This is a genomic window from Curtobacterium citri (genome assembly GCF_030362955.1).
In the GTDB taxonomy this organism is placed as follows: Bacteria; Actinomycetota; Actinomycetes; order Actinomycetales; family Microbacteriaceae; genus Curtobacterium; species Curtobacterium citri.
Genome location: NZ_JAUCML010000001.1, coordinates 280,874 through 511,559, shown reverse-complemented (window position 1 = coordinate 511,559; position 230,686 = coordinate 280,874). Strand labels below are relative to the sequence as shown.

Annotated in this window: 204 protein-coding genes, 4 tRNA genes, 1 other RNA gene and 1 pseudogene (2 of these 210 cut by a window edge); 80 read left to right on the top strand and 130 right to left on the bottom strand. The window is 72.6% G+C overall.

What is annotated here, in order from left to right:
- From QUG92_RS02445 to otsA, 7 genes are all read right to left on the bottom strand, one after another.
- On the bottom strand, positions 1–322 hold the beginning of the coding sequence (locus QUG92_RS02445) for a mannitol-1-phosphate 5-dehydrogenase (RefSeq protein WP_182047722.1). Its footprint begins 869 nt before the window's first position; 322 of the gene's 1,191 nt are visible here — the first part of the coding sequence; the start codon lies at positions 320–322; the stop codon falls past the left edge of the window.
- Positions 323–577: 255 nt separating this feature from the next.
- The gene (gene ilvC / locus QUG92_RS02440) at positions 578–1,603 is read right to left on the bottom strand and encodes a ketol-acid reductoisomerase (RefSeq protein ID WP_069712298.1); all 1,026 of its coding nucleotides are present in this window, start codon (positions 1,601–1,603) and stop codon (positions 578–580) included.
- A gap of 42 nt (positions 1,604–1,645) precedes the next feature.
- Positions 1,646–2,146 (bottom strand): acetolactate synthase small subunit, encoded by a 501-nt coding sequence (gene ilvN / locus QUG92_RS02435; RefSeq protein WP_066654921.1) that lies wholly within the window; start codon positions 2,144–2,146, stop codon positions 1,646–1,648.
- The gene (locus QUG92_RS02430; protein WP_289457545.1) at positions 2,143–3,966 is read right to left on the bottom strand and encodes an acetolactate synthase large subunit; all 1,824 of its coding nucleotides are present in this window, start codon (positions 3,964–3,966) and stop codon (positions 2,143–2,145) included. The genes ilvN and QUG92_RS02430 overlap by 4 nt, the downstream gene beginning before the upstream one ends.
- A gap of 45 nt (positions 3,967–4,011) precedes the next feature.
- Entirely contained in the window at positions 4,012–5,706 is a 1,695-nt protein-coding gene (ilvD, locus tag QUG92_RS02425; protein ID WP_069712296.1) for a dihydroxy-acid dehydratase, read from the bottom strand.
- An 89-nt stretch (positions 5,707–5,795) separates the two neighbouring features.
- A complete protein-coding gene (otsB, locus tag QUG92_RS02420) occupies positions 5,796–6,578 on the bottom strand; it encodes a trehalose-phosphatase (RefSeq protein WP_289457544.1) in 783 nt (260 codons plus the stop codon).
- Positions 6,571–8,157 carry an alpha,alpha-trehalose-phosphate synthase (UDP-forming) gene (otsA, locus tag QUG92_RS02415; protein WP_069712294.1) on the bottom strand — a complete coding sequence of 529 codons (1,587 nt, stop codon included), beginning with the start codon at positions 8,155–8,157 and terminating at the stop codon, positions 6,571–6,573. The genes otsB and otsA overlap by 8 nt, the downstream gene beginning before the upstream one ends.
- A gap of 107 nt (positions 8,158–8,264) precedes the next feature.
- Here otsA and QUG92_RS02410 point away from each other — a divergent pair, with 107 nt between their 5' ends.
- The gene (locus QUG92_RS02410; protein WP_289457543.1) at positions 8,265–9,239 is read left to right on the top strand and encodes a magnesium transporter CorA family protein; all 975 of its coding nucleotides are present in this window, start codon (positions 8,265–8,267) and stop codon (positions 9,237–9,239) included.
- Between the two features lie 10 nt (positions 9,240–9,249).
- On the opposite strand, the gene QUG92_RS02405 is transcribed toward QUG92_RS02410, so the two are convergent.
- Positions 9,250–10,401 (bottom strand): SLC13 family permease, encoded by a 1,152-nt coding sequence (locus QUG92_RS02405; protein WP_182047714.1) that lies wholly within the window; start codon positions 10,399–10,401, stop codon positions 9,250–9,252.
- 93 nt (positions 10,402–10,494) lie between these two features.
- Here QUG92_RS02405 and QUG92_RS02400 point away from each other — a divergent pair, with 93 nt between their 5' ends.
- Positions 10,495–10,686, top strand: coding sequence for a hypothetical protein (locus QUG92_RS02400; RefSeq protein ID WP_069712291.1), 192 nt, complete (start codon positions 10,495–10,497; stop codon positions 10,684–10,686).
- 79 nt (positions 10,687–10,765) lie between these two features.
- Here the strand turns inward: QUG92_RS02400 and QUG92_RS02395 are convergent, their stop codons facing one another.
- Positions 10,766–11,944, bottom strand: coding sequence for a mechanosensitive ion channel family protein (locus QUG92_RS02395; RefSeq protein WP_289457542.1), 1,179 nt, complete (start codon positions 11,942–11,944; stop codon positions 10,766–10,768).
- Positions 11,945–12,060: 116 nt separating this feature from the next.
- Between QUG92_RS02395 and QUG92_RS02390 the strand changes: the two genes are divergently transcribed.
- Both QUG92_RS02390 and QUG92_RS02385 read left to right on the top strand, forming a co-directional pair.
- A complete protein-coding gene (locus tag QUG92_RS02390) occupies positions 12,061–13,599 on the top strand; it encodes an amino acid permease (protein WP_289457541.1) in 1,539 nt (512 codons plus the stop codon).
- Positions 13,600–13,646: 47 nt separating this feature from the next.
- Positions 13,647–13,952, top strand: a complete 306-nt coding sequence (locus QUG92_RS02385; protein ID WP_289457540.1) for a hypothetical protein — start codon at positions 13,647–13,649, stop codon at positions 13,950–13,952.
- Positions 13,953–14,040: 88 nt separating this feature from the next.
- Here QUG92_RS02385 and QUG92_RS02380 read toward each other — a convergent pair whose 3' ends face one another.
- The 4 genes from QUG92_RS02380 to QUG92_RS02365 form a co-directional block, all read right to left on the bottom strand.
- Positions 14,041–14,253, bottom strand: coding sequence for an SCO4848 family membrane protein (locus QUG92_RS02380; protein ID WP_289457539.1), 213 nt, complete (start codon positions 14,251–14,253; stop codon positions 14,041–14,043).
- Between the two features lie 165 nt (positions 14,254–14,418).
- Positions 14,419–15,429, bottom strand: coding sequence for a hypothetical protein (locus QUG92_RS02375; protein ID WP_289457538.1), 1,011 nt, complete (start codon positions 15,427–15,429; stop codon positions 14,419–14,421).
- On the bottom strand, positions 15,426–15,887 hold the full coding sequence (locus QUG92_RS02370) for a M48 family metalloprotease (RefSeq protein ID WP_069712285.1): 462 nt from the start codon (positions 15,885–15,887) through the stop codon (positions 15,426–15,428). The genes QUG92_RS02375 and QUG92_RS02370 overlap by 4 nt, the downstream gene beginning before the upstream one ends.
- Entirely contained in the window at positions 15,884–16,321 is a 438-nt protein-coding gene (locus QUG92_RS02365; protein ID WP_289457537.1) for a hypothetical protein, read from the bottom strand. Before QUG92_RS02365 ends, QUG92_RS02370 begins: the two co-directional genes overlap by 4 nt.
- A gap of 80 nt (positions 16,322–16,401) precedes the next feature.
- Here QUG92_RS02365 and QUG92_RS02360 point away from each other — a divergent pair, with 80 nt between their 5' ends.
- Positions 16,402–17,052: an IMPACT family protein gene (locus tag QUG92_RS02360; protein WP_182047907.1), complete on the top strand. Its 651-nt coding sequence runs from the start codon at positions 16,402–16,404 to the stop codon at positions 17,050–17,052.
- 119 nt (positions 17,053–17,171) lie between these two features.
- On the opposite strand, the gene QUG92_RS02355 is transcribed toward QUG92_RS02360, so the two are convergent.
- Positions 17,172–17,247: transfer RNA gene (locus tag QUG92_RS02355), tRNA-Lys, on the bottom strand.
- 114 nt (positions 17,248–17,361) lie between these two features.
- Here QUG92_RS02355 and bcp point away from each other — a divergent pair.
- On the top strand, positions 17,362–17,832 hold the full coding sequence (gene bcp / locus QUG92_RS02350; RefSeq protein WP_182047908.1) for a thioredoxin-dependent thiol peroxidase: 471 nt from the start codon (positions 17,362–17,364) through the stop codon (positions 17,830–17,832).
- Positions 17,833–17,907: 75 nt separating this feature from the next.
- On the opposite strand, the gene QUG92_RS02345 is transcribed toward bcp, so the two are convergent.
- On the bottom strand, positions 17,908–18,339 hold the full coding sequence (locus QUG92_RS02345) for a hypothetical protein (RefSeq protein WP_069712282.1): 432 nt from the start codon (positions 18,337–18,339) through the stop codon (positions 17,908–17,910).
- A gap of 256 nt (positions 18,340–18,595) precedes the next feature.
- Here QUG92_RS02345 and QUG92_RS02340 point away from each other — a divergent pair, with 256 nt between their 5' ends.
- On the top strand, positions 18,596–18,844 hold the full coding sequence (locus QUG92_RS02340) for a WhiB family transcriptional regulator (protein ID WP_022904217.1): 249 nt from the start codon (positions 18,596–18,598) through the stop codon (positions 18,842–18,844).
- An 88-nt stretch (positions 18,845–18,932) separates the two neighbouring features.
- On the opposite strand, the gene QUG92_RS02335 is transcribed toward QUG92_RS02340, so the two are convergent.
- Entirely contained in the window at positions 18,933–20,438 is a 1,506-nt protein-coding gene (locus QUG92_RS02335; protein ID WP_289457536.1) for a sensor histidine kinase, read from the bottom strand.
- A 109-nt stretch (positions 20,439–20,547) separates the two neighbouring features.
- Here QUG92_RS02335 and QUG92_RS02330 point away from each other — a divergent pair, with 109 nt between their 5' ends.
- Positions 20,548–21,060: an Rv3235 family protein gene (locus QUG92_RS02330; RefSeq protein ID WP_289457535.1), complete on the top strand. Its 513-nt coding sequence runs from the start codon at positions 20,548–20,550 to the stop codon at positions 21,058–21,060.
- Between the two features lie 83 nt (positions 21,061–21,143).
- Here the strand turns inward: QUG92_RS02330 and secA are convergent, their stop codons facing one another.
- The 6 genes from secA to mtrA all read right to left on the bottom strand — a co-directional run bounded on the left by secA (position 21,144) and on the right by mtrA (position 30,033).
- On the bottom strand, positions 21,144–23,930 hold the full coding sequence (gene secA / locus QUG92_RS02325; RefSeq protein ID WP_069712279.1) for a preprotein translocase subunit SecA: 2,787 nt from the start codon (positions 23,928–23,930) through the stop codon (positions 21,144–21,146).
- 141 nt (positions 23,931–24,071) lie between these two features.
- Entirely contained in the window at positions 24,072–24,773 is a 702-nt protein-coding gene (gene hpf / locus QUG92_RS02320; RefSeq protein WP_289457534.1) for a ribosome hibernation-promoting factor, HPF/YfiA family, read from the bottom strand.
- Between the two features lie 173 nt (positions 24,774–24,946).
- On the bottom strand, positions 24,947–25,723 hold the full coding sequence (locus tag QUG92_RS02315; RefSeq protein WP_289457533.1) for a ComF family protein: 777 nt from the start codon (positions 25,721–25,723) through the stop codon (positions 24,947–24,949).
- 109 nt (positions 25,724–25,832) lie between these two features.
- On the bottom strand, positions 25,833–27,518 hold the full coding sequence (locus QUG92_RS02310) for an LpqB family beta-propeller domain-containing protein (RefSeq protein ID WP_289457532.1): 1,686 nt from the start codon (positions 27,516–27,518) through the stop codon (positions 25,833–25,835).
- Positions 27,518–29,173, bottom strand: coding sequence for an MtrAB system histidine kinase MtrB (mtrB, locus tag QUG92_RS02305; protein WP_182046815.1), 1,656 nt, complete (start codon positions 29,171–29,173; stop codon positions 27,518–27,520). Before mtrB ends, QUG92_RS02310 begins: the two co-directional genes overlap by 1 nt.
- Before the next feature lie 185 nt (positions 29,174–29,358).
- The gene (mtrA, locus tag QUG92_RS02300) at positions 29,359–30,033 is read right to left on the bottom strand and encodes an MtrAB system response regulator MtrA (RefSeq protein ID WP_069712275.1); all 675 of its coding nucleotides are present in this window, start codon (positions 30,031–30,033) and stop codon (positions 29,359–29,361) included.
- 145 nt (positions 30,034–30,178) lie between these two features.
- Here mtrA and QUG92_RS02295 point away from each other — a divergent pair, with 145 nt between their 5' ends.
- The 5 genes from QUG92_RS02295 to QUG92_RS02275 are packed head-to-tail and all read left to right on the top strand — an operon-like array spanning position 30,179 to position 35,760.
- Positions 30,179–31,495 carry a glycerophosphoryl diester phosphodiesterase membrane domain-containing protein gene (locus QUG92_RS02295; protein WP_289457531.1) on the top strand — a complete coding sequence of 439 codons (1,317 nt, stop codon included), beginning with the start codon at positions 30,179–30,181 and terminating at the stop codon, positions 31,493–31,495.
- Positions 31,492–32,124, top strand: a complete 633-nt coding sequence (locus QUG92_RS02290; RefSeq protein ID WP_289457530.1) for a DUF4129 domain-containing protein — start codon at positions 31,492–31,494, stop codon at positions 32,122–32,124. Before QUG92_RS02295 ends, QUG92_RS02290 begins: the two co-directional genes overlap by 4 nt.
- The gene (locus QUG92_RS02285) at positions 32,121–33,413 is read left to right on the top strand and encodes a DUF4350 domain-containing protein (protein ID WP_289457529.1); all 1,293 of its coding nucleotides are present in this window, start codon (positions 32,121–32,123) and stop codon (positions 33,411–33,413) included. The genes QUG92_RS02290 and QUG92_RS02285 overlap by 4 nt, the downstream gene beginning before the upstream one ends.
- Positions 33,410–34,402, top strand: a complete 993-nt coding sequence (locus QUG92_RS02280; RefSeq protein WP_289457528.1) for an AAA family ATPase — start codon at positions 33,410–33,412, stop codon at positions 34,400–34,402. The genes QUG92_RS02285 and QUG92_RS02280 overlap by 4 nt, the downstream gene beginning before the upstream one ends.
- On the top strand, positions 34,402–35,760 hold the full coding sequence (locus QUG92_RS02275; protein WP_289457527.1) for a DUF58 domain-containing protein: 1,359 nt from the start codon (positions 34,402–34,404) through the stop codon (positions 35,758–35,760). Before QUG92_RS02280 ends, QUG92_RS02275 begins: the two co-directional genes overlap by 1 nt.
- Before the next feature lie 6 nt (positions 35,761–35,766).
- Here the strand turns inward: QUG92_RS02275 and QUG92_RS02270 are convergent, their stop codons facing one another.
- Positions 35,767–36,762, bottom strand: coding sequence for a stage II sporulation protein M (locus tag QUG92_RS02270; RefSeq protein WP_289457526.1), 996 nt, complete (start codon positions 36,760–36,762; stop codon positions 35,767–35,769).
- Positions 36,763–36,840: 78 nt separating this feature from the next.
- Here QUG92_RS02270 and QUG92_RS02265 point away from each other — a divergent pair, with 78 nt between their 5' ends.
- The gene (locus tag QUG92_RS02265) at positions 36,841–37,710 is read left to right on the top strand and encodes an RDD family protein (RefSeq protein ID WP_289457525.1); all 870 of its coding nucleotides are present in this window, start codon (positions 36,841–36,843) and stop codon (positions 37,708–37,710) included.
- A gap of 177 nt (positions 37,711–37,887) precedes the next feature.
- Here the strand turns inward: QUG92_RS02265 and ahcY are convergent, their stop codons facing one another.
- Complete coding sequence (gene ahcY, locus QUG92_RS02260; RefSeq protein ID WP_289457524.1) at positions 37,888–39,366, bottom strand: adenosylhomocysteinase; 1,479 nt, start codon at positions 39,364–39,366, stop codon at positions 37,888–37,890.
- 107 nt (positions 39,367–39,473) lie between these two features.
- Positions 39,474–39,689: a DUF3499 family protein gene (locus tag QUG92_RS02255; protein WP_111241051.1), complete on the bottom strand. Its 216-nt coding sequence runs from the start codon at positions 39,687–39,689 to the stop codon at positions 39,474–39,476.
- A gap of 80 nt (positions 39,690–39,769) precedes the next feature.
- On the opposite strand from QUG92_RS02255, the gene QUG92_RS02250 reads away from it, so the two are divergent.
- Positions 39,770–40,210, top strand: a complete 441-nt coding sequence (locus QUG92_RS02250) for a hypothetical protein (protein WP_069712265.1) — start codon at positions 39,770–39,772, stop codon at positions 40,208–40,210.
- Positions 40,211–40,294: 84 nt separating this feature from the next.
- On the opposite strand, the gene QUG92_RS02245 is transcribed toward QUG92_RS02250, so the two are convergent.
- The 5 genes from QUG92_RS02245 to manA all read right to left on the bottom strand — a co-directional run bounded on the left by QUG92_RS02245 (position 40,295) and on the right by manA (position 47,441).
- The gene (locus QUG92_RS02245; protein ID WP_289457523.1) at positions 40,295–41,698 is read right to left on the bottom strand and encodes a DUF5719 family protein; all 1,404 of its coding nucleotides are present in this window, start codon (positions 41,696–41,698) and stop codon (positions 40,295–40,297) included.
- Entirely contained in the window at positions 41,695–44,577 is a 2,883-nt protein-coding gene (locus QUG92_RS02240; RefSeq protein WP_289457522.1) for a glycosyltransferase family 2 protein, read from the bottom strand. The genes QUG92_RS02245 and QUG92_RS02240 overlap by 4 nt, the downstream gene beginning before the upstream one ends.
- Positions 44,578–44,697: 120 nt before the next feature.
- Positions 44,698–45,036 (bottom strand): WhiB family transcriptional regulator, encoded by a 339-nt coding sequence (locus tag QUG92_RS02235; RefSeq protein WP_083263849.1) that lies wholly within the window; start codon positions 45,034–45,036, stop codon positions 44,698–44,700.
- Between the two features lie 179 nt (positions 45,037–45,215).
- Positions 45,216–46,178, bottom strand: coding sequence for a UDP-glucose 4-epimerase GalE (gene galE / locus QUG92_RS02230; RefSeq protein WP_289457521.1), 963 nt, complete (start codon positions 46,176–46,178; stop codon positions 45,216–45,218).
- Between the two features lie 54 nt (positions 46,179–46,232).
- Entirely contained in the window at positions 46,233–47,441 is a 1,209-nt protein-coding gene (gene manA / locus QUG92_RS02225) for a mannose-6-phosphate isomerase, class I (RefSeq protein ID WP_289457520.1), read from the bottom strand.
- A 76-nt stretch (positions 47,442–47,517) separates the two neighbouring features.
- On the opposite strand from manA, the gene QUG92_RS02220 reads away from it, so the two are divergent.
- Both QUG92_RS02220 and QUG92_RS02215 read left to right on the top strand, forming a co-directional pair.
- A complete protein-coding gene (locus tag QUG92_RS02220; protein WP_289457519.1) occupies positions 47,518–49,599 on the top strand; it encodes an acyltransferase family protein in 2,082 nt (693 codons plus the stop codon).
- Between the two features lie 19 nt (positions 49,600–49,618).
- The gene (locus QUG92_RS02215) at positions 49,619–50,998 is read left to right on the top strand and encodes an O-antigen ligase family protein (protein ID WP_289457518.1); all 1,380 of its coding nucleotides are present in this window, start codon (positions 49,619–49,621) and stop codon (positions 50,996–50,998) included.
- Here QUG92_RS02215 and QUG92_RS02210 read toward each other — a convergent pair.
- Complete coding sequence (locus tag QUG92_RS02210) at positions 50,961–52,313, bottom strand: hypothetical protein (protein WP_289457517.1); 1,353 nt, start codon at positions 52,311–52,313, stop codon at positions 50,961–50,963. The two genes, QUG92_RS02215 and QUG92_RS02210, sit on opposite strands and share 38 nt — an antisense overlap.
- A gap of 87 nt (positions 52,314–52,400) precedes the next feature.
- On the opposite strand from QUG92_RS02210, the gene QUG92_RS02205 reads away from it, so the two are divergent.
- Positions 52,401–53,711 carry an exopolysaccharide production protein gene (locus QUG92_RS02205; RefSeq protein ID WP_289457516.1) on the top strand — a complete coding sequence of 437 codons (1,311 nt, stop codon included), beginning with the start codon at positions 52,401–52,403 and terminating at the stop codon, positions 53,709–53,711.
- A gap of 76 nt (positions 53,712–53,787) precedes the next feature.
- On the opposite strand, the gene QUG92_RS02200 is transcribed toward QUG92_RS02205, so the two are convergent.
- From QUG92_RS02200 to QUG92_RS02185, 4 genes are all read right to left on the bottom strand, one after another.
- The gene (locus tag QUG92_RS02200) at positions 53,788–54,540 is read right to left on the bottom strand and encodes a polyprenol monophosphomannose synthase (RefSeq protein ID WP_289457515.1); all 753 of its coding nucleotides are present in this window, start codon (positions 54,538–54,540) and stop codon (positions 53,788–53,790) included.
- A gap of 51 nt (positions 54,541–54,591) precedes the next feature.
- Positions 54,592–55,956 carry a hypothetical protein gene (locus QUG92_RS02195; RefSeq protein ID WP_289457514.1) on the bottom strand — a complete coding sequence of 455 codons (1,365 nt, stop codon included), beginning with the start codon at positions 55,954–55,956 and terminating at the stop codon, positions 54,592–54,594.
- Positions 55,957–56,103: 147 nt separating this feature from the next.
- Complete coding sequence (locus QUG92_RS02190; protein ID WP_289457513.1) at positions 56,104–58,173, bottom strand: LasA N-terminal domain-containing protein; 2,070 nt, start codon at positions 58,171–58,173, stop codon at positions 56,104–56,106.
- A 231-nt stretch (positions 58,174–58,404) separates the two neighbouring features.
- Complete coding sequence (locus QUG92_RS02185) at positions 58,405–59,436, bottom strand: glycosyltransferase family 2 protein (RefSeq protein WP_182046789.1); 1,032 nt, start codon at positions 59,434–59,436, stop codon at positions 58,405–58,407.
- Between the two features lie 121 nt (positions 59,437–59,557).
- On the opposite strand from QUG92_RS02185, the gene QUG92_RS02180 reads away from it, so the two are divergent.
- The 6 genes from QUG92_RS02180 (at position 59,558) to QUG92_RS02155 (ending at position 67,548) form a co-directional block, all read left to right on the top strand.
- Positions 59,558–62,125 carry a glycosyltransferase gene (locus QUG92_RS02180; protein ID WP_289457512.1) on the top strand — a complete coding sequence of 856 codons (2,568 nt, stop codon included), beginning with the start codon at positions 59,558–59,560 and terminating at the stop codon, positions 62,123–62,125.
- A gap of 68 nt (positions 62,126–62,193) precedes the next feature.
- Positions 62,194–63,090: an ABC transporter permease gene (locus QUG92_RS02175; protein WP_259346164.1), complete on the top strand. Its 897-nt coding sequence runs from the start codon at positions 62,194–62,196 to the stop codon at positions 63,088–63,090.
- A gap of 5 nt (positions 63,091–63,095) precedes the next feature.
- Positions 63,096–64,334, top strand: coding sequence for an ABC transporter ATP-binding protein (locus QUG92_RS02170; RefSeq protein WP_289457511.1), 1,239 nt, complete (start codon positions 63,096–63,098; stop codon positions 64,332–64,334).
- 1 nt (position 64,335) lies between these two features.
- Positions 64,336–65,451: a glycosyltransferase family 4 protein gene (locus QUG92_RS02165; protein WP_289457510.1), complete on the top strand. Its 1,116-nt coding sequence runs from the start codon at positions 64,336–64,338 to the stop codon at positions 65,449–65,451.
- The gene (locus QUG92_RS02160) at positions 65,448–66,293 is read left to right on the top strand and encodes a glycosyltransferase family 2 protein (protein ID WP_289457509.1); all 846 of its coding nucleotides are present in this window, start codon (positions 65,448–65,450) and stop codon (positions 66,291–66,293) included. The genes QUG92_RS02165 and QUG92_RS02160 overlap by 4 nt, the downstream gene beginning before the upstream one ends.
- Positions 66,294–66,393: 100 nt before the next feature.
- Positions 66,394–67,548, top strand: coding sequence for a glycosyltransferase family 92 protein (locus tag QUG92_RS02155; RefSeq protein ID WP_289457508.1), 1,155 nt, complete (start codon positions 66,394–66,396; stop codon positions 67,546–67,548).
- An 84-nt stretch (positions 67,549–67,632) separates the two neighbouring features.
- Here the strand turns inward: QUG92_RS02155 and QUG92_RS02150 are convergent, their stop codons facing one another.
- From QUG92_RS02150 to QUG92_RS02130, 5 genes are read right to left on the bottom strand one after another with little or no spacing between them, the layout of a single operon-like run.
- Positions 67,633–69,636 carry a glycosyltransferase family protein gene (locus QUG92_RS02150; protein ID WP_289457507.1) on the bottom strand — a complete coding sequence of 668 codons (2,004 nt, stop codon included), beginning with the start codon at positions 69,634–69,636 and terminating at the stop codon, positions 67,633–67,635.
- A complete protein-coding gene (rfbA, locus tag QUG92_RS02145) occupies positions 69,636–70,499 on the bottom strand; it encodes a glucose-1-phosphate thymidylyltransferase RfbA (protein WP_289457506.1) in 864 nt (287 codons plus the stop codon). Before rfbA ends, QUG92_RS02150 begins: the two co-directional genes overlap by 1 nt.
- A 9-nt stretch (positions 70,500–70,508) precedes the next feature.
- Positions 70,509–71,117, bottom strand: coding sequence for a dTDP-4-dehydrorhamnose 3,5-epimerase family protein (locus tag QUG92_RS02140; protein ID WP_182046782.1), 609 nt, complete (start codon positions 71,115–71,117; stop codon positions 70,509–70,511).
- Positions 71,118–71,147: 30 nt separating this feature from the next.
- Positions 71,148–72,251: a glycosyltransferase gene (locus QUG92_RS02135; RefSeq protein ID WP_289457505.1), complete on the bottom strand. Its 1,104-nt coding sequence runs from the start codon at positions 72,249–72,251 to the stop codon at positions 71,148–71,150.
- Entirely contained in the window at positions 72,248–73,762 is a 1,515-nt protein-coding gene (locus tag QUG92_RS02130) for a glycosyltransferase family protein (RefSeq protein WP_289457504.1), read from the bottom strand. Before QUG92_RS02130 ends, QUG92_RS02135 begins: the two co-directional genes overlap by 4 nt.
- Before the next feature lie 185 nt (positions 73,763–73,947).
- On the opposite strand from QUG92_RS02130, the gene QUG92_RS02125 reads away from it, so the two are divergent.
- The 5 genes from QUG92_RS02125 to rfbD are packed head-to-tail and all read left to right on the top strand — an operon-like array spanning position 73,948 to position 80,179.
- The gene (locus tag QUG92_RS02125) at positions 73,948–74,889 is read left to right on the top strand and encodes a glycosyltransferase family 2 protein (RefSeq protein WP_289457503.1); all 942 of its coding nucleotides are present in this window, start codon (positions 73,948–73,950) and stop codon (positions 74,887–74,889) included.
- The gene (locus QUG92_RS02120; protein WP_289457502.1) at positions 74,879–76,612 is read left to right on the top strand and encodes a glycosyltransferase family 39 protein; all 1,734 of its coding nucleotides are present in this window, start codon (positions 74,879–74,881) and stop codon (positions 76,610–76,612) included. The genes QUG92_RS02125 and QUG92_RS02120 overlap by 11 nt, the downstream gene beginning before the upstream one ends.
- Positions 76,609–78,348, top strand: coding sequence for a hypothetical protein (locus QUG92_RS02115; protein ID WP_289457501.1), 1,740 nt, complete (start codon positions 76,609–76,611; stop codon positions 78,346–78,348). The genes QUG92_RS02120 and QUG92_RS02115 overlap by 4 nt, the downstream gene beginning before the upstream one ends.
- Positions 78,345–79,331 (top strand): dTDP-glucose 4,6-dehydratase, encoded by a 987-nt coding sequence (rfbB, locus tag QUG92_RS02110; RefSeq protein WP_289457500.1) that lies wholly within the window; start codon positions 78,345–78,347, stop codon positions 79,329–79,331. The genes QUG92_RS02115 and rfbB overlap by 4 nt, the downstream gene beginning before the upstream one ends.
- Positions 79,328–80,179, top strand: a complete 852-nt coding sequence (gene rfbD / locus QUG92_RS02105; RefSeq protein ID WP_289457499.1) for a dTDP-4-dehydrorhamnose reductase — start codon at positions 79,328–79,330, stop codon at positions 80,177–80,179. Before rfbB ends, rfbD begins: the two co-directional genes overlap by 4 nt.
- 105 nt (positions 80,180–80,284) lie before the next feature.
- On the opposite strand, the gene QUG92_RS02100 is transcribed toward rfbD, so the two are convergent.
- Positions 80,285–81,394: a glycosyltransferase gene (locus QUG92_RS02100; protein WP_289457498.1), complete on the bottom strand. Its 1,110-nt coding sequence runs from the start codon at positions 81,392–81,394 to the stop codon at positions 80,285–80,287.
- 68 nt (positions 81,395–81,462) lie between these two features.
- Between QUG92_RS02100 and QUG92_RS02095 the strand changes: the two genes are divergently transcribed.
- From QUG92_RS02095 to QUG92_RS02085, 3 genes are all read left to right on the top strand, one after another.
- The gene (locus QUG92_RS02095; protein WP_289457497.1) at positions 81,463–82,446 is read left to right on the top strand and encodes a lysylphosphatidylglycerol synthase domain-containing protein; all 984 of its coding nucleotides are present in this window, start codon (positions 81,463–81,465) and stop codon (positions 82,444–82,446) included.
- A gap of 91 nt (positions 82,447–82,537) precedes the next feature.
- A complete protein-coding gene (locus tag QUG92_RS02090) occupies positions 82,538–83,680 on the top strand; it encodes a glycosyltransferase family 4 protein (protein ID WP_289457496.1) in 1,143 nt (380 codons plus the stop codon).
- Positions 83,681–83,805: 125 nt separating this feature from the next.
- Positions 83,806–84,498 (top strand): hypothetical protein, encoded by a 693-nt coding sequence (locus QUG92_RS02085; RefSeq protein WP_289457495.1) that lies wholly within the window; start codon positions 83,806–83,808, stop codon positions 84,496–84,498.
- Positions 84,499–84,556: 58 nt separating this feature from the next.
- On the opposite strand, the gene purE is transcribed toward QUG92_RS02085, so the two are convergent.
- From purE to QUG92_RS02070, 3 genes are all read right to left on the bottom strand, one after another.
- On the bottom strand, positions 84,557–85,024 hold the full coding sequence (gene purE, locus QUG92_RS02080; protein ID WP_289457561.1) for a 5-(carboxyamino)imidazole ribonucleotide mutase: 468 nt from the start codon (positions 85,022–85,024) through the stop codon (positions 84,557–84,559).
- Positions 85,025–85,092: 68 nt separating this feature from the next.
- Positions 85,093–86,559, bottom strand: coding sequence for a glycoside hydrolase family 6 protein (locus QUG92_RS02075; protein WP_289457494.1), 1,467 nt, complete (start codon positions 86,557–86,559; stop codon positions 85,093–85,095).
- 124 nt (positions 86,560–86,683) lie between these two features.
- A complete protein-coding gene (locus QUG92_RS02070; RefSeq protein WP_289457493.1) occupies positions 86,684–87,820 on the bottom strand; it encodes a 5-(carboxyamino)imidazole ribonucleotide synthase in 1,137 nt (378 codons plus the stop codon).
- A gap of 141 nt (positions 87,821–87,961) precedes the next feature.
- Here QUG92_RS02070 and QUG92_RS02065 point away from each other — a divergent pair, with 141 nt between their 5' ends.
- A complete protein-coding gene (locus QUG92_RS02065) occupies positions 87,962–88,513 on the top strand; it encodes a GtrA family protein (protein WP_289457492.1) in 552 nt (183 codons plus the stop codon).
- A gap of 123 nt (positions 88,514–88,636) precedes the next feature.
- On the opposite strand, the gene QUG92_RS02060 is transcribed toward QUG92_RS02065, so the two are convergent.
- The 3 genes from QUG92_RS02060 to QUG92_RS02050 are packed head-to-tail and all read right to left on the bottom strand — an operon-like array spanning position 88,637 to position 91,407.
- The gene (locus QUG92_RS02060; protein WP_289457491.1) at positions 88,637–89,944 is read right to left on the bottom strand and encodes a UDP-glucose dehydrogenase family protein; all 1,308 of its coding nucleotides are present in this window, start codon (positions 89,942–89,944) and stop codon (positions 88,637–88,639) included.
- 52 nt (positions 89,945–89,996) lie between these two features.
- Positions 89,997–90,545, bottom strand: a complete 549-nt coding sequence (locus tag QUG92_RS02055; RefSeq protein ID WP_069712233.1) for a PH domain-containing protein — start codon at positions 90,543–90,545, stop codon at positions 89,997–89,999.
- A 4-nt stretch (positions 90,546–90,549) separates the two neighbouring features.
- Positions 90,550–91,407, bottom strand: coding sequence for a biotin--[acetyl-CoA-carboxylase] ligase (locus tag QUG92_RS02050; protein ID WP_289457490.1), 858 nt, complete (start codon positions 91,405–91,407; stop codon positions 90,550–90,552).
- A gap of 75 nt (positions 91,408–91,482) precedes the next feature.
- Here QUG92_RS02050 and QUG92_RS02045 point away from each other — a divergent pair, with 75 nt between their 5' ends.
- Positions 91,483–93,078: an acyl-CoA carboxylase subunit beta gene (locus QUG92_RS02045; protein ID WP_289457489.1), complete on the top strand. Its 1,596-nt coding sequence runs from the start codon at positions 91,483–91,485 to the stop codon at positions 93,076–93,078.
- Between the two features lie 40 nt (positions 93,079–93,118).
- The gene (locus QUG92_RS02040; protein WP_289457488.1) at positions 93,119–93,412 is read left to right on the top strand and encodes an acyl-CoA carboxylase subunit epsilon; all 294 of its coding nucleotides are present in this window, start codon (positions 93,119–93,121) and stop codon (positions 93,410–93,412) included.
- A 538-nt stretch (positions 93,413–93,950) separates the two neighbouring features.
- Here the strand turns inward: QUG92_RS02040 and QUG92_RS02035 are convergent.
- From QUG92_RS02035 to QUG92_RS02020, 4 genes are all read right to left on the bottom strand, one after another.
- Positions 93,951–95,000, bottom strand: a complete 1,050-nt coding sequence (locus QUG92_RS02035) for a DUF8320 family protein (protein ID WP_259346140.1) — start codon at positions 94,998–95,000, stop codon at positions 93,951–93,953.
- Entirely contained in the window at positions 94,997–96,334 is a 1,338-nt protein-coding gene (locus tag QUG92_RS02030; RefSeq protein WP_289457487.1) for a sensor histidine kinase, read from the bottom strand. Before QUG92_RS02030 ends, QUG92_RS02035 begins: the two co-directional genes overlap by 4 nt.
- A gap of 5 nt (positions 96,335–96,339) precedes the next feature.
- Positions 96,340–97,056, bottom strand: coding sequence for a response regulator transcription factor (locus tag QUG92_RS02025; RefSeq protein WP_069712231.1), 717 nt, complete (start codon positions 97,054–97,056; stop codon positions 96,340–96,342).
- 128 nt (positions 97,057–97,184) lie between these two features.
- Positions 97,185–98,444, bottom strand: a complete 1,260-nt coding sequence (locus QUG92_RS02020; RefSeq protein ID WP_182046559.1) for a class I SAM-dependent RNA methyltransferase — start codon at positions 98,442–98,444, stop codon at positions 97,185–97,187.
- 14 nt (positions 98,445–98,458) lie between these two features.
- Between QUG92_RS02020 and QUG92_RS02015 the strand changes: the two genes are divergently transcribed.
- Positions 98,459–99,268 (top strand): Maf family protein, encoded by an 810-nt coding sequence (locus QUG92_RS02015; protein ID WP_289457486.1) that lies wholly within the window; start codon positions 98,459–98,461, stop codon positions 99,266–99,268.
- Between the two features lie 79 nt (positions 99,269–99,347).
- Positions 99,348–101,126, top strand: a complete 1,779-nt coding sequence (locus tag QUG92_RS02010; RefSeq protein ID WP_289457485.1) for an acetyl/propionyl/methylcrotonyl-CoA carboxylase subunit alpha — start codon at positions 99,348–99,350, stop codon at positions 101,124–101,126.
- An 82-nt stretch (positions 101,127–101,208) separates the two neighbouring features.
- Here the strand turns inward: QUG92_RS02010 and QUG92_RS02005 are convergent, their stop codons facing one another.
- The 13 genes from QUG92_RS02005 to QUG92_RS01945 all read right to left on the bottom strand — a co-directional run bounded on the left by QUG92_RS02005 (position 101,209) and on the right by QUG92_RS01945 (position 115,402).
- Positions 101,209–102,144: a hypothetical protein gene (locus tag QUG92_RS02005; protein WP_289457484.1), complete on the bottom strand. Its 936-nt coding sequence runs from the start codon at positions 102,142–102,144 to the stop codon at positions 101,209–101,211.
- Between the two features lie 213 nt (positions 102,145–102,357).
- A complete protein-coding gene (locus tag QUG92_RS02000) occupies positions 102,358–104,010 on the bottom strand; it encodes a phospho-sugar mutase (RefSeq protein WP_289457560.1) in 1,653 nt (550 codons plus the stop codon).
- Between the two features lie 74 nt (positions 104,011–104,084).
- The gene (locus QUG92_RS01995) at positions 104,085–104,912 is read right to left on the bottom strand and encodes a purine-nucleoside phosphorylase (RefSeq protein WP_182046563.1); all 828 of its coding nucleotides are present in this window, start codon (positions 104,910–104,912) and stop codon (positions 104,085–104,087) included.
- A 62-nt stretch (positions 104,913–104,974) separates the two neighbouring features.
- Positions 104,975–105,253 carry a PTS sugar transporter subunit IIB gene (locus tag QUG92_RS01990; protein ID WP_069712225.1) on the bottom strand — a complete coding sequence of 93 codons (279 nt, stop codon included), beginning with the start codon at positions 105,251–105,253 and terminating at the stop codon, positions 104,975–104,977.
- Positions 105,250–105,696: a PTS sugar transporter subunit IIA gene (locus QUG92_RS01985; RefSeq protein WP_289457483.1), complete on the bottom strand. Its 447-nt coding sequence runs from the start codon at positions 105,694–105,696 to the stop codon at positions 105,250–105,252. Before QUG92_RS01985 ends, QUG92_RS01990 begins: the two co-directional genes overlap by 4 nt.
- Positions 105,697–105,700: 4 nt before the next feature.
- The gene (locus QUG92_RS01980; RefSeq protein ID WP_289457482.1) at positions 105,701–106,813 is read right to left on the bottom strand and encodes an adenosine deaminase; all 1,113 of its coding nucleotides are present in this window, start codon (positions 106,811–106,813) and stop codon (positions 105,701–105,703) included.
- A 109-nt stretch (positions 106,814–106,922) separates the two neighbouring features.
- Entirely contained in the window at positions 106,923–108,212 is a 1,290-nt protein-coding gene (locus QUG92_RS01975) for a thymidine phosphorylase (RefSeq protein WP_289457481.1), read from the bottom strand.
- A 1-nt stretch (position 108,213) separates the two neighbouring features.
- Entirely contained in the window at positions 108,214–108,741 is a 528-nt protein-coding gene (locus QUG92_RS01970) for a cytidine deaminase (protein WP_434533031.1), read from the bottom strand.
- Positions 108,742–108,760: 19 nt separating this feature from the next.
- On the bottom strand, positions 108,761–110,050 hold the full coding sequence (locus QUG92_RS01965; protein WP_182046566.1) for an ABC transporter permease: 1,290 nt from the start codon (positions 110,048–110,050) through the stop codon (positions 108,761–108,763).
- Positions 110,047–111,393, bottom strand: a complete 1,347-nt coding sequence (locus QUG92_RS01960; protein ID WP_411469356.1) for an ABC transporter permease — start codon at positions 111,391–111,393, stop codon at positions 110,047–110,049. The genes QUG92_RS01965 and QUG92_RS01960 overlap by 4 nt, the downstream gene beginning before the upstream one ends.
- Entirely contained in the window at positions 111,390–112,910 is a 1,521-nt protein-coding gene (locus QUG92_RS01955) for an ABC transporter ATP-binding protein (RefSeq protein ID WP_069712219.1), read from the bottom strand. The genes QUG92_RS01960 and QUG92_RS01955 overlap by 4 nt, the downstream gene beginning before the upstream one ends.
- Before the next feature lie 95 nt (positions 112,911–113,005).
- Positions 113,006–114,076 (bottom strand): BMP family lipoprotein, encoded by a 1,071-nt coding sequence (locus QUG92_RS01950; protein WP_182046567.1) that lies wholly within the window; start codon positions 114,074–114,076, stop codon positions 113,006–113,008.
- A 210-nt stretch (positions 114,077–114,286) separates the two neighbouring features.
- On the bottom strand, positions 114,287–115,402 hold the full coding sequence (locus tag QUG92_RS01945; protein WP_182046568.1) for a mannose-1-phosphate guanylyltransferase: 1,116 nt from the start codon (positions 115,400–115,402) through the stop codon (positions 114,287–114,289).
- A 280-nt stretch (positions 115,403–115,682) separates the two neighbouring features.
- Here QUG92_RS01945 and QUG92_RS01940 point away from each other — a divergent pair, with 280 nt between their 5' ends.
- The 6 genes from QUG92_RS01940 (at position 115,683) to QUG92_RS01915 (ending at position 121,291) form a co-directional block, all read left to right on the top strand.
- Positions 115,683–116,921, top strand: a complete 1,239-nt coding sequence (locus QUG92_RS01940) for a glycosyltransferase family 4 protein (RefSeq protein WP_289457480.1) — start codon at positions 115,683–115,685, stop codon at positions 116,919–116,921.
- A 78-nt stretch (positions 116,922–116,999) separates the two neighbouring features.
- On the top strand, positions 117,000–117,449 hold the full coding sequence (gene sdhC, locus QUG92_RS01935) for a succinate dehydrogenase, cytochrome b556 subunit (RefSeq protein WP_083263831.1): 450 nt from the start codon (positions 117,000–117,002) through the stop codon (positions 117,447–117,449).
- 20 nt (positions 117,450–117,469) lie between these two features.
- The gene (gene sdhD / locus QUG92_RS01930; RefSeq protein WP_182046570.1) at positions 117,470–117,916 is read left to right on the top strand and encodes a succinate dehydrogenase, hydrophobic membrane anchor protein; all 447 of its coding nucleotides are present in this window, start codon (positions 117,470–117,472) and stop codon (positions 117,914–117,916) included.
- A gap of 93 nt (positions 117,917–118,009) precedes the next feature.
- Positions 118,010–119,803 (top strand): succinate dehydrogenase flavoprotein subunit, encoded by a 1,794-nt coding sequence (gene sdhA / locus QUG92_RS01925; RefSeq protein ID WP_069712215.1) that lies wholly within the window; start codon positions 118,010–118,012, stop codon positions 119,801–119,803.
- Entirely contained in the window at positions 119,803–120,576 is a 774-nt protein-coding gene (locus QUG92_RS01920; RefSeq protein ID WP_066655113.1) for a succinate dehydrogenase iron-sulfur subunit, read from the top strand. Before sdhA ends, QUG92_RS01920 begins: the two co-directional genes overlap by 1 nt.
- 70 nt (positions 120,577–120,646) lie before the next feature.
- Positions 120,647–121,291: a TNT domain-containing protein gene (locus QUG92_RS01915; protein WP_289457479.1), complete on the top strand. Its 645-nt coding sequence runs from the start codon at positions 120,647–120,649 to the stop codon at positions 121,289–121,291.
- Positions 121,292–121,365: 74 nt separating this feature from the next.
- Here the strand turns inward: QUG92_RS01915 and QUG92_RS01910 are convergent, their stop codons facing one another.
- The 3 genes from QUG92_RS01910 to QUG92_RS01900 all read right to left on the bottom strand — a co-directional run bounded on the left by QUG92_RS01910 (position 121,366) and on the right by QUG92_RS01900 (position 123,600).
- Entirely contained in the window at positions 121,366–121,977 is a 612-nt protein-coding gene (locus tag QUG92_RS01910; RefSeq protein ID WP_289457478.1) for a DUF805 domain-containing protein, read from the bottom strand.
- Positions 121,974–122,603 (bottom strand): DUF805 domain-containing protein, encoded by a 630-nt coding sequence (locus QUG92_RS01905; protein WP_289457477.1) that lies wholly within the window; start codon positions 122,601–122,603, stop codon positions 121,974–121,976. Before QUG92_RS01905 ends, QUG92_RS01910 begins: the two co-directional genes overlap by 4 nt.
- A 64-nt stretch (positions 122,604–122,667) precedes the next feature.
- Positions 122,668–123,600 carry an NADP-dependent oxidoreductase gene (locus QUG92_RS01900; protein ID WP_289457476.1) on the bottom strand — a complete coding sequence of 311 codons (933 nt, stop codon included), beginning with the start codon at positions 123,598–123,600 and terminating at the stop codon, positions 122,668–122,670.
- Positions 123,601–123,652: 52 nt separating this feature from the next.
- Here QUG92_RS01900 and QUG92_RS01895 point away from each other — a divergent pair, with 52 nt between their 5' ends.
- Positions 123,653–124,333 carry a hypothetical protein gene (locus tag QUG92_RS01895; protein ID WP_289457475.1) on the top strand — a complete coding sequence of 227 codons (681 nt, stop codon included), beginning with the start codon at positions 123,653–123,655 and terminating at the stop codon, positions 124,331–124,333.
- Positions 124,334–124,940: 607 nt separating this feature from the next.
- Here the strand turns inward: QUG92_RS01895 and QUG92_RS01890 are convergent.
- The 5 genes from QUG92_RS01890 to QUG92_RS01875 form a co-directional block, all read right to left on the bottom strand.
- Positions 124,941–125,192 (bottom strand): hypothetical protein, encoded by a 252-nt coding sequence (locus tag QUG92_RS01890; RefSeq protein WP_289457474.1) that lies wholly within the window; start codon positions 125,190–125,192, stop codon positions 124,941–124,943.
- The gene (locus QUG92_RS17090) at positions 125,185–125,538 is read right to left on the bottom strand and encodes an SseB family protein (protein WP_353062451.1); all 354 of its coding nucleotides are present in this window, start codon (positions 125,536–125,538) and stop codon (positions 125,185–125,187) included. The genes QUG92_RS01890 and QUG92_RS17090 overlap by 8 nt, the downstream gene beginning before the upstream one ends.
- 4 nt (positions 125,539–125,542) lie before the next feature.
- Entirely contained in the window at positions 125,543–125,947 is a 405-nt protein-coding gene (locus QUG92_RS01885; RefSeq protein WP_289457473.1) for a hypothetical protein, read from the bottom strand.
- 16 nt (positions 125,948–125,963) lie between these two features.
- Positions 125,964–126,215 (bottom strand): hypothetical protein, encoded by a 252-nt coding sequence (locus QUG92_RS01880; protein ID WP_141718884.1) that lies wholly within the window; start codon positions 126,213–126,215, stop codon positions 125,964–125,966.
- Between the two features lie 141 nt (positions 126,216–126,356).
- A complete protein-coding gene (locus QUG92_RS01875) occupies positions 126,357–126,626 on the bottom strand; it encodes a hypothetical protein (RefSeq protein ID WP_289457472.1) in 270 nt (89 codons plus the stop codon).
- Between the two features lie 583 nt (positions 126,627–127,209).
- On the opposite strand from QUG92_RS01875, the gene QUG92_RS01870 reads away from it, so the two are divergent.
- On the top strand, positions 127,210–127,851 hold the full coding sequence (locus tag QUG92_RS01870) for a TNT domain-containing protein (RefSeq protein ID WP_289457471.1): 642 nt from the start codon (positions 127,210–127,212) through the stop codon (positions 127,849–127,851).
- 66 nt (positions 127,852–127,917) lie between these two features.
- Here QUG92_RS01870 and QUG92_RS01865 read toward each other — a convergent pair whose 3' ends face one another.
- The 5 genes from QUG92_RS01865 to QUG92_RS01845 are packed head-to-tail and all read right to left on the bottom strand — an operon-like array spanning position 127,918 to position 131,761.
- Positions 127,918–128,478, bottom strand: a complete 561-nt coding sequence (locus QUG92_RS01865) for an Imm61 family immunity protein (RefSeq protein ID WP_289457470.1) — start codon at positions 128,476–128,478, stop codon at positions 127,918–127,920.
- Positions 128,475–130,697 carry a TNT domain-containing protein gene (locus QUG92_RS01860; RefSeq protein ID WP_289457469.1) on the bottom strand — a complete coding sequence of 741 codons (2,223 nt, stop codon included), beginning with the start codon at positions 130,695–130,697 and terminating at the stop codon, positions 128,475–128,477. The genes QUG92_RS01865 and QUG92_RS01860 overlap by 4 nt, the downstream gene beginning before the upstream one ends.
- A complete protein-coding gene (locus tag QUG92_RS01855; RefSeq protein ID WP_289457468.1) occupies positions 130,694–131,077 on the bottom strand; it encodes a DUF6507 family protein in 384 nt (127 codons plus the stop codon). Before QUG92_RS01855 ends, QUG92_RS01860 begins: the two co-directional genes overlap by 4 nt.
- A gap of 1 nt (position 131,078) precedes the next feature.
- Positions 131,079–131,396 (bottom strand): pore-forming ESAT-6 family protein, encoded by a 318-nt coding sequence (locus QUG92_RS01850; RefSeq protein ID WP_069712203.1) that lies wholly within the window; start codon positions 131,394–131,396, stop codon positions 131,079–131,081.
- A gap of 29 nt (positions 131,397–131,425) precedes the next feature.
- Positions 131,426–131,761, bottom strand: coding sequence for a WXG100 family type VII secretion target (locus tag QUG92_RS01845; protein ID WP_069712202.1), 336 nt, complete (start codon positions 131,759–131,761; stop codon positions 131,426–131,428).
- Positions 131,762–131,920: 159 nt separating this feature from the next.
- Between QUG92_RS01845 and QUG92_RS01840 the strand changes: the two genes are divergently transcribed.
- The 8 genes from QUG92_RS01840 to QUG92_RS01805 are packed head-to-tail and all read left to right on the top strand — an operon-like array spanning position 131,921 to position 141,514.
- Positions 131,921–133,012 carry an FHA domain-containing protein gene (locus QUG92_RS01840; protein ID WP_182046581.1) on the top strand — a complete coding sequence of 364 codons (1,092 nt, stop codon included), beginning with the start codon at positions 131,921–131,923 and terminating at the stop codon, positions 133,010–133,012.
- Entirely contained in the window at positions 133,009–134,130 is a 1,122-nt protein-coding gene (locus tag QUG92_RS01835) for a DUF6177 family protein (protein ID WP_182046582.1), read from the top strand. The genes QUG92_RS01840 and QUG92_RS01835 overlap by 4 nt, the downstream gene beginning before the upstream one ends.
- Positions 134,114–134,362, top strand: a complete 249-nt coding sequence (locus QUG92_RS01830) for a hypothetical protein (RefSeq protein WP_069712200.1) — start codon at positions 134,114–134,116, stop codon at positions 134,360–134,362. The genes QUG92_RS01835 and QUG92_RS01830 overlap by 17 nt, the downstream gene beginning before the upstream one ends.
- Complete coding sequence (locus QUG92_RS01825; RefSeq protein WP_182046583.1) at positions 134,359–135,726, top strand: EsaB/YukD family protein; 1,368 nt, start codon at positions 134,359–134,361, stop codon at positions 135,724–135,726. The genes QUG92_RS01830 and QUG92_RS01825 overlap by 4 nt, the downstream gene beginning before the upstream one ends.
- A 2-nt stretch (positions 135,727–135,728) precedes the next feature.
- Entirely contained in the window at positions 135,729–136,568 is an 840-nt protein-coding gene (locus tag QUG92_RS01820) for a PLP-dependent aminotransferase family protein (RefSeq protein WP_289457467.1), read from the top strand.
- Positions 136,565–140,596, top strand: coding sequence for a type VII secretion protein EccCa (eccCa, locus tag QUG92_RS01815; protein WP_289457466.1), 4,032 nt, complete (start codon positions 136,565–136,567; stop codon positions 140,594–140,596). The genes QUG92_RS01820 and eccCa overlap by 4 nt, the downstream gene beginning before the upstream one ends.
- Positions 140,586–140,933, top strand: a complete 348-nt coding sequence (locus QUG92_RS01810; RefSeq protein WP_289457465.1) for a hypothetical protein — start codon at positions 140,586–140,588, stop codon at positions 140,931–140,933. The genes eccCa and QUG92_RS01810 overlap by 11 nt, the downstream gene beginning before the upstream one ends.
- Positions 140,930–141,514, top strand: a complete 585-nt coding sequence (locus tag QUG92_RS01805; RefSeq protein ID WP_289457464.1) for a hypothetical protein — start codon at positions 140,930–140,932, stop codon at positions 141,512–141,514. The genes QUG92_RS01810 and QUG92_RS01805 overlap by 4 nt, the downstream gene beginning before the upstream one ends.
- 300 nt (positions 141,515–141,814) lie before the next feature.
- Here the strand turns inward: QUG92_RS01805 and QUG92_RS01800 are convergent, their stop codons facing one another.
- From QUG92_RS01800 to ptsP, 4 genes are all read right to left on the bottom strand, one after another.
- Positions 141,815–142,978: a mannitol-1-phosphate 5-dehydrogenase gene (locus QUG92_RS01800; protein WP_289457463.1), complete on the bottom strand. Its 1,164-nt coding sequence runs from the start codon at positions 142,976–142,978 to the stop codon at positions 141,815–141,817.
- Entirely contained in the window at positions 142,975–143,412 is a 438-nt protein-coding gene (locus QUG92_RS01795) for a PTS mannitol transporter subunit IIA (protein WP_022907882.1), read from the bottom strand. Before QUG92_RS01795 ends, QUG92_RS01800 begins: the two co-directional genes overlap by 4 nt.
- Positions 143,413–143,487: 75 nt before the next feature.
- Positions 143,488–145,044 (bottom strand): PTS mannitol transporter subunit IIBC, encoded by a 1,557-nt coding sequence (locus QUG92_RS01790; RefSeq protein WP_182046590.1) that lies wholly within the window; start codon positions 145,042–145,044, stop codon positions 143,488–143,490.
- 65 nt (positions 145,045–145,109) lie between these two features.
- Entirely contained in the window at positions 145,110–146,765 is a 1,656-nt protein-coding gene (gene ptsP / locus QUG92_RS01785) for a phosphoenolpyruvate--protein phosphotransferase (RefSeq protein ID WP_289457462.1), read from the bottom strand.
- Positions 146,766–147,048: 283 nt separating this feature from the next.
- Here ptsP and QUG92_RS01780 point away from each other — a divergent pair, with 283 nt between their 5' ends.
- Positions 147,049–147,819, top strand: coding sequence for a DeoR/GlpR family DNA-binding transcription regulator (locus tag QUG92_RS01780; RefSeq protein WP_058728882.1), 771 nt, complete (start codon positions 147,049–147,051; stop codon positions 147,817–147,819).
- Positions 147,820–147,913: 94 nt separating this feature from the next.
- Positions 147,914–148,186: an HPr family phosphocarrier protein gene (locus tag QUG92_RS01775; protein ID WP_069712190.1), complete on the top strand. Its 273-nt coding sequence runs from the start codon at positions 147,914–147,916 to the stop codon at positions 148,184–148,186.
- Positions 148,187–148,303: 117 nt separating this feature from the next.
- On the opposite strand, the gene QUG92_RS01770 is transcribed toward QUG92_RS01775, so the two are convergent.
- Complete coding sequence (locus tag QUG92_RS01770) at positions 148,304–149,401, bottom strand: tetratricopeptide repeat protein (protein WP_289457461.1); 1,098 nt, start codon at positions 149,399–149,401, stop codon at positions 148,304–148,306.
- An 81-nt stretch (positions 149,402–149,482) separates the two neighbouring features.
- On the opposite strand from QUG92_RS01770, the gene QUG92_RS01765 reads away from it, so the two are divergent.
- The 7 genes and pseudogenes from QUG92_RS01765 to QUG92_RS01735 all read left to right on the top strand — a co-directional run bounded on the left by QUG92_RS01765 (position 149,483) and on the right by QUG92_RS01735 (position 157,496).
- Positions 149,483–150,325 carry an exodeoxyribonuclease III gene (locus QUG92_RS01765; protein ID WP_182046593.1) on the top strand — a complete coding sequence of 281 codons (843 nt, stop codon included), beginning with the start codon at positions 149,483–149,485 and terminating at the stop codon, positions 150,323–150,325.
- A 39-nt stretch (positions 150,326–150,364) separates the two neighbouring features.
- Positions 150,365–151,375, top strand: a complete 1,011-nt coding sequence (trpS, locus tag QUG92_RS01760) for a tryptophan--tRNA ligase (RefSeq protein ID WP_289457460.1) — start codon at positions 150,365–150,367, stop codon at positions 151,373–151,375.
- A 2-nt stretch (positions 151,376–151,377) separates the two neighbouring features.
- Positions 151,378–151,989 carry a GNAT family N-acetyltransferase gene (locus QUG92_RS01755; RefSeq protein WP_289457459.1) on the top strand — a complete coding sequence of 204 codons (612 nt, stop codon included), beginning with the start codon at positions 151,378–151,380 and terminating at the stop codon, positions 151,987–151,989.
- A gap of 120 nt (positions 151,990–152,109) precedes the next feature.
- Positions 152,110–153,192, top strand: a complete 1,083-nt coding sequence (gene ribD, locus QUG92_RS01750) for a bifunctional diaminohydroxyphosphoribosylaminopyrimidine deaminase/5-amino-6-(5-phosphoribosylamino)uracil reductase RibD (protein WP_289457558.1) — start codon at positions 152,110–152,112, stop codon at positions 153,190–153,192.
- A gap of 29 nt (positions 153,193–153,221) precedes the next feature.
- Positions 153,222–153,845, top strand: a pseudogene (ribA, locus tag QUG92_RS01745) (GTP cyclohydrolase II); the annotation flags it as partial.
- A 203-nt stretch (positions 153,846–154,048) separates the two neighbouring features.
- Positions 154,049–155,467 carry an MFS transporter gene (locus QUG92_RS01740; protein WP_289457458.1) on the top strand — a complete coding sequence of 473 codons (1,419 nt, stop codon included), beginning with the start codon at positions 154,049–154,051 and terminating at the stop codon, positions 155,465–155,467.
- A 172-nt stretch (positions 155,468–155,639) separates the two neighbouring features.
- On the top strand, positions 155,640–157,496 hold the full coding sequence (locus tag QUG92_RS01735) for an ABC transporter ATP-binding protein (protein ID WP_289457457.1): 1,857 nt from the start codon (positions 155,640–155,642) through the stop codon (positions 157,494–157,496).
- 15 nt (positions 157,497–157,511) lie between these two features.
- Here the strand turns inward: QUG92_RS01735 and QUG92_RS01730 are convergent, their stop codons facing one another.
- The 4 genes from QUG92_RS01730 to QUG92_RS01715 are packed head-to-tail and all read right to left on the bottom strand — an operon-like array spanning position 157,512 to position 162,247.
- A complete protein-coding gene (locus QUG92_RS01730) occupies positions 157,512–159,023 on the bottom strand; it encodes an NAD-dependent succinate-semialdehyde dehydrogenase (protein WP_434533030.1) in 1,512 nt (503 codons plus the stop codon).
- Complete coding sequence (locus tag QUG92_RS01725; protein ID WP_289457456.1) at positions 159,020–159,640, bottom strand: isochorismatase family protein; 621 nt, start codon at positions 159,638–159,640, stop codon at positions 159,020–159,022. Before QUG92_RS01725 ends, QUG92_RS01730 begins: the two co-directional genes overlap by 4 nt.
- 40 nt (positions 159,641–159,680) lie before the next feature.
- Entirely contained in the window at positions 159,681–161,177 is a 1,497-nt protein-coding gene (dacB, locus tag QUG92_RS01720) for a D-alanyl-D-alanine carboxypeptidase/D-alanyl-D-alanine endopeptidase (RefSeq protein ID WP_289457455.1), read from the bottom strand.
- A gap of 59 nt (positions 161,178–161,236) precedes the next feature.
- A complete protein-coding gene (locus tag QUG92_RS01715) occupies positions 161,237–162,247 on the bottom strand; it encodes a Gfo/Idh/MocA family protein (RefSeq protein ID WP_289457454.1) in 1,011 nt (336 codons plus the stop codon).
- 165 nt (positions 162,248–162,412) lie between these two features.
- Between QUG92_RS01715 and QUG92_RS01710 the strand changes: the two genes are divergently transcribed.
- Positions 162,413–164,077 (top strand): HAD family acid phosphatase, encoded by a 1,665-nt coding sequence (locus tag QUG92_RS01710; RefSeq protein ID WP_289457453.1) that lies wholly within the window; start codon positions 162,413–162,415, stop codon positions 164,075–164,077.
- A gap of 152 nt (positions 164,078–164,229) precedes the next feature.
- On the opposite strand, the gene QUG92_RS01705 is transcribed toward QUG92_RS01710, so the two are convergent.
- From QUG92_RS01705 to QUG92_RS01665, 9 genes are all read right to left on the bottom strand, one after another.
- Positions 164,230–164,302: transfer RNA gene (locus QUG92_RS01705), tRNA-Thr, on the bottom strand.
- A gap of 44 nt (positions 164,303–164,346) precedes the next feature.
- On the bottom strand, positions 164,347–164,982 hold the full coding sequence (locus QUG92_RS01700) for a TetR/AcrR family transcriptional regulator (protein ID WP_182046018.1): 636 nt from the start codon (positions 164,980–164,982) through the stop codon (positions 164,347–164,349).
- 188 nt (positions 164,983–165,170) lie between these two features.
- Positions 165,171–166,313, bottom strand: coding sequence for a DNA polymerase III subunit delta' (locus QUG92_RS01695; protein ID WP_289457452.1), 1,143 nt, complete (start codon positions 166,311–166,313; stop codon positions 165,171–165,173).
- Positions 166,314–166,353: 40 nt separating this feature from the next.
- On the bottom strand, positions 166,354–167,004 hold the full coding sequence (gene tmk, locus QUG92_RS01690; RefSeq protein WP_289457451.1) for a dTMP kinase: 651 nt from the start codon (positions 167,002–167,004) through the stop codon (positions 166,354–166,356).
- Positions 167,001–169,775, bottom strand: coding sequence for a type I DNA topoisomerase (gene topA / locus QUG92_RS01685; RefSeq protein ID WP_289457556.1), 2,775 nt, complete (start codon positions 169,773–169,775; stop codon positions 167,001–167,003). Before topA ends, tmk begins: the two co-directional genes overlap by 4 nt.
- A gap of 461 nt (positions 169,776–170,236) precedes the next feature.
- Complete coding sequence (locus QUG92_RS01680; protein ID WP_182046015.1) at positions 170,237–170,581, bottom strand: TadE family type IV pilus minor pilin; 345 nt, start codon at positions 170,579–170,581, stop codon at positions 170,237–170,239.
- The gene (locus QUG92_RS01675) at positions 170,578–170,847 is read right to left on the bottom strand and encodes a DUF4244 domain-containing protein (protein WP_259346083.1); all 270 of its coding nucleotides are present in this window, start codon (positions 170,845–170,847) and stop codon (positions 170,578–170,580) included. The genes QUG92_RS01680 and QUG92_RS01675 overlap by 4 nt, the downstream gene beginning before the upstream one ends.
- Positions 170,848–170,931: 84 nt before the next feature.
- Positions 170,932–171,813 (bottom strand): type II secretion system F family protein, encoded by an 882-nt coding sequence (locus QUG92_RS01670; RefSeq protein WP_289457450.1) that lies wholly within the window; start codon positions 171,811–171,813, stop codon positions 170,932–170,934.
- Positions 171,810–172,943: a TadA family conjugal transfer-associated ATPase gene (locus tag QUG92_RS01665; RefSeq protein ID WP_289457449.1), complete on the bottom strand. Its 1,134-nt coding sequence runs from the start codon at positions 172,941–172,943 to the stop codon at positions 171,810–171,812. The genes QUG92_RS01670 and QUG92_RS01665 overlap by 4 nt, the downstream gene beginning before the upstream one ends.
- Before the next feature lie 553 nt (positions 172,944–173,496).
- Here QUG92_RS01665 and acs point away from each other — a divergent pair.
- Positions 173,497–175,449 carry an acetate--CoA ligase gene (acs, locus tag QUG92_RS01660; protein ID WP_289457448.1) on the top strand — a complete coding sequence of 651 codons (1,953 nt, stop codon included), beginning with the start codon at positions 173,497–173,499 and terminating at the stop codon, positions 175,447–175,449.
- A gap of 78 nt (positions 175,450–175,527) precedes the next feature.
- Here acs and QUG92_RS01655 read toward each other — a convergent pair whose 3' ends face one another.
- A complete protein-coding gene (locus tag QUG92_RS01655; protein ID WP_289457447.1) occupies positions 175,528–175,989 on the bottom strand; it encodes a RidA family protein in 462 nt (153 codons plus the stop codon).
- Positions 175,986–176,144, bottom strand: coding sequence for a Sp36 family protein (gene sp36 / locus QUG92_RS01650; protein WP_182046010.1), 159 nt, complete (start codon positions 176,142–176,144; stop codon positions 175,986–175,988). The genes QUG92_RS01655 and sp36 overlap by 4 nt, the downstream gene beginning before the upstream one ends.
- A 50-nt stretch (positions 176,145–176,194) precedes the next feature.
- Between sp36 and QUG92_RS01645 the strand changes: the two genes are divergently transcribed.
- From QUG92_RS01645 to QUG92_RS01625, 5 genes are all read left to right on the top strand, one after another.
- Positions 176,195–178,756, top strand: coding sequence for a transglycosylase domain-containing protein (locus QUG92_RS01645; protein WP_289457446.1), 2,562 nt, complete (start codon positions 176,195–176,197; stop codon positions 178,754–178,756).
- Positions 178,753–179,709, top strand: a complete 957-nt coding sequence (locus QUG92_RS01640; protein ID WP_289457445.1) for a metallophosphoesterase — start codon at positions 178,753–178,755, stop codon at positions 179,707–179,709. The genes QUG92_RS01645 and QUG92_RS01640 overlap by 4 nt, the downstream gene beginning before the upstream one ends.
- A gap of 109 nt (positions 179,710–179,818) precedes the next feature.
- Positions 179,819–179,892, top strand: a tRNA-Pro gene (locus QUG92_RS01635).
- A gap of 191 nt (positions 179,893–180,083) precedes the next feature.
- A complete protein-coding gene (locus QUG92_RS01630) occupies positions 180,084–181,112 on the top strand; it encodes a sensor histidine kinase (RefSeq protein WP_289457444.1) in 1,029 nt (342 codons plus the stop codon).
- A complete protein-coding gene (locus QUG92_RS01625) occupies positions 181,109–181,729 on the top strand; it encodes a response regulator transcription factor (protein ID WP_289457443.1) in 621 nt (206 codons plus the stop codon). Before QUG92_RS01630 ends, QUG92_RS01625 begins: the two co-directional genes overlap by 4 nt.
- Positions 181,730–181,750: 21 nt before the next feature.
- Here QUG92_RS01625 and QUG92_RS01620 read toward each other — a convergent pair whose 3' ends face one another.
- The 12 genes from QUG92_RS01620 to ffs all read right to left on the bottom strand — a co-directional run bounded on the left by QUG92_RS01620 (position 181,751) and on the right by ffs (position 195,741).
- The gene (locus QUG92_RS01620) at positions 181,751–182,788 is read right to left on the bottom strand and encodes an LLM class flavin-dependent oxidoreductase (RefSeq protein ID WP_289457442.1); all 1,038 of its coding nucleotides are present in this window, start codon (positions 182,786–182,788) and stop codon (positions 181,751–181,753) included.
- A 94-nt stretch (positions 182,789–182,882) separates the two neighbouring features.
- Complete coding sequence (locus tag QUG92_RS01615; protein WP_289457441.1) at positions 182,883–183,518, bottom strand: thymidine kinase; 636 nt, start codon at positions 183,516–183,518, stop codon at positions 182,883–182,885.
- Positions 183,518–184,219 carry a response regulator transcription factor gene (locus QUG92_RS01610; protein ID WP_259346082.1) on the bottom strand — a complete coding sequence of 234 codons (702 nt, stop codon included), beginning with the start codon at positions 184,217–184,219 and terminating at the stop codon, positions 183,518–183,520. The genes QUG92_RS01615 and QUG92_RS01610 overlap by 1 nt, the downstream gene beginning before the upstream one ends.
- Positions 184,206–185,384: a hypothetical protein gene (locus QUG92_RS01605; RefSeq protein WP_069712167.1), complete on the bottom strand. Its 1,179-nt coding sequence runs from the start codon at positions 185,382–185,384 to the stop codon at positions 184,206–184,208. The genes QUG92_RS01610 and QUG92_RS01605 overlap by 14 nt, the downstream gene beginning before the upstream one ends.
- Entirely contained in the window at positions 185,381–186,619 is a 1,239-nt protein-coding gene (locus tag QUG92_RS01600) for a sensor histidine kinase (protein WP_289457440.1), read from the bottom strand. The genes QUG92_RS01605 and QUG92_RS01600 overlap by 4 nt, the downstream gene beginning before the upstream one ends.
- 158 nt (positions 186,620–186,777) lie before the next feature.
- Entirely contained in the window at positions 186,778–187,974 is a 1,197-nt protein-coding gene (locus QUG92_RS01595) for an Rv2578c family radical SAM protein (RefSeq protein ID WP_289457439.1), read from the bottom strand.
- A gap of 45 nt (positions 187,975–188,019) precedes the next feature.
- Positions 188,020–189,507: a malate:quinone oxidoreductase gene (locus QUG92_RS01590; protein ID WP_289457438.1), complete on the bottom strand. Its 1,488-nt coding sequence runs from the start codon at positions 189,505–189,507 to the stop codon at positions 188,020–188,022.
- A gap of 117 nt (positions 189,508–189,624) precedes the next feature.
- Positions 189,625–190,674, bottom strand: coding sequence for an aspartate-semialdehyde dehydrogenase (locus QUG92_RS01585; protein ID WP_289457437.1), 1,050 nt, complete (start codon positions 190,672–190,674; stop codon positions 189,625–189,627).
- 70 nt (positions 190,675–190,744) lie between these two features.
- Entirely contained in the window at positions 190,745–192,010 is a 1,266-nt protein-coding gene (locus QUG92_RS01580) for an aspartate kinase (protein ID WP_069712163.1), read from the bottom strand.
- 121 nt (positions 192,011–192,131) lie between these two features.
- Positions 192,132–192,731, bottom strand: a complete 600-nt coding sequence (gene recR / locus QUG92_RS01575; protein ID WP_069712162.1) for a recombination mediator RecR — start codon at positions 192,729–192,731, stop codon at positions 192,132–192,134.
- Positions 192,731–195,538 (bottom strand): DNA polymerase III subunit gamma and tau, encoded by a 2,808-nt coding sequence (locus QUG92_RS01570; RefSeq protein WP_289457436.1) that lies wholly within the window; start codon positions 195,536–195,538, stop codon positions 192,731–192,733. Before QUG92_RS01570 ends, recR begins: the two co-directional genes overlap by 1 nt.
- 106 nt (positions 195,539–195,644) lie before the next feature.
- Positions 195,645–195,741, bottom strand: an RNA gene (gene ffs / locus QUG92_RS01565) — signal recognition particle sRNA small type.
- A gap of 36 nt (positions 195,742–195,777) precedes the next feature.
- On the opposite strand from ffs, the gene QUG92_RS01560 reads away from it, so the two are divergent.
- Positions 195,778–196,452, top strand: coding sequence for an SDR family oxidoreductase (locus QUG92_RS01560; protein ID WP_289457435.1), 675 nt, complete (start codon positions 195,778–195,780; stop codon positions 196,450–196,452).
- Positions 196,453–196,578: 126 nt separating this feature from the next.
- Here the strand turns inward: QUG92_RS01560 and QUG92_RS01555 are convergent, their stop codons facing one another.
- Entirely contained in the window at positions 196,579–197,775 is a 1,197-nt protein-coding gene (locus QUG92_RS01555) for an acetate/propionate family kinase (RefSeq protein ID WP_289457555.1), read from the bottom strand.
- A 52-nt stretch (positions 197,776–197,827) separates the two neighbouring features.
- On the bottom strand, positions 197,828–199,936 hold the full coding sequence (gene pta, locus QUG92_RS01550; RefSeq protein ID WP_289457434.1) for a phosphate acetyltransferase: 2,109 nt from the start codon (positions 199,934–199,936) through the stop codon (positions 197,828–197,830).
- Positions 199,937–200,053: 117 nt separating this feature from the next.
- Here pta and QUG92_RS01545 point away from each other — a divergent pair.
- Positions 200,054–200,138: transfer RNA gene (locus QUG92_RS01545), tRNA-Ser, on the top strand.
- Between the two features lie 276 nt (positions 200,139–200,414).
- Entirely contained in the window at positions 200,415–201,059 is a 645-nt protein-coding gene (locus QUG92_RS01540; protein ID WP_182045996.1) for a hypothetical protein, read from the top strand.
- A gap of 9 nt (positions 201,060–201,068) precedes the next feature.
- Here the strand turns inward: QUG92_RS01540 and QUG92_RS01535 are convergent, their stop codons facing one another.
- Positions 201,069–203,045 carry a helicase HerA-like domain-containing protein gene (locus QUG92_RS01535; protein ID WP_289457433.1) on the bottom strand — a complete coding sequence of 659 codons (1,977 nt, stop codon included), beginning with the start codon at positions 203,043–203,045 and terminating at the stop codon, positions 201,069–201,071.
- A gap of 74 nt (positions 203,046–203,119) precedes the next feature.
- Positions 203,120–204,376: a multidrug effflux MFS transporter gene (locus QUG92_RS01530; RefSeq protein WP_182045994.1), complete on the bottom strand. Its 1,257-nt coding sequence runs from the start codon at positions 204,374–204,376 to the stop codon at positions 203,120–203,122.
- A 266-nt stretch (positions 204,377–204,642) separates the two neighbouring features.
- On the opposite strand from QUG92_RS01530, the gene QUG92_RS01525 reads away from it, so the two are divergent.
- Complete coding sequence (locus tag QUG92_RS01525) at positions 204,643–205,224, top strand: TetR/AcrR family transcriptional regulator (protein ID WP_069712156.1); 582 nt, start codon at positions 204,643–204,645, stop codon at positions 205,222–205,224.
- A gap of 52 nt (positions 205,225–205,276) precedes the next feature.
- On the opposite strand, the gene QUG92_RS01520 is transcribed toward QUG92_RS01525, so the two are convergent.
- The 5 genes from QUG92_RS01520 to QUG92_RS01500 form a co-directional block, all read right to left on the bottom strand.
- Positions 205,277–205,819, bottom strand: coding sequence for a type 1 periplasmic-binding domain-containing protein (locus QUG92_RS01520; protein WP_289457432.1), 543 nt, complete (start codon positions 205,817–205,819; stop codon positions 205,277–205,279).
- A 44-nt stretch (positions 205,820–205,863) separates the two neighbouring features.
- The gene (locus QUG92_RS01515; protein ID WP_289457431.1) at positions 205,864–207,252 is read right to left on the bottom strand and encodes an MFS transporter; all 1,389 of its coding nucleotides are present in this window, start codon (positions 207,250–207,252) and stop codon (positions 205,864–205,866) included.
- Between the two features lie 122 nt (positions 207,253–207,374).
- On the bottom strand, positions 207,375–208,520 hold the full coding sequence (locus QUG92_RS01510; RefSeq protein WP_289457430.1) for a cystathionine gamma-synthase: 1,146 nt from the start codon (positions 208,518–208,520) through the stop codon (positions 207,375–207,377).
- Positions 208,521–208,600: 80 nt separating this feature from the next.
- A complete protein-coding gene (locus tag QUG92_RS01505; RefSeq protein WP_289457429.1) occupies positions 208,601–209,965 on the bottom strand; it encodes a cystathionine beta-synthase in 1,365 nt (454 codons plus the stop codon).
- A gap of 86 nt (positions 209,966–210,051) precedes the next feature.
- Entirely contained in the window at positions 210,052–211,947 is a 1,896-nt protein-coding gene (locus QUG92_RS01500; RefSeq protein WP_289457554.1) for an ABC transporter ATP-binding protein, read from the bottom strand.
- A 117-nt stretch (positions 211,948–212,064) separates the two neighbouring features.
- On the opposite strand from QUG92_RS01500, the gene QUG92_RS01495 reads away from it, so the two are divergent.
- Positions 212,065–213,489, top strand: a complete 1,425-nt coding sequence (locus QUG92_RS01495; protein WP_182045989.1) for an APC family permease — start codon at positions 212,065–212,067, stop codon at positions 213,487–213,489.
- 174 nt (positions 213,490–213,663) lie between these two features.
- Positions 213,664–214,584, top strand: a complete 921-nt coding sequence (locus QUG92_RS01490) for a hypothetical protein (protein ID WP_289457428.1) — start codon at positions 213,664–213,666, stop codon at positions 214,582–214,584.
- A 157-nt stretch (positions 214,585–214,741) separates the two neighbouring features.
- On the opposite strand, the gene rplL is transcribed toward QUG92_RS01490, so the two are convergent.
- The 4 genes from rplL to QUG92_RS01470 form a co-directional block, all read right to left on the bottom strand.
- Positions 214,742–215,125, bottom strand: a complete 384-nt coding sequence (gene rplL, locus QUG92_RS01485) for a 50S ribosomal protein L7/L12 (RefSeq protein ID WP_069712149.1) — start codon at positions 215,123–215,125, stop codon at positions 214,742–214,744.
- A gap of 51 nt (positions 215,126–215,176) precedes the next feature.
- A complete protein-coding gene (rplJ, locus tag QUG92_RS01480) occupies positions 215,177–215,692 on the bottom strand; it encodes a 50S ribosomal protein L10 (protein WP_069712148.1) in 516 nt (171 codons plus the stop codon).
- A 291-nt stretch (positions 215,693–215,983) separates the two neighbouring features.
- Positions 215,984–217,444, bottom strand: coding sequence for a sensor histidine kinase (locus QUG92_RS01475; RefSeq protein WP_289457427.1), 1,461 nt, complete (start codon positions 217,442–217,444; stop codon positions 215,984–215,986).
- An 11-nt stretch (positions 217,445–217,455) separates the two neighbouring features.
- Positions 217,456–218,190, bottom strand: coding sequence for a response regulator transcription factor (locus tag QUG92_RS01470; RefSeq protein WP_491700631.1), 735 nt, complete (start codon positions 218,188–218,190; stop codon positions 217,456–217,458).
- 132 nt (positions 218,191–218,322) lie between these two features.
- On the opposite strand from QUG92_RS01470, the gene QUG92_RS01465 reads away from it, so the two are divergent.
- Genes QUG92_RS01465 through QUG92_RS01455 form a run of 3 tightly spaced genes read left to right on the top strand, consistent with a single transcriptional unit; the run spans position 218,323 to position 221,452 of the window.
- On the top strand, positions 218,323–219,378 hold the full coding sequence (locus QUG92_RS01465) for an acyl-CoA dehydrogenase family protein (RefSeq protein WP_289457426.1): 1,056 nt from the start codon (positions 218,323–218,325) through the stop codon (positions 219,376–219,378).
- Positions 219,375–220,724 (top strand): bifunctional PIG-L family deacetylase/class I SAM-dependent methyltransferase, encoded by a 1,350-nt coding sequence (locus QUG92_RS01460; RefSeq protein WP_289457425.1) that lies wholly within the window; start codon positions 219,375–219,377, stop codon positions 220,722–220,724. Before QUG92_RS01465 ends, QUG92_RS01460 begins: the two co-directional genes overlap by 4 nt.
- Complete coding sequence (locus QUG92_RS01455) at positions 220,721–221,452, top strand: glycosyltransferase family 2 protein (RefSeq protein ID WP_289457424.1); 732 nt, start codon at positions 220,721–220,723, stop codon at positions 221,450–221,452. The genes QUG92_RS01460 and QUG92_RS01455 overlap by 4 nt, the downstream gene beginning before the upstream one ends.
- Positions 221,453–221,491: 39 nt before the next feature.
- Here the strand turns inward: QUG92_RS01455 and QUG92_RS01450 are convergent, their stop codons facing one another.
- The 6 genes from QUG92_RS01450 to QUG92_RS01425 all read right to left on the bottom strand — a co-directional run bounded on the left by QUG92_RS01450 (position 221,492) and on the right by QUG92_RS01425 (position 227,860).
- Complete coding sequence (locus QUG92_RS01450) at positions 221,492–222,442, bottom strand: TolB family protein (RefSeq protein WP_289457423.1); 951 nt, start codon at positions 222,440–222,442, stop codon at positions 221,492–221,494.
- A gap of 112 nt (positions 222,443–222,554) precedes the next feature.
- A complete protein-coding gene (locus QUG92_RS01445; protein WP_289457422.1) occupies positions 222,555–223,394 on the bottom strand; it encodes a carbohydrate ABC transporter permease in 840 nt (279 codons plus the stop codon).
- Entirely contained in the window at positions 223,387–224,382 is a 996-nt protein-coding gene (locus QUG92_RS01440; protein ID WP_182045980.1) for a carbohydrate ABC transporter permease, read from the bottom strand. Before QUG92_RS01440 ends, QUG92_RS01445 begins: the two co-directional genes overlap by 8 nt.
- Positions 224,383–224,555: 173 nt before the next feature.
- Complete coding sequence (locus QUG92_RS01435) at positions 224,556–225,857, bottom strand: ABC transporter substrate-binding protein (protein ID WP_289457421.1); 1,302 nt, start codon at positions 225,855–225,857, stop codon at positions 224,556–224,558.
- 111 nt (positions 225,858–225,968) lie between these two features.
- Positions 225,969–227,117, bottom strand: coding sequence for a Gfo/Idh/MocA family protein (locus tag QUG92_RS01430; protein ID WP_289457420.1), 1,149 nt, complete (start codon positions 227,115–227,117; stop codon positions 225,969–225,971).
- Complete coding sequence (locus tag QUG92_RS01425; RefSeq protein WP_289457419.1) at positions 227,114–227,860, bottom strand: sugar phosphate isomerase/epimerase family protein; 747 nt, start codon at positions 227,858–227,860, stop codon at positions 227,114–227,116. Before QUG92_RS01425 ends, QUG92_RS01430 begins: the two co-directional genes overlap by 4 nt.
- A gap of 143 nt (positions 227,861–228,003) precedes the next feature.
- Between QUG92_RS01425 and QUG92_RS01420 the strand changes: the two genes are divergently transcribed.
- Positions 228,004–229,215: an ROK family transcriptional regulator gene (locus tag QUG92_RS01420; protein WP_182045976.1), complete on the top strand. Its 1,212-nt coding sequence runs from the start codon at positions 228,004–228,006 to the stop codon at positions 229,213–229,215.
- A gap of 59 nt (positions 229,216–229,274) precedes the next feature.
- Positions 229,275–229,976, top strand: a complete 702-nt coding sequence (locus QUG92_RS01415; protein ID WP_182045975.1) for a YqaJ viral recombinase family protein — start codon at positions 229,275–229,277, stop codon at positions 229,974–229,976.
- Here the strand turns inward: QUG92_RS01415 and QUG92_RS01410 are convergent.
- Positions 229,973–230,581: a Pr6Pr family membrane protein gene (locus QUG92_RS01410; RefSeq protein WP_289457418.1), complete on the bottom strand. Its 609-nt coding sequence runs from the start codon at positions 230,579–230,581 to the stop codon at positions 229,973–229,975. The two genes, QUG92_RS01415 and QUG92_RS01410, sit on opposite strands and share 4 nt — an antisense overlap.
- A gap of 85 nt (positions 230,582–230,666) precedes the next feature.
- A protein-coding gene (rplA, locus tag QUG92_RS01405) for a 50S ribosomal protein L1 (RefSeq protein ID WP_069712137.1) crosses the window boundary here: on the bottom strand, positions 230,667–230,686 show its 3' end. The gene runs 670 nt beyond the window's last position; only the last 20 of its 690 coding nucleotides appear in the window; its start codon lies beyond the right edge, outside the window; it ends in the stop codon at positions 230,667–230,669.

The window sequence follows — 230,686 nt, the reverse complement described above, 5'->3', positions numbered from 1 at the left end:
CCTCGGCGATGACCGGGGCGACGAGCGGGAGGGTCCGCGCACCGACCGCCGTCGTGACGACGTCCGCCTCGGCGATGGCCTGGACGACGCGTTCGCGGTCGGTCTTGCTGCTCAGGGCGTGGAACCCGTGCACCAGGTGCTCGACGGGCTGCTCGCCGACCTCGTGCACGACGAAGCGACCGGCTTCCTCGAGCGCCGAGACCACGCGGTCGTCGACGTCGACGAAGGTGAGCTCGTAGCCGCTCGCGACCAGGAACTGCCCCACGAACCCGCGCCCGATCTTGCCGGCGCCGATGTGGACCGCTCGCTTCGTCACCGCCATCCGACGATCCTCCCACGACGGAGGACCCGGTCGTGACCACTGCTCGTCATCCCCGCGGTGGGGGTGACGGCACGGGACGCCGGGCCCGCGAGGATCGGTGCGACGGGTGCGGTGGGGACGCGTGCGGGGACGCCGGAGTCGGGCCGGGCGTCGGCGCTGGAGCAGGAGGGGTACAGGTGCATGTCGTTCGGGTCACATCGCGAGGCGGCGGTGCGTCCGCACCGCCGCCTCGTCGTCGAGTGGTCGTTGCGCAGACTACCGCGCGGCCGAGCCGTCCACGTAGTCGGCGTCGTTCGACTTCCACGCGAACAGCGCGCGGAGCTCGCGACCGGTGGCCTCGATCGGGTGGCCCTCGCCCTTCGCGCGGAGCTCCTTGAACTCCGGGGCGCCGGCGTCCTGGTCCTCGATGAAGCGCTTCGCGAAGGTGCCGTCCTGGATGTCGGACAGGACCGCCTTCATGTTCTCCTTGACCTCGGGCGAGATCACGCGCGGGCCGGAGACGTAGTCACCGAACTCGGCGGTGTCGGAGATCGACCAGCGCTGCTTCGTGAGGCCGCCCTCCCAGATGAGGTCGACGATGAGCTTGAGCTCGTGCAGGACCTCGAAGTAGGCGATCTGCGGCTGGTAGCCCGCCTCGACGAGGGTCTCGAAGCCGTACTGGATCAGCTGCGAGGTGCCACCGCAGAGGACGGCCTGCTCGCCGAACAGGTCGGTCTCGGTCTCCTCGGTGAAGGTCGTCTTGATGCCGCCGGAGCGCAGGCCGCCGATGGCCTTCGAGTACGACCACGCGAGGTCCCAGGCGCTGCCGGAGGCGTCGACCTCGACCGCGACGATGACGGGGACGCCGCGGCCGGCCTCGTACTCGCGACGGACGGTGTGGCCGGGGCCCTTCGGCGCGACGAGCGACACGTCGACGCCCTCGGGCGCCTGGATGTAGCCGTAGCGGATGTTGAAGCCGTGGCCGAAGACGAGCGTCGCGCCCGGCTTGAGGTTCGGCTCGATGTCGTCCTTGTAGACGATCCGCTGCACCTGGTCCGGCGCGAGGATGACGACGACGTCGGCCCACGCGGTGGCGTCGGCCGGGGTGTGCACCTCGAAGCCTGCCTCTTCCGCCTTCTGACGGCTCTTCGAGCCCTCCTGGAGGCCGATCTTGACCTCGACGCCGGAGTCGCGGAGGTTGAGGGCGTGGGCGTGGCCCTGCGAGCCGTAGCCGATGACGGCGACCTTCTTGCCCTGGATGAGCGTCAGGTCGGCGTCGGCGTCGTACACGATGTCAGTCACGAGGGTGTGTCTCCTTGGTTCCGGTGGTTGTCTGGGGCGTGCTCAGCGCACGCGGTCGGTGATGCTCTTGGGTCCGCGGCCCATGCCGAGCAGGCCCGCACGGGCGAGCTCCTTGACGCCGTAGGGCTCGAGCACCCGGAGGATCGCCTGGATCTTGCCCGGGTCGCCCGTCACCTCGACGATGAGCGAGTCGGTCGCCACGTCGACGACCTGCGCACGGAAGAGGTTCACGGCCTCGAGCACGGCCGAGCGGGTCTGGTTGTCGACGCGGACCTTCACGAGCATGTGCTCGCGCTGCACGGACTGCGAGAAGTCGAGCTCGACGATCTTGATCACGTTGACGAGCTTGTTGAGCTGCTTCGTCACCTGCTCCAACGGCAGGTCCTCGACGTCGACGACGACCGTGATCCGGGACAGGCCCTCGACCTCGGTGCCGCCGACGGCGAGCGACTCGATGTTGAAGCCGCGACGGGCGAACAGTCCGGCGACGCGCGTCAGCAGACCCGGCTTGTCCTCGACGAGCAGGGAGAGGACGTGGCTCATGCGGGGTCTCCGGTCATGTCGGCGTCCTCGACGTCCCAGCTGGGCGCGTGGTCGCGGGCGTACTCGATCGAGGAGTTGCCGACCCCCTGCGGGACCATCGGCCACACCATCGAGTCGCGGCTCACGACGAAGTCGATCACCACGGGGCGGTCGTTCGTCTCGAGGGCGAGCGTGATCGCGTCGTCGACCTGGTCGGCGCGCTCGACGCGGATGCCGAGGGCACCGTACGCGTCGGCGAGCTTCACGAAGTCCGGCACGCGACGGCTCTGGTGCCCCGTCTCGAGGTCGGTGAACGAGTGGCGGCCGTCGTAGAACAGGGTCTGCCACTGCCGCACCATGCCGAGCGACGAGTTGTTGATGATCGCGACCTTGATCGGGATGTCGTTGATGACGCAGGTCGCGAGCTCCTGGTTCGTCATCTGGAAGCAGCCGTCGCCGTCGATCGCCCACACCACGCGGTCCGGCTGGGCGACCTTCGCGCCCATCGCCGCGGGCACCGAGTAGCCCATGGTCCCGGCGCCGCCGGAGTTGAGCCACGCGTTCGGCCGCTCGTACCGGATGAACTGCGCGGACCACATCTGGTGCTGGCCGACGCCCGAGGCGTAGACGCCCTCGGGACCGGTCAGTTCCCCGATGCGGCGGATGATCGCCTGCGGCGCGAGCAGCCCGTCGGTCGGCTCCGCGTACCCGAGCGGGAAGTCCTCGCGGAGCTGGTCGAGCTTCGCCCACCAGGCGCTCGTGTCGGCGCGCTGGTCCGCCGGCACGTCGTCCCAGGCCTCGAGCAGGTCGACGAGGACCTCGCGGGCGTCGCCCACGATCGGGACGTCGGCGTAGCGGATCTTCGAGATCTCCGCGGGGTCGATGTCCACGTGCACGACCTTGGCACCGGGCGCGAACTCGTCGGCCTTGCCGGTCACCCGGTCGTCGAACCGGGCACCGAGGGCGATGATGAGGTCGCTGTCCTGCAGCCCGAGGACCGCGGGCACCGTGCCGTGCATGCCCGGCATGCCGAGGTGCTGCTGGTGCGAGTCGGGGAAGGCCCCGCGCGCCATCAGGGTCGTGACCACCGGGGCCCCGGTGGCCTCGGCGAAGCGCAGGAGCTCGGCGGACGCGCCGGAGCGGACCACGCCGCCGCCGACGTACAGCACCGGACGCTCGGCGTCCGCCAGCAGCTGTGCCGCCGCGGTGATCTGCTTGCCGTGCGCCTTCGTGACCGGCCGGTAGCCGGGCAGGTCGATCTTCGGCGGCCAGACGTAGGGCGCCGACTTCTGCTGGGCGTCCTTCGTGATGTCGACGAGCACCGGACCCGGACGCCCCGTCGTCGCGATCTGGTGGGCGGCCGCGAGGGTCGCCGGGATGTCGGCCGGGTCGGTCACGAGGAACGAGTGCTTCGTGATCGGCATCGTGATGCCGACGATGTCGGCCTCCTGGAAGGCGTCCGTCCCCATCAGGGTCGAGAACACCTGCCCGGTGATGGCGATGAACGGCACCGAGTCCATGTACGCGTCGGCGATCGCGGTGACGAGGTTCGTCGCCCCCGGACCGGACGTGGCGATGGCGACGCCGACCTTGCCGGACGACGAGGCGTAGCCCTCGGCGGCGTGGCCGGCGCCCTGCTCGTGGCGCACGAGGACGTGGCGGATGGTCGTGGACGCCATGAGCTCGTCGTAGAACGGGATGATGGCGCCGCCGGGCAGGCCGAAGACGTCGGTGATCCCGAGGTGCTCGAGCGTCCGGAGGACGGCTCCCGAGCCGGTCAGGATCTCCGGCGACCGGCGTGCACCGGCGGCCGCGGACAGCGGAGTGGCTTCCGTGGGCATGAGGTGTTCCTTGCCTGGAGGGATGGCGGTTCGAACGTGTCGACGCTAGCCCGTGACCGCGCCCTTGGCGGCGGACTGGACGAGCTTCGCGAACTTCGCGAGGACTCCGCGGGTGTAGCGCGGGGGCAGCGGGGCCCAGCCTGCTCGGCGGGCCTCCAGCTCGGCGTCGTCGACCAGTAGGTCGAGCGAGCGAGCCGCGATGTCGACACGGATGCGGTCGCCATCGCGCACGAATGCCACTGGACCTGCGTCCACGGCTTCCGGTGCGATGTGGCCGATGCACAGGCCGGTTGTGCCGCCTGAGAATCGCCCGTCCGTCAAGAGTAGTACATCCTTGCCGAGGCCCGCGCCCTTGATGGCCGCCGTGATGGCGAGCATCTCGCGCATGCCGGGGCCGCCCTTCGGACCCTCGTAGCGGATGACCACCACGTCGCCCTTCTGGATCTGACCCTCGGTGAGGGCGTCCATGGCGGCACGCTCGCGGTCGAACACCCGCGCCGGACCCTCGAACACGGCGGCGTCGAAGCCGGCGGTCTTCACGACGGCACCGTCCGGCGCGAAGGAGCCCTTGAGGATCGTCAGCCCACCGGTCTCGTGGATCGGGTTGTCGAGCTTCCGGAAGACCTCGCCGTCGAGCTCCGGCGGGTCGATCTCGGCCAGGTTCTCGGCGAGGGTCTTGCCGGTGACGGTCATCACGTCGCCGTGCAGCAGGCCGGCCTCGAGCAGCGCCTTCATGATCACCGGGATGCCGCCGTTGCGGTCGACGTCGACCATGACGTACTTGCCGAACGGCTTCATGTCGGCCAGGTGCGGCACCTTCGAGCCGATCCGGTTGAAGTCGTCGAGGCTCAGCTCGACCTCGGCCTCGTGCGCGATCGCGAGGAGGTGCAGGACGACGTTGGTCGAGCCTCCGAGCGCCATCGCGACGGCGATGGCGTTCTCGAACGCCTCCTTCGTCAGGATCTGCCGGGCGGTGAGGCCGAGACGCAGCATGTTCACCACGGCCTCGCCGGAGCGGCGCGCGTAGTAGTCACGACGACGGTCTGCGCTCGGCGGGGCGGCGGAGCCCGGCAGCGACATGCCGAGGGCCTCGGCGACGCTCGCCATGGTGTTCGCCGTGTACATCCCGCCGCAGGCGCCCTCGCCCGGGACGATCGCGCACTCGATCTCCTTGAGCTCGGCCTCGGTCATCGTGCCGGCCTTGCACGCCCCGACGCCCTCGAAGGAGTCGATGATCGTGACCTCCTTGAAGGAGCCGTCGGCCTGCTTCACGTAGCCCGGCATGACCGACCCCGCGTAGAGGAAGACGCTCGCGAGGTCGAGGCGCGCCGCGGCCATGAGCATGCCCGGCAGCGACTTGTCGCAGCCGGCGAGCAGGACGGTGCCGTCCAGGCGCTCGGCGTTCACGACGGTCTCGACGCTGTCGGCGATGACCTCGCGCGAGACCAGCGAGAAGTGCATGCCCTCGTGGCCCATCGAGATGCCGTCGGAGACGGAGATGGTGCCGAACTGCAGCGGGTACCCGCCGCCGGAGTGCACGCCCTCCTTCGCGCCCTGCGCGAGGCGGTCGAGCGAGAGGTTGCAGGGGGTGATCTCGTTCCAGGAGGACGCGATCCCGATCTGCGGCTTGTCCCAGTCTGCGTCGCCCATGCCGACGGCCCGGAGCATGCCACGCGAGGTGGTCGCTTCGATCCCGTCGGTGACGACCCGGCTGCGCGGCTTCACGTCGATGTCAGGCATGGAGGCAGTCTAGGACCAGTTGGGATACCAGCCGTGCACCCCCGCGCTCCGCGCGCTCCCGCTCGGACGGGAGGCGCGGGGCCGGGTCGTCAGCGCGTGGCGCGCAGACGCGCGAGCTGCTTCAGGACGTCGGTGAGGGCCGCCGGGTCCGCGACGCGGTGACCGGCGAGCGTGTCGCCCTCCCCCACCTTCACGCCGACGTCGCCGTCGCGGAGCACGCGGAAGGCGTCCTCGTCCGTCACGTCGTCGCCGGCGAAGAACACCGCGTCCGCACCGCGGAGCTCGCGGAGTCGGTCGACGGCGTCGCCCTTCGTGACGTGCCGCACGGCGAACTCGAGGATGTCCTTGCCGCCGCGTTCGAGCACGTCGGGGTCGGCCTCGTGCGCCGCCGCGTGTGCGGCCGCGTTCGCCGCAGCCGCGTCCTCCGGGCTCGCCCGGCGGGTGTGGACGCCGTGCCCGGCGGGCTTGTGCTCGATCACCACGTCGGGGAAGCGGGTGCCGACCTCGTCCAGCGCGGCGCCGACACGGGCGACCCGGGCGAGCTCCTCCTCGCTCAGGGCGGCTTCGTCGTGGCCGTCGACGCGCCACTCGACGCCGTGCGAGCCGACGAGCGCCATCCCGTCGGGCGCGTACGACACCCGGGCGAGGCCCTCGAGCGGTCGGCCGGAGACCAGGACGACCTCGGTGTCGGCGGCGCGCTGCAGCGTGAGGACGGCCGCCCACGAGCCCGGGAGCGCGCCGACCTGCGCGGGGTCGTCGGCGAAGGGGGCGAGCGTGCCGTCGAAGTCGAGGGCGACGAGCAGTCGCGGCGCAGCCGCGAGCGTCTCGAGGGCCGCCGTCAGGACGGCCGGGTCGGTGGAGACCTCAGGCACCCCGTGCCTCCCGGGTGTCCTCGGCGGCGCGCGCCTTCTGTGCGTCCTGGTCGAAGATCGACATGCCGTCGTCCTCCGCCTCGCGGTGCCGCTCGCCGCCGTCGTCGGACGGGTCGATCCTCGACCCGCGCGGGGCGTGCCGGTCGAGCGCCTCGAGGAACGAGCGGGACCAGCGGGCCACGTCGTTGTCGCGGACGCGCTTCCGGAGCGCCCGCATGCGCGTGGAGCGCTCGCGCCGGGGCATCTCGATCGCGCGCTGGATCGAGTCCTTCAGCGCACCGATGTCGTGCGGGTTGACGATGACGGCCTGCTTGAGCTCGTCGGCGGCGCCGGCGAACTCGGACAGGATCAGGACGCCGTCGTTGTCGAAGCGGGCGGCGACGTACTCCTTCGCGACGAGGTTCATGCCGTCGCGGAGGGCGGTGACGAGCATGATGTCGGCGGCCAGGTAGAGCGCGACCATCTCCTCGCGCGGGTACCCGTGGTGCAGGTACGCGATCGGCTGGTGGCCGATGACGCCGAGGTCGCCGTTGATCCGGCCGACCGTCAGCTCGATCTCGTCGCGGAGCGCCGCGTAGGTGTCGACGCGCTCGCGGCTCGGGCTCGCGACCTGCACGAGTGTGGCGTCCTCCACCGCGATGCGGCCGTCCTCGACGAGCTCGCCGAACGCCTTGATGCGATGACGGATGCCCTTCGTGTAGTCGAGGCGGTCGACCCCGAGGAGCACGGTCGTCGGGTTGCCGAGGCTCTCGCGGATCTCGCGCGCCCGGGCCTGCACCTCGGGGCGGTGGGCGATCTCCTCGAAGCTCTCGGCGTCGATCGAGATCGGGAAGTGGCGCGCCTCGACGTGCCGGACCGTGATGCCCTTGCGGCTGCGCGGTGCGGCCGGGTCGTCGACCGGCACGTCGATCGTCGAGCCCTTGGTCGTGTAGCCCTTGATGTGCCGCACGGCGCGGAGGAAGTCGGCCGCGTCGTCCTGGCGCTGGAAGCCGATGACGTCGGCGCCGAGCAGACCGTCGAGGATCTGTGCACGCCACGGCAGCTGGGCGTAGATGCCGACGGGCGGGAACGGGATGTGGTTGAAGAAGCCGATCGTCAGGTCCGGCCGCTTCGCGCGGAGCAGTGCCGGGAGGAGCTGCAGCTGGTAGTCCTGCACCCAGACGACGCCGTCCTGCTCGACGATCTCGGCGATCTGCGTGGCGAACCGCTCGTTGACCCGCTTGTAGGCGTTCCACCAGTCGCGGTGGTAGCTCGGGTGCTCGATGACGTCGTGGTACAGCGGCCAGAGTGTGTCGTTGCTGAAGCCCTCGTAGTACTCCTCGACGTCGTCGGCGCTCAGCGGCACCGGCACGATGTGGATGCCCTCGTTGTCGAACGGGGCGACCTCGACGTCGGGCTGGCCGACCCAGCCGACCCACGCGCCGTCGTTGGCGCGCATGACCGGCTCGAGGGCCGTCACGAGCCCGCCGGGCGAGTGCCGCCACCCCTCGTTGCCGTCCTCGTCGACGACGCGGTCCACGGGGAGGCGGTTCGAGGCGACGACGAAGGCGTACCGGTCGGGGTCGGTGTCTGCTGCCATGGGGTGGTGGGGTCTCCGTTCCCCCCGGCTCGAGCGCCGGGATCGTCGCCGACGGTACCAGCGTGCGTGCGCCGGGCTCCCGGGACGCCGCCAGTAGTCTCGTCCGCATGGTCATGACACGGGCGTGGCGGGACGGCACCGCGGTGGAGCGGGACTTCCCGGTCGACCGGGTCTCGGACCTCCTCGAGCACGACGACGGCACCTTCGTGTGGGTGGACCACGTCGACCCGGGCCCCGACGGCCTCGACCAGGTCGAGGACGAGCTCGGCGTGCACGTGCTCGCCGTCGAGGACGCCCTCGAGCGCGGCCAGCGACCGAAGCTCGACCGCTACCGCGACAGCCTGTTCCTGGTGGTCTACGACGTGCAGGGCCTCGACGACGACGGCGAGCTCGTCACGCACGAGGTCAAGGCGTTCGTCACGCACCGCGCCCTCGTCACCATCCACGGGCCCGAGGTGGACCTCGGTGCCGTCGAGCGGCGCCTCGACGCGAACGCGGACCTCGCCGACCGCGGGGTGCCGTGGCTGGTCTGGGGCCTCCTCGACGCCGTGGTCGACCACGCCACGAGCGCGGTCGAGGACATCGGCGCGCGGATCGACGACCTCGAGGACGACCTGTTCGAACACGGGAACCCGCGCGAGCAGCAGATCCAGCGGCGGTCGTTCCGGCTCCGGAAGGCCCTCGGGGTGCTCCGCCGACAGGTCGTGCCCACGCGGGACAGCGTCGGCTCGCTGCTGCACGGCGACGCCGAGACGATCGCCGACGGCATCCGTCCGTACTTCCGCGACGTCGAGGACCACCTCGTGTCGATCGCCGACTCGGTCGAGCAGCTCCGCGACGCCGTGTCGAGCGTCCTCGACACGAACCTGAACCTGGCCTCGAACCGGCAGAACACGGTCATGAAGAAGGTGACGAGCTGGGCGGCGATCATCGCGATCCCCACGGCGATCACCGGGTTCTTCGGCCAGAACGTGACGTTCCCGGGCGAGGGGCACTGGAGCGGGTTCCTCGCCTCGGTGTCGCTCATCGTCGCGACGTCGCTCGTGCTCTACCGCGTGTTCAAGAGCAAGGACTGGCTGTAGCCGCCCCGTCTCAGAGCTGCAGCGCCAGCACGCCCGCGACGACCGTGAGCGGGGCGACGACGCAGCCGAGCGCCATGTAGCGCCCCCACGACAGGTGCACGCCCTCGGACGCCAGGCGGGCGTGCCAGAGCAGCGTCGCGAGCGAGGCCCACGGGGTGATCAGGCACCCGGCGTTGACGCCGACGAGGAGCGCCGCGTAGCGGAGTGCCTCGTGCCCGGCCGCCGGCTCGAGCACCAGGTAGGCGGGCAGGTTGTCGATCGCGTTGGCGGCGACCCCGCCGGCGCCGCCGAGGAGCAGGAGCGAACCGGTGTCGGTCCCGCCGGACAGCGCGTGCACGATCGGGTCGGTGAGCCCGGTCGTGTGCAGGGTCTCGACGACCACGAACAGCCCCGCGGCGAAGACGAGCGTCGACCACGGGACGCGGGACGGCCGGAGCTCGGCCGGCGACCGGACGGCTGCGACCACGACGAGGAGCGCGGCCGCGACGAGGGCGGCGATCCACACCGTGACACCGGCGGTCAGGGCGACGACGAGGGCGACGAGCACCGCCGAGGCCGCCCAGAAGGACACCGGGTCGCGCGGACGACGGAGCTCCACGGGCGTGTACCGGCCGAACAGCTTCCCGCGGAACACCACGAGGAGCACGGCGCACGGCACGACGACGCCGGCGAGCGCCGCCCAGACCATGAGCCCGGCGAACGGGATCGGCCCGTCGAGTCCGATCTTGTCGACCGCGAGCAGGTTCGTCAGGTTCGACACCGGGAGCAGCAGCGAGGCCGTGTTCGCCAGCCACACCGTCGTGAGCGCGAAGGGCATCGGCGGCAGCCCGACGCGGCGGGCGAGCGTGATGACGATCGGGGTGAGCAGCACCGCGGTCGTGTCGATGCTGAGGAACACGGTGCACACGACGGCGAGCACGACGACCGCGACCCAGAGCCCGATGGTCCGGCCGCCGCCGATCCGCGCGGCGAGGTCGGCGAGCCGGTCGAAGACCCCGGCGTCGGCGGCGAGCTCCGACACGATCGTCAGCCCGAGGACGAAGGCGAGCACCGGGACGACGCGCTCGGCGAGGGTGGCGAGGTCGGACAGGGGCAGCAACCCGAGCGCGACGCACACCGCGCCGACGACGAGCAGCACTCCCCCGATGACGGCCTGACGCACGGTGTCTCCTCGCTCTGCGCCCCGGCAGGGCGACCGGCGGCGCTCCAATGTAGCGGCCGGTAGCGTGGCGGGGACGACCAGGAGGAGGAACCCGTGCGGAAGTTCATGTTCAGCGGTGCGGTGTGGAGTTCGATCATCAGCGGCTACAGCGTGCTGCAGACGACGCGGCAGGGTCCGCGCGACTGGCGCCTGGCCCTGACGTGGGTCGCGTGGATCGCGACGACGCTCGTCGCGGTGGGCACGGTCGTCGAGGACGACCGCGCCGTGAAGGCGCGCCAGCGCTAGGACGCGAGGTCCGGTCGCCCACGGTGACCGGATGACGGACGGGAGGCGCGGTACCAGCTGGTACCGCGCCTCCCGTCCGTCACCGCTCCGGCGGAATCTCCTCGGGGCGGATGCCGGAGGTCTGGATCGGCCCGGTGAAGAGCGCGGTGCGCTCGTCGCCCTCACGGAAGAGCGCCGCGTCCTGCTCCTCGGTGCGGGCACGTCGCTGGCCGACCTGCTCGGCGCCCTGCGTGACCTGCACGCGCTGGCGCGGCAGGGCGTCCGGGTGCTCGCGCTGCACCCACTCGACCATCTCCTCGCGGACGTAGCAGCGGAGGTCGAACAGACCACCGGCGTCCGGGGCCGACACCAGGATCCGCACGCGCACCAGGCCGCTCACCGCGTCCGTGACCTGCAGGACCTTGGTCCGGCCGTCCCAGATCGTCGACGTCGACAGGATGCGGTCGAGCTCGGTGCGCATCTCGGTCGGGCTGATGCGCCAGTCGAGGTCGAACTCGACGGCGCCGAGCAGTTCGCTGCCGGTGCGGGTCCAGTTCTCGAACGGCGTCGACGTGAAGTACGTCGACGGCAGCACGAACCGACGGTCGTCCCAGAGGTGGACGACGACGTAGGTGAGCGTGATCTCCTCGATGCGGCCCCACTGCTGCTCGACCACGACGACGTCGTCCACGCGGATCGACCCGGAGAACGCGAGCTGCATGCCCGCGAAGACGTTGCCGAGCGTCGACTGCGCGGCGAGGCCGGCCACGACCGAGATGAGCCCGGCGGAGGCCAGGACGCTCGCCCCGGCCGCCTCGACGCCGGGGAACGTGAGGAGGATCGCGCCGACGGCGATGATGACGAGCACGGCGATCGTGAGCCGTCGGATGATGAGCACCTGGGTGCGGATGCGTCGGGCGACGCGGTTGTCCGGCACGTCGACGCGGTACCGGTGCAGCCCGAGGTCCTCGAGGAAGATGGCGATCTGGCACGCGAGCCAGCAGCCGACCGCGATCGTCGCGATGAGGAAGGTGTGGGAGACCTCGTCGCGCCAGGGGAAGGTGTCCTCGTCCCGCGGGATGCTCGTGGTGAACGCCGTCCAGAGCAGGGCGACCAGCAGCACCGTCCGGAACGGGTGCTTGGTCCGTCGGGAGAGCACCGCGGCCCAGCGTTCCCGTCGGGCGACGGTCCGCAGGACCAGGTGCAGGACGAGGGCCGCGGCGGCGGTCACGAGCAGGGCGATCCCGGTCGCGACGAGGAGTCGGAGGAGGGTGTCCATCCGTCCATGGTGTCGGACGCGAATGCCGCGGTGCTCAGCGTCCGCTCCGCCTGTGGTGTCGTACAGGTCGGGCGCGGGTTCCGCCCGGGGCTGTCAGCGCATGTAGGTTGGCGCGCATGACAGCGCAGAACGACACGGGTGTCTCGAAGCCCGCGAACGACTTCTCGCACGAGCAGGAGGGCTACCAGCACGGTCTGAAGCCCCGGCAACTGCAGATGATCGCGATCGGCGGCGCCATCGGCACCGGACTCTTCCTCGGTGCGGGCGGACGCCTGAACACCGCGGGGCCGGCGCTGGCGGTCACCTACCTGGTCGCCGGGGTCTTCGCGTTCTTCATCCTCCGCGCCCTCGGCGAGCTCGTGCTGCACCGTCCGTCCTCCGGGTCGTTCATCTCCTACGCCCGCGAGTTCTACGGTGAGAAGTTCGCGTACGCCGCCGGGTGGATGTACTTCCTGAACTGGGCGATGACGTCGATCGTGGACACCACCGCCGTCGCGCTGTACCTGCACTACTGGAGCGCGTTCACCGCGGCGCCGCAGTGGCTCCTCGCGCTCATCGCCCTCGTCGTCGTGCTCGCGGCGAACATGGTGGCCGTCAAGGTCTTCGGCGAGCTCGAGTTCTGGTTCGCGCTCATCAAGGTCGCGGCGCTCGTCGCGTTCCTCGTGATCGCGATCGTCTGGTTGGTCTTCGCCTTCCCGGTGGAGACCGGCGGCGAGGCCGTCCGGACCGGCTTCTCGATCTGGGCCGACAACGGTGGACTCATCCCGAACGGTGTGCTGCCGGCGGTCCTCGTGGTGCAGGGCGTCGTGTTCGCGTACGCGGCCATCGAGCTCGTCGGAACGGCCTCCGGTGAGACCCAGGACACCGAGAAGGTCATCCCCCGCGCCATCAACTCCGTCGTGTTCCGCATCGCGGTCTTCTACGTCGGGTCGGTCGTCCTGCTCTCCCTGCTCCTGCCGTACACCTCGTACAAGGACGGACAGAGCCCGTTCGTGACGTTCTTCTCGTCGCTCGGCAACCCGCAGGTCGGCGTGATCGCCGGGTCGATCATGAACTTCGTGGTCCTCACCGCCGCCCTGTCCTCGCTCAACGCCGGGCTGTACTCGACCGGTCGTGCGCTGCACTCGATGGGCATGAACGGCTCCGCCCCGAAGTGGACCACCAAGATGTCGAAGGGCGGGGTGCCCTACGCGGGCATCCTGCTCACCGCGGGCTTCACCGTCGCCGGTGTCGCGCTCAACTACTTCGTGCCGAAGCAGGCCTTCGAGATCGCGCTGAACGTCGCCAGCCTGGGGATCGTCACCGCGTGGGGCACGATCATCCTCTGCCAGATGAAGCTGCGGCAGTGGGCGAAGCAGGGCCTGGCCAAGGAGCCCTCGTTCAAGCTCCCCGGGGCCCCGGTGACCTCCTGGCTGACCCTGGCGTTCCTGGTCTCGGTCATCGTGCTCATGGCGATCGACTACCCGGTCGGCACGTACACGATCGCGTCGCTCGTGATCATCATCCCGCTGCTCGTCGTCGGGTGGTTCCTGCAGCGGGACCGCATCCTGCGCATCGCCGCGCTCCGCGAGGGCGTCACCGGTCCGTACCCGATCGGGGTCCGCGACCCGGCCGCACAGGTCCGTCGCGACGAGACGGGTCACGACCAGGGCTGAGGCCTCCTCGACGGACAGGGTCCGGTGCGCGCCGGTACGATCGGCACGTGCCGGACCCTTCTGTCTCCCCCACGCTCGACCTGCAGCTCACCTGGCGCGGGACGACCGGTCGGATCCGGTTCTTCGAGCACGGCGTCCGGGCCGAGACGAGCTTCGAGCAGGACGGCCGGACGCGGGTGCCGATGGAGCGCGTGACCGGGTGGCGCGTGGAGCCGTGCGACGTCGACGCGGTTTGCGTCGAGTTCGTCACCGACGACACGGTCTACCGCGTGCTCCTCGACACGGCCGACGAGCGATTGGCGCGTCTGGGGCTCGAGCGGGCGCTCGGCGCACCGCTGCCGAGCGAGGGCTGAGGCGGCGCAGATCAGCTCGACCCTGCCCGGGGTCCGGTGCGGCCCGGCCTCCCTCGGCCCGGATCGGCTCGGCTCGGCTCCGTTCAGCTCAGACGAGCAGCAGGATGCCCGCGACGACGGCCGCCAGGGCGATCGCGAAGGCGATGAGCAGCAGCACGAGGTGCACGGTGTAGAACGTCGTCGGCTCCCCGGCGGCGTTCCGCGCCCGCGGGTCCTTCGCCACCCGCTGGAAGAAGCGCGGCCACGTCACCACGTTGAAGACGGCGGCGAGGAACAGGACGACGGCGGCGAAGACGGTCACCCGACGAGTCTAGACAGCAGGGCCGCCCTCGGCGCGCGAGGTGTCGCGACCGACCGGGACGCCCACGAGCGGTGTCCGGGGGTGCTCGGCCGCCCCCAACGCGGCCGAGAGCTCCCCCGGCGTGCCGCGGCGCGGTGATCCTGCCTGTAGCACGTGCTACAGACCCTACACGGCGCTCGGACGAGAGGTCGAGTCCTGCTCGGGAACGTGACCGGACCGTTGCGGTCGTGTCCGGGACCCTGCCGCGCGGCCCGGGTCCTCGAGCGCCGCCTCCGCCTCGGCGAGGTCGGCCCGTTCCTGGTAGCCGAGCAGCTGTCGGGCCCGCCGGGCACCGTCGTTGATCTCCACGATGGTCCGGCTGAGGCGCGTGGCGGCATCGCGGGTCGCGGGGTAGGCGTTGTCCGTGCCGATGCGCGCGTGCAGCGGCGCGAGGCGGGCGAGCGCGGCGTCGAGCCGGCGGGCACGGCGGTGCCGGGAGAGCCGGTGCCCGACGACGAGCAGCAGCATGCCGGTGGCGACGCAGAGCACCGCGCCGGGCGTGGTGACGTCGTACGGCAGGGCGAGCGCACGGGTGACGTCGAGGCGACCGACGACGTGGGCGACGTCCATCACCGTCACCGTGACCATCCGCACGACGCCGAACACCCCGCCCACCACGAGGAGCCACAGCCCGACGAGGTCGACGGCCGTCCGGGCCTCGCGGAGCCGGAGGAGGCAGATGACCCCGGTGGCACCGAGGGCGACCCCGAGGTGAGCGGTCTGCGCGATCGAGTACACCGCGGCGGCCGGCTGGTCACCCGCCACGAGCATGAACGTCGTGGTCGTCGGCGGCTGCTCGAGCGCCACGAAGGCCGTCACGACCACCACGACGACCACGGCGAAGACGACGACGATGGCGGCGCGCAGCCACGGCCACCCGGCGCCGACGGCCTTCGCGACGCCCCACAGCAGGGCGCTCGTGCCCGCCACCATCAGGCAGTCGCTCACGACGGTCACCACGTTGCGGCCGCCGACCAGGGGGTCGAGCCAGCGGTACAGCGGGTCGACGTTCGTGACGATCGTCGCGGAGAACAGCAGGAACGTGACCGCGAGGGTCCGGTCCTGCCCGCGCTGCAGCCGGAACAGCACCACCGTCCCGACGACGAGGAGCACCGCCATCGTGACGGAGACGATCACCCGAAGACCCCGCGGAAGGCGCTCGGGCGGCCGCGGTTGGCGCGGATGAGCGCTGCGAGCCGGTCGGCGAAGACCTCGGCCTCGTGCTCGTGGTCGTTCGAGAAGAGCCCGCGTGCGAGGGCGCGCTCGACCTTGTACTCGGGGACGTCCGGGAACACGTCGCGCACGTACGCCGACTGCGCCGCACGCTCGTGGTGCCGGTGGAGCACGTGCCCGAGCTCGTGCCCGATGACGAAGGACCGGAACGTCCCCGAGCTCGTCGGCGAGATCATGACGAGGTGCTGGTGCTCGAGTGTGGCGACGAAGCCGCAGACCGGCTCGGTGCTGAGGAACGACTCCTCACGCACCACGACGGGCTTGCCCACGTGGTCGGACGCGGCGGCGACCGCCTGGTCGATGTCCGACCACCCCTCCGCCGCACCGCGGAGCCAGAACGCCTCGATCGACCGGTCCGTCACGCCACTCCCCCTCGTGCCGACTCCTCCTCGAGCACCTGCGCGATGCGACGCAGCGCCTCGGGCGACAGCTCCCCGGGGAACGTCCGCGCCGCGAAGCCGCTCACACGTGCCGACCGGAGCGCGCGCACGAGCTCGATCTGGGCGCCGATGCGCTCGGGCACCGCGCTGTCCTCGAGCAGGAAGCGCTCGTCGACCTCGAAGAAGCCGGCCAGCAGACGGAGCAGGCCGCTGTCCCGGTTCCGACGCCCGTCACCGGAGAGCATGTACGTCCACTTCGCCCGCGACAGCGAGCCACCGCGGTCGGCGACGTACTCCTCGATCGCGGCGAACGGCACGGGATCACCGCGCTGCGACTCCTCGAAGTCGAGCAGCAGGTTGAGGCGTCGGGCGAGTTCGGCGGCCTCGAGGGCGCCGCCCGGGTCGGTGCACCGCATGTCGATCCGCCCCCTCCCCGATCGCCGGTCGGGCACCATGCTAGCGCGGGCCGTCCGGGCCGCGCCGGTAGCCTCGGAGCGTGACCCGCGCATACCCGTCGACCGTCGCCGGGCCCGTCGAGCACGAGATCACGGTCACACGATCGCGCTTCGTCACGACGATCGCTCCCGTGACGGACGTCGCGGACGCCGAACGGGTCGTCGCCGACGTCCGGCGCCGGTACTGGGACGCCCGGCACCACTGCACCGCGATGGTGACGGGGGTCCTCGGCGACCAGGCGCGCTCCTCGGACGACGGCGAACCGTCGGGCACCGCCGGCGTCCCCATGCTCGAGGTGCTCCGCCGTCGCGACCTCACCGACGTCGTCGCGGTCGTCACCCGGTACTTCGGGGGCGTGAAGCTCGGGGCCGGCGGGCTCGTGCGCGCCTACTCGACGTCGGTCTCCGAGGCGCTCGACCGCGCGGCCGTCGTCCGTCGCGTCGAGCTCACCCGGGTCGACGTCACGGCACCGCACGCCGACGCCGGCCGGGTCGACAACGTGTTGCGCGACTGGGTGCGGCACCACGGTGCGACGTTCGACGACCCGCACTACGGGGACGCGGTGACGTTCACGCTCTGGGTGCCCGAGGACGCGATCGGACGACTCCGGTCCGACCTCGCGGCGGCGACGGCCGGGGCGCTCGACGCCGTGGTCGGCGCCCCGCGTGTCGTCGACGTCGTGGCCGACTGACCGCCCGCGAGGACCCGCCGGACGGATCGAGCCCTCGGGAGCACCCCGCGCGTGTCGCGGAGATCGCACGATCCCGGGAACGACGAAGGCCCGGTCGGAGCGATCCGACCGGGCCTTGCTGGTGCGCCCCCTCGGACTTGAACCGAGAACCCACTGATTAAGAGTCAGTTGCTCTGCCAATTGAGCTAGAGGCGCATGGTATGGAGTTGTCTGTCGCAGTCCGGAACTCCCTGCTGCAACGGGAAACAACAATAGCATGGCTTTCGCGTGCTCACGACCACACGAGCACCGGAACCCCCGAGGAGCCCCATGACGGACCGTCTCGCCGCCGGCGACACCGCCCCCGACTTCACCCTGCCGGACCAGGACGGGGTCGAGCACCACCTCGCCGACCTGCGCGGTCGCAAGGTGATCGTGTACTTCTACCCGGCGGCGTCGACCCCCGGCTGCACCACCGAGGCCTGCGACTTCCGCGACAACATGTCGTCGCTGCAGGCCGCCGGCTACGAGGTCCTCGGGGTCTCGAAGGACGAGCAGGCGAAGCTCCGGGAGTTCCGGCACGAGCAGGCGCTGACCTTCCCGCTGCTGAGCGACCCGGACCTCGCCGTGCACCGGGCCTACGCGGCCTGGGGCGAGAAGAACAACTACGGCAAGGTCGTCACCGGCACGATCCGGTCGACGATCGTCGTGGACGAGGACGGCACCGTGCAGCTGCCGCTCTACAACGTGAAGGCCACCGGCCACGTCGCGAGCCTGCGGAAGAAGCTCGGGCTGGTCTGATCGCTGCGGCGACCGGACGACGGACGGGAGGCGCGGTGCCAGCTGGCATCGCGCCTCCCGTCCGTCGGCCGCGCGTCAGTCCTCCCGCTCGGCGCGCGGGAGCAGCGCGGCCGTGACCGGCCGCGACAGCACGAGGGTGAGCGCGAGGAGCGCGGGGATCAGCAGGACCCACCCGACCCAGGCCACGCGGAACACGCCCTGGAAGGCGCCGATCGCGATCGCGCCCTGCAGCACCTGCCAGACGATGATCCCGGAGCGCACCCAGGGGCGACGGTTCCGGAGTCCGACGACGATCGCGACGAGCCAGAGGGCGGCGATCGCGGCGAGCAGCACGAGGGCGATCGCGGACGCGATGCTCGACGCCGGAGCGACGACGAGTTCCACGACGAGTGCGACCGTCAGCACGACGAGGGCTGCCGCTTCGAGGCCGACGACGACGAGGAGCGTGCGGAACGCCGGGTGCCGCGCAGCGGTGGGCTCCGGGGCGTTCGGGGTGGTGTCGGGCACAGCGATCCTCCAGATGGAACCCTTGATTTGGCTCTACCAGTATGGAACGATATTGGAGGTCGTTTGGACGGCACGATGTGGTGTGCGTCTCCCGCGGTTCGACGCTCCTCCCCCGAGCGTTCAGCGGGCGTCAGACTCGCTCCCAGCGGAAGCCTCCCCCACAGGTTCCCCTCGTGCCCTGTGCATGCCAGCGTTCCGATCCCCGAGCCGCGGCCCCGGCCTGCCGTTCGAGCATCGACACCAAGGAGCACCACACATGGACTGGCGTGACCAGGCAGCCTGCCTCACCGCGGACCCCGAGCTCTTCTTCCCCGTCGGGAACACCGGACCCGCCGTCGACCAGATCGAGAAGGCCAAGTCGGTCTGTGCTCGCTGCACGGTGACCGAGATGTGCCTGCAGTACGCCCTCGAGAACAACCAGGACTCGGGCGTCTGGGGCGGCCTCAGCGAGGACGAGCGTCGTGCGCTGAAGCGCCGCGCGGCCCGCGCCCGTCGCGCCTCCTGACACAGCAGCACCACCCCGACGACGCCCGTCGCTCCCCCGGGAGCGGCGGGCGTCGTCGTGTGCGCGGGGCGGCGGAGCGCTCGGCCGCCTACGCGGCGCCGGCCGCCGTGAGCCAGCGGAAGGGGATCGTGATCGTGACCTCGGTGCCGCTGCCGGTCAGGGTGTGCCAGTCGATGGTCCCGCCGAGCTCGCCCTGGATGAGCGTCCGGACGATCTGCGTGCCGAGGCCCGACCCAACCTTGCCCTCCGGCAGCCCGACGCCGTTGTCGCGGACCTCGATGTCGAGGTGGTCGTCGGAGCGGTTCGCCACGATCTCGACCTCACCGTCCCGCCCGTCGAGCCCGTGCTCGACGGCGTTCGTCACGAGCTCGGTGAGCCCGAGCGCGAGCGGGGTCGCGGCCTCCGAGGGCAGGACGCCGAACTCGCCGGTCTTCTTCGGGCGGACCGTGGTGTTGTGGGACGCCGCGACCTCGGTCACGAGCTTCAGCACCGAGTCGAACACCTCGTCGAAGTCCACGTTCTGGCTGAGACCGGCCGACAGGGTGTCGTGCACGACGGCGATCGCGGCGACGCGGCGCATGGCGTTCTGCAGCGACGTGCGGGCCTCGTCGGAGTGCGTGCGCCGCGCCTGGATGCGCAGCAGCGACGCCACCGTCTGCAGGTTGTTCTTCACGCGGTGGTGGATCTCGCGGATCGTCGCGTCCTTGGTGATGAGCTCCCGCTCCTGGTGCCGCAGCTCGGTGACGTCGCGGCAGAGGACGATCGCGCCGATGCGGTCGCCGTGGTCGCGGAGCGGGATCGAGCGCAGTGAGACGGTGACGCCCTTGGCCTCGACGTCGGCACGCCACGGGGCTCGCCCGGTGACGACCAGCGGCAGGGACTCGTCGACGTCGAGCTGGGAGCCGATGAGCTCGGTCGTGACCTCGGCGAGGGACTTCCGCTCCAGTTCGCCCTCGAAGCCCATCCGGTTGAAGGCGCTGAGTCCGTTCGGGCTCGCGAACGTGACGACCCCGTTCGTGTCGAGGCGGAGCAGGCCGTCGCTCGCACGCGGCGCTCCACGGCGTGGGCCGGCCGGCGCACCGAGGTCCGGGAAGTCGCCCGTCGCGATCATCCCGAACAGGTCGTTCGCGCTCCCGGTGAAGTTGAGCTCCTGACGACTCGGCGTCCGCATCTCGTCCTGGTTCGAGTGCCGCGTGACGACGGCGATCGGGCGGTCGGTGGTCTCGGCGCTCTTCGCGCTGAGCCGACGCAGCACCGGGATCGCGCGGACCCGGGTCGGGGTGTCCTCGTACCAGTCCGGCTCGGCGGAGTCCACGAGCTCGGCGCTCGCGAAGCAGCGGACGACCTGGTCGCGCCACTCCTCGCGGATCTCCTGGCCCACGATGTCGCGGTAGAACAGCGTCGCCGCGGAGCTCGGACGGGCATGGGCGACGGCCACGAACGAGCCGTCCTCGGTGGTCGGGACCCACAGGACCATGTCGGCGAAGGACAGGTCGGCGAGGAGCTGCCAGTCCCCCACGAGCAGGTGGAGCCACTCCACGTCCGCTTCGGAGGATCGGCCTTGCGCGAGGACGAGGTCACTGAGGGTCGACACCCCGCAAGTCTAGGTGCGCTGCTCTGTGGACGAGGTCGCTCCTCCACAAGCCCCCGGGCTGAACATTTCACATGTTCAATTGCTCCGTACGCTCGGTCGCGGAGGGCAGATGGCGTCAGGAGAAGCACGTCCCATCGAGGACGACGAGGCGGGGCGGGAGCGACGGGGGCTCGCGCCGGTGCCGGACGAGGGGTCGGACGGCGCCCCGCCGCGTCGGGACGCCGTCGCGCTCGCACCCCTGCCGCGGCGTCCGGCACGCCGGGTGGACCCGACCCCGCCGGCCCCACCGGACGCCGCGGCCACGGCACGGGCCCTCGGGCTCTGCGTGGTCGAGGTCCTCACCGGCGGCCGCGAGGTCGACAGCATCGCACGGTGGGTCACCGAGGACGTCCACCGTCACCTCCAGCAGCGCGCGGCCGTCGCCACGCGTGCCCGGTCGCTCGGCGGACGCGCCCGAGCGCGTCCGCGGGTGCAGGTCGGGAGCGTCCGGACCTGCCCGGTCGCGGACGGCGTCGTCGAGGCCGCGGTCGTGGTCCACACGCGGAGTCACGCGCGGGCGGTGGCACTGCGGCTGGAGCTCCGGCAGGGCCGGTGGCGGGCGACCGCCGTCGGTGTGCTCTGACGGCGGGTAGACACGACGGGAGGCGCGGTGCCCGCTGGCACCGCGCCTCCCGTCCGTCATCGTCGACCGTGACGGCGGCTGCGTCAGCCCTTCTTGGCCGCCTGGCGACGGTCCGCACGGTTGCCGGCGGACGCGGCCTGGCCGGACGCCGTCGCGGCGTTGCCGAACGCCGAGCCCTGCTCCGGCCCGGCGACGTCGGCCTCGGCTTCCGCCTGGGCCTGCTGCGCACGGGCGGTGGCCGCCTGCTCGAGGCGGCCGCGCTCGTCGCGCACCTCGACCTCGCCGTCGATCGACGGTGCGGAGTACTCGAGACCGGTCGCCTCGCCCTCGCCGAGGCCCTTCGCCTCGATGACCGCGTTGTCGCCGTCGGACTGGACCTGCACCTCGAGGTTGAACAGGTAGCCGACCGACTCCTCGCGGATCTGGCCCATCATGCTCTGGAACAGGGCGTAGCCCTCGCGCTGGTACTCGACGAGCGGGTCACGCTGCGCCATGGCGCGGAGGCCGATGCCGTCCTTGAGGTAGTCCATCTCGTACAGGTGGTCGCGCCAGCGGCGGTCGATCACCGAGAGGACCACGCGACGCTCGAGCTCGCGCATCGCCTCGTCGCCGAGCATCTCCTCGCGCTTCTCGTACGCGAGCTTCGCGTCGGACAGGATCTCGCGGCCGAGGAACTCGCGCGACGCCTTGCCCTTCGAGCCGGCCTCGGTGATGACCTCGTCGATGGAGATCGAGATCGGGTAGAGCGTCCCGAGCTCCGTCCACATGGCGTCGAGGTCCCAGTCGTCGGGCGAGCCCTCGCCGGTGTGGGTGTCGATGACGTCGTCCACGACGGCCTTGAGGAACGACTGCGCACGGTCGTTGATGTCGTCGCCCTCGAGGATGTGGCGGCGGTCGCTGTAGATCGCCTCGCGCTGGCGGTTCAGGACGTCGTCGTACTTCAGGACGTTCTTGCGGATCTCGGCGTTCCGGCCCTCGACCTGCGCCTGGGCCGACCGGATCGCACGGCTGACGAGCTTGTTCTCGATGGCCATGTCGTCCGGGACGTTCGAGCGGCCCATGAGGCTCTCGGCGGCACCGGAGTTGAACAGGCGCATGAGGTCGTCCGTCAGCGACAGGTAGAAGCGGCTCTCGCCCGGGTCGCCCTGACGACCGGAACGACCACGCAGCTGGTTGTCGATGCGGCGCGACTCGTGGCGCTCGGTGCCGAGGACGTACAGGCCGCCGGCGTCGCGGACCTTGTCGGCCTCCTCCTTGATCTCGGCCTTGACGCGGGCGAACACGTCGTCCCACGCGGCCTCGTACTCCTCCGGCGTCTCCGTCGGGGACAGGCCCTTGGCGTGCATCTCCTGCACGGCGAGGAACTCGGAGTTGCCGCCGAGCATGATGTCCGTACCGCGGCCGGCCATGTTCGTGGCGACCGTGACGGCGCCGAGACGACCGGCCTGGGCGACGATCGCAGCCTCACGCGCGTGGTTCTTCGCGTTGAGGACCTCGTGCTTGACGCCCTTCTTCGCGAGGAGCTTCGAGAGGTACTCGGACTTCTCGACGCTCGTCGTGCCGACGAGGACGGGCTGACCCTTCTCGTGGCGCTCGGCGATGTCGACGGCCACCTGCTCGAACTTGGCCTTCTCGTTCTTGTAGACGAGGTCGGTCTGGTCGATGCGCTGCATCGGCTTGTTCGTCGGGATGGGCACGACGCCGAGCTTGTAGGTCGACATGAACTCGGCCGCCTCGGTCTCGGCGGTACCGGTCATGCCCGAGAGCTTCTGGTACAGGCGGAAGTAGTTCTGCAGCGTGACCGTGGCGAGGGTCTGGTTCTCGGCCTTGACCTCGACGCCCTCCTTCGCCTCGATCGCCTGGTGGATGCCCTCGTTGTAGCGACGGCCCATCAGGATGCGGCCGGTGTGCTCGTCGACGATGAGCACCTCGCCGTTCATGACGACGTAGTCCTTGTCCTTCTTGAACAGGGCCACGGCCTTGATCGAGTTGTTCAGGAAGGAGATGAGCGGGGTGTTCGCCGACTCGTACAGGTTGTCGATGCCGAGGTAGTCCTCGACCTTCTCGATGCCGGGCTCGAGCACGCCGACGGTGCGCTTCTTCTCGTCGACCTCGTAGTCCTCGCCCGGGATGAGCCGCGTGGCGATCGAGGCGAACTCGGTGAACCAGCGGTTCGCCTCGCCGGAGGACGGGCCCGAGATGATCAGCGGGGTGCGGGCCTCGTCGATGAGGATCGAGTCGACCTCGTCCACGATGGCGAAGAAGTGGCCGCGCTGGACCATGTCCGACGCCTGCCACGCCATGTTGTCGCGCAGGTAGTCGAAGCCGAACTCGTTGTTCGTGCCGTACGTGATGTCCGCCGCGTACTGCTCACGGCGCTCGGCCGGCGACTGGTTCGCGATGATGCAGCCGGTGCTCATGCCGAGCGCGCGGAAGACGCGCCCCATGATCTCCGACTGGTACGACGCGAGGAAGTCGTTGACGGTGATGACGTGCACGCCGCGCGACGGGATCGCGTTGAGGTACGCCGCCGTCGTCGCGACCAGGGTCTTGCCCTCACCGGTCTTCATCTCGGCGATGTTGCCGAGGTGCAGGGCGGCACCGCCCATGAGCTGGACGTCGAAGTGCCGCATGCCGAGGGTGCGCTTCGCCGCCTCGCGCACGGCCGCGAACGCCTCGGGCAGGAGGTCGTCGAGCGTCTCGCCGTTGGCGTAGCGCTCGCGGAGCTCCTTGGTCTCGTCCTGGAGTTCGTCGTCCGTGAGGGTCGAGAAGTCGTCCTCGAGGTCGTTGATGGCCGAGGCGTACGCCTTCAGCCGACGGAGGGTGCGCCCTTCGCCGATGCGGAGGACCTTCTCCAGCACGTTTGCCACGTGAGCTCCTTACGGGGTCGTCGCGCGCGACCTGCGCGATCCGAACAGCCAGTCATGCTAGCAACCCGCGCGGCCCGGGCGCTGGGAGGGAGACGGGTGTGCGCGGCCACCGGGACCGCGCACACCCGCCCGGGACACCCGTCAGGCGATCGCCGCGGTGCGCGACGCGTCGGCGTCCGCCGGGGCGTCAGCGCTATGGCCGCCGTCGTCGATGCCGATCACGCCGTAGTCCCAGCCCTTGCGGCGGTAGACGACGCTCGGGCGGTGGGTCTCGGCGTCGACGAACAGGTAGAAGTCGTGTCCCACGAGCTCCATCCGGTAGAGCGCGTCGTCGACGGTCATCGGGGCCTCCTCGAAGACCTTGTGCCGGATGACCACGGGCGAGTACACCTCGGTGTCGTCCTCGTGCTCCTCGACCACGGGCACGGCGCCCGTCGCGACCGTCTCGATGAGCCGCCCGTCGGCCGGCGTCACGTCCATGTGCTCGAACCCGGTCCCCGCGGCCTCGGCCACGGAGGTCGGGCGGTGGCGCCCGCGGTGCACCTTGCGGCGGTCGCGTGCACGGCGCAGGCGCTCGGTGATGCGGGCGAACGCCAGGTCGAACGCCGCGTACTTGTCCGACGCGGCGGACTCGGCCCGCACGAGCGGTCCGGGACCGATCAGCGTGAGCTCGACGCGGTCCTCGCCCTGGGAACCGCCGGACTTCTCGTTGTGGCGGCTGAGGCGCACCTCGAAGGCGAGGGCGCGGTCGGCGAGCACGTCGATCTTCTCGGACTTCTGTTCGACGTAGGTGCGGAATCGATCGGTGACCCCGACGTTCCGGCCCGTGATCGTCACGTCCATGTGGCGGCTCCCATCCGTACTTCGGCGCGTCGCCTCCATCCGGCGATCCCGAACGCCTTGCCGCGAGGCTAGACCTCGCGACCGGACGGCGTCACCACCTGCGGGCGGGTCGCGCCCGACACCCACCGGATGCCCAGGCGACACCGGTCGTGCACCGGACGGCCCCGTGCCGTTCACTCCGGCACCTCGGCGAGCGCCACGCACCGCACCACGCGCCCGCCCGCGGCACGGACCGCACGGACCGCCTCGGCCATCGTGACGCCGGTCGTGACGACGTCGTCGACGACCACGACGTCGTGACCCGCGACACCGTGCGCGCGGAGGGTGCCGACGGTGGCCTCGACCCGCTCCAGGGCCGAGCGCCCCTTCTGCCCGTGGGCCCCGGCGGTCCCGGCGGTCCCGGCGGGGCCCACGATCCCGGCAGGGCCCACGGTCCCGGCACCGTTGCCGACTGGTCGGCGCGGTCGCGGTGTGCGCCGCCGGGTCAGCGACCGCGCCCGCGCCGGCACCCGCGCGCGGGACCGCCGCAGCAGCAGGTCGACGGGGTCGAAGCCGCGCCGACGGGCACCGGCCCGCGACGGCGGCACCCGGACCAGGAGCGCTCCGGGGGCATCGGCGAGCGCGGCGGCCACGAGCGCCCCGAACCGTGGGGCGAGCACCGGCGCGAGGTCGACCCGGCCCCGCAGCTTGAGCTCGAGGACGAGCACCCGCACCGGTCCCTCGTAGGCGAAGGCGGCGTCGAGCCGCACACCCGCGACGAGCCGTCGGCGGCGGGGACGGGCGTCGATCCCGGCACGGCAGGACGCGCAGCACGCCCGGTCGGGGGCGCCGCAGCACACGCACGTGACCGGCAGCACGAGCCCGAGGACGGCGAGGACCGCGTCCCACCACGGCCGGGACGACCCGGCAGGCGAGCGGTGGCGGCGGACGGGAGACGACGTCGGGTGCATGCCCCCATGGTCGGACCCGACCACCCGTGCCGGTGGGCCGGTCCCGCCGACGGTGGACGGGCCTCCCGGCCCAGACGCCTGTGCAGGAGCACCCTGCGGCGACGAGTGGTCAGCGCTGGGTGCCGAGCACGTCCGCCTCGATGCCCGTGGTGTCCCACCGGCCGCCGGTCGACTGCAGGACCGAGCCGTCCGCCATCCGGAGCAGGATCGAGCCGCCGCTGCCCCCGGTGACGGACCGCGCGACCCCGTCCGGCTCCGGGAGGACGGCGGACTGACCGCCGACCGTCGACCGGACGACGTCGGGCCCGTCGTCCGTCTGCCCCACCGACACCACGTCGCTGTCGTTCACCCACGCGGCACCGACGGCGGCGCCCGTGGCTGCCTGCACCCGGACCGGCGACCCGAGGGCCGTCGGCGTGCGGTCGCCGTCGCGCAGGATCGCCATGACGTACAGGGCCGGCCCGTCCGACGTCTCGATGAGGGCGAGCGCACGCGTGGAGTCCCGGGACACCTGGAACGAGACGAGGCCGCCCCGCGGCAGCTTCGTCGCGACCTCGTGCGGGTCGCCGCCGAGGCCGTACGCCGTGACGGAACCGGTGTCGCCCGCGCCGCCGACCCAGACGAAGCCGAGGTCGTCGATCGACGGGGGCACCAGGTCGTCCGTCGCGTCGATGCGCACCGCCTGCTTGCCGCGCACGACGACGACGCCGCTGTCGTTGCCGACGGCGACCACCGAGCCGGAGGCGGACAGCGAGAACGACGTGGGGTCGAGCGCGGCGACGGCGGCACCCGCACCCCCGCCGAGCGACGCGACCTTCCCGTTCGCGGAGCCGTAGCCGACCTGGTCGTCGCGGTCGACGAGCGGGCGCGGGTCGACGTCGGGGTTCACCTGTGCCGACGCACCCGTCTGCTCCGGCGGGGTGAAGGTGGCCCCCTCGAACGTGATCGACACCGAGGACACGGACGCGACCGAGGCGAGGGACCGCGTGAGCTGTTCCCGCATCCGGAGCTTGTCGTCGTTGCTCGACCGGAGCGCGTCGCTGGACAGGTCGACGACCGCCCGGCCGTTCTCGATGGAGACCGCGTTGAGCGACAGCTGCGTGCCCTCGGGGAACGCGGAGACGACGGCCCCCTTGAGCCAGTCGGCGGGACCGGCGATCAGGGCGCTCGCGATCCGGGTGCTCGTCGAGGACCGGGCGAGGAACCAGCGCTCGTCGGGCACGAGGTAGTCGTAGGACGGGTCGAAGAAGTACAGGGCGTGCTGCTCGAAGACCGACTCGAAGCTCACCGGCGTCAGGATGATCCCGTCCGGTGCGGAGGCGATCCGCCACTGCCCGTCCTCGCGGACGAACTGGAAGGTCAGGGTGGAGGTGGTGGGTCGGACGGCCTGCGTGTACTCCCCGTCCGCACCGACGGTGGCGCTCGCGGTGAGCGTGTAGGTGAGCTCCCGGTCGGCGACGCGGTCGACGGTGGCACTCCCCTGCGTCACCGTGACGCCGCGACGCGGGTTCCAGTCGTCGGCGAAGCCCTTCGCCAGGAACTCCCGCGCGATGGCGTAGTCGTCCTGGGCACCGGTGCCGGCGGCGACGAAACCGCGCAGGACGGCGGTCTGGTCGGCACCGGGCACGGGGCGGTCCGGTCGGTAGTCGACCCCGGAGATGGACTCGTCCTTGATCGACTGCCCGGAGCGCACGGCGCCGCCGGTCGGGATCGCCGCGCACGCCGTGAGCGCGACGAGGGCGAGGGCGAGGGCGGCGAGCGTCGTCGCGACCGCGGTGCGGAACCTGGAGCGCATCAGTCGTCCTCCCGGACGGCGCGGGGGCCGTCGTAGGCGTCGTCGAGGTCGGGCAGCGGGATGGCGGACGTCGCCGTACCGAGCGACTCGCCGCGGGGCAGGGTCAGCACGAACGTGGAGCCCTCGCCGGGGCGGGACCACACGTCGATCCGCCCACCGTGCAGGTTCGCGTCGCCGAGCGAGATCGCGAGCCCGAGGCCGGTCCCGCCGATCGTGCGGCGGCGGGAGGGGTCCGCGCGCCAGAAGCGGTCGAACACGCGGGCGGCGTCCTCCGGGGGCATGCCCACCCCCTGGTCGCGGACGGCGATCGCGACCGAGCGCGCGTCGCTGTCCACCACGACCTGCACCGGCTTGGCGTCGCCGTGCTCGATGGCGTTGCCGACGAGGTTCCGCAGGATGCGTCGGATGCGCTTGGCGTCGAGCTGCATCGTGGTGTGTCCGCCGGGGGTCGCGAGCTGCAGCTCGGTGCCGGCGCGCTCGGCGAGCGGCTGGAACTCCTCGACGATGTCGGCCGCGAGCGACGCCGGCACGACGGGCTGGGTGTCGAGCTGCACGGCCTGGGCGTCGTACCGCGAGATCTCGAGCAGGTCCGCGAGCAGCAGCTCGAAGCGCTCGACCTGGGCGTGGAGCAGCTCCGCCGACCGCCCGACGGACGGCTCGAAGGCGTGACGCGAGTCGAAGAGCATGTCCCCGGCCAGCCGGATCGTGGTGAGCGGCGTCCGGAGCTCGTGGGAGACGTCCGACACGAAGCGCTGCTGCACACGGGACAGCTCGGCGAGCTGCGTGATCTGCCGGCTCACCGCGTCCGCCATGTCGTTGAAGCTCCGCGCCAGGATCGCGATGTCGTCGTGCCCGCGCACCGGGATGCGCTCGTCGAGCCGACCGGCGGCGATCTTCCGGCTCGTCTCGGCGGCGCCGCGGATGGGCACGACGACGAGCCGCACCACGAGGGACGTCACGAGCGCGATGAGGACGATGAGCGCGACGCCGCCGATCGACAGCGTCTGCGACACGAAGTCGAGGGTCTGCTGGGCGTCCGAGAGGTCGTAGACGATGTAGAGCTCGTACTGCCCCGCGCTCGGGACCTGCAGCACGGACCCCACCGCGAGCCCGGGTTCGCTCCGGCCGCCGTCCTCGAGCTGGACGGGCTGCAGGCTGAGCCGTCCGGTGTCGCGGCCGACCTCGCGTCGCAGTGCGTCGGTGATGACCGCGTCGGGGAAGTCCTGGCTCGCGAGGTTCTGCAGGGTCTGCGGACTCGACTGCCCCGGCGATCGCTCGATGGCGATGCTCGTGCCGCCCGGGCTCGTCGTGTTGGACAGGATCGCCTCCTGCGCCTCGCTCTGCAGGGTCTCGAGCTCCGTCTGGTTGTTGTCGGACGCGGCGGTCGCGGCGTCGAAGATGCCCTGGGCGACGACCGTTGCTCGCGCCGACTCGGCCTCGATCTGGTCCCGACGCTGCGCGTAGACGTTGTTCGAGATGCTGATCATGACCGCGGTGCCGATGACGGCGACCGCGAGGCCGCTCGTCGCGACGGTGATCGCCACCGACCGGACGAGCAGCGAGCGGCGCCACAACCACGCGACGGCGTACCAGCCCCGTCGGACCCACCGGCGAGCGCGCCGACGGGCGCGGAGCGCCCAGCCGCGGGCGAGCAGGTCGCGGCCCGCCGGCTGCCGGGGAGCCCCCGCGAGCGGGCCGCGCGCGGACGCGCCGGTTCCCGCGGATGCACCGGCTCCCGCGGATGCACCGGCTCCCGCGGACGCGCCGGGAGTCGCCGACGCCGGACCGGTGGGGGTCCGGTCCGGGGCGGGTGCGCCAGACGGTCCCGGCGGCACGGTGCTCAGGCTCCTCCGGCCCGGTAGCCGACGCCGCGCACGGTCGTGACGATCCGCGGGTTGTCCGGGTCGTGCTCGATCTTCGCGCGGAGGCGCTGCACGTGCACGTTCACGAGCCGGGTGTCCGCCTTGTAGTGGTAGCCCCACACCTGGTCGAGGAGCATCTCGCGCGTGAACACCTGGTTCGGCTTCTCGGCGAGCGCGCGGAGCAGGTCGAACTCGAGCGGGGTGAGCGCGATGACGGTGTCGCCCCGACGGACCTCGTGTGCGGCGACGTCGACGGTCAGGTCGCCGGCGTGCAGCACCGACGCGTCGGCGGCCGTCGGACGGAGCCGCGTCTTGATGCGCGCCACGAGCTCCTTCGGGTTGAACGGCTTCACCACGTAGTCGTCCGCGCCGTTCTCGAGCCCGGCGACGACGTCGGCGGTGTCGCCCCTGGCGGTGAGCATGATGATCGGCGTCCCGCTCTCGGCACGGATGCGCTTGCAGACCTCGATGCCGTCGATGCCCGGGAGCATGACGTCGAGCAGGACGAGGTCGGGCTTCGTGCCGTGGAACGCCTCGACGGCGTCGTTGCCGTCGGCGCTGAACTCCGGCTCGTAGCCCTCCGAGCGGAGGACGATGCCGATCATCTCGGCGAGGGCCTGGTCGTCGTCGACGACGAGGATGCGCGGTGTCATGGGCGTGGACTCCGTGTGGCGGGCGGTGGTGCCGGACCGGCACCTACGGTCACGATAGCCGAGCACCCGTCGAGCGGCGTTCTCCGGCAGGATGGGTCGGGTCGCGTGTTCCGCTGCGCGGCCGGTGCAGGACGAGGGGGCGGCGATGTCCGACTGGCAGGTTCCGGGTTCGCGCGACGGCGACGACCGGACGGGAGGCCCGACCCGGCCCCCGGCGCAGCAGCCGTCCGGCGCGTGGCCGGGTCAGCACCAGCAGCAGTGGCAGCAGCAGCACGTCGAGCCGCCGCGGCCGCCGCAGCGGCCCGCCGTGCCGCTCCGCCCGCTGGGCTTCGGGGACGTGCTCGCCGGTGCCTTCACGGTGTTCCGTCGGAACGCGCGCGTCCTGCTGCTCTGGAGCCTGCTGCTCAGCGGTGTGCTCGGGCTGGTGTCGACGATCGCGAGCACGCTCGGGCAGCAGGTCCTCCAGTCGCGGACGGCCTCCGCCCTCGACGGCGGCAGCGGGTCCGACGACGTCCTCGCCGGCTCGGTCACCACGTACCTGCTGCTCGCCGTCGCCCTGCCGTTCCTCGCCTCCCTCGGCCGTGCGTTCCTCGTCGCACCGGTGGCGGCCGACACCGGCCAGCGCGTGCTCGGACGCCGGGGCAGCTTCCGCGGGCTCTGGTCGCTCCTGGCCGGGCGGCGCTGGTCCGTGCTGGCGTGGATCCTGCTGCAGCTCGCCGCCGGTGCCGTGCTCGGCGGGGTGTTCGTCGCCCTCGTCCTCGGCGCGTTCGGGGCCCTGTCGGCGGGCGCGTCCGGCGTCGGCGGGTACATCGCCGTCATCCTGCTGCTGTTCGTCGTCGCGGGCCTCGCGGTCGCGTGGCTCGGGACGAAGTTCGCCTTCACCGTGCCGACCATCGCGCTCGAGGGCCGCGGGGTGTTCTCGGCGGCGGCGCAGTCGTGGCGGCTCACCCGCGGCGCGTTCTGGCGCACGCTCGGCATCGTCCTGCTCGTGCGGGTGGTGTTCGGGATCGCGGCGTCGATCGCGGCCACACCGCTGACGTTCGCCACGGTGCTCGCCGCCGGGACCTTCGACCCGCTCGGGCAGACCGACGCGAGTGCCGGCATCGGGCCCGGTGCCGTCGTGGCGGTCGTCGTCGGTGCACTGCTCACCATCGCCGTGCAGTGCACGACCGACGTGCTCAGTGCGTCGATCGTGACGTTCCTCGCGATCGACCGGCGGATCCGGACCGAGGCGCTCGACCAGCGGATCCTCGCGCACCTCGAGACCGGCGAGCCCGCCGACCCCTTCGCTCCGGCACCCGCCGTCGACCGGTCGTCCCGTCCGGGACCGCAGTGGCCCGGACAGCCGTGGCCGGGCGCGCAACAGCAGTGGCCCGGGCAGCAGCAGTGGCCCGGGCAGCCGTGGCCCGGACCGCACGACCAGGGTGGCCCCGGGTGGCACCCGTCGGACGGCGGCGCGTGAGCCCCGGCGCGGACGAGGCCCGACGGCTCCTCGAACGCGAGCTCGAGCGGTCCGAGTACGACGGCGCACGGGCCACCTGGTGGGACCGTGCCTCCCGGGCGTTCCTCGACTGGCTCGGGTCGTTCCGGGTCGGTGGTCTCGACTCCCCCGTCCTGACGCACACGTTCCTCGCGATCGCGGTCGTCGTGCTCGTCGCGGTCGTGGTCCTCGTGGTCGTCGCCCGGGGCCTGCCCCGTCGCCGACCACGGACGACACCGACGTCGGACGGGTCGGTCTTCGACGCCGAGGACATCCGCTCGGCGCGGGAACTCGGCGACGCCGGCCGGGCAGCGCTGCGGTCCGGCGACTGGTCCGGTGCCGTCCTCGACGGCTACCGCGCGCTCGCCCGCGGGCTCGGTGAACGCGACCTCGTCCTCGACGTGCCCGGTGCGACGGCCCGGGCGGTCGCCGGCCGTGCGGCACCGCTGTTCCCCGAGCAGGCGGAGCGGATCGACACCGCGGCACGCGCGTTCGACGACGTCCGGTACCTCGGCCGCTCGGCGGACGAGGCGGTCGCACGGGCGGTCCTCGACACCGAGCAGGCCGTGCGGACGGCACGCCCGCAGGCCGTCCCGGCGGTCCCCGCGTGAGCACCACGACCGCGAGGCAGGGCGCTCCCCGGACCGCCGGTGCCGGACCGGCTGCCGACGCCCGTCCGCCCCGTCGCGGCGGACGGGTCGTCCTCTGGGTCGTCGTCGTCCTCGTGGGTGTGCTGCTCGCCGCGCTGACGGCGGCGGTGCAGTCGTCGACCGGTCCGACCCGCGACCCGCTCGACCCCCGGTCCGCGACCGCCAGCGGTGCGGAGGCCCTCGTCCGCGTGCTCGAGCAGCAGGGGACGACCGTCGACGTCGTCGACCGCGTGGACCGGCTCGACGCCGGGGACCTCCGGGGCAGCACCGTCCTCGTCGACGACTCGGCCGCAGCACTGGACCCCGCGGTCGCGCGTCGGCTCGGCCGCGAGGCACGGCACGTCGTCCTGTTCTCCGACGACCCGACGTCCCTCGAGGCGCTCGGCCTCGGCGTCGAGCCGGCTGGTCCGGTCACCGGCGACGCGGTCGTCTCCACGGCCGGGTGCGCGATCCCGGCAGCCGAGGCCGCTGGTCGGATCACGAGCACCGGGTCCGGCTACCGCCCGACCGACACGGTCCGCCCACCAGCCGACACCGACCTCTGCGTCCCGACCGGCACCGGCGACGACCGCGTCGCCGGCCTGGTCCGGACCTCCACGGCCGGCGGCGACGTGACCCTCGTCGGCACCACCGCGGCGTTCCGCAACGACACGGTCACCACGGCGGGCAACGCCGCGTTCGGGCTCGCGCTGCTCGGCTCGGCCGACCGCCTGGTCTGGTACACCCCGATGACGACCTCCGCCGACGCCGCACCGACGCTCGGCTCGCTGGCACCGCCGTGGGTGCCCGGGGCGTTGCTCCTCCTCGGGCTCGTCGCCGTCGCCGCGGGTGTCTGGCGCGGGCGGCGACTCGGGCCGCTCGTCGTCGAGCGCATGCCCGTCGTGGTGCGCGCTGCGGAGACCACCGAGGGCAGGGCCCGGCTCTACGCCCGTACCCGCGACCGGACGCACGCCCTCGACACCCTCCGGATCGCGGCGCTCCGACGGACCGCACGCCGACTCGGTCTGCCACCCGGGGCGCACGTCGACGAGGTCGTGCGCGCCGCCGCCCGCGCGACCGGGCGGCCGGACACCGCCGTCGGTGCCGTCCTCGTGGGCGGGCCGACGCACGACGACCGCGCCCTGGTCGACGGCGCCGCGGCGCTCGACGAGCTCGAGCGGGCCGTCCGCACGGCGACCGGCGAGGCGGCCGCCGGCCCCACCACGACCACACCCACGACCCACCGCGACCGACGAGGAGCACGACCGTGACCGATCCGTCCCCCGCCCACACCCCGACGGCCACCGCCCCGGACCCGCTCCGGGAGGCCTTCGGTCGCCTGCGCGCCGAGGTCGGCAAGGCCGTGGTCGGGCAGGAGGGCGCCGTGTCCGGCATGATCGTCGGCATCCTGGCGCAGGGGCACGTGCTGCTCGAGGGGGTTCCCGGGGTCGCGAAGACCCTGCTCGTCCGGAGCGTCGCGGCAGCGATGTCGCTCGACACCAAGCGCATCCAGTTCACGCCCGACCTGATGCCCGGCGACGTCACGGGATCGCTCGTCTTCGACGCGTCGACCGGCACGTTCCCGTTCCGGGAGGGACCGGTGTTCACGAACGTGCTGCTGGCCGACGAGGTCAACCGGACGCCGCCGAAGACACAGTCGGCGCTGCTCGAGGCGATGGAGGAGCGCCAGGTCAGCGTCGACGGCGCAGCACGCCCGCTCCCCGAGCCCTTCCTCGTCGCCGCGACGATGAACCCGATCGAGTTCGAGGGCACCTACACGCTGCCCGAGGCACAGCTCGACCGCTTCCTCGTGAAGCTCACGCTCGACGTGCCCCCGCGGGACGTCGAGTGGCAGGTCCTGCGCCGGCACGCGGACGGCTTCGTCCCGCGGGACGTCCGCTCCGCCGGGATCCGACCGGTGCTCGGCGCCGACGAGGTGCTCGCGGCACAGCGGGCGGTCCGCGCGGTCCGAGCACGGGACGACGTCCTCGCGTACGTGGTCGACCTCGCCCGCGCAACACGACAGGCGCCGTCGGTCCGGGTCGGCGTCAGCCCGCGCGGCGCGACCGCGCTCCTCGCCGCGGCGAAGGCGTGGGCCTGGCTCACCGGGTACGACGCCGTCACCCCGGACCACGTGCAGGCGATGCTCCTGCCGGTCTGGCGGCACCGGCTCCGGGTCGCCGCGGACGCCGAGCTCGAGGGCGTCGGTGCGGAGGGCGTGCTGCAGCAGGTCGTCGAGCAGGTCCGGGTCCCGTTCTAGTGGCGGTCTCCGGTCGGTTCGTCGCGCTCCTCGCCGTCGCGATCGTCCCCGTCGTGCTGCTCGGGAGCGCGTGGGCCGGTGTGGCGTGGATGGTGGTCGTCGTGCTCGCCGCGGGGCTCGACGTCCTGCTCGCCGCGGACCTGCGGCAGGTGCGGGTCGAGCGCCGGATGCCGCGGCTCGCGCGACGGGGGACGACCGCCGACGGCACCCTCGTCCTCGTCAACGACGGCTCCCGCACCCTGCGCGCCCTCGCCCGGGACATGTGGGAGCCGTCCGCGGGTCAGACGCCCCGACGACTCCGCGCGACGGTGCCCTCCGGGGAGCGCCGCGCGCTCCGCGTCCGCTTCGCACCGTTCCGCCGCGGGCGGCGCTCGACCACCGGTGTCGCCGTCCGGGCCGCCGGCCCCCTCGGGCTCGCCGCCCGGCAGCGGGTCGTCGCGGCGCCCGCGGAACTCGTCGTCACGCCGCCGTTCCGCTCACGCCGCCACCTGCCCTCGCGGCTCGCGCGGCTGCGGGAGCTCGACGGCGAGACCACCCTGCAGCTCCGCGGCCACGGCACCGAGTTCGACTCCCTGCGTGACTACGTCCGCGGCGACGACGTGCGGTCCATCGACTGGCGCGCCACCGCCCGACGACAGGACCTCGTGGTCCGCACCTGGCGACCCGAGCGCGACCGACGGGTCGTCGTGGTCGTCGACGGCGGTCGGGCGGGAGCCGGTCGGGTGGAGGACGAGCCCCGACTCGACACGTTCATCGAGACGGCGCTCCTCCTCGGCGCGCTCGCGTCGGCGGCGGGCGACCGCGTGGACCTCGTCGTGCTCGACGACGGCGTGCGCCAGCGGGTCCACGGCGCGACGCGGACCGACGTCGTCCGGCGCTTCGGCGAGGCCCTCGCCCTCGCGGAGCCCGGACTCGCGGCGACGGACTGGGCGGCGGTGCCCGGCCTGGTCGACGCGGTGACGACCTCGCGCTCCCTCGTCGTGCTCGTCTCCAGCCTCGACTCCGTCGGCGCCTCGGCGGACCTGCTCGCGGTGCTCCCGCGGCTCACGCGGCGGCACGCCGTCGTAGTGACCAGCGTCACCGACCCGACCGTCGAGCGGATGGCGGACGGGGTCCCGGAGCCGGGACGCGCGGAACCGGACCGGCGGGGCGGACGGGTGCCGGGCCTCCCGTCCGGGTCCGGTGCCGAACGCGACGTGTACCGACGCGCCGCGGCGACCCGGACGCTGCTCGACGCCGACGGTGTCGGGGACGTGGCGCGTCGCGCCGGGGCCGAGGTCGTCCGCGGCACGCCCGAGCAGGTGCCGCCGGCCGTGGCAGACGCGTACGTCCGCGCCAAGGCGACCGGGCGGCTCTGACACCGGTCAGCCGGCCGTGAGCGCGGTCGCGCCGCGCTCGAACTCCTCGACGTCACCGCGCTCGCCCGCACGGTGCGCGCGGCCGCCGAGCACCCACTGGTACCAGAGCACCGCGCCGAGGGCGACCGTACCGATGCCGATCTTGACCGCCCACGGCCACTCCTGACGGGTGACGACGCCCTCGACGAGGCCGGAGAGCAGCAGCGTGAGGACCAGACCCACCGCGACGGTGATCAGCGCTCGGCCGTCCTCGGCGAGCGCCTGTGCCCGGGTCCGCGCGCCGGGCGCGACCCAGGACCAGGCGATCATCAGCCCGGCTCCCCCCGCGAGGAACACCGAGTACAGCTCGAGCTGTCCGTGCGGCGCGATGTACAGGAAGAAGTCCCCGAGCCGGCCCTGCGAGTGCATGATCGCGGCGGACACGCCCAGGCTCACCGCGTTCTGCACGATCGAGACGGGCACGTAGAGGCCGGTGATGCCGAAGGCGACCATCCGTGCGGCGATGAAGGCGTTGTTCGACCACACCTGCGCCGAGAACGCGCCGAGGCCGTGGTCCGAGTAGTACGCCTGGAAGTCCTCGGTGGCGTACTGCCGGAGTGCCGCCGGCGAGCCGAAGGTGGCCGTGGCGCCGGGGGTGGTCGTGATCCACACGGCCACGATCACGGCGATCGCCGCGGTGGCGGCGCCCACCCACAGCGTCGTCCAGCGGATGCGGTACATCGCCGCGGGGAGCTGGCGGACGAAGAAGGCCGAGAGCGCCGTCAGCGGGTCGACCGGCGTGCCCGTGAAGCGGAGCCGTGCCCGCGACACCACGAGGGACAGCCGGTCCCCGGTCGCCGTGCGGGGTGCTGCGCCGCGGATGCGGGCGAGGTCGGTGGCGGCCTCCTGGTACCCGGCGACGAGCCGGTCGGCGTCCGCCCCGGAGGTGCGGCGGGTCCGGGCGAGCCGGTCGAGCTCCTGCCAGCGGTCGCCGTGCACCGCGCTGTAGGCCTCCAGGTCCACGTGACTCCCCCACCGTCCCGAGCACGCCCCGCCGGATCCGCCCGCGCGGTCGGCGACGTGCTCCGTCAGAATGATCCCATGTCGAAGACCCGTGCGCCGCGCGACCTGGCCGACGCCCGCTTCGGGGCGGTCCTCGACGACACCGCCGACGAGCTCGTCGTCGGCGAGGCCGTCGCACTCGACGTGCAGCCCGCGGGCATCGCGCTCCGGCTCACCGCGGCGCTGCTCGACGCACTCTGCCTCGTCGTGTTGTTCGTCCTCCTGCTGCTCGGGCTCTCCCGGGTCCTGCCGAGCGGGATCGACGGCGCGTGGCTCGTCCCGCTGCAGATCGGGTCGGTCGTCACCGTGCTCGTGCTCGTCCCCGCCGCGGTCGAGACCGTGACCCGCGGCAAGAGCGTCGGCCGGTACGCCACCGGCACCCGGGTCGTCCGGGTCGACGGCGGGGCGATCGGGTTCCGCCACGCGTTCACCCGTGCGCTGGTCGGCCTGCTCGAGCTCTGGACCACCTTCGGGTCGATCGCGTTGCTCGTCGCGCTGTTCGGGAGCCGGCCGCGGCGCCTCGGGGACCTGCTCGCCGGCACCTTCGTGCAGCACGAACGCGCGGCGCGCATCCGTAGCGTCGAGGTGCTGCTGCCGGTCGAACTCGTCGGGTGGGCGGGCATCGCCGACGTGTCCGCGCTGCCGCAGCGGCTCGAGAACCGGCTCGGCGCCTTCTTCCGCGGCGCCGCCGACGTGCGTCCGGATGCGCGGGCCGCGGCGGCCGAGCGGCTCGCGGCGGCGGTCGTGCCGTACGTGCACCCGGTGCCGCCCGTGCCGGCGGAGACCTTCCTCGCCGGCGTCACCGTCCTGCGTCGCGCGCGCGACGAGCGGGCGCTCCGGGCGCGGGCGGCGCTGCTCGACCGGGCGGCCGCGACGGCCGCGGCGCGGCCGCCGGGCTTCCCGCGCTGAGCCCGCGGCGCTCGCGGTGACGCGCGACCGGCGCAGGCGCGCACGGCTGGGTCGAACCACGGACGCGACATCGAACCGGCCCGCGGGCCTGGTTCGACGTCGCATCCGTGGTTCGTCCCGAGGCGTCCGCGCGGTGACGCGCCACGTCCGGCCGGGTCGTGGCGCGCCCGCCGCGGCTCAGTACCGGTAGTGCTCGGGCTTGTACGGCCCCTCGACCGCGACACCGATGTAGGCGGCCTGCTCCGGACGCAGCTCGGTCAACTGCACGCCGAGCGCGTCGAGGTGCAGACGGGCGACCTTCTCGTCCAGGTGCTTCGGCAGCACGTACACGCCCGTCGGGTACTGCTCGCGCCGGGTGTGCAGCTCGATCTGCGCCAGCACCTGGTTCGTGAACGAGTTGCTCATCACGAACGACGGGTGCCCGGTCGCGTTGCCGAGGTTCATGAGCCGCCCCTCGCTGAGCACGAGGATCGAGCGCCCGTTCGGCAGCCGCCACTCGTGCACCTGCGGCTTGATCTCGACCTTCTCGACGCCGGCCAGCGCCTCGAGCCCCGCCATGTCGATCTCGTTGTCGAAGTGCCCGACGTTCGCGACGACCGCGAGGTGCTTCAGCGAGAGCATCTCGTCGACGCCGACGACGCCGAGGTTGCCGGTGCACGTGACGACCATGTCGACCTGCTCGGCGACGTCCGCCAGCCGGGCCACCTGGTAGCCGTCCATCGCGGCCTGCAGTGCGCAGATCGGGTCGACCTCGGACACGATGACCCGGGCGCCCTGGCCGCGCAGGGCCTCCGCGGCCCCCTTGCCCACGTCGCCGTACCCGACGACGAACGCGACCTTGCCGCCGATGAGGACGTCCGTCGCGCGGTTCAGGCCGTCGGGCAGCGAGTGCCGGATGCCGTACTTGTTGTCGAACTTCGACTTCGTGACCGAGTCGTTGACGTTGATCGCCGGGAAGCGCAGCTCGCCGTTCCGCGCGAGCTCGTACAGGCGGTGCACGCCGGTGGTGGTCTCCTCGGTCACGCCCTCGATCTCGGCGGCGATCCGGGTCCAGCGGTCCGGGGACTCCTCGAGCGAGGCGGCGACGGTGGCGAGGACGATCCGCCACTCGGCACTCGCGTCGTCACCCGCGTCCGGCACGCGACCGGCGGTCTCGGCGTCGGCCCCGGTGTGCACGAGCATCGTCGCGTCACCGCCGTCGTCGAGGACGAGGTTCGGTCCCGACCAGTCGGCACCCGCGGCCGCGGCCTCGGCACTCCAGTCGAAGATGCGGCTCGTGCACCACCAGTACTCCTCGAGCGTCTCGCCCTTCCACGCGAAGACCGGCACGCCGGCGGGTGCGTCGGGCGTCCCCGCCGGGCCGACGGCCACGGCGGCGGCGGCCTCGTCCTGCGTCGAGAAGATGTTGCAGCTGGCCCAGCGGACCTGCGCGCCGAGGGCGACGAGCGTCTCGATGAGGACCGCCGTCTGCACCGTCATGTGCAGGGACCCGGCGATGCGCGCGCCGGCGAGCGGCTGCGTCGCGCCGAACTCCTCGCGCAGGGACATCAGCCCCGGCATCTCGTTCTCGGCGAGCCGGATCTGGTGGCGACCCGCCTCGGCGAGAGTGAGGTCGGCGACACGGAACGGTGCTGCGGTGCGGGTCTCGGTGGACATGCGGCCAGTCTTCCACGCCCGGCCAGGAGGCGCGGGTCGTCCGGCGACGTCGGTGCCGTCCGCAGCGCCTCCCGTCCGCAGCGCGCACCGCGACGCTCAGGCCGGCGTCAGTCGGCGTCGCGGCGGAGCGGCTCGCGCCGCACCACGTCCCACCCACGTGGCACGCGCAGTCGCGCCGCATGGCGCGCGCAGAGGTCGTACCCGTGCGGCTCGACGCGGGTCGACAACGGTCCGACGACGACCATCGAGTCGGCGTAGTCGTACGTCAGGGTCGCCGACGCGCTCGCGCCACAGGCGACCTTGCTGCAGATCCGTACGTCCATACCGGCACCGACCCTACCCGCCGCCCTCCGGTGCCCGGCTGCGGGCGGAGCGGACGGACCCCGCCGCGTACGATGGCGGGATGCGTCGGAAGCCTCCTCTCGTCACCCCGGTCGACCGTGCCCGGGGGCGTTCCCGGCACGGACGCGGCGGGCGGTCGAGCGTGACCGGACCGGAGCTCGCGCCCGTGGTCACCCGTGCCGAGACCTTCGACCGGATCGTCGGCGACACCGCGCACTACCTGGTCGGGATGTGGCCGGACGAGCTCGCGGGCGTGGTGTTCCAGGTGGCGGACATGCCCACCGACCGGGACCTGCCGGACCGTCTGCCCCGCTGGCGGGTGGACCGCGACGACCGACGCGTGACGCTGTTCCGGATCCCCGTCGAGCGGGTGACCCACAGTCCCGAGAAGGACGACACGGACCGCCGCGTCGTCGTCGAGACCGCGGTGTTCCGGGCGGTGGGCGAGTTGATCGACAAGGATCCGTGGGACCTGGCGCCCGACCGCTTCCGGCACTGGTGATCGACAGGGACACAGCACCCACGGCCGGACCCGGCGCCGGACCGCTTCCGGCACTGGTGACCGACAGGCCGCTCTCCGAAGGACCTAGGGGTAGACGCGGAGCGGCGTCGAGACGTCGGTCGCCGGGCGGACCGGGAAGCCACCGATGCCGTCGCTGCCGTCGTAGCCGACCCCGGCGACGAGCCCCGCGGCACCCACGAGCTCGAGTTGCGTCGACGTGGGGACGCTGACGGTCGCCGTCGCACCGGAGGCCACGGTCACCTCCTGCTCCCGGTCCCCCGACCGGATCGTCACCTGCGCGTCGGACCGCGTCGGGTTGACCAGCGAGAGCTCCGGGTCGCGCCCCGGTGCCACGGCCGTGATCGCGTCGTCACCGAGCGGCTCGGCCGACGCGAACCAGCCGAGGTCGGTGCGGTCGTCGTCCGTCGGTGCCGTCGTGCGGGCCCCGGCGACGAGGGGCTGCGTCGAGGTGACGGTGAACGAGTACCGGCCGTCCGGGAAGTCGTCGAGCGCCACGTCGGTGACCACACCGGGCTCGGCGGTCGCGTTGACGGTCGAACCGCCGCCGTCCGCGGTCGTGATGCCCAGCGTCACCCGGGCGGCCTCGTCGCCGGGGACGAAGAGCCGCACGATCGGTGCGGCGTCCGCGGCGTCGTCCCCGCGCTGGGCCTCCTGCGCGCCGCGGAGCACCACGGCGGGGATGATCTGCGAGGTCGACGGCGCCGCGCCGCCCGAGACGACGTCGTACCCGCCCGGCACGAGCGTGCGCACGATGCTCTCCTGCATGTGCGCGACGATCTGCCCGCCGGTCGAGGTCACGTGCACGACCGTCGACCCCTGACCGGAGACGAAGCCGGACAGGGGCACGACCTTCTGCGTGTTCGGCGCGACCACGATGCCCGTGGTGCCGGGCGCGGTCACCGTGCCGGACGCGTCGTAGACCGCGAGGTCGACGGTCGCGTTGACGTCGGTGGGGTTCGACAGGGTGACCAGGCTCGTCCGTCCCGTCTCGGTCGAGCCGCCCACGAGCCAGGTCGACTGGCCGGGGTCGTCGCACGAGGCGGCGCCGAATCCGACGAGGTCGCCCGAGGACACGGTCTGCGCGCTGCTGCCGGCGACCTGCGGCGTCGTGCGACCCGCCGGCGCCGTCAGGAGCTGCGGCGCGCTGCCCCCGCTCGTGGACGACCCGAGGGTCGAACGGTCGACGGTGGAGCCGGTGGTCGCGGTCGCGACGGTCGCCGACCCGACGGTGCTCGCCGTCGTCGCGTCGTTGCCCGAGTCGTCGGACAGCCGCAGGGCGCTGCCGGCGCACACGCGCTCGGCGTCGGCGGGGACGGGCGTGACGGTGCGACCCGCCGGACGCGCCGGCGTGCTCTCGGTACCGATCGCGTGGGCGGCCGTCACGGCCCCGGCCGCCACGACCACGGCGACCGCGGTCGCGGTGCCGCGGACGACCCAGCGTCGGACGGACCGTGGGCTGGCGCTCATTCGTCGCGCTCCTCGTCGAAGGTGGTGGCGGGTTCCTCGGCCTCGATGACGTTCGAGGTGGCGCGGCGACGGCGGGGGGCCGTCGGGACCGCGAGCAGTGCGGCCGCGCCGAAGACGATCCCGAGCACCACCAGGTAGAGCACGTGGGTCGCCTGCGTGGCCGCCGAGCCCGAGGCGACGCGGTCGACGTCGCCCTCGTAGTGGAAGAGCTGGCCCGTGGCCGTCTCACCGATGCTCGTGAAGCGCGCGTCCTGCCCGATGGCACCGGCCGCCCGGTCGTGCACGGCCTCGGCCGCGGCGTCGTCCGGGGCCTCGTCGAGCAGCACGAACGAGATGCCGAGGCTGCGGAGGGCGGGCTCGGGGTCGTAGCCGCTGCGGCTCGCGAGGTTGCCGGCGAGGGTCGCGAGCTCCGTCCCCTTGCTGCTGAGCCGCAGCGCCGTCGCGTCGAGGGTGGTCTGGTCGTCGAGGGTCGAGCCCTGCCCGCGCTCGAGCGACACCGCGAGGGAGCCGTCCGTCTGCGGGTCGACGACGAGCGTGCCGACGTCCGGGTTCGCCTGCGCCTCGGCGTTCACGTACGCGCTGAGCACGCGGCCGGTGGTCGGCTGCAGCACGGTGTCGCCGAGCGTGGACGCGGCGAAGGCCGGGGCGACCGCGACGCCCGCGAACACCGCGGCGACGATGCCGGTGACGGGAGCCGTCCGCGGCAGGACGTCGATGCCGATGCAGGCGGCGAGGACGAGGCCGAGGGCGGAGACGGAGAGCGCGCTGCCGGGCCAGACGATCGTGGTCGTCGAGCCCACGCCGGTCACGGTGACGTGCGTGGCGGCGACGGCGGTCGCGAACCCGAGCAGGGCGAGGACGAGCGCGGCCCCGGCGACCGCCCAGCGGTGGCCGAGGACCGCCCCGACGGCGAGCAGGGCGACGGGCAGTGCGAGCACGGCCATCGCGATCGGCAGCACGGCCGCGGCGAGTCCGAGCGTCGAGGTGGCGAGGAGCCAACCGCTCCAGTCCGGCAGGGGCTGCCCGATCGCCAGCTGGAAGGCGGACGGGGCGCGGGTCGCGGACGGCACACCGGGGTCGGCGAGGACCGCGAGCGGGTTGCCCCTGGCGACCTGCGCCAGCACGAGCGGCAGGAAGAGCACCGCGGCCGGCACCGGGATGAAGACCCGACGGTGCGCGCGACGCCAGCCGACCACCAGCGAGACCACCCAGCCGACCAGGAGCACCGGCAGCAGGGACGGGGCCGAGGCGGCGACGACCGCGAACAGCAGCGCGGCGCCGGAGGCCCACGCCCACGAACGGTGCGCCTCGAGCACGGCGAGCAGCAGCCACGGCAGGAGCACGTGTGCGATCACGGCGCCGAGGTGGCCGGTCGTGAGGGCGCCGACGAGCGCCGGTGCGATCGTGTACAGCGCGGCGCCGACCACCGGCACCCAGGTGCGCGTGGTGACCTTGCGGACCGCGAACCACGCACCGAGCGCCGCCATCGGCAGGGCGAGCAGGAGCACGACGACGACCCCGGTCGACGGCGACCAGGCGAAGACCGACCCGAGCACGGCGAGCACGGCCGTGAAGGGGTCGCTGGGGCCCGTCGAGCCGGTGCCGATGGAGTGCCAGCCGTACCCGACGTTCTGCCAGAGCCGTCCGACCGAGGTGCTGAGCGGGAGCAGACCGCCGCCGGTCACCGCGGGGCTGCTGAGGAGCGGGTACAGCGTGACGACGCTGAGGACCGCCGCGGCGAGCACGACCCAGACGCCGCCGTCGCCGAGGAACGACGCCCGCGCGATGGGGGCGTCCTCGACGCGGGCGAGCTCGACGTCACGCGAGGTGGTGCGACGCTCGTGCACCCGTCGCCAGCTCACGCGCAGGGGTTCGATCGCGGTCCAGCCCACCCGACGGGTCCTGGCGGCGTTCTTCCGCGCACGCCGGACCCCGCTGCCGAAGGCGACGGCGAACGCCGCGGCGAGCTCGCCCGAGACCGCGGCAGGGTGCTTCGCGACGAGGTGTCCGACGGCGCGACCGGCCGCGAACGGCACGAGGAGCAGCCAGTGCAGCCAGAGCAGTCCGGCCGGCGCTGCGGTGAGGCGTCGGTGCAGCTGCGCCTGCCGGTGCAGGCGGACGCGACGGGCCTCGGACACGCGCTTCCGACCGAACTCCTCGATCGGGCCGGCGCTCGTCACCCGGGCCTCGGGCACGACGGCGACGCGGTGGCCGGCGAGGCGGGCGCGGATGCAGAAGTCGAGGGCGGCGTCGACGTCGGGCAGGGCCGGGTCGAAGCCGCGCAGGTCCCGCCAGACCGAGCGGCGGACGAGCATGCCGCCCGCGGCGACCCCCATCACGTCGGTGTGGCGGTCGTGCTGGCCCTGGTCGAGCTCGTCCTGCACGAGGCCGAGCGAGCGGCCGAAGCGCGTGGTGCTCTCACCGAAGGCGCGGATGAGCGAGGGGTCCTCGGTGGCGACGAGCTTGGGCCCGGCGACGGCGACCGACGGCGCGATCTCCACCGCGGAGAGCATCTCGGCCAGCGCGTCCGGTGCGGGGGCGTTGTCGTGGCCCAGGATCCAGAGCCACTCGTCGGACGGTTCGTCCGCGTCGGCGACCGCCGCCTCGCGCTCGGCCACCGCCACTGCCTCGCCGAACGGCCGTCCGGCGGGGAGCCGGACCAGACCGGCGGAGCCGCCGAGCGCGATGTCGGTCGTGGAGCCGTCGGACGAGCCGATGTCGACGACGACGAGTCCGTCGGGGTGCCGGGTCTGGGCGACGAGGGCGTCCAGGGTCCGGTCGAGGTGCCCGCCACCGTTCGCCGCCACCAGCACCGCGGTGACGCGGGGCTGGGCGGACCGGGACGGGGCCGACCGGGTTTGCGCGGGACTGGTCTGCATGACGCGCGTCACTCTACGGTCTGCCGGGCGGGGCTCCCGCGCCCACGGGCGGCGTGCCGTGAACCTGTGGGACCCATCAACGCGAGGTGCCGGTCGGAGCCGGCACCTGCCCCCAGGCCGTCAGGCGCGGCGGCGGAGCTTGCGGCGTTCGCGCTCGGACAGCCCGCCCCAGATCCCGAAGCGCTCGTCGTTCTCGAGCGCGTACTCCAGGCACTGCGACCGGACCTCGCAGGACGTGCAGATCTTCTTCGCCTCGCGCGTCGAGCCGCCCTTCTCGGGGAAGAACGCCTCGGGGTCGGTCTGCGCGCACAGCGAGTCGACCTGCCACGCGAGCGGGTTCTCCTCGTCGGCCTCGGCGCGACGGACGCCGGGGACGCCGAGCGCCACCGGATCGACGTGCCAGTCCTCCGGCACGTCGGCGTGGAAGTCGGAACCGTTCACCCTGATCACCCCTGACATGTCGACGACGGCCTGCAACGACCGGAGCCGCTGCCTGTAATTACAGCGGTGTCATTCGCCGGAGTCAAGTCGCGGATCATAGAAGGCTCTGACCGTCGCGGCGTGTCATGTCCCCCGTACGGGCGTGTCGCAGCGGTTCTGTCCTGCCGACGGGGGACACGGCAGGCACCGGAACGGGGTCAGCCGACGCGGCGACGGGCCTCCCACGCGCTCGACACCATCTCGTCGAGCGTGTGCCGCATCGCCCACTCGAGGTCGCGGGCCGCGGCGTCGCCGGTGGCGACGATCCTGGCCGGGTCGCCCGGGCGACGCGGTGCGACCTCGGGCTCGAAGGCGATGCCGGTGCCGGCCGCCATCGCGTCCATGATCTGCCGCACGCTCACGCCGTCCCCGCTGCCGAGGTTGTAGGCGCGCTCGAGCTGCTCCCCCGCCTCGAGCTTCCGGGCCGCGACCGCGTGCGAGTGCGCGAGGTCGGCGACGTGGATGTAGTCCCGCACGCACGTGCCGTCCGGGGTGTCGTAGTCGGTGCCGTTGATGCGCGGCGTGCGGCCCGCGAGCAGCGCGTCGAACACCAGGGGGAACAGGTTGTGCGGGCTCGCGTCGTACAGGTCGGGCTCCCCCGAGCCCACGACGTTGAAGTAGCGCAGCGACGTCGTGGTGAAGCCCGCGGCGACCTCCATGTCGCGCAGGAGCCACTCGCCGATGAGCTTCGACTCGCCGTAGGGCGACTCCGGTGCCTTCGGGGTGTCCTCGACGACGACGTCGGCGTCCGGCGTGCCGTAGACCGCGGCGCTCGAGGAGAACACGGCCTTGGTGGCGCCGTGCTCGGCCATGGCCCGGAGCAGGGTCGCGGTGCCGGTGACGTTCTGCTCGTACGTGTGCAGCGGACGCTCGACGGAGACGCCGGCGTACTTGAAGCCCGCGACGTGGACCACGCCGCTGACGACGTGCTCGCGGAGCGTGGCGGCGACCAGGTCGCCGTCGAGGATCGTCCCCTCGACGAACGGCACGTCCTCCGGCACGAAGGCGCGGAAGCCGCTCGACAGGTCGTCGAACGCGACCGTGTCGATGCCGGCGGCGCGCAGGGCGCGGACGACGTGGGACCCGATGTACCCGGCACCGCCGGTGACCAGCCAACTCATGCTCGTCACGCTAGCGGACGGCGTGGCACCGTCCGGCCGCACGTCGGTGCGTGTTCACGCACCCGTCGCGATGAAGACCGTCGAGGTGACCCCGGCGGCGACGTCCGCCTCGACGGTGACGTCCCCCTCGTCCGGCGTGACGTAGCAGGACTCCCCCTGCCGGAGCAGCGTCGCCGACCGCGCACCCACCAGCGTCACGGCACCGGCGGTGCAAACCGCGATCGACGGACCGGACAGCGGGGCGACCCCGCCCGTGCCGAGCCCGACCGGACGACCGTCGCCGGTGACGCGCACGAGGGCGAAGCCGACGCCCTCCGGCGCGAAGCGGTCGACCCCGGCGTCCAGGTGCTCCGGCACGAGGACCGGTGCCGGGTACGCCGTGAAGTCGAGCACGCGGAGCAGTTCGGGGACGTCGACGTGCTTCGCCGTCAGACCGCCGCGCAGCACGTTGTCGGACGGCGCCATCAGCTCGACGCCGAGACCGTCGAGGTAGGCGTGGACGTTCCCGGCGGGCAGGTACATCGCCTCGCCCGCGGCGAGCGTGACCCGGTGCACGAGCAGCGACACGACGACGCCGGGGTCGCCGGGGTACGCCTCGGCGAGGTCGACGACCGTCTGCACGTTCGGGGTGCGCTCACCCTCGGGCAGGGCCGCCGCGAGGTCCGACGCGGCCTGCACCACGGCGAGCGCCGAGGGGTCGGCCGTCTCGAGCCAGCGGACGGTGTCCTCGAGCCCGTGCGCCAGGTGCGCCAGCAGCGGGCCGAGCCGACCGCTCCCGGCGTCGAGTGCCTCGACCTCGACGGTGGTGTCGGCGACCGGGCGGAACCCGCTGAGCGCCTCGAAGCGCTCGCTCAGCGCCACGACGAGCTCGGGCTTCGGGAACGGGTCCTTGTAGTTGCGGGACGGGTCGTCGAGCGGGACGCCCGCTGCCTCCTCGCGCCGGAACCCCTCCTCGGCCTGCTCCGGCGTTGGGTGCGCCTGCAGCGAGAGCGGCGCGGCGGCGGCGAGGAGCTTCAGCAGGAACGGCAGACCGCTCCGGTCCGGACCGAGGGCGACCTCGGGTTCCGCGTCGATCCAGTCGCGCAGCGTGTCCGCGCCACCGACCATCGCCGGGTTCACGACGACGCTCGGGCTGCCGGCGTGCGCGCCGAGCCAGAGCTCCGCCTGCGGCGCCCCCGTGACGGTCCGACCGAGCAGTTCGGGGATCGCGGTGACGGATCCCCACGCGTAGTCGCGAGGCGTGTTGGTGATGCCGAGGAACATGCCCCGAGCGTAGCGGCAGGCATGCGACATCCCACCGAGGGGACATCGACGATCCGCGATACGTAGACTCACCGCGATGTCCGATCCGCGCCGCTCCGAGTCGACCCGTTGGGACGTCCAGGGGTTGCGCGCGTTCGCCGTGCTGGCCGTCGTGCTGTACCACCTCTGGCCGAACCGGCTGCCCGGCGGGTTCGTCGGGGTCGACGTCTTCTTCGTCGTCTCCGGGTACCTCATCACCGGGCACCTCCTGCGCGAACAGCTCCGCTCCGGGCGCATCGCCCTCGGTGCGTTCTGGGCCCGGCGGGCGAAGCGTCTGCTGCCCGGCGCCTTCCTGACGCTCGCGGCGACCGGGGTCGCCGTGCTGCTCGTCGTGCCGAGCACGCTCTGGGGGCAGTACGGCCGCGAGCTCATCGCGGCGAGCGTGTACGTGCAGAACTGGCAGCTCGCCTCGGACTCGGTCGACTACCTCGCCTCGGACAACCAGCCGTCCCCCTTCCAGCACTTCTGGTCGCTGTCGGTCGAGGAGCAGTTCTACATCGCGCTCCCGGTCCTGCTCGTGGCCCTCGCCGCGCTGCTCCGGCGGGCACGCACCGTCTACCCCGTGACGACGGCTCGCGTACTGCTCGGCGCGGTGGTGGTGCTGTCGCTGGTGTGGAGCATCGTCGAGACGCGGACCGCACCGGGGGTCGCCTACTTCTCGACCGCGACGCGGGCCTGGGAGTTCGCGCTGGGCGGGCTCGCGTCGACGGTCGCGCTGCCGCGGCCGGTCACGACCGTCGCGCGGTCGGTGCGGACGGGAGGCGCGTGGCTGGGTGTCGCGGGTCTGGTCGCGTCGCTCTGGGTCATCACCCCGGCGACGCCGTTCCCGGGGTCCGCAGCGATCCTGCCGGTCACGTCCGCGGCACTGGTGGTCCTGCTCGGTGCGCGTTCCGGGCTGGAACGGCTCGGCCGCCTCGCACCGGTCGCCTTCGTCGGGCGCACCTCGTACGCCGTCTACCTCTGGCACTGGCCCGCGATCGTGCTGCTGCCGCTCGTGACCGGGCACGCACTCGGGACCCGCGACAAGGTGGCGGTCCTCGTCGGTGCCCTCCTCCTGGCCGCGGTGACGACCCGGTTCGTCGAGGAGCCGCTGCGGTTCTCGCGCAGGATACGCACCCTGCGGCCGCGGCGGGTGGCGCTCCTCGGCGCGCTGGCGACGGTCGTCGTGGTGGGGATCGGTGCCGTCACGCTCGGCGCCCTGGAGGTCCAGCAGGTGCAGGCGGCCGCCTACCAGCGCTCCCTCGAACGCGGCGACGTGCCCTGCTTCGGCGCGGCCGCCCGCATCGGCTCGGCGGAGCCGTGCGCCGACCCCCGGCTGGCCGACGTCCGGGTGCCGGCGCCGGCGGCCGCCGGGACCGACGACGCGAACCTCCCGGCGTGCTGGTCGAACACGACGGCGGACTTCAACGTCTGCTCGTTCGGACCGCGGACGGGGGCGCGGGCGCACCTCGCGGCGATCGGTGACTCGCACAACAACGCCCTGATCAGCGCCTACCGGGCGATCGCGGAGCGCAACCACTGGCGGATCGACGTCGCCGGCCACGTCGGCTGCTACCTGACGACCGCACAGCAGCAGGCACCCTCGGTCGCCTACACCGAGGCGTGCGAGGGCTGGAAGCGCGCCGCGATCGCCTGGATCGGGGACCACCCGGACCTCGATGCGCTCGTCGTCACCCACGCCGCGACGAAGAGCCCGGTGATCGTGCCGGAGGGGTCGACGAACGAGCAGACGGTCGTCGACGGGCTCGTGGGCGCGTGGCGCACCGCCGTCGACGCGGGCGTCCCCGTGATCGCGATCCGGGACAACCCGGTGACCGGTGCCGGCACCCTGGACTGCCTCGCGCGGATGAGCGGTCCGACCACCGACGCCTGCGACACCCCGCGCTCGGTGGCGACCGCGCCGTACGACGGGACCGAGGACGCGGTCCGCGCGGTCGGCGACCGGGCCCGCGCGATCGACCTGACCGACTCCTACTGCACGGCGACGACCTGCCCGGCGGTGGTCGGCGGCGTGGTGGTGCACCGCGACCCGACGCACGTCACCGGGACCTTCGCGCGGACGCTGGCCCCGTACCTCGGCGCGGACCTGGAACGCGCGCTCGCCTCGCTCGCACGGTGACCGGCACTAGCCTGTCACCGTGACGAACACCTGGCCCGTGGCGCGTGGCTCCGTGCCGGAGCGCGAGGCCTCCGCGCTCGCGAACGCCGTCCTGCTCGTCCTCTTCGCCGGGGACGCCCTGCCGAACACCCTGACCTGGTACGGCGCAGCGGTGGTCTGGGCGGCGCTCGGGTGCTGGGGCGTCTCGATCGTGGTCCGCGCCCGCCCGAGTGCGGCGCGCACACCTCTCGCGCTCTGGTTCTTCCTCGCGTGGTGCCTGGTCTCCGTCGCGTGGTCGCACTGGCGCCCCGCCACCCTCGCGAGCACCGTGGTCCAGGTCCTGTGCGCGGTCGTCGCCTTCGCGATCGCGTCGACGCTGACCTGGCGCCGCATCCTCGACGCGGCGAGCACCGCGTTCCGGTCGGTGCTCGCGCTCTCGCTCCTCTTCGAGGCGGTCGTCGCCGTCGTCGTCCGGCACCCGATCGCGCCGATCTGGACCGACTACGGCGACCGGGAGATCCCGGACGCCTTCTACTTCTCCCGCGCCGAGCTGCTCACCGGCGGGCGCATCCAGGGCCTGCCCGGCAACGCGAACCTGCTCGCGATGGTGGCGCTCCTCGCGGCGATCGCGGTCGCCGTGCAGCTCGCCGAGGGACGGATCCGCCGGAGTCGGGCGATCGGCTGGCTGGCCGTCGCCGCCCTCGTCCTCGCGCTCACCCGGTCGTCCACCGTGCTCGTCGCCGCGGTGGTCGTCGTCGTCGTGCTCGCGCTCGCGCTGTGGATCCGCCGGACCCCGACCGAGCGGCGGACACCCCGGTACCTGCTCGTCCTCGCCGCGGCAGTGGTGGCCGCGGTCGCCGCCGTCGTCCTGCGCGGGCCGATCACCGCGCTGCTCGGGAAGAGCCCCGACCTCACCGGCCGCGGTGAGATCTGGGCCGGCGTCGTCGGCCTCGCACAGCAGCACCCCGTGCTCGGGTGGGGCTGGATCGGCTACTGGTGGCCGGACATCCCCGTGCTCGCGGAGCTCGCACCGCGGAACGGCGTCACGTACCTGCAGGCCCACGACGCCTACCTGGACGCCTGGATGCAGACCGGCATCGTCGGGCTCGTGCTCTTCGTCGTCTACGTCCTCACGACGCTGCTGCGCTCCTGGGCGGGCGCGACCCGGGTCCGCTTCGGTCCGGACCTGCGGCCGCGTGGGTTCGACGCGGTGTCGCTGTTCCCGCTGCTCGTGGTGGCGGCGCTGCTCGTGCAGTCCGTGGCGGAGTCACGGCTGCTCTACCAGGGCAACTGGCTGCTCTTCGCGCTCATCGCGGTGAAGTCGCGCATCGTGCTCGTCGGCGAGGAGCCGGAGAGCGTCGGCGACGGCCCCCGCACGCCGGTCACCGCCCGGGCGTTCCGGACGACCCGCGCCCGCTGAGGACGAGCCAGCACGGCACGGCGGCGTCCCACGGCTGCGCGAGGACGTCGAGCACGAGGTCCGGCTCCGCACGGCACAGGCCGACCCGCGCGGACACCTGCGGCTCCCACTCGGGGCCGCCGGCACGCACGGAGGCCGCGGGCGCGACGTTCCCGACCGCGGCGGCCACGACGGCGGTGACCACGCACCATCCGACGGCCGCGCCGACGAGTCGACCCGCGCCTCCCGTCCGCTGCACGAGCACCGCGGCAGCCAGCACCGCGGACGACACGAGGAGCACGGCGGACGCCGCCGCGTAGCGCGACGGCGTCTGGGACTGGAGGCCCGCGACGTCCAGGTCCGTCCAGTGGCCGTCGGCGGAGGCGTTGGCGACCAGCGCCGCCGTCCAGACGACCACCGAGCCCAGTCCGAGGGCGACCACCAGCGCGCGTGCACGCCAGCTGCCCACGAGCACGGCCGCGGTGCCCACGAGGACGAGCGCGACCGTCGGAGCGACCAGGACCACCCAGCCGTGCGCGACGACCGCGTGCCCGACCACCCCGAGCCGACGGTCCCAGGACCCCGCGAGGGGCTGCAGGAGGTAGCCGACGACGACGTCCGCGACCGCGGGCCCGCCCGGGCGCGACTCGCGGACCGAGGTCGTCGCCGTCAGGACCTGCGCGGCACCGGCGGCGACCGTGGCGACCGTGACCGGGAGCGCTCGCAGCACGGACCAGCCCGGCGAGCCGGGTGCCCGCCACCAGGCGAGGACGAGGAGCGGGGTGAAGAGGAGTGCCTGGGGCTCGGTGAGGACCACCGCCGTCGCCACCACCGCGACGACGACCGCGGACCACCAGGAGCGGGCGCGGTGCGCGAGCAGCCAGGGAGCGAGGACCAGGGCGAACCAGTGCAGGTTCGCCGCGTTGCCGCTCACCTCGTACGGCACCACCGGCACGACGACCGGGACCGCGGCGAGCACGATCCGCAGCGGCCACGCCGGCACCACGGCACGTGCGAGCAGGAAGACCCCGGCGGCCACGAGCCCGACCGCCGCGCAGCTGAGCGCCGAGACCGTCAGTGCGTACTGCTCGACGGGACGGCTGACGGCGACGTCCACCACGAGCCGCGGGACCACGTGGAGGTACCCCGCGTACGGGCGGAGGAGCGTGTCCTCGAAGCCGTACCGCAGCCGTTCGCGCAGGAAGACGCCGGCGTCCTCGGCCCAGGCCGTACCGCGCGCGACGGGGCCGAGCCGGTACCAGGCGAGCGTGCCCGCGAGGACGGCGACGACGAGCGCGGTGGCTGCCCGCGACCCCACCGAACGCAGCGCCCTCATCGCCGACGACGATATCGCGCTGCACGATCACGCCCGCGGGCACACGCCGCGCAGCGCCCGCCGGGCCGCATGCGCAAGGATGGGTGGGTGACGGACGGACGGGTGACACGCGGAGCACTCGCGCGCCGCTACCTGTCCGCCTGGATCGGCTTCTCGGCCGGTGGCCGGTTCAGCCAGGCCCTCGCGACCGTGATCGTCCTGTTCGCCTTCGGGCAGCCCGCCGTGCACGACGTCGTCGGGACGGCCGGCACCTGGTCGGTGCTCGTGACGCTCGTCGTGCTCGCCGGCCTGAGCCTGCTCGGCCAGCGGTACCGGATCGAGTGGCACGGCGTGCTCCCGCTCTCCCTGCTCGCCTTCGTGGGGTTCTGCGGGCTGAGCGTGCTGTGGAGCCAGTACTCGTGGGTCGCCCTCCGCGGCTTCACCGAGACGGTGTGCTTCGTCGGCCTCGGGCTGTACCTGGCGCTCGGACGCGACCTGGTGCAGGTCATCCGGGCGTCCGGCGACGCCTTCCGGATCCTGCTCGTGGTTGCCCTCGGGCTCGAGGTCCTGTCCGGTCTCGTGCTCGACGTCCCGTTCCCCGGGTTCGGCATCCGCGGTGACATCGCCTACGGCGGCCCGATCCAGGGCATCGGCGGCACCCGCAACTTCATGGGCTTCGTCGCGGCGACGGCGCTCGTCACCTTCGTGGTCGAGTTCCTCACCCGCTCCGTGACGACGTGGCGCGCCCTCGCGTCGACCACGCTCGCGGTCATCGCCCTGATGTTCGTGCAGTCCCCCATCACCGGGCTCGCGATGATCGCCCTCGCCGTCACCGCCCTCGCGCTCTGGGCGCTGCGGCACGCGAGACCGACGACCAGACCGGTCGTGAACACGGTGCTCGGCGGCACGGTGCTCGCCATGCTCGTGCTCGCGGTGCTGGCGCGGCAGCGGATCCTCGCCGAGATCGGTGCCGCCGGCGGCACCCGCACGCGAATCGACCTGTGGACGCAGATCCGGGTCCTCGCGGAGCAGTTCCCGATGCAGGGCTGGGGGTGGGTGGGCACGTGGCCGTCCGAACCCGTGGTGCCGTTCGTGGCCTTCGTCGACCCGTCCGGGGTCCGCTACACGTCGGGCCTCAACGCCTTCGTGGACGCGTCGCTGCAGATCGGCCTCGCCGGGACCCTGGTGCTGGCCTTCGCGGCGCTCCTGGCGTTCGCGCGGGCCTGGGTCACCGCCACGACCTTCCCCGGGGTCGCGTACGTGTGGCCGGCCGCGCTCCTGGTGCTGCTCGGGGTGACGAGCACGGCCGAGAGCTACCTGCTGCACGGGGCCGGGCTGATGGTGTTCACCGCCGTCCTCGTGATCGCGGCCCGACGGCGGTCCTGGCGTCGGCACCTGCCCCGCGTCGACCACGGCTGACTGGGCACGGCTGACCGGGCGCGGCTGACCGGGCGCGGACCGGACGGTACCGCCCGACCGCGCCGGTCGCGCTCCGTCAGCGCCGGCGGCCGAACCGGCGCTGCAGCCCCCACTGCGTGGTGCGCAGCATCGCCTCGACCACGATGGCCTGGCTCATCTTCGAGACGCCGCGGACGCGGTCCCGGAAGCGGATCGGCACCTCGACGATGCGGCCGCCGAGGTCGTGCACGCGCAGGGTCATGTCGACCTGGAAGCAGTAGCCCTTCGAGTCGACGGCGTCGAGGTCCATGCGGGCGATCGCGTCCGCCCGGTAGACGCGGAAACCGGCCGTGATGTCGCGCACGTCGAGTCCGAGCACGATGCGGGCGTAGGCGTTCCCGCCGCGGCTGAGGACCTCGCGGTGCTTCGGCCAGTCGACGACCGAGCCGCCGGCGGTCCACCGCGACCCGATCGCGAGCAGCACGTCGTCCGCGGGGTCCGCCGAGGCGACGGCGTCGATGAGCGCCGGGAGCCGGTCGGCGGGGTGCGAGCCGTCGGCGTCCATCTCGACGAGCAGGTCGTACCCGCGCTCGAGGCCCCAGCGGAACCCGGCGACGTAGGCGGTGCCGAGCCCGAGCTTGCCCGTGCGGCGGAGCAGGTGGACCCGGTCGTCCTCGGACCCCATCGCCTCGACGATGTCGCCGGTGCCGTCCGGGCTGCCGTCGTCGACCACGAGCACGTCGGCACCGGGCACCTCGGCGAGCACGCGGCCCACGATCTCCTGGACGTTCTCGGCCTCGTCGTAGGTGGGGATGACGACGAGCGGGCGAGGCGTGGACGGGTCAGGCATGGTTCTCCGAGTGGTGCGGGGGCGGTACGGGGGCGCTGGCGCCCGGGGCGGTCAGGGCTGGTGCTCCGGGAAGGCGTCGGTGCGGATCGTGGTGCACCGCAGGGTGACGCCCCACCCGGTCGGCGCCTGCTGCAACCGGGTGTCCTGGACTCCCCCGTCGCACTGCTGCCGACCGTCGCGCACCGCACTGGTCCACGTCGGTGCACCCGACCGTGCCACATCGTACGGGGTCGCGCGCCAGCCGAGGAACGCGACCCACCCGACGAGCACGAGCACGGCGACGACCACCAGCGGTCGACGCCCGGTCCGGAGCAGCCGGTCGGCGGCCAGGACGACGAGCGCGACCAGGAACATCGAGGACGCGGCCGCGTAGCGCAGGTAGCCCGTCCGCCCGAGTGCACCGAGCCCGTCCTCGGAGAAGTCGATGAGCGGCGTCGGGTTGAGGAGAACCCCGGCGGCCCAGGCCAGCGGTGAGGCGACCAGGAGCGTGATCGCGAGCGTCCGGAGCGGTCCGAGACCGTCGCCCCGGCGCCAGCGCCCGACGAGCACGACGGCCGTCGCGGCGACGAAGCCCACGGCCAGGAGCGCCGGGAGGACCAGCCCGTACTCGCCGAGGCGGTCCGCGGCGGACGACGCCTTCGGGTAGAGGACGCTGAGCACCGGCTCGACGAACCAGCCGGTGACGACGTCGCCGAGGCCCTGCTGGAACGGCGGCCGCACGCGCGGCGACGACAGCACGGAGGCGAACTGGAGCGCGAGTCCGACCAGGAGGCCGCCGGCCACCGGCCACGCGCGACGGTGCCGCACGGTCAGCAGCACGAGCGGCAGGAAGTACACCGACTGGATCTCGCTGAGGGCGACGACGAGCGCGACGACCCCAGGCGTGACGGCGCCGGCCCAGGTGCGTGGGCGGACGAGCAGCACCACCGGGACGAGGAAGAGCAGGAAGGAGTGGAGGTTCGCCGTGTTGCCCAGGACCTCGAACGCGATCACCGGGGTCAGCACGGGAACGAGCGCGAACAGCGACCGCGTCACGGGGTGCGGCAGGACCGCACCGGAGAACGCCACGGTCGCCGCCGCGACGAGCCCGACGACGATGCAGCAGAGCGCCGTCACGGCCCGGGCGTAGTCGGCCACGGGCAGCGCGGTCGCGACGTCGGTGAGCAGCCGCGGCACGAGGTGCTGGTAGCCGTCGTAGGGGTGCACGAGCGACGCGAGCGGCCCGAGCTGCAGTCGCTGCTGGAGGAACAGCGCGGAGTCCTCGGCCCAGAGCGTGTCCCGTGCACCCGCCGGCAGGCGGAGCCAGGCGACCACGGCGGCCACGACGCCGACGAGGACCGGCAACGAGCGGCTCGCCCACCGGGGAACGGCGACGGTCCTCGTCGTCGGTGCGGGGACGGCGCTGGCGGTGCTCACGTCGGACATCATGGCGGACGGCGGTGCGGTTCCGCCCGAGGACGAGCCGCTGGTCCTCTCAGCAACGGACGCGTCAGCAACGGACGGGGCCGCCGGCGCCGTCGGTCCCCCGACGACCCGACGGCCCCGACCGACCCGGTGCCGGCCCTACGGGACCGTGACCGTCCGGCAGCCGAGCGTGGTGTTGGCCCCGCCGTTCGCGTCGATGGCGTACACGCACACGTCGTGCTTCCCCGACGCGGCCGCGACGGTCCCGCTGAACCCGCGGTTCCGCCCGGCGGCCGGGTACGCCTTGGCCACGTCCGCACGCAGCCCGTTCGCCTGGAGGCGCGCACCCCGCCCGTCGACGTAGACGTCGACGGGGACCACCGCGGTGGTGTCGGCGTCCCACGCCCACCCGCGCACCGCGACGCCGCCGCTCGTCGCGGTCACGGCGTCGAGCCCACCGCGCGGCGCGTTGCCGACCTGCACGGTGTCGCAGCGGAAGGTCGGGTTCGACCCGCCGGCCGAGTCGATGCCGTAGACGCACACCTGGTGCGGTCCCGGCGCCGCCGTGGCGGTCAGCGAGAACCCGTGCGCGGCGCCGTAGGCGGGGAAGATCCGGCCGATGTCCGAGCGGGTCTGGTTCGCGACGAGCCGCCGGCCGGCACCGTCGATGTACACGTGCACGTCGATCGGGTTCGTGGTCTTGCCGTCGATCGCCCAGCCGCTCACGGTGATGCCCGTCGCGGTGCCCGTGAACGTGTCGAGCCCGCCGTCCGGCCGCGCCGCGGGGACGCGCACCGATGCGGTGGCGCCGAGCTGCTTGTCGATCCCCTTGCCGGTGTTGACGCCGGTGACGGTCACGTCCTGGGTGCCGTCGACACCGGGGACGACGGCGTCGAAGCCGTGTCCGGACCCGGCTGCCGGGTACACCCGACCGACGTCCGAGCGGACCTTGTCGGCGCGGAGCGTGGTGGTCTTCCCACCGGCGACCACGCGGACCGAGATCGCCGGCTTCTGCTGGTCGGCGTCGATCGCCCAGCCGCGGACCCGGATCCCGCCGGGGACGGCCTGCGCGGAGTCGACGCGACCGAACGGCGACGCGGAGACGACCGTGACGGTCTTGCACCCGAGGGTCGTGTTGCGCGCGCCGTCGACCGAGACGGCGTACACGCACACCTTGTGGCTGCCGGGGGCGGCCGGCACGTCGGCCGAGTACCCGTGGGCGCTGCCGGCCCCGGGGTGTGCACGGCCCACGTCCGAGCGGGTCTGGTCCGCCACGACCTTCTTGGCGGCCGAGTCGACGTAGACGTGCACGCTCGAGGACGACCCGGGGGCCGTCGGGTCGATCGTCCACCCGCGGACCGTGACGACGTCGCCACCGCCGACGACCGCGTCGAGCGCGCCGATCGGCTTGGCGGACGCCGTGGGCGAGCCGAACCAGTCGCTGTACATGCGCCAGAAGTTGCGGTTGCCGTAGGCCGAGCAGCCGTCACCGGTGCCGTAGAGGTTGTTCAGCGCGGCGGTGTTCGGCGTGTACGGCGTGTAGTAGTACAGGGCCGCGGTCGCCTTGTTCTGCACGGCGACGCCCTTGGTGCCGCACGAGGTCGGCACGTTGTACTGGATCTGCCGGGTGCCACCGGGCGCGAACCAGGTGAAGTAGTTGCTCGTGCCCGAGGGGTTGCCGTAGCGCTTCCACTGCCACGCAGCCCAGTACACCTGGTTGCCCACGCCCGCGTAGGCCGGGTCGCAGCGGCCCTGCGCGTTGTCCGGGCAGGCGTAGCCCATCGCCCGCTCGAGCACGGCGGCGGAGGGGCCGCGCGAGGTCACGAGCGCCTGCTCCTTCTGCAGCGTGACGAGGATCACCTTCGGGCTGATCGAGCACGCCCGACCGACCCGCGTGATGATGTCGGCCGCCGAGAGCGAGGAGCCACCGGTGAGCGCACCGCACATGGCGTCGGCGCCGTGGCTGTTCAGCGAGTAGCGCCCGTTGCGGAGGCAGCCGCTGTTCGTGCACGAGCCGACCTGGCCGTTGAGGAACGACTGCACCTGCGACGCCGACATGGAGTCGCCGTCGTAGAAGTTCGCGTCGGAGATGATGTTGCCGGCCTGGAACGACGACCCGCTGAGCGCGTCGGCGCGCTCCTGGGAGGACGTCGGGCCGGCGAGCTGCACGGCGACGAGCACGCTCGCGAGCATGAGCACGCTCGCGAACGCGGCGATGACCTTCTTCACGTCGGGGGCCTTCCTGCGGGGCGACGACGGGTGACGGGAGGTACACGGGTTCGGGAAGCGGATCGGCCGACCCTGGAACGGCCTGATCCACACGTGTCGCATCAGGTTACATCGGTCACAGCGATCACACAGCCCCCATCTGTCCCCCCGTCCGGGAGGCGCGCGGCGCGTCCGTCGGGCGGGCTGCGGTGACCGAGCGGGCCGCTCTCCGGGCGGCGGCTGCGCGGTCCGTCAGCCCCCGTCGACCAGCAGGGCCTCGACCGCGCGACGCGCGGAGCCGTCGACACCGTCGCGCCGACGGGCGCGACGGGCGTGGCGGACGATCCCCGGTGCCTCCCGGACGAACCGCAACCACTGCCCGGTCGTCAGCTGCGCCCCCGCGGGGCGCAGGACGTCGCGCACCAGTCGGGCGAGCGTGCGGAGCACGACGCGCCCGACGAGCGCGGGCGACCCGTTCCGCAGCACCACCGCGAGGCGGTTCCGCATGCTCTGGTACCGCACCAGGGGCGAGTCGCTCCCCGAGCTGGCCGCGTGGCGGTGCGTCGCGACCGCGTCGGGGGCGTGCCGGACCTCGTACCCGGCGAGGCGGAGCCGCCACGCGACGTCGAGGTCCTCGTAGTACATGAAGAGGGACTCGTCGAACCCGCCGACGGCCTCGAGCGCGGCACGCCGGAGGAACACCGCACCGCCGGAGAAGCCGAACAGCGGCGCCGTCTCCGGCGCGTCCTGCAACGGGCGCAGCCAGTCGCGGTCGCGGCCGTTCCCGGAGCGGTCGAGCACCACGCCGGTGCCGTTGACCAGCGTCCGGCCCGCCGGCGTCCGACGCCACCGGCCGCCGTGCGGCGCCACGAGGTCGTCCGGCTCCGGGTCCGTGCCGGTCGGGACCGGGGCGAATCCGCCCTCGAGCACCACCGTCGCGGCGACCGCGGCGACGCGCTCCCCGCCGGCCCGGAGCGCGGCGAGTCCGCGGTCGAGGAACCCGTGGTCGGCGACGGCGTCGTTGTTGAGGAGCACGACGACGTCCCCGGTCGCCGCCGCGAGGCCGCGGGACACCCCGCCGGCGAACCCGGCGTTCGTGCGCTCCGGCACCACCACGACCGACGGCAGGTCGGCCCGGTAGGCCGCCACCGTGTCGTCGTCCGCCTCGTTGACGACCAGCACGAGCTCGACGGCCGCCTCGACGCGCTGCGACAGGACGGACGCGACGGCCCGACGGGTGAGCTCCGGCTGGTGCCAGTCGACGATGATCACGGAGACGTCCACGGCCCCAGTGTCGCAGGCGGCGCGGGGCCGCGGGCCGCCGAGCACGCCCGGGTATAGTGGTGCCGCTTTCCGGGCGACCGTTCCGAGGGCACCACCGCAAGCCGACCCATGGAGTCCTTCCGTGTCCACTTTCGCGCCCCGCGTGTCCGTCGTCGTCATCAACTTCCGCGGGACGGACGACACCCTCGAGTGCATCGCCCGCCTGACCGAGGTGGACTGGCCGGCCGACCGGCTCGAGATCGTCGTGGTCGAGAACGGCTCCGGCGACGACAGCGAGCAGCGCCTCCGCGCCGAGCTCGGCGGGCGGTCGAACGTCCGCATCATCGTCTCCGCCGAGAACCTCGGCTTCACCGGCGGCAGCAACCTCGGCGCGCGCGAGGCGACCGGCGAGGTCGTCGCGTTCCTGAACAACGACGCGAAGCCCGACGTCAACTGGATCAAGGAGGGCATCGCCGGCTTCGCCCCGAGCCCCCGGGTCGCGGCGGTCGCCAGCAAGGTCCTCGACTGGGAGGGCAAGACCATCGACTTCGTCGAGTCCGGCCTGTCCTGGTTCGGCATGGGCTACAAGAACCACATCGCCGAGCTCGACGACGGCCGCTTCGACGCCGCGCGCGACCTGCTCTTCGGCACCGGCTCGGCGCTCTTCGTGCGCCGCGACGTCTTCCTCGAGGTCGGCGGCTTCGACGAGGGCCTGTTCATGTTCTACGACGACGTGGACCTGGGGTGGCGCCTCAACCTGCTCGGCTACCGGGTGCGCTTCGCCCCGCGCTCCGTGGTCTTCCACAAGCACCACGGCTCGATGAAGTCGTTCGGCGACCACCGCGAGATGTACCTGCTCGAGCGGAACGCGCTGCACCTGCTCTACAAGAACCTCTCCGACGAGAACCTCGGCACCTTCCTGCCCGCGGCCCTCGCCCTGCTGGCCCGCCGCGCGGTGGCGAAGAGCGGCCGCGACTCGGAGGAGTTCGACATCCGCCGGTTCACCGGCGCTCCGGACGAGTTCGACCCGACGACGCCGATGTCGAAGGAGGCCGTCGCGGGGCTCTACGCCCTCGACCAGTTCGTCGCCGACCTGCCGGGGCTCTCCGAGGAGCGCCGCCGCATCCAGGCCCAGCGCGTCAAGACCGACAAGGAGGTGTTCCGCCTGTTCGGCGACGCCTTCAAGCCGCTGTTCGAGGACGGCTACTTCCTCCAGGGCTACCAGGCGATCATCGAGGCCTTCGACGTCGAGCAGCCGATGCACCGCACCCGCGTGCTCATCATCACCGGCGACGCCCTCGGCGAGAAGATGGCCGGCCCGGGCATGCGCGCGTGGAAGATCGCCGAGGCGCTCAGCGAGCACAACGACGTCCGCCTCGTCACCTGGAACGTGGCGAACCGGAAGACCGACCGCTTCGAGGTCTCCCGCGTGCCGCTGCAGCACGAGCGGACGATGAAGGACCACGAGGAGTGGGCCGACGTCATCTTCTTCCAGGGCTACGCGCTGCACCACTTCCAGACGCTCCAGCGCTCGAACAAGATCATGGTCGTCGACCTCTACGACCCGATGCACCTCGAGCAGCTCGAGCAGGCGCGGGACAACGGCGACGTGGGCTGGCGCAACCAGGTCCAGAGCACGACCGAGGTCATCAACGCGCAGCTCGAGCGCGGCGACTTCTTCCTCTGCGCCTCGGAGCGTCAGCGCCTGTTCTGGCTCGGGCAGCTCGCCGCGGTCGGCCGTGTCAACCCGGACAACTACCTCGCCGACGACAACCTGAACAAGCTCATCGCGATCGCCCCGTTCGGCATGGACTCCACCCCCCCGGCGCACGAGCGCAAGGCGATCCGCGGTGTGACGCCCGGCATCGGCGAGGACGACAAGGTCGTCATCTGGGGCGGCGGCATCTACAACTGGTTCGACACCCCGTCGCTCGTCCGTGCCGTGGCGAAGGTCGCCGAGACCCACGACGACATCCGGCTCTTCTTCCTCGGGGTCGCGCACCCGAACCCGGACGTGCCCGAGATGGCGATCGTCTCGGAGACGCGGCGCATCAGCGACCAGCTCGGCCTGACGAACAAACACGTGTTCTTCAACGAGCAGTGGGTGGCCCTCGACGACCGCCAGAACTACCTGCTCGAGGCGGACGCCGGCGTCTCGACGCACTTCGCGCACATCGAGACGACGTTCTCGTTCCGCACCCGCATCCTCGACTACATGTGGGCGAACCTGCCGATCGTCACGACGGACGGTGACAGCTTCGGCGACCTCGTGGCCGCGGAGGGCATGGGCGTCGCGGTCAAGGAGCGGGACGTCGACGGACTCGCCGCCGCGCTCGAGTCGATGCTGTACGACCCCGAAGCCGCCGCCGCAGCGCGTGCCGCCGTCTCCCGCGTCCGCGAGGACTTCACGTGGGAGCGGGCGCTCGAGCCGCTCGTCGAGTTCTGCAAGGACCCGCTCGTCGCGGCGGACCGGGCCCACGAGGCCGCCGTGCCCGCCGGGTCGGTCGCCGCCGCCGGACGCCCGCGCGTTCAGCTCAGCCCGGCCCGCGCCCGGGAGCTGCGGTTCCACCAGATCGCGAACAGCCGGCACGGACTCGTCCGCGACGCCCGGCTGGCCGCCTGGTACCTCCGCGAGAACGGTGCGTCGGGCCTCCGCGACAAGGTCGCGAACCGGGCGCGCCTGATGCGGGAGAGCCGGAACGGGCGCTGACCGTCGGCGGCCGTCGACGGTCGCCGATGTACAGTTGTCCGTCGCCCGCGTCGAACGTTAGGACCCCCTTGAGCAACATCGTCACCGAGCGGTTCGAGCGCCTCCGGCAGGAACAGATGGTCCCGGCCGGTCGCCCGGCCACCGCCGTCATCGGCTCGCTGCGGGAGATCGTCGCGCACCGCCAGCTGCTCGACCTGCTGATCCGCCGCGACCTGAAGTCCCGGTACAAGGACAGCGCGCTCGGCTTCGCGTGGACGCTCATCCGGCCGCTCGTGCAGCTGGCGATCTACTACTTCGTGCTCGGGCAGATCCTCGGTGCGTCCCGGAACATCCCCGAGTTCGCGATCTACGTGTTCTCCGGGCTGACCCTGTACGGGCTGTTCAGCGAGATCGTCGCCGCCGGGACGGCGTCGATCGTGTCGAACGCCGGGTTGATCAAGAAGATCTACCTGCCCCGTGAGATCTACCCGCTCGCGAGCGTCGGCGCGGCACTGTTCAACTTCGCCGTCCAGCTCGTCGTGCTGCTCGCGGCCGCGATCCTGCAGAGCGGCTTCGCCTGGGTCCGCCTCGACCTGCTCTACTTCCTGCCGTCGGTCGCCGTCGTGCTGATCTGGGCCACGGCGCTGGCCCTGCTCCTCGCGGCGCTCAACGTCTACCTGCGCGACATGCAGTACCTCGTCGAGGTCCTCGTGCTCCTGCTCATGTGGGCATCGCCGATCGTCTACAGCTGGCAGATGGTCGCCACCCGGGCACCCGAGTGGCTGCTGTCGATCTACACGTCCAACCCGATCACCCTGGCCGTCCTCGGCATCCACCGCGCGTTCTGGACCGCGGGCGCCGACTCCGAGTACCCGTCGCACCTCCTGCTCCGCATGGCCGTCGCCGCCGTCGTCGGGCTGGTCGCGCTCCTCGTCTGCCAGCGCGTGTTCGCCAAACTGCAGGGCAACTTCGCCCAGGAGATCTGACCCCGATGAGCACCGAAGAGATCGACCAGGAGACCCGCTCCCCGTTCCGCGACGCCCCCGCCGTGGTGACCGTGCGGAACGTGTCGAAGCGGTTCACGATCCGCAAGGACAACTCGCTCAAGGAGCGCGTCGTGACCCTCGGCCGTGCCGGACGCCGGCACAGCGAGGACTTCTGGGCGCTGAAGGACATCAGCCTCGACATCCCGGCCGGCACCACGATCGGGCTGCTCGGTCCGAACGGGTCCGGCAAGTCCACGCTGCTCAAGACGATCGGCGGCATCCTCGAGCCGACCACCGGCTCCGTCGAGCGTCGCGGCCGCCTCGCCGCGCTCATCGAGCTCGGCGCCGGGTTCCACCCGGACCTGACCGGCCGCGAGAACGTCTACCTCAACGCCGCGATCCTCGGCCAGACGCAGGAGGAGACCGAGGCCCGCTTCGAGGACATCCTGCAGTTCTCCGGCATCGGCGACTTCATCGACACCCAGGTGAAGTTCTACTCGTCCGGCATGTACGTGCGACTCGCCTTCGCGGTCGCCATCAACACCGACCCCGACGTCCTGCTGGTCGACGAGGTCCTGGCCGTCGGTGACGAGCAGTTCCAGAAGAAGTGCCTCGACAAGATCCGCGAGTTCCAGGAGCAGGGCCGCACGATCATCCTCGTGTCGCACTCCCTCGGCCAGGTGCAGGAGCTGTGCGACTCCGCCGTCGTGCTGCACCACGGCGAGGTCAAGTTCCAGGGCTCCGCCCGTCTCGCCGTGAAGAACTTCCGCGAGATCCTCGAGGGGCGTCGCCTGGCCGAGGCCGAGGCGGCGCACCCGGAGGAGGACGCGAACCCCGCGGCGGTGGAGCGCGTCGAGCTCGAGATCCCCGGCCGCGCCCCGGGGTCGGAGCACCACCACGGCGACGACCTCGTGGTCCGGGCGACGTTCTCCCACAAGGACGTGCTGCCCGAGTGGCGCGCCGGCATCAAGATCGAGAACCACCTCGGCCACCCCGCCTTCGGCATCGACAGCCGCCAGACCGAGGTCCGGCACGACCCGCTGCGTGGCACCGCCACCGTCGAGTGGCACCTGAGCGACCTGCGCCTGGGCGGCGGGCAGTACTTCGTCCACGTCTTCCTGGCGAAGCCGAACGGCGAGCACATCGTGATCCAGCGCGAGGCCGCGCGCTTCGTGGTCGAGGACGAGGACACCCAGTCCGGCATCGCCTGGACCCGGACGACCGAGCGCCAGGTCAGGGACTGACGTGGGGGCACGCCCCGTGCTCGTCGACGCCACCTCGGTCCCGCCCAACCGCGGCGGCGTCGCGCGCTACATCGCCGGGCTGCTCACCGGACTGCACGAACTCGGCGTCGTCGTCGACGTCGTCGCGAAGCCCGAGGACGTCGCCTGGCTGCACGACGCCGCCCCGTCGCACCGGTACCGGGTCGCGCCGTCGTGGACGCGCTCGCGCCCGCTGCGGCTGGTCTGGGAGCAGGTCGGCCTGCCCGGCGTGCTGCGCCGGTCGGGTGCGGCGGTCCTGCACAGCCCGCACTACACGTTCCCGGTGACCCGCGCCTCCCGGACCGTCGTCACCCTGCACGACGCGACGTTCTTCAGCGACCCGGCGGCACACTCGCGCCTGAAGGGCGCGTTCTTCCGGACCTGGACCCGGCTGGCGCGTCGGTTCGCACGCGCCACGGTCGCGCCGAGCGCCGCCACCGTCGCCGAGATCGACCGCTTCGGGGTCCCGGCCCGCCGGCCGACCGCGGTGGCGCACCTCGGCGTCGACCGCAGCGTGTTCCACGAGCCCGGCGCCGACGAGGTGGCCGCCTTCCGGACCGCACACGGCATCGCCCCGGACACCGACTGGATCGCGTTCCTCGGCACGGTCGAACCGCGCAAGCAGGTCCCGGCGCTCGTCGCCGCGCACCGGGGGCTGCCGGACGCTCCCCCGCTGCTCGTCGCGGGTGGGCTCGGCTGGGACGACGAGGCGCGTCGCCTGCTCACGGCTGCCGGTGACCGACCGGGCGAGTCCCTGCGCCACCTCGGGTACCTGCCGATCGAGGAACTGCACGCGTTCCTCGGCGGCGCGCGGGTGGTCGTGTACCCGAGCACCGGCGAGGGGTTCGGGTTGCCCGTGCTCGAGGCGATGGCTTCGCACGGGGACGTCCTGACGACGCGTCGGCTCGCGATCCCCGAGGTCGGCGGCGACGCGGTGACCTACACCGAGCCGGGAGCCGACGCCATCGCCGACGCACTCGCGGCGATGCTCGCGGACGACCCCGCCGTGCGGGCGGACCGGGTCGCGCGGGCTGCACGCCGGGCCGCCGGGTTCACCTGGGCGGCCTGCGCCGCGCGGCACGTCGAGGTCTACGCATGACCGCCCGCGCCGCCATCGTCACCGTCTCCTACAACTCGGAGGACGTGCTGCCGGCGTTCCTCGCGTCCACCGCGGCCGCGTCGGGTCGGCAGGTCGAGGTCGTCGTGGCCGACAACGACTCCGCCCACCCGGACGTCCTCCGCGCGGTGGTCGAGGGGGCCGGCGCCCGGTTCCTCGAGCTCGGCGAGAACCGCGGCTACGGGGCCGCCGCGAACGCCGCGGTCGCGACCCTCGACACGGACGTGTCCTGGGTGCTCGTCTCGAACCCGGACGTCGTGCTCGAGCCCGGCGCACTCGACCGGATGATCGCGACGGCCGCGGACGACCCGACGATCGGCGCGGTGGGACCGCGGCTGCTCGAACCGAACGGCGAGGTGTACCCGTCCGCGCGGCTGGTCCCGTCGCTCCGGACCGGACTCGGACACGCCCTGTTCGCGAACATCTGGCCGCGCAACCCGTGGACCCGCCGGTACCGGCAGGACGACGACCACGACGGGCAGCGGGACGCGGGCTGGCTGTCCGGTGCCTGCCTGCTCGTCCGCCGGGACCTCTACGACCGACTCGGCGGCTTCGACGAGCGCTACTTCATGTACTTCGAGGACGTCGACCTCGGGTGGCGGATCGGACGTGCCGGCTACCGGAACGTCTACGAGCCGCGCGCGGCCGCGACCCACGTCGGCGGGACCGCGACGCAGGGCGCCTCGGAGCGGATGCGTCGCGCCCACCACGAGAGCGCGTACCGGTTCCTCGCCGGGAAGTACTCCGCGTGGTGGCTCCTGCCGCTGCGGGTCGTGCTCCGTGCCGCCCTGACCGTCCGCGCCCGCTCCACCCACACGCGCTGACCGCGCGTCGCGGAGCCGGCCCCACCGGACCGCGGTACCCTCGCTCAGCCCTCCGGGCGCATGCAGCGCGCCCCGACCCGATCCCCCTCCCGGAGTCCCGATGAAGACCGCCGTCACCCTCATGGTCCGCGACGAAGCCGACGTCCTGCCCGCCTGGCTCGAGCACCACGTGGCACAGGGCTTCGACGTCTTCGTGATCACGGACAACGGCTCCGTCGACGGCACGGCCGAACTGCTCGCCGCCTTCGCCGACCGCGGGGACGTCGTCGTCGACCTGCGCCACGACCCGGTGCACCGCAAGCAGCAGGGCGTCGTGGTGACCGGGATGGCCCGGGACGCCGCCGTCCTGCACGGTGCAGACTGGGTCGTCAACGCCGACGCGGACGAGTTCATCGTGCCCGTCGACCGCTCGCTCACCGTCGGGCAGGTCCTCGAACGGCTCGACCCCGCCGTCGGGGCGTTCACCGTGCCGGTCGTGAACATGACCGGGGCGATGGCGGAGTCCGGCGCGGGGCTCGGTCGGCTCCACTGGCGCGACGAACGGAGCGCCGAGGAGCTCCGGGCCGTCGGGCTCCTGGCCCCGCCGAGCTCGAACGCGGTGCACGTGGGCGACCCCGAGGTCGTCGTGGTGCAGGGCAACCACCAGGTGAGCGTGGCGAACGGCGCCCCGGTGCCCGACGAGCTCCGGCTCGAGGTGCTGCACCTGCCGTGGCGCTCCTGGGCGCAGTACGCGCACCGGGTCGAGGTGAGCGGACTGGCCTACGAGGCGAACCCCGAACTGTCGCCGAGCCCGCGCCACCACGGCATGCGGGACTACCGCCGCCTGCGGGAGGGCGTCCTGCGTGCGGTCTTCTCCCTCCGGTTCGTCGACGACGAGGACGCGGCGGTCGGCCCCTTCCGCCGGGACGACACGATCGCCGAGCTGCTGCTCACGCCTCGGGGTGGAGCCGCCTCCGGCGTCGAGGTGCCCGCTGAGGTCGACGTGCCGGCAGCCGAGTTCCGGGCGCTCCGGGCGACCGGCCGGGCGGTCCTGGCGCGCGACCACCGCATCGAGGAGCTCGAGGACGCCGTCCGCGACGCCGAGGCGACCGCCGAGATGCTCCGGTCGACGGTGCAGCACGAGCGGGACCGTGCGGACGCCGCGAACCGACGCATCGGCGAGGTCGAGGCCGAGCTGACCGCCGTGCGGGCACGCCGCGTGGTCCGGCTCGCCGACCGGGCCGGCGAGGTCGCCCGCCGCGTGCGTCGCCACTGACGTCGGCGGCGCACCGCTCATCGACGGCAGGGCACCGCCCATCGACGGCAGGGCACCGCCCGTCGACGGCAGGGCACCGCGGGCTCAGCGCTGGCGCTGCCGCCGCACCGCGTCCAGCAGCACCTCGGCCCGCGCCCGGAACGCGTGCTCCTCGCCGATCCGCCGGCCCCGCTCCCGACGCTCCTCCGCCGTCAGCCGCTCCCCCTCGGCGACGACCGCGCGGAGCGTCTCCACAGAGTCGTACGTCCGGACGGCGCCGTGGAAGAGCTCGTCGACGCCGGGCACCGGGTCGGTGACCACGAGCGCCCCGGTCGCCGCGGCGTCGAACAGCCGGTTCGAGACGAACCCGTCCCGCGCCATGTCGTGCCAGTGGTCGTTGAGCACGACCCGGGCGTCCCGGTAGAGCGCCGGGAGCTCGTCGTTCGGGACGAACACCCCGCGGTGCACGCCCGCGGGCAGCAGGTCCTCCCACCCCTCGCCCCACACGGCCAGGTCGAGTCCCGCCGCCAGGGCGTCCCGCACGACCGGTCGGAAGACGTCGCGGGTCTTGCCGACGAAGACCGTGCCGAGGTCCGGGTGCGCGGTCGCCGCGCTCACGGCCGCCGAGGGCACGTCCGGGTGGAAGCGCGCCGGGTCCGTCGCCTGGAGCAGCGGCCGCACCTCGAGCCCGGTCTCGGCGGACACCCGCGCGGCCCAGACCGGGCCGGCGGCGAACCGCAGGTCGTACCGCGCCAGTTCCGCCGGGCGGACGAGGTCGGGGTGCGAGATGACCCAGAGCACGTTCGTCGCGGACGGGTGCACCGGGGTGTCGTCGAGCCCCCGCAGGGTGAGGGCGACGTCGTCCAGGTGCTCGGACGTCGGGCGGACGTGCGACTCACGGTGGTCGACCACGACCTCCTGCCCGAGCGAGCGCAGCGCCGCCGCCAAGTCGGCGGCGAAGAACGTGTCGCCCCAGTCGTCGCCGCGGGCACCGGGGTGTGCCGCGATCCGGACCGACCAGCGCAGGCGTTCGCCCCGGTCGCGCAGCTCCAGGCGGGCGGCGTCCCGTTCCGCGCGCACCAGCGGCTCACGGAGGGCCACGGGTGCACCCACGGGGTCGGCCGTGCCCGCGGCGGGGACGAAGCCGAGCCGTGCGAGCGCGGGTGCCGTCACGGTGTCGATGCGGTCCCGCCACACCGCGAGGGCGTCCGCCGCGTCCGTGTCGTAGCGTCCCTCGCGGATCCCGCCGCCGTCGGCCGTCGCGCCCACGGCGACGTACGCCCGGCCCACCGGCAGCGCGACGCACCGACCGCCGGCGGCGTCGGCGGTGTCCCGGGTCAGGCGGGCGACCGCGGTGCGGGTGTCCACGGTGCGGACCGGGGTGGCGAGGTCGGCCGTGCGCGCGGCGAAGCAGGGCAGGTCGGCGGCGAACACCGGCGTGCCCGGCTCGTGCGGGCCGGCGAACGCATCGGCGTCCGCGGCGGGGTGACCGCGCAGGAGCGACGCGACCGGGGCGGTCGGCTGCGGCAGGGCGGCGCCGGCACTGGCGACCAGGTCGTCGGTGGTGCGGAGCACCGGGACCGCGACGACGACGGGCTCGACCACCGCGGCCGTGGTCGGCGTGACGGCCGCGACCAGGCGGTGGTGGGCACCGTCGGGCAGGGTCACCCGTGCGTCCTGCACGAGCACGACCGCGGACCGCAGGAGCGGGCGGGCCGCGGCGACCGCGCCGCCCCACGTGGCGGCGACGGTCGGGCGCGCCACGGTGTACCCGTCCCCCGGCGCGACGGGCGGGTAGGTGCTGGTGGGTCCGGCGTGCACGTCGTGGACCGTGACCACGACCGCCCCGGCACCGGCGGCCCTGGCCGCCTCGACGGTCGGCAGGTGAGCACCCCGGCGGAAGGCGCGCTCGTCGACCGTGACCACGACGTCGAAGCCGTCCGCGTCGACCTGCGGTGCGTCGACCACCAGGGACGTGTCGACCGGGAGGCGCGGCTCGACCGGCGACGCACCCGCCGTCGCGGGGGTGGTCGCGTCGTCGTCCGCGGCACCGGCGGGCGGCACCGGACCGGACCGCCCGAACAGGCGCCCGAGCCCGGTGCGCGCCATCAGCCGCGGAGCAGGTTCTGCAGGTACACCCCGTAGCCGCCCTTGACGAGCGGGGCCGCGAGGTCGGCGAGCTGCGCGTCGTCGATCCACCCGTTCCGCCAGGCGATCTCCTCGATGCAGCCGATCTTGAAGCCCTGCCGGTCCTCGATGACCTTCACGTACTCGGACGCCTGCATCATCGACTCGAACGTGCCGGTGTCGAGCCACGCGGTGCCGCGGTCGAGGACCTGCACGCCGAGGGAGCCGGCCTCGAGGTAGCGCTCGTTGATCGTCGAGATCTCGAGCTCGCCGCGGGCGCTCGGCTCGATCGTCTTCGCGATCTCGATGACCGCGTTGTCGTAGAAGTAGAGCCCGGGCACGGCGTAGTTCGACTTCGGCTGCGCCGGCTTCTCCTCGATGGAGACGGCCGTGAAGTCGTCGTCGAACTCGACGACGCCGTAGGCGGTCGGGTCGGCAACGTGGTACGCGAAGATCGTGGCGCCGTCGACCGCGGTGTTCTTCCGCAGGTTCGTGCCGAGGCCGGTGCCGTGGAAGATGTTGTCCCCGAGGACGAGCGCGACGCTGTCGTCCCCGATGAACTCCTCGCCGATGACGAACGCCTGCGCCAGCCCGTCCGGGCTCGGCTGCACGGCGTACTGGATCTCCATGCCGAGCGACGAGCCGTCGCCGAGCAGCGCCCGGAACTGGTCGTTGTACTCCGGGGTCGTGATGACGAGGACCTCGCGGATGCCGGCCATCATGAGCGTCGACAGCGGGTAGTAGACCATCGGCTTGTCGTAGATCGGCATGAGCTGCTTGCTGATGCCCTTGGTGATCGGCCAGAGACGGGTGCCGGAACCGCCGGCGAGGATGATGCCCTTCACGGGTCTCCCTTACTTCTTCGTCCGGAGGGACTCGGTGTACGCGACCGCTTCCTCGTAGGTCGGGAGCAGCCCCTGCTCCGCCGCCTGCTCGAGGGTGGGCGCCGTGGTGTCCTTCTCGGAGAGCACGGGCTCCCCGAGGCCGTCGGGCAGCGTCAGCCCGACGGTCGGGTCGAGGATGGTGATCCCCTTCTCGCGCTGCGGGTCGTAGTGCGCGCTGACGAGGTAGTTGACGGTCGAGCGGTCCTCGAGCGCGACGATCGCGTGCCCGAGCCCCTCGGACAGGTAGACGGCCTTGCGGTCGACGTCGTCGATGCGCACGCTGTCCCACTGGCCGAAGGTCGGGGACCCGACGCGGATGTCGACGATGTAGTCGATGAAGGCGCCGCGCACGGCGGTGACGTACTTCGCCTGGCTCGGGGCGACGAGGGCGTAGTGGATGCCCCGGGCGACACCGGCCGACGAGATCGACATGTTCACCTGCCGGAGGTCCAGCGGGTGACCGACGGTCTCCTCGAGGACGTCGGCACGGTACGCCTCGAGGAACGCTCCTCGTGCGTCGCCGTGCTGGACGGGCGTGAACTCCCACGCGCCGGGGATCTTCAGTTCGCGGATCTGCACCGCATCACCCTAGCAACGTCCCCGTCGCGGTCAGAGACCGAGCGCCGCGCGCCAGGGACCGTCGGCGGTGAGCAGCCGTTCGGCCGTCACGTACACCCTGGCGTCCGCGACGCGCTGGTCGGCCTCGCGGAGCGCCGTGCCGAGCTGCTGCCGCCAGGACGCCGGACGGTCGTCGGCGAGCAGTCCGCCGTGGCGCTCGACCCCGTGGTACGACGGCCGGTCCGAGCCGACGAAGGGCAGGCCGAGCATCGTGTACTCGAGGAACTTGAGGTCGCTCTTCGCGTCGTTGAACGGGTCGTCGGTGAGCGGCGCGACGCCGGCCGACCACCGGGCCGCGTGCTGCCGGAGGAAGGCGACGAAGTCCGGGTAGTGGGTCGCGTCCGCCGGGAGCGGCAGTCGGTCGTACCAGGTCGCCGCCTCGTCACCGGTGACCCCGACGATCTCGAGCCGCACCGGACGGCCGTCGTCGTCCGTGAGCCCGTCGAAGGCCGGGCGCAGCAGGTCGAGGTCGTCCGTGTGCGTCGCGGAGCCCATGTAGAGCACCCGCCGCGGGCCGTCCGGGTCCGGGGCGGTGCGTCCGGCGTCCCAGAGTCCCGGTTGGACCGCGTTCGGCACGACGACCGCGTCGGCGACCCCCGCGTCGGCGAGCACCCGCCGGAGGCGGTCGGTGGAGACCACGACCGCGTCCGCGCCGTGGACGAGCCGCTCGACCGAGGCGAGTCGCTGCGGGTCGTACTCAGCGCGCGCGAGCCGGGCACGTGCCTCCCGGCTGAAGAAGTCGTCGTCGACCTCCGCGACCACGCGCGTGCCCTCCGAGGCGGCGCGCGCGAGCGCGGCGTCGAGGTGCGACGCCGGGAAGGCGTCCCGCTGCACGAGCAGCACGTCGAGGTGTGCGGTGTCGGTGCCGTCCGCCCAACGGGTCGGTTCCACCTGCGCGACCCGGGCGGCACCCGTCGCTGCGAGGGCCGAGAGCCGACCCGTCACGCGGACGTGGGCGGAGGCCGGGTGCACCCCACCCGCCCCGTGCACGACGAAGCCGACGAGCGGTGGCTCGACCACCGGTCCGGCGGGGGCCACCGGCGTCGTGCCCGTGCGGCCCAGGAGCCGGCCGACCGCCGAGCGGAACCCGCTCACCGCTCGGAACCGACCGTCGCGGGCGCCGCCGGCACGTCGGGCGTCGGCGTCTCCGGAGCCGTCACCCGCGGGCGGCGGAGGGCGCTGATCCAGAAGACCGCCAGCGTGACCACGAGGGCGACGACCGCCGCGACGGTCGCGACCCGGGCGATCTGCAGGGGGACGGCCGAGAGGTACGGCGGGGTCGCGAGCTGCAGGATGTCGAACCACACGCGCCCGGCGACCACGGTCCACACGGTGACGAGCACGGGCGAGACGAACCGTCCCCAGCTCGCGAGGCCGTAGCCCATGACGACCGCGAGGATCGGCATCATCGGCAGGCCGTACCGGGTCTGCGGCGCACCGCCCTGCATCACGAAGAACACCTGCAGCACGACGAGGAGCACGAACACCGCCAGGAGCATGAGGACGACGAGGGGCTCCGCGAGGACGGACGGCTCGGCGACCGGCGCGGTGGCACGACGTCGGGCGAGCAGGCCCGTGCGCGGGGCGACCGGTGCGGCCATCCGGTTGCGCCGGAGCCGACCGACGACGAGCACGACGAGCCCGAGCACGACGGGGACGACCAGCAGGGCGTAGGTCCAGTCGGACGAGCCCACCGGCTCGTGCCCCCGGAAGACGGCGAAGACGCCCTTCCAGAACGACGCGCTCGTCACGGTGTCCGGGAAGGTCGCGGTGACGCGGTTCATGTGCGTCTGGGACCACTCGGGGTGGCTGCCGGCGACGTTGCCGCTCGTGGCGATGTTGTGCAGGTAGAACCACCCGGCGGCGGCCACGGGCACGACGACCGAGAGGGCGGCGGCGACCACCCGACCGACCCAGCCGTTCCAGAAGCCGGGGCCGCGGCGCAGGCCGAGGGCGCAGAGCAGGCCCACGGCGACCGCCACGAGGAACACCGCGAACGTGAGGCGGCTCAGCATGCCGCCGGTGGTGACCAGTGCGGCGCCGACCACGAGGGGGGTGGAGATCCCGCGGCGGATCGCGGTCGCCGCGACGCCGAGCGCGAGGGCACCGAAGGCGACGTTCGGCAGGTCGTTGTAGACCGCCCCGCCGACCAGGAGCAGCATGCTCGTGCAGGACACGACGATCGCGGCGACCGAGGCGACCTCGGGCCGACCGGGGGCGATGCGCCGTGCGGCCCAGGCACACGCCAGGACGGACGCACCGGCGAACAGCGCGTTGACGCTCCGTCCGGCGAGCACCGCGAAGTAGAGGTGTCCGCCGTCCCACAGCGGTCCGACGACCGGGGCGAGCACCCAGTAGAAGAGGGGCGGGTGCTGCGCGACCCACTGCACCGGCGGCAGCGGACCGAACGGCGGTCGGATCGTCAGGCCGTTCTCGAAGACCGGGAACGTGCCGTGCCAGACGTCGATGACGTAGTCCAGGTGCGCGGGCTCGTCGGCCGAGTTCAGCGGGGGCGCCTGGAAGGCCACGGCGGCGGACGCCAGGACGGCGAAGACCGCGGCGGCGATGACGACGACCGTGTGGACGGAGGGGAGGAAGCGACGCACGGTCCCCGATCCTCCCATGCCCGGCCGTGTGCTGACGCTTGCTCGACACACGGGTGTGGTGCGGTTCCGTGCCGTCGAGGGCATCCCGTAGGGTGTCGGGTGGCCGATCGGCCGACCACGAGTCCGGCGGGGCGACAGGGCACCGCACGCGGCCGACCACCCGAGAGAACGAGAACGCAGCCACAGTGAAGCTCTTCATCCAGATCCCGTGCCTGAACGAAGAACAGACCCTCCCGGCTGTCCTCGAGACGATCCCGACGGCGATCGAGGGCATCGACGAGATCGAGGTCCTGGTCATCGACGACGGGTCCACGGACCGCACCGTCGAGGTCGCGAAGGCGCACGGCGTCCGGCACTTCGTCCGCCACACCACGAACATGGGGCTGGCCCGCTCGTTCCGCGACGGCGTCGACTACGCCCTGCTGCACGGCGCCGACATCGTGGTGAACACCGACGGCGACAACCAGTACCCCCAGGCACAGATCGCCGAGCTCGTGCAGCCGATCGTGCACGGCGAGGCCGACATCGTCATCGGCGACCGGCAGACCCGGACGATCGAGCACTTCTCCGGGTTCAAGAAGCTCATGCAGCGCTTCGGCTCGTGGGTCGCCTCCCGCGCCGCCGGTCTCGACCTGCCCGACGCCGCGAGCGGCTTCCGCGCCTACTCGAAGTACTCGCTCATCCGGCTCAACATCGTCACGCGGTTCAGCTACTGCATGGAGACGATCGTGCAGGCGGGCTACAAGCGCCTGGCGATCGCGAGCGTGCCGATCACCACGAACGCGAAGACCCGCGAGTCGCGCCTGTTCAAGAACATCTGGCAGCACATGTTCCAGTCCGGCTCGGCGATCGCCCGCGTGTACCTCATGTACCGGCCGATGGCCCTCTTCGCCTGGGTCGCCGTCGTGCTCGGCGCGCTCGGCCTCTGGCCGCTGGTCCGCTACCTCGTGCTCATCGTCTCGGGCAGCACCGGCAACCACCTGCAGTCGATCATCCTCGGCGTGGTGCTGCTCATCACGGCGCTGCTGTCCCTGGTGATCGGGGTCGTCGCGGACCTGACGAGGATGAACCGCACCCTCGCCGAGGAGCAGCTCGACCTGCAGAAGCTCGCCCGGTATGGCGACTGAGGCCCCCGTCTCCGACCGCCCCGCCGACCGTCCCGTCACGCCCGGCACCGCCGCGCACCACCCCGTCGTGCACCACCCCGTCGTGCGACGCACGGAGCGCGTCGTCGTCGCGATCGTCACGGCGGCCTTCGCGATCGTCCTGTTCACCTGGGCGGCGGTCGTGCCGATGTACCAGGCCGCCGACGAGCGCGCGCACTTCGACGCCGTCGTCCACGTGGCGATCGGTGACGGCTGGCCGGACCCGGGCGACCTGCACCTGCTCCGCGCGGTCGACGAGGCCGACACCGCGCCGCCGTCCGCCACGATGGGGCAGCTGCTCGACGAGACCGGTCGCGCCGAGACCGACACCGTCGACCAGATGACGCAGCACCCGCCGACCTACTACGCGGTCGCCGCCGGCGTGCTCCACCTCGTCGACTTCGCCGCGCGCACGCCGGACCAGGCGCTCCTGGCGGTCCGGCTGCTCGGTGCCCTCCTCCTCGCGCCGCTGCCGGCGCTCGCCTGGGCCACCGTCCGCCGGGTCACCCGCTCACCGCGTGCGGCGCTGGTCGGCGCCTTCGCCGTCGTCGCCGTGCCCGAGCTCGCGTCGATCGGCGCCTCGGCCTCGAACGACGCGCCGGTCGTGCTCTTCTCGGCGACCACGGTCTGGCTCGCCACCCGCGTGCTCACCGGGGACCGCCGCGTCCGGACGTCGGTCGCCCTCGCGGTGTCGCTGGGCGTCGCCATCCTCTTCAAGGGCACCGCGCTGCCCCTGATCCCGTTCGTCGCGGTCGCGCTGCTGCTCGCCGGTGGCCCGGCCGTCCGGTTCGGCGCCCGGCTGGTCCGGACCGTCGGCGTGCTCGCCGGCGCCGCGGTGATCGGCGCGTGGTGGTGGCTCCGCAACCTGCTCGTCTTCCACACGCTGCAGCCGAGCGGCTTCGAGTCGATCCGGCCGCCGAAGCCGTTCCCGGCCGGCACCGGACCCGATCCCTTCCGGTTCGCCGACGTGTCGTGGAGCACGATCGCCCGGACGTTCTGGGGCAGCTTCGGCGGCCGCGCGCAGTGGATCCTGTCCCCCGTCGTCTTCGAGACCGCGACGGTGCTCGCCCTCGGGGCGATCCTGGTCTGGGCGTTCCGGCGCGAGCCGGGGCTCCGCGTGGCCGTGGCCCTCGCGTCGCTCCCGGCGGCGGTCCTGGTCTTCCAGACGGCGAACGCGTGGGGCAGCTACTCGGCCACCACGGTCGTCGGTGCCACGCAGGGCCGGTACTACTTCCCCGCCCTGGTGGCGTTCATCGCCCTCAGCGCGATCGCCTGGCGCCGCGCGCTGACCACCGACACCGGCCGCCGCCGGGCGACCGTCGTCGTCTCCGCCCTCGGCGCCGCGCTCGGGTGCTACGCGCTGGTGTTCGTGTACGGGTCGTTCGCGGAGCGGTCGCGGGTGCGCGTCACGCCCGCTGGCCTGGACGTCCTGGCCGCCTCCTCCCCCGTGCCGGTGCCCGTGCTCGTGTCGGCCTGGTGCGCGGCGGTCCTCCTGCTCGCGGTGGCCGTGGTGCTCGCGTACGGCCGGGTCGCCCGGCGTCCCCGCACCGAGGACGACGCGGTCGAGCGCGACACGACCCCGGCACACGCCCACGAGCGCGACACGACCCCGGCACACGCCCACGAGCGCGACACGACACCGGCACCCGCCGACGACCCCGTCCTGCCCGACTCCACCGACGTCCGATCGGAGCACGCCGGATGAGCGTCGTCCCCGCCACCGTCCGACCGCGCGTGACCCGGACAGAACTCCTCGCCGTCGTCGGCACGACCCTGCTGTTCGGCCTGCTGCTGACCACCTGGGCGTACGTCACGCCGCCGCTGCACGGTCCGGACGAGCTCGCCAACGTCGACGCCGCCCTGCACCTGGCGATCGGTCAGGCCTGGCCCGCGGCCGGGGACCTGCACTACATCCAGGGGCTAATCTCGCAGAACGTGCCGGCGCTGCCACCGGCGGCCGCCGACCGCGGCAGCATCGCCGCGATCGTCGGCGACGGCTCCGTCAACGAGCTCGTGAACCCGATGTCGCAGCACCCGCCGACCTACTTCCTCGGGCAGGCGGTGGTCGCCCACCTCATCGACTTCACCACCCGCCGGTGGGACGTCGTGCTCCTCGCGATGCGCCTGGTCGACGTGCTGCTCGTCCTGCCGCTCCCGGCGCTGGTGTGGGCGTCCGTCCGCCGTGCGACCCGGTCACGTCGTGCCGGCGCCGCCGCACTCGCCGCCGTGTTCGCGGTCCCGCAGCTCGCGCAGCTCGGCTCCTCCGTCTCGGCGTGGGCCCCGGTGATCACCGCCGGAGCGCTCGCGACCTGGCTGGCCGTCCGGGTGTTCACCGGTGACCGGTCCTGGTGGACCGTCCTCGCCCTCGGCGGGTCGCTCGCCGTGGGCACCGCCGTGATGGCGGCCGGGTTCCTCGCGGTGCCGTTCGCGATCGTCGCCGTCCTCGCGCCGCGCGCACCGCTGGCGCCGTCCTGGCCCGGTCGGGTCCTCCGTGCCGTCGTGGTGCTCGCGGTCCCGGCCGTCACGACCGGCTGGTGGTACGCGCGGCAGTTCGTCCGCACGGGCACCCCGCAGCCCCAGGCCTTCCCGACGGCCACGGCGACGTGGCCGGTCGGCGAGCCCCCGGCGCCGACGCAGTTCGCCGGGACCTTCTGGAACGGGCTCTCGGAGTCGTTCTGGGGACGCTTCGGCCGCTACGAGTGGCCGCTGTCCTCGGTCGTCGTCGACACCGCCACCGTCGTCGCCCTCGCCGCCGTGGTGTGGGCCGCGACCCGTCGGGGGGCCGACCGCCGCACGATGCTCGTCGCAGGTGTCTTCCCGGCGACGGCCCTGCTCGTCGTGCTCGGCCGCGACTGGGCGACCTACGCCGGCCACATGTCGGTCGCGGTCACCCAGGGCCGCTTCCTCTTCCCGGCCCTCGCGGCGCTGCTCGTGCTGCAGGCGGCGGCGTGGAGCGGCCTGCTCCGGCACCCGTCCACCGCCACCCGGTTCGCGCGGTGTCTGCTCGTCGTCGCGGCGCTCGTCGCGATCGGTGCGATCGGCCTGCTCGCGGTCGCCTCGTACCAGGCGCTGCAGTTCCCGCCGTCGACCGCCGGGCTCTCCACGATGGCGATCACCGTGCCGTACGGACTGAAGCCGCTCGCGCTGCTCGTCGCCGTGACGGGCGTCGTCGCCGTCGTGGTGGGTGCCACGCTCTGGCGCGCGGTCGGGCCGACCGCGGACGTCCTCCGCGACGGGTCCGGCCCGGACGACGACCGGGTGGCCGTGGCGCACCGAGCCGCCCCCGGCACGGTGCCCGCCGCCCACGACGTCGTCCCCGCACACGATCACGAGCCCGTCCCCGCACACGATCACGAGACCGAGGACGCCGACCGGGCTGCGGACGCCGTACCGCTAGACTCTCCGCCGACCGACGCACCGACACAAAGGAACCATCCGTGAAGATCCTCGTCACCGGAGGGGCCGGCTTCATCGGCTCCAACTTCGTCCGCCGGACCCTGCAGGACGCCTACCCGGGCCTCGAGGGCGCCGAGGTCGTCGTGTACGACGCGCTGACCTACTCCGGCAACCTCGAGAACCTCGCGCCGGTCGCCGACTCCCCGCGCTACTCCTTCGTGCAGGGCGACATCCGCGACGCCGAGAAGCTCGACGAGGTCGTCCCCGGCATCGACGCGGTCGTGCACTTCGCCGCCGAGTCCCACGTCGACCGCTCGGTCCGCGACTCCGGCATCTTCGTCGAGACGAACGTCGTCGGCACCCAGCGCCTGCTCGACGCGGCCCTGCGCCACGGCACCGAGCGCTTCGTCCACGTCTCCACCGACGAGGTCTACGGCTCGATCAGCGAGGGCTCGTGGGACGAGGAGCGCCCGCTCGAGCCGAACTCGCCGTACTCGGCGTCGAAGGCCGGCAGCGACCTGCTCGCCCGCAGCTACCACCGCACGCACGGGCTGAACCTCTCGATCACCCGCTGCTCGAACAACTACGGGCCGTACCACTTCCCCGAGAAGGTCATCCCGCTCTTCGTCACGAACCTGATCGACGACAAGAGCGTCCCGCTGTACGGCGAGGGCAACAACATCCGCGACTGGCTGCACGTCGACGACCACACCCGCGGCATCGCGATGGTCCTCGTCAAGGGTCGCGCGGGCGAGATCTACAACATCGGCGGCGGCACCGAGCTGACGAACAAGGAGCTCACGCAGCTCCTCCTCGACGCCACCGGCAAGGACTGGTCGTCCGTCGAGCACGTGCAGGACCGCCTCGGCCACGACCTGCGCTACTCGGTCGACATCTCGAAGATCCAGGCCGAGCTCGGCTACGAGCCGCAGGTGCCGTTCGAGCAGGGCCTGGCGGACGTCGTGCAGTGGTACCGCGACAACCGCGCCTGGTGGGAGCCGCTGAAGGAGCGCGCGGCCCTCGCATGACCCGCTACCTGATCACCGGCGCCGCCGGCATGCTCGGTCGCGACCTGCAGCACGCGCTGCAGGGTCGTGACGTCACCGCGCTCGGTCGTGCCGACCTCGACGTCACGGACCCGGCGGCGGTCGACGCGGCCGTCGCCGGGCACGACGTCGTCATCAACTCCGCGGCGTACACGAAGGTCGACGACGCCGAGAGCCACGAGGACGACGCGGCGGCGGTCAACGCCACCGGCCCGCGGCTGCTCGCCGAGGCGGCCGTCCGGCACGGTGCGAAGCTGCTGACGGTCTCGACGGACTACGTGTTCGACGGCAACGGCACCGCGCCCTACGCCGAGGACGCCCCGACCGACCCGCTGAACGCCTACGGGCGGACCAAGGCGGACGGCGAGGCGCACGTCCGCCGCATCGCACCGGACTCGTCGTACGTCGTCCGGACCGCCTGGATCTACGGCGCGCACGGGCCGAACTTCGCCGCGACGATGCTCCGGCTCGCGGGGTCGCACGACACGGTGTCGGTGGTCACCGACCAGGTGGGCCAGCCCACGTGGACGGGTGACCTGGCCGCCCGGATCGTCGAGCTCGTGGACTCGGACGCCCCCGCCGGTGTCTACCACGGCACCAACTCGGGGCAGGCGTCCTGGTACGACTTCACGAAGGCGATCTTCGCCGAGGCCGGCCTCGACCCGGAGCGCGTGCTCCCGACGGACAGCGCCGCCTTCGTGCGGCCCGCGCCGCGTCCGGCGTACAGCGTGCTCGGTCACGACGGCTGGTCCCGCGCCGGGCTCGCGCCCATGCGCGACTGGCGGGAGGCGCTGCACGCGGCGTTCCAGGCGGGCGCGCTGAGCGCCTGATCGGTCCCACCACAGCGGACGGGAGGCGCGGTACCGGCTGGTACCGCGCCTCCCGTCCGTCGTGGCGCACGCCCACCCCGTCGCCGACGCGACCGGACCGCCGGATCAGCGCACGACGGCGCGCAGGCGCTCGTCGAGCGGCGCCACGGCACCCGCGGGCCGGAAGCGCTCGGCGGCCGCAGCGGCCGCAGCGCGCCGACGGCCGAGGAGCGCACGGTCGGCCGCGAGCGTCCGCAGGGCGTCCGCCAGGGCGGCCGCGTCGCCCGCGGGCACGGTCACGACCGCGTCCCCGAACGCGCGACGCTGCGGGGCGGTGTCGCTCGTGACCACCGCGAGCCCCGCCGCCGCGCACTGGTACACCTTGTTCGGCACGACCTTGAGCGCCTTCGGGGTCGTGCCGGTGATGCCGATGCCGACGTCGTGGCCCGCCACCACGCCGGGGAGGTCCGCCGACTCCACCCAGGGCACCCATGTCGTCGGCGCTCCGCCCTCGGCAGCGGCGCGCGCGGCGTCGAGGTCCTGGCCGGAGCCGATCATCGTCACCTCGACGCCGTCGTCCGCGGTGAGCAGCCCGACGGCCTCGCCGATCGTCACGGCGCCCTGCAACGGGGTGAAGAGCCCGAAGAAGACCACGCGCAGGGGCCCGCCGTCCGCGCCGGCACCGTCGCGGGCCGCGTCGTACCACGCCTCGGTCGCCCCGACGGGGACGACGACGGCCTTGCCGCGGAGCCGGTCGGGCACCAGGTCGCGGTGCTCCTCGGTGTCGACCACGACGACGTCGGCGATGCGCAGGGCGGCGCCGTCGAGGGCGCGCAGCAGCCGCTGCTTGAGGCCGGTGCCGCCGACGCCGCGGTCCTGCGCGGTCGTGGCGGCGAAGATCAGGTGGTCGAGCAGGATCGGCGTGCGCGGGAACAGCAGCCGCGCGAGCCACACGTCGAAGTGCCCCATGTACCCGACGAGCAGGGCGTCCGGACGTCCGGCGGCCCGCGCACGCAGCGCGAGTCCGGTGAGCCGGGTCCAGCTGCGGGCGAGCCGGAGGGCCATCTGCGCCGCGCCCGACCGCGCGCCGAGCATCGCCACGCGGTCACGCGTGGACAGGCCGAGCGGGACGTTCGCCTCCGCCACGACGTGCCCGCGCGCGCGCAGGCCGTCCGCCAGCACGCGGACCCGGGGGTGGTCCGCCGCCTGGTATGTTCCGAAGGCCAGGATCCGCACGCTCGTCGTCCTTCCGGGTGGTCGCGTGTGCCACCGGTCCCGGCGCACCCGACCAACCCTAGGTGAGAATGACCGACGTCCCGAAGCCCGCCGAGCGCTCCCGCGTGAAGACCGTCGTCCGGGTGTCCGCCCTGGTGCTCGCCCTCGCCCTGTGCGTGGCCTTCCTGGTCCCGCGCGCAGGCGACATCGCCGACGCGTTCACCCGGCAGGACCCCTGGACGCTCGTCCTCGCGTTCGTCCTCGGCGCCGCGGCGACGTACGTGACGTTCCTGTCGTGGCGCTCCCTCATGTCCGGCGCCGGGCACCGGATCCCGATCGCCGCCGCGCAGCGGGTGTTCTTCCTGTCGCAGATCGGCAAGTACATCCCGGGCTCCGTCTGGCCGATCGTGGCGCAGGCCGACCTCGGGCGGGAGCACCGGGTCCCGCCGGCGCGGAGCGTGGCCGTCGGCATGCTGACGCTCCTCGTGAGCTGCGGCGCCGGCGTCTCCGTGGCGGCGGTGACGATCCCGTTCGTGCAGCCGGACGCCTTCGCGCGCTACTGGTACGTGGTGCTGCTCGTCCCGGTCGTGCTCGTCGCCCTGCACCCGGCCGTGCTCCGGTTCGGCCTCCGGCTCGCCTCGAGGGTCACCCGGCGCGACCTCGGCACCATCGACATCCGGCTCGCCGCCGTGCTGCGCGCCTTCGGCTGGGCGGTGCTCGCCTGGCTCGTCTTCGGCCTGCACATCGCCCTCGTCCTCGCGCCGCTCGGGCCGCTCGACGTCCGGGTCGCCACGCTCGCCGTCGGCGCGTACGCCCTGGCCTGGCTGGTGGGGTTCCTGGTGTTCTTCCTGCCCGCCGGGCTCGGCGGTCGCGAGGCCGTCCTCACCGCGCTCCTGACCGCCGGGGTGCCCCTCGGCGCGTCCGCCGCCGTCAGCGTCGCCGTGATGTCCCGCGTGCTCCTGACGGTCGTGGACCTCGTGTTCGCCGCCCTGGCCGTGCTCGGCGAGCGTCGGCGCCGTCGGTCGCGCATCGCGGTCGACGGAACCGTCACGGACACCCGCGCCGACGCGTAGGCGCCCCAGCGCCCGCTGGTATCGTCTGCCGGGACGCCCGGACCGGCGGACGACGCCGACCGGCGGCAGGACCTGCGAGGAGCACCACCAGATGACCACTCTCCGCGTGATCGTCGACCAGATGGTCGCTCCGGTCCCCGGCGGCATCGGCCGCTACGCGGAGGAACTCACCCGGGAGCTCATCGCCAGGGCCCCGGCCGGCTGCGACGTCGCCGGCATCGTCCCGGCCGCCGGTCGCGAGGACCTCGAGCGCATCACCACCCTGCTCCCCGGGCTCGCCGAGCTCGAACGGCTGGTCCTCCCCCGCCGCGAGCTCGCCCTCGCCTGGCAGGGCGGCCTGACCGGCGGCGCCGCACACGGCATGGTGCACGCGCCGAGCGTGCTCGCTCCGCTCGTCAAGCACGACCGCGGCCTCGAGCCGGGCCGCCAGACGGTCGTCACCGTGCACGACACCGTCCCGTGGACGCACCCGGAGACCCTGACGCCGCGGGGTGTGCGCTTCCACCGGGCGATGGTGAAGCGGGCGTGGCGGTACGCGGACGCCGTGGTCGTCCCGACGCACGCCGTCGCGGCCGACCTCAACGCGGTGCACCCGTTCGGCGAGCGGCTCCGGGTCATCGGCGGCGCCCCGAGCGGTCGCCTCCGGCTCCCCGCGGACGCCGACCTGCGCGCGGAGCGGCTCGGGCTCCCCGAGCGGTACGTCCTCGCCGTGGGCACGCTCGAGCCCCGGAAGGGCCTGGCACACCTCGTCGCCGCGATGGCGCACCCGGCGGCACCGCAGGACGTCCCGCTGGTGGTCGCCGGCCCCGACGGTTGGGGGGACGTCGACGTGCACGGCGAGGCCGAGCGCGCCGGGCTCGCACCCGAGCGCCTGCACGTGCTCGGCCACATCGACGACGCCGACCTCGCGGTGGCGTACGACCGGGCCACCGTCTTCGTGTTCCCGAGCCTCGCGGAGGGCTTCGGCCTGCCGGTGGTCGAGGCGATGAGCTTCGGCACGCCGGTCGTGCACTCCGACGACGCAGCGGTCTGCGAGGTCGCTGCGGACGCCGGTGTCGTCGTGGCCCGCGACCCGCGCGACTCCTACGCGGAGCGGCTCGCGCAGGCCGTCTACCAGGTCGTCGAGGACCCGAACCTGGCGGCGCAGCTCGCGGTCGCCGGGCCGGACCGTGCCCGCATGTTCAGCTGGCGGGACGCCGCCGACGAGACCTGGCAGCTGCACGCCGACCTCTGAGCCGGACGCCCGGAGTCGCAGTGGCGGACGTCGGGTGGCGCACGCCCGGTCACGGACGGGCGTCGATCCCCCGGCCCCGCCGTGTCGTCCGCGGTGAGGGTCGACCCGGCTGCGAGGATCGCACCATGACGCGTCGACACCGGCTCACCACCATCACGGCCTCGATCGCCCTCGGCGTCGCGACGGCGGCACTCGCCAGCGGGTGCTCCGGGCCCGACACCGCCGACCGCAGCCCGTCCCCCACGCGCTCGTCCTCCGCCTCGGCGACCGCGACCCCGACGCCGCGTCCCTCCTCGACCCCGACGGGCGCCGCCACCTCGGCCCCGGGGACGGCGCCGTCCGCCGCACCGACCACCCCGGTCGACGACGGCACCGGGCCGGGCACCGGCAACGGCAGCGGCGTCGAGACGCCCGCGAACGTCGACTTCTCCCGGATCGCGGCGCAGGGCGTCGCGGCGGCCGGGGGCGGCACGGTGGTCTCGCTGACCGGGTCCGGGGACAACTGGACGGTCGTCGTCGCGTCGCCGGACGGCTCGCTCACGCAGTCGGTCGTGTCGGCGACCCTCGACCGCGTCACCTCCGGACCGTTCCCGAAGGACTCCGACGCCGCGACGAAGGCCGCGAACGCCGCTCGTGCCGGAGCGGTCCGAGTCGACGCCCCGACCGCCGCGGCGCGGGCGGCGTCGTCCGCCGGTGGCACCGTCACGGGCATCGTGCTCGGGGGCAGCGGTCAGGCGCCGACGTGGGCGGTGTCCGTCTCGGTCGGTGGGGCCGGCCGGACGGTGACCGTCGACGCGGTCAGCGGCGCCGTCCGCTGATCCCGACCCGCCGCACACCGGTGGCCTCGTCGGTCGCCGGACTGCGGACGGGGCCCGGTCAGAGGGCGTCGCGGAGCCGCGCGGCCTTCTCGTCGACGACGCGCTCGAGGTCCTCGGCGTGCTGCCGCAGCCGGTCGGCCACGGCGGGGTCGGCGGAACCGATGATCCGCGCCGCGAGGAGCCCCGCGTTGGCCGCACCGTTGATGGCGACGGTCGCCACGGGGATGCCGGCCGGCATCTGCACGATCGACAGCAGCGAGTCGAGGCCGTCGAGCCGCGCGAGCTGCACGGGCACGCCGATCACGGGCAGGGTCGTCATCGAGGCGACCATGCCCGGCAGGTGCGCCGCTCCGCCGGCACCGGCGACCACGACGCGGATGCCCCGGCCCGCCGCCGCACGGGCGTAGCGGACCATCTTGTCCGGGGTGCGGTGGGCGGAGACGACGTCGGCCTCGAACGGGATGCCGAGCTCGTCGAGCGTCTCCGCAGCCGCTCGCATCGTCGGCCAGTCGGAGTCCGACCCCATGATGATCGAGACGAGCGGCTGGGCGGTGGCTGCGGTTCCGGTCACGCGCCGAGCCTAGCCGAGCGGGGTCAGCGGACGGTCACGGTCGAACAGCCGAGCGCGGTGTCCCCGCCCGCGCCGATGCCGACCGCGGTCAGGCACACCGTGCGCTTGCCGCTCGGCACGGCGAAGGTCGCGTCGAACCCGTGCTGCTTCCCCACGCGGTGGGCGCGGTCGACGTCCGGACGGCTGCGGTCGGCCGTCGCCGTGCCGATCACCGACCGGCCGACCGTGACCCGGACCGAGACCGCCTTCGCGGTGTCGTCGCGGTCGAAGGCCCAGCCGCGGACCGTGACCCGACGCGTCGAGGACGAGCGCACGTCGTCGCGTCGTCCGGTGGGTGCGACCGAGGGGGCCTTCGCCGCGGGCGCCGTGGCCGTGGGCGACGGCACCGGAGTGGGGGACGCGGCCGCCGTGGGCGCGGGGGTGCCGAGGCGGGCGTTCGCCACGAGCGCCTGCGCGAAGGACGACCACCACCGGCCGGCAGCGGGCCCGCCGTTGCACGTGCCGTCGCTCGCGCCCGGGGTCTTCACCCAGAGCAGCGCGTCGAGCCGGGTGCCGTCCGTCACGACCCGCGGCGTGGTGCCGAGGCCGGAGCCGGGGGCGTTGCACCAGGTGCCCTTCCAGCCCTGTCCGTTGCGGGACGTGTCGATCACGTAGTGCGAACCGCCGGTGGCCGCCGACACCCGCTCGGCGTACGCCTGCTCCTGCGCGGTCGGGTAGTAGTTCGCGACGTTCGTGAAGAACCCGCGCGCCGAGCGCACCCCGGCACGGTCGAGGCGCTCCGCCATCACGGTCGGCGGCACCCAGTTCGAGTTGCCCGCGTCGAGGTACGCGGGGACGCCGGCGGCCGTGAACGCCGCGACCTCGCGGGACAGGACGCGGAAGCGCTGCTCGCCGAGCGACGCGTCGCACGCGCTGTTGCTGAGCATCGCGAGCGAGTCCGGCTCGACCAGGACGGCCGCGCGGTGCCCCCGCAGCCGCTCGGCGATGCGGTCGACCCACGCGGTGTAGGTCGTCTCGTCCATGCCGCCGGCCGAGTAGCCGCCGCAGTCGCGGTGCGGGATCGCGTAGGTCACGAACACGGGCGTCGTCCCGGTGCGCTCGGCGCCCGCGACGGCCTGGTCGAGGGTACGGTCGAGGGTCGTCCCCTGCGTCCAGTCGCCGAGCCAGATCGCCACCGGGTGCTCGCTGATCGTCCGGGCCGCCCGCGCGCCCGCGGGGTCGCTCGTCGCGAGTGCGGTCACCTGCTTCGCCGCCTCGCTCGTGTCCGACCGGTACGGACCGGCGCCGTACAGCTGGGTGGACGACGCGGACCGGAGGTCCGGTGCGGCAGCGGCGGGCGCGGCCGGCAGGAGCGCGGTCCCGACGAGGGCGACGAGCGCCCCGACGGCGCTGACGGCACCGACCGAACGGAGCGCGGTGGTCGCGAGCGGCGGTGTGCCGGCGGCGGGGACGCCGAGCACGGGCGTGCCGGGCACGGTGGTGCGGCGCATGGTGGTCTCCTGACTGACCAGACCATGGGAGCACGGAACCGGGGCCGGCGTCAGGCACCAGTCAGGGTGCCACCCGAGCGGGTGTCCGCCGTCCTGCGGACGCCCGCCCGTGCGGTCGTGGGGGTCAGTCGTCGAAGTGCGCCGCTGCCGACCGTGCCCGGTAGGTGACGTCGTCGAGGTCGTCGCCGGTCACCGTGACGTGCCCGATCTTCCGTCCCGGCCGCGGCGCCTTGCCGTAGAAGTGGTACTTCGCCTCGGGGAACGCCGCGAGCGCCGCGGGGTAGCGTGCGGCCAGGTCGCCGTCGGCCGGGCCGCCGAGCACGTTGACCATGACCGCGGCGGGCGCGTGCACGCCGGTCGACCCGAGCGGCAGGTCGAGCACGGCACGCAGGTGCTGCTCGAACTGGCTCGTCGTCGCACCGTCGATCGTCCAGTGCCCGGTGTTGTGCGGGCGCATCGCGAGCTCGTTGACGAGGATCCGCTCGTCGTCGGTCTCGAACAGCTCGACGGCCAGCACACCGGTCACCCCGAGGGCCTCGGCGACGCGGACGGCGAGGTCCTCGGCCGCGTCAGCGAGCCGCCCGGCACTGTCCGGCGCGGGTGCGAACACCTCGGCGCAGACACCGTCGCGCTGCACGGTCTCGACCAGCGGCCAGGCGACGACCTCGCCGGAGGGTCGGCGCGCGACCGACTGTGCGAGTTCGCGTCGGAAGGGCACGAGCTCCTCGACGAGGAGCGCCTGGTCGCCCGCAGCCTCGTCGACCGCGGCGAACCAGTCGACGACGTCGGCCGGGTCCGACACGACCCGCACGCCCTTGCCGTCGTAGCCGCCGCGCGCGGTCTTCACGACCGCACGGCCGCCGTGGTCGTCGAGGAAGGCCTGCAGCGCCGCGGCGTCGCGGACCGCCGCCCAGTCGGGCACGGGGACGCCGAGTGCGCTGAGCCGTTCGCGCATGGTGATCTTGTCCTGGGCGACCGCGAGCGCCTCGGGTCCGGGCCGCACGGCGACACCGGCGTCGACGAGCGCACGGAGGACGTCCTGCGGCACGTGCTCGTGGTCGAAGGTCACGACGTCGACGTCCCGCGCGAACGCGAGCACGGTGTCGAGGTCGTGGTAGTCGCCCTCGGCCGTGGCGGCGAGCGCCGCCGACATGCCCGGCCCCTCGGCCAGCACCCGGATGTCGATCCCGAGCTCCAGCGCGGCCGGCACCATCATGCGTGCCAGCTGTCCGCCACCGATGACCCCGACGCGCAACGCCATGCTGTGTGTTCCCTCCGTCGTTCACACCGTCCCCGGGGAACGCACTGTCTAGAATCGATCTCCGTTGCCGGCACCCCTGCGGGCTGACGGCGGTCCGTGCCCGGCACGGTCAGCGACAACTCTACGGATCCTGGAGACACTGTGCGGCGACTCATTGCCCAGCTGGCCCGCTTCGGCGTGGTCGGCGCCGTCGGGTTCGTGGTCGACTTCACGGTCTTCAACCTGCTGCGGGCCACCGTGCTCAACCCGGACGAGGTCCACTCCGGGCCGTTCTGGGCGAAGGTGGTCTCGACGGTCGTCGCCATCCTCGTCAACTGGATCGGCAACCGGTACTGGACCTTCCGCGACCAGCGTCGTGCCGTGGCCGCGCGCGAGGGCGTCGAGTTCGTCATCGTCTCGCTCGGCGGCATGGTCATCTCGCTCGGCTGCCTCGCCGTGTCGCACTACGTGCTCGGCTTCACCTCGGCCCTCGCGGACAACGTCTCCGGCAACGTGATCGGCCTCGGCCTCGGCACGGCGTTCCGGTTCTGGCTGTACAAGACGTGGGTGTACCACCCCGAGCGCGGCGGGCGCCGCACCGCGGACGAGACGACGGATGCCCCGACGGCCGGCACCCCCACGACCGGTACCTCGACGACGGGCTCCCGACCGGCGGCCGTCCGCTCGGTCGACGGCGACCTCGCCGGACGCTGACGGCGCCGCTGCCGCTGCCGCTGCCGACCAGCAGCCCCCCGGCCCCGAGCCTCCGGCACCAGGGCCGGACGACGAAGGCCGCTCCCCGACGGGGAGCGGCCTTCGTCGTGCACGGCGGTGGGGTCAGCGCCCCATGCCGCGGTAGGTGAAGCCGGCGGCCGTCCAGGCATCGCGGTCGAGGCAGTTGCGCCCGTCGACGACGACCGGGACCGCCACGAGCGATGCCGCCTCGGTCGGGTCGAGCTCGCGGAACGCCGTCCACTCGGTGAGCACCAGCACGAGGTCCGCCCCGGTCAGCGCCGCGGTGGCCGACTCCGCGTAGTCGAGCTCCGGGTGCAGCCGCCGCGCCGTGCCGACCGCCTCGGGGTCGTACGCGGCGACGGACGCGCCGAGCTCGTGCAGTCGCGCCGCGATGTCGAGCGCCGGGGAGTCGCGGACGTCGTCGGAGTTCGGCTTGAACGCCAGGCCGAGCACGGCCACGCGCTTGCCCGAGGCCGAGCCGCCGAGCAGCTCGGTCGCCAGGTCCACCACGTGCGCGCGACGACGGAGGTTCGTGGCGTCGACGTCGGCCAGGAACGCGAGGGACTCGCCCACGCCCAGTTCGTCGGCGCGGGCCTGGAAGGCACGGATGTCCTTCGGCAGGCAGCCGCCGCCGAAGCCGAGGCCGGCGTTGAGGAACTTGCGACCGATGCGGTCGTCGTGCCCGATGGCGTCGGCGAGCGCCGTGACGTCCGCTCCGGCGACCTCGGCGATCTCGGCCATCGCGTTGATGAACGAGATCTTCGTGGCGAGGAACGCGTTCGCGCTGATCTTCACGAGCTCGGCGGTGGGCAGGTTCACGACGAGCCGGGGCGTGCCCGCGGCGAGCGCCTGCGCGTAGACCTCGTCGAGCGCGGCGACGGCCCGTTCGCCGGCCTCGCCCTCGGGCACGCCGTAGACGAACCGGTCGGGCGAGATGGTGTCCTGCACGGCGAAGCCCTCGCGGAGGAACTCGGGGTTCCAGACGAGCGTCGCTCCCGGCACGGCCTGCTCGACCTCGGCGGCGAGCCGGGCGGCGGTGCCCACCGGCACCGTGGACTTGCCGACGACGAACTCACCGGCGGACAGGTGCGGCGTCAGCGCGGCGACGGCGGCGTCCACGTACGTGAGGTCCGCGGCACCGGTCGGCCCCTGCGGGGTCCCGACGGCCAGGAAGTGCACCGTGGACCCGGCGACCTCGGCCATGTCCGTGGTGAAGCGGATGCGCCCGGAGGCGAGCGCCTCGGTCAGGATCTCGGGCAGCCCCGGTTCGAAGAACGGAGCGTCGCCCGACGCGAGACGCTCGATCTTGGCGGGGTCGACGTCGACCGCGACGACCTCGTGCCCGAGCTTGGCCATGGAAGCGGCGTGCACGGCACCGAGGTACCCGCAGCCGATGACGGAGATACGCACGGCACGACGCTACCGGCTCGCGCGGGACGAACCCAATCCCCGGTCGAGGACGTCAGCGTCGGTCGTCGCCCCACGGCGGTCGCGCGGGACCGCCGACGATCTCGTCCCAGTCGGGTTCGCGGTGGCGTCGGCGGGCCTCGTACGCCTCGACGAGGTCGTGCAGCACCGCGACCACGAGGTCGGCGTGCGGCACGTCGGCGAGCACGAGCGGCGGTTCGTCGCCGGGGAACACGAGCACGTCGCCCGAGCGCCACACCCCCTGCATGCCCTGCCGCCGGACCGTCACGTCGTACCCGCGGGAGTGCAGGAGCTCGCGGCGGGTGCGGGTGCCGAGACCGTGCGACACGACGAGCCGCCGGGTCGTGACGACGTACCGCTCGGACATCCACCGCAGGAGCGGGACGAGACCCCCGAGCACCACGAGCAGCACGGTCAGACCGGCGACGACGACGTTGAGCCAGGCGAGCTGCGCCCGGAAGACGCCGAAGCCGAAGCCCCCGGCGAGTGCCACGAGCACGACGAAGACGGCCGGGCGGACCAGCCGGCGGGCGTGGGGCCGGAGTCGCGCGACGACGCGTTCGGGCGGCGTCTCGGCGGTCATGCCGTCATGCATACCGCAGGTGGGTGAGGTCCCCCACCGCGACGCCCCTGGACCGGCCGTCCCGATCCCGGATCGTGATGCGGCCGTCGTCGTCGATGCCGGTGGCGTCGACCTCCTCCACCGTGCCGTCGGGCAGCTCCAGGCGGACACGGCGACCGATCGTGCCGCAGGCGCCCTGGACGCGGGACCGCACCGTCTGCGCGGCGTGACCGCCCGCGACCAGGGCGGCCACCGCCTCCAGGACGGCCGACGTGGCGGCGGACAGCACCGCGTCCGCCAGGGCGGGTGCGTCGTCGACGGCGCCCGCGACCGTGAGCGACGTGGACGTCGGCGTCGGCAGGCGGTCGGCGGGGATGGTCAGGTTGACGCCGGCCCCGACGACGACGCTGCCGTCCGACGCGACCTGGCAGAGGATCCCGGAGACCTTGCGGCCGTCGACGAGGACGTCGTTCGGCCACTTCACCAGCACGCGCGGCTCCGTCGTGCCGCCTGCTGCGTCGTCGGTCGGACTGGAGGCGCGGTCCGGCCCGGTCGTGTCCGGCAGCACCGCGGTCACCGCGTCGCGCATCGCGAGTCCGGCGACGAGCGGCAGCCAGCCGCGGTCGCGGTCGTCGAGGTCGGCCCGGACGAGGACGCTCGCGGCGAGCGCCTGCCCGGCCGGGGCGCTCCAGGTGCGGTCGAGACGCCCGCGACCCGCGGTCTGGTCGAGGGTCACCACGACGCTGCCGTGCGGCCGGTCCGGCGCGACGGCGAGCAGGTCGGCGTTCGTCGAACCGGTCCGGTCGCGGCGGTCGAACCGCCCGCCCGCGGCCTCGACGACGGCACGGGATCGCGGCAGGTCGGCCTGCTCCGGTGTGGACATGCACGCAAATGTACGGGCAGGAACCGTGGGGGTCCTCCAACCGGGGCCGTCCGTGCCCGCCGGTAGGGTGAGCGGGTGACCACAGGAGACACCCCCGACCTCTCGACCACGGCCGGTCGCCTCGCGGACCTGCGCGACCGGTACCACGAGGCCGTGACCGCCGCGGGCGAGGCCGCCATCGCGAAGCAGCACGCGAAGGGCAAGGGCACCGCCCGCGAGCGCATCGAGCAGCTCCTCGACGAGAACTCGTTCGTCGAGTTCGACGAGTTCGTCCGCCACCGCACGACGTCGTTCGGCATGGACGCCAAGCGGCCCTACGGCGACGCGGTCGTCACCGGCGTCGGCACGATCCACGGCCGCAACGTCGCGGTCTACGCGCAGGACTTCACCGTCTTCGGCGGGTCCCTGGGCGAGGTCGCCGGCGAGAAGATCGTCAAGGTGATGCAGCACGCGCTGAAGACCGGGGTGCCGATCATCGGCATCCTCGACTCCGGTGGCGCCCGCATCCAGGAGGGCGTCGTCGCCCTCGGCAAGTACGGCGAGATCTTCCGCCTCAACACGCAGGCCTCCGGTGTCATCCCGCAGATCTCGATCGTGATGGGCCCGGCCGCCGGCGGCGCGGTCTACTCCCCCGCCCTGACCGACTTCGTGATCATGGTCGACAAGACGAGCCACATGTTCGTCACCGGACCGGACGTCATCAAGACCGTGACCGGCGAGGACGTCGGCTTCGAGGAGCTCGGCGGTGCACAGACGCACAACGCCGTCTCCGGGGTCGCGCACTACCTGGCGGAGGACGAGTCCGACGCGCTCGACTACGCCCGCTCGCTCGTCGGCTTCCTGCCGGACAACAACCTGTCCGACGCACCCGCCTACGACGTCGCGCCCGAGCTCGAGACCACCGACGCCGACCACGATCTCGACACCGTCATCCCGGACTCGACGAACCAGCCGTACGACGTCACGACGATCATCGAGCACGTCGTGGACGACGGCGAGTTCCTCGAGGTCCAGCCGCTCTTCGCGCCGAACATCATGGTCGGCTTCGGTCGGGTCGAGGGCCGTACGGTCGGCATCATCGCGAACCAGCCGCAGGCCATGGCCGGCACGCTGAACATCGACGCCGGCGAGAAGGCAGCCCGCTTCGTCCGGTTCTGCGACGCGTTCGGCATCCCGATCCTCACCCTCGTCGACGTGCCCGGCTACCTGCCCGGCACCGACCAGGAGTGGACGGGTGTCATCCGCCGCGGGGCGAAGCTCCTCTACGCCTACGCCGAGGCGACGGTGCCGCTCGTCACGGTGATCACCCGCAAGGCGTACGGCGGGGCGTACATCGTGATGGGGTCGAAGCAGCTCGGGGCCGACATCAACCTGGCCTGGCCCACGGCGGAGATCGCGGTCATGGGCGGGCAGGGCGCCGTCAACATCCTGTACCGCGCCGAGATCAAGCGCGCCGAGGAGGCCGGCGAGGACGTCGCCGCCGTCCGGGCGCGGCTGGCGAACGAGTACACCTACAACGTCGCGTCGCCGTACCTGGCGGCCGAGCGCGGTGAGCTCGACGGGATCATCCAGCCGCACGCGACGCGCGTCGCGGTCATCAAGGCGCTCCGGGCACTGCGGGGCAAGCGTGCCGCGCTGCCGCCGAAGAAGCACGGGAACATCCCGCTGTGACGGCCGTGCAGTGCACCGAGTGCCCCGGAGGCGACGCCTGATGGGCCGCCACGCCGCGGCCGTGCCCGCCGACGCTCCGGTGCCGACCGACGCTCTCGTGCCGGCCGACGCTCTCGTGGGGACGGGGGCCGACGTGACCGTCGTCGCCGGGGACCCGAGCCCCGAGGAACTCGCCGCCGTCGTCGCCGTGCTGCAGCGCCGGGCAGACGAGGTCGCCGCCGCCGGGCGTGCCGAGGTGACCGTGTCGCCCCGCGCCGGCTGGGACGCCTCGGCGCGCGGCCTGCGCCGCCCGCTCGAGCACGGGCACGACGCCTGGAGCCGCTCGATCCGCTGACGCCCCGGCCGCACCAGCCGCGCACCCGACCCCCGCCGTTCACCGGCGGGGGTCTTGCGCGTCCGGGGGGAACCGGGCGACGATGTACCCCGTGGCCGAGCGCCGCTCGCGACCGGATCGACGGGTTGCAGCGTGCACTTCCCGGTCCGTCTCCCCCTGATCGGGGGACACCGCGCGGGGCACGGCACCGGAACGGGCTGATTTGTCCCCCGAAATGACGACTGACACGCCCGTGTGGACCGGGCATAGTAGTTCGTGTTCGGTGTCCTTCAACGAAGAACATCATCGGTCGGTGGCCGACTAGGGTACGACGCCATCGACCAGCTACGAGCCAGGGCGGTATTCGGGTTGTCGCTCAGGCTCGGGTCGTGAACGGGCCGGTTCCTCGGAACCGGCCCGTTCCCCGTTTCCGGCACCATCCTCGATCCGGTCTCGCTCCCCACAGCTCGGGCCTGCCGGCCGCACTCCGCGCCGCAGTCGCCCGTCACGCCGTAGTCGCCCGTCACACCGCCGAAGCCTGCAGTGCGGCGGCCGCCGGTCAGACGGTCGCGTGCCGCGGGATCTCGAGCCAGAGCACGACGGAGTCGTCCTCGTCCCCGTCCTCGTCGTCCAGCCCCGCTCCGAGGGCCGCCGACTCGCTCGCCGCCGTGTCGAGCCGCAGCCCCACGACGGTGACCGCCGCGTCCGCGCCCTCTGCGACGGTCCGCACGATCACGTTGTCCGCCCCGCGGGCCCGACGCAACGCCTCGGCGATCTCGGCGTGCACGCGCCGCAGGTCCTCCACCTCGAGCTCGTCGAGGCCGCCGTCGTCGTGCAGCTGCACGGTGGCACCCCGTCGTCGGAGGCGCATGACCTCGTCACGGACGTCGTCGGAGAGCAGCGAGCGCCCGCGGATCTCGTCGCGGATCGCCTGCTCGAGGTGCAGGCTCTCCGCGCGCTCCGCCTCCGTCAGGTCGCCCCCCTGCGCGATGACCTGCTGCAGCATCGGCAGCGCCATCCGGGTCGTCTGGCTCAGGCGGAGCTGCCGTTCGAACACGTGGGCGTCCTGCGCGGCCTGCCAGTCGGCGGTCTCCTGTTCGGCGCGGAGGAACTCCGTGGTCGCCGTGGTCGCCCGGCTCATCGCGACGGCGAACCACGTCGCGATCGCCACCCACGCGACGCTGCCGGCGACCCCGAGGTCGGCGAACGCACCCGGCCCCGCCCACAGCACGACGTAGAGCGTCAGGAAGGCCACGCCCACCCACGCGAACGCGCGGCGGCCCCGCACGACGAGCACGACCATGAGCGTGCCGACGGCGGCGACCCACCAGGTCGTCGAGTCGTTCTTGTGCGCGAGGTCGGCGACGGGGGCGGCGATCACCGGCAGCACCAGCGCCGTGGCGAGCGCGAAGCACGCCGCCCAGACCGGCAGCGCCCTCCCCGGGGCGAAGAGGACGACCGCGCTCGCCACGGCGTAGAGGGCCATGCACGCCACGACGGGCGAGACGTCGGTCACCGTCGTGAACGAGGCGAAGCCGAGCACGAGCTGGTACACCGAGAACAGCGCGGCGAGCCCGATCGCGACCCGCGCGGGCAGCGACACCCTCACGCCGGCACCTCCGGAGTCCACTCGAGCCGGATGCGCGTCCCCGCGCCGGGGTTGCTCGAGACCACGGCGGTACCGCCGACGGCCTGCACACGCTCGACGATCGACCGCCGGACGCCGAGCCGGGCTGCCGGGACGGCGCCCAGGTCGAAGCCAGCGCCGTCGTCACCGACCTCGACGCGCACCGCGCTGCCGCGCTGGTCGACGCTCACCCAGCGGTCGACCTGCGGTCCCCCGGCGTGCTGCACGCTGTTCACCGAGGCCTGGACCGCCGCGGCGGCGAGGGCCTCCGCGACGATGGCCGGCACACGCAGCCCACCGTCGTGCCCGTCGATCAGCCGGACCGGTGCGGCGAGCCCGTCGACGGCCTCGGCGATCCGGTCCCGCAGTTCGTGGACCGGGACCGGCGGGGCCTCGCCGGGCTGGTCGGTGGCGGCGGCGGCGAGGTGGTCGATCGCGTTCCGGGCCATCCGCGCCGCGAGCGCCCGGGCCTCGGGTGTGTCCGCCCGCGCAGCGGAGAGCAGGGTCGTGAGCACGCTGTCGTGCACGATCGCGTCCACCTGCACGCGCTCGACCTCGGTCGCGTGCTCGCGGATGGCCGCCGAGTACCGCCGGACCGCCGTCGCCTGCGCCGTGTCCACCGCGGCCGCCGCGCGACGCAGCAGCACGGCGATGACGAGCACCGCGCCGCTGAGGAACGCGGTGAAGACGCCCTGGAGCACGGCGGGCAGTCCCGCTTCGCCGCCGAGCGGCGTCAGGCGGATCGCCACGTAGACGGCGGGCACGAGCGCGGTGTAGACCGTGGCGCGCCAGGGCGCGAAGCCGAGCGCGGCCGCGGTCGAGCCGACCGTGCAGAACCACCACGGCCACGGGACCTGGTCTGCGGGGATCGCCTGGTGCACGGTGAGCGGCCACGTGACGAGCACGACGAGGAACAGCAGGGCACAGCTGATCTGCGCGACCTGCGCCAACCGCTGCACGAACGCCGTCGCCCCGACGAACAGGAACGAGGCACCGAGTGCCGCTGCCGACACCGGACCCCAGACCTGGTCGAGGTTCGGGAACTGGCCGACGACCTTCGGCGCGTACAGCGCCCCGAACCCGATGGCGGTCAGAGCCAGGAGCACCGAGAACAGCCGCTCGACCGACGCCTGGGTGATGGCGGACCGCACCCCGCGCGTCGGATCGGCCCCGAACGGTGCCGACGTCGACGACGCCCCGGTCGCCGCGCCGGGACCGACGTCGACGGACGGCGCAGCGGTAGCGCGGGTGGCGGTGTCGCCCGGTGCGGTCCGGTCAGTGCGCCGGGACCTCGCCGGCTCGGCCGTGGTGGCCACGGTCGTCAGCGGCCGTCGGTGTCGGGGTCGATGCCGGAGTCGAGGCCCGGGAGGATCCCGTCCTCGACGGCACGACGGAGCAGGTCGACCTTCGTCGGCGCCGGACGTCCGACCTCCACGTACTTCACGCGGATGCGGTCGAGGTACTCCCGGGCCGTCGAGTAGCCGATGCCGAGCTGCTGCGCGGCGAGCTTGAGCGGCAGGCCGGATGCGTAGAGGTGCAGGATCTCGCGCTCACGCCGTCCGAGCTGCGCCTTCGCGAAGTCGCGGTCGGCGTCGATCGCGCTCGCCCACTCGAGGTTGTTGAGGACGTCCCCGCGGGCGACGGTGGCGACGGCGGCCATCACCGTCTTCGTCGCCGAGGACTTCGGGATGACGCCGGCCGCCCCTGCGGCCAGGGCCTCGCGCACGCTGGCGACCCGGTCGGCGATGGAGTGCACGAGGACCGCCGATCCGGTCCCCTGCACGCCCTTGACGTTCGCGGTCACGGTCGAGCCGTCGCCGAGCGACAGGTCGAGCACGACGACGTCGACCTCACGCCCGCCGAGGTTCGCGACGTACTCGGGCACGCTCGCGGCGGTGAGCACCACCTCGAACCCCTCGTTCTGGCACGCCGCCTGGATGCCGAGCCGCACGGACTCGTGGTCGTCGACGACGGCGACACGGACGGGCCTGGTGGCCAGTCCGGTCGCTCCGCTGCTGGTGTTCGTGTCTGCTGCCACGGTGGCCTCTCGTTCCGATGCACGCCCGGCCCCTGTCGCCGGGAGCGATCATCGTCTGAGGATACCCGTGTCGGCGGCCCCGACGGTGTTCCTGCACACCGCGGCACACCGGGCCGGGCCCGCGCGGCTCAGGCGATCGGCACGAGCCGCGCGACGGCCTCCAGGTGGTGGGTGTGCGGGAAGAGGTCGAAGGCCCGCAGCGCCTCGAGCCGGTAGCCGAGGTCCGCGAAGGTCGCGACGTCACGGGCGAGGGCGACGGGGTCGCAGGCGACGTACACGACCTGCGCCGGCTGCAGGGCCGCGATCTGCACGACGACCTCGCGACCGGCTCCCGAGCGGGGCGGGTCGAGCACGACGGTGCCGGCGCGGAAGCGCTGCAGTTCCGGTCGGGAGGCATCCGCCGCGGTCCGGGCGAGCCAGCGGTCCACGCGACCCGTCTCGGCACGGGCACCGATCCACTCGGCCAGGTTCTCCTGCGCGTGCTCGGTGGCGCGCGCGGCGCTCTCGACGCTCGTGATCCGGGCCTTCGGACCGACGACGTCCCCGAGCGCCGCCGCGAGGAGCCCGACGCCGCCGTAGAGGTCGAGGTGCTGCCCCTCGGGGTCGAGCCGGTCCCGGTCGACCAGGTCCTGCACGGCCGCGGTGAGCACGGCCGGCGCCTGCCGGTGCACCTGCCAGAAGCCGGTGTCGTCGACGGTGAAGGAGCGGTCCCCCACGACCTCGGTCACGACGGTCGGCTTCTGCTCGTCGATCACGAGTCGGGCGCCCTCGGCACCGCTCGGGGCGAGGACGTCGACGACCGAGGCCCCCGGCATCGCCCCGCGGGCCAGCGGCGCGGCGTCCTGCACGCGCTGGGCGGCGAGGGGCAGGGAGGTCACCGGCACGACCGTGTGCGACCGGGCGGCGAAGGGCCCGGCGGTGCCGTCCTCGTCGACGTGCAGACGGACACGCGTGCGCCACCCGAGGCCGTTCGTCTCGTCGTCGCCGGGGGCAGACTCGACCGTGACGTCGTGCCCGAGGACCTCGGTCAGGTCGGTCCGAGCGAACCGCGAGAACGCGTCGACCAGGACGTCGTGCTTGAGCGTGCGCTGGTGCGAGAGCGCGATGTGGCCGAACTCGGCACCGCCGGCGCGCACGGCCGGGTCGCGGTCGAGCGCTGCCTCGGGCCAGACGTGGTCGACGCGGTGCTCGCTCGGCGTCACGACGGACACCGTGTCGGCGCGCCAGAACGACTTCTTGCGGTCCTCGGTCACGCGGGCGACGACGCGCTCCCCCGGCACCGCGTCCGAGACGAAGACCACGCGCCCCTCGTGCCGTGCCACCGAGATGCCGCCGTGGGCGATCCCGGTGACGTCGAGTTCGAGCAGCGTGCCGACGGATTCACCCATGGTTCGATGTTCCCATGCGTCTGTACCTCGCGAGTACGTCCCCCGCCCGCCGTGCGCTCCTCGCGCAGACCGGCATCGAACCCGTGCTCGTCGCGCCGGGGGTCGACGAGGACGCCGCGGTGGCCGCCGCGTCCGCCGCGCTCGGGCGCGACCTGACCGGACCGGAGCTGGTCGGGCTGCTCGCGGTCGCCAAGGCGGACGCCGTCGCGGACGCCCGGATCGCCGGCTCCCCCGTCGACGGCTTCGTGTTCGGCGGCGACTCCGCGTTCGAGGTGGACGGTGTGCTCTACGGCAAGCCCCACGACCCGGAGGTCGCCCGCGAGCGGTGGCGGCAGATGCTCGCCGCGGGCGGCGGCACCCTGTGGAGCGGACACTGTGTCGTGGACCGACGGCTGGACCGCGGGGCGGACGCGGCCCTGGACTCGACCACGGACCGGACGGGAGGCGCGGGGCGGGCCGGCACCGTGCCTCCCGTCCGACAGGTGGACCCGTCGGGCGGCGGGGCGCTCGGCGTGGCCGGCCACCTGGGGGACGTCGAGCCCGGCGGGTCGACGCTGGTCGCCGCCGGCGACCACGTCGTCGCGGTCGACAGTGCGGTGCTCACGTTCGCCGACGACATGGACCCCGAGGAGATCGACGCGTACGTCGCGACGGGCGAGCCGCTCGAGGTCGCCGGGGCCTTCACCATCGACGGCCGGGCGGCCGCGTACATCACCCGGATCGACGGAGCACCCTCGGCCGTCGTCGGCCTGTCGCTGCCCGTGCTCCGGTCGATGCTGCTCCGCGGGTTGGGCGTCGCGTGGCACGACCTCTGGTCGCTGTAGACATCCACACTCGATCGACGTCGTTCTTTGTACGTGCCGGTCAATTCCGGCTGCCGTGGCACGAATAGGCTGACTCACCATGCCCCGTATCAGCAAGGTCCTTATCGCGAACCGCGGCGAGATCGCCGTCCGCATCATCCGCGCGGCCCGCGACGCAGGCAAGGCATCGGTCGCCGTCTACGCCGACCAGGACCGTGACGCGCTCCACGCCCGCCTGGCGGACGAGGCCTACGCGCTGAACGGCACCACGAGCGCCGACACCTACCTCGTCATCGACAAGATCATCTCGGTGGCCCGCCGCTCCGGCGCCGACGCCGTGCACCCGGGCTACGGGTTCCTCGCCGAGAACGCCGACTTCGCGCGCGCCGTCATCGACGCCGGGCTCACGTGGATCGGGCCGTCGCCGGAGTCGATCGAGCGCCTCGGGGACAAGGTCTCCGCCCGGCACGTCGCCGAGAAGGTCGGCGCGCCGCTGGCCCCCGGCACCATCGAGCCCGTGCAGGACGTGTCCGAGGTGTTCGACTTCGTCGACCAGGTCGGGCTGCCCGTCGCGATCAAGGCCGCCTTCGGTGGTGGCGGGCGAGGGCTGAAGGTCGTGCGGTCCCGCGAGTCGGTCGAGGAGCTCTTCGAGTCGGCGACCCGCGAGGCCATCGCCGCCTTCGGTCGCGGCGAGTGCTTCGTCGAGAAGTACCTCGACAAGCCGCGGCACGTCGAGACGCAGTGCCTGGCGGACGAGCACGGCAACGTCGTCATCGTCTCCACGCGTGACTGCTCGCTGCAGCGCCGGCACCAGAAGCTCGTCGAGGAGGCACCGGCGCCGTACCTGACGTCCGAGCAGGAGACGCGGCTGTACGAGTCGTCGAAGGCGATCCTCCGCGAGGTCGGCTACGTCGGTGCCGGCACGTGCGAGTTCCTCATCGGCGCCGACGGGACCGTGTCGTTCCTCGAGGTGAACACCCGCCTGCAGGTCGAGCACTGCGTGTCCGAGGAGGTCACCGGGATCGACCTGGTCCGCGAGCAGTTCCGCATCGCCGAGGGCGGCACGCTCGACCACGAGGACCCCGCCCCCCGCGGCCACTCGTTCGAGTTCCGCATCAACGGCGAGGACCCGGGCCGCAACTTCTTCCCGGCGCCCGGCCCCGTCCACGCGTTCAACGCCCCGTCCGGCCCCGGCGTCCGGGTCGACTCGGGCGTCGTGTCCGGCGACGTCGTGTCCGGCTCGTTCGACTCGATGCTCGCGAAGCTGATCGTCACCGGCGCCACGCGCGAGGAGGCGCTCGAGCGCTCCCGTCGTGCCCTCGCCGAGTTCGAGGTCACCGGTCTGCCGACCGTGCTGCCCTTCCACCGCGCCGTCGTGTCCGACCCGGCCTTCGCCACGGACGACGCGACGCCGTTCAGCGTGTACACGCAGTGGATCGAGACCGACTTCCAGAACGACATCCCCGCCTGGAGCGGGTCCCCCGAGGAGCTCCCGGCTCCCGTGGCGCGCGAGAGTGTCGTCGTCGAGGTCCAGGGCAAGCGCATCGAGGTCACCATGCCGTCGATCGTCGGCGGTGGCGCCGCCGGTGCTGCCGGCCGTCGCCCCGCGGGCCCGTCCGCTCCCCCGAAGCGCCGGTCGTCCGGCGTGAAGGGCGGTCTGGTGTCGTCCGGCTCCGTGACGTCCCCGATGCAGGCCACGGTCGTGAAGACCGCGGTCGCCGAGGGTGACACCGTGGTGAAGGGCGACCTGCTCGTCGTCCTCGAGGCCATGAAGATGGAGCAGCCCGTGCAGGCCCCGCGCGACGGCGTCGTCACCGGGCTGAACGCCCCCGTCGGCCAGACGGTCTCGTCCGGCCACGTGCTGCTCGAGCTCGCGTAGGGCCACCCCGCTTCGAACCACGAAAGCGACGTCGAACCACGGCCCACCCCTGGTTCGACGTCGCTTTCGTGGTTCGTCGCGCTCACCACTCGGGCGTCACGCGGAGCCCACGACGCACCGGGACGCCGGCATCGGCCAGCATCGCGGGGAACCGTCCTCCCGGGACGACGTCACGCCAGATCGGGCGGATGACGCCGCGCACCTGCGGGAGCGCTCGGAGGCGGTCTTCGCGGAGCTTCTCCGCGATGACGACCTCGTCCGCGGAACGCCCGTCGCGTAGATCGGGATCGCGGTACTTCGCGAGCCCGTCGAACTCGACGACGAGGCCCTGGTCAGGCAGCCAGAAGTCGACCCGGCCGATCAGACCCGAAGCGTCGTTGAACACCTGCTGCTGGACGGGCGGCGGGCAGCCGACGTCGTGCATGACCAGGTGCGTGACGCTCTCCCCCGCCGACTCGGACAGCCCGGACGCGAGTCCGAGCACCTGTCGAGCGCGGCGGTGCGCGCGGACGGGGAGCCGTCGCGTGAGCATCTCCTGGAGGTCCGACTGCTCCACGCCCCGACGGACGGCCGCGTCCGCGACCGCCAGCGCACGGCCACGGTCGTACCGTAGGAGGACGTCGATCGCCGTCTCGGGGACGTCGGTGACGACCAGTCCGTCGACGACCGCGGTGCGCACCCGACGGCCGGCACCGGGCACCTTGTCGACGTGCCGGGTCCGCTGCGTCGTGGTCCGGCGGGGATCGGTCAGCGTCACCCGGTCGGGCACGGGCAGGATCCACGGCAGGCGGTGGAGCACGACCGCGGATGCGTGGGACACGGCGGTCTCGGGTGCTCGCTCGTGCGCTGCCCTCGTCCGAGCGATGTGTCGCTCCCACTCGGTCGCCACGTTCCACTCGGCCTGGACGGCGAACGCCCCGTAGCCGATCACGACCAGCGCCCCACGCTCGACCATGCGCCGCTGGCGGCGTGCCGCGGCCGGGTCCGGGTGCTCTCGGACGACGTTCGGAACGGTCATCTGGTCAGGATGCCGATCCTCGGGCTCCCCGACCGCGCTCGACGGCCGCGGCGTGGAGGACGCCCCCGTTCCACAGCGCCGCGACGACGAGTGACGAACCACGGATCCGACGTCGAACCAGGCGCAGGGCGTGGTTCGATGTCGGATCTGTGGTTCGACAGCGCGGTGGCGGCGGCGGCGGCGCGTGGCGGCGGCGGCGGCGGCGCCGGTGGGCTAGGACACCAGCGGGCGGACGTCGGCGGCGAGGGCGTCGACGAGCGCCTGCGCCTCGGCCGGCGACTGCGCCACGGTGTCGATGTACACCTTCACCTTGGGCTCGGTCCCGCTCGGGCGCACGATGACCCGCGCACCGCCGTCGAGGTCGTAGCGCAGGATGTCGGAGGGCGGGAAGCCCTCGACGCCGTCGGCGTAGTCGGTCACCTGCGACACCGTCCGGCCGCCGAGCGTCGTCGGCGCAGCAGCGCGCAGGGCCGCCATGACCTCGCCGATGCGCGACAGGTCGTCGACACGCGTGGCGACCTGCCCGGACGCGAACGCCCCGAACCGCACCGCGAACGCGTCGAGCTCGTCGGCGATGGTCTTCCCCGCGGCGGCGAGCGACACGGCGAGGTCGAGCAGCGCGAGCGCGGCCGAGATCCCGTCCTTGTCGCGGACGACCGCGGGGTCGACCAGGTAGCCGAGTGCCTCTTCGTAGCCGAAGACCAGGTCGGGGACGCGCGACACCCACTTGAAGCCGGTCAGGGTGTCCCGGTAGGCCAGGCCGTGGTGCTCGGCGACGCGGGCGAGCGCCGGCGAGGAGACGATCGACGCGGCGAGGGTCCCGCCGGTGCCGGCCTCCTCGGCGCGGGCGGCCGCGCGCCATCCGAGCAGCCAGCCGACCTCGTTGCCGGACAGCCGCCGGAACGACCCGGAGCCGTCCGGGATCGCGAGCGCGAGACGGTCGGCATCGGGGTCGTTGGCGATGACCAGGTCGGCACCGACGGCGACGCCCCGGGCGATCGCCAGGTCCATCGCGCCCGGCTCCTCCGGGTTCGGGAACGACACCGTCGGGAACGCCCCGTCCGGCTCGATCTGCTCCGGCACGACGGCCGGCTCGGCGAAGCCCGCGGCGGCGAACACCGCGCGGGCGGTCTCCCACCCGACACCGTGCATCGCCGTGTAGACGACCGTCGGCTGGGCGTCGACCGGGAGGCTCGGGGCCGGCACCGTCGCGGCCGTCGCGTCGACGTAGGCCTGCACCAGGGCGTCGCCCGCCACCGTGTAGTCGGTCGCCCGGGCGAGCTCGCGCACGTCACCGGCGGCGACGACGTCGATCGCCGCGGCGATCTCGCCGTCGACCGGCGGCACGATCTGCGAACCGTCGTCCTCACCGCCGAGGTACACCTTGTAGCCGTTGTCCCGCGGCGGGTTGTGGCTGGCGGTGACCATCACGCCCGCGCCGACCCCGAGGTGCCGGACGGCGAACGCGAGCACCGGTGTGGGCAGCGCCGACGGCAGCAGCGTGACCTCGAGCCCGAGGCCGCGCATCACCTCGGCGGAGTCGCGGGCGAACACGTCGGAGTTCACGCGGCCGTCGTACCCGATCACGACGCTCCGGTCGCGCCCGGTGTCGATCAGGAAGCGCGCCAGGCCGGCGGCGGCCTGCGTCACGACGACGCGGTTCATCCGCTGCGGCCCGGCTCCGAGCTCGGCGCGGAGGCCTGCGGTACCGAACGTCAGGCGGCCGGAGAAGCGCTCGCGCAGCGAGTCCGCCGCTGCGGCGTCCCCGGACGCGGCGGACGAGACGAGCGTGTCGAGCTCGGCGCGGGTCTCGTCGTCCGGGTCCTGAGACGACCACGACCTGGCGGTGGTGAGGAGCGCCTCCAGACCGTCGAGGGGTTCGGCGCCCTCGCCGAGGTCACCGTCCGCGATGGCGCCGTCGGAGGGGCCGTCGTGCCGGGTCACAGTGCCGCCACCACGCGGGCGAGGAGGTCGGCGATGACCGGCTCGGCCTGCTTGCCGGCCTCGAGGACCTCGGTGTGCGACAGCGGCGTCTTCTGGATGCCCGCGGCGAGGTTCGTGATGAGGGAGAAGCCGAGGACCTCCATCCCGGCCTGGCGGGCGGCGATGGCCTCGAGCGCGGTCGACATGCCGACGATGTGCCCGCCGATGGTCTTCGCCATCTGGACCTCGGCCGGGGTCTCGTAGTGGGGGCCGCGGAACTGCGTGTAGACGCCCTCGTCGAGGCTCGGGTCGATCGACCTCGCGACCTCGCGCAGCCGCGACGAGTACAGGTCGGTCAGGTCGACGAACGTCGCGCCCTCGAGCGGGCTGTCCGCGGTGAGGTTGATGTGGTCGCTGATGAGCACCGGGGTGCCGGGCGTCCAGGTCTCCTTGATGCCGCCGGCCCCGTTCGTCAGCACCATGATCGACGCCCCCGTGGCGGCGGCGGTGCGGACGCTGTGCACGACGCGGCGGACGCCGTGGTTCTCGTAGTAGTGGGTGCGGGCACCGATGACGAGTGCGTGGCGGCCGTCCTCGAGGCGGATCGAACGCACCGTGCCGGAGTGCCCGGGCACGGCGGAGGCACTGAAGCCGGGGACCTCGGCCGCGGGGATCTCGGACACGGTCTCGCCGATGATGTCGGCGGCCTTGCCCCACCCGGACCCGAGGGTGAGGGCGATGTCGTGCCGCTCGATGCCGGACCGGTCGGCGATGACGGCGGCGGCGTCGCGGGCGACCTCGAAGGGGTCGGCGGCGGGGTCGTTCAGCGGGTTCTCCGTGCTCATGCCCCGATCCTAGGGCGCGGGCGTCGAGCGGAGAGCCGACCACGCGGCCCTGTGGACAGCCGTCAGTGCTCCCCGAGCGCCCGGTCCACCGCCGCGGTGATCTCGCCCTGGTCGAAGTGGTTCCGGATCACGATGACCTCGGCGTAGGTGTCCCCGATCGCCTCGACGAACTCCGCGCTCGTGAGGATCACGTTCGCGTCCTCGGCGACGGCGCGCACGGACCCCACGTCCGCCGCGACGACCGACGCCGACAGCCCGAGCGCGCCGAGGGCCTTCTCGGCGTTCACCTTGAGGATGCCGCTCGAGCCGATGCCCGCGCCGCAGATGGTCACGATCTTCACGCCGGTGCCCCCAGGATCGTCCGGACCTCGTCCGCCGAGGTCGCCGCTGCGAGGCGCCCGGTGACGGTGTCGTCGTTGAAGGTGTTCGCGATCGCGCCGATCGACTCGAGGTGCGTGCCGACCTCCGCCACCGCCAGCCCCAGCACGACCGACACGGGATCGTTGTGCGGGTGCCCGAACGACACCGGTCCGCGCAGGGTCACGACCGCCAGGCCGTCCCGCAGCACCGCGGGCCCCGGCCGGGCGTGCGCGAAGGCCAGCCCGGGCGAGATCACGATGTACGGGCCGTGCTCCTCGACGAGCTCGACCATGGCGTCCGTGTACGGCGGTGTCGCGGCCCCGGAGCGCACGAGTGCCGCACCGACGAGCCCGAGCGCCTCACGCCACGAGGACGCGTCGGCCCCGAGCACGACCGCGTCGTCCGGCAGCGGCGGGAGGGACATCGGACTACGCCTCCTGGTGTCCGGCCGTGATGGTCGCGATGATCTCCTCGCGGTCCTCGAGCGGCAGGAACGAGCCGAGCGCGGCGTTGATCTGGAACGCCGCGAGGTCGTCGAGGTCGTACCCGAAGGTGCCGGCGAGCAGGGCGAGCTCGCGGGAGAGCGACGTCCGGCTCATCAGGCGGTTGTCGGTGTTCACCGTGACGCGGAAGCCGAGCTGGTACAGCACGTCGAACGGGTGGTCGGCGAGGTCGTCGCCCCACGCCGCGATCGCGCCGGTCTGCAGGTTCGAGGACGGCGCGACCTCGAGCGGGATCTCCCGGTCGCGCACCCACGAGGCGACCTCGCCGAGGGCGGCGAGGGTCGACCCGTCACCGGCGTCGGACAGCGTGACGTCCTCGAAGATCCGCACGCCGTGACCGAGGCGGAGCGCCCGACCGTCGACGAGTGCCGAACGGATCGAGGCCAGGCCGTCGGCCTCGCCGGCGTGCACGGTCGTCGGGAAGAGCTCGGACGCCAGGTAGTCGAAGGCGGCACGGTGGTTGGCGGGCGGGAAGCCGGCCTCGGCCCCCGCGATGTCGAAGCCGACGACGCCGCGGTCGCGGTGCCGGACGGCGAGCTCGGCGATCTCGAGGGACCGGTCGGCGTGCCGCATCGCGGTGACGAGCTGCCCGACGCGGATCGAGCCGCCGGCCGCGTCGACGGCCTCGGCGATGCCGGCCTGCACGGCCTCCACCGTCTCGTCGAGGGTCAGTCCACCGCGCAGGTGCTGCTCGGGCGCCCAGCGGATCTCGCCGTACACGACGCCGTCGGCGACGAGGTCCTCGACGAACTCCTTCGCGACGCGGTGCAGCTGCGGGGCCGTCTGCATCACCGAGGTGGTGACGTCGAAGGTCTTCAGGTACTCGACGAGCGAACCCGAGTCCGCCTGGTCGGCGAACCACTGCCCGAGTGCCTCGGGGTCGGTGGTCGGCAGGTCGATGCCGGCCTCTGCGGCGAGCTCGACGATCGTCGCGGGCCGGAGGCCGCCGTCGAGGTGGTCGTGCAGCGAGACCTTCGGCAGGTCGTCGATGACCGCTCCGGCGTCGGGCAGGCGGTGGGTCGGGGCGTCGGCGCTCATGCGGTCCAGGCTATCGGTGGTCACCGACTCCGTGCAGGTACCTGTGGACAACAGCGGCCGACACGCACTGGAGGCTTCCCACAGCGGTGCGGGAAGCCTCCGGACGTGGTCAGGACGCGATGCGCTCGCGCACGATCGGCCCACGGGGCTCGGCCGACGTCCCGATCGCCCACGCACCCTCGAGCGATGCGAGCGCGCGGTCGAAGCGGTCGGCCTCGTCGGTGTGGAGCGTCCACAGCGGCTGCCCGGCGGTGACGGTGTCGCCCGGCTTGACGTGCAGCTCGATGCCCGCCCCCGCCTGCACGGGGTCCTGCGCCCGGGCCCGACCGGCGCCCAGTCGCCACGCGGCGATGCCGAACGGCAGGGCGTCCTGCTGCACGAGCACCCCGGACTCCGTCGCGGTGACGACGTGCTGCTCGCGGGCGACCGGGAGCGCGGCGGACGCGTCGCCGCCCTGCGCCTCGATCATCCGCCGCCAGGTGTCCATCGCACGGCCGTCGGCGAGTGCGGCCGCCGGGTCGGCGTCCGGCAGCCCGGCGAGCGTGAGCATCTCGGTGGCCAGCGCGACCGTCAGCTCGACGACGTCGGCCGGACCACCGCCTTCGAGGACCGCGACCGACTCGCGCACCTCGAGCGCGTTGCCGATCGTCAGCCCGAGCGGGACCTCCATGTCGGTCAGCAGCGCCGAGGTCGCGACCCCGGCGTCGTTCCCGAGGTCGACCATGGTCTGCGCGAGCTCTCGCGATGCCTCGTACGTCGGCATGAACGCGCCGGAGCCGAACTTCACGTCGAGCACGAGCGCGCCCGTGCCCTCGGCGATCTTCTTCGACATGATGCTCGACGCGATGAGCGGGATGCACTCGACGGTGCCGGTGGTGTCGCGGAGCGCGTAGAGCTTCTTGTCCGCGGGAGCCAGGCCGGAGCCGGCCGCGCAGATGACCGCGCCGACGTCACGGAGCACGTCCATCATGCGGTCGTTCGAGATCGCCGCCTGCCAGCCGGGGACCGACTCGAGCTTGTCGAGCGTGCCGCCCGTGTGCCCGAGCCCGCGCCCGGACAGCTGCGGCACCGCGACGCCGAACGACGCCACGAGGGGCGCCAGCGGCAGCGTGATCTTGTCGCCGACGCCGCCCGTGGAGTGCTTGTCCACGGTCGTCTTGCCGAGCGAGCCGAACGACATCCGCTCCCCCGACGCGATCATCGCCAGCGTGAGGTCCTTGATCTCCCGGCGCTCCATGCCGTTGAGGAAGATCGCCATCGCGAGGGCCGCCATCTGCGGGTCCTCGACGTAGCCGCGCGTGTAGGCGTCGACCAGCCAGTCGATCTCGGGCGTGCTCAGCGCGTCGCCGGAACGCTTCGTGCGGATGAGGTCGACGGTGTCGAACGGCTCGACGGCCATGTCAGTGCTCCTGCTGGTAGGTGGCGAGGGTGCGCGGCCCGAACGCGTCGGGCAGGACCTCGTCGATGGTGCGGATGCCCGAGACCGTCTCGAGCAGCATGCCCTCGGTCGAGTGCTCGAAGAGGAGCTGTCGGCAGCGTCCGCACGGCATGAGCGTCGCGCCGTCGCCGTCCACGCACGTGAACGCGACGAGCCTGCCGCCGCCGGTCATGTGCAGCTGCGAGACGAGCGAGCACTCGGCGCACAGGGTGACGCCGTAGGACGCGTTCTCGACGTTGCAGCCGGAGACGATCCGGCCGTCGTCGGTGAGCGCCGCGGCGCCCACCGGGAACGACGAGTACGGCGCGTACGCCCGCCGCATCGCGGCGGTCGCGGCCTCCCGCAGGGCGGTCCAGTCGACGTCGACGCTCGCGTCGACGTCGACCTCGGTGTCGGCCTGGAGGGTCGTGGCCGGGTCCGTCCAGATCGGCTCGCCGGTCGCGGGGTCGGTGGTGACCCCCTGGTCACCCGTGTGGTCCGTGTCGGTCATGTGCCGTGCCTCCCGTCCGTCAGCTCTTGATGTACGGCTTGCCGGTGGCAGCCGGTCCCCGCGACTGTCCGACCAGGCCGGCGACCGCGAAGATCGTCACCACGTAGGGCAGCATGAGCAGGAACTCACTCGGCACGGGCGAGTCGATCGCGCCGAGGATGTTCTGCAGGTTCGACGCGAAGCCGAACAGCAGCGCCGCGAGCGTCGCACGGATCGGGTCCCACCGGCCGAAGATCACGGCGGCGAGGGCGATGTAGCCCGCCCCCGCGGTCATGTCCTTCGTGAACGGTCCGACCGCGTCGAGCGTGAAGTACGCACCGCCCAGACCGGCGATCGCGCCGGCGAGCGAGACGTTCCAGAAGCGCGTGCGGGCGACGTTGATGCCGACCGTGTCCGCCGCCTGCGGGTGCTCGCCGACCGCGCGGAGGCGGAGGCCCCAGCGGGTCTTGAACAGCGCGAAGGTGACGACCGCGACCGCGACGTACGCCAGGTAGACCACGACGGTCTGCTCGAAGAAGACCGGGCCGATGACCGGGATCTGGTGCAGCAGCGGGATCTCGATCTTCGGGAAGCGGATGCCGATGTTGAGCGTCTGCTCGTTCGGCGACAGCACCTGCGAGTACAGGAAGCCGGTGAGGCCGGAGATGAACGCGTTGATGACGACACCGACGATCACCTGGTCGACCAGGTACTTGATGCTGAACGCCGCGAGGACGAACGACACCAGGACACCGGCGACGAGCGCACCGACGAGGCCGACCCACGCGGAGCCGGTGAGCGAGGCGATCATCGCCGACGTGAAGGCGCCGGCGAGGAACTGGCCCTCGATGGCGATGTTCACGACGCCGACCCGCTCGGAGATGACGCCGCCGAGCGCACCGAACACGAGCGGGACGCTCAGGCCGAGCGCACCGACGAGCAGGCCGGGCACGGGGATGGTGTCCCCCGCCGCCGACCACGTCAGGAAGCCGATGACGAAGAGGACCGCGAAGACCGCGGTGACCCAGAGCGGGACCCGGCGCGAGCCGCGGACCTCGACGACGGCGTACACCGTGACGAGGGCGAGCAGGACGATGACGACGATGCCCGTGCCGGTCGCCGGCAGGAGCACGTTCGGCAGCGCGAAGAAGTCGCCGCCGTTCGCGAGCCGGAACGTGGTGTCGCCGGAGCGGTGCAGGACGCCGAAGAACAGCACGGCCAGGACCGTGAAGACGGCGAAGCCGATCGGCGCCTTCCAGCTGCGGGTGGTCTCGACCGGACGGTCGGAGAGCGCGGGTGCGGATGCCGCGGTGGGGCTGATGGTGCTCATGCGGCGACCGCCTTCCGGGGGTTCTTCGCGCCACGGGCGCGGCGTCGGGCGCCCGGCTGCGGGATCCGGAAGATCGCGCGGACGAGGGGCGGAGCGGCGATGAAGAGGACGATGAGGGCCTGGATGACGCCGACGATGTCGATCGGGATGTCGTTCGCGGCCTGCATGGCGTAGCCGCCGTTCTTCAGGACACCGAACAGGATCGCCGCCCAGAAGACGCCCCACGGCTTGGAGCGGCCGAGCAGCGCGACCGTGATGGCGTCGAAGCCGATGCCGGCGTCGATGCCCGAGGTGAAGCCGGACGTGACGGCCCCCTGCACCTGGTAGGCGCCGGCGATGCCGACGAGCGCGCCGGAGATGACCATCACCCAGATCGTCAGGGCGGGCACGCTCATGCCGGCGACGCGGGCCGCACGCGGGTTCTCACCGATCGTGCGGAAGCGGAAGCCGAGCGACGACTTGTTGACGAGCCACCACACGACGACGACCGCGAGGAGGGCGACGACGAAGCCGAGGTCGATCCCGAAGCGCGGCCCGAACAGCGCCGGGAAGACGGCGCTCTCCTTCGTCGCGGGCGAGATCGGGTTCGAGCTGCCCGGTGCCTGCAGCAGCCCCGGGGTGCGGAGCAGGTAGCTCACCAGGTACAGCGCGACGTAGTTGAGCATGATCGTCAGGACGACCTCGTTGGCACCGGTGCGGGCCTTGAGGAGCCCGACGATGCCGCCCCAGATCGCGCCGCCGACGATGCCCGCGGCGACGGTGAGGGGGATGTGGACCACGGCGGGACCGTCGAACGAGAACCCGACCCAGCCGGCCGCCGCGGCGCCGACGAGGATCTGGCCCTGGCCGCCGATGTTGAACAGGCCGGCGCGGAACGACAGCGCGATGCCGAGACCGGCCGCGATCAGCGGCACGGCGTAGTCGACCGAGCGCGTGATCGGGGCGATCGCCTGCGCGAACGAGGCCGCACCGAAGTTGACGACCGATCCCTGGAACAGCGAGGAGTAGGCGCCGCCCACGGCCGTGCCGACCGCCCGGAAGGTGTCGGCGGGACGGGCGAAGAAGTAGCCGGCCGCGGCGCGGACGTTCTCGTCGGTGACGGCGATGAGGATGCCGCAGGCGACGAGCGCGAGCACGACGGCGAGGACCGTGACGAGCACGGACCCGTTGACGATGCTCTGCAGCGCGGTGCTCCAGCGGTCACCGCCGCCGGCGCGGCGCTCGGTGTCCTCCGCCGAGTCCGTCATGAGGTGCGGGGTGCCCTCGACGTCCTGCAGGCGGTCGTCGGTGGACGCCTCGGCCGGGGTCGCCGGCCGTGCGTCGTCTGGCGTGGGGGTGCTCACGCTGCCAGCTCCGTTCCTTCGGGGATCTCCCCGGCCATCATCAGGCCGAGGACGTCGCGCGGGGTGTCCGCGGGGACGATGCCGACGATGCCGCCGCGGTACATGACCGCGATCCGGTCGGCGAGCGCCACGACCTCGTCGAGCTCCGTGGAGACGACGATGACCGGGACGCCGGTGTCGCGGGTGGCGACGATGCGCTTGTGCACGAACTCGATCGACCCGACGTCGATGCCGCGCGTCGGCTGCGCCGCGACGAACAGCCGCAGCTCGCGGCTGAGCTCGCGGGCGAGGACGATCTTCTGCTGGTTGCCGCCGGACAGCCGGCCCGCCGCGGTGGTGCGGGACGGCGTGCGGATGTCGAACTCGGCGATCTTCTCGTCGGCGAACGCGTCGCGCTCGGCGGCCCGGATGGTGCCGGCTCGGACGAACTCGTCGTGGTCGGCGCGGTCGAGCATGAGGTTCTCGGCGATGGTGAACTCGCCGACCAGGCCGTCCTCCTTGCGGTCCTCGGGCACGAAGCCGACGCCGGCGTCGAGCACCTGCTTGACGGTGCGACCGGTGAGTTCCCGGCCGTCGAGCGTGATCCGCCCGGCGTGCACGGGCTCGAGCCCGATGATCGCCTCGGTGAGCTCGGTCTGGCCGTTGCCCTGCACCCCGGCGATGGCGAGGATCTCGCCGCGTCGGACGGAGAACGAGACGTCGTCCACGAGCACGACGCCCGAGGCGTCGGTCACGGTGACGCCGTCGACCACGAGGGCGTCCTCGCCCCCGGACGCCGGCGCCTTGTCGACGACGAGCGAGACCGCACGCCCCACCATGAGGGCGGCGAGCTCGTTGTTCGTGGCGGTCGGGGACGCCTCGCCCACGACCTTGCCGAGACGGATGACCGTGATGCGGTCGGCGACCTCGCGCACCTCGCGGAGCTTGTGCGTGATGAAGACGATGGCGGTGCCGGCCGCACGGAGCTGGCGCATGATGCCCATCAGCTCGTCGGTCTCCTGCGGCGTGAGGACGGCGGTCGGCTCGTCGAAGACGAGCACCTTCGCGTCCCGCGAGAGCGCCTTGATGATCTCGACGCGCTGCTGCACGCCGACGGGCAGGTCCTCGACCCGGGCGTCGGGGTCGACGTCGAACCCGAAGCGGTCGCTGATGTCGCGGACGCGCTGCCGGGCGCCCGCCAGGTCGAGCCGACCGCCGAACGTGGTCTGCTCCTGGCCGAGCATGACGTTCTCGGCGACGGTGAACACCGGCACGAGCATGAAGTGCTGGTGGACCATGCCGATGCCCGAGCGCATGGCGTCGCCGGGACCGTCGAAGTCCTGCACGACGTCGTCGAGCAGGATCTCGCCCTCGTCCGCCTGGTACAGGCCGTAGAGCACGTTCATCAGGGTGGACTTGCCCGCACCGTTCTCACCGAGGAGACAGTGCACCTCACCGGGTTCGACGGTGAGGGAGATGTGGTCGTTGGCGACGAGCGGGCCGAACCGCTTCGTGATGCCGCGGAGTTCGAGCTTCATGGTGTCTACTGCGTTCCTGTTGGTCAGCACGCCACCCGTGGGCGGACGCGCGGAAACGCGGGCGGAGGATCGATCCCCCGCCCGCGTTCACCCGACTACTTGTTCGACTGGGTCTCGACCTTGATCGAGCCGTCGATGATGCCCGACTTGATCGTGTCGAGCTCGTCCTGCAGACCCGAGTCGACCTTCGACTCGTAGTCGTGGAACGGCGCGATGCCGACGCCGTCGTTCTTCAGGGTGCCGACGTACGGCTCCTTCGAGAACTTGTCGTCCGCCGCCTGCTCGACGACGTCCTTGACGGCCGGGCGCATGCCCTTCATCACCGAGGTGAAGGCGATGTCCTTGTAGCGGGGATCGGCCTCGTAGAGGTCGCTGTCCGCGCCGATGAGGACGGAGCCGTTGTTCGCGTCCTTGATCGCCTCGGCAGCCGACTGGTAGATCGGGCCACCGACCGGCAGGATCACGTCGGCGTCCTGGTCGAGGAGCGTCTGCGCAACGGACTTGGCCTGCGTGCCCGCCTCGAAGCCACCGGTGAAGGAGCCCTTGCCGGTCTCGACGTTCCAGCCGACGACCTTGACGTCCTTCTTCTTCTGCTCGTTGTAGTAGGCGACGCCGTCCGCGAAGCCGTCCATGAAGATGGTGACGGTCGGGATCTGCATGCCGCCGAAGGTGCCGACGACGCCGGTCTTCGAGTACGACGCGGCCGCGTAGCCGGCGAGGAACGCCGCCTGCGAGGTGTCGAAGGTGATCGGCTTGACGTTCTTGGCGTCGATCGAGTTGTCGTCGATGATCGCGAACTCGGTGTCCGGGTTCGCCGCGGCCTGCTTCTTCGTGGCGTCGGCGAGGTTGAAGCCGACCGTGATGATCAGGTTGCAGTTCTGGTTGACGAGCTGCTCGATGTTCGAGTCGTAGACCGTGGCGTCCTTCGACTCGGCCTTGTTCGAGTCGGCGCCGAGCTCCTTCGCCGCGTCGACCATGCCCTCGTAGCCGAGCTGGTTGAACGACTTGTCGTCGAAGCCGCCGGCGTCGGAGACCATGCAGGGGCGGAAGTCGGTCTTCTTCGCCGAGGCGGTGTCGGACGGGGCTGCCGAGCAGCCGGCCAGGACGGCCATGGTGCCGACGAGCGCGAGGCCGCTGAGCACGACCTGACGGGTACGAGATGTCACGGGTTGGTTCCTCCGGGGGGCGGTGCCCGGACCACGTGCTGTTCCGGGCGATCGTGGCGACAGTACACGACCGTCGAGCCGGTACAGAACGCCCCTGGAGGACTCCTGGGATCAGTTACGGGATCGCGACCCCGTCGAAACGCGCCCGTAACGCGGCGTCACTCCCGCGCCCCCACTCCGGGGGGTCCGGAGGCATCCCGTGGTGGAGCGCTACAGCACGTCGCCTCGACCGCTGATCTTCAGTGCGTCCACCACACCCTTGACCCGCTGCGCGTTCGCACTCGTCGTGACGAGCAGGGCGTCCGGGGTGTCGACGACGACGATGTCCTCGACCCCGATGAGCGAGATGAGCCGCTGGCTGTGGGCCACGACGATGCCGCTCGACGAGTCCGCGAGGATGCGCGCGCCGTCGCCGAGCACGGCGAGGTTGTTCGCCCGACCGCCGGACTGCAGCTTCGCGAGCGACGCGAAGTCGCCCACGTCGTCCCAGTCGAAGTCGCCGGGCACGACCGCCATGCGTCCGGCGGCCGCGGCCGGCTCGGCGACGGTGTAGTCGATCGCGATCTTCTCGAGCCCGGGCCAGACGGCGTCGACGACGGCCCCGCGGGACGAGGTGTCCCACGCGGCCGCGAGCTCCTCGATGCCCGCGAGCAGCTCGGGCTTCGTCCGGCCGATCTCGGCCAGCAGCACGTCGGCGCGGGCGATGAACATGCCGGCGTTCCAGAGGTAGTTGCCCTCCTCCAGGTACGCGGTGGCGGTCTCCAGGTCGGGCTTCTCGACGAACGACCGCACGGCGTGCACGGTCGCGGCGCCCTCGACCTCGAGCGCGACGCCGTCGGCGTGGATGTAGCCGAACCCGATCGCCGGCTCCGTCGGCGTGATGCCGATGGTGGCGATGTACCCGGCCCGGGCGGCGGCCACCGCTTCGCGCACGGAGCGGCGGAAGCCGCGGGCGTCCCCGATGACGTGGTCCGCCGCGAAGGACCCGATGACGACGTCGGGCTCCCGTCGGCGCAGGATCGCCGCCGCCAGGCCGATGGCCGCGGTGGAGTCCTTCGGCTCGCTCTCGAGCACCACGTTGTGGTCCGCGACCCCCGGCAGCTGCGCCTCGACCGCTGCGCGGTGCGCCCGGCCGGTGACGACCATGATCCGCTGGTCGCCGGCGAGCGGGGCGAGCCGGTCCCAGGTCTGCCGGAGGAGCGAGGCCCCGGAGCCGGTCAGGTCGTGCAGGAACTTGGGCGCGTCGGCGCGGGAGAGCGGCCACAGCCGGGAGCCGATGCCGCCGGCCGGGATGATCGCGTAGAAGTCCTCGAGTGCGTCTGCCACCCGCTCACCGTACCGGTGCGGCCGTCGGCCACCTGGACGTCCCCCGCACGTTCCCCGCACGCGTGGTGCGGGAGTCCGCAGACCGGCCGGACGCGACCCGGCCCGACGCGACCCCGGCCGACCCGACCCCGGCCCGACGGGACCCGTCGCTGACCGCACCCCGCGCGCCGGGCCCGCGCCGCGCCTCCCGGCCGCACCCGCCGTGTTCACCGCCTGCGCGCCGCGCGTTCACCCGCACCGCCCCGACCGGTCACGACGGCCGCGGACCATGGGCAGCACCATGAGCGCACGCAGCGTGGAGCGCGGCACGTCCCAGCGGACCGTCGCCGTCGTGACCGAGAGCTTCCTGCCCACCCTCAACGGCGTGACCACCAGTGTCCTGGCGGTCCTCGACCACCTGGAGCGCCGCGGCCACCGCGCGGTCGTCATCGCGCCGGACACCCCCGGCCTCGCACAGTTCCGCTCGAGGACCCGGGTCGAGCGGTACCGCTCCTTCGACGTCCACCGGGTGCCGGCGGTCGCGTACCGGCAGTTCCCGGTCGCCCTCCCCCACCCCGTGCTCGACACGATCCTCGCCGCCTCCGGCGCCGACGTGCTGCACGCGGCCAGCCCCTTCCTGCTGGGCGGACGCGCGATCACGGCGGCCGGGAGGCTCGGCATCCCCTCCGTCGCCGTCTTCCAGACCGACGTGGCCGGGTTCGCCCGCCGCAACGGTCTGACCGCGACCGTCCCGCTGGTCAGGAGGATCCTCGGTCGCATCCACGCCGGGGCGTCGCTGACGCTCGCCCCGTCCAGCGCGACCGCGGCGATGCTCGCCGAGGACGGCGTGCCCCGCGTCGCCCGCTGGGGCCGCGGTGTCGACACCGACCTGTTCCACCCGGACCGACGTCGCTCGGCGGCGGTGCGCGCGGCCCGTCGCCGGATCGCGCCCGGCGGCGAGACGATCGTCGGGTACGTCGGTCGGCTCGCACCCGAGAAGGAGGTCGAACGGCTCGCGGAGCTCGGCGGGATCCCCGGCGTCCGGATCGTGGTCGCCGGCGGCGGTCCGGCGCGGGCCTCCCTCGAGCGGCGGCTGCGCCACCTCGACGTCACCTTCACCGGCCCGTTGCGCGGGGAGGCCCTCGCCGACGCCTACGCGATGCTCGACGTCTTCGTGCACACAGGGCCCGCGGAGACGTTCGGACAGACCCTGCAGGAGGCGCACGCCAGCGGCCTGCCCGTGGTCGCCCCCGCAGCCGGCGGCCCGATCGACCTCGTCGCGCCCGGTCTCGACGGCGAGCTGTACGACCCGGACGCCCCGCAGGCCCTCCGCCGGGCCGTCCTCGGACTCCTCGGCGACCCGGACGCCGCCGCGCGCATGGGTTCCGCCGGACGGCTCCGGGTCGAGGGCACGACGTGGGAGGCCGTCGGCGACGAGCTCCTCGCACACCACGACACCGCCCGCACGATCGGCGCCGTGCCCACGGCGACGCGCGCGGTCCGTGCCGGGTGGGACGAGAGTGTCAGCGCACGCGCATAGGATGGGACGTGTTCCACACGAACACGAACGGCAAGGGCTCGCCGATCGGCGAGCCCGTCCTATGGGAGGGCCGAGCTCATGGCCGAGCAGACCGCAGGCGGGACGACGTTGGTCGAACCCAAGGTGACGATCGAGGCGCCCCGCGCCTCTCGGAAGCTGGAGGGGACGCTGTACCGCGGCTCCACGGGGATGTGGTCGTGGGTGCTGCACCGCATCACCGGTGTCGCGATCTACTTCTTCCTGCTCGTGCACATCCTCGACACCGCGCTCGTACGGCTGTCGCCCGAGGCGTACAACGCCGTGATCGGCACGTACAAGACGCCGATCATGAACCTCGGTGAGATCGCCCTCGTCATGGCGATCGTGTTCCACGCGCTCAACGGCCTGCGCATCATCCTGGTCGACTTCTGGTCGAAGGGCCCGCGGTACCAGCGCGCCATGTTCTGGATCGTCATGGTCGTGTGGGCCGTCCTCATCGCGGGCTTCCTCCCGCGCCAGCTCATGAACCTCGTCGCGGACTTCCAGTAGGCGAAGGGACGGAACCAGCCATGACCACACAGACCGTCGAGCCCCCGCGCTCCGCCGCCGCTGCCCGCCGCACCACCAACTGGGAGAAGTGGGGGTGGATCTACATGCGTGCCTCGGGCGTCCTGCTCGTCGTGCTCATCTTCGGCCACCTCTTCGTCAACATGGTCGCCGGCGAGGGCGTCAAGCAGATCGACTTCGCCTTCGTCGCCGGCAAGTGGGCCAACCCGTTCTGGCAGGTCTGGGACTCGCTGATGCTCGTCCTCGCCCTGGTGCACGGCTCCAACGGCATGCGGACGATCATCAACGACTACGTCGCGAAGCCCGCCGTCCGGAAGACCCTGCTGCTCGCGGTGCTCATCGCCTGCGTCGCGCTCGTCGTGCTGGGCCTGCTCGTCTGCTGGACCTTCGACCCGTGCCCCGCCGGCGCGGCCGCCGCGGACCTGCCGTCGTTCTGCCCCGCGCAGTAGCGCCCGCGCTGCAGCGGACGCACCAGCCGCCACGACCTCCGAGCACGCCGCGCACACCCCTGCCGGCGCGCTGACCCACCCTGAAAGGCCCCAGTGACCGAGACCACCGTCCACCACCACCAGCACGACATCGTCATCATCGGCGCAGGCGGCGCCGGCATGCGGGCCGCCATCGAGGCCGGCCCGAAGGCGAAGACGGCCGTCATCTCGAAGCTGTACCCGACGCGGTCGCACACGGGAGCGGCGCAGGGCGGCATGGCCGCGGCCCTCGCGAACGTCGAGGAGGACTCGTGGGAGTGGCACACCTTCGACACGATCAAGGGCGGTGACTACCTGGTCGACCAGGACGCCGCCGAGATCCTGGCGAAGGAGGCGATCGACGCCGTCATCGACCTCGAGAACATGGGGCTGCCGTTCAACCGCACGCCCGAGGGCAAGATCGACCAGCGGCGCTTCGGCGGGCACACCCGCGACCACGGCAAGGCCCCGGTGCGACGGGCCTGCTACGCGGCGGACCGCACGGGCCACATGATCCTGCAGACGCTGTTCCAGAACTGCGTGAAGCTCGGTGTCGAGTTCCACAACGAGTTCTACGCGCTCGACCTCGTCATGGTGGACGTCGTGGGCGAGGACGGCGTCACGCGCCAGCAGCCGGCCGGCGTCGTCGCGTTCGAGCTCGCGACCGGCGAGCTGCACGTGTTCCACGCCAAGGCCGTGATCTTCGCGACCGGCGGCTTCGGCAAGATGTACAAGACCACCTCGAACGCGCACACCCTGACCGGCGACGGCGTCGGCATCGTGTGGCGGAAGCGCCTGCCGCTCGAGGACATGGAGTTCTTCCAGTTCCACCCCACCGGCCTGGCCGGCCTCGGCATCCTGCTCACCGAGGGTGCCCGCGGTGAGGGCGCCATCCTCCGCAACGCGTCGGGCGAGCGGTTCATGGAGCGGTACGCCCCGACGATCAAGGACCTCGCACCGCGTGACATCGTCGCGCGCTGCATGGTGCAGGAGGTCGCCGAGGGTCGCGGCGCCGGACCGAACAAGGACTACGTCCTGCTCGACTGCACGCACCTGGGTGCCGAGGTCCTCGAGACCAAGCTCCCCGACATCACCGAGTTCGCCCGCACGTACCTGGGGGTCGACCCCGTCGTCGAGCCGGTCCCCGTCATGCCGACCGCGCACTACGCGATGGGCGGCATCCCGACGAACACCAAGGCCGAGGTGCTGTACGACAACACCACGGTCGTGCCCGGCCTCTACGCCGCCGGTGAGTGCGCCTGCGTGTCCGTCCACGGCTCGAACCGCCTCGGCACGAACTCGCTGCTCGACATCAACGTGTTCGGCAAGCGCTCCGGCAACAACGCCGCCGAGTGGGTGCAGACCGCGGAGTTCCTGCCCCTGCCCGAGGACCCGGCCGCCGGCGTCCGCGGCATGCTCGACCAGCTCCGCGCCTCGACCGGCACCGAGCGCATCGCGGTGCTCCGCAAGGAGCTGCAGGACGAGATGGACAAGAACGCGCAGGTGTTCCGGACCGACGAGTCCCTCGCGAAGATGACCGAGACGATCCACCAGCTGCGCGAGCGCTACCTGAACATCTCCGTGCAGGACAAGGGCAAGCGCTTCAACACGGACCTGCTCGAGGCGGTCGAGCTGGGCTTCCTGCTCGACCTGGCCGAGGTCGTCGTGTTCTCGGCGCGGAACCGCAAGGAGAGCCGCGGCGGTCACATGCGCGACGACTACCCGAAGCGCGACGACGAGAACTACATGCAGCACACCATGGCGTACCTGACGGGTGACCCGCACTCGTCGCTCGCCGACGACCACATCACGCTGGACTGGAAGCCCGTCGTGGTGACCCGGTACCAGCCGATGGAGAGGAAGTACTGATGACCGACACCCTGGTCTCCGACAGCCCGCGCACCGACACCGTGCAGAGCGCCCCTCCCGGTTCGTTCCCGGTCACGATCATCGTCCGCCGGTTCGACCCGGACGTCGACGACGAGCCGCGCTGGCAGGACTTCGACGTCATGATGCTCCCGACGGACCGCATCCTCGACGCGCTGCACCAGATCAAGTGGGAGCAGGACGGATCGCTGACGTTCCGCCGCTCGTGCGCGCACGGCGTGTGCGGCTCGGACGCGATGCGCATCAACGGCCGCAACCGGCTCGCGTGCAAGACCCTGATCAAGGACCTCGACGTGTCGAAGCCGATCTACGTCGAGGCGATCAAGGGCCTGCCGCTCGAGAAGGACCTCGTCGTCGACATGGAGCCGTTCTTCCAGTCCTACCGCGAGGTCCAGCCGTTCCTGCAGGCGTCGAGCAAGCCGGAGAAGGGCAAGGAGCGCGTGCAGTCCGTCGCCGACCGCGCCCGCTTCGACGACACCACGAAGTGCATCCTCTGCGCCGCGTGCACCTCGTCGTGCCCGGTGTTCTGGACGGACGGGCAGTACTTCGGCCCGGCCGCGATCGTGAACGCGCACCGCTTCATCTTCGACTCCCGCGACGACTCCGCGAACGTGCGCCTCGACATCCTCAACGACAAGGAGGGCGTGTGGCGCTGCCGCACGACCTTCAACTGCACCGACGCGTGCCCGCGCGGCATCCAGGTGACGAAGGCGATCTCCGAGGTCAAGCAGGCGATCATGCGCGGCGGCGTGTGAGGCCTCCTCGCACCGCCTTCGCGGCGGCGTCTCGGCGAACGGCATGCAACCGGCCGGTAGGCTCGCGCGCATGACGTTCGCGGAGACCCGCCCCATCCTGGACCAGCTCGGCTACACGATCCGCTACGTGCAGCTCCCCGGCGAGACGCTCACCGAGCCGCCGGTCGAGGGGGCGCTCCGCGTCGTCCCCGCCGAGGAGCACGGTGACTTCGCGCTCGAGGTCGTCGACTACGGCACGGCCCGTCGTCTCGCCACGGCGCGCGGCGAGGCCGACGCGGTGGAGATGCTCCGCCGGTTCCTCAACCGGACGTTCCCGGCTCCGCGGGACATCCCCCGGCACGAGCTCGACGGGTTCCGCGACCGTGCGGCCACCACGTACCCGCAGCTCGCGCAGCAGGTGGCGCAGGCCGGTCCGCAGGGGCTCACCATCCAGGTGCCGGCGGGTGTGCCCGTCGACCGCGTCGGCGGTCCGGACGGCTACCTCCTCCACCCGCTCGACACCCCGCTCCCCCAGCGGTCGCTGCCGCCGCACGTCGCGGCAGCGCCCGAGGTGCACCGCTACCTGGTGGAGCGGCCGTTCATGGTCACGGTCACGTTCGTCCAGCCCTGGTTCGACCAGCCGGGAGGCGCGCTCCGCTTCCAGACGGCCGACCGGTCCGTCACGGTGCGCGACCTCGTCGTGGACGGCTCCCTGGTCCGCCTCCGGGTGGTCTGACCGCCGCTCCACCCGCGACACGACGAAGCGGCCCGCCCCTCTCGGGGCGGGCCGCTTCGTCGTCACCCGGTCGGTCAGGCCGGCGGGCGGGGTGCGTCCGGCTGGTCGTACTGCGCCCCGGCGGGGCTCGGCTCGAGGCACCCGAACACGATGCCGGCGATCCCCGCCCCCACGAAGGAGATCAGCCAGAACGGTCCGGCGAGACCGGCGTCGTGCACGCGGCGCCACCCGAGGGCGAGGGACGGGATGAAGGTCGCGAGTCCCCACAGGGCGAGCAGTCCGAGGAACAGGAACGCGACGCCGGGGAACCCACCGGTCGAGGTCGTGGTGCCGTACTCGTCCGTCGTGGTGGCACCGGCCGCCCAGACGATGATGGAAGCGATGTACGCGCCGAGCAGGACCAGCACCACGATGGCGTTCGCCAGGAACCACCACCAGAACTCACTGCGGCTCGCGCGGCCGTCGAAGCGGGCGTACTTCTTCCAGAACCGGGTGAACGCGTCGAGGAATCCCGCTCCGTACCACGGCGCCCAGAGCGGCGGGGCTCCGCTCTCGTCCCGCGGGATCGGGAGCTGCTGCTGGTACTGCGGGTACGGCTGCGGGTAGGGCTGGCCGGACGGCTGCTGCTGGCCGGACTGCTGCGACTGCTGGTACGGGTTCCGGTCGTGCTGCTCGCCGTTCGTCACCGCGATCCCTCCGGTCGGTCGAAGCGGGCGCCCGCGGGCTTGGAGTCGAGCAGGTAGAGGACGAGGAGCGCGATGCCGCCGAAGAACGGGATCAGGCCGAGGAAGAAGAACGGACCCGCGAGGTTCGCGTCGTGCAGTCGGCGCCACGCGAGTGCGATCGAGGGCAGCACGATCGCGAGGATCCACAGGGTCCCCACGTACCCCATGATCAGGTACAGCGCGGACGGCTCGGTGACGACCGTCTCGACGCCGGACGGCGTCGTGTACGTCTCACGGCCGGACCGGGCGAAGCCGACGCCCCAGACCACTCCCAGCACGATGGAGATCCCGACGTTCCAGAGGTAGACCCACCAGAACTCGCTCCGGCTCGCACGCCCGTCGAAGCGGACGTACTTCCTCCAGTAGCGCGCGTACGCCTGGACAAAGCCGATGCCGTACCAGGGCGCCCAGAGCGGAGGGCGCCCGTCCGACCCCACCGGCGCGGAGCGCTCGAACAGCGCCGGGTCCTGCGGCCGGTACTGCGGCGGCTGCTGGTACTGCGGCTGCTGGTACGGCGTCTGCTGGTACTGCGGTGCCGACGATGGCTCGGTCGGTCCCGGTCGGTCGGACGGTCGTTGGTCGCTCACGTGATCCCCCTCGTGGTGTTCGGTCGTGCGACGTACCCGTCGAGTCAACCAGAACCGAGCACCCTCACGGGATCAGTGCGAGCTTCCCGCCCGGGTGCTGCGACTCGAGCACCTCGGCGGCGTCCTTCGCGTCGGCGAGCGGGAACGTGCGCGCCACGGGCACCTCGAGCTGGCCCGACGCGGCGAGGTCGATCAACCGCTGCCGGACCGAGTCCCGGAAGGCCTGGCTCTCCGGCTGCGAACCGCCCACGGCCGCGAACCCGTCCTGCTGCGCGCGGCCGAAGGCCGCGATCGTCACGATGCGGGACCGGTCCGCCACGAGTGCCAGCGAGACGTCGACGGCCTCGTCGGTCCCCACGCAGTCCAGGGCCGCGTCGACACCGGAGGGTGCGAGGTCACGGATGCGCGCCTCCAGGCCGTCGCCGTACGCGACCCACTCGCCGCCGAAGCGGCGGACGGTCTCGGCGTTCCGCTCGGAGGCGGTGCCGATGACGCGCGTGCCGAGCGGACGGAGCAGCTGGAGGACTGCCACGCCCACCGCACCGGACGCACCGTGCACCAGGACGGTGTCGCGTCCCTCGGCGCGGGTGACACGGATCATGTCGGCGGCGGTGGTGCCGGCGAGCAGCAGGTTCGCCGCTTGCGGGTGGTCGAGCGACGCGGGCTTGGCGAAGACGTCGGCGGCGGGGACGGTGATGCGCTCCGCCCAGCCGCCCTCGACGCGGAAGGCCAGGACCTCGTCGCCGACCGCTCCCCCACCCGACGCGATCTCGGTGTCGGGGCCGATCGCGCTGAGGACGCCGGAGACCTCGTAGCCGACCGGGATCGGCAGGTCGGCCGGGTCGCCCTGGCGGGTGTGCTTCGTGTCGGCGGGGTTCATGCCGGCGGCGCGGACGTCGATCGTGACCTCGCCGGTGCCGGGGGCGGGCACCTCGGTGCCGACGTACTCGAGGACCTCGCTGCCGCCGAACTCGGGGGCGACCCAGTGCTTCGTCATGAGGGGGACGGTACGCCGCTATCCTGCTGGCGTGACGAGCCGCGATCGGGCCATGAGTCTCCAGTTCACGTTCCGGCACGACGGGGCGCTGCTCCTCGAGCTCATGCGGGACTGGTACGACGCCATCGACTCGGCGGTCGTGCACGTCGACGACGAGGACCGGATCCGGGCAGTGCTCCGATGGTGGATCGCGTCTGCACCGCCGGTCGCGCAACGACGCGCATCGTTCCCCGCGTGGAAGAAGTTCGGATCCGGTCCGGCGTATGCCATCAGGGTCACGAAGGAACGCAGTGACGATGCGGTGCAGCTCGGCCAGGGCTCAGACGCCGCGTCGAGAGGCTTCGAGAAGTGCCTCGCACACGGGCCGGTGGACCCGACATCGCCAGCGGCCGAGTCCTTCGTCGGTGCAGTCGCGCAGGGCGCGCCGCGGCTCTTCCGTACCGGCCAGCAGCGCGCCGAGAAGCGGCTGGCCGGCGGGATCTACATGGAAGTCCTCCGCCGCTACCTCGAGGAGATGCAGCACTTCGTCGACGCCAGCGACCAGAACCACGCTTACCACGAGGTGCGGGCTGGCATCGGTTCGATCCTCGACGACGAGCGCTACCTGACGCTCTCGCCGCGGGGCGAGGTACGAGCGCTGTACGCGGCGCTGATGGCGGAGCAGAGCAATCTGTACCAGTGGTACATGGATCTGGCGAAGGGCGGGAACCAGTGGTCCCGGGGCGCTCGCTGACCGAAGCTGCCCGTCGCCACACTCCGACGACAGGTTCTCCGTGGGCCGCTCAGATCAACGCTTGTCCTTACTCCGACGCCATTCGATGAGACTCACTGAAGCGTTCACCCGAGACACGAAGTCCTTCAAAGCCGACTCGTAGTCGGCGTGTTCGTGCACGGCTTCTTCCGACGCTCGTTCGTCGGTCGTCGAGACCACCCAACGCCCGTCAACCTCGTAGATGGATGACACATTCATGTCGTTGTGCGGGGCACGCAGCCAGTTGAAGCCGATTCCCGCGGACTCCGCCACGACCAAGTGTCGCGTTGCATCGATCTCGTCCGTGTGCCATGTCCTTCCTGGTCCAACTCGCGTGACAGGCCCAGTACTTCGAGCGTCTCTACCGGCAGGGGAAGCCTGATCTGGATCCCGCCGCCGGGACCGGCGAACCGGGCGGAGCCAGCAATCTCGCGCTGCAAGGTCGTCATGGCCGCTTTCTACCGGTCCCACTCTCGAAGGAGTTCAGCGGTCTCGAGGAGGACCTGTCGTCCTCTCGAAAGGGTGCGCTTCCGACAGCAGAGCGGGTAGCGCGTCTCCGCTGAGCGGTGCCTTTCGCAGGCCGCACCGATCAGGAAGAACTCTGCACGATGTCGGCGGCAATGGCGTCGGCAAGCTCCCGGTCGATCACGTGCGGATGGTTCAGCCCGTACTCCCACCAAGACTGACACATCCCGCAGCGATAGAGATGACATTGGTACTCGAGACTCACACCGATCAATTTCGGCTGGTCGGAGTGAGAGATCCAGAACTCACGGCAGTACTTACAACCCTGGTCGCGGAATGGCGTCACATCCTGCATCAGCAGCGCCCGTTCACGCACCAGGACTCGGCGCACTAGCCACTATCGCCTCGACAACTCCGGGGTCGACCTGGAAACCGTCCGGGTACCCGGCGTCCACCACGATGCCGGTCCCCGGTCGCGCGCGACGCAGGACATCGAGACCACTCATTGTCGTGACGTAAGGCGCTAGGTCGCCAAGTGATGACGCACGTTCGAGCACTGAGAACACGGCCATGTAGGACACATCCCCGACTGGATAGATCACAGGCTGGAACTCCCCTCGACCATCCTGCAGGGCCGCGCCTGACGGAACGAGAACCTGTGCGGCAACGAACGCGCCGAGAAGCCCACGGAAGTCGATTCCGCCCGCCCGGGCAGACTGCACAGCATCAGCGAGACGTTGAGGTGCCTTGCCGTCTGACACGTTGACTCCTTGCTCTCGCCCTCGTTCGACCGTAGACGAGGACGGGCTCCCAGTGCCCGCTGTCGAGTAGCTTGAAGACCACGGGACCAGGAGGCATCGGCACAGTACCGTCCACCACGAACTCGCGCGTCTCGTTGACGAAGAAGTCTCCGACGATCTTCACCGCCGTTCGACCGCCTGGCACGAAATGCTCCGCCCCTCCTGCACCGATGATCGTCGGTAGACGAGCTGTGGGCGCGTCAACAGGCACGATCACACCGAAGAGATCGCCGCCGGTCTGCCAGGCATTCATCACTGACGGCGCCATCCCGGACTCGATGCTCGCGCTCGATGCGTCGGTCACTCGGAGGTCGCCGGTTTCGGGCGTCATGGAGATCGAACGGACCTCAGATGACACCCCGGTCGAGGAGCCGCTGTTGCATGCGCAGGAGGCGCACGTACTTCTCCAATGCCTCAGATTCATCGTCGAAGTACCGGATACCGTCCGCCGATCCGCGCTCCGACGTCACGTAGACCCTGAACCTGTTGTCGACCTCGTCCACGACTACTCGATTCGGTGCCGCATGAGGGTCGGCGAACCACACGCCTGCGTCGAGCCCCTCCCGCGCGATCAGAGATCTCACCTCTGCCCTGCTCATTGAATCCTCTCGATCAGTCTTGGCTCCCCGAGCAGTTCAACGGTCAATGGCATCTGCATCTGCAGACCGACGCCGGGATGAACCATCCGTTCCGGTGGCCGGTGCTGCTCACCGAGATCACCCAGGGTGGCGTCGCCAGGCTCAACGACCAAGGAGCCTCTTGCGGAGTTCTCCGTACCGAACGAGCCCCTGGACACGGCTCACGAAGTCGTCCACGGCCGCTCGGCGGTCGACGTAGTCGTGCACGGATTCCTCCGTGGCTCGTTCGTCCGTCGTTGACACTCGCCAACCGTGGATCGTCTCGTAGATGCAGGCAGTGTTCACATCGTTCGAGGGCTGTTCCATCCAGCGGAAGGGGACGCCTGCGGCCTCCGCCGAGGAGAGCTCGCGCGTGGCGTCGATGTCATCCATGGGATTCCTGCTTCTCGTCATCAAGGGAGTTCGCGGAGTATGCCGAGGACCTGCAGGAGCTCGACGGGCAGTGCGAGTTGCACTCGCACTGCCCGTCCAGGAGAACCGAAGCGATCAACTGCTGCAAGCTCGCCTGGGTAGGTCTCGAGCGTCTCCAGGTCATCTGCGGTCTTGCCTCGACCTTGGAGGAACGCGTCAATCAGTTCCTTGTGGTCACCGTCGAGCGAATCGTACGCACCTCGGAGGTCACCGACACCGCGCGGGACTTCGTACTGGTGGTACTGCCGTCCATCTTCGAGGTGCCGAACTCGGGGGCGACCCAGTGCTTCGTCAGGAGGTGGACGGTGCGCCGCGAGTCTGCTTGCGTGAGGAACCTCCGTCGACCGCTTCGCGCGGGGAACGAGCCTCTGCGTGGCTGCGCGCTGCGTCGATGACCAACGAATGTCCTCGCCCCCAGGGTCCGCCGACTTCGTGAGCGCGCTCGTTCCCCAGAGCCGCGCCAGCAGCAGACCAGCCGCTCCGACGACGGCTACCCGTTGCTGGGCCCGTTGGGTGACGTTTCAGCAGTCGCTACGCTGATCGGGTGGCATTCTCTTCGCTCCGCGAGCAACTCGATCGCTCCGGGTTCACCGCACGGTTCGTCGCGCTTCCCGGTGACGTCCTTGACGGGCCACCGTTGGAAGGGGCGCTCCGCATCGAGCCGTCCGAAGCTGGCTTCGAGTTGCAGTGCGTGGACTACGGCCAGGCGCGGCTGATCGGACGCGCAGAGGACGAGGACAGCGCAGCGGAGATGCTGCGGACCTTCCTCCGCCGGCCGATCCCTGCGCCCCGGGTGATGACACGCCGTGAACTCGACACCCTCCGAGACTCGTCTGAGCGGTACCTCCCCGCACTGACCGGACAGATCCAGTCCAGCGGCGGTGCGGTCCTCATTCAGCTCCCCCCAGGAATTCCCGTGGACCGAGTCGGTGGTCCCGACGGCTGGCTGTTCAACCCGTACGCTGCATCATTCGAATCGCGAGCGCTTCCGCCGACAGCGCTGTCACTGCCCTCGACCGTCCACCCGTACGTGACGATGGACAACGTCCTCGTTCACGCCCAGATAACACTGCCCTGGTTCGGGCATCCCGGCGGCGCCATCCGCTTCTCGATCGCCGAGGGTGCAGAGACGATTCGTGACCTGCTCGTCAGCGGCGCGCTGCAGAGGATCGTGGTTCAGGACTGAACCGACGAGATCGCGATGCTTCCGTCACTCATGGCAGCATCGCGCTGTGCCGCGCGCTCCAGCGGATCAGCGGGACGACCGGGGCTCACAGCGCGAAGTAGGCGACACCGCGGCCGCAAACGCTGCGCGTGCATCGAGCTGGAGCGCGCAGTCTTCGATCTCATCCACGCGCATCCGCGCAACAGTCGAGAAGTGCAAGGCAGAGACGGTCGGGCGGGGGCCGCCGAATCGGGCGCAGCGTTCGATACCGGAAGCCGCCCAGGTGAGAAGGACGCCGTCGCCGTCTGGTTGCAATGTGAACCCCTCCGACAGCTCATGCTCTTGGTCTGGGAGCCAGTGCGCGATGGGTAGGCCGAGGGCGTCACGGATGTACCCGCACGCGTCCGTGACGATCCAGCGTTCCGCGTCTGCGGCCGACTCGAAACGTGTACCGGTCAGCGCACCCGACCCCCGACTGCCACGCCATTCGATCACCTCGCCGTTCGACAGTGTGTATCGCTGCAGCGTTTCGTAGTCGCCGTACTGCACTCGCTGCGGCTCGCAGATGACGAGGTCGTTCCCCGCTCTCCGCAGCACGTCCTCAAGCAGGTCGAGGTCACCGAATCTCCCCGCTCCGTGCACGGTCATGACAGGATCCCTTCATCCCTGAGCTGCTTCACGGAGTAGAACTGCAGCGGATCTCCCGGCCTGAAGAACCGCACCTGCAGTCCACCGCCGGGATGTCCGAACGCCGGAGCGATCTTGCTGACCTCGATCTTCAGCCCCTTGCCTTCGAACGCGGCGGCATCGAAGTCGTACTTCGAGTACACATCGCTGAGGTTGGACGGCGGCAACGCACGCTCTTCGAACGATGTCCCAGGGAAGGAGAAGAAGTTCCCGGACTCCTTGCCGAGCCGGTCCAGCTGCGAACCGTACTGCTGCACGAACAACTGCGGGTCCGTCCAGTCGACGCGGTGGCCGGCAACAGCTCCCGCGTTGCCCGGGTACTCCGGCGCGTAGGACTGGTACTGCCCGTTCCAGTCGATGTACCGGTCTTCCCAGTCATCCCGGGTGAGGTAGTTCCCGTCGGCGTCCTTGCCGTATGCGCCGTTCGGGTTGCCCCAGTCATCGACGATCGCCCGGACCTCGTCGCTCATCCCGGAGCCCGTGTAGTTCGGGTCGTCCGGCGGTCGGTACTGCTCACCGAGATCACCCAGGTGAAGATGCGGCTGACCGTAATCGGCCCGCAGTCCGTCCCCTCGGATCGTGTCGTCGCGCTCCCAACCGGGTCCGCTGGCATCGTCGGAGAACACCGGGTCAGTGGACCGATCGTACTGGCGCGGGGGCGGCGGGTCGCCGGCTCCGGCATCAGTTCCGTGCGCACGGCTACCGGAGGATCCCCCGGACCGGTCCGTCGGCGCATCGGTCCCGTGACCACCGCCTCCACTCGATCCCGAGTCGGAGCCGCCGCCGTGGACCGCGGCGCTCTCACCGTGCCCGCCACCGACCAACGCCGGTTCAGGCACTGGCGCCGGCGCGTTCGACTCCGCGCTGTTCGTGCGGGCGTGCGCATCAGCACCAACCGACGCGTCCGCGTTCCCCTCGGTCCGCACCGGAGGCCCGTCGGCTCTGCTCTCCGCGTCGACGTGCGTCCCCTGCCGCCACTCCTTCAGGTTCGTCGTGAAGTCGGCGATCCTCGTCGCAAACCCGTCCGACACGTGTTCGAAGCCGCGTCCGAGCACCGAATTCAGATCGGTGAGCTTCGGCAGGACCTTCGTCAGGCCCTTCGACGCCCAGGCCCCGGCATCCGCGAGTTCGAGCAGCCGGTCGGCCTTGCTGATCCCCGACGCGATCGATCCGACCTTGCCGGCCGTGCCGGCCTTGCCCGCGACGTTCGCCACGGGGATGAGGATCGATCCGACGTTCCAGAGGGACTCACCGAACGCGGTCCCGGGGTCGTCAGCCCACTTGTCCCAGGCGACCGTGCCCTTCCCCATCGCCTTCCACGTCTCGCCGGCGAGGTCGCCGTCACCCCACTCGCCGGTCTCCTTGTCGTAGCCGACCAGCCCACCGAGGCTCTGCCACGTGTCCGTGAAGTTGTCCGCGCTCCACTTCCAGTCGCGGATGCCGACCAGTTCGCCGAGCCCGCCGACGGTCCCCACGAGGACGCCGTCCCACACGACGCCCTTGACCATCTTCGGCAGGAACCACGTCGTCTTCTCAGCGCAGGACTCCTTGCGCGACTCCGCCGTCCCCCACGGCAGCTCGGTGTTCATCGGGAGCTCGTCGTACCCGTAACCCAGCGACTCGTCGCCAGACGCGCCGATCGCGTGCAGCGGCGGCAGGCCGTTGAGGGCTCGGATCGCGTTCGCGCACTTCCGCTCCGCCGCCTGGTACTCGACGACGCGGTTCGCCAGACCGTTGATGATGTCGTTGTTCTCGCCGTTGAGGGTCTCGTCCTGGTCCCACGACTCGGTCTGCGTGACCGGTCCGTCCATCGTCTGGATCGTGACCGGCTGGAACGCCGCGACGTCGCGCACCAGCTGCTCCGCGCGGACCTTGTACGCCTTGAGCTTCGCGACGATCGGGGTGACCTCGTCGACGAAGTCGTCGAGTGCGCCCGCGGCGGTGTCGAGGTCGTCCCCGAACGTGGTGCCCTGCGGCCCGATCGGGGTCATGACCGCGAAGAGCTCCTGGTCACTCGGCCCCTCGTACGAGCCGGAGATGCGCCCCCACGCGGTGACGATGTCCGCCGTCCCGTCACGGACCGCGGACGCGACCGTGCGGAGCTTCGTCGCGCCGCTCGTGATGCCACTGAGCACGACGTCGGTGTAGGGGATCTGCCCCGGTTCGACGACCGCGTTCACCGGTCGAACATCCCGTCGAAGGCGTCGAACTTCCCGTCCGAGGCAGCCGCGACCGCGTTCGCCTGCGCCGTCTCAGCACCCATCTCGTCGTCCCCCTGCACGATCGCCTGCGTGGCGCCCGCCGCGCCGTAGAGCGATGCCCTGATCCGGTCCTGGATCCCGGTCAGCGTGGCCTGCCGCTCCTCGAAGAACCCGGCGAGCGCTTCACCGATCACCGGGGACTGCGCCGCCGTCGCAGCGTCCTGCACGACCGCGCCGACGCCCTGCACGGATCCGTCCTCGGACCCGCCCAGGGCGTCGGTCATCGTCGTGCTCTTCGACGCGACGTCCTGCAGGACGGCCTCGACCCCCGCGGGGTCGACCCGCCAGCCGTCGACCACGTCAGCCGATGTTGCCGACGGCCGACTTCGCCTTGCTGATCGCCGACTGCGCCGACTCGTCGTTCGACTGCAGCGAGGAGCGCAGTGTGGCGATGATCTGCTTGACCTCGCCCGCGACGGTGTTCCACCGCTGTTCCTTGGCGTGGTACTCGTCCGACACCCCGTCGGCCTGGTAGTCCGCCATCGCGGCCTTGACGTCGGAGTCGCGCTGGGCGATGAGCGCCTCGAGCTGCGCCGCGACGGCGTTGAAGTTGTCCTGCGCGTTCTGCGACGCCGCCACGTCGTAGTCGCGACGATCTGCCTGGTTTCCACCGCTCATGGTGTGTCCTCCCTCTCCCCGGAGATCCGTCAGGCGCGACCGCTGAAGCGGGCCGCGTCGAAGTTGGAGCTGCCCTCGAGCGAGCTCGTGGACTGCGCCATGTCCTGGTCGCCCTCCTGGAAGGAGCGGTCCATGCCGGAGATGCCCTGCAGGACGCTCGCGAGGGCGCCGTTCAGCTCGTTGGCGATGGTGTCCGTCTCGGCCTTGAAGCGGTCGAAGGCGGCACGGCCGGCACCGTTGAACCGGCCCTGGAGCGGTTCGGCCGAGTCGGCGAGGCGACGGACGAGCGTGCCGAGGTCCCCCGAGGCGCCGGACGTCTGCTTGGTCAGGTTGGTGAGGACCTGGGCCCCCATGGCGAACTTCATCGCGCATCCTCTCTGTCTGTTCCGTCATCCGTACTCCGGACGACGGCTCTTCCCCCACCCCGTGAACGGGTGACAGCGAACGCCAACACCATAGTCCACAGGCCAGCACGAGTCACCCCCTCGGTCTGACATGATCGACGTGCCGATGGGAGGTGAGGCATGTCGTTCGTCGTCGAGACGGTCGTCCCCGTGACGACCTGCGGGCGGTGCGGCGCGCCGTCGTCGCCCGGGCAACGGTTCTGCACCGACTGCGGTGCGCTGCTCGGCCGCACGGTGAGCGGCGCCGAGCACGACGCACTGCGCGACGTGGTCGTCGCGACCACGGGAGCCGTCACCCTGGCCCGCCTGCTCGACGTCGTGACCTGCCTGCTCGGCGGTGCGCTCGGCGCACTCCTCCTCGTCCTCGCGCACGCGGTCGTGTCGCCGGCCGGACCCGTCGTGTCCCTCGTGGTGGGTGGCGTGGTGGGCGTCGTCGTGACGGCCGCGGTCGTGGTGGGCCGCGCCTCCAGGACGGGGCGTGGACCGGGTGGGCTGGTCCTGCGGACCCGCGTCGTCGACGTCGACGACGCGCTGCCGGCCGGACCCTCCACGCAGTTGGGTCGTCTCCGACGTGGCCCGCACCACGTCGCCGCCGCCGGGCCCTGGGCCCGCGCGACCGGCACGCTGACCGCGTCCCTCCGTCGCGGACGTGATCCGCTGACGCCGTCGCTCCCGCCGCTCGGCACCGCCTTCGGCGCCGTCGCCGCGGCAGGGGTCCGCCCCGTCTCCGCACCGGCACACGACGCCGACGGCCGGACGGGAGGCCCGGGTGCGGCCCTCCACGACACCACCCGTCGCGCGGGTGGTGCGGACGGCACCACGGTCGGCCCCGCGACCGCCGCGTCGCCCGCGGCACCACCGACCGAGCCGGCGCCCGACGACGCCGTCGTGCTGCGCTTCGAATCGGGCACCGTGCACTGGTTCCACGGCACGTGCGTCGTCGGGCGCAACCCCGAGGCCGAGCCCGGCATCGCGGTCGTCGCGGTGCCCGACCTCTCGCGCACCCTGTCCAAGACGCACGTCGCCCTCGTGCAGTCGGGCAGCGGACTCCTCGTCCGCGACCTCGGTTCGACGAACGGCACGTCGGTGGTCCGCGCGGACTCCTCCTTCGAGGACCTCGTGGCCGGGGTCGACCTGGCCGTGTCGGCGGGCACGACCGTGCGCATCGGCGACCACGCGTTCGTCGTGGACCGGATCGGGAGCCCCTCGTGACCGCGTGGCTCGACCGACCCCGCCGGAAGGACGCCCGGGACGACCGGCCCGAGGCCCCGCACCCGCTGGTGGACTCGGCGGGTGACGGCAGCATCCGCACCGAGAGCCGCGCGGCCGTCGTCCGCCTCGGCCGCGCCCAGGCAGACCTGCTCGGACGGGCGGCGACCGAGGGGGCTCGCCCCGTGCTCGTCACCGACGGACTGTCCGTGCTGACCGAGGCCTACCGCCAGGCGCTGACCGACGCGGGCGGCGCGTGGGCGGTCCGCGGCGACGACGGCCTGCGCAACGGGCTCGACGGCGGACGGCTCGAGCACTTCACCGACGCCCTGCGGCTGCCGCCGCCGACGAGCGTCGAGGACGTCGCGGTCGGGTTCCTCCGGCCGCAGGAGCTCCGCACCGAACAGCTCGTCGTGTCGGTCTCCGTCCGACACCGTGCCGCTGCGGAGACCGTGCTCGGCACGACCGCCGAGCTGCTCGCGACCGAGCTCGCCGGCGGGGCACCGTCGGGGTGGGGCACCCACGAGCCGGCCGGACGCCCGTGGGACCGTCGCGCCCTCACGGAGGCGGCGCGGAGTCGCATGCCGGACCCGACCCGGCTGGTGGTCGTCGGCTCCGCGGACGCGCCCGTCGCCCTCACCGTCACGGCCCAGCGCACCGACCTCGGCGTCGAGGAGCTCACGACCGGGCTCCTGGCGGTCGGACCGGTCGGCGGCGACGTGACGGCCGTCCGGGTCGCCGCGGTGCCGCAGGTGCTCGGCCGGCTCGCCGCCGCGCAGCTGCCGCTCTTCGCGCTCGTCCTCCGCCGCCCCGGGCGTGCGGACCTCGCCCAGGCACCGCGCCTGGCCGCCGCCCCGCGTCCCGTCGCGATGCTGCTCGGCGCCCCGGCCGTGCGGGACCTCGGCCTCGACGTCGAGGTGTTCCGCGAGCGCTTCGGCGCGATCGTGGCGGGCAAGCCCCGGATCCCCGCGCTCGTCCTGCCGTTCGGCCGACGCGACGGCGCGGACGCCGTCGAGGAGCTGGCCGCGGTCGTCGAGCACGTCGGCGCGGACCGCGTGGCCGATGCGGTCGGCCTGGACGACCGGACGAGGGAAGAGGTACGCCGTGCCACGGAACAGTGACGCCGTCCTGCTCGAGAGCGTCGCGACGCACCGACGCCGGCTGCGGCAGGCGTTCGTGCTCGGCCGCCTCGCCGACCGACGGGTCGTGAACGACAACGTGAAGCGCTTCGTCGGGAGCATCGTGCTCGCCGCGGTCGTCGGCGTCGGGTGCCTCGGGTACTCCTTCGTCACGAACGCGCTCGCCGAGCAGGCGGCCGCCCAGCAACGACAGCAACAGGAGATCGTCAAGTGACCGACTTCACCCGGGTGACCGTCGTCGGGGTCGGGCGTCGTGCCGACGTCGTCGTCGCCTCCGACGAGCCCTTCGCAGGGCTGCTGCCGCGGTTCGTCGACATCCTCGACGAGCCCGTGGCGGACAGCGCGCAGCCGGTGGCGATCGTCCGCGTGACCGGGGAGGAGGTCTCCCTCGCCGAGGACGCCGCCGCGCAGGAGATCGCCGACGGCGAGGTCCTGCACCTGGTCCGTCGCGCGGACGCACCGCCGCCGCCCGAGGTGTCCGACGTGACCGACGCCGTGGCCGACTCGCTCGGCCGTCGGCAGGACGGCTGGGGCGATGCCGCGCGTCAGGCCGTCGCCGCCGTGGCCCTCGGGGCGTCGGCGTCCGTGGCCGGGCTGCTGCTCGTGGCCGTCTCCACCGTCGCGAGCATCCGTGCGGCGCTGGCCGGCGGGTCGGCGTCGCCGGCGGTGGTGCCCGCGGTGCTCGTCGTGCTCGGCGTGGTCCTGGCGCTGGCGGCGGTCGTCGCCGGCCGCGCGGGCGCTCGGTGGACCGGCATCGCCTGCACCGCCGCGGCGACCGGCCTCGGCCTGCCGCTGGGACTCGCCGTCGGGCCGCTCGTCGGTCGTGACGGCGACGGTCCGGCGATGACCGCTGCGGTGGTGCTCGTCTGGGTGTGGCTCGCGCTCGGACTCGGCCTCGGGGTCGGAGCGCGGAACCGCTCGGTCGGAGTCGCGTCGGTCGTCGGTGTCGTGCTGCCCGCACTCGGCATGGTCGCGTGGACCACACCGGCCCCGCAGGCGGCCGGCTGGGGTGTCGTCGCGGTCGCCGCCGTCGCGGTGTGCGGCCTGCTGCCCGCCGTCGCGATGTCGTCGGCGGGACTGACCGGACTCGACGACCAGGTCGGTTCCGGCACCAGGGTGCAGCGCGAGCGCGTCGTCCGGGCCCTCGACGACTCCTACCGCGCGCTCGACTGGACGACCGCCGCGGTCGCCGCACCGCTGGCACTGTCCGGCGCAGCGCTCCTGGCCGACGGCGACCCGTGGGCCGTCGGGCTCGGGACGGCGACGGTGCTCGTGGCGGCCCTGCGCACCCGCGCGTTCCCGCTCGCGCTGCAGGGCGTGCTGCTCTGGAGCGCCGTGCTCGTCGCCGCGGTCCTCGGACTCGTCGCACACGCCGTCACGCATCCGGTCCTCGTGCTCGCGCTCCTGGCGGGCGTCGCCGTCCTCGGTGCGGTGCTGGCCGGCGTCCGACCGGCGGCGCACACCCGGGCTCGCCTGCGCTCGGCCGGCAACGTCCTCGAGACGATCGCGGTGGTCGTCCTGCTCCCCCTGCTGCTCGGGACCTTCGGGCTGTTCGAGGCACTCCTGGAGACGTTCTGACGATGCGACTCATCGACGACGTGGTGCCCGCGCTCGGCCGGGCGTTCTTCGGCAGTGTCGCCGGCGGCGCACGCGAGCTCGACGACGCCCACCGCGCGATCTGCCAGGGCGTCCCCACGAGCCGCCGCATCGCCTTCGCCTCGCTGCGCGGGGGCACCGGCTGCTCGGCCACCGCGGCCGCGGTCGCGACGGTGCTCGCCCGTCGGCGCCCCGGACGTGTCCTCGGCGTCGACGGCGCGGCCGGGTCCCGGTCCTTCGCGGCGTACGCGGGATCGCCCGACACGGACCCGACGCCCGCGTCGGACCGCCGCCGGGTGGCACGCACGTCGTGGGACGCCCTCGACGGTCTGCCCGTCACCCCGGCGGGCCTGCACGTGCTCCGCACCGGCGACCCGCGCAGCCCGTCACGACAGGCCTCGCCGTCCGAGTGGGCGGCGGCGGTCGACCCGATCGCACGCTTCTTCGACGTCGTCGTCGGCGACTGGGGATCGCGGTCCCCCTTCGTCGACCTCGGGTCGGTGGCGGCGGACGCACACGTGGTCGCCCTCGTGACCGGTGCCGACCGCGCCGGCATCGAGGAGGGCGTCGCCCACGCCGAGGCCGTCCGACGGCACGCCGAGGGCACGCGCGTCCTCGTCGTCCCGGTGGACACCACGGGGACGGGCCTCCGCGCGGCCCGGACGGCGGCGGGCTGGCCGGGGCACGAGGTCCACCCCGTGGCGTCGGACCCGTCGCGCGCCGGCGGAACCCGACCCGCAGCCGTCCGCACGGCCCTCGTCCACCTGACCGCGGCCCTCGTCGACGCCGCCGTCGGTCGCCCCGCTCCGGAGGCACACCGGTGAACCGCATCGTGCACCGCCCCGCCCGCGTGTCCACGCCGCTCGTGCGACCGGAGGCCGAGCAGCTGGCACCGCCGCCGCAGCTCCCCGAGGGTCCGAGCGGCGGCCTGCCGCTGCAGTCCCTGCTGCCCGTCGTCGGCGCGGTGTCGTCCGTGGTGATGATGGTGGTGCTCCGCGGCAACAACCCGGTGCTCATGGTCGTCGCGGCGCTCGTCTTCGTCGTCGCCCTCGTCGGCGGACTCGGCATGGCCTTCACGCAGCGCGGCAACGCCGTCCGCAACCGTCGGACGCAGCGCGAGCGGTACCTCGACCACCTCGAGGAGCTCCGCGGCGACCTCCGCGCACGGACGACGGCGGTCCGTGAGCGGGCCGAGCACGTCGACCCGGCGCCGGAGACGCTGCCGCGCGTGGTCGCCGACCCCGCACGCCTCTGGGAGCGACGGCGGACGCACGGCGACTTCCTGCGCGTCCGGGTCGGCTCCGGTGACGTCGGCTGGCTCGACCTCGTGGTCCCGCCGGACCAGAACCCGGTGCAGCCGCTCGACCCGCTGATGCTCGCCGAGCTCGAACAGGTCGCCGAGCACTACGGCACGGTCCACGCCATGCCGATCACCGTCCGTCTCGACGAGGCCGGCGACGTCTCGGTGGTCGGCGACCGGCAGGCCGTGCTCGCCGTCGCCCGGGCCCTGACGGTCCAGCTCGCGGCGCTGCACTCCCCCGAGGACCTCCACCTCGCCGCGGCCTTCAGCGAGGAGCGCGCCGCGGACTGGGCCTGGTTCGACCTGCTGCCGCACGCCCGCATGGACCGGACCTTCGACGGACCGGTGCGGGCCCGCCGGGTCGCGCCGGACGTGCCCTCGCTGGCGCGCGTCCTCGGTGGCGAGCTCGGCGAACGGGCCCGCTCGGCGGCGATGTGGCGACGGTCCGGCAACGCCGGACGCCGGAGCGACCTGCCGCGTCTGGTGGTCGTCGCCGACGAGCACGGCGGCGTCGCCGTACCGCTCGCGCTGCCCGAGGGCGAGACCCGGCCGGAGGACCTGCGGGTCACCGTCGTGCACCTGGTCGCGGACCGCCTCCACGAGCCGTCCGACGTCCGTGTCCGCATCACGGCGACGAGCCAGCCGGCAGACGACGCAGCCCGCGAGCGGACGACCCTCGAGATCGTCGACGCGCGGGACGTCGAGGAGGGCGAACCCGCTCCCGTCCAGCCGGCGGTCTGCGACCCGGTGTCCCCGTCCCTCGCGACCGCCGTGGCCCGCGCACTCGCGCCGCTGCGCCTGTCCGCCGACGCCGAGGAGCGCGCCGAGTCGGCGACCGCGCTCGGCGTGCAGGACCTGCTCGGCGTGACCGACGTCACCGCCGTCGACCCGGACCGCACCTGGCGTCCGCGCACCCCGCGGTACTTCCTCCGGGTGCCGATCGGCGTCGACGACTTCGGCGCCCCGCTGCTGCTCGACCTCAAGGAGTCGGCCCAGCTCGGCATGGGCCCGCACGGCATCTGCATCGGCGCGACCGGCTCCGGCAAGAGCGAGATGCTCCGGACGCTCGTCCTCGGCCTGGCGGTGTCGCACCCGCCGGAGGACCTCGCGATGATCCTCGTCGACTACAAGGGCGGCGCCGCGTTCGCGCCGTTCGCCCGGTTGCCCCACGTCGCCGGCCTCATCGACAACCTCGCCGACGACCCCCAGCTCACCCGTCGGGCCCGGGCGTCGATCGCCGGCGAGGTCCGGCGACGCCAGGAGCTGCTCCGCGACGCGGGCTCCTCGCCGTCGATCACCCACTACCGCGAGCTGCGCACCCGTCGCCCGGACCTCCCGCCGATGCCGCACCTGCTCCTCGTGATCGACGAGTTCGGCGAGCTCCTCACCGCCGAGCCGGAGTTCGTCGACCTGCTCCTCATGATAGGCCGCATCGGGCGGTCGATCGGCGTGCACCTGCTCCTGTCGAGCCAGCGCATCGAGGCGGGGAAGCTCCGGGGGCTCGACACCTACCTGTCGTACCGGCTCGGTCTCCGTACGTTCTCGGAGGCCGAGAGCCAGGTCGTGCTCGACACCGGCGACGCCTTCCACCTGCCGGCCGTCCCCGGCTACGGGTACCTGAAGGTCGACACGAGCGTCTACACGCGCTTCCGGTCGGGCTACGTCTCCGGCCCCGTCGACGAGGCCGTCCCCACCGCGGTGACCGCGGCGCAGGACGACGCCCCGGAGCCCTTCGAGCTCCCCGTCCACAACACGGTCGCCGCCGAGGACGACGGCCCGGTCGAGGCCGTGCTCGAGACGCCCGACGTCGGTCGGAGCGTCGTGGACGAGGTGGTGGAACGCCTGGCCCGTGCCGACCGCGCGACGGCCCCCGTCTGGCTCCCCCCGCTCCCCGACCGGCTGGCGCTCGGCGCGGTGCTCGACCCGCAGGCCCCGACCGACCCCGCGGGACTCGCCGTGCCGATCGGCCTCCTCGATGACCCCGCCCGACAGCGGCAGCGGCCGTGGGTGCTCGACCTCACGCAGGGCGGCGGCCACGTCGCCGTGATCGGTGCGCCGGGGTCCGGCCGGACCACGTTCCTCCGCACCGTCGCGGCGTCCGTTGCGCTGACCACGACGCCCCGCCAGGTGAGCGTGTACGGCATGGACCTCTCCGGTGGCGGGCTCGGGCGGCTCGAGGGCTTCCCGCACGTCGGCGGCGTCGCCACGCGGGCCGACCGCAACCGGCTCCTGCGCCTCGTCGAGGAGCTCCAGGCGATGATCCGCCTCCGCGAGCGCGTGTTCCGCGACCACGGCATCGACTCGCTCGCGATGCTCCGCACCCGGCACGCCGCCGGTCGCGTCCCGGAGCTCGGCTCGGCGGACGTCGTGCTGCTCGTCGACGGGTACGGCGCGATGCGCACGGAGTTCGAGGAGCTCGAGGACGCCTTCGGCGACCTGCTGCAGCGCGGTGGGAGCTTCGGCATCCACGTCGTGCTCGGCCTCACGCGGTGGAACGAGCTGCGCCTGGCCAACCAACCGCTCGTCGGGCAGCGCGTCGAGCTCCGGCTCAACGACCCCGCCGACTCCACGATCGCGCGCGCCGCGGCCGCGACCCTGAAGTCCGGCGAGCCGGGCCGTGTCCTCACGGGCGACGAGCGGTTCGGCCAGGTGGCGCTGCCGGTGCTCGACGACGTCGACGACGACGCCGTCGGAGACGCCCTCGAGGCGCTCGCCCGACGCGTGGCGGACAGCTGGGGCGGACCGGCGGCGGCGCCGATCCGACTGCTCCCGGAGTCGTTCGACCCCGCGGAGCTGCCCGACCCGCTCGCCGTGCCCGACGCGGTCCCCTTCGCGCTCCGGCAGGACACCATGGAGTTCGTCGCGTTCGACCCCGCGCAGGACCAGCACCTGCTGGTGTTCGGGGACACCCGGAGCGGCAAGACCTCGCTGCTCCGCGGGCTCGCCGCCGGGTTCGTGGAGCGCGCCACGCCAGACGAGCTCGTGCTGGCGTTCATGGACGTCCGCGGTGCGGCCGCCGCGGGCACGCCGGACGAGTTCCTCGGCGGGCACGCCGCCAACGGCCGTGACGCCCGGGGGCTCGCAGCGGCCATCGCGGCAGAGCTCGAACAGCGCGCCGCCGGGACCTCGACGGGCCCGCGGCCCCGCATCGTGGTGCTCGTGGACGACTACGACATCGTGGCGTCCGCCGGCACCGACCCGCTCGCTCCCCTGGTGCCCTACCTGCCGTCCGCGCGCGACCTCGGTCTGCACCTCGTGCTGACCCGACCGGTCGCCGGTGCGGCCCGTGCCGTGTACGACTCCGTGCTGCAGTCCGTGCGCGACTCCGGCGCGGCCGGACTGGTGCTCAGCGGCGAGCGGTCGGAGGGGCAGGTGTTCCCCAAGGTGTACGCCGAGCAGTTCCCGCCGGGACGCGGCCGACTGGTCCGTCGCGGGACACCGCCGCGGATCGTGCAGGTCGCCCACTTCCCCGCGGCGGCACCCGAGGCTGCCGGTGCGACCGGTGCCGCGACCACCGTCCTCGACCCGAAGGGAGCGGCCGATGCCCCGTGACCTGCTCGTGCTCTCCACCACGGCGCCGTCGCTCGTGGACTTCGTGAACGCCGGCGCCTCGGTCGACCCGGAACTGCGCGTCCGGTCGCTGGACGGCGACGCCGTGGTCGAGGTCGTCGACGACCACGGCACCGCGCACGTCAGCGTGCAGCACCCGGAACGGGTCGACAACCAGGAGGAGGTCCGGCGCCTCGCGCCGTGGACCACACTGCGGGCGCCGCTGTGGTGGACCGAGGCCTGGGCGCCCTGGGGCGCGCACGGCGAGGTCGGCGTCGCGATCGTCCGCGCCCTCGCGGCCGAGGTCGACGGCGAACTGCTCGTGGAGGACGGCTCGTGACCGGACTCCCCCCGGTCCCCGGCACCCGCCGGGCAGCCGTCCAGCGCGCTCGCACCGTGCTCGTCGCCGGGGTGTCCGGCGGAACGGGCACGACGACGGTCGCCGCCCTCCTCGTCGACGCGGCCGGTGCACGGCGCGGTGCGGTCGTGCAGGCCTCGGACCACTCCGGCGGCGAGCTCGCGTCACGGCTGCCCCGGCTCGACCCGGCGACCACGCGCGACGCGGTGCACGACGCCGGCGCGCACGTGCTCCCCGCCGCACACCTGGCGGCGGCACCGGAGAACGCGCTCGTGGTCGTCGGACGCGCGTCCGACGAGGGTGCAGCGGACGCCGTCGCCGCGCTCGACACCGCCGCCACGGCCGACCCGTCGCTGCCCGCCCGCACGGTCGTCGTCCTCGTGGACCGCACGGCACGCGGCACCGCACCGGACCTCGGCACGCTGCGTGCCCGTGGCGTCGGCGCGGTCGTGGTCCTGCGGCGGGACCCGGCGCTCGGCCGCCCCGGCCGCATCGACCCCGGGCGACTCGCCCGTGCGACGGTCGAGGCCGCCGGGGCGGTCCTCACCGCACTCCGCTGGTGACGGCCGCCCTCGACGAGGGCCTCGCGACGCCGGTGACTCCCCGAGACGCCCGCAGGTCGACGAGACGCCGCGACGAGTGGCGGCGCCCCGCGCAGCGGACGGCGTCCCGCCGAGCGGACGGCGTCCCGCCGAGCGGACGGCGTCTCAGCGAGTGGCGGCGTCTCGCGCAGCTGACGGCGTCCCGCGCAGCGGACGGCGTCCCGCCGAGCGGACGGCGTCCCGCGCAGCAGGGTGACCACGAACGGACGGGAGGCGCGGTGCCAGCCGGCACCGCGCCTCCCGTCCGTCGGGGTGGCGACGCTAGGAGCGCGTCGCGCGCACCCGGTCGGCGAACGCCGCGTGCAGCGGGTGCTCCGCAGCGAGCCCGGTGATCTCCGTCACGACGTCGGCGTCCGAGCGGTCGGAGCGCAGCAGCTGCTGCAGCTCGACGCTCTGCTCGTCGTCCGCGACGTCGAAGCGCAGGGCCGCACCCATCGCGTCGAGCAGCGCCGTCGGCTCGGTGCCGTCCTCGGCGAGGGCCGCCGCGGGCGAGACGAACCGCTCGTCACGCGACAGCTTGCGGAGCGGCTGCCGGCCGACACGGGTCACGGTGTCCGGCAGGTGCGGGTTCTCGAAGCGGCCGATGATCGCCTGGACGTACGAGCGGTGCACCTCGGGGTCGAGCTCGTGCCGACGGACGAGCAGGTCGCTCGTCTCGGCGAGCACGGACTCGAGCGCCGACCGGACCGCGGGGATCGCGATCGCGTCCGAGATCTTGTCCGCCCCGGCGAGGAAGCCGTGGTACGCCACGGTGGCGTGCCCGGTGTTCACCGTGAAGAGCTTGCGCTCGATCGACGCGGCCAGCCCGTCGACGTAGTGCGCGCCGGGGATCTCCGGCTCGTCCCCGCCGAAGGGGGTGCGGTCGATCGCCCACTCGAAGTAGGTCTCGACCGTCACGTCGAGGCCACCGTCCGCGGGCTGCTGCGGGACGATGCGGTCGACGGCGGTGTTCGCGAAGACCGCCTTGGCGAGCGCGGCGTCGCGCTGCTCCTCGGGAAGTGCGGCGACGATGAACTCGCGCAGCCGGTCGGTCGCGTTGATCGCGTTCTCGCACGCCATCACGGCGAGCGGAGCGGCGTCCGCGTCGCGGGCGACGAGCCCCCGGGCGATGACGGGCGCGATGAACTTCAGGACGGTCGGGCCGACCGCGCAGGTGACGACGTCGGCGGCGGCCACCTCGGCGACCACCCCGTCCTCGTCCTGCGCGCTGTTGACGGCGCGGAAGGCCGTGACCTCGTGGTCCTGGGCGCCCTGCCCGACCTCGTGCACGGTGTACGAGTCGGCTGCCGCGAGTGCGTCGATGAGCGGGGCCGCGACGTCGGCGAAGACGACCTCGTACCCGGCCTCGTGGAGCAGGAGCCCGACGAAGCCGCGGCCGATGTTCCCCGCGCCGAAGTGGACGGCGGTGCGCGTTCCGGTGGTCACTCGTTGACCTCGCCGAGGATCGACAGGATCGCCGCCGTGTCCGGGGCGTCGGTGAGCTTCTGGACCTCGTCCTCGTCGGAGAACACGATCGCGATCTTGGACAGGATGTCGAGGTGCTCGTTGTTCACGCCGGCGATGCCGACGACGAAGCGCACGGGGTTGCCGTCCCAGTCGATCGGGGTGGCGTAGCGGATGAACGACAGGGCGGACGACTTGATGGCGTCCTTCGCGTCGTTGGTGCCGTGCGGGATCGCGAGGAAGTTGCCCATGTACGTCGAGACGCTCTTCTCACGCTCGAGCATCGCCGGGTAGTAGTCCGCCGTGACCGCGCCTGCAGCCTCGAGGATCTCGGCCGCCTCCTTCATCGCCTCCGACTTCGTCGGGGCGGTGTCCTCGGTGTGGATGCGGATCTGGCTCTCCTGCAGGACGGGCATGGGGGTTCTCCTTGCTGATCGCGGACGTGGTGGAGGGGGCGGACCGTGGTCCACCCCCTCCGATACTGCACTTCGTTACTGGTTCTTGAGCTGCTCGACGACCTGGTCGTACTGCGGCGCGTTCATGAAGTTGCCGACCGACACGTGCTGTGCGCCCGGGTTCTTCTGCTTGGCGCGGTCGGTGAGCTCCTCCTGCGTGATGATGAGGTCCTCGGTGCCGTCGAGGTTCGCGATCGCCTTGTTGACGACCGTGACGCCCTCGATGCCCGCCTTCTTGACCTTGTTCCGCAGGACGCTGGCACCCATGGCGCTCGAGCCCATGCCGGCGTCGCACGCGAACACGACGTTCTCGACGCGGGTCGCCGTGGTGGTCGACGCCGATCCGACGCCACCGAGCGAGGCCTCGGCCTCCTCCTCGTTGGCCGGGGAGTTGTTGCCGAGCAGACCCGAGGTCGCGGCGTTGACGTCGCGGCCCTTGTTGGCCTGGAGCTTCGCCATCGCGGCGCTCATGTCGCCGCCGTTGTTCGCCAGGTCGCGCTTGCGGCTGGCGAGCAGGAAGAAGGACGCCACCGCGAACGAGACCGCCGCGGAGAGGACCACCGAGAGGATGACGCCGACGTAGCTGTCCTTCGCCGTGGCGGTGAGGACGGCGATGATCGAACCGGGCGAGGCCGGGGCGACGAGACCGGACTGGAAGGCGACGTTCGTGGCGACACCGGTCGCACCACCGAGGATGACGGCGAGGAACAGCACCGGCTTCTGCAGCACGTACGGGAAGTAGATCTCGTGGATGCCACCGAAGAACTGGATGAGGATCGCGCCGGGAGCGGTCGAGCGGGCGATGCCGACACCGAAGAAGGTGAAGGCGAGCAGGATGCCGAGACCGGGGCCGGGGTTCGCCTCGAGCAGGAAGAGGATGCTCTTGCCGGACTCCTGGACCTGCTGGGCACCGAGCTGGTCGAGCACGCCGTGGTTGATGGCGTTGTTGAGGAAGAAGACCTTCGCCGGCTCGATGATGACGCTGGCGAGCGGCAGCAGCGAGCTGTCGACGAGGAACTTCACCGCGGCGCCGAGGCCCTCGGCGATGAGCTTGAACAGCGGGGCCAGCCAGAAGAAGCCGACGAGCGCGAGCGCGAAGCCGAGGATGCCGGCCGCGTAGTTGTTCACGAGCATCTCGAAGCCGGGCTTGATCTTGCCGTCCCAGATCTTGTCGATCTGCTTGATGAGGTACGCACCGAGCGGACCGCAGATCATCGCACCGAGGATCATGATCGTGCCGTTGGCGCCGATGATGACACCCATCGCCATGATCGAGCCCACGACGGCGCCGCGGGTCTCGTAGATCATCCGGCCGCCCTGGAAGGCGATCGCGAGCGGGATCAGGTAGGTGAGGATCGGGCCGACGAGACCGATGTTGGCCACGCCGTCCGTCTCGCCGAAGCCGCCGAGGACGCCGACCGGCGTCCACCCGGTCTCGATGAAGAAGGCGGTGATGAGGCCCCACGCGATGAAGATCGCGATGTTCGGCATCACCATGCCGGAGAGGAACGTGCCGAACTTCTGGACGGCGACGCGTGCGCCGCCCCGCGACTTCGCGGGTGCGTCGGGCGCTGCAACGGACGACGTTGTCATGTGCCTGGCTTTCTGTGATGGGTGCTGCAGTGGTGGAGGGGTGTGGTGCTGCTGTGGTGCTGCGGCTAGGCGGCGTGCGCAGCTGCCGCGGCGGTCTTGGCCGCCGCCGCGGTGCTCGCGGCGAGTGCCGCCTTCGCCATCTCGCGGGCCTGCTCGAGCGTGTGCTGGCCGAGCTCGGCGCGCACGTCGGCCAGGGCCGCGGGGGTCATGGACAGGGTGGTGGCGCCGAGGCCGACGAGCACGACGGCGAGCAGCGGGTCGGCCGCGGCCTCACCGCAGATGCCGACGGCCTTGCCCGCGTCGGCGCCGGCCGCACCGAGCTGCGCGACGAGGCGCAGGACGGCGGGGTGCCACGGGTCCTGGTAGGACGCGACGGTGCCGAGCATGCGGTCGGCGGCCATCGTGTACTGGGTCAGGTCGTTCGTGCCGATCGACACGAAGTCGGCGCTCGTGAGGACCTGCTCGGCCATCAGCGCGAGCGAGGGCACCTCGGCCATGACACCCGCGGTGCGGATGCCGAGCTCGCGGGCCAGGTCGACGAAGTACTCGGTCTCCTCGGCGTCGGCGACCATCGGCGCCATCACCCAGAGGTCTGCCTCGGTCGCGGCGTCGGCCTGCGCCAGCGCGGTGAGCTGGTCGCGCAGGACCTCCTCGTGGTTGCGGAGCGCCCGGAGACCGCGGCGACCGAGCGCCGGGTTCTCCTCGTCCTTGTCCGTGAGGAACGGCAGCGGCTTGTCGGCACCGGCGTCGAGCGCACGGACGACCACCTTCTTGCCGGGGAACGCCTCGAGCAGCTGGCGGTACGACTCGGTCTGCTGCGCGACGGTCGGTGCCGTCGGCGAGTCGAGGAAGAGGAACTCGGTGCGGAAGAGCCCCACGCCCTCCGCACCGAGAGCGACGGCGCCCGCGGCGTCGGCGGGGCTGCCGAGGTTCGCGAGCAGCGGGACCAGGTGGCCGTCGGCCGTGGCCCCGGCGGTGAGCGGTGCGGCCGCGACGGCGAGACGGTCGGCGATCCGACGCTCGACGTCGGCGACGAGCTCGGCGGACGGCTCGGTCACGACGGTGCCGGCGGCCGCGTCCACGACGACGGGGGTGCCGTCGACGAGACCGTCGGCCCCGGTGACCCCGACGATCGCGGTGATGCCCTTGGCGCGGGCGAGGATCGCGGTGTGCGAGGTCGGGCCGCCGTCACGGGTGACGAGCGCGAGGACCTTGTCGAGGTCGAGCAGCGCGGTGTCGGCGGGGGCGAGGTCGCGGGCGACGAGCACGAACGGCGTGTCCGACTCGGGCACGCCCGGCGCGGGGACGCCGCGGAGCTTGGCGACGATGCGCTGGGCGACGTCGTCGAGGTCGGCGGCGCGCTCCCCCATGTAGCCGCCCATGCCGACGAGCAGGTCGCGGAACTGGCCGAACGCCTCGAACACCGCGCGCTCGGCGTTCGTGCCGCCGTCGATGCGGGCGTGCACGTCGTCGAGGAGGGTCGGGTCCTGCGCCATCAGCGCCTGGGCCTCGAGCACCGCCTGGGCGTCGCCACCGGCGAGCTGCCCGCGCTTGTTGAGGTCCTCCGCCACGACCGCGAGGGCGTCGTGCACGGACTGCTTCGCGTCGTCCGCCGAACCCTCGAGCGGGACCGTCGACGGTGCGCCGAGCGGATCCGCCATCCGGAGCACGGGGCCGTGGGCGACGCCACGGCCGACGCCGGTGCCGAGCAGTTCGGACATTCGAGACTCCTTCATCTCACGCGGAGGTGCTTGGGGGTGCGAGCCGCGCGACGAATCGGGTCCGACCGCGGCGGCGTGCGATCACACTACCCCGATCCACGTTGACAAACAAACACATCCGGGGATAAAAATGCAGAAACAGGTGCCCGTTTGCGTCCGGCGGACGAACCGAACGGGCACGCTCCGCCGAGATCGTGTCCGAGCCGGTCCGTTCCGGCCCGCCCGAGCAGCCCCGAGCGAGCAGCCCGACCGTTCCACCCCGACCGCGAGACGACGAGGTCCGATGTACGCACCAGAGCGCCACCAGCGCATCGTCGAGCGCGCCCGCTCGCAGGGGCGCGTCGACGTGAAGGACCTCGCCGAGCTGCTCGAGGTCACCCCGGAGACGATCCGGCGCGACCTCACGAGCCTCGAGCGGCGCGGGCTGGTCCGGCGCGCCCACGGCGGCGCGATCCCGGTCGAACGGATCACGCTGCACCCGGGCGTCGGCGACCGCGGCGGCATCAACCAGGCCGAGAAGATGGTGATCGCCGAGGCGGCCCTCGCCGAGCTGCCGGAGAACGGCTCGGTCATGATCGACGCGGGCACCTCGACGATCTGCCTGGCCGAGATGCTGCCCACCGACCGCGGCCTGACCGTCGTCACGCACTCGCTGCCCGTGGCCATGGCGGTCGCGAACCGGTCCGGCATCGACCTGCACCTGCTCGGCGGCAACATCCGCAGCGACTCGCTCGCCGGCGTCGGCACCTGGACCCACCAGCTGATCGGGATGGTCAGCGTGGACGTGGCGTTCATCAGCATCAACGGGATCACCCCCGAGCGCGGACTGACCACGCACAACATGGCCGAGGCGGCCGTGAAGAGCGCGATGATCAAGTCCGCCCGTCGCAGCATCCTGCTCGCCGACCACACGAAGTTCGGTCGCGAGGAGTTCGGCCGCGTCGCCCCGCTCGCCGCGATCGACACGATCATCACCGACCCCGGCGTGAACGCCGATCTCGTGCGCGAGGTCGAGGCCGCCGGCACCGAGGTCCTCTGGCCCGGCCGCGACTGACCGGACCACGGTCCGTCCCGCCCGGACAGCCCCCGGAACCGCCCACCCCGCGCTCGCTAGCATGAGCGAACCACCCGTCGACAGGAGTCAACGCATGTCCGAAGCCACCCGCACCGTCACCGTCGCCAGCGCGTCCGGCCTGCACGCCCGCCCCGCGTCCCTCTTCGTGCAGACCGTCACCGCGTCCGGCCACCAGGTGACGATCGCCAAGGGCGACAAGACCGGCAACGCGGGCAGCATCCTCGCCCTCCTCGGTCTCGGCATCGAGAACGGCGACGAGGTCACCCTGACGGTGACCGGCGACGACGCCGACGCGACCGCGGACAGCCTGGTCGAGTTCCTGCAGACGGACCACGACGCGGCCTGAGCAGACCGGTCGCGCGACGCGACCACCTGACGGACGGGAGGCGCGGTGCCAGCGGGCACCGCGCCTCCCGTCCGTCGTCGGGTCGCCACGTCCGCGGAGCCGTGGACCGGTCCCCGGCTACGCGTACCAGCGGTCCAGGAAGCCGCCGACCCCGAGGGCGCCGACCAGGCCGGCACCACCGACGGCCGCGACCCAGCCGTCGGCCGCGCCCGGCGCACCGCTTGCCGCGAGCACGAGCAGGAGCCCGCCGGCCACCAGCGTGACCGCCTGCAGCACCGGCAGGACCACGACCCCGCCGGCGCGCGTCCGGACGAGCCGGACGAACGGCGGCCACCCGGTCCGCAACGACCGGCCGAGGCGCCGGAGCACCGCCACCTCGGTCGCGACGATGCCGATCATCACCGCCACGCACCACAGCGCCGCCGCGACGGGCGCGTGCAGCGCCGTGTCACCGAGCGCCCCGCCGGTGGCGGCGAGCACGAGGCCGACCAGGACGAGCGCCGTGCCGAACGAGGCCATCCGGACCGCAGCCCGTCGGAAGGCACCGAGCGGGCCGACCGCGTCCGGGTGCTCGGCGAGCACGAGCGCCGCGTCGGCGAGCACCGCGATCGTGCTGCCCCGCCGCTCCCGGGCACGCAGGAGCTGCCATCGCGACCACGGGTCGGCGGGCGTCGCCGCGACCGCGGCGACCAGCGCGCGTTCCGCCGTGCCGGGGTAGCCCTCCCGGTCCGCCAGCCACGCGAGGGCGAGGTTCACCTCGGCGTGCCGGGGGTGCGCCGCTGCCGCACGGGTCGCCGTCGCGTAGGTCGCACGGTCGACGGTCCCGGTGCGGAGGTCCAGGACGAGCCGGGCCGCCGCCAGGTCGCCGTCGTCCGGACGGAGCGCGACCGCCGCCGACCAGGCCGCGCGCGCCTCGGGGACGTCGCCGGCCGCCTCGGCCAGGTGCGCCGCGAGTCGGAAGGACTCGACGTCGTCAGGGTCCGTGGCGATCGCCCGGCGCACGGCGGTCCGCGCGGCATCGAGGTCCTCGGTCCACCAGAAGACCACGGCGAGGACGCGCAGGACCTCGGCGTCGTCGCCGTGCAGGGCGAGGGCGCCCGTGAGCGGTTCGACGGCGTCCTCCGGCCAGCCGTACCGGAGGAGCTCGGACGCAGCGACGAGGGCACGGTCGACCTGCTCGTGGCGCCCGGACGACGGGTCGACGGCATCGGTCACGCCGCTCATCGTGGCGCGCCCGACCGCGCGGGACAAGCCCGCGCACGAGGGGTGTCACGACCCGCCGGTAGGGTGTTGCGCATGACACGCCTGCGCCTCGCATCCGTCAACGTGAACGGCGTCCGCGCCGCGTTCCGGAAGGGCATGGGCGACTGGCTCGACACGCGCGAGGTCGACGTGCTTGCCCTGCAGGAGGTCCGCGCATCGAGCGACGACCTGGCCGGGCTCCTCGGCGACGAGTGGGACATCGTGCACGACCCCGCCACGGCGAAGGGCCGCGCGGGTGTCGCGATCGCCTCCCGCCACCGTGCGCACATCCACCGCGTCGAACTGGGTCCGACGGACTTCGACTCCGCCGGGCGCTGGATCGAGGCCGACTACGAGCTCGACGGCACCACCGTCACGGTCGTGTCCTGCTACGTGCACTCGGGCGAGGTCGACACCCCGAAGCAGGACGAGAAGTGGAAGTTCCTCGACGCGATGACCGAGCGGCTGCCGGCGCTGCGCGCGCACAACCCGCTCGCGGTCGTCGTCGGCGACCTCAACGTCGGGCACGACCAGCGGGACATCAAGAACTGGAAGGGCAACGTCAAGCGCGCCGGGTTCCTCCCGCGCGAACGTGCCTACTTCTCGCGGTTCTTCGGGACCGAGGGCGAACCCGTCGAGGGCGCGGACGGCTCGACGGGCCCGGGCCTCGGCTGGGTGGACGTCGGACGCGACCAGGCCGGCGACGTCGACGGCCCGTACACGTGGTGGTCGTGGCGCGGCCAGGCGTTCGACAACGACAGCGGCTGGCGCATCGACTACCAGGTGGCCACCCCCGACCTCGCCGCGAAGGTCACGCAGTACACGGTCGACCGCGCCGCGGCGTACGACCAGCGATGGTCCGACCACGCTCCCGTGGTCGTCGACTACGAGCTCTGACCCGCTCCCCCTCCACTCTCGCAGTACAGGAACAGCACCATGACCACGACGCGCATCTTCTCCGGCATCCAGCCCTCGGCCGGGTCCCTCCACCTCGGCAACTACGTCGGGGCGCTCATGCAGTGGCGTGACCTGCAGGACGACCACGACGCCATCTACTGCGTGGTCGACATGCACGCGATCACGTCGCCGCAGGACCCGGCGGAACTCCGGGCGAGCACGCGGGCGACCGCGGCGCAGTACATCGCGTCCGGCATCGACCCGACGAAGTCGACCCTGTTCGTGCAGTCGCACGTGCCGGCGCACGCCGAGCTCGCGTGGGTGCTCAACACCCTGACGGGCTTCGGCGAGGCCAGCCGGATGACCCAGTTCAAGGACAAGTCGGCACGCCAGGGCGCCGAGGCGGCCTCGGTCGGCCTGTTCACCTACCCGATCCTGATGGCGGCGGACATCCTGCTGTACGACACGGCGGTCGTACCGGTCGGTGACGACCAGCGCCAGCACGTCGAGCTGACGCGCGACCTCGCCACCCGGTTCAACTCGCGCTTCGGCGACACCTTCGTCGTCCCGAAGGCACAGATCGGCACCGAGACCGCCCGGATCTACGACCTGCAGGACCCGACGAGCAAGATGAGCAAGTCCGCGGCGTCGGACAACGGGCTGATCCGCCTGCTCGACGACCCGAAGCGCACCGCGAAGAAGATCCGGTCGGCCGTCACCGACACCGAGCGCGAGATCCGGGCCGACCGCCAGGCCAAGCCCGGGGTGACCAACCTGCTCGCGATCCTGACGGCGTTCACCCGGACCCCGGTCGCGTCGCTCGAGGAGCAGTTCGTGGGCAAGGGCTACGGCGACCTCAAGGGTGCGGTGGCGGACGCCGTCGTCGCCGAGCTCGAGCCGGTGCGCGCCCGCACGCTGGAACTGCTCGACGACCCGGCCGAGCTGGACCGGCTGCTCGCCGTCGGCGCGGACCGTGCCGAGGCGATCGCGCAGGCCACCCTCGCCCGCGTGTACGACCGCATCGGCTTCGTGCCGCGCCGCCGCGCCTGACGATGCTCCCCCTGACGCTGTCGTCGGACCGGGTGCGCCTGACGGTGCCCACCCGGGCCGACACGGCTGCGATCACCGAGGGGTGCCAGGACCCGGCCGTGGTGCGGTGGACGACCGTCCCGACGCCGTACACCGAGCGCGAGGCGCAGACCTTCGTGGACGCGCTCGTCGGCCCCGGCTGGGCCTCCGACCGCGAGTACACGTGGGGCATCCGGCGGGTCGGCTCGGACTGGCTCGTCGGCGTGGTCTCCTTCCGCACCGAGCACCGTGACCTCGGCTTCTGGCTCGCGCCCGCCGCCCGGGGTGCCGGGATCATGCACGAGGCCGTCGAACTCGTGGTCGCGTGGGCGTTCGACCGCGGCGCCCCCGACGTGTACTGGGAGTGCTACGAGGGCAACGTCGGGTCGGCGTCGGTCGCCCGCTCGGCGGGGTTCTCCTTCACCGGCACCGGGACCGCCCGCATCCCCGCCCGTGACGGCGGACCGACTGTGGCGTGGACGGGGCTGCGTCGCGCCGACGGTGCACCGGCGTCGGACCTGCCCTGGCCGGCTGCGTCGTTCCCGGACGGCACCGACGGACCGGAGCACGCGGGCGTGCACCGGGGCGGTCGCTGACACGCGCCGGCGTTCGCTGACAGGGGACCACCGGGTGACGGGTCACCGACGGCCGGTCGGTAGTGTCGGAGCGTGACCACGAACCCCGATCCGTCGGTCCGTCCCGCAGAGGGCCGAGCGATGCGCCGCGCGCTCGAGCTCGCCGCGCTCGGGCCGGCCGTCGGCGACCACGCCCGGGTCGGCGCGGTGATCCTCTCCCCCGCCGGCGACGTCCTGGGCGAGGGCTGGCACCGGGGCGCCGGCACCCCGCACGCCGAGGTCGCCGCGATGGCCGAGGTGCCCGCCGAGCAGCTCCGCGGTGCCACCGCGGTGGTCACCCTCGAGCCCTGCAACCACGTCGGCCGCACCGGACCGTGCGCCCTGGCCCTGATCGAGGCCGGCGTCGGACGGGTCGTCTACGCGGTCGACGACCCGGGCGAGCACGCGCACGGCGGGGCCGACCGGTTGCGCGCGGCCGGGGTCGACGTCGTGTCCGGCCTGCTCGCCGACGAGGCCGAGGCCTTCCTCGAGCGCTGGCTCCTCTCCGTCCGCACCGGACGCCCGTGGGTGACCGTGAAGTGGGCGTCGAGCCTGGACGGACGCGTCGCCGCGGCCGACGGCACGAGTCGCTGGATCACCGGGGCGGCCGCACGGCAGCACGTCCACGAGCAGCGGGCCGCGCACGACGCGATCCTCGTCGGCACCGGGACGGTGCTCGCCGACGACCCGAGCCTGACGGCGCGCGGCGACGCGGGCGAGCTCCTCGCCGACCAGCCCCTCCCCGTCGTGGTCGGCGACCGCGCGGTGCCCGACACCGCCGCCGTCCGACGGCACCCGCGCGGCCTGCTCGCGCTCCCGGGGCACGACCTCGCGGACGCGCTCCGCACCCTGCGCGACCACGGCGTCCACTCGGTGTTCGTCGAGGGCGGTCCGACGGTCGCCTCGGCGCTCATCGCGGACGGCCTGGTCGACGAGGTGCTCGTCTACCTCGCCCCGGTCCTGCTCGGCGGCCCCCGGGTCGCGATCGGCGACGTCGGGGTGGGAAGCATCGGCGACCGCCGCCAGTTGGACGTGACGTCCACCACCAGCCTGGGCCCCGACCTCCTGGTCCGCGCTCGTCCCCACCGCCCCCGGACCGGCTCCGGCCGGCCGGCGGAGGGGACCGCGCCCACCGGAGCGGCGACGACAGCAGACCAGGCACAGAACGACCGGAGCACCGCATGACCGACGCCCTCACCTCCCCCACCCCGGGCAGCCCGGTGCACTTCGAGGTCGCGACCAACGTCCCGACGACGCACGGGACGTTCGAGATGCGCGCCTACCGCGACCTCGTGACGAGCGCCGAGCACGTCGCGATCATCGCTCCCGCGCCCGACGGGTCGGCACCGGGCGACGACGCCCTGGTCCGCGTGCACTCGGAGTGCCTGACCGGCGAAGCGTTCGGATCCCTGAAGTGCGAGTGCGGCCCGCAGCTCGATGCCGCGCTCGACACGATCGCCGCCGAGGGCGGTGTCGTGGTGTACCTGCGCGGTCAGGAGGGCCGCGGCATCGGGCTCATCAACAAGCTCAAGGCGTACCGCCTGCAGGAGGACGGGCTCGACACCCTCGACGCGAACCTCGCGCTCGGGCTGCCGGCGGACTCCCGCGAGTACGGCGGAGCCGCCGGGATCCTCGCCGACCTCGGCATCACGCGCGTCCGACTGCTGTCGAACAACCCGGAGAAGCGCCGCCAGCTCGAGGAGCACGGCATCACCGTGTCCGCGCTCGTGCCGCTCGTCGTCGGGATCTCCGCGCAGAACGCCGGGTACCTGGACACGAAGCGTGACCGCATGGGCCACCAGCTGCCCCCGCACCTCGAGGCCGACACCACCAGCTGAGCGCAGGGCACGCACCGGGGACCCTCGGTGGATTCGCAGATGGACGACATCTGTCGTACGCTGGGTGCTCCGTCACGAGCGGGACCACCCACCGAACGCACCCGACCGAGAGACGCGCCACCCCGCGCGGACCGGTCGGTGTCCGCAGCTTCGGCAGCCACCGCCGCGCTCGAGAGAGCGCTCCCCTCGGAGTCCCCCGCACCATGTCCGCCGCACCGGCACCCACGTCCGCCCCCACCCCGGCATCCGCGCCGGCCGAGAACCCCCGGTCCCGCGTCGTCATCGCGAGCCTGGTCGGCACCTCGATCGAGTTCTACGACTTCTACGTCTACGCGACCGCCGCCGTCCTGGTCTTCCCCGCGCTGTTCTTCCCGAACGAGGACCCGACGGCCTCGCAGCTGTCGTCCTTCGTGACCTTCGCGCTCGCCTTCTTCGCCCGCCCGGTGGGGTCGATCCTGTTCGGCCACTTCGGCGACCGCGTCGGCCGCAAGGCCACCCTCGTCGCGTCGCTCCTCGTCATGGGGACCGCGACCTTCCTCATCGGCTGCCTGCCGACCTTCGACACCATCGGCATCTGGGCACCCGTCCTGCTCGCCGTGATGCGCTTCGCCCAGGGCGTCGGACTCGGCGGCGAGTGGTCCGGGGCCGCACTGCTCGCGACGGAGAACGCGCCGAAGGGCAAGCGCGGCGTGTTCGGGTCGATGCCGCAGCTCGGCGCCCCGATCGGCTTCCTGCTCGCCAACGGCCTGTTCATCGCGATCAACGCCGCGATGCCCGCCGGCGCGGACGGCACCCCGAACGCCGACTTCCAGGCGTGGGGCTGGCGCATCCCGTTCCTGCTCTCCGCGGTGCTCGTCATCGTCGGGCTCTACGTCCGGTTCAAGCTCGTCGAGTCGACCGTCTTCCGCGGCGTGCAGGAGACCGGCAGCGTCGCGAAGCTCCCGCTCGGCCGGGTGTTCCGGACCTCGTGGAAGGCCGTCATCGTCGGCACCTTCGGCATGGTCGCCACGTACGTCCTCTTCTACTTCATGACGACCTTCACGCTGAACTACGGCACCACCGGTGCCGAGGCGGGACCGCTCGTGCCGAAGATCGGCCTCGGCTACAGCCGCGGCGAGTTCCTCACGCTGCTCATGATCGGCGTCGTGTTCTTCGGCATCTTCACGCCGATCGCGGGCTGGCTGGCGGACAAGTACGGCCGTCGCCGCACCCTCATCCCCACGACGATCGGCATCGCGCTGTTCGGCCTGACGTTCCAGCTGTGGTTCGCCGCGTCGACGGGACCGATCACGGTGGTCACGTTCCTCGTCGTCGGGCTGTCGCTCATGGGCCTGACCTTCGGCCCGATGGGGGCGCTGCTGCCGGAGCTCTTCCCGACGAACGTCCGCTACACCGGCTCGGCGATCGCCTACAACGTCGCGTCGATCCTCGGGGCGTCGCTCGCGCCCACGATCGCCCTGGCGCTCTGGCGGCCGGACGGGAACATCTTCCTCGTCGGCCTGTACCTGACGATCGCCGCGGTCGTGACGCTCGTCGCCCTGCTGTTCGTGCGCGAGACGAAGAGCCGCGGGCTCGCGGACGCAGACGCAGACGCGACCGCAGCCACGGACGTGCGCGCCTGACGGGTCGCCCAGGCGACCACCCGCCGGGCGGGAGGCGCGGTGCCGGCTGGTACCGCGCCTCCCGTTCCGTCGTCCCCAGCACCACGGACGGCGCAGCACGCACCCACGTGACGGTGGGAGACTGGACGACGGCCGCCAGCACACCCCGCACGGGCGGCAGGAACCAGGAACGATGAGCCTCCCCTTCGTACGACGCAAGCAGTCCGACGGCCCCCGCGCGAGCTTCGGACGACTGCTGACCTACCTGTTCGAGAACAAGCCCGCGATGGTCGTCATCATCGTGCTGAGCGTCCTCGGAGCCGGCGCCTCGCTCGCGCAGCCGCTGCTCGTCAACCAGGTCGTCACCGCCGTGCAGCGCGGTGACACGCTCTCGGTCCTGGTCTGGGTGCTCGTCGCGCTCGTCCTCGTGTCGGGCGTCCTGAACGGCGTCCAGCACTTCCTGCTCCAGCGCGCCGGCGAGGGCGTGGTGCTCTCCACCCGCCGCAAGCTCATCGCGCGCATCCTCAACCTGCCGATCTCCGAGTTCGACACCCGGCGTACCGGCGACCTGGTGTCCCGGGTCGGCAGCGACACCACCCTCCTGCGGGCCGTGCTGACGCAGGGGCTCATCGAGTCGATCGGCGGCGCACTGACGTTCGTCGGCGCCGTCATCGCGATGGCGGTCATCGATCCGCTGCTCCTCGGCATCACGGTCGTCATCGTGCTCGTCGCGATCGTCGTCGTCGGCGGGCTCAGCCGGCGCATCCGCGTGGCGTCGAAGCGCGCGCAGGAGAAGGTCGGTGACCTCACCGCCGCGGTCGAACGCGGCATCGGCGCCGTCCGCACGATCCGCGCCGCCGGTGCCACCGAGCGCGAGGTCCGCGAGGTCGACGGCCACGCCACCGAGGCCTACCGCCGCGGTCTCGACATCGCCCGGATGTCGGCGTTCGTCGTCCCGGTCGCGAGCATCGTCCTGCAGGTCGCGTTCATCGCCGTCCTCGGCGTCGGCGGGGCGCAGGTCGCCGCGGGCACCATCACGATCGCCACCCTCATCACCTTCATCCTGCTGCTCTTCATGATGGTCATGCCGCTCGGCCAGGCCCTCGGCGCGGTCGTCGCCGTCGCGCAGGCCCTCGGGGCGCTCGGCCGCATCGAGGAGGTCCTGCACCTGCCGACCGAGGACCAGGACGACGCCGCGGTCCGGGTCGCCGCAGCGATCGAGACCGACGACGCGATCGCGTTCGAGCACGTCACGTTCCGGTACGCGCGTGCGGCCGACGCGTCGGGTGCGGACGGCGCGACGGGCGCGGACGGCGCGACGGGCCGGTCGGGAGGCCCGGGTGCCGTCGACGACGCACCCGCCGCCGGCGACGTGGTGCTGGACGACGTGTCGTTCCGGGTCCCGCGCGGCGCGCGCGTCGCGCTGGTCGGCCCGTCGGGCGCCGGGAAGTCGACGACCCTCGCCCTGATCGAGCGGTTCTACGACCCGACCGACGGGGTCATCCGGCTCGGCGGTGTCGACGTCCGCGGGCTCGACCGCGCCGAGCTCCGCGCACAGATCGGGTACGTCGAGCAGGACGCTCCGGTGCTCGCGGGCACGATCCGGGCGAACCTGCTCCTCGGCTCGCCCGACGCCTCCGAGGAGGACTGCGTCCGCGTGCTGGAGGCGGTCAACCTCGGCGAGGTGCTGCACCGCGACCCCCGGGGCCTCGACGCGCAGGTCGGCGAGGACGGCGTCATGCTGTCCGGTGGTGAGCGGCAGCGACTCGCGATCGCCCGCGCGCTGCTGGCCGCTCCCCCGATCCTGCTGCTCGACGAGTCGACGTCGTCCCTCGACGGCGTGAACGAGCAGAAGATGCGGCTCGCGATCGACGCCGTCGCCGACGACCGCACCCTGCTCGTCATCGCGCACCGGCTGTCCACCGTCGTGGACTCGGACGTCATCGTCGTGCTCGAGCACGGCCGTGTCGTCGGCACGGGCACGCACTCCGAGCTCGTGCAGTCGACCCCGCTCTACCGGGACCTCGCGAAGCACCAGCTGCTCGTCTGACCCCGGCCCTGCGGGTCAGGCGGCGAAGGGGTCCGGGGTCAGGACGTAGACCGACTCCAGGTACTCCTCGATGCCCTCGTGCGAGCCCTCGCGACCGAGGCCCGACGACTTCACGCCGCCGAACGGGAACGCGGCGTTCGACACGACGCCCGTGTTCAGGCCGAGCATGCCCGTCTCGAGGCGTTCGGCGAGCCGCTGGCCCCGCCGGAAGTCCGTCGTGAAGGCGTAGGCGACGAGCCCGTACTCGGTGTCGTTCGCGAGCCGGATGCCCTCCTCCTCGGTCGTGAAGCGCGTGATCGACACGACCGGTCCGAAGATCTCCGTGGTGAGGACGTCCGACCCGGGCTGCACCTCGTCGAGCACGGTCGGCGCGTAGAACGTGCCCGGGCGGTCGACGCGCTGCCCACCGGTCACGAGGGTCGCGCCCCGCTCCACCGCGTCGTCGACGAGCCCCGCGGCCTTGTCCACCGCACGGTCGTCGATGAGCGGGCCGAGCGTCGTGCCGTCCTCGGTACCCCGGCCGACCCGGAGCTCCTCGACCTTCGCGGTGAGGGCCGCGGTGAACGCGTCGGCGATGCCCTCCTGCACGAAGAAGCGGTTGGCGGCCGTGCAGGCCTCGCCCACGTTGCGGAACTTCGCCTGCATCGCGGCGGCGACCGCCTCGTCGAGGTCGGCGTCGTCGAACACGAGCAGCGGGGCGTTGCCGCCGAGCTCCATGCTCGTCTTCAGCACGTTGTCGGCCGCCTGCTTGAGGAGGGCCGACCCGACCGGGGTCGACCCCGTGAAGGTGAGCTTGCGGAGCCGGCGGTCGGCGATGATCGGCTCGGACAGTGCCTTCGCGTCGCGCGACGGCACCACGTTGAGCACGCCGTCCGGCAGACCCGCCCGCCGGAACAGCTCGACCAGGAAGAGCGTCGTCAGCGGGGTCAGGTCGGCGGGCTTCAGCACGACCGTGCAGCCGGCGGCGAGCGCTGGCCCGATCTTCCGGGTGGCCATCGCGAGCGGGAAGTTCCACGGCGTGATCGCGTAGACCGGTCCGACCGGACGGCGGAGGACGATGCCGCGGCCCGTCCCCTCGGGGTTCGTGCGGTAGTCGCCGTGGATGCGGACGGCCTCCTCGGAGAACCACCGGAGGAACTCCCCGCCGTACACGACCTCGCCCCTCGACTCCGCGAGCGGCTTGCCCATCTCGAGCGTCATCAGGGCGGCGAGGTCGTCCTCGTGCTCGTGGACCAGGTCGAAGGCACGGCGCAGGACGTCCGAGCGCGTCCGCGGCGCGGTCGAGGCCCAGCCCTCCTGCGCGGCCACGGCGGCGTCGAGGGCGGCGATGCCGTCCTCGGGCGTCGCGTCGGCGACCTCGGCGAGCACCGCACCGGTGCTCGGGTCGCGGACGGGGAAGGTCGCGCCGCCGCTCGCGGGGCGCCACGAGCCGCCGATGTACAGGCCGGTGGGGACGTCGGCGACCGAGACGTGCTCGTCGCGGACGGTCGTGGTGGTGCTGGTGGTGCTGGTGGTGGTGCTGGTCACAGTACTGCTCCTCCGGGGCTCGCGAGCCCCTCGTCCGTGTCGCTGCGGTCGACGTGTCCGCCGGCCACGCTGATCTCGGCCAGGGCACGCGCGCTCCGCTCGGGGTCGACGCCCGCCACGAGGTCCTCGTACACCGCGACGTCGAAGCCGGCCGCACGCGCGTCGAGCGCCGACGCCCGGACGCAGTGGTCCGTGGCGATCCCGACGACGTCGACCGTGGTCACGCGTCGGTCCGCGAGCAGGTCCGGCAGGGTCGTGCCGTCCTCTGTGGACGCCTGGAACGCCGAGTAGTCGGGACGCCCACGGCCCTTGAACACGTGGACGTCGACGACGCTCGTGTCGAGGTCGGGGTGGTAGTCCGCCCCGGGCGTGCCGCCGACGCAGTGCACCGGCCACGTGTCGACGTAGTCGGGTCCCTCGGGGCCGGCGAAGTGTCCGCCGTTGTCGTCGTCCCCGTGGTGCCAGTCCCGCGAGGCGACGATCAGGTCGTACTCGTCGGCGTGGCGGCGGAGGTAGACGGTGATGCGCTCCGCGACGGCAGCGCCCCCGTCGACACCGAGTGCACCGCCCTCCGTGAAGTCGTTCTGGACGTCGACGACGAGCAGTGCCCTGGCCATGTCCCCATCCTGCACCCCGAGCCTCCGGGCGCGGTGAGGCTCAGGACGAGGTCAGGCTGCCGCCGCAGGAGTACGTCGCCGCGGTCACGGCGTCGAGCGCCGGCAGGGCGGCCGCTCGCGACGAACCGATGGCGTAGAAGGCGAAGGTCAGCCGGGTGCCGTCCGCGGCGTCGATGTACCCGCCCAGCGTGTTCGCGCTGTCGATCCAGCCCGTCTTCGCGTGCACCTTGCCGCGGGCGACCGCGTTCGCGCCCGTGAAGCGGCTCGACAGCGTGCCGGACACCCCCGCGACCGGCAGCGACTCGGCGAGCACCCCGAGGCCCTTCGCGCCCGCGGCGACCTGCACCATGAGGTGGGCGACGAACGCCGGCGACACCGCGTTCGACGCGCTCTCCCCCGAGCCGTCCCGGATCACGATGCCGGCCGGGTCGAGCCCGTAGCCCGCCAGGGCCCGCTGGTACACCCCGGTCAGGGACGCAGCGGAACCGCCCGCGCCGGACTCCCGCGACGAGACCCGGGCGAGCATCTCCGCGAGGGTGTTGTCGGAGTTCGGGATCATCTGCCCGATCAGCGTCGAGACGGGCTGCGACGACACCGACGCGATCGTGTCCGAGCTCGTCGTCGCACGGTGGACGACCTGCGCGTTCCCGGCACCGACGACCCCGGCGGCCGCCAGCGCGGTCCGGAACGCCGCACCGGCGCGGCCGACCGGGTCGGTGGAGCGCGGCGACGTGGCCGCGGCGGGGTTCGCACGGTCGCCGTCGACCATCAGCGCGGTGACCCGCGGCTGGTAGCCGATCGTCCGCTCGGTCTCCGGCCACGTCGGGTCCCACGCGTCGGCGTCGTCCCAGTAGCTGTCGTCCGCGACGATCGTCGTGACGGGGGCGTCGCCGAGCGCCGCCTTCACCTGCTGGGCGAGCTGCGCCAGGGTCGGGGCGCCCGGGTAGACGGTGCCGTTGCCGGCCGACAGCGTCGCGTCGCCGTGCCCGACCAGGGCGATCGTGCCGTCCGCCTCCTTCGTCACGGTGGTCGGGATGCGGTGGTCACCGCCCAGCACGGCCAGCGCGGTGGCGCTCGTGAGCGTCTTCATGACGCTGCCGGTCTGGGCGGCCTCCGTGCCCTTCCTCGAGAACAGTGTCTCGCCGGTCGCGGCGTCCATCACGAAGCCCTCGAAGTCGCCGAGACCCGCGGCGGACGCGGCGGAGTCGATCGTGCACGTGCGGAGTGCCGACGGACCCGCGGGGTCGGCGGGGACGGCCCGGGCGTCCGGGGTCGGCGTCGCGCTCGGGGTCCGCGACGCACGCGGCGTCGCCGGGGCGGAGGACGCGCTCGCGGCGACGGTCGGCGCCGCGGCCGGGCGCGACGGCATGGTCGCGGCGGCGACCGCGACGGCCCCGCCGGAGCCGAGCACCAGGACGCCGGCCAGGCCGCCCGCGATCCACGGCACGGGACGTCGGGCCGCCGAACGGCGCACGGCGGCGGCCGCGTCGCGGAGGCGCGTCGGGAGGGACTTCGACGAGGGCTGCTGGTCGGACATCGCGAACGATCCTACGGAACCCGGCCACGGGCCTCCAGACCGGGATCCGCGACCGGGGGTCAGGCGACGGAGGCGGGAGCCGGACCGTCCTCGTCGTCGGCCGCGTAGCGGACGCCGACCTGGCGTCGGGCCTCGTCCATCACCGCCATCACGGCCACCGTCTCCTCGGGGTCCATCGGGCCGCCCTCGTGCGTGCCCGAGGTGATCATCTCCTCGAACGCGCGGACCTCGTGCGCGTACCCGGCGAGCTGCTCGCGGGAGTCGTACTCCTCGACGACCGCGCCGTCCCGGTCCCGCAGTCGCCAGGTCGTCGGGGTGTACCAGGTGTCGTCGAGGTCGATGCGGCCGTCCTCGCCGATCACCGAGGCGGTGTTCGGGCTCCGGAGGTCGAGGGCGAAGTGCACCGTCGACTGCGCACCGCCCTCGTGCGTGAGCACGAGACCCACCTGCGTGTCGACGCCCTGGTCGCTCAGCGTGCCCGCGGCGGTCACGGCCGTCGGAACTCCGAGGACGTCGACCGCGAACGAGATCGGGTAGACGCCGAGGTCGAGCATCGCGCCGCCGCCCAGCGCGGGGTCGTTGAGGCGGTGGTGGGGGTCGCTCGGCAGGGCCTGGTGGTGCGACGCCTCGACGAGTCGCGGTCGGCCGATCCGCCCCTCGGCGATCAGCTCGCGGATCATCCGCATCTGCGGGAGGAACCGGGTCCACATCGCCTCCATGACGGCGACGTCGGCGCGGCGGGCCGCGTCGACGACGCGGCGGGCCTCGGCTGCGGTGATCGTGAACGCCTTCTCGACGAGCACGTGCTTGCCCGCGGCGATCGCGAGGAGGGCGTCCTCGGCGTGCCGCGAGTGGGGCGTGGCGACGTAGACCGCGTCGACCCCCTCGTCGGCCACCAGGTCCTCGTAGGAACCGTGGGCGCGGGCGATGCCGTGCTCGGCGGCGAAGGCCTCGGCGCTCGCACGCGTGCGGCTGCCCACCGCGACGAACTCGATCCCCGCGGCGGTGCAGTCCACCACGAAGGAGCGGGCGATGCCGCCCGTGCCGATGACTCCCCAGCGAACCGTCATGGCCCCTGTCTACCAGCGGTCGGCCCCGCACCGTCCGCGGGACCGCTTCCCGGGCAGTACTCGCTTCCTGTGCGGACCCACATGGACCGCTCGGCGCACGGCCAGTTAGCGTGCTCGTGTCCCCCGACCGGGGGCGTTCCCCGACTCGAAGGTGATCCCGTCTCCATGCGCCGATCAGTCCTCACCGCCGTCGCCACGAGCGCGGCCGTCCTGCTCACGACGACGCTCGTCGGCGCCGGCCCCGCCGCAGCCCACGGCTGGGGTCCGCCCGGGCACGACCACGGGCACGACACCGCTCTCACGCCCCGCACGCAGTTCACGATGGCTGCCGACGGCTCCTCCGGCGCGACGCAGGGCGGTGAGGGCATCCCGAACATCGACTCGCTGAAGAAGACCATCGCGACGTACTACGGCGACCCCGGCACCGGGATCGCGGACGAGACCGACTCGCCCTACATCCGCGAGATGCGCTCGATCGTCGACCGTGAGACGCGCCAGCTCCGCCGCATGCACGACACCGCCGTCCGGCACGGGCAACGTCCGGCCATCGTGCTCGACGCCGACGACACGACGCTCTGGACGTACGACATGGAGGTCGCGGACATGCACTTCGTCTTCGACCCCGCCCGCCAGGACGAGTGGGTGCAGGACGAACGCTTCGCCGCCACGCCCTCGATGGTCGGCTTCGTGAACCGTGCCCAGGCGATGGGGTTCACCGTCTTCGGGCTCACCGGTCGCAACGACGACCAGAAGACCGCCACCGTGCAGAACCTGACCAAGGTCGGCTACACCGCGTTCGCCCCGGACCGGTTCTTCACGAAGTGGACCGGCGTCGGCGCCTCGCAGCAGCCGTCGTACATCACCTGCGCCACCGCGAAGTGCACGACGGTCGAGTACAAGGCCCTGACGCGCAAGCACATCGAACAGGACCTCGGCTACGACATCACGCTGAACGTCGGCGACCAGTGGAGCGACCTGCAGGGCGGGTACGCGGACCGCTCCCTGAAGCTGCCGAACCCCACCTACTTCCTCCCCTCCGCCGACCTCCCCGGCGTGTCCGAGCCACGGCTGACCCCGCGCACGCGGTTCACCATGGCGGCGGACGGCTCGTCCGGCGCGACGCAGGGCGGTGAGGGCATCCCGAACATCGACTCGGTCAAGAAGACCATCGCGACGTACTACGGCGACCCCGGCACCGGGATCGCGGACAAGACCGACTCGCCCTACATCCGCGAGATGCGCTCGATCGTCGCGCGACAGGCGCCCGTCGTCGCCGCCCAGTGCTCCGTCGCGAGCCGTCAGCACCGCAACCCCGCGATCGTGCTCGACGCCGACGACACGACGCTCTGGACCTACGACATGGAGGTCGCGGACATGCACTTCGTCTTCGACCCCGCGCTGCAGGACGAGTGGGTGCAGGACGAGCGCTTCCCGGCCACCCCGTCGATGACCTCGCTCGTGTCCGTGGCCGAGCGCTCCGGCTGCACGATCATCGGGCTCACCGGCCGCAACGACGGCCAGGAGGAGGCGACCATCGCCGACCTGAACAGGGTCGGCTACCCGCAGTTCAGCGCCACGAAGCGCGGCACCGAGACGTACTACACGAAGTGGACCGGTGTCGGCGCCTCGCAGCAGCCGTCGTACGTCACGTGCGCCGCGGCGAAGTGCACCACCATCGAGTACAAGGCGCAGACCCGGGCGCACATCGAGTCTCGTGCCGGCGGTCGGTACGACGTCGTCGCGAACTTCGGCGACCAGTACAGCGACCTCATCGGTGGGTCGGCGGACCGGAGCGTCAAGCTGCCGAACCCCACCTACTACCTGCCGTGACCACCCGTGCCCCTGCCGGACGCCTCCGTCCGGCAGGGGCCCGGCGCAGGGCTCCCGTGTGCGCCGGACGGGTCGGCCTGAAGGGTCGGCCTGACGGGTCGGAACGGCGAAACCCCCGGTCGGACATCGTCCGATCGGGGGTTCCGGTTGTGAGCCGCCTGTCGGAATCGAACCGACGACCTATTCATTACGAGTGAATCGCTCTGCCGACTGAGCTAAGGCGGCGGACGCTCCGTTCCCGGAGCGGCACGGGTAACGACTATACAGGTTCAGACGAGCGAACGCGAAACGAGCGCGCCGAGCTCGTCGAAGGAGCGCTGCAGCTCGTCCACGAGGAGCGTCTCGGAGCCGCCGTCGGACCACTCCCACCAGGCGTGCCGGAGCGCCGCGAGCGCGACCACCGACGCCAGGCGTGCCCGCCTCCGGAGCACCTCCGGTGCCTCGTCGACGTCCGCCCCGGTCGCCGTGAGTCGTTCGGTGACGGCGTCCTCGATCTGCGCCTGGAACTCCTTCATCGATGCCATCCGCCTGCTGAACAGCTCGGGCGCGGCACGGAGCACCTGCTGGCGCTCGGCGAGCAGCTCGCGGTCGTCGACGAGCTCCTCGGCCGCGTGCACGAGCAACACCCCGAGGTCGGACAGCAGCTCCCCGGTCGGTCCCCCCGCCCGGAAGGCGTCGAGCGCCGGCCCCGCGGGCAGCGTCGGGTCGTCGCCGAGCAGCGCCTGCTCCTTGCTCGGGAAGTAGTTGAAGAAGGTGCGCGGCGAGACGTCCACCCGGCGGGCGATCTCGTCCACGGTGACCGCCGGCCAGCCGGACTCGATCGCGATCCGGAGAGCCGCCTGCTGGATCGCGAGACGGGTAGCGCGGCGCTTGCGTTCACGCAGGCCGGGTGCAGCGTCGGGCATGGCGCGATCTTCTCACGGCCGGTGCAGCAGCCGGCTGCGGGTGTGCGCAGGCTGCCGGGTTCGGACGGTGGAGACCGACCCGCCGGGGTCGGACGACAGCGGCGGGTCGGCCGGGAGGCGCGTGGTCGGCCCGTCGGGGACGCCTGCGTCCGTCGGTGCCCCCGTCGGGCGACGGGGCGATCCGTCCGTCAGCGGGTCGCGCGGGCGATCGTGACGAGCAGCGCCTCGAGTGCCAGCAGGGCGGCGACGTTCGCCGCGATCCGCTGCCGTGCCAGGGCGACGGCGTCGAGCACCTCGAGGGCAGCGGCGGGCGGGACGACCTCGAGCGCGCGGTCGAGCTGGTCGCGCATCGCGAGGTTCACGGGTTCGGCCGGCGCGCCGAGACCGAGCAGGAGCAGGTCGCGGTACAGCGAGGACACGTCGACGAGGATGCGGTCGAGGCCGTCGCGGAGGCTCCGGGTCGCCCGGCGCTTCTGGTCCTCCTCGAGTGCGCGGAGCTGCGACCGCAGCGCGGGCGGCACGGTCCCGCCCGGTGCCACTCCGAGTGAGCGGAGTGCGGCGTCGCGTTCCTCGCTGTCCCGTTCCACGGTGATCGCCTTGGCGTCCTCGTCGGCCACGGCGAGCAGGTCCGCAGCGGCCATCACCGCGTCGCCCACCGAGCGGATGCCGAGCACCGTCTCGAGCGTCCGTCGACGGCGGCCACGGGCGTCCTCGCTCGTCGCCAGGCGTTGTGCCATGCCGATGTGGCTCTGGGCCTGCCGGGCGGCGTCGGTGGCGAGGTCCCGGTCCACCCCGGTACGGGCGACGATGAGGTCCGCGACGGACGCCACGTCCGGCACGCGCAGGCGCACCGAACGGACCCGCGACCGGATCGTGGGCAGCAGGTCCGCCTCGCTCGGGGCGCAGAGGATCCAGACCGTGCGCTCCGGCGGTTCCTCGAGCGCCTTGAGCAGCAGGTTCGAGGTGCGCTCGGTCATGCGGTCGGCGTCCTCGATGATGACGACGCGGTAGCGACCGACCGACGGCGAGTAGTGCGACGACGTGACGAGGTGCCGGATCTCGTCGATGGTGATGATCACGCGTTGCGTGGTCAGCACGGAGACGTCCGGGTGGGTCCGTGCCGCGATCTGCTGCAGGGTGTGGTCGTCGTCGGCGCCCGAGCCGACCAGCGCGGCCGCGAACGCCGCCGCGACGTTGGACCGACCGGACCCGGGCGGGCCGGTGATGAGCCACGAGTGGGTCATCCCACCCGTGGCCTCGGGGCCCTCGGCCGCGCTGCGCAGCGCGGCGACCGCCTCGTCCTGCCCGGTCAGGCCGTCCCACACGCTCACGGGGTCATCCTCGCAGCAGCCTCCGTCACGCGGGCGGTCGTCACGATGCGCTCGGGTCCGGGGCCGGGATCCCGACGAGCGCGCCGACGGCGGTGCGCACGGCGCGTTGGACGTCCTCGGCAGGAGCCGACGCGTCGACGACCAGGAACCGGGCCGGTTCCGCGGCGGCCGCGTCGAGGAACGCGCCGCGGACGGTCTCGTGGAAGGCGGCGGCCTCGGACTCGAGCCGGTCGAAGGTGTCGCCCCGCGCCGCGGCCACACGGGCGCGGCCGACCGTGACGTCGAGGTCGAGCAGCACGGTCAGGTCAGGCGCGAGGCCGTCGGCGGCCCACTCCGACACCGATCGGATGCGGTCGGCCCCGAGGCCCCTCGCGACGCCCTGGTAGGCCACGGAGGAGTCGATGTAGCGGTCCTGCAGCACGACCTCGCCGCGCTCGAGGGCCGGCCGGACGACCGTCTCCACGTGGTGGGCACGGTCGGCCGCGTAGAGCAGGGCCTCCGCACGCGGGGCGACGTGGCCCCGCTCGTGCAGCACCATCTCGCGGATGCGCTGCCCGAGGTCCGTGCCCCCGGGCTCACGCGTCCGCACGACCGTCCGACCGCTGGCCTCGAGCCAGTCGGTGAGCAGTGCGGCCTGGGTGGTCTTGCCCGCGCCGTCACCGCCCTCGAGGGTGATGAACCGTCCGGTCACTTCTTCTTGGCCGGCGCCTTGCGGGCCGGGGCCTTCTTCTTCACCGGACCCTTGGCGCGCTTGTCGGCGATGAGCTGCACGGCGCGCGCGTGGTCGACCGTCTCGATGTCCTCGCCGCGCGGGATGGTCGCGTTCGTCTCGCCGTCGGTGACGTACGGACCGAAGCGGCCGTCCTTCATCTTGATCGGCTTGCCGGACACCGGGTCGGCGTCGAACTCCTTGAGCGCGGCACTCGCGGTCCGCTTCGCACCGTACTTCGGCTGCGCGAACAGCTCGATCGCGCCGGGGAGGTCGACGTCGAAGATCGCGTCCTCGCTCGGCAGCGTCCGGGTGTCGGTGCCCTTCTTGATGTACGGGCCGTAGCGACCGTTCTGCGCCGTGATGTCCTCGCCGGACTCCGGGTCCTTCCCGACGACGCGGGGCAGGTCGAGGAGCTTGAGCGCGGTCTCCAGGTCCACCGTCTGCGGATCCATCGACTTGAACAGGGACGCGGTGCGCTCCTTGGGCGCCGCGGCCTTCTTCGTCGTCTTCTTCGCGGGGGCCTTCGCCGTGGTCTTCGAGGCGGCCTTCGTCGTGGTCGACGTCGGAGCCTGCTCGGCGGCAGCCTCGACGACCTCGCCGGTGGACGGGTCGACCGTCGGCTCCGGCTCCGGGGTGCGCTCCGTCACGTAGGGGCCGAAGCGGCCGTCCTTCGCGAGGACCTCCTTGCCGGTCTCGGGGTTGATGCCGACGACGCGGTCCCCGACGACGGGCGCGTCGACGAGCTCCTGCGCCTTCTCGACGGTGAGCTCGTCGGGCGCGAGGTCCTCGGGCACGTTGACGCGCCGGGGCTTCTCCGGGTCGTCGCTCGGGACCTCGATGTACGGGCCGTAGCGGCCGATGCGCAGGGTGAGACCGGGCGCGAGCTCGACCGAGTTGATGTCGCGCGCGTCGATCTCGCCGAGGTTGTCGATGACCGTCCGGAGCCCACGGTGGTCGTCACCGCCGAAGTAGAACCCCTTGAGCCAGTCGATGCGGTCGGCGTCGCCGCTCGCGATCCGGTCGAGGTCTTCCTCCATCCCGGCGGTGAAGTCGTACTGCACGAGGTCGCCGAAGTGGTCTTCGAGCAACCGGACCACGCTGAACGCGATCCAGTTCGGCACGAGGGCGCTCCCCCGCTGGGTGACGTACCCGCGGTCCATGATCGTCGAGATGATCGCCGCGTACGTCGACGGACGACCGATCCCGAGCTCCTCGAGCGTCTTCACGAGGCTGGCCTCGGTGTAGCGCGGCGGCGCCGACGTGTCGTGCCCCTTCGCCTCGACGTCGCTCACGCCGAGGTGGTCGCCCTCGGCCATCTGCGGGAGCTTGGCGTCGCCGTTGTCCCCGCCGTGGCGGTCCTCGTCGCGGCCCTCTTCGTAGGCGTTGAGGAACCCGCGGAAGGTGATGACGGTGCCGGACGCCGTGAACTCGGCGTCGGTGCCGGTGGCGGTCGCGGCGATGCCGGCGACCGGCTCCGTCGCCGTGATGCCGAGCACGACCGACGCGGTCGAGCCCTTGGCGTCCGCCATCTGCGAGGCGACCGTGCGCTTCCAGATGAGGTCGTAGAGCCGCCAGTCGTTGCCGCGCAGCACGCCCTCCATCTCGGACGGGGTGCGGAAGGTGTCACCGGCGGGGCGGATCGCCTCGTGCGCCTCCTGCGCGTTCTTGCTCTTGCCCGCGTAGCTGCGCGGCTTCTCCGGGATCGTCTCCGGGCCGTACAGCGCGGAAGCCTGCTTGCGGGCCGCGGTGACGGCCTGCTGCGACAGGGACGACGAGTCCGTTCGCATGTAGGTGATGTGGCCGTTCTCGTAGAGCGACTGGGCCACGCTCATGGTCTGGCGCGCGGAGAACCGGAGCTTGCGCGCGGCCTCCTGCTGCAGCGTCGACGTCGTGAAGGGCGCGGCGGGTCGACGCGTGTACGGCTTCGACTCGACGCTCCGCACGACCGCGTCGCCGGCGCCCTCGAGCACCGCAGTCAGGGCGGCGGCGGACGCCTCGTCGAGACGGACGGCCTCACCCTTGAGCGCACCGCGGTCGTCGAAGTCGCGTCCGGAGGCGACCCGTGTGCCCTGCAGGCGGGCGAGCCGCGCGGTGAAGGCGGTGTCGCCGACCTTCTCGAAACGGGCGGACAGGTCCCAGTAGTTCGCGGAGACGAAGGCGAGCCGCTCGCGCTCCCGGTCGACGACGAGACGGGTCGCCGCGGACTGCACGCGACCCGCCGAGAGTCCGGGGCCGACCTTGCGCCAGAGCACCGGCGAGACCTCGTACCCGTAGAGACGGTCGAGGATGCGGCGGGTCTCCTGCGCGTCGACCAGCGCGGTGTCGAGCTCGCGGGTGGCCTCCTTCGCGCGCTGGATGGCCTCCTTGGTGATCTCGTGGAACACCATGCGCTTGACCGGCACCTTGGGCTTGAGCACCTGCAGGAGGTGCCACGCGATGGCCTCGCCCTCGCGGTCCTCATCGGTTGCGAGGAAGAGCTCGTCGGCTTCCTTCAGCGCCCGCTTGAGCTCGGTGACCGTCTTCTTCTTCGCGTCGGAGACGACGTAGTAGGGCTCGAAGCCGTTGTCGACGTCGACCGAGAACTTGCCGAGCGAACCCTTCTTGAGCTCGGCGGGCAGGTTCTTGGGCTCGACGAGGTCACGGATGTGTCCGACGGACGCCTGGACCTCGTATCCGTCACCGAGGTATTGCGCGATCGTCTTCGCCTTCGCGGGGCTCTCGACGATCACGAGCTTCTTCGTGCCTGGCACGTGTCTCCTTGATCGATGGTGCGTGCCGGCCCTGGACGCCAGCGGAGTCCGGGTCGACCGGGACGACGGTGACCGGGGGCCGACGTGCACACCATACACACCCTGTTCGGACGTGCTGGTCGCCGGACCGGCGACGGCGACCGCGCTCACGGCGAACGGTCCCGGGGCGACGACGACCCGCACGCGGGCGGTCGCCGACCGTGTGGCGCAGGAGCCGAGCGCCGCGCCGTTCGCGGCCGCCACCCGGCCGGCCGTGGCGCAGGGCGTCCCCGCGACCCGACCGACCAGCACCGCCGCCGCGGCGAGCGCAGCGGCGTCGGCCGCGGTGCGTGCCCGGACGTCGCCGACGCGCATCCGCGCCGCTCCCAGGGCCGCCGTGGCCACGACGAGGACGACGGCCACGGCGGCGACGAGCAGGACGGTCGCCGTCCCGTGGTCGTGCCGTGCTCGTGCACCGGCGGTCACCGCCCGCCCTCCGCGGCACAGCCGGTCGCCCGGAGCGGCAGGAGGGCGAACGGCCCGGGAGCGGCCGCCCGGAGATCGACGCACACGAGGCCGTCCGAGCGGCGGATCGACGACGACGCCCCGGGCGCGCCGGACGACACCGCGGTCGCGGCCGCCCCGTCGTCCCCGCGCCCGAGGGCCCGCGCTGCGGCACCGGCGGTGTCCTGGAGTCGCCCGGCTCGGTCGGCGAGCACGACGCCCGCGACGAGCGACACCAGGACCAGGGTGACGACGGGCAGCGCGACCGCGAACTCGACGGTCACGCTCCCCCGGTCGCCCTGCCCGCGGTCGGAGGCGATCACGGGACCAGCGCCCCGCGGACCAGGTCGGTCAGGACCTGCTGGACCTCGCCCGAGCGCATCACCGCGACGAGGACGCCCGCGAAGGCGACCGCGGCGAGGATGACCACGGCGTACTCCGCCGTCGCCGATCCGCGGTCGCCGGCGAGCCGGCTGCGGACCGCCCGCTCCCAGCGCCGCCCGGCGCGGACGCGGACGCGCCGCCGCTCCCGCTCCCGCTCCCGCCCTCGGCCTGTCGCGGTCCGTCGTGCTGCCCTGGTGTCGGTCATCCCGTTCCCCTCTCTCCTGTCGTGCTCCAACGGTCGTGCACCGCGGCGGCCCGCACCCCGTCGATGCGTCGGTCTGTGGACGCCTCACCCGAGTCCGCCGACGGTGGAGGACAGGACCCCGACCACGACGGGCACGACCCCGACCAGGACGAACGCCGGCAGCACGCAGGTGCCGAGCGGCAGCACGAGCCGCACCGCCAGCCGCTCCGCCCCGGCCAGTCCCGCCGCGGCCGCGTCGTCGCGGACGTCCTCCGCCGCTGCACGCAGCAGTCCCGCCGCCGGTACCCCCGCCCGTCGCCCCAGGTCGAGCGCCTCCCGCAGCCGTGCGGCGACCTCCGGCCCGGGCTCGGTCGGCAGGCCGGCGTCGGCGAGCGCCGCACGCACGGTCTCCTCGGCCGTCTGCCACGACCCGCCCCCGGTCAGCGCCACCGCCCACGCGTCCAGCTCGATCCCGGGGATCCGTCCTTCGGGGACGGTACGGAGCACGAGGAGCCGTGTCCAGCGTCGACCGACCGCGACGAGGCCGGCGGCGAGGGCCGAGCACGCCCAGCCGACCGGCCGCGTCAGCAGGACCTCGGCCGCGCCGGCGTCCCACGCCCAGCCGAGCCCGAGACCCAGGAGCGGCAGCGCGAGCACGACGCGCGCACTCGTCCGGGGCCCGGCGAGCGCGACGCGCACCGCTCGGTCCGCCGCGGCGCTCCTGCGCATCGCGGCCGAGAGCGCGCGGAGCGCCTCGGCGGACGGCGCCCCGCTCCGGGCCGCGACGTCGAGGACGACCCGCACGTCCCGCCACGCCGGATCCGCGGACGCCGGACGGCCCCCGACGAGTGCCCAGGCGCGGGGTGCCGGGACCCCCGCGGCGACGAGCACGGCGACGCGGTCGAGGACCCGCGCGGCCGCCGACGCGTCGTCGGTGCCCGGGACCCGACCAGGAGGACCGCGACGCGCAGCCGGCCGGCCGGTCACACCCGGCCGACGCCCCGGACCGGACGTACGGCGAGCCGAGCGTCGCCGTCGACCACGCAGGAGCCCACCGCGGCGAGACCCCGCCTCGACCCCGAGCGTTCGAGGTGCACGACGAGGTCCACCGCGCTCACCACCTGCCGGGCGAGCGCCTCCGGCCCGAGCCCGGCGAGTGCACCGAGGGCCTCGAGCCGGGCCGCGACGTCCTGCAGGCCGTTGGCGTGCAGCGTCCCCGCACCGCCGTCGTGCCCGGTGTTGAGGGCGGACAGCAGTTCCCGCACCTCCGCGCCCCGGCACTCGCCCACCACGAGCCGGTCCGGCCGCATGCGCAGCGCCTCCCGCACCAGCCGGTCGAGCCCGATCGCGCCCACGCCCTCCGCGTTCGCCTGCCGCGCCTCGAGCGCGACGACGTGCGGGTGGTCGACGCGGAGCTCCGCGACGTCCTCGACGGTGACGATGCGCTCGTCGTGCGGGACCGCCGCCAGCATCGCCGCCAGCACCGTCGTCTTGCCGCTGCCGGTGGCGCCCGTGACGAGCACGTTCCGCCGCTCGGCCACCGCGCGCTCGAGCACCGCGCGCGGGACGGCCCGGAACGCACCGCGGCGTTCGAGGGACGCGAGCGTCGGTCGGTCCGGCGACGGGAGCCGCACCGACAGTGCGGTGCCGCCCACCGAGACCGGCGCGAGCACGACGTGCACCCGGACGCCGTCGCCGTGCCGGACGTCGGCGCACGGTGTCGTCTCGTCGACGTGTCGTCCGCCGAGGGCCACGAGTTCCGCGGCGAGCGCCCGGACACGCCGCTCGGGCAGGTCCGGTGGGACGCGCTCGAGGCCGCGCCCCCGGTCCACCCACGTTCCGCGACCGCCGACGACGAGGACGTCCGTGGTGGCGGCGTCCGTGACGAGCGCGGCGAGTTCCTCGAACGCCGCGGCGTCCACCGCCCTGCGGCCCCGGGTGGGGAGCCGGTGTGCGCCCGGCAGGAACGGCTCGTCGACCACGGACGCCAGGTGCGCGGCGGGCGGACGGCGGACGGGCACGGCGGGCGGAGACGACCCGGCCGCGGCCCGGTCGAGCGGGAGCCCGCCGTCCGGGGACCGACGGGACCTGGGGAGCTCGGCTCGGTGACGGTGCATGGCGACGACGGTAGGGCGGCGGCGTGCTCGGGTGTCCGCCGTCTGCGCACCCTTGTTGGTAGCGGCGACCATCCACACCAACGGCGGGTTTTGTACCCCGCGACGGAATCCCGTACCCCGTTCGGCTCCGGCCCCGTCAGCACGTCGCGCGACCGTCTCCCGGCCCGGTCCGCAGAACGCCGCACCGTCCCGATCACGACCGCTCGGGGCAACGTCTGCAACGAGCGCGTGGACAGGTCTGTCCACGGTTCGGCACCAGCACGCGGATCGCTGCGACCCTGCCCGGAGCACTCCGCGACACCCGTCGGACAAAAAGAAGAGGCGGCACCGGTTGGGGGGAACTGGTGCCGCCTTGACATCGGTGGATTGGGGGGAATCCGACCCGGTGCCGCCGGAAACGAGTCCGGCAGGAACCACTGTACCCCATGAACACCCGTGCTCGGCAACCCCCGCGACCGGATGTCCGAGCGGCGCCCGCCCGGGTCGCTGCGGCGCGCCGACCGAGGGGTAGTCTCCGACTGCACCCCTGCCGCACCGACGCGAGAGGACACCGATGTCCACACCGATCCGGGCCGACGAACGCCACGACGACGGCCCCACCTTCGCCCCCACCGCGGCCTTCGTCGCCGACGCCGTCGCCGGCGAGGACCTGCACACGGCCGCCACCGCCGACCGCGAGGCCTTCTGGGCCGACCAGGCACGCAGCCTGCTGGACTGGCGGACACCGTTCACCCGGACGCTCGACTGGTCCGACGCCCCGTTCGCCAGGTGGTTCGACGACGGCGAGCTCAACGTCGCCGAGAACTGCCTGGACCGCCACGTCCGCGCCGGCAACGGGGACCGGGTCGCGATCCACTTCGAGGGCGCCCCCGGCGACACCCGCCGCATCACCTACGCGGAGCTCACCGCCGAGGTGCACCGCGCCGCGAACATGCTGACCGACCTCGGCGTCGAGCAGGGCGACCGCGTGGTCGTCTACATGCCGCTCGTGCCCGAGGCCGTCGTCACGATGCTCGCCGTCGCCCGCATCGGCGCGGTGCACTCCGTCGTCTTCGGCGGCTTCAGCGCCGAGAGCCTCCGCGCCCGTATCGAGGACGCCGGCGCGAAGCTCGTCGTCACCGCCGACGGCGGCTGGCGACGCGGAGCGGTCTCGCCGCTCAAGCCCGCGGTCGACGAAGCCCTGACCGGCGCGGGCACGGACACCGTCGAGCACGTCCTCGTCGTCAAGCGCGGCGGCAACGACATCGCCTGGACCGACCGCGACCTGTGGTGGCACGACGAACTGGCGAAGGCCGCTCCCGAGCACGAGGCGCAGGCGTTCCCCGCCGAGACGCCCCTGTTCATCCTCTACACCTCGGGCACGACCGGGAAGCCGAAGGGCATCGTGCACACCTCCGGCGGCTACCTGACCCAGGCCGCGTACACGCACCGGAACGTGTTCGACATGCACCCGGAGAAGGACGTCTACTGGTGCACCGCCGACATCGGGTGGATCACCGGACACTCCTACGTCGTCTACGGCCCGCTCGCGAACGGCGTCACGCAGGTGCTCTACGAGGGCACGCCCGACGAGCCGCAGCCCGGTCGCTGGTGGGACATCGTCGACTCCTACGGCGTCACGGTCCTCTACACCGCGCCGACCGCCGTCCGCGCCGCCATGAAGGCCGGCCGGCAGATCCCCGAGGCCCGCAGCCTCGAGTCGCTCCGCCTGCTCGGCAGCGTCGGCGAGCCGATCAACCCCGAGGCCTGGCAGTGGTACCGCCAGGTCATCGGGCACGACCGCACGCCGATCGTCGACACCTGGTGGCAGACCGAGACCGGCGCGATCATGATCTCGGCACTGCCCGGCGTCACCAAGCTCAAGCCCGGCGCCGCGCAGACCCCGCTGCCGGGGATCGTCGCCGAGATCGTCGACGAGGAGGGCCACCGCGTCGACCCGGGCGAGAGCGGCTACCTCACCGTCACCGAGCCGTGGCCGTCGATGGCCCGTGGCATCTGGGGCGATCCGGACCGCTTCGTCGAGACCTACTGGGACCGCTTCCCCGGTCGCTACTTCGCGGGCGACGGCGCACGCCTCGACGGGCAGGGCGACATCTGGGTGCAGGGACGCGTCGACGACGTCATGAACGTGTCGGGCCACCGCCTCTCGACCGCGGAGATCGAGTCGGCACTCGTCGGTCACGAGGGCGTGGCCGAGGCGGCCGTCGTCGGCGCGGCCGACGAGACCACCGGTCAGGCCGTCGTCGCGTTCGTCATCCTGACCGCCGAGGCGGCGGAGGGCGTCGACCGTGACGCGGTCGCGAAGGAGCTGCGCGACTGGGTCGGCAAGCGGATCGGTGCGATCGCGAAGCCGCGGCAGGTGGTCGTGGTCCCGGAGCTGCCGAAGACGCGCTCCGGCAAGATCATGCGGCGCCTGCTCCGCGACGCGGCCGAGGGCCGCCGCATCGGCGACACGACCACGCTCGCCGACCCGACGATCATGGCGACCATCGCGGAACTCATGTGACGCGCGGAACGTGGGCAGGGCCTCCAGTCCGTCCGAACTGGAGGCCCTGCCCACGTGACCTGGATCGCTGACGGTCCGTCAGTCGGTCAGCTCCACGACCAGCTCGACCTCGACCGGCGCGTCCAGCGGCAGCACCGCGACGCCCACTGCGCTGCGCGCGTGGACGCCGGCGTCCCCGAGGACCTCGCCGACGAGGGTCGAGGCCCCGTTCGCGACGCCGGGCTGCCCGGTGAACGACGGGTCGGACGCGACGAAGACCGTGACCTTGACGACGCGCGCGACGCGGTCGAGCGACCCGGCCACGGACGCGACGGCCGCCAGCGCGTTCAGGGCGGCGACCCGGGCCTGGGCGGTCGCGGTGTCCGCGTCGACCCCGGCCCCCACCTTGCCGGTGACGGGCAGCGCACCGTCGACGAAGGGCAGCTGGCCGGCCGTGTACACGTACTTCCCGGTGACGACGGCGGGCACGTAGGCGGCGACCGGCGCCGCGACGCCGGGGAGCTCGATGCCGAGCTCGGCGAGCCGGTCGGCGACGCTCACGCGTCGGCCTTCGGGCGCTTCAGGTAGGCGACGAGCCCGCCCTCGGGGCCGCTGACGACCTGGACCAGCTCCCACCCCTCGGAACCGAAGTTGTTCAGGATCGCGGCCGTGTTGTGGATGAACAACGGAGCGGTGAAGTACTCCCACTGAGTCATGCGGTTCCTTGCCAGCCTTTCAGTCGTGGGCGTCGTTTAGGCTGCATCCTATGTCTGCCCAGAAGTCTGCCTCGCGGACCAAGCCCGTCTCCGCGATCGGCGCCTTCGTCGGTTTCGTCGGTTTCAGTGCGCTCGCTGGTCTGCTGGTCACGATCGGGGTCACCCCGGCCATCGCCGTCGCCGGTGTCACGACCACCTCGACGATCGGCGTGTTCGAGTCGCTGCCGGAGTACATCGAGATCGGTGACCTCCCGCAGCGCAACGAGATCTACGCGTACGCCAACGGCAAGCCGGTCAAGCTCGCGACGGTCTACGACCAGAACCGCGAGGAGCTCAAGTACGACCAGATCAGCGACCAGCTGAAGAACGCCGCCATCGACGGCGAGGACAAGCGCTTCTGGGACCACGGCGGCGTGGACATGACCTCCCTCGTGCGCGCCGGTGTGGGCAGCATCGCCGGCGGGCTCGGCGAGTCGGGCGGTGGCTCGACGCTCACGATGCAGCTCGTGCGCAACATCAAGATGCAGCAGGCCCTCGAGCTCCCCACGCAGGAGGAGCGCGAGAAGGCGTACAACGACGCCGTCGAGCAGACCATCCCCCGCAAGCTCGAGGAGATGAAGCTCGCGATCGGCCTGGCGAAGAAGTACTCGCACGAGGAGATCCTCACCGGGTACCTCAACATCGCCTACTTCGGCGACCAGACGTACGGCGTGCAGGCCGCCGCGCAGCACTACTTCAACAAGTCGGCGACCGACCTCACGCCGGCCGAGGCCGCGTCGATCCTCGCGATCGTGCAGTCCCCGAACACGCGCAACCTGGCGTCGGAGAAGAACTACGAGGCCAACAAGGCCCGCCGCGACGTCATCCTCAAGTCGATGTACGCGCAGAAGCACCTGTCCAAGGCCGACTTCGACCAGGCGATCGCGTCGAACCCGAAGGACTACGTCCACCTCACCGAGCCGCAGCAGGGCTGCCAGTCGGCCGCGGGCAACGGCGCGCAGTTCTTCTGCGACTACGCCGTCAAGGTCGTCAAGAAGATGTCGCAGCTCGGCGGCACCCAGAAGGAACTTGACCAGGCCTGGCGGAACGGTGGGTACACCATCCAGACGAGCCTCGACATCAACCTGAACGGCCAGCAGAAGGACCTGCTGAACGCGCACGACCCGAACACCGAGGCACGCTTCGCGCTCGGATCCACGATGAACTCGATCGAGGCGTCGACCGGCCGCATCCTGACGATGGCGCAGAACAAGGACTACGACCAGTCCATCAAGTCGCCGCCCACCGCGACCTCGCTCAACTACTCGGTCGACGAGGGGTTCGGCGGTTCGAAGGGGTTCCAGACCGGCTCGACCTACAAGGTCTTCACGTTGCTCGACTGGCTCAAGACCGGCCACGGTCTGAACGAGACCGTCAGCGGCACCCCGCGGCTCATGCAGAGCGGCTGGACCGAGTGCGGACAGCCCTACTACGCCGGCGGCTACACGCCGAAGAACGACAGCCCCGGTGAGAACGGCAACTTCACCGTCGCCCGGGCGACTGCCCTCTCCGTCAACGTCGCCTTCCTCAACATGGCGCAGAAGCTCGACCTGTGCGACATCCGCGACACCGCGAAGTCGCTCGGCGTGCACCGCGCCGACGGCGGCGACCTGAAGTCGAACCCGACTTCGGTCCTCGGCATCAACGAGATCGCTCCGATGACGATGGCCTCCGCCTACGCGACGATCTCGAACGGCGGCACGTACTGCGAGCCGATCGCGATCGACCAGGTCACCGACGCGACCGGCAAGAAGCTCGGCGGGCAGACCAAGCAGTGCAAGCAGGTCCTCGACCCGAGCGTGGCTGCGACGGCCGCGTTCGCACTCAAGGGCACGATCCAGTACGGCACCGCGGTCGGTGCCCAGACCGCGGACGGCACCCCGATGTTCGCGAAGACCGGTACGACCGACGACGCGGACCAGATCTGGCTCGTGGGCGGCAGCTCGAAGGTCGCCACCGCCTACTGGCAGGGCAACACGGACGGCGGGAAGGCCAACCTGCGGCACTACTACAGCGGTGCCGGTGGCTCGTACGCGAGCGCCCGTGCCGACGTGTGGCGGCAGGCGATGACCCCGATCAACCAGATCTACCCGGGTGATGCGTTCCCCGCTCCGTCGCAGACCGCCCTGCGCGGCAACTCGCTCAACGTCCCCGACGTGACGGGCAAGACCGCGGACGAGGCACGGTCGACGCTCGCCGGCGCCGGCTTCACCTACGTCGACGGCGGCACGCAGGCCGGTGGCGGCACCGCCGGCACCGTCTCGTCGACCTCGCCGGGAGCGGGGACGCTCCTGTCGCAGGGTTCGAGCGTCACCGTCTACACGACGGACGGCACGCAGACGACCGTGCCCGACGTCGCCGGCAAGTCCTTCGACGAGGCGCGCGGGCTCCTGCAGCAGGCCGGCTTCGCGAACGTGTCGACGACGAACCGCTACGCCAAGGGCGACGACGGCAAGAAGTGCACCGTGGCGAACGTCCGGCCCCAGGTCGGCGCGGCCGCGAGCAAGGACACCACCGTGTCGCTGCAGCTGTTCGGTGACCAGGACGGCAAGGCGCCGAAGGAGTGCCGGTGAGTCGGGGCCGCGCCGCGCTGGGGGTCATCGCAGCGGGCGCGGCCGTCGGAGCGGCGACGGCGACGTGGGGTTCCCTCGTCGAGCGTCGCCGCTTCGGCATCCGCTGGGAGACCGTGCCCGTGCTTCCCGCGGGTTCGCGTGACGTCACCGTCCTGCACCTCTCCGACATCCACATGGCGCCGTGGCAGGCCGACAAGCAGCAGTGGCTGCGCGACCTCAGCCTGGTCGAGCCGGACTTCGTGGTGAACACCGGCGACAACCTCGGTCACGAGACGGCGAACGCGGCGGTCGAGTACGCGCTCGAGCCCTTCCGCGGCATCCCGGGTGCCTTCGCGCACGGGTCGAACGACTTCTACGGCCCCTCGCCCCGGAACCCCTTCAAGTACTTCACGGGACCGAGCAGCACGCACTCCGACCGACGTCCGGTCGGCCTCGACATCGACCGGCAGACGGCGTTCTTCGAGTCGCTCGGCTGGCTCGACGTCAACGACCAGGCGCACGCGATCGAACTCCGGGGATCGCGGTTCGAGCTCTTCGGCACCTCGGACGCGCACCGCGACTGGGACCGGCTCGACCTCCTGCCGACGAACGTCGACGAGATGCGCAGTACCGTCCCGTGGACCGAGGACGAGGACGGCCCCACCCCGGTCGCGATCGGGATCACCCACGCGCCGTACCGCCGGGTCCTCGATGCCTTCGTCGACCAGGGTGCGGACATCGTCTTCGCCGGGCACACCCACGGCGGACAGGTGCAGGTACCGGGCGTGGGGGCGCTCGTCACGAACTCGGACCTCCCCCGCCGTTACGTGAGCGGTCTGCACAAGTGGCAGCACCGCGGGCACTGGTCGTGGCTCGAGGTCTCCGCGGGGATCGGCACGTCGATCTACGCCCCGGTGCGGTTCTCGTGCCGCCCGGAGGCCGTCGTCGTGACCCTGACCGCGAAGACCGCCTGAGCCCGGCACCGACCGGTGCGACGCGCCCGGGTGTTCGCCCGATGGTCGTGAGCACCCTCGAACGTCCGGTAGACTTTCCTGGTCGCTCCGGTTCGGGGCGATCACACCGCGGGGTGTGGCGCAGCTTGGTAGCGCGCCTCGTTCGGGACGAGGAGGTCGCAGGTTCAAATCCTGTCACCCCGACACTGTGTTGAGACAGTGATGAAGCCCGGGTCCTCGGACCCGGGCTTCTGTTCTTCCCGGGCTCCTGTCCTGCCCCGGCTCCTGTCCTCCCCGGATCATCGCCGGATCCGCGGTCCCTCCTGTGTCCGTCGACACACACCGCCGTCCCGACCGCTGCTCCGCCGCGCTCCCCCGCTACGCTCGCAGGCGTCATGACGATCCCCGCCCCGCTCGCCGCCGTCCTCTCGGAGATCGGTACCCGCTTCCCCGACCTCGCCGACGACCCGGTGATGGCCCGGAGCCTGCTCGAGAACGTCACGTCGATGGTGGCCGAGGCGCACGAGCGCTACGCCTCGGGTGACGGCGTCGGGAGCATCGTCAGCGACCGCTACCTCGACCCGGACCACCTGGCCACGGGGGCGCTGCACGCCGAGCACGCCCAGCACCCCGCCGGGGCGATGCTCGCCGCCGAGATGCTGTTCGACGCGTACCTGCCGGTCTTCGTGGACGAGGTCGGCGCCAGCACCACCGCCGAGGTCCTGCGCGCGACACGGGCGCTGCACGCCGGGGTGTGGAGCCGCTTCCCGGCCGGCGCCATCGCCTACACCGAGGCACTCCGGCAACGGGTGACGACGGCGAACCTCGACTCGCGCACGCAGATCGCACGGGACCTGCACGACCGCGTCGCCCACGGGGTCCTCGCCGGCCTGCAGCGGCTCGACCTCGTGCTGCTCACCGACCCACCGCCACCGGAACGCTCCGAGCAGCTCGAGGGCGCCGCACGCCTGCTGCGTGCCGCGTTGACGGACGTCCAGGACCTCGCGGTGACCCTGCACGCGCGCGTCGGCGACGACCGGCTCGACGACGCCCTGCGACGGCACGTCGACGACCTCTTCCCGGGCGACGACCGCCTGACCGTCACCACGACGGGCGTCGGTGGCACGCTGCCGAACTGGAAGGCCGAGGAGGCCCTCACGATCCTGCTCGAGGCGCTCACCAACCGCCGGAAGCACGCGCCGGGATCCACCGCCTCCGTGACCTTCGCATGGACCGAGACGGCCGTGGTCGTCACCGTCCGCGACGACGGACCCGGCTTCACGCCCGGCTCGGGCGCGGACGGCCGGCTCGGCCAGCAGACCATGCGCGAGCGCGCCGGCGTGCTCGGCGCACGACTCGACGTCGAGAGTGCGCCCGGAGCGGGCACCACCGTCCGCCTGACCGTCCCGCGGGGGTCGATGTGACCGGCATCACCCACGTCGCACTGGTCGACGACCACCGGCTGTTCCGGGAGGGGCTCGCGACGATCCTGTCGTCCGTCCCGACCATCCGCGTGGTCGCGCACGGCGAGCGACCGTCCGACGTGCTCGACTCCCCCGAGGCGAACGCGATCGACGTCCTCCTGCTGGACGTCGAGCTCGACGGCCCGCCCGCACGCACCACCATCGCGACCGTCCGGCGGAACCACCCGCGGATCGCCGTGGTGGTGCTCACGATGCACCGGGACGCCGTGCTCCGCCGCGCGCTGCTCGACGCGGGCGCCGTCGACTTCCTGACGAAGGACACGCCGAGCCGCGAGCTCGTCGACCGCATCGTCCGAGCGACCCGCACCGACGCCGCGCCGGTGACCTTCCCGGTCGACCTGGTGACCGACGCCCGGGCCGGCTCACCGCTGAGCGACCGCGAGCTCGAGGTGCTCCGTCTCGTGGCCGCAGCCCGGTCCAACGCCGAGATCGCCGCCGAGCTCGGTCTCGCGGTCGGCACCGTCAAGCGGCACGTCTACAACGTGTTCCGCAAGCTAGACGTGGGCACGCGGGTCGCCGCCATCACCGCTGCGGCACGGCTCGGCCTGCTCGCCTGACGGCACCACGCGAGCGCGCCGTCAGACGGTCGCGCCCGCCGGGACCAGCCGGCCCTCGGCCTGCAGCGACGCGACGACCTCGAGCGCCTGGTGCCGGTACCGGGCCTGCGCCGCACCCGGTGCCACGATCACGCCGTCGGCACCGGTGGACGCGACGAGCTCGTTCATCTTCGCCGCGACCTGCTCCCGCGTCCCGTACGCCTGGCGCTCGGTCCGCGCGGCGATGAACCGACGCTCGAGGTCGGAGAACTCGTACGCGCGCGCCTCGTCCATCGACACCGGCTCGGGCTTCGCGCCCTGCCGCATCCGGATGAACGAGATCATGCCGGGAGCGCTCTGCTCGTCGACGACCGCGGGGTCCTCGTCGGTCACGACCTGCACGCCGATGAGCGCGTTCGGCGTCTGCCGGAAGCGCGACGGGCGGAACGAGTCGCGGTACAGCGCGAGGGCCGCCTCGGTGTTGTCGGAGGCGAAGTGGTGGGCGAAGGCGAACGAGACGCCGAGGGCACCGGCGACCTGCGCGCTGTAGCCGGAGGACCCGAGCAGCCAGAACTCCGGCACGTCGCCGTAGCCCGGCACGGCCCGGATGCGCGAGAGCGGGTTCGCCTCGTCCATGCCGGTGAAGAAGCCGATCAGGTCGGCGAGCTGCTGGGGGAAGTCGTCGACGTCGAGGCGGTCCGTCCGGCGCAGGGCCATCGCGGTCGCCCCGTCGGTCCCGGGTGCGCGGCCGATGCCGAGGTCGACCCGGTCGCCGTAGAGCGCCCGCAGCGTGCCGAACTGCTCCGCGACGACGAGCGGCGCGTGGTTCGGCAGCATGACCCCGCCGGAGCCGATGCGGATCCGCGAGGTCGCGGCACCCACGGCGCTGAGCAGCACCGCCGGTGCCGAGGACGTGATGCCGGGCATGCCGTGGTGCTCCGCGACCCAGATGCGCTCGTAGCCGAGCCGCTCCGCGTGGACCGCGGTGTCGATCGTGCCCTGCAGGGCCTCGGTGTTCGTCTGGCCGTACTCACGCGTGGCCAGGTCGAGGACGGACAGGTGCAGGGTTGCGTCGCTCATGCGGGGCACAACCGACGCCGGGGCGCGCACATTCCGCGACGGGAGGCGCGTGGCGGGCCCGCCACGCGCCTCCCGTAGGGTCACACGGTCGCGCTCAGTGCGCGAGCGCACCGTCCAGCCGCCCACCCGACTCCGTCAGGTAGCAGTTCGCGCAGAGCGACTCGTAGGTGACACCCGCTCCGTCGATCGCGACCTGCGAGCCGTCGAAGACGAACCGCCCGTCGACCTTCCGCGGGTTGAACACCGCCTTGCGTCCGCACCGGCAGATCGTCTTGAGCTCCTCGAGGGAGTGCGCGATCTCCAGCAGCCGGGCGCTCCCCGGGAACGCCTCGGTGCGGAAGTCGGTGCGGATGCCGTACGCGAGCACCGGGACGTCGTCGAGCACGGCGATCCGGAGCAGGTCGTCGACCTGTCGCGGTGTGAGGAACTGTGCCTCGTCGACGAGGACGCAGCTGACCGGCCGGACCATGCCGTCGAGACGAGCCGACTCCGGGTCGGTCGCACCGGCTTCCGCGACGGCCGCACGCACGTCGTCGTCCGGCGCGAACACGACGTCCACCGCCCGCGTCACCCCGAGGCGCGACACGATCTCGCGGTCACCCTTCGTGTCCACCGACGGCTTCGCGAGCAGGACCCGCTGCCCGCGCTCCTCGTAGTTGTACGCAGCCTGCAGGAGCCCGGTGCTCTTGCCGCTGTTCATGGCGCCGTACCGGAAGTAGAGCTTCGCCACTACGCGAGGAACCCGTCCTCGGCCGCACGGCGGATGAGGTCGGACTTCTTCGACGCGGGCCGACCGACCTTGCTGTACTTCTCGCGGACCCGACGCAGGTACGTCTTCGCGGTCTCGTACTGCACGTTCATCTGCGCGGCGACCTCGTTCGTCGAGTAGCCCGACACGTACAGGCGCAGCGCTTCTTCCTCACCGGCGCTGAGCTTCGGCCGCTGGTGCGCGTTCGCGCCGGTCGGCAGCGGACGCCAGTCGCGCTGGACCGGGGTCTCGCGGGACACGCCCATGACCTCGCGCGCCACGTCCATGACCTCGCGCATGGGCAGCGACTTCGACAGGAACGCCGCGGCGCCGGCGGCCAGCGCGCGGTCGCGGGACTCACGGCTGTCGACGCTCGACAGGACGATGACCTTCGCGCCCGCGGCCCGGCAGGTGCGCACCCGCGCCTCGATCGACACCGGCTCCTTGAGCTGGAAGTCGAGGAACACCAGGTCCGTCGGGAAGTTCTCGCTGTGCACCATCTCGAGCCACGTGTGGGCCGTCAGGGCGAGGTCGAAGTCGAAGGCGTTCACGGCGATCCAGCTCGACAGACTGTCGAGCAGCACCTCGTGGTCGTCGAGGATCGCCAGCCGCACGCGTCGGGTGCCGGGCTGCGGGAGCGGGGACCCGCCCTCCGTGGTCCGGGTCGGATCAGTGCTGGTCATAGGAGAACCTTAGTGCGAGGGACGATGGTCGGACCGCGACGTCGAGGTCGTGGAAGGTCACGCGGAGCACCGCGAAGTAGGGGTCGAAGGTGCGGTGGATGCCCACGTCGGAGTCGTCGACGGCGAGCTCCATGCGGACGGCGACGCGGCCGGCGGGAGCACCGGGCTCGTCGGCACGGCGGACCGTCGCGCGGAAGCGGGCGGGGTCGACCGTCGCCGCCCCGAGCGCCGCGCGCAGGAAGGTGCGGACGACCGTGCGCTGGTCGGCGTCGAGCGTCGCGATGAGCCCGTCCGGGTCGTCCACGGCCTCCGCCGGACCGCCGTCGACCACGACCGCGTACTCGAACCACGTCCGGTCGGCGTCCGCGACCATCGCCCGACGGATGCCGTCGGCGATCGCACGGGCACGGGCGCGGTCGGCGTCGGTGATGACCTCGCGGGTGCGGAGCTCGGCGAAGAACGGCGCGACGTCGCGCGCGAGGATGACCGAGCGGTCCTGCTGCACGCTCGCGGCGATGCCGTCACGCTCCGCGCGGGCCACCGAGTACGAACCGGCACGGATCTGCACCCGCTCGGCCAGGCCGCCGAAGGTCCACGCGAACACCACGGCCGCCGCGGTGAGCACGAGCGTCGGTGCCGCCGCGAGGAAGGCGGCCACCGCCACGGGCACCTGGTGCGGGAACACCGACGCGGAGACGCCCCAGGCCGCCGCGTCGACGGCGGCGAGCACGAGCCCGCCGACGGCGAGGTCGCGCCACGGGCGGTAGGGCGCGACGACGACGATCCCGGTCGCGGTCAGCAGGCACATGAAGTCGTTCAGGGCGTTCCGGTCCGGACCCCACTGGGCGGCGACGCTCGACACGGTCGCGACGGCGAGCAGGGCAACGTGGACGACGTACGCCCACCGCGGGAACGGCGCCCGGAAGGGTGAGGACGCGGTGACGACCACCGCTCCGGAGGCGGCGAGGACCAGCACGGTGAGCGCACTGAGCGTCGGGCTGCCGGGGACGTCACGGTCGAGCAGCGACACGAGCAGCGCCCACAGGACCCCACCGGCGCCGAGCACGACCGCGAGGGGCCGCGACCCCATGGCGCCGAGGGGGTCGTACTGCTGGGCGGTCCGGGAGCCCCGCGCGGCGGCGCGCACGACGTCGACGCGGCTCACCGGGTGTTCCCCCGGTCGGACTCGCCGGTCACGGCAAAGGCGTCCACCGTGTCCGCTCCAGCGGTCGGGTACGGCACGGACATCATCACGCTCGTACCCGACCCGGGCGAGGACCACACCTGCACGTCACCGCCGACCCGGCCGATGCGCTCGCGGACCGACCCGCGCAGGCCCATCCGGTCGGCCCCGGTCTCCTGCTCGTCGAACCCGCGGCCGTCGTCGACCACCATCACGGTGCACGAGGCGCCGTCGTCGAACACACTGACCTCCGCGGCGTCGGTGCCCGCGTGCTTCCGCACGTTCGACAGGCACTGGCCGACCGCGCGGAGCATCGCCGTCGACCCGGCGGCGTCCAACCGGCCCAGGGCGCTCGTGTCCCCGGTGACCGCGACACGCAGGCCCTCGGTCCGGTGCTCGTCGACCATCGCGTCGAACGCCGTCGTCGTGGCGTCCGGGTCCGCGTCGGCACCGGTGTCCGGCGCGGCGAGCCACTGCCGCCCGGTGAGCATCGCGACGTCGGTCTCGACGGTCCGGGCGAGCTGGGCGTCCATCGGGCCGTCCGGGGCGAGGGCGATGGCACCGAGGTGGTTGAGGACGGTGTCGTGCAGGATGGCGGCGGCCTCGGCCTCGACCCCCGCGCGGTAGGCCGAGACGTGCTCCTCACGCGCGGAGCGGAGGAGTTCGGGCTGCACGCGCTCCGACCGGGCGGTGTTGCGGCTCGTGAACAGCACGAGTGCGACCACGAACCCGAGCGTGATCCACGCGAGGACGAGCGGCCTCGGGGGTGCGTCGGCCTGGAGCACGGCGAGCGAGGTCGCGAGCCGACCGACCAGGAACCCGCCGAACGACCAGAGCACGACCCGTCCGGCCACGGCGCCCGCGCCGCCGACGAGCACGAGCGGGATCACCGCCAGCGAGAGGAGGTAGCTCGACACCCAGGCCGTCGGGACCTCGCGCTGCACGACGGTCGTGAACCACCAGGTGCACACGCCGCCGACGGCGAGGAACGCCACGGCGGAGCGCCAGGTGCCGAACTGCACGTGCACACCGATCATCGCGAGCATCGGCAGCAGCGCGAGCACTGCCCCGGCGACGCGGACGTCCGGCTCGGCCAGCCGGTAGAGCAGCAGGGTGACGGCGGCGGCGACGACGGACCCCACGGCAGCGGCGTGGAACGCCCGCACGGTCGACCACGCGTTCACTCGCGGTGCGAGGTGCGTGGGGATGCCGAGCACGGGTCCGTGGTCCTTCCGGGAGTCGTCCGGCCGCCGGTCTGCACGAGCACCCGCGGGGCGATCGTGTACCCCGAATCGAGCGCGGTCCGGCGACCTGTCCGATGCTACCGCCGATCACCGACACGAGGTGTCCCCCGGACGCGGATCGCGGATGCTGCTCAGAAGAGCGTCGGCACCGCCTGCCCCGCAGCGGTCCGGGCCGCACCGGCGCGACGGTCCCAGTCCGGGTCGGCACGCTTGAGCGGTGAGGACGTCGGTCGGGACTGCTCGTCGAGGGACACGGGCACGCGGTACCCGTTCGTGATGGCCGGAGCCGCCCCGGCGTGCGCCGGCTCCGCCGTGGGGACCAGGTGCGCCTGGCGGTCACTGAACCCCATCGAACCCGTCGCCGGGTCGACCCGGCCGAGGCCGAGCCCGTGGTCGCGGAGGATCGGCCGTACCCGCTCGGCGAGCCAGCGCCGGTAGTCGGTCGGCGCGTAGGTGTTGTCGAGGTACATCGACCGGTAGCGCGCGACCAGGTCGGGACGGGTCCGGTCGAGCCAGGAGAACCACCACGGCTTCACACCCGGACGCAGGTGGAGCGCGGAGTACATCACGCTCGACGCGCCGGCGTCGGCCGCGCGCCCGATCGCGTCGTCGAGGTGCGCCCGCGTGTCCGTGATGAACGGCAGGACCGGCATGAGGAACACCGAGCACTCGAGCCCGGCGTCACGGATCGCCCGGACCGTGGCCAACCGCGCGGCCGTCGTCGGCGTCCCGGGCTCGACCTGCTGCTGCAGTTCGTCGTCGTAGACCGCGATCGACATCGCCAGGTCGACCGGCACCGAGCGGGCCGCCTCGACCAGGACCGGCAGGTCCCGACGCAGCAGGGTGCCCTTGGTGAGGATGCTGAACGGCGTACCCGACTCGGCGAGGGCGCGGATGACGCCCGGCATCAACCGGTACCGCCCCTCGGCCCGCTGGTAGGGATCGGTGTTCGTGCCGAGCGCCACCGGGTGCCGGTCCCAGCTCGGGCGGCGGAGCTCACGGCGCAGGACGTCGGCGACGTTCGTCTTCACCACGATCTGCTGGTCGAAGTCGGCGCCGCCGTCGAACTCGAGGTAGGTGTGCGTCGGCCGCGCGAAGCAGTACACGCACGCGTGGCTGCAGCCGCGGTACGGGTTGATCGTCCACCCGTAGGTGCCGCTGCCGTCGGCCGCCGGCACACGGTTCAGCGCGCTCTTCGCGAGGACCTCGTGGAACGTGACGCCCGCGAACTCCGGGGTCGTGACGCTCCGGACGAGTCCGCTGTTCGACTCGAGACCCGGCAGCGCGTCACCGCGCTCCGCTCCGATCGCCTGTCCGCTCCACCGCATCGCCCCATTCGAACACACGTTCGAACGGAGGGCAAGCCGGGTTCCTCAGTGGTGCAGCCCGAGGACCTTCGCCGTGCGCGCGAGCGTCTCGTCCGCCAGTCGTGCGTCCGACCCGAGGTCCGTGCCGTACGTCGGGACCATGGTGCGCACCGTCGGCGCCCACCCGTCCCAGCGGTCCGGGAAGCACCGCTGCAGCATCGCGAGCATGATCGGCACCGCCGTGGACGCGCCCGGGCTCGCACCGAGCAGACCCGCGATGGAGCCGTCGGCCGAGGTGATGACCTCGGTCCCGAACTGCAGCACGCCGCCCTTCTCACGATCCGGCTTGATGACCTGCACCCGCTGCCCGGCCGTGATGCGGTGCCAGTTGTCCGGCTCCGCGGTGGGCATGAAGTCGCGGAGCGCCTCGAACTTGGTCTGCTTCGAGGCCATCAGCTGCCCCACCAGGTAGCGCACGAGGTCGAAGTTCGAGAACGCGACGCTGAGCATCGGCCGCAGGTTGTGCGGCCGGATCGACCGGAAGAGGTCGAGGACCGACCCCTGCTTGAGGAACTTCGGGCTGAACCCGGCGTACGGGCCGAACATCAGCGAGGCAGAGCCGTCCACGATGCGGGTGTCGAGGTGCGGGACCGACATCGGCGGTGCGCCGACACTGGCCTTGCCGTAGACCTTCGCGGCGTGCTTCTGCACGACCTCGGGCTCGTCGGTGCGGAGGAACTCGCCGGACACCGGGAAGCCGCCGTAGCCGCGGATCTCCGGGATGCCCGACTGCTGGAGCAGGTGCAGGGCACCGCCACCGGCGCCGACGAAGACGAACTTCGCCGCGATGCGCTGGGTCGAGCGGCCGATCTCGTTCCGGACGTCGAGGACCCATCCCTCGGTCACCTTCGACCGTGTGATCTTCCGCACCTGGTGCGACGGCTCGAACTCGACGCCGGCGATCTCGAGCTCGTCGAAGAGCTGCTGCGTGAGGGACCCGAAGTCGACGTCCGACCCGGCCGCCGAGTAGGTCGCCGCGATCGGCTGGTCCTTCTTGCGACCCGGGATGAGCGCGGGCGCCCACTTCCGGATCTGCGCCGGGTCGTCCGAGTACTCGATGCCCGCGAAGAGCGGGTGGTCCTTGAGCGCCTCGTACCGCTTCCGCATGTACTCGACGTTGTCCGCGCCCCACACGAAGGAGATGTGCGGGGTCGGGTTGATGAAGTTCGACGGCTGCGGCAGCGCGCCGGTCTCGACCAGGTGCGCCCAGAACTGCCGCGAGACCTGGAACTGCTCGTTGACCGTGACCGCCTTGGCGATGTCGACGTGGCCGTCGGGCATCTCCGGCGTGTAGTTCAGCTCGCAGAGTGCCGAGTGCCCCGTCCCGGCGTTGTTCCACGGGTTCGAGGACTCCTGCGCGACGGACCCGAGCCGCTCGTAGACGCGGATCTTCCAGGTCGGTTCGAGGCGGTGGATGATGGCGCCGAGCGTGGCGCTCATGATCCCTCCCCCGACCAGGACGACGTCGATCGGGTCCACCTGCTTCACTGCCACCCGTCGATCCTACCGGCGCACCGCTGACAGGTGGGCGCACGACGGACTGGAGGCGCGGTGCCGACCGGCACCGCGCCTCCCGTCCGTCGGGTGGTCGCGATCGCGACCCGGACCCGCCTAGGCGGCGACGGTGCGCCGCGCGAGGATGGTCTCCGCGATCTGCACCGCGTTGAGCGCGGCGCCCTTGCGGAGGTTGTCGTTGCTGACGAACAGCACCAGGCCGTGCCCCTCGGGCGCGGACTGGTCGGCGCGGATGCGGCCGACGAAGGACGGGTCCTGGCCGGCGGCCTGCAGCGGCGTCGGCACGTCGGACAGCTCGACCCCGGGGGCCGACGCGAGGATCTCGGTGGCGCGCTCGGGCGACAGCGGCTCCGCGAACTCGGCGTGCACCGAGATCGAGTGCCCGGTGAAGACCGGCACGCGGACGCACGTCCCGGCGACGAGCAGGTCCGGCAGCTCGAGGATCTTGCGGCTCTCGTTGCGGAGCTTCTTCTCCTCGTCGGTCTCGCCCAGACCGTCCTCGACGATCGAGCCGGCGAGCGGGACGACGTCGAACGCGATCGGGCGGACGTACTTGACCGGCTCGGGGAAGGTCACGGCGGACCCGTCGTGCGTCAGCGCAGCGGTGTCCTGCTCGAGCGCCGCACGGGCCTGGCCCAGCAGTTCCTCGACCCCGGCGAGCCCGGAGCCCGAGACCGCCTGGTACGTGGTGGCCACCAGCCGACGGAGTCCGGCCTCGGTGTCGAGCACCTTCAGCACGGGCATGATCGCCATGGTCGTGCAGTTCGGGTTCGCGATGATGCCCTTCGGGGCCTCGTCGATCGCGTGCGGGTTGACCTCACTGACGACCAGCGGCACGTCGGGATCCATCCGCCACGCGCTCGAGTTGTCGACCACGAGGGCCCCGGCCGCCGCGAAGCGGGGCGCCAGCGCGCGCGATGCCGTCGCACCGGCCGAGAACAGTGCGATGTCGATGCCCGACGGGTCGGCGGTCTCGGAGTCCTCGACGACGACCTCCTCGCCGCGGAACGGCAGGGTCGTGCCGGCGGACCGGGCGCTCGCGAAGAACCGGACCCGGTCGGCCGGGAACGCGCGCTCCTCGAGGAGACGACGCATGACGGCGCCGACCTGGCCGGTGGCGCCGACGACGGCGACGGTGGTGCTCATGTGGTGCTCCTGCTCGTGGGTCGTGCCGTGCGTGCTCGTGGGCCGCGTCGGTGCGTGCTGGGGGCGCTGCTCAGCGGCCGGTGCCGGCGTAGACGACGGCTTCCTGGTCGGCGTCGAGGCCGAACGCCTGGTGCACGACCCGCATGGCCTCGTTCAGGGTGTCGGCGCGGGTGACGACCGAGATGCGGATCTCCGACGTGGAGATCATCTCGATGTTGATCGAGGCCTCGTGCAGGGCGCGGAAGAGCGCCGCGGAGACCCCCGCGTTCGTGCGCATGCCCGCGCCGACCAGGGCGAGCTTGCCGATCTGGTCGTCGTACTGGATGCCCTCGTACCCGATGTCGGCCTTCGCGACCTCGAGCGCCGTCAGCACGCCCTGGCCCTGGTCCTTCGGCAGTGTGAAGGAGATGTCCGTGCGGCCGGTGACGGCCTCGGACACGTTCTGCACGATCATGTCGATGTTCGCACCGGCGCGGGCCACGATCGTGAAGATCTCGGCGGCCTTGCCGGGGGTGTCGGGCACGCCGACGACGGTGATCTTGCCCTCGGAGAGGTCTCCGGCGATCCCGGTGATGATCGGTTCTTCCACGGTTTCCCCCTCGGCAGGGTTGTAGACGATGGTGCCCTCGGCGTTGCTGAACGAGGAGCGGACGTGCAGGGTGACGCCGTGCCGACGGGCGTACTCGACGGCGCGGATGTAGAGGACCTTGGCGCCGGACGCGGCGAGCTCGAGCATCTCCTCGCTCGTGATCCGGTCGACCTTCTGCGCCTTCGGCACGACGCGGGGGTCCGCGGTGAAGATGCCGTCGACGTCGGTGTAGATCTCGCACACGTCGGCGTCGAGCGCGGCGGCGAGGGCGACGGCGGTCGTGTCCGACCCGCCGCGTCCGAGCGTCGTGATCTCGCCCGTGGTGCGGTTGAAGCCCTGGAAGCCGGCGACGATCGCGACGTGTCCGGCGTCGAGCGCCTCGCGCACGCGCTTCGGGGTGACGTCGACGATGCGGGCCTTGCCGTGCTGGGCGTCGGTGAGCATGCCGGCCTGGCTGCCCGTGTACGAGGACGCCTCGACCCCCAGGCTCTTGATCGCCATCGCGAGCAGCGCCATCGAGATGCGCTCCCCCGCCGTGAGCAGCATGTCGAGCTCGCGACCGGCCGGGATCGGGGTCACGGAGTGCGCGAGGTCGACGAGCTCGTCGGTGGTGTCGCCCATCGCCGAGACCGCCACGACCACGTCGTTGCCGGCCTTCTTCGTCTGGACGATCCGCTTCGCCACGCGCTTGATGCTCTCGGCGTCCGCGACGGACGATCCACCGAACTTCTGCACGATCAGGGCCACTGGCTGGTACTCCCGGGGACGACGGTTCCGCGACGGTCACGCGGTCTGACAATGCTAGAGGGTGTTCCGCGGATGTTGCGTGCGAGCGGGCACCGACGCAACGATCCTGCGTGGCCCGGGGTCAGTTCCCGACCACGCGGCGGCCCTCGAAGGCGCGTCCGAGGGTCACCTCGTCGGCGTACTCCAGGTCGCCGCCGACCGGCAGGCCGGAGGCGAGACGGGTGGTGCGGATGCCCATCGGGACGAGCAGACGGCTGAGGTAGGTCGCCGTCGCCTCACCTTCGAGGTTCGGGTCGGTCGCGATGATCACCTCGTCCACGGTGCCGTCCGCCAGCCGCGTCATGAGCTGCTGGATGCGCAGGTCGTCCGGACCGACGCCGTCGATCGGGCTGATCGCGCCGCCGAGCACGTGGTAGAGCCCGCGGAACTCGCGGGTGCGCTCGATCGCGGCGACGTCCTTCGCCTCCTCCACGACGCAGATGACGGCCGGCGAGCGTCGGGGATCGCGGCAGATGCTGCACTGCACGTTCTCGGTGACGTTGCCGCAGATCTCGCAGAAGCGGACCTTCTCCTTGACCTCGGCCAGGAGCTCGGACAGCCGTGCGGGGTCGAACGACTCGGTCTGCAGGATGTGGAACGCGATCCGCTGCGCCGACTTCGGCCCGATGCCGGGGAGCCGGCCGAACTCGTCGATGAGGTCCTGGACGATGCCGTCGTACATCAGGCGCCTTCCTCGTGCAGGGCGGTCTCCTCGATGAACTGCGCACCGAGGATCTCACGGACGACGGCCTCGCCGTAGCGGCCCGCGACCGGGGCGCGCCGGACCTGTGGCGGGGCCGTCCGCTGCTGGGCCGGGGCGGTCCGCTGCGGTGCGGTGGCCGCCTGGGGGCGGTCGTGCGTCGGGCTGCCCTGGCCCGGGGCGCGGGTCGACGGCGCGGGGGTCGACGGTGCTGCGGATCCGGCACCCGGGTCGGGGAACGGGGCGCCGTCGTCGTACGGCTCGTCGTCCAGCGGGTAGTCGTCGACCGGCACCTCGGTGCTTGATCCTGCTGCAGGGGCCGGTGCGGCTGCCGGGCCGGATGCCACAGGAGCCGACGTCGCCGGAGCTGCCGCGCCGGAGTCCGGTGCCGTGCCCGCCGCCGCGCCGGTCGTCCCGGTCGCGGGCTGCTCGCTCGGTGCTCCGGTCCGCGGGCGCGCTGCTGCTCCGCCGAGTGCCGAGGCCGGTCGCAGCTGTGCCGCGAGGGCCGCGTCGGCAGCCGGGTCCGACACCGGTGTGACCGGTGCGACGGGCTCCCCCGTGTCGGTGGTGCCGAACGGTGCGGACCAGCCCGGCTCGAGGTGCTCCGGGACCGCGCCCGCGGTCGGGTCGGTCGCGGGGATGGTCGCGACCGCCCAGTCGGTGACCGGCCCCGTCGACGCGGGTGCCGTCGTCGGGGCGGTGCGCTGCGGCTCGGACGGCGTCGGTCGCTGCTGCTGGGGTGCCTGCTGCGTCGGGGCATGCTGCGGCGCCGCCTGCTGCGGTGCCGCCTGCTGCGGTGCCGTACGGTCCGAGGTCGCCGACGGCGCGTCCTGTCGTGGAGCCGGTCGCTGCTGCGGCGCCTCCTGCCGGGGCGCGGCCTGCTGCGGGGCCGCCGGCTGCGGTGCCGCCTGCGGTCGGCCAGGCTGCTGCTGCCCGGGGCCGCGCGCCACGAACTTCACGCGCAGGCCGAGCACCTCGATGATCGCCGAGCGCAGGAGCTCGCTCACGCTCGTCGACGGGTCGGACATCTCCTTGAAGGACGCCACGTCCTGCTGGCTCGGGAAGGTCAGCGTGAGCACGTCCTCACGGAGCGCGGTCACCTGCGCGGTGACCACGACGGACCAGGCCGACCGTCGGGAGCGCTGGACGTGCTCGACGACCTCGGGCCAGGCGTCCTTGAGCTGCTGGAAGCCCACCGGGGTGACCGGACGCACGACGGGTTCGTCCCCGACGGCGGTCCCCTGCCCGGTGGACGAGGCGTTCGCCGTGCCGGCGGGCTCGTGCCGTTCGGGTGCCGGCGCTTCCGGTTCCTTCGCGGTCTGCCGGGCGGCGGGCGGTACGGCCGGCGCGCTCGGTGCCGCCGCACCCGGCGCCACCGCTGCCCACGAGGCGGCGGCGTCGCGCACGGCCGTCCCCGGATCGTCCGACCCGGACGGTGCAGGCGCCGCGGCAGCCGGAGCGGTGGTCTGCTGCTGCGCGGGAGCCGTCCGCACAGCGGGAGCGGTCCGTGGCGCGGTCGTCGGCCCGGACTCCGGGGCACCCGGACGTGCGGACGGCACAGCGGCGCGCGCGGCAGCAGCTCCGGCACCGGCGTCCGTCGACGTCCCCTCGTGCCCACCGACCTCGCCGACACCCACCCGGCGCTCGAGCCGCTCGACCCGCGCGAGCGCACCGCGCTGCGTGTCGTCCGCCTCGGGCACCAGCATCCGCGCCGTCATCAGCTCGAGGTGGAGGCGCGGCGAGGTGGCGCCGGTCATGTCCGTCAGGGCCTTGTTGGCGATGTCGGCGGACCGCGAGAGGGCGGTCGCGCCGAACACGCCCGCCTGCCGCGTCATGGTGTCGAGCTCCTCGGGCGAGATGCCGCGCAGCACGGCGGCGGCGCTCTCGTTCGTCGCCGCGACGACGATCAGGTCGCGGAGGCGCTCCAGCAGGTCCTCGACGAAGCGTCGTGGGTCTTGGCCGGTCTGCACGACGCGGTCGATCGCGGCGAAGGCGGACGCCGGGTCGGCGACGGCGAGCGCGTCGACCACGTCGTCGAGGAGCGCGGCGTCGGTGTAGCCGAGCAGTGCGACGGCACGCTCGTACGCGATCGCGCCGTCCTCGCTGCCGGCCATGAGCTGGTCGAGCAGCGACAGGGTGTCGCGGACCGACCCGCCGCCGGCCCGCACGACGAGCGGCAGCACGCCGGGCGCGACCGAGACGGACTCCTGCGCGCAGAGCTGCTCGATGTACTCGAGCATCGTCGCGGGCGGGACGAGTCGGAACGGGTAGTGGTGGGTGCGGGACCGGATGGTGCCGATCACCTTCTCCGGCTCGGTGGTCGCGAAGATGAACTTGACGTGCTCCGGCGGTTCCTCCACGAGCTTGAGCAGCGCGTTGAAGCCCTGCGGCGTCACCATGTGCGCCTCGTCGAGGATGAAGATCTTGTAGCGGTCGCGAGCCGGGGCGAAGACGGCGCGGTCGCGCAGGTCACGGGCGTCGTCGACACCGTTGTGGCTCGCGGCGTCGATCTCGATCACGTCGAGCGACCCACCGCCGCCACGTGCGAGTTCCACGCAGCTCGGGCACACACCACACGGCGTGTCCGTGGGGCCCTCGGCACAGTTCAGGCACCGCGCGAGGATGCGCGCGGACGTCGTCTTGCCGCACCCGCGCGGTCCGCTGAACAGGTAGGCGTGGTTCACGCGGTTCGTCCGGAGCGCGGTCCGCAGCGGGTCGGTGACCTGCGACTGCCCGATCAGCTCGGCGAAGTTCTCGGGCCGGTAACGGCGATACAGGGCGGTGACCACGCGACAAGGGTAGCCGGGACAGCCGACAGCGCGATGCCTCCGCGACGACCTGTGGAGGCCGGGTACGACCCGGTCTCGCGGCGGCACAGCCTTCGGGTCCCGGGAACGCAAAGACTCCTCACGCACCCGCCAGAGCCCGGTTACCCTTGCTGCGTTTCCGCCCTGGGGGAGTTGGCCTGGATGGCGTCACGTGAGGAGCCTCCGGAAGCATACCGGACGCGACGGGCAGTATCGGACACATGAAGATCGCCATCGCCGGAGGACACGGTCAGATCGCCCTGCTCCTCGCCCGACTCGTCACCGATGCCGGACACGACGCCGTCTCGATCGTCCGGAACCCCGCGCACGTGACCGACGTCGAGCAGCAGGGCGCCACCGCGATGGTCGTCGACCTCGAGCAGGTGGACGACGACGAGCTCGCGCTGCGCCTCCGCGGTGTCGACGCCGTGGTCTTCGCCGCCGGTGCCGGCCCGAACAGCGGGGCGGAGCGCAAGGAGACCGTCGACCGGGATGCCGCGATCACCCTCGCCGACGCGGCCGAGCGGATCGGCATCCGGCGCTACGTGATGATCTCGGCGTTGGGTGCCGACGCCTACGACCGCGAGCGGGCCGTCGTTCCGGCGCAGACCGAGGCGGACGTGTTCCAGGTGTACCTGCGCGCGAAGTCCGAAGCCGACGCGAACATCCGCATGCGGAACCTGCGGTGGACGATCATCCGCCCGGGCGGGCTGCTCGACACCCCGCCGCAGGGCACGGTCACCGTCGGCCGGACGGTGCCGCGGGGATCGATCCCCCGCGCGGACGTCGCCGCACTCGTGCTGCACGCCCTGCTCGACGACGCCGCGGTCGGCGTGCAGTTCGAGGTCACGAGCGGGGACACCCCGATCCCGGCGGCCCTGCAGGCCATGAGCTGACCCGGCCGGCCCGCGCGCCTCGGCGGGACACGCCGTCCGAGCGCCGAGACACCGCCGGATCCGGGGGCGTCTCGCGCACCCGGCGGCGTCTCGCCCACCGGACGGCGGCCTGCACCCGGCAGCGATCTACAGCGCGACCGCCGCCGACTGCCGAGCGATCTCGAGCTCCTCGTTCGTCGGGATGACGAGCACCGCCACCCGCGAGCCGTCCGTGGAGATGCGCCGCGCCTCCTTCGAGTGCAGCTCGTTCCGGTCGGCGTCGACCTCGATCCCGAGGTGCTCGAGGCCGGCGAGCACGCGCCGACGCAGCAGGGCGTTGTTCTCCCCCACGCCCGCGGTGAAGACGACCGCGTCGAGCCCGCCGAGCTGTGCCGTGTAGGCGCCGACGTAGCGACGGATCCGGTGCCGGTACACGGCGAGCGCCGCCTCCGCGGCCTCGTCGCCGGCGAGCGCCGCGTCCTGCACGTCCCGCATGTCGCCGTTGCCCGTGAGCCCGAGCAGCCCGGACTCCTTGTTGAGCATGGTGTCCAGCTCGTCGAAGCCGAGCCCGGCCTCGCGGTGCAGGTGGATCAGCACGGCGGGGTCGAGGTCGCCGGAACGGGTGCCCATCACGAGCCCCTCGAGCGGCGTGAGGCCCATGGACGTCTCGATGGACCGCCCACCGTCGACGGCCGCCACCGAGGCACCGTTGCCGAGGTGCAGCACGATGGTCTTCAGCTCCGAGAGCGGCCGGTCGAGGAACACCGCGGCCTGCTCGGAGACGTACTTGTGGCTCGTGCCGTGCATGCCGTAGCGGCGGATGCGGTACCGCTCGGCCAGGTCCGCGGGGATCGCGTACGTGTACGCGTGCGGCGGCATGGTCTGGTGGAACGCGGTGTCGAACACGGCGACGTGCGGCACGTCCGAGAAGACCCGCTGCGCGGCCCGGATGCCCTCGAGGTTCGCGGGGTTGTGCAGCGGCGCCAGGCTGCTCAGCTCGTCGATCTGCCGCTCGACGTCCTCCGTCACGACGGTCGCGCGGTCGAAGGTGGTCCCACCGTGCACCACCCGGTGCCCGACCACGGCCGGCGGGTGCTCGTCGAACGAGGGTCCGACCTTCGCGAAGGCGTCGATCATCGCCTGGAACCCGGCGGCGTGGTCGGGCACGTCGGCCGCGTCGTTCGACGAGGTCTCCCCCGTCACCGCGTTCGTGTGCTTCCAGGCGCCCGACGACTCCCCGATGCGCTCGACCAGGCCCGAGGCGAGCGTGCGCTCGCCCTCGAGCTCGATGAGCTGGTACTTGAACGAACTCGAACCGGAGTTCACGACGAGGGCTGCGGTCACGTGGATGGTCACTTTCTGGATCGGACGGGAGGCACGGTGCGGGTCCCCGGGGTCAGGCTGCGTCGGTCGCGGTGCCGGCCTGGATGGCCGTGATGGCGACGGTGTTGACGATGTCGCTGACGAGCGCACCGCGGGAGAGGTCGTTGATGGGCTTGCGCAGGCCCTGCAGCACGGGACCGATGGCGACGGCACCGGCCGAGCGCTGCACGGCCTTGTACGTGTTGTTGCCGGTGTTGAGGTCCGGGAACACGAACACCGTCGCGCGGCCGGCGACCGGCGAGTCCGGCATCTTGGTGCGGGCGACGGTCGGGTCGGCGGCGGCGTCGTACTGGATCGGTCCCTCGACGAGCAGGTCCGGACGGCGCTCGCGCACGAAGGCGGTGCCGGCGCGCACCTTGTCGACGTCCGCCCCGGTGCCGCTGTCGCCCGTCGAGTAGCTGAGCATCGCCACGCGGGGGTCGATGCCGAACTGCGAGGCGGTCTCGGCCGACGAGATCGCGATGTCCGCGAGCTGCTCGCTCGTCGGGTCCGGGATCACCGCGCAGTCGCCGTAGACGAGCACGCGGTCCGCGAGGGCCATGAGGAAGACGCTCGACACGATGGACGTGTCCGGACGGGTCTTGATGATCTCGAAGGACGGGCGGATCGTGTGCGCCGTGGTGTGCTTCGCACCCGAGACCATGCCGTCGGCGAGCCCGAGCTGCACCATGAGCGTGCCGAAGTAGGACACGTCGGTGACGGTGTCGCGTGCGAGCTCGATCGACATGCCCTTGTGCGCCCGCAGCCGCGTGTACTCCGCCGCGAACCGTTCCCGCAGCTCGGGGTCGAAGGGGCTGACGATCCGGGCGCCCTCGAGGTCGAGGCCGAGCTCCGTCGCCCGGGCACGCACCGCCGCCGGCTCGCCGAGGACCGTGAGCGCGCAGACCTGCCGTGCGAGCAACGTGGACGCAGCACGGAGGATGCGGTCGTCGTCGCCCTCCGGCAGCACGATGTGCTTGCCGTACCCACGGGCCCGGTCGAGCAGGCCGTGCTCGAACATGAGCGGTGTGACGACCCCGGACGGCGTCAGCTGCAGACGGTCCCGCAGGGCGTCCGCGTCGACGTGCTGCTCGAAGAGCGCCAGCGCGAGGTCGGCCTTCCGCGGCGAGTCGGCCGCGAGCCGACCGCGGGTGTGGGTGATGCGCAGCGCGGTGTCGTAGGTGCCGAGGTCGTTCCGCGCGATCGGCAGCGAGCTCGACAGGCCCTCGAGCAGGCGCGTGATCTGCGGCGAGGTCTCGAACCCGCCGTTGAGGATCACGCCCGCCAGGCTCGGGAACGTCTCGGACTGGTTCGCGAGGACGGTCGCCAGGAGCACGTCGCTGCGGTCCCCGGGGACGACGACGATGCCGCCCTCGATCAACCGCGGGAGGACGTTCTCCATGCTCATGCCGGCGACGACCGTGCCCAGTGCCTCGCGGTCGAGCAGGGCCTCGTCCCCGCGCACGAGCGTGGCGCCGGTCGCCTCGAGGAGTGCCCGCACCGTCGGTGCCACGAGCACGCGGTCCTCGGGGATGGCCCACACCGGCGTGTCCGGGTGGTCGTCGCGCACGGCGGTCTCGACGCTCTGCACGATGGCCGGGAGGGCGTCCGGGTCGGCCCGGTTCACCACGACGCCGAGCAGCTGCGCGTGCGCCGCCCGGAGCTCGCTCGTCGTGACGTCGGCGACCTGCGCCATCGCGTCGGGCGTCCGGACCCCGCGCTCCGCCGCGTCGCGACCCCCGAGCACGAGCAGGACGGGTGCACCGAGGTTCGCGGCGACCTTCGCGTTGAACGACAGCTCCGTGGGGCTGCCGACGTCCGTGTAGTCCGACCCGAGCACGACGACCGCGTCGCACTGCCGCTCGACCTCGGCGAACCGGGACAGGATCGTGCCGAGGGCGGCGTCCGGGTCCGCGTGCACGTCGTCGTAGGTGACGCCCACGGCCTCGTCGTAGGACAGCCCGACCGCGCTGTGCTGCAGCAGGAGCTCGAGCACGTAGTCCGGCTCGACGACCGACCGGGCGACCGGGCGGAACACCCCGACCCGTCCCACCGAGCGTGCGAGGGTCTCGAGGACACCGAGGGCGACGGTGCTCTTGCCCGTGTGTCCTTCTGCTGACGTGATGTAGATGCGGGTCGACACCCCTCCAGGCTAGTCGGGCGGGTGTCGGGCGCTCTGGGAGCCCGACGATCTGTGGAGGGTGTGGTCATCCGCACGCTCCGGAACCTGTACCATGGGGTGTCGTCGCGAGACGGCACTGGAGAATTCGCCTAGTGGCCTATGGCGCACGCTTGGAAAGCGTGTTGGGTGCAAGCCCTCGGGGGTTCGAATCCCCCATTCTCCGCAGAACGAGCAAGCACCGACAGGCGCGTCCGGGTCCCGGGCGCGCCTGTCCTGCTTCCCGGTCCCCCACCTGCCCGACCACGACGCCCCCCGTCGCACCGGTCCTGGCCGGGAAACGCTCATCGGGGGTGGAACGCGCTGTCCTCCACCCCCGTTCGCCCCTATCCTGAGCAGACGGTCGCCCCCGGGACGGGGCGGTCGCGGTGCAGCGGACGGCAGGGGCGTCGTCCGCGGCAGGACTCTCGCCTGCCCGCGCCCGAGGGGTGAGGAGACCCACGTGGGGGAAGCGACGATGCCGACCGCAGGACGACTGCGGACGCCCGTCTTCGACGTCCTGCTCCGTCCGCGGCGGTCGCTGGTCCGCTCGACGGTGCTGAGCGTCGTGTGCTCCGCCGTCCCGCTGGCGGTGGCCCTGGCGTGGGTGTCGCTGCCGGTGCGGTGGTGGACCCTCGTCGTCCCGGTCGTCCTGGTCCTCGCCGTGCTCGTCTGCGCGCTGTTCGTCCGGCTCGGGCAGGCGTACCTCGGCATCGACGCGCAGTCGGTCGTCCTCCGCGCGGTCCTCACGCCGAACCGGCACGTCGCCCGCGACCGGCTCCACCGGCTCGTGGTCGCGACGACCTACGGCGCCTCCGCCGACCGCACCACGCGGGAGCTCCTGGCGTTCGACGCCGAGGGCGGCCACCTGTTCCGGATGCGCGGCGACGTCTGGGGCGAGTCCGCCCTCGACCGGGTGCTCGAGGCCCTCGACCTCCCCGTCGAGCACGACCGTCGTCCCGTCCACACGCGCGAGCTCGCACGCCGCTGGCCGGCGAGCCGCACCTGGTACGAGCGTCGTGCCGGTGTGCTCGTGGTGGCCCTGCTCACCGTCGGGATCGGTGTCGCCCTCCTGGCCGTCGAGACCGTGGAGCTCCTGGCCCGCTGACACGGGTCCTCAGCGACGCCGCCGGAGCGTCGAGAAGATCCCGCGCACGACCTCCTTCGCGATCGCGCCGCCGATCCCCGGACCGAGCAGGTCGGCCAACGGGTCGTCGGTCACCCGCCTGGTACGCGTCCGCGTGGACGAGCGCGACCGCCGCGCGGTCGCAGCCCGCTCGGCCCGCTCGAACTCCCGCTGCGTCCGCTCGACCTCGGCCTGGGCCGCCGCACGCTCCCGCTCGTCGCGCCGCGCCTGCGCGGCCGCCTCCTTCGCCGCCGCGGCGGCGGCACGTGCCGCCTCCTGCTCCGCCTCGGCCTGCGCCTGGGCTGCAGCGGCCTCCGCTGCGGCTGCCTCCATCCGGGCCGCGAGGATCTCGCGGGCCGACTCGGGGTCGACCGCGGTGCCGTAGGTGGCGAGCAGCGGGGAGGAGGCGACCCGTGCCTCCAGGACGGACGACGGCAGGGGGGCCATCGATCCCTGCGGAGCGCGCAGTCGCGTCCACGCGACCGGTGTCGGCGCACCGCGCTCGTCCATCACCGTGACGATCGCCTCGCCCGTGGCGAGCGACGTCAGCACCTCCGCCAGGTCGTAGTCGCTCGTCGGGAAGGTCGACACCGTCGCCCTGAGCGCCTTCGCGTCGTCCGGCGTGTGCGCCCGGAGCTGGTGCTGCACGCGCGACCCGAGCTGCGCGAGCACGTCGTCCGGCAGGTCCTTCGGTGTCTGCGTCACGAAGACGATGCCGACGCCCTTCGACCGGATGAGCCGGACCGTCCGCACGACCTGCTCGGTGAAGTCGTGCGACGCGCCACTGAAGAGCAGGTGCGCCTCGTCGAAGAAGAACACGAGCTTCGGCTTCTCGGTGTCGCCGACCTCCGGGAGCTCGTTGAACAGGTCCGCGAGCAGCCACATGAGGAAGGTCGAGAAGACCTCCGGCTGGTCCTGCACGCCGGGGACCTCGAGCAGGTTCACGGTCCCGCGTCCGTCGGCGGCGGTGCGGAGGAACACCTGCGTGTCGACCTCAGGCGCCCCGAAGAACCGGTCGGCCCCCTTGTCCGCGAAGGTCACGAGTTCGCGGAGGATCACGCCGGCCGTCTGCTTCGACAGGCCACCGAGCTCGGCCAGCTCGGCCTTGCCCGCGTCGCTGACGAGGAAGGTCAGCACGGCACGGAGGTCGGCCAGGTCGACCAGGGGCAGTCCGGCGCGCTCGGCGTGGTGGAACACGAGACCGAGCGACGACTCCTGCGTCTCGTTGAGCCCGAGGACCTTCGACAGCAGCAGCGGACCGAACCCCGAGACCGTGGCACGGATCGGCACGCCGACGCCCTGTCCGCCGAGGGACCAGAACTCCGCCTGGCTCGCCAGGCCCTCCCACCGCTGGCCGATGCCGGCCGTCCGTGCGAGCAGCTTGTCGTTCGGCTGTCCCGCCTCGGCGAGCCCGGACAGGTCCCCCTTCACGTCGGCGGCGAAGACGGGGACGCCGGCAGCCGCGATCTGCTCGGCGAGCACCTGGAGCGTCCGGGTCTTGCCGGTGCCGGTCGCTCCGGCGACGAGTCCGTGGCGGTTGAGCATCGCGAGCGGGATCCGCACCGGCACGTCGGGCAGGGGTGCGCCGTTGACGAGGGCGCCGAGCTCGAGGGCGGTCCCCTCCAGGGCGTAGCCGGCACGGACGGCGGCGACCGCCTCGGGGCCGAGGGGACCGGACGGCGCGGGCGCGGACGGCGCGGGCGCGGACGGCGGGGTGTCGGCCGGAGCGGTGTCCGGTGTTGCGGTGCTGCCGGGAGGCTCGGTGCCCGTCCCCGACGTCGGCTCCGGCTCGCGCTCGGCCGGGTCGGCGCTCGGCGCGGCCGGCTCCGCGGTGTCGGCCGCCTGCTGCAGCGCGGCGGCGAGTTCCTCGGCTCGACGAGCTGCCTCGTCGGCGAGCCGACGCGCCTCCTCCGCCGCGGCCTGCGCCGCCGCTGCCGCCGCCCGTGCCTGCTCCACCGCGTCGCTCATGCCCGCAGCCTACGGACGCAGCGACGACCCGGTCCGGTCTCGGCGGTCGGCCAGCGCGTCAGTGCTGCGGTCGGTCAGTGCGAGAGCGCCGGGACCGTCCTCGGCCGCACGACGACCCACAGCACGAGGACCGCGACCGCCGCGGTGCAGCCCATCACTGCGGCCATCGGAGTCGCGGCGTCGATGCCGATGATGCCCACGATCGGCGACACGAGGCCGGCGACGCCGAAGTTCAGGGCACCGAGGAGCGACGCGGCGGTGCCGGCCTCCTTGCCGTGCGCGGCGAGCCCGATCACCTGCACGAGCGGGAAGGTGAAGCCGCAGGCGGCGATGAAGAACCACAGCGGCACGAGGACGCCGACGAGTCCGGCACCGAGCTGGTCGAGGACGACGATCGCCGCCGCCGACACGAAGAGCGTCGCGGTCGAGCACGCCAGGATCCACTGCGGGCCGACCCGCTGCGCCAGCCGTGAGGACACCTGCACCCCGACCACGACACCGATGGAGTTCACCGCGAAGAGCAGCCCGTACTGCTGGGCGTCGAGCCCGTAGACGGTCTGGAAGAGGAACGGCGACGCGCTGAGGTACGAGAACAGGCCGCTGAAGACCATCGCGCCGATCAGCGCGACCCCCACGAAGATCCGGTCCGAGAGCAGCGCGCGGTAGCGCTGCCCGATCGTGGAGTGCCCGGCCTCGTGCCGGCGGGCCTTCGGCAGCGTCTCGACGATGAGCAGGGACGAGGCGATCACGACCGCGGCGCCGTAGCAGGCGAGGAAGACGAAGACCCCGCGCCAGCTGACGAACTGCAGCATCTGCGAGCCGATGAGCGGCGCGAGGATCGGCGCGAGGCCGTTCACCATCGCCAGGCGCGACAGCATGCGCACGAGCGGCTTGCCGCCGAACAGGTCGCGCACGGTCGCCATCGCGACGACGCCGCCCGCGGCCGCCCCCATGCCCTGCAGCACGCGGAAGAGCGCGAGGACCTCGACGTCCGGCGCCAGCGCGGCACCGACGGACGCGGCGACGTGCACCGTGGTCGCCACGATGAGCGGGAGCCGTCGACCGACCTTGTCGCTCCACGGACCGACGAGCAGCTGCCCGACGGCGAAGCCCAGGGTGGTGGCCGTCAGCGTGAGCTGCACCGCGCCCTCGCTGATGCCGAACTCGCGCTCGAGCGACGGGAACGCCGGCAGGTAGAGGTCGATGGTGAACGGCCCGAGCGCGGTGAGCGCGCCGAGCACGAAGACGTAGACGAGTCGCTGACGCCGGGTGAGGGCGTCACCGGGGTGCAGCACGACGCGGAGCGATCCGGTGGTGGCGGGCGCGGTCACGAGCGGTCCTTCACGGGAGGAGGGGTGCAGGAGAGACGGGTGCGGGGCTCGTCACGTGACACGGCAACGGCTGCGTCGACGCGGGTCGAATCGATTCGGCCCCGGAACCATCGTAGGGCCTGCACGCCCGCTCGCGGAACGCCCACCGACGGAGGGGCCCGTCACACTGCGCTCTCCGACCCGTCCGCGCGGTCGGCGTGCGGTAGCGTCGGACTGCTCGGGCACGCGTCGGTGACCGGGCCGACGCAACAGAAGGGGGTGGTGTCGTGGTCGACGCCCGCATCCTGCACACGACGGCGGCGCTGCGCGAGGCGATCCTCCGACTCGCCGCCGATCGCCCCGTGTCCCGGATCACCGTCGCCGACGTCACCCGCGCCGCGGGGATCAACCGCGCCACCTTCTACTCGCACGCCGTCTCCCCCGGGTCCCTGCTCGCCGACGTGCTCACGCCGGAGCTCGACCGGATCCGGGAGGAGGACGTCGAGGCCCGCCGCACCGCCGCCGCACGCGGAGCCGACACGGACGAGCTCGCCGCGATCACCCGACGGGGCATCGACGCCGTCGTCGAACACGTCGTCGCGCACCGCGACATCTACGCGCGGGGGCTCCCGGACACCGAGGACGCCTCGCTGCACCGGCTGCTCGTCGAGCACTTCACGGTGTCGAGTGCGCAGCACATCCGCGAGCTCGACGCCGCGGCCCGCCCGGCGATGCTCGACGACGTCGCCGCGGGCTTCGTCGCACAGGGCTTCGTCGGCGCGATCGGCGCCTGGCTCGCCGGACCACGGCGCTCCCGCAAGGCCCTCGTCGAGACGATCACGCTGTCCTTCCCGGCGTGGTGGCACTGACCGACCGCCGTCCCGCCTGAGCGGTAGGGGCCGGGCACGGGCGCGCCCGTGGTCAGTCGTCCGCGTCCGGCTGCTCGCCGCGCTGCAGTGACCGGACCACGTCGACCGCGGTGCGCGCGGTCGCGCCGGGGTCGTCTGACGTCGGCACCCGGTGGTCGGCCGAGACGCCGTCGCCCCCGGTCCCGCTCGCCGGCACCGCGTCGCCGAGCGAGACGACGACCACGCCCGCGTCGTGCGCCGTCTGCACCGCACCCGCGAGCGACCCCGCGTCGACGGCACGGACCAGCAGCGCCTTCGCCCCGTCGCGGACGAGCCCGTCGACGGCCTGCCGCTGCGCCGTCGCCGCGTCCGCCCGGGGCGCCACACGGACGTCCGGCCGGAAGCCCGCGTCACCGAGCCCGTCCTCGAGGTCCGCCGCGAGGGCGTCGTCGCCCGGCGCGAGCACCACACCGACCACGGCGTTCCGGTCGAAGCCGCCGTCGGAGCTCGTCAGGTCCGTGCTGCGCACGGGTGTGGGTGCCGCGGTCGTCGCACCCTGGCACCCGGTGAGGGCGAAGGCGGCGCCCACCAGGACGGCGACGACGGTGATGCGCACTCCGGTCCTCCACTCGGTCGGTGTGCCACGCTACCGCCGGGACGTCAGCTCCGTGCGGGCCCCGCCGCCGGTGCCGGCACCGGGCCGAGCCGGTGGACGGCGACGGCCGCCACGAGCGCGATGCCCGTCATCGCGACGAACACGAGCGGGAACGACCAGTCGCCGTCCGCTCCCCCGCTCCCCACGAACAGCAGGCCCGTGACCGCGAGCCCGACCACGCTGCCGGACGCGTCGGCGATCGTCAGCGCGGAGCTCGCGAACCCGTCGTCGCCCTCGCGGGAGAAGCGCAGCGTGAGCATCGAGAGCCGCGGGTACATCGCCCCCATGCCCGCGCCGCCGACGAACCACCCGGCGACGAGCACCGCCCACGGCAGGTCCCAGAGCGCGACGGCGAGCGCCGTCAGCAGGCTCACCAGGACGAGTGCGAGCCCGGCGCGGAAGGTCCGGGCCGCGGTGAGACGGTCCTCCCCGAGCCGCCCGTGCAGCCAGCTCGCACCGGCCCAGCTCAGCGCCGCCACGGTGAGCGCCAACCCCGCGGCCGACGCCGACAGCCCGTGGCGTTCCTGCAGCAGGAACGGCACGTACGCCTCGCTGCCGAAGAACGCCGCCGCGACGAGCCCGCGGAGCAGCACCACCGACGGCAGGCCGGGCGCGGCGCGGAAGGTCCCCGTCGGCAGCAGGGGTCGCAGCGCCGCCCAGGCCCCGACGACGCCGATCACGACCGCGGCGATCCGCGCCCCGACCCCGAGGTCCGGTGCCACGTTGAGCAGCAGGATCGCCACCGCCGCCCCCACCGACCAGGCGATCCGGCCGCGCTGCCAGGCCGGGCGACGCTCGACGGGCGGGGCGTGCAGGCGGGACAGCGTCGGCACGAGCAGCGCGAACGCGACGAGTGCGATGACGAGCGCCCCGGCGAAGACCCAGTGCCACCCCCACACCTCGGTCACGACGCCGGCGAGCGCGGGTCCGACCAGCGCGGGCACCACCCACGCGGCCGCGAACCCGGCGAACACGGGGCCGTGCAGCTCCGCCGGGAAGATCCGGGCGACGAGCACGTAGAGCACGACGTCGACGGCCCCGGCGCCGAACCCCTCGACCAGGCGCCCGACGAGGAAGACCTCCATCGTCGGTGCGAGCATCACCACGGCCGTGCCGATCGCGAAGAACGCCGCGGACACCCAGGCGACGAGGCGGCCGCCCGAGCGGTCCGACCAGTTGCCGGCCAGCACCATGCCGGGCACCCCGGCGGCGAGCGGCGCGGCGAACGCGAGCGCGTAGAGGGTCTGCCCGTCGAGGTCGCGACTGATCTCCGGCATCACCGTGGTCATCGCCAGGTTCTGGAACGCGGCGACCCCGACGATGGCGACCATGCCGAGCGTCGCCAGGGCGTACCGCCCACCGAGGATCCCCGACCTCGTCGCCACGCTGCTCACCGGGCCAGCCTAGGGGCCGGCACCGACGGTCTGACGGGCACCACGACGGACGGGAGGCGCCCCACCGCTCCGGTGGAGCGCCTCCCGTCCGTCGCCCTGTCGGTGCACGGCCCGTGGCCGCGTCAGCGGGACAGCGCCTGCAGCACGTCGGCGACGAGGTCGCCGCGGTCCTCGATGCCCACCGAAAGCCGGACCACGTTCTCCGGCACCGCGAGCTCGGTCCCCTTCACCGACGCGTGCGTCATCTCGCTCGGGTACCCGATGAGCGACTCGACGCCGCCCAGGGACTCGGCGAGCGTGAAGACCTCGGTCGACTCGACGAACCGCTTCGCGGCCTCGGGCCCACCCGTGAGGGCGACGGACAGCATGCCGCCGAAGCCGCTCATCTGCTTCGCCGCGACCTCGTGCCCGGGGTGGTCGGTGAGGCCGGGGTAGTACACGCGCTCGACACCCGGAGCGGACACCAGGGCCTCGGCCACGGCCTGCGCGTTCGTCGAGTGGCGCTCCATGCGGACCGGGAGCGTCTTGATGCCGCGGGTGGTCAGGAACGCGTCGAAGGGCGAGCCGATCGCGCCCGCACCGAACTGCAGGAAGCCGACCTGCTCGGCGAACTCCTGGTCACGCAGCACGACGGCACCGCCGACCACGTCGGAGTGGCCACCCAGGTACTTCGTCGTCGAGTAGGACACCGCGTCGGCACCGAGCGACAGCGGCCGCTGCAGGTACGGCGAGGCGAAGGTGTTGTCGACGACGACGAGCGCGCCGGCCTCGTGCCCGACCTCGGACAGGAGCGTGATGTCGGCGATCTTCATGAGCGGGTTCGTGGGCGTCTCGACCCACAGGACCGTCTTCGCCGGGGCGCCCTCGAGCGAGGCGCGGACCCGGTCGACGTCGCTCATGTCGACCACCACGAGCTCGACGCCCCACGGCACGTGCAGCCGGTTCACCAGGCGGTGCGTGCCGCCGTAGACGTCGTTGCCCATCACGACCCGGGAGCCGGGCTCCAGGTACGCGCGGAGCAGGGCGTCCTCGGCGGCGAGGCCGGACGCGAACGAGTACGCCGCGACGCCCCCGTCGAGGTCGGCGAGCAGGGTCTGCAGGGCGTCCCGCGTGGGGTTGCCCCCGCGGGAGTACTCGTAGCCGTCCCGCATGTTGCCGACGCCGTCCTGCACGTAGGTGCTGGTGACGTGGATGGGCGGGATGACGGCGCCGGTGGTGGCGTCGGGGTCCTGGCCGGCGTGGACGGCGCGGGTGGCGAACTCGGTCATGCGTGCTTCGGTTCCTCGGGGGTCGGGGGTCACTCGGAGAGGGAGGTCACTCGGAGAGCGGGGTCACTCGGCGAGCGGGGTCACTCGGAGAGGGAGGTCAGGAGGTCGTGACGGGTCAGGACCGTCACGGGCTTGCCGTCGTCGACGACCAGGAGCGCGTCGACCGTCTCGAGCGCACGGCGGGCCGCCGACAGCGACTCCCCCACGCCGATGAGCGGCAGCGGGTCGCCGACGGAGCCGCTGACCGCGTCGGTCATGGCGACGGCGCCGGTGAAGACCTGCTCGAGCAGGTCCTTCTCGGCGACCGCACCGACGACCTCGCCGATGACGACGGGCGGTTCGGCGCTGAGGACGGGCATCTGCGAGACGCCGTACGTCGACATGATCTCGACCACGTCGCGGACCGTGTCCGACGGGTGCGCGTGCACGAGGTCCGGCAGGCGGCCGTCCTTGCCGGCGACGACCGACCCGACGGTCCGGGCGTCGTCGGTCTCGGCGAAGCCGTACGAGCGCATCCAGCGGTCGTTGAAGATCTTGCCGAGGTAGCCACGTCCGCCGTCGGGCAGGAGCACCACGACGACGTCGTCCTCGGTCAGGTCGCGGGCGGCGCGCAGTGCGGCGACGACGGCCATGCCGCTCGAACCACCGACCAGCAGCCCTTCCTCGCGCGCCAGGCGACGGGTCATGGCGAACGACTCCGCGTCGTTCACCGCGATGATCTCGTCCGGCACCTCGGGGTCGTAGGCGGGCGGCCAGATGTCCTCGCCGACGCCCTCGACCAGGTACGGCCGGCCGGAGCCGCCGGAGTAGACGGAACCCTCGGGGTCGGCGCCGACGATCCGGACGCCGCCGTCCGACACCTCCTTGAGGAACCGGCCGGCACCGGTGATGGTGCCGCCGGTGCCGACGCCGGCGACGAAGTGCGTGAGACGCCCCTCGGTGTCGCGCCAGATCTCCGGACCGGTCGTCTCGTAGTGGCTGCGCGGGCCGTTCGGGTTCGCGTACTGGTTCGGCTTCCAGGCGCCCGGGATCTCCTCCGCCAGGCGGTCCGACACCGAGTAGTAGGACTCCGGGTCGTCGGGTGCCACGGCGGTCGGGGTGACGACGATCTCGGCACCGTAGGCGGTCAGGACGTTCCGCTTGTCCTCGCCGACCTTGTCGGGCAGGACGAACACGCAGCGGTAGCCGCGCTGCTGGGCGACGAGCGCGAGCCCGACCCCGGTGTTGCCGGATGTCGGCTCGACGATGGTGCCGCCCGGACGCAGTTCACCGGATGCCTCGGCGGCGTCGATGATCCGCGTCGCGATCCGGTCCTTCGCGGAGCCACCGGGGTTCAGGTACTCCACCTTCACGAGGACGGTGGCCCGGATCCCCTCGGTGACACGGTTCAGGCGGACGAGCGGGGTGTCGCCGACGAGGTCGACGACGGAGTTCGCGTAACGCACGCCGCAGAGTCTAGGCGGCACCCCCGGCGGTGCGCTGGGTCGCGACGCCGGATTGCGCGGCGGTCCCTCGGTCGTCGGCGCGCAGCTCAGCGCCCGGCGTCGACGGGCGCGTCCTGCTGGTGGAAGGCGTCCTGCTGGTGGAAGAGGGACGCGTAGACGCCGTCGCGCGCGAGCAGCTCGTCGTGCGACCCCCGCTCGACGATCTGCCCGTGGTCGAGCACGAAGATGACGTCGGCGTCGCGGATCGTCGACAGCCGGTGCGCGATCGAGATCGTGGTCCGCCCGGCGGCAGCGGTGTCGAGCGCGGTCTGCACGACGTGCTCGGAGATCGAGTCGAGCGCGCTCGTCGCCTCGTCGAGCACGAGCACGGGCGGGTCCTTGAGCAGCACCCGCGCGATCGCGATGCGCTGCTTCTCGCCGCCGGAGAGCCGGTAGCCGCGCTCCCCCACGACGGTGTCGTAGCCGTCCGGGAAGGAGGCGATCGTGTCGTGGATGTTCGCGGCCCGCGCGGCCCGCTCCAGCTCGGCGGCGGTCGCGTCCGGCTTGGCGTACCGGAGGTTGTCGCCGATCGTCGCGTGGAACAGGTACGTCTCCTGGCTGACGATGCCGACGTGTCGCATCAGGTCCTCGTGCTCGAGGTCGCGCACGTCCTGCCCGGCGAAGCGCACCGAGCCCGCCGACGCCTCGTACAGCCGCGGCACCAGGTACGAGATCGTCGTCTTGCCGGCGCCCGAGGGACCGACGAAGGCGGCGAACTGGCCGGGCTCGAGGTCGAAGGAGACCCCGCGGAGCGTCGGCTTGTCCGGCTCGCCGTCGGGGTAGGCGAAGGTGACGTCCTCGAACGCCACGTGCCCGACGCGGCGCTCGTCGACCTTCCGCGCGGTCGGTGCGTCGGTGATCGCCGGCCGCAGGTCGAGGTACTCGAAGATGCGGGCGAACAGTGCGCCCGAGGTCTGCAGGTCGAGCACCACGCGGAGCAGGCCGACCGTCGGGAACAGCAGCCGCGACTGCACGGTGGTGAAGGCCACGATCGTGCCGGCGGTGATGGGGACGTCGCCGATGATGAGGTACGCGGCGACGACGTAGATGACCGCGGGGATGATCGACAGGAAGACCTGGACGATGGCGAAGAACCACTGTCCGGACATCTGCTGGCGCACCTGCAGCTGGATCTGGTTCCGGTTCTCGTCCCCGTAGCGCTGCGTCTCGCTGCGCTGCTGGTTGAAGGACTTGGCGAGCAGGATGCCGGAGACGCTGAGGGCCTCCTGGGTGATCGCGGTCATGTCCGACAGCGACTCCTGCGTCTGCCCCGCGATGCGCGCGCGGACCTGACCGACCCGACGCTGCGCGATGACCAGGAGCGGCAGCAGGACCACCGCGACGATCGTCATCTGCCAGCTGAGCAGGAGCATCGCGACCACGGCGGCGATGACCGTGACGGTGTTGCCGAGCACGGACGAGATCGTGTTGTTCAGCACGCTCGCGACCCCGCCGACGTCGTTCTGCAGACGCGACTGGATCACACCGGTCTTCGTGCGCGTGAAGAACGCCAGTTCCATGCGCTGCAGGTGGGCGAACAACCGCATGCGCATCGCGCCCATGACCTTGTTGCCCACCGTCGCGGTCAGGTACGTCTGCCAGATGCCGACCCCGGCGCTCGCGATCCAGAGGGCCACCATGCCGCCGACGAGTTCGAGCAGCACGGGGACGTCCGGCCGTCCCGAGGGCGGGAACAGCCCGCGGTCGAACGCCTGCTGGGTGAGCAGCGGCGGGATGACCGACAGGGCGGCGCCGACCAGGACGAGGGCCACCGTGAGGACGATCGAGCGGCGGTGCGGCACGAACAGGCCGGCGATGCGGCGGACCAGGTGCGGGATGCGCGGCGCCTCGGCGTTGGCGGCTCGCTGCGCCTGGACGTCCCCGCTCGAGATGCGCCCGCCGCCGCGCGGACCGCCGCCACCGACCCGCGCGCCGTGCCCCATGCTCATGCGCCCAACCTAGACCCGGCTCCGGACACCGGCGGTGTGCGACGTATTTGACCCCGTTCAGGGGCCGTGCCACCATCAGCAGTCCCCTTCCCCCGCTCCACCAGAGGTCCCATGACGTCCGCGCCCACCCGCCCCACGTCCCTCCGTCAGCAGCTCGCGCGGCGCAAGCCGATCGAGCAACTGCAGGCCGAGGCCGCGCGCGGGGTGGACGGCGCACCGCTCCGCCGGTCGCTCGGCGTGTGGCACCTCACGATGATCAGCGTCGGCGCGACCCTCGGCACCGGCATCCTCGTGGTGCTCGGCACCGCGGTCCCGCTGGCGGGCCCGGCGGTCTGGATCTCGTTCGTGCTCGCGGGCGTCGCGGCCCTGCTCTCGGCGCTCTCCTACGCCGAGATGGCCGGTGCCGTGCCGACCTCGGGCTCGAGCTACTCCTACACCTACGCGACCATGGGCGAGGGCATCGCGTGGGTCTGCGGGTGGTGCCTCGTCCTCGAGTACGCCGTCTCGGTCGCCGCGGTCGCCGTCGGCGCGAGCGAGTACGTCGACGAGACCCTGCGCGTCTTCGGGCTGCACCTGCCGACGGCCCTCGCCGCACCGCCCGGGGACGGCGGCGTCGTCAACCTGCCGGCGGCGGTCCTGGTGCTCCTCGCCACGGCGGTCCTGCTGCCCGGCGCGCGGGAGAGCGCCTGGGTGAACACGCTGATGGTCGTCGTGAAGATCGCCCTGCTCGTCTTCTTCGTCGTCGTGGCGTTCACGGCGTTCCGGGCGCAGAACTTCGAACCGCTCGCGCCGATGGGTGCCGCCGGGGTGACGGCCGCGGCCTCCCGGCTGTTCTTCTCGTACATCGGGTTCGACGCCGCGTCGACCGCCGGCGAGGAGGCGAAGGACCCCCGCCGCGACCTCCCCCGCGCCATCATCGGCTCGATCGCGCTCATCACCGCGCTGTACATCCTCGTCGCGATCGCCGCGATCGGGGCCCGCGCGTGGACGTCGTTCTCGTCCGACGAGGCCTCGCTCGTCCGCATCGTGGTCGACGTCACCGGCCAGCCGTGGGTCGCCCTGGTCTTCTCCGTCGGCGCGGTCGTCGCGATCGCGAGCGTCGTGCTCACCGTGCTCTACGGGCAGACCCGCATCCTGCTCACCATGGCCCGGGACGGCCTGGTGCCGAAGCTGTTCGGTCGGGTCTCGCACCGGACCGGCACGCCCGTCGCCGGCACCCTGGTGGTCGGCGTCGTCGTCACCGTGGTCGCCGCCCTGGTGCCGCTGGGCGAACTCGCCGACGCCACGAGCATCGGCACGCTCGTCGCCTTCGCGCTCGTGAACGTCTCGGTGCTCGTCCTGCGCCGCAGCCGACCGGACCTCGAGCGCTCGTACCGCGTGCCGCTGTTCCCGGTCGTCCCGGTCCTCGGCACGCTCTGCTGCGTCCTGCTCGCGGTGTTCCTCGGCGCCGGCACGTGGATCGCGTTCGGCGTGTGGATGCTCGTCGGCGCCGCGCTCTACCTGGCCTACGGCCGCCGCCACAGCACGCTGCGCTGACGCGCTGCCGGCGGCCGAGCCTCGTCTCAGCGGACACTTTCGCAGTCCCGAAGCCGCGAAAGTGTCCGCTGACACGAGCCTCGCGACTCCTCCCCACGCGCGAGTCGCAGCGTCGCCGTCCACAAGTCGGCCGACGCGTACCCGGGCGGGCCTGCTCTGCACGACCGTGGCGGGATGCGACACCACCGAGAACGTCCAGCGCTCCTCCGCGCCGAGGACGACGCATCGGCCCGGACGCTGCGGCGGCAGCACCGTGCGGGTTCAGTCGTGCGACTGCGCGCGGGCGTGTACATCGCCCGATCGTCATGGGAGCAGCTCGACGCGAGCGACCGGCACCTCGTCCGGGCCTGGGCCGTGGCCCCGGCGGTCCCGTCCGGCGGCGCCTTCTCGCACCTCACCGCGGCGCTGATCCACGGCTGGCCGGTCATCGGTCCCGTCCCCGAACGCGTCCACGTGACCGTCCCCGCCCTGGACACGACCGTCCACCGCGCGGGCCTCGTGCTGCACGCGCCCGGGATCGGACCGTTCGACCTCGCTCGCGCCCGGTTCGACGGGGTCGCGGTCACCGCTCCGACGACCACCGCCTCGGCCGTCGCGCGTTCAGCGCCCGTCCACGTCGCCGCCGTGGCCGTGGACGGCGCCGTGCGGACGGGCGCACTCGACGTTGCCGCCGTTGAAGCCGCGCTGCCGCCCGGCTCACACCGAGGCTCGAGGCGAGCCCGCGTGGTGCTCGCAGCGCTCGACGCCCGACACGAGTCCGTCGGCGAGTCGTACACCGCGGTCCGACTGGTCGAGAGCGGGTTCACCGCGGTCGTGCCGCAACACGAGTTCCGCCACGGTCGTGGTGTCGATCGCGTGGACTTCTGGCTCCCGGAGACCGGCGTCGTCGTCGAGTTCGACGGCAAGCAGAAGTACGTGGACCGTGCCATGCTCGCCGGCCGTGATCCGGCAGAGGTGGTCTGGCAGGAGAAGCTGCGCGAGGACCGGATCCGTCGACGACGGGAGGTGCGTGCCGTCGTCCGGGTGACCTGGTGGCACCTGGAGCGGCTCGACCGTTTCCAGGCCCTGCTCCGCTCGCACGACGTGTTCGGCTGAGACGAGACTCGCCTGGACGGACACTTTCGCGGTCCTCGAAGCACGAAAGTGTCCGCAGAGTCGAGTCTCGCGCCCGCGCCCCCACCCCGCCCCACCCCGCACACGACGAAGGCCGCCGCCCCGAGGGGCAGCGGCCTTCGTGACCAGAAGGAACGAACTACGCGAGCTCGACCGTGGCGCCAGCAGCCTCGAGGGACTCCTTGGCCTTGTCAGCGGTCTCCTTGTTGACACCCTCGAGCACCTTGGCGTCGGGGGTCTCCACGAGCGCCTTGGCCTCGCCGAGGCCGAGCGACGTGAGGCCACGGACCTCCTTGATGACCTGGATCTTCTTGTCACCGGCCGACTTGAGCACGACGTCGAACTCGGTCTTCTCCTCGACCTCCTCGGCGGGGGCAGCAGCGCCACCGGCCGCGGCGACCGCGACGGGGGCAGCAGCGGTGACCTCGAAGACCTCCTCGAACTTCTTCACGAAGTCCGAGAGCTCGATGAGCGTGAGCTCCTTGAAGGCCTCGATGAGCTCGTCCTGCGAAAGCTTCGCCATGATTTTCTCCTACTACTAGCTAGAACGTGTGGTTGATGAACGCGTGCCTGGTCAGGCCGCGGACTCCTGCTTCTCGCGGAGGGCGTCCACGGTGCGGACGGCCTGCGAGAGGGGTGCCTGGAACAGGTACGCAGCACCGAACAGCGAGGCCTTGAAGGCGCCGGCGAGCTTGCCGAGCAGGACTTCACGGGACTCGAGGTCGGCGAGCTTGTCCACCTCGGTCGCGGTGAGCGGGTTACCGTCGAAGTAACCGCCCTTCACCACGAGCTGGGGGTTCGCCTTGGCGAATGCACGCAGCGACTTCGCGACGGCGACGGTGTCACCGTGGACGAAGGCGAGAGCGGACGGACCGGCGAGCTCGTCGTCGAACGACGAGATGCCGGCGTTGTTCGCCGCGATCTTGGTCAGCGTGTTCTTCACCACGGCGTACGTGGCGTGCTCACGGATCGAGTTGCGGAGCTCCTTGAGCTGCGCGACCGTGAGACCGCGGTACTCGGTGAGCAGGACGGCGTTCGAGCTCTGGAATGCATCCGTGAGCTCGGCGACCGCAGCTTCCTTGTTCGCCATGGTTCTCCTTGGGGGTTTCTTGCCGGCTAGCCCCAGGTCGATGACTGTGACGAGCACAGTCCACACACGAAAAAAGCTCCGGCGCAGAGGCTCGGAGCTGCTCCCCCGCGAACGGGAGGAGTGGTTCTGAACACCTGCGCTGGACTCCCCACGAGTGAGGACCTTCGGTCTGCGCGCAAGCGCACAGACGACCGGCGGTCTTTGGCTTCGAAGAAGGTACCACAGGATCCGGACCGCGACCAACCGTCGGACGGGAGGCACGGTGCGGGCCCGCCCCGCGCCTCCCGTCCGTCACGCGGTCGGGACCGCCTTCGCCGAGCCGTCGGCGGTCGCCACCGCCGGCCGTGTGGCCGGCAGGTGCACCGTGAACACGGTGTCCCCCGGCACGCTCGCCACCGCGACCCGACCGCCGTGCGCCTGCACGACTGCGTCCACGATGGCCAGGCCGAGCCCCGTCGAGCCCGCGCTCCGCGACCGCGAGCTGTCCGCCCGGGCGAACCGCTCGAAGAGCTTCGGCAGGAACTCCGGGTCGATCCCCTGCCCGTCGTCGCGCACGGTCAGGTCGACCCCGTCCGCGACCCGGTGGATGCCCACGGTGATCCTGGTGCCCTCCGGGGTGTGCGTCCGGGCGTTCGTCACGAGGTTCACGACCACCTGGTGCAACCGCGCGGCGTCCCCGGGCACGACGACGGGCTCGGACGGCACGTCGAGCGCGATGACGTGGTCGGGCGATGCAGCGTGCGCGTCGTTCACGGCGTCGAGGACCAGACCGGTCAGGTCGACGTCGGCGAACTGGACCTCGCGGCCCTCGTCGAGCCGCGCGAGGAGCAGCAGGTCCTCGACCATGCTCGTCATCCGGACCGACTCGGACTCGATCCGGCTCATGGCGTACACGACGTCCGGCGGCAGGTCGGCTCCCATCCGGCGGGTGAGCTCGGCGTACCCGCGGACCGACGCGAGCGGGGTGCGCAGCTCGTGCGAGGCGTCCGCGACGAACTGCCGGACCTTTTGTTCGGAGCGCTCACGCGCCTGCATCGCCCCGGCGATGTGCCCGAGCATCCGGTTGAACGCGGTGCCGACGCGGCCGACCTCGGTCCGGGGATCGGTGTCGGGGACGCGCACGCCGTCGAGGGTCTCGCTGCGCTCCAGCGGCATCCGCGCGACGGCCGACGCGGTCTCGGCGACACGGTCGAGCGGCCGGAGAGAACGACGGACCGCGGCCGCGGCCACCGCCGACGCGGCGAGCAGGGCGACGGCGGTGACGACGAGCACGACGCCGAGGAGCTTCCAGACGCTCTCGTAGACGGGTGCCATCGGCAGGCCGACGACGAGCACGGCGGGTCCGACCGGGGCGGCCGTGACGCGGTAGCGGCCGAGCTCGCTGCCGAGGTCGACCGTGTGCGCCGCACCGTCGACCGTCACCTCGCCGAGCGGCCGGGCGGCGGCGCTCGAGATCCGGTCCACGTCGCCGGCGTTGTCGAGCACGCTGCCGACCGCCGCGTTGCCGTTCAGGAAGTAGACGGTCAGGGTTCCCGCGGCCTGTCCGGAGGGCCGCCCGATCTCGAGACTCGGGCCGTTCGGGCCCTGGTTCTGCAGGGACTTCTGCGCCCGGCTCGTGGCGTACTGCAGCTGCTGGTCGATCGCCGACCGCTGGATGGAGAACAGCGCGATGATGCTCCCGGCACCGATCACCGCGCTCACGGCGACGACCAGCGCCACCGTGCTCAGGACGAGCCGTCGACGGAGGGTCACGTCGCCGCCCCTCAGGACGTCGGCTTGATGACGTACCCGACGCCCCGCACCGTGTGGATCATCGGGGTCTCGCCGGCGTCGATCTTCTTGCGCAGGTAGGAGATGTAGATCTCCACGACGCTGGACTTGCCGCCGAAGTCGTAGGACCAGACGCGGTCGAGGATCTGCGCCTTGCTCAGCACCCGCCGCGGGTTCCGCATGAGGAAGCGCAGGAGCTCGAACTCGGTCGCGGTCAGCTCGACGGGCCGCCCGGCGCGGGAGACCTCGTACGACTCCTCGTCGAGCACGAGGTCACCGACCACGATGCGGGAGTCGCCGGCCTCGGACACCGAGATCTGCGAGCGGCGGATGAGCCCACGGAGCCGGGCCACGACCTCCTCGAGCGAGAACGGCTTCGTGACGTAGTCGTCGCCGCCCGCCGTCAGGCCCGTGACGCGGTCCTCGACGGAGTCCTTCGCGGTGAGGAAGAGCACCGGGGTGTCGTCGTCGGCCTGTCGGAGCCTGCTGAGGACCTGGAGGCCGTCGAGGTCCGGCATCATCACGTCGAGCACCATCGCGTCGGGCTTCCACTCGCGCGCGGTGGCGAGGGCGTCCTGCCCACCGTTCGCGCTCTTCACGTCCCACCCCTCGTACCGGAGCGCCATCGAGAGCAGGTCCGTCAGGCTGGCCTCGTCGTCGACGACGAGGATGCGCAACGGGGTGCCGTCGAGGCGGGTGAGACGTGGGGCTGCGGCGGGCTGGGAGATGGTCACGTCTTCGAGTATCGAGGGATTCCTATGAGGCGTCTGTGGAGCGCCTCTCTGCGTTCTGTGGATCGCACGACAGGAGCCGGAGGAGTCCGGGTACGCCCTCGGCACGCACCCCGTAGCGTCGGGGTCATGCTGCGTTCCCCCGCCTGGCCACCGTCCGCTGCGGCGGTCCGGACCGCGGACGTCGAGGCGTCTGCCGGGAGGCCCGGTGCGACCCCGTCCGAGCGGCTCACCGTCGCGCGGACCCTCGCGTCCACCACCCCGCTCCTGACCTCCGGCACCGCCGGTGCCGTCCTCGCCACGCTGGCGGCGGTCGCCGCAGCGGACGTCGCGACGGCCCGTACCGTCGAGCCGCACCTCGACGCGCTCGGCATCCTCGCCCAGGCCGGAGTCCCCGTGCCCGACGACTCGACGTGGGGCGTGTTCGCCGCGGAGGCCCCCGGCCTGCGACTCGAGGCGACGAGGGACTCCTCCGGCGGCGTGCGGCTGCACGGGGTCAAGCCGTGGTGCTCGCTCGCCTCGTCGCTGTCCCACGCCCTCGTCACCGCGCACGTCGGCGACGAGCGGCAGCTGTTCGCGGTCGACCTGCGGCAGCCGGGCGTCACGGTGCACGACGAGTCGTGGGTCGCGCGCGGGATGCCCGACGTGCCGAGCGGGCCGGTCGAGCTCGACGGTGTCGCCGCGGAGCCGGTCGGCGACCCGGGGTGGTACCTCACCCGACCGGGCTTCGCCTGGGGCGGGATCGGCGTCGCTGCCTGCTGGTGGGGCGGTGCGGTGGGCCTGGCCCGGCTGCTGCGCGCGACCGCCGCGGCCCGTCCGTCGTCCGAGCTGCTGCAGGAGGCCCTCGGCGCCACCGTCCTCGACCTCGCCGACGCGGAGGACGCCCTCGCGACGGCGGCGGCCCGCATCGACGGCAGCGCGCACGGTGCGGACACCGACCCCGGTGCGGACACCGACACCGACTGGTCGCTCCTGGCGCAGGTCACCCGCTCCCGGGTGCGCCGTGCGGTCGACGCCGTGCTGCAGCGTGTCGTGTCCACCGTCGGACCGGCACCGCTGACCCGGGACGCCGAGGTCGCCGCCCGCGTGGCCGACCTCGGGCTCTACGTGCTGCAGGACCACGGGGCCCGGGACACCGCCCGGGTCGGCCGGATCGTCCTCGAGCGCGGCGGTGTCGCGTGGTGAGCTTCGACCACCGGGAGCCCGGCACGGACCCCGCGGCGTGGACGGCGTTCCTGGCGGCAGTCCCGCCGACGCCCGTCGACCTGCACGGCGTCGACGCGGTCGTGGTCGTCGCGCCGCACCCCGACGACGAGACGCTCGGCGCCGGCGGGCTCGTCGCGGTGGCCGCGGACGCCGGGATCCCGGTGCACGTCCTGCTCGTCACCCGCGGTGAGCACTCCCACCCGGACTCCCCCACGACCACGCCCGAGGAGCTCGCGCCGCGACGGTCCCACGAGTTCCGCGCGGCGCTGCGCACCCTGCACCCCGCGGCGAGCGCCACCGAGCTGGACGTGCCGGACGGCGGCCTCCGCGAGCACGTCGACGTGCTCCGGACGGCCCTGGAGCACCGGCTCGCCGGGGCACCACGCCCGACGCTCGTGGTGGCCCCCTGGCGGGGCGACGGGCACCGTGACCACCGCATCGCCGGCGAGGTCGCCGAGCAGGTCGTCGCCGCGACCCCCGGCACCGACCTGCTCGCCTACCCGGTCTGGGCCTGGCACTGGGACGACCCCGCGGTCCCGGTGGCGCCGTGGGACCGGGCACGCGCGCTGCCGCTCGACGCCGACGTGCGCGACCGGAAGGCCCGGGCGCTCGCGGCGTACCCGTCCCAGACCGAGCCCCTGTCCGACGCCCCCGGGGACGAGCCGATCGTCGACGGCCGGCACGCCGCACACCACCTGCGGGCCGAGGAGTGGTTCTTCGCACCGCTGCGGTCCCGGTCGGCGGAGTCGTTCGACGCGCACTACGCCCGGAAGCCCGAGGGGTGGGACTTCGACGGCTCCTGGTACGAGCAGCGGAAGCGCGCCGTCACCCTCGCAGCGCTGCCCCGTCCGCGGTTCCGCTCAGCCCTGGAGCTCGGCTGCGCGACCGGTGTCCTCACGGCGGCGCTCACCGAGCGGGCCGACCGCGTGACCGGCACCGACGTCGCCGCCGCAGCGATCGAGCAGGCACGCCGACGCGCTCCCGGCGCCCGGTTCGAGCAGGCGGCATTCCCCGCCGAGTGGCCGTCGGGTCGGTGGGACCTCGTGGTCCTCTCCGAGGTCGGCTACTACCTGTCGCCCGACGACCTCGACCGGACCGTCGACCGCGTGCTCGACTCGCTCGACGACGACGGCGTCCTCGTCGCCTGCCACTGGCGACATCCCGACGACGAGGCGGTGACCGACGGTGACACCGTCGACGCGCGCATCGCAGCCCGGTGGCCACGCCCGGCGATCGTCCACCACGTCGAGGACGACTTCGTGCTCAGCGTGTTCCCCGGACCGTCGGTCGTGTCGGTCGCCCGGGCGCAGGGACTCGTCCGGTGAGCACCGCCCGCATCGACGTCGTGGTCCCGGTGCACGACGAGGAGGACACGGTCGGCCGGTCGCTCGACGCACTGTCGGCGGCGGTCGCGTCGCTCGCACGCGACCGCCCCGGCGTCGCCGTCGGCGTGACGCTCGTGCTCGACGGCTGCACCGACGGCACCGCGGCCGTCGTCGACCGTGCCCGCCGGACCGACCCGACGTGGTCCGGTGGTGCCCTGCACGTCCGGACCTCCGCGCACGTGGGCGTCGGCCGTGCCCGTGCCCTCGGGACCGCGCACGCGCGGCTCCTCGCCGACGGGGTCGTCCCCGGCCGCCACTGGTTCGCGCACACCGACGCCGACTCCCGTGTGCACCGCGACTGGCTCGTGCAGCAGGTCGACGCGATGCTCGCCGGGGCGCACGTGCTCGTCGGCGCGGTCGTCCCCGACCCGGACGACCTCGACCCGGTCGTCCTCGAACGCTGGCGTCGGGCGCACCCGCCGGGGGCCACCCTCGGGCACGTGCACGGCGCCAACCTCGGCGTCCGGGCGGACGCCGACGCCGCCCTCGGCGGGTTCGACCCCGTCCCGGAGCACGAGGACGTCCGGCTGGTCGAGCGCGCCCGGGCGCTCGGTCTCGACGTCCGTGCCACGACCGAGCTGCCGGTGGTCACGAGCGGGCGCTTCGCCGGCCGCACCCCCGGCGGCTACGCCGAGCACCTCCGCCGCACCTACGGCGACGCCGTCTGATCCTCCCCCTCCGCAGGACGGGGCGGGACGGGGTCGGCGTCAGGCGACCGGGTAGTCGCAGTACGCGAACCAGCGCGAGCCCGGCGACCACGGCGGCACGTTGACGGTGCCCTGTCCGCCGTCGAGCGCGACGAGCGTCTCCGGCACGACGGCGATCCGTGCGCCGCGGACGAGCGACCCCGGGAGCAGGCGCAGCTCCACACGGTGGTCGGCCGGGTGACCCTGCACGCCCGGCTCGTACGACAGGTAGAGCAGGTGCGCCCCGTCCGGGGAGACGTGCGGGAACCAGTTCACCCGGTCGTCCCCGGTGATCGGCACGGGTGTGGTCGGAGCAGATCCCTCAGCCCCCGGTCGCAGCCACGCGAGCTGCGCCGTCCCCGGGGTGAAGCGCTCGGTGTTGAACACGACGACGTCCCCCGCGACGGCGCACCCGTCGTCGGGGTGCTCGTCGCGCGTCAGGAACGTCGTCGCACCCGAGCCCGGGTCGACCAGGGCGACGTCGGTCGTCCAGACACCCTCCGGCGTGCGCTCCCCCACGATCGCGGCGAGCGCCGAGCCGTCCGGGGCCACGCCGTGCAGGTAGTACTTCCGGACCACGGGCAGCACTGCGGCGGTGTCGGTGATGCGGTCCGCCGCCCCGCCGTCGGGCAGGGGCACCCGGTACAGCTCGCCGTCGCGGGCGCTCACCACGACGGACTCCCCCGAGGGGTCGAGCACGTGGTCGTTGTTGATCTCGTCGACCCCGGGCATCGGCACCCGCACGAGCGCGGTCTCGTCGAGCACGGTGCCGCTGCCCGGCGCCGGCGGCGTCAGGAGCCAGAGGTCTCCGTCCCCGTTCAGCACGAGCGTGCCGTCCGCGCGCACGTTCGGCGCCTCCACGAGCACCGAGCGCGACTCGAACACGAGCCGGCTCGTGCGCGACGCGACGTCGTACACGTGCACCCGGCTGGTCTGTCCGGGCAGCAGCTGGCGCCCGCGGTCCCCTGTCATGCGTCCATCCTGTCGGTCGTCGATCGGGCGAGGCTCGGACAGGCGGACATCTTCGCGGGCATGTCGCCGCGAAGATGTCCGCCGAGCCGAGCCTCGGGCACGCAGCCTCCGCCTACTTCACCGCACCCGCGGTCAGGCCGGCCACGAACTGGCGCTGCACGATGAGGAACGCGACCACGACCGGGATCGACACCACGAGCGACGCCGCCATGATCTGGTTCCAGTACACGTTCGTCTGCGTGGAGTACTGCTGCAGGCCGTTCGCCAGCAGCTGCCCGTCGCCGTTCGTCATGACCGAGGCGAAGAGCACCTCGCCCCACGCCGTCATGAACGAGTAGATGCCGACGGCCACCAGGCCCGGGCGGGCCGAGGGCAGGATGACGCGGAACAGCGCACCCATCGGGCCGGAACCGTCGACCATCGCGGCCTCGTCGAGCTCGCGCGGGATCGTCTCGAAGTACCCGGAGAGCATCCAGATCGAGAACGGCAGCGTGAACGTCAGGTAGGTGATGATCAGGCCGAGCCACGATCCGACGAGCTGGATGCCGAGCGCGTTGCCGAGGTTCGTGAAGATGAGGAACAGCGGCAGCAGGAACAGCACGCCGGGGAACATCTGCGTCGAGAGCACCGCCGTGGTGAACGTGCTCTTGCCCCGGAAGTTCCACCGCGAGACGCCGTAGGCGGCGAACGTCGCGATGATGAGCGAGAAGACGGTCGCCACGGTGCAGACGACGAGCGAGTTGACGAAGTACTTCGCCAGCGGGACGGTCGACCACATGTCGATGAACGGCTGGAAGGTGATGTTCGTCGGGATCCACGTGAAGTTGTTCTGCACGTCGCCGAGCGGCTTCATGGCCGTGGTGACCATGACGTAGAGCGGGACGACCGTGAAGAGCGTCAGCAGGACGATCGTGACGATCTTGAACGACTTGGCGCCGAGTGTCTCACGCACGGACGGACCTCCGGTTGGTCACGGCCAGGTAGATGCCGGTGACGATGAGCAGGAAGAGCAGGAGCAGGACGCTCATCGCGGCCCCGGAGCCGAAGTTCCAGGTGATGAACGACGCGTTGTAGATGTGGAAGCTGAGGAGGTCGGCGGCCGGCGGCTGCGCGGTCGAACCGAACAGCACGAACGGCGTGTTGAAGTCGTTGAACGTCCACAGGAACATCACGAGCACGAGCGTCACGTTGACCGGACGGACCATCGGGAGCGTGATGGAGCGCCACTGCCGGAACGCCTTCGCCCCGTCGACAGAGGCGGCCTCGTAGACGTCGTTCGGCACGGACTGCAGGCCCGCCATGAGCATCAGGAACGCGAACGGCCACGTCTTCCAGATCGCCACGACGACGACCGAGACGAACGCGTTGCTGCCGATGAGCCAGAAGGGGCCCTGTCCGCCGAACAGCCCGAGCTGGTCGACGAGGACGTGGTTCACCGCGCCGGAGTCGCGCTGGAGCATGAACTTCCAGGTGATGATGCCGGCGTACATCGGCAGTGCGTAGGGCACGAGGAACAGCGTGCGGAACAGCCCCTGCCCCTTGAACGGCTTCTGCAGCGCGACGGCGGCGGCCATGCCGAAGGTCCACGAGAGCGCAACGACGATGATCGTGTAGCCGCAGGTGATCAGGAACGAGTTGAGGACGCCCTGGCCGATCGCCTGGTCGAAGTCGACCGCGACCGAGTAGTTGCGGAGGCCCGCGAACGGCGCTGCGCCCCAGTTCGCGATGAAGTACTTGGTGAGCTGGACGAACGAGATCCAGATGCCGGTGAGCATCGGCACGATGTGGATGAGCAGTTCGAAGAGGATCGCGGGCGCGACCAGCGCGTACGGCAACCAGTGGCGCTTGGGCTTGCGCCCCGGCTGCGGCCCCGAGAGCGTCGGGGCCTTCGTGCGGGTCAGGTCGATGCGCTCGGATTCGGGCAGGACCGAGGTGGTCATGGGTGGGGGCCTTCCGGCAGGAGGGGGATCGGTGCTTCGCGACCCGGGACCGTGGCAGCGGTCGGGAGGCGCGGCGTGCGTGAGCCGATGCGCTCACCCCCGGCACGGGGCCGGGTGCGGGAGGAGGAGGCCCGGACGCGTCCTGGCGGACGCGATCCGGGCCTCCAGTCCGACTAACCGACCGACTGCGAGACCTGGTCCTGCGCGGTCTGCAGCGCGGTCTTGATGTCGCTGTCCGACACCGTGCCGCCGGTCGCGATCTTGGCGAACATGTCGTTCATCGCCTTGCCGACCGTCGACTCGAACTGGTCCTCGGCGGGCACCAGCGGGAGCGGCTTCGCCTTGTTGTTGTAGATGTCGAGGAACGTCTTCGTCTGCTCGTCGGTGACCGAGTCGGCAGCGGAGGCGAGCACCGGCAGTGCCGAGTACGGCTTGTCGAGCGTGGTCTGGGTCTCCTCGCTCGTCATGAACTTGACGAACTTCAGCGCACCGTCCTTGTTCTTCGTGTTCTTGAAGATCGACAGGTTGATGCCGGCCGGGAAGGACGCGATGTCCTCCGCACCCTGCGGCGCCGGGAAGGGCACCACACCGAAGTCGTCGGCGGACATGCCGTTCGAGGTGATCGTCGCGTTGGCGTTGTTCTGCGTCAGCATCATCGCGGCCTTCTTGTTCGCGAAGTCCGAGACCGCCTGCGTGCCGTTGTCGTACTGGGCGTTCGAGGTGTTGACCACCTTGTCCGACTGCATCAGGTCGAGGTAGCGCTTGATGCCGTCGACGTTCGCCTTCTGGGTGAACGTCGGCTTGCCGTCCTTGTCGAACCACTCGCCGCCGTTCTGCGCCGAGTTGATGAACGCGAAGTGCGCGTTCTCGGTGTACGAGCCACCGGCGATGGTGAAGCCGTAGGTGTCACCCGAGGTCAGCTTCTTCGCGTCCGCCGTCAGGTCCTCCCACGAGGTCGGGGCCTCGAGACCGGCGTCCTTGAACATCTGCTTGTTGTAGTAGAGCCCGTACGCGAGGCCGTAGAGCGGGACGCTCGTGACGGTCTTGCCCGGAGCGCCACCGGTGGACAGCGCGACCTTGCCGAACTTGTCGGCGCCGCCGATCGCCTGCATCTCCGAGTCACCGAACTCCTGGAAGGCGCCGGTGGCCTGGAGCGAGGTCGCCCAGGTGTTGCCGATGTTGACCACGTCGGGGCCCTGGCCCGAGGTGACGGCGGTGGTGATCTTCGTCTGCAGGTCGTTCCAGCCGATGACCTGGAGGTTCACCTTGATCCCGGTCTCCTTGGTGAACTTCTCGAGGACGGGGGTGAGCACCTCCTTGTCGTTCTGCAGGGACGTGCCCTGGTTCGACGCCCAGTACGTGAGCGTCTTCGAGTCGCCGGAGGAACCGGACGACCCGGAGGAGCAGGCCGCCAGACCGGTCACGGTGAGTGCCGCGGCCGCGGTGATGGCCAGTGCGCGGATGGCAGTGCGCATGACTCTCTACTTTCTCGTCGTTGAGATGGTGCTGAGGGTGGTGCTGCTGTGTCGGGTGCGGGGTGCAGCCGGTCCCGCGTGCGGACCGCGACGGTGCGGCCCGCGGGCGGGTCAGAGGGTCTGCTCCGCGGGGTCCCAACCCTCGGGGAGGGTCGGGGAGGGCTCGACCGTGCTCTCGACGAGCACGGTCTCACCACGTTCGGCGGCCTCGGCGATGGAGACCATCACGTCGAGGACGTGGAAGGCGAGGGCACCGGGGACCCGGTTCTCCCGCCCGGCACGGATCGAGCGGGCGAGGTCGACCACGCCCGTCCCGCGGGTGTACGTCGAACCGACGGCCGGGATCGTCTCGGGGCCGTCGGCACCGTGCGCGTAGAGCTCGGTGTCGCCGTCGAAGTTGTTCGGGTCCGGGAACACGACCGTGCCCTGCTCCCCCGCGATCTCGACGAAGCCGGTCCGGCCCCGGTCCGACTCGAACGAGAACACGCTCTGCGCGCTCGCGCCGCTGGCGAACTGGATGAGCGCGGAGTGGTTCGTCGGCACGTCGACGGGGAACTCGGTGCCGGCCTTCGGTCCGGAGCCGATCGTGCGCGTGGCACGGGACTTCGACGCGGTGGCCGTGACCTTCTCGACCGGACCGAAGACCTGCACGAGCGTGGTGATGTAGTACGGGCCGATGTCGAACAGCGGACCCGCGCCGTACGCGAACAGGAACTCGGGGCTCGGGTGCCACGACTCCGGGCCGGGGCTCTGGAAGAGCGTCAGACCGTTGAGCGGGGCGCCGATCCGGCCGTCGCGGATCGTGCGGAGCGCGGTCTGCAGGCCGGCACCGAGGAAGGTGTCCGGTGCGACGCTGACGGTCTTGCCTGCAGCGGCCGCGGCGTCGCGGAGCTGCGCGGCGCTCGTGCGGTCGAGCGCGTAGGGCTTCTCCCCCCACACGTGCTTGCCGGCGGCCAGCACCTGCAGCGCGACCTCGACGTGGGCGGCGGGGATGGTCAGGTTGACGACGATCTCGATGTCGTCGTCGGCCAGGAGCTGCTCGACGGTGCCCGACGAGGGGACGCCCCACTTCTCGGCCTGGGCGGCCGCGCGGTCGAGGTCGATGTCGGCGATGAACCGGACCTCGACGTCGGCGAACACGGTGAGGTTCGACAGGTACTGGTCGGAGATGACGCCGGCGCCGATGACGCCGACCCCGACCGGACCGGTGCGCTGCGTGGTCGTCCCCTGCTCGGCTGCCGCCGTGGTGGTGTCGGTCATGCGCGGACGCCCTCGAGGAACGTGTACGAGTCGGCGACGGCCTGGAAGACGTCGCCCTCGTGGTCGTCGAGCTCGACGACGTGCTGGGCGTCCGGTGCCGCGGCCACGATGTCCCGGATCGGCATGACGCCGTTGCCCACGGCGACCTGCCGCTTGTCGTCGTGCGAGCCGTCGCCGTCCTTGACGTGCAGGAACCGCACCTTGTCGCCGTACCGGCCGATGACCGCGACCGGGTCGTCGCCGCCGACCGTGACCCAGTAGGTGTCGAGTTCGAGCACGACGTCGTCGGACAGGGCGTCCGCGAACACCTGGTAGGCGCTGACCCCGTCGATGCGGTTCGAGAACTCGAACGCGTGGTTGTGGTAGCCGAGCACGAGCCCGTGGTCGGCGGCACGGGGGGCGAGGGCACTGAGCTCGCGGGCGATCGCCTCGACGTCCTCGCGGGTCGTCCAGCGGGCCTCGTCGATGTGCGGGTCGATGAGCGTCTGCATCCCGATCGTCGTGCTGGCGTGCATGATGCGCTCGAGGTCCTGCTCGCCGGCGTCCAGCAGCCGGGCGTGCCCGCTCGGTGCCTGCAGGCCGGCGTCGGCCAGCGCGTCGCGCAGTTCCTCGGCGTGCTCGACGTACCCGAAGGCCTCGACGTTCGTGTAGCCGATGGAGGCGATGCGGCGGAGCGTGCCGGGCAGGTCCGCCGAGAGGGCGTCGCGCACCGTGTAGAGCTGGACCGAGAGGGGTTGGGTCACCAGGGGTTCTCCTCGTCGAGATGGTGGATCGTCACTGATCGAGGGGAACACTATGGCCGCTTCTGTCGGCGGTCAAGCAGAAGTTGCGAGCTCCTCGACAACCTTCGTTGCGTGGCGCGATCGATGTGTGCTTCACTCCCGGCATGGTCGACTTCACCCGGACGGCAGCGTCGCCTCCGGTCGGGACGAGCGAGCTCTTCCAGATCCTCCGCGACGGCGTGCCGCGGACCCGGGCGGAGCTGGCCGCCCTGACGGGACTCGCGCGCTCGACGATCGCCGTGCGCCTCGACGCCCTCATCGACGTCGGACTCGTCGGACCGGTCGAGACGGCAGCGTCCACCGGTGGTCGCCCGCCCGCGCGGGTCGCGCTGGTGCCCGGTGCCCGGCTGGTGGTCGCCGCCGACCTCGGAGCCTCGCACGGACGCGTCGCGGTGACGGACCTCACCGCCACCACCCTCGCCGTGCGCGAGGCGCGCATCGACATCGCCGCCGGCCCCGTCCCGACGCTCACCTGGCTCGTCGAGACGGTGGACGTGCTGCTCGACGAGGTCGGTCGGTCGCGCGACGACGTCATCGCGATCGGCATCGGCGTCCCCGGTCCGGTCGAGTTCTCCACCGGACGCCCGGCGAACCCGCCGATCATGCCCGGGTGGGACGGCTTCGACGTCCCCGGGTGGCTCCGCGGACACGTCGCGGCCCACGTCCTGCTCGACAACGACGTCAACATCGCGGCCCTCGGGGAGCGCCAGCACGGCTGGCCGGACGTCGACCACCTGCTCTTCGTGAAGGTCGCCACGGGCATCGGCTCCGGGATCGTCTCGGACGGCCAGCTCCGCCGCGGCGCGCAGGGCACGGCCGGCGACATCGGGCACGTCCGGGTCTCGCGCGCCGGGGACGTACCGTGCCACTGCGGCAACACCGGCTGCCTGGAGGCCGTGGCGTCCGGTCCCGCCATCGCCCGTGCCCTGCGGGCGAAGGGCCACGACGTGCACACGAGCGGCGACGTCATCGACCTGGTGAACCGGGCCGAGCTCGACGCCATCGGCGCCGTGCGGCAGGCGGGCCGCGACATCGGCGAGGTCCTCGCGACGTGCGTGTCCCTGGTCAACCCGTCGGTCATCACGCTCGGCGGGTCCATCACGCGCGCCGGGGAACACCTGCTCGCCGGCGTCCGCGAGGTCGTCTACGCCCGCTCCACGCCCCTCGCCACCGAGCACCTCGTGATCGCGCAGTCGCGTGCCGGCTCCGTCGCCGCACTGCAGGGCGCGGCAGCACTGGCGATCGGCTACGCGCTCTCCCCCGCCGGGGTCGACGAGCTCGTGGCCTACGCCGAGGGACGCGCGCTCGTCTCCTGACGGCGGAAGGAGCGCGCGTCGGTTACCACCGTGTCGGCGCGCGGGGTGAGAATCGTCGGGTGACGATCGTGCAGCCCACCCTGTGGGGCGACCTGGACCCCGGCCTGGAGGAGCGCCCCGTGCCCGCCTCGCCGGTCACGTCCGGTACGCGGTCCGCCGCGGCCTCCGGTGCGTTCACCGCGCTCCGCGGGCACACCGACCGCATCGTCGCGCACTCGTCGGACCGCGTCGCCTGGCTCCGTGCCCGGGCGATGGGGATCACCGCGACCGACGTCGCCCGGCTCGCCTCGCTCCGCGCCGTCGAGGCCGTCGTCGCCGACAAGCGCTACGGCTCCCGGTTCTCCGGCAACGCGTTCACCGAGCACGGCAAGGACCGCGAACCGGTGATCGCCGCCTGGGTCGCGGCGACGCACGGCATCGAGCCCTCGGCCCACCTGTTCCACGCGAGCACGAACCGCGCGCACCTCGCCACACCGGACGGGGTCGGGTACGACGCCTCGCAGCGGCTCGTGCTCGCCGAGATCAAGACCACCGGCAAGGGCTGGCGCAGCATCCCGCGGCACTACCTGCGCCAGGTGTGGTGGCAGCAGTACGTGCTCGGCGCCGACCGCACCCTGTTCGTCTGGGAGCGTCACGACGAGTTCGTCCCGGTCGCCGACGAACCCGAGTGCCGGTGGGTCGACCGCGACGACGACCAGATCCGCGGACTCGTCCAGCTCGCCGACCTGGTGCTCGACAAGCTGCGGGCGTTCCGCGTCTAGACCCGCAGGGTCCGCAGGCGGCTGATCCCGATCACGAGGATGCCCGTGAGCGCGATGAACACCGCGATCCCGAGGCAGTACAGTGCGACCACGCCGTAGCCGAGGGACGGCGACAGGAACGGGTACGGCACCCAGCCGTCGGTCGCGCCGCGGACCAGCACGACGATCAGCCACACGGCCGGGTAGACAAGGAACCACCAGACGTGCCGGAGCCGCAGCCGGGCGCGGTCGGAGAAGAGCAGCCAGTCGAGCACGACCCAGACCGGCACGACCCGGTGCAGCACGTCGTTCGACCACGACACCGACGTCGAGACGTCGACGTTCGTGAGCAGGGTGTTGTACACGAGGCCCGTGGTGGCGATGTACACCGTCGCCGCCGCGCGCAGCAGGCTCACGACGAGGTCGGCGCGCTTCCGGCGGGCGGCGGACACGAGGGCGACGGCGAAGGCGACCGCCACGAACACGTTCGACTGGATCGTGAAGTACCCGAAGAAGTTGAACGGCGAGTACTGCGGCGTGCGCATGCTCACGAGCCACTGCGCCACGATCGCGACGACGACGAGGATGACCACGACGAGGCGCAAGGAGTTCACGAGGGTCCGCACGTGCCCACGCTATCCGGCCCGGGCCCGGAAACGCAGGAAGGCCCGCACCGTGGTCGGTGCGGGCCTCCTGGGACTGATCAGTGGATCAGATGGCGTTGACGTCGA

Bases quoted from the DNA above. Each gene is read 5' to 3' on its own strand.
- QUG92_RS02430 (WP_289457545.1), bottom strand. From the start codon at position 3,966: ATGCCCACGGAAGCCACTCCGCTGTCCGCGGCCGCCGGTGCACGCCGG.
- QUG92_RS01880 (WP_141718884.1), bottom strand. From the start codon at position 126,215: ATGAGCAGGGCAGAGGTGAGATCTCTGATCGCGCGGGAGGGGCTCGAC.
- QUG92_RS01980 (WP_289457482.1), bottom strand. From the start codon at position 106,813: ATGAGCGCCGACGCCCCGACCCACCGCCTGCCCGACGCCGGAGCGGTC.
- QUG92_RS01840 (WP_182046581.1), top strand. From the start codon at position 131,921: ATGTCGTTCGTCGTCGAGACGGTCGTCCCCGTGACGACCTGCGGGCGG.
- QUG92_RS01450 (WP_289457423.1), bottom strand. From the start codon at position 222,442: ATGACAGGGGACCGCGGGCGCCAGCTGCTGCCCGGACAGACCAGCCGG.
- QUG92_RS02055 (WP_069712233.1), bottom strand. From the start codon at position 90,545: ATGACCGCCGAGACGCCGCCCGAACGCGTCGTCGCGCGACTCCGGCCC.
- QUG92_RS02390 (WP_289457541.1), top strand. From the start codon at position 12,061: ATGACAGCGCAGAACGACACGGGTGTCTCGAAGCCCGCGAACGACTTC.
- QUG92_RS01940 (WP_289457480.1), top strand. From the start codon at position 115,683: ATGAGCGCACGCAGCGTGGAGCGCGGCACGTCCCAGCGGACCGTCGCC.
- QUG92_RS02075 (WP_289457494.1), bottom strand. From the start codon at position 86,559: ATGCGCCGCACCACCGTGCCCGGCACGCCCGTGCTCGGCGTCCCCGCC.
- QUG92_RS01965 (WP_182046566.1), bottom strand. From the start codon at position 110,050: ATGAGCACCATCAGCCCCACCGCGGCATCCGCACCCGCGCTCTCCGAC.
- QUG92_RS02340 (WP_022904217.1), top strand. From the start codon at position 18,596: ATGGACTGGCGTGACCAGGCAGCCTGCCTCACCGCGGACCCCGAGCTC.
- QUG92_RS01820 (WP_289457467.1), top strand. From the start codon at position 135,729: ATGCGACTCATCGACGACGTGGTGCCCGCGCTCGGCCGGGCGTTCTTC.
- sdhD (WP_182046570.1), top strand. From the start codon at position 117,470: ATGACCACACAGACCGTCGAGCCCCCGCGCTCCGCCGCCGCTGCCCGC.
- QUG92_RS01500 (WP_289457554.1), bottom strand. From the start codon at position 211,947: ATGGGGCACGGCGCGCGGGTCGGTGGCGGCGGTCCGCGCGGCGGCGGG.
- QUG92_RS02330 (WP_289457535.1), top strand. From the start codon at position 20,548: ATGGCGTCAGGAGAAGCACGTCCCATCGAGGACGACGAGGCGGGGCGG.
- QUG92_RS01735 (WP_289457457.1), top strand. From the start codon at position 155,640: ATGAGCCTCCCCTTCGTACGACGCAAGCAGTCCGACGGCCCCCGCGCG.
- QUG92_RS02210 (WP_289457517.1), bottom strand. From the start codon at position 52,313: ATGAGGGCGCTGCGTTCGGTGGGGTCGCGGGCAGCCACCGCGCTCGTC.
- QUG92_RS02090 (WP_289457496.1), top strand. From the start codon at position 82,538: ATGACCACTCTCCGCGTGATCGTCGACCAGATGGTCGCTCCGGTCCCC.
- QUG92_RS01665 (WP_289457449.1), bottom strand. From the start codon at position 172,943: ATGCACCGTCACCGAGCCGAGCTCCCCAGGTCCCGTCGGTCCCCGGAC.
- recR (WP_069712162.1), bottom strand. From the start codon at position 192,731: ATGTACGACGGCATCGTCCAGGACCTCATCGACGAGTTCGGCCGGCTC.
- QUG92_RS01420 (WP_182045976.1), top strand. From the start codon at position 228,004: ATGGTCGACTTCACCCGGACGGCAGCGTCGCCTCCGGTCGGGACGAGC.
- QUG92_RS01775 (WP_069712190.1), top strand. From the start codon at position 147,914: ATGTCCGAAGCCACCCGCACCGTCACCGTCGCCAGCGCGTCCGGCCTG.
- QUG92_RS01850 (WP_069712203.1), bottom strand. From the start codon at position 131,396: ATGAGCGGTGGAAACCAGGCAGATCGTCGCGACTACGACGTGGCGGCG.
- QUG92_RS01535 (WP_289457433.1), bottom strand. From the start codon at position 203,045: ATGAGCGACGCGGTGGAGCAGGCACGGGCGGCGGCAGCGGCGGCGCAG.
- QUG92_RS02240 (WP_289457522.1), bottom strand. From the start codon at position 44,577: ATGCAGACCAGTCCCGCGCAAACCCGGTCGGCCCCGTCCCGGTCCGCC.
- QUG92_RS02170 (WP_289457511.1), top strand. From the start codon at position 63,096: ATGAGCACCGAAGAGATCGACCAGGAGACCCGCTCCCCGTTCCGCGAC.
- QUG92_RS02120 (WP_289457502.1), top strand. From the start codon at position 74,879: ATGGCGACTGAGGCCCCCGTCTCCGACCGCCCCGCCGACCGTCCCGTC.
- QUG92_RS02040 (WP_289457488.1), top strand. From the start codon at position 93,119: ATGGGCCGCCACGCCGCGGCCGTGCCCGCCGACGCTCCGGTGCCGACC.
- QUG92_RS02160 (WP_289457509.1), top strand. From the start codon at position 65,448: ATGACCGCCCGCGCCGCCATCGTCACCGTCTCCTACAACTCGGAGGAC.
- QUG92_RS01510 (WP_289457430.1), bottom strand. From the start codon at position 208,520: ATGACCGAGTTCGCCACCCGCGCCGTCCACGCCGGCCAGGACCCCGAC.
- QUG92_RS02315 (WP_289457533.1), bottom strand. From the start codon at position 25,723: ATGCACCCGACGTCGTCTCCCGTCCGCCGCCACCGCTCGCCTGCCGGG.
- rplJ (WP_069712148.1), bottom strand. From the start codon at position 215,692: ATGGCGAACAAGGAAGCTGCGGTCGCCGAGCTCACGGATGCATTCCAG.
- QUG92_RS01810 (WP_289457465.1), top strand. From the start codon at position 140,586: ATGCCCCGTGACCTGCTCGTGCTCTCCACCACGGCGCCGTCGCTCGTG.
- ribD (WP_289457558.1), top strand. From the start codon at position 152,110: ATGCGCCGCGCGCTCGAGCTCGCCGCGCTCGGGCCGGCCGTCGGCGAC.
- QUG92_RS02150 (WP_289457507.1), bottom strand. From the start codon at position 69,636: ATGGCGCGCACCGGGCTCGGGCGCCTGTTCGGGCGGTCCGGTCCGGTG.
- manA (WP_289457520.1), bottom strand. From the start codon at position 47,441: ATGTTCCTCGGCATCACCAACACGCCTCGCGACTACGCGTGGGGATCC.
- QUG92_RS01620 (WP_289457442.1), bottom strand. From the start codon at position 182,788: ATGAGCGACGCAACCCTGCACCTGTCCGTCCTCGACCTGGCCACGCGT.
- QUG92_RS01630 (WP_289457444.1), top strand. From the start codon at position 180,084: ATGACGATCCCCGCCCCGCTCGCCGCCGTCCTCTCGGAGATCGGTACC.
- QUG92_RS02015 (WP_289457486.1), top strand. From the start codon at position 98,459: ATGCGTCTGTACCTCGCGAGTACGTCCCCCGCCCGCCGTGCGCTCCTC.
- QUG92_RS02410 (WP_289457543.1), top strand. From the start codon at position 8,265: ATGGTCATGACACGGGCGTGGCGGGACGGCACCGCGGTGGAGCGGGAC.
- QUG92_RS01725 (WP_289457456.1), bottom strand. From the start codon at position 159,640: ATGGCCAGGGCACTGCTCGTCGTCGACGTCCAGAACGACTTCACGGAG.
- QUG92_RS02395 (WP_289457542.1), bottom strand. From the start codon at position 11,944: ATGGACACCCTCCTCCGACTCCTCGTCGCGACCGGGATCGCCCTGCTC.
- ilvD (WP_069712296.1), bottom strand. From the start codon at position 5,706: ATGCCTGACATCGACGTGAAGCCGCGCAGCCGGGTCGTCACCGACGGG.
- QUG92_RS02200 (WP_289457515.1), bottom strand. From the start codon at position 54,540: ATGCCTGACCCGTCCACGCCTCGCCCGCTCGTCGTCATCCCCACCTAC.
- dacB (WP_289457455.1), bottom strand. From the start codon at position 161,177: ATGTCCGACCAGCAGCCCTCGTCGAAGTCCCTCCCGACGCGCCTCCGC.
- QUG92_RS02010 (WP_289457485.1), top strand. From the start codon at position 99,348: ATGCCCCGTATCAGCAAGGTCCTTATCGCGAACCGCGGCGAGATCGCC.
- QUG92_RS02005 (WP_289457484.1), bottom strand. From the start codon at position 102,144: ATGACCGTTCCGAACGTCGTCCGAGAGCACCCGGACCCGGCCGCGGCA.
- purE (WP_289457561.1), bottom strand. From the start codon at position 85,024: ATGGGGTCGGACTCCGACTGGCCGACGATGCGAGCGGCTGCGGAGACG.
- QUG92_RS01435 (WP_289457421.1), bottom strand. From the start codon at position 225,857: ATGCGCACTGCCATCCGCGCACTGGCCATCACCGCGGCCGCGGCACTC.
- QUG92_RS01610 (WP_259346082.1), bottom strand. From the start codon at position 184,219: ATGACCAGCACTGATCCGACCCGGACCACGGAGGGCGGGTCCCCGCTC.
- QUG92_RS01795 (WP_022907882.1), bottom strand. From the start codon at position 143,412: ATGCCCGTCCTGCAGGAGAGCCAGATCCGCATCCACACCGAGGACACC.
- QUG92_RS02085 (WP_289457495.1), top strand. From the start codon at position 83,806: ATGACGCGTCGACACCGGCTCACCACCATCACGGCCTCGATCGCCCTC.
- QUG92_RS01595 (WP_289457439.1), bottom strand. From the start codon at position 187,974: ATGCGGTGGAGCGGACAGGCGATCGGAGCGGAGCGCGGTGACGCGCTG.
- QUG92_RS01675 (WP_259346083.1), bottom strand. From the start codon at position 170,847: ATGACCGACACCAGGGCAGCACGACGGACCGCGACAGGCCGAGGGCGG.
- QUG92_RS01985 (WP_289457483.1), bottom strand. From the start codon at position 105,696: ATGTCCCTCCCGCCGCTGCCGGACGACGCGGTCGTGCTCGGGGCCGAC.
- QUG92_RS01845 (WP_069712202.1), bottom strand. From the start codon at position 131,761: ATGAAGTTCGCCATGGGGGCCCAGGTCCTCACCAACCTGACCAAGCAG.
- bcp (WP_182047908.1), top strand. From the start codon at position 17,362: ATGACGGACCGTCTCGCCGCCGGCGACACCGCCCCCGACTTCACCCTG.
- QUG92_RS01585 (WP_289457437.1), bottom strand. From the start codon at position 190,674: ATGAGCACCACCGTCGCCGTCGTCGGCGCCACCGGCCAGGTCGGCGCC.
- QUG92_RS01975 (WP_289457481.1), bottom strand. From the start codon at position 108,212: ATGGCCGTCGAGCCGTTCGACACCGTCGACCTCATCCGCACGAAGCGT.
- ilvN (WP_066654921.1), bottom strand. From the start codon at position 2,146: ATGAGCCACGTCCTCTCCCTGCTCGTCGAGGACAAGCCGGGTCTGCTG.
- QUG92_RS01970 (WP_434533031.1), bottom strand. From the start codon at position 108,741: ATGACCGACACGGACCACACGGGTGACCAGGGGGTCACCACCGACCCC.
- QUG92_RS01740 (WP_289457458.1), top strand. From the start codon at position 154,049: ATGTCCGCCGCACCGGCACCCACGTCCGCCCCCACCCCGGCATCCGCG.
- QUG92_RS02020 (WP_182046559.1), bottom strand. From the start codon at position 98,444: ATGGGTGAATCCGTCGGCACGCTGCTCGAACTCGACGTCACCGGGATC.
- mtrA (WP_069712275.1), bottom strand. From the start codon at position 30,033: ATGACACCGCGCATCCTCGTCGTCGACGACGACCAGGCCCTCGCCGAG.
- QUG92_RS01895 (WP_289457475.1), top strand. From the start codon at position 123,653: ATGAGTCTCCAGTTCACGTTCCGGCACGACGGGGCGCTGCTCCTCGAG.
- QUG92_RS02220 (WP_289457519.1), top strand. From the start codon at position 47,518: ATGTCCGATCCGCGCCGCTCCGAGTCGACCCGTTGGGACGTCCAGGGG.
- QUG92_RS02070 (WP_289457493.1), bottom strand. From the start codon at position 87,820: ATGGCGTTGCGCGTCGGGGTCATCGGTGGCGGACAGCTGGCACGCATG.
- ptsP (WP_289457462.1), bottom strand. From the start codon at position 146,765: ATGTCCGAACTGCTCGGCACCGGCGTCGGCCGTGGCGTCGCCCACGGC.
- QUG92_RS02235 (WP_083263849.1), bottom strand. From the start codon at position 45,036: ATGTCAGGGGTGATCAGGGTGAACGGTTCCGACTTCCACGCCGACGTG.
- sdhC (WP_083263831.1), top strand. From the start codon at position 117,000: ATGGCCGAGCAGACCGCAGGCGGGACGACGTTGGTCGAACCCAAGGTG.
- sp36 (WP_182046010.1), bottom strand. From the start codon at position 176,144: ATGACTCAGTGGGAGTACTTCACCGCTCCGTTGTTCATCCACAACACG.
- QUG92_RS01790 (WP_182046590.1), bottom strand. From the start codon at position 145,044: ATGACAACGTCGTCCGTTGCAGCGCCCGACGCACCCGCGAAGTCGCGG.
- QUG92_RS01875 (WP_289457472.1), bottom strand. From the start codon at position 126,626: ATGGATGACATCGACGCCACGCGCGAGCTCTCCTCGGCGGAGGCCGCA.
- rplL (WP_069712149.1), bottom strand. From the start codon at position 215,125: ATGGCGAAGCTTTCGCAGGACGAGCTCATCGAGGCCTTCAAGGAGCTC.
- hpf (WP_289457534.1), bottom strand. From the start codon at position 24,773: ATGGACGTGACGATCACGGGCCGGAACGTCGGGGTCACCGATCGATTC.
- QUG92_RS01780 (WP_058728882.1), top strand. From the start codon at position 147,049: ATGTACGCACCAGAGCGCCACCAGCGCATCGTCGAGCGCGCCCGCTCG.
- QUG92_RS01490 (WP_289457428.1), top strand. From the start codon at position 213,664: ATGCGACACCACCGAGAACGTCCAGCGCTCCTCCGCGCCGAGGACGAC.
- QUG92_RS01955 (WP_069712219.1), bottom strand. From the start codon at position 112,910: ATGAAGCTCGAACTCCGCGGCATCACGAAGCGGTTCGGCCCGCTCGTC.
- QUG92_RS01920 (WP_066655113.1), top strand. From the start codon at position 119,803: ATGACCGACACCCTGGTCTCCGACAGCCCGCGCACCGACACCGTGCAG.
- QUG92_RS01865 (WP_289457470.1), bottom strand. From the start codon at position 128,478: ATGACCGTGCACGGAGCGGGGAGATTCGGTGACCTCGACCTGCTTGAG.
- QUG92_RS01885 (WP_289457473.1), bottom strand. From the start codon at position 125,947: ATGACGCCCGAAACCGGCGACCTCCGAGTGACCGACGCATCGAGCGCG.
- QUG92_RS01430 (WP_289457420.1), bottom strand. From the start codon at position 227,117: ATGACCGACACCACCACGGCGGCAGCCGAGCAGGGGACGACCACGCAG.
- QUG92_RS01995 (WP_182046563.1), bottom strand. From the start codon at position 104,912: ATGAGCACGGAGAACCCGCTGAACGACCCCGCCGCCGACCCCTTCGAG.
- QUG92_RS02095 (WP_289457497.1), top strand. From the start codon at position 81,463: ATGACCGACGTCCCGAAGCCCGCCGAGCGCTCCCGCGTGAAGACCGTC.
- ahcY (WP_289457524.1), bottom strand. From the start codon at position 39,366: ATGTCCACCGAGACCCGCACCGCAGCACCGTTCCGTGTCGCCGACCTC.
- QUG92_RS02310 (WP_289457532.1), bottom strand. From the start codon at position 27,518: ATGCGCTCCAGGTTCCGCACCGCGGTCGCGACGACGCTCGCCGCCCTC.
- QUG92_RS01900 (WP_289457476.1), bottom strand. From the start codon at position 123,600: ATGACGAAGCACTGGGTCGCCCCCGAGTTCGGCGGCAGCGAGGTCCTC.
- QUG92_RS02155 (WP_289457508.1), top strand. From the start codon at position 66,394: ATGAAGACCGCCGTCACCCTCATGGTCCGCGACGAAGCCGACGTCCTG.
- QUG92_RS01465 (WP_289457426.1), top strand. From the start codon at position 218,323: ATGCTGCGTTCCCCCGCCTGGCCACCGTCCGCTGCGGCGGTCCGGACC.
- QUG92_RS02245 (WP_289457523.1), bottom strand. From the start codon at position 41,698: ATGAGCGCCAGCCCACGGTCCGTCCGACGCTGGGTCGTCCGCGGCACC.
- QUG92_RS01495 (WP_182045989.1), top strand. From the start codon at position 212,065: ATGACGTCCGCGCCCACCCGCCCCACGTCCCTCCGTCAGCAGCTCGCG.
- QUG92_RS01440 (WP_182045980.1), bottom strand. From the start codon at position 224,382: ATGACCACCTCGGTCCTGCCCGAATCCGAGCGCATCGACCTGACCCGC.
- rfbD (WP_289457499.1), top strand. From the start codon at position 79,328: ATGACCCGCTACCTGATCACCGGCGCCGCCGGCATGCTCGGTCGCGAC.
- QUG92_RS01715 (WP_289457454.1), bottom strand. From the start codon at position 162,247: ATGACGGTTCGCTGGGGAGTCATCGGCACGGGCGGCATCGCCCGCTCC.
- QUG92_RS01645 (WP_289457446.1), top strand. From the start codon at position 176,195: ATGTCTGCCCAGAAGTCTGCCTCGCGGACCAAGCCCGTCTCCGCGATC.
- QUG92_RS02115 (WP_289457501.1), top strand. From the start codon at position 76,609: ATGAGCGTCGTCCCCGCCACCGTCCGACCGCGCGTGACCCGGACAGAA.
- galE (WP_289457521.1), bottom strand. From the start codon at position 46,178: ATGAGTTGGCTGGTCACCGGCGGTGCCGGGTACATCGGGTCCCACGTC.
- QUG92_RS01765 (WP_182046593.1), top strand. From the start codon at position 149,483: ATGACACGCCTGCGCCTCGCATCCGTCAACGTGAACGGCGTCCGCGCC.
- QUG92_RS02265 (WP_289457525.1), top strand. From the start codon at position 36,841: ATGTCGAAGACCCGTGCGCCGCGCGACCTGGCCGACGCCCGCTTCGGG.
- QUG92_RS02255 (WP_111241051.1), bottom strand. From the start codon at position 39,689: ATGGACGTACGGATCTGCAGCAAGGTCGCCTGTGGCGCGAGCGCGTCG.
- acs (WP_289457448.1), top strand. From the start codon at position 173,497: ATGTCCACACCGATCCGGGCCGACGAACGCCACGACGACGGCCCCACC.
- QUG92_RS02250 (WP_069712265.1), top strand. From the start codon at position 39,770: ATGCGTCGGAAGCCTCCTCTCGTCACCCCGGTCGACCGTGCCCGGGGG.
- QUG92_RS01560 (WP_289457435.1), top strand. From the start codon at position 195,778: ATGAAGATCGCCATCGCCGGAGGACACGGTCAGATCGCCCTGCTCCTC.
- otsA (WP_069712294.1), bottom strand. From the start codon at position 8,157: ATGGCAGCAGACACCGACCCCGACCGGTACGCCTTCGTCGTCGCCTCG.
- QUG92_RS01755 (WP_289457459.1), top strand. From the start codon at position 151,378: ATGCTCCCCCTGACGCTGTCGTCGGACCGGGTGCGCCTGACGGTGCCC.
- QUG92_RS01700 (WP_182046018.1), bottom strand. From the start codon at position 164,982: ATGCCCGACGCTGCACCCGGCCTGCGTGAACGCAAGCGCCGCGCTACC.
- QUG92_RS02365 (WP_289457537.1), bottom strand. From the start codon at position 16,321: ATGCGGTGCACCGACCCGGGCGGCGCCCTCGAGGCCGCCGAACTCGCC.
- QUG92_RS01710 (WP_289457453.1), top strand. From the start codon at position 162,413: ATGCGCCGATCAGTCCTCACCGCCGTCGCCACGAGCGCGGCCGTCCTG.
- QUG92_RS02050 (WP_289457490.1), bottom strand. From the start codon at position 91,407: ATGTCCACACCGGAGCAGGCCGACCTGCCGCGATCCCGTGCCGTCGTC.
- QUG92_RS01915 (WP_289457479.1), top strand. From the start codon at position 120,647: ATGACGTTCGCGGAGACCCGCCCCATCCTGGACCAGCTCGGCTACACG.
- QUG92_RS02295 (WP_289457531.1), top strand. From the start codon at position 30,179: ATGTCCGACTGGCAGGTTCCGGGTTCGCGCGACGGCGACGACCGGACG.
- trpS (WP_289457460.1), top strand. From the start codon at position 150,365: ATGACCACGACGCGCATCTTCTCCGGCATCCAGCCCTCGGCCGGGTCC.